Source organism: Streptomyces sp. SAI-127, assembly GCF_029894425.1.
Lineage (GTDB): Bacteria > Actinomycetota > Actinomycetes > Streptomycetales > Streptomycetaceae > Streptomyces.
In genome coordinates this window covers 3,543,500-3,772,024 of sequence record NZ_JARXYJ010000001.1, presented here as the reverse complement: position 1 = coordinate 3,772,024, position 228,525 = coordinate 3,543,500, and the positions used below count along the sequence as shown (strand labels likewise).

The following is a 228,525-nucleotide window of genomic DNA, read 5'->3' as shown; positions in this document are numbered from 1 at the left end:
GTTGGAGACCTGCGGCTCGATGCACTCGTACACACCGGCGATCGACGCGATGGTGGCGGTGGGCGCGATGGCGAGGAGCAGGGAGTTGCGCAGTCCGGTGACGGCGATACGGTCGCGCAGGGCCGCCCACCGCTCGGGCCAGGTGAGTTCGACGCCGTAGTGGTCGGGGTGCAGGACGCCCTGGGCGGTACGGGTCTTCTCCCAGGCCGGCAGCGGGCCGCCGCGCTCGGCGAGGTCGGCGGAGGCCTCGTAGGCGGCGAGCATGACGCGCTCGGCGATCCGGGTGGAGAGTTCCTTCGCCTCGGGGGAGTCGAAGGGGAGCCGCAGCTTGAAGAAGACGTCCTGGAGGCCCATCGCGCCTAGGCCGACCGGGCGCCACTTGGCGTTGGACCGTCCGGCCTGCTCGGTCGGGTAGAAGTTGATGTCGACGACCCGGTCGAGGAAGGTCACGGCGGTGCGGACGGTGGCGTCCAGCCGCTCCCAGTCGATGCCGTCGCCGGTGACGAACGCGCCCAGGTTCACGGACCCCAGGTTGCACACCGCCGTCTCCCCGTCGTCCGTGACCTCCAGGATCTCCGTGCAGAGGTTGGAGGAGTGGACGACATGGCCCGGGGTGGCCGTCTGGTTGGCCGTGCGGTTGGCGGCGTCCTTGAAGGTCATCCAGCCGTTGCCGGTCTGCGCGAGGGTGCGCATCATGCGGCCGTAGAGGTCACGGGCGGAGATGGTCTTGCGGGCGAGCCCGTCCGCCTCGGCCTTCCGGTACGCGGCGTCGAACTCCTCGCCCCACAGGTCGACCAGCTCGGGCACGTCGGCGGGGGAGAAGAGGGACCACTCGGCGTCCGCGTTCACCCGGCGCATGAACTCGTCCGGAACCCAGTGCGCGAGGTTCAGGTTGTGCGTACGGCGGGCGTCCTCACCGGTGTTGTCCCTGAGCTCCAGGAACTCCTCGATGTCGGAGTGCCAGGTCTCCAGGTAGACCGCGGCCGCGCCCTTGCGCCGGCCTCCCTGGTTCACGGCGGCGACCGAGGCGTCGAGCGTCTTCAGGAACGGGACGATGCCGTTGGAGTGTCCGTTGGTGCCGCGGATCAGCGAACCACGGCTGCGGATACGGGAGTACGACAGACCGATGCCGCCGGCGTGCTTCGAGAGGTTGGCGACCTGGTGGTAGCGGTCGTAGATGGAGTCGAGCTCGTCCTTCGGGGAGTCGAGGAGGTAGCAGGACGACATCTGGGGGTGCCGGGTGCCGGAGTTGAAGAGGGTGGGGGAGGAGGGCAGGTAGTCCAGGCGGCTCATGAGCGCGTAGAGCGCGGCGACTTCGTCCAGTGCCCTGACCGTGTCGTCCTCGGCGAGGCCGGACGCCACCCGGAGCAGGAAGTGCTGGGGCGTCTCGATCACCTTGCGGGTGAGCGGGTGCCTGAGGAGGTACCGGCTGTGGAGGGTCCGGAGGCCGAAGTAGCCGAAGCGGTCGTCGGCGTCGGTGTCGACCAGAGCGTCGAGCCGCTCGGCGTGGATCCGCACGAACTCGGCGGTGCGGTCGGCGATGAGGCCCTCGCGGTGTCCGACGGCGACCGATCCGGTGAACGACGTGACGCCCTGCGAGGCGGCCTCCGCGGCGATGCTGATCGTCAGCAGCCGGGCGGCCAGCCGCGAGTAGGCGGGGTCCTCGGAGATGAGGCCGGCCGCCGCCTCGGTGGCCAGCTCGCGCAGCTCCGTCACGTCCGCCCGGGCGGACCGGCCGCGGAGCGTGGCGGCGGCGACCCGTCCGGGGTCGGCGTCGGGGAGGTCGGCGGTCAGCTCGGTCAGGGTCCGCAACAGGGCGGTTCCGGGACCGTCTTCGTCCACAGGGGTGGTCGTGGCCGCTGAAGCCGGTTCGGCTGGCGCGATGGTCACGTGGGGCTCTCCCTCGCTGGGCACGGGGCCTTGCGGAGGGCAGGGGGCAGCACACGAGCGCACGCGGCGTCGCGCCCACCGGCCCACTCCACGAGGCCCGGACGGCAGGACACCCGGGCCGGTATGGCACGGGCGTGCTGTCGACAGGTCCTCGGACTGACTCTCATATGTGCTGATGCACGCATGAGTACACCGTTGCGGGACAGTTCCGGATTCGCACCGGATTCCCCTGCGGCGACAGCGAGCATGAGCATACATCTTGTGCTGGGTGAGGAAAGCAGGCCCATATGTTGTGTCGCGGTGACTTCAGAGCGTCAACTGGTAAGTGAGAAGCGTGAAGTCGTCGCCGGGTATCGGGTTCCAGTCGCGCTCGGGGGCGCGGGTGAAGCCGAGGCGTTCGTAGATGTGGTGAGCGGTGTGCATCGTGGGCTGGGTGCACAGGACGACGCCGGTGGCCGTGCCGCTCGCGCGGTCGACACAGGCCTGAACGAGGGCCTGTCCGATGCCTCTGCCCCGGGCCGCGTGCGCCACCGCGAGCATGCGGATCTCTGCTTCTCCGGGGCGGGCGAGGTCGGCCAGGGGGCCACCGGAGGGGACGAAGGTGACCCCGCCGAGGATGTCGTCGTTCTCCGTGGCCACCAGGACGTCCGCGGCGGACGCCCTCTTGGCCACGTCCTTGAGTTCTTCGAGGTACCAGTCGCTCTCACCGAACAGGAGAAGGCCGTCCTGGAGGTAGGCCTGGGCGGTGATCTCGCCGAGGGGTTCGTAGTCGGCGGGTACCGCGGGGCGGATCAGGATGTCCATGCGGGTGAGTGTGCCCGACGGATACGACAACGGGCCGCCGGACGAGAACTCCGACGGCCCGTGCGCACCGTGACTAGTGGGCCGTACCCGCAGTCGCCGGCGGAAGCTCCACCTCGACCCCGGGGTCGCCCGCGTCCGCCGTGTAGTCCTCCGGGCTGGTCTCGTCCACGCCGTCGGGAACGTTGGCCGCCTTCAGGACGAAGGTCAGGACCACCGTCACGACGACGTTGAGCACGAACGCCGTCAGGCCGATGTAGCCGATCTCGCCGATGCCCGGGATCTCCTTCGCCGAGCCGCCGAAGTGCTTCTGGGTCGGGGAGGCGACGCCGTACGCGGCGACCGTGCCGTAGATCATGCCGACCGCCCAGCCGGCGAGCAGGGCCCAGCGGTGGAACCAGCGGGTGAAGAGGCCGCCGACCAGGGCCGGGAAGGTCTGGAGGATCCAGATGCCGCCCAGCAGCTGGAAGTTGATGGCGACCGTCTTGTCCATCGTGAGGACGAAGACCAGCGCGCCCACCTTCACCAGCAGGGACACCAGCTTGGAGACCTTGGTCTCCTGCGCGGGCGTGGCGTCCGGCTTGATGAAGTCCTTGTAGATGTTGCGGGTGAACAGGTTCGCGGCCGCGATCGACATGATGGCCGCCGGGACCAGCGCGCCGATGCCTATCGCCGCGAAGGCCACGCCCGCGAACCAGGACGGGAACATGTCCTCGAAGAGCTGCGGGATCGCCAACTGCGGGTTGGTGACCTTGACTCCGGCCGCGATCGCCATGAAGCCGAGCAGCGCGAGCAGGCCCAGCATCAGCGAGTACAGCGGCAGGATCGTGGTGTTGCGGCGGATCACCTCACGGCTGCGGGAGGAGAGCGTCGCGGTGATCGAGTGCGGGTACATGAAGAGCGCGAGTGCGGAGCCCAGCGCCAGCGTGGCGTACGTCCACTGGCCCGCCTCCAGCGGGACGAGGCCACCGGCCTTGGCCGCCGTGTACTTCTCGCTCGCCGCGCCGAAGACGTCGTCGAACCCGCCCAGTTTGATCGGGATGTAGATGATCGCCACCGCGATGACGATGTAGATCAGCGTGTCCTTCACGAACGCGATCAGGGCGGGGGCCCGGAGTCCGGAGGAGTACGTGTAGGCCGCGAGGACACCGAAGGCGATCAGCAGCGGGAGGTCCTTGACGAACCAGTTCGTGTTCTCGCCGCCGCCGACCCCCATCACGTCGAGGACCGCCTGGATACCGACCAGTTGGAGCGCGATGTACGGCATGGTCGCGAGGATGCCGGTGACCGCCACCGCCAGCGACAGACCCTTGGAGCCGAAGCGGCCGCGCACGAAGTCCGAGGTCGTCACGTATCCGTGCTTGTGGGAGACCGACCACAGGCGGGGCAGGAACGTGAAGATCAGCGGGTACACCAGGATGGTGTACGGCACCGCGAAGAAGCCGGCCGCGCCCGCAGCGTAGATCGCCGCGGGGACCGCGACGAACGTGTACGCCGTGTAGAGGTCGCCGCCGAGCAGGAACCAGGTGACCCAGGTGCCGAACGACCGCCCGCCCAGGCCCCATTCGTCGAGGCTGTGCTCGTTCTCGGCCTTGCGCCAGCGCGCGGCCAGGAAGCCCATGACCGTGACGGCCACGAAGAAGATGATGAAGACGGCGAGTGCCACGCCGTTGACGCCGTCGTTCACTTGGTACCTCCGTGGCGGGCACGCTGGTCACGCTGCCACAGCTTGTACGCGGTCATCGTCAGCGCCGTGGAGATCAGCACCCACAGCATCTGGTACCAGTAGAAGAACGGGATGCCGATGAACGTGGGGTCGACCTTGGCGTACGAGCCGACCCACAGCATCGCCACGAACGGGGCGACGAGGCAAAGGGCTATGACCACCCTTGCCGGTGTCACCACCGGCGGTCTCACTTCAGGTGCGTCCGACATTCCGCGACTCCGTCCCCTGGCTGATCACCTGTAACGCGCAGGCAATCTAGGTCACGGTGTCAGGTGAGCGGAAGACCTCGTCCGCATATCGGTATGTCGATTCTGTGAAGCATCAACAGCAGCATCAACAGCAGCGGAAGCCTTGGCGGGGATCTCCTTCCTGACGTTGCGTCCGCATCCGTTCGAACGCCCGCCGCGTCGGCACCGGCGCCTGCGGGTCGTCCCGGCGTACATGCGCGACATAACGGTCGTAGGCCGACTCGTCGGTCAGCTCACGCACGTACCAGCGCACGGACCTAAACGCCCGTCGGAGTGACCGCATCCCGCGCCTCCTCCCTTTCCTTCCGGGTCGGGATCAGACCGGCCGGGGCCAGGATCTTCGACTCGACGTACGGCGCCTCGCTCAGCGTGGACAGCGCGGGACGGCGCAGGTGCCGGACGCAGACCCGCAGGGCGTCGGCGATCACCACCACGATCAGCAGGGCGAGGACGGCCGTGAGGACGCCGTCGACCGTGGAGTTGGTGACCACGGTGTGCATGTCGTCCATGCTCTTGGCGGGCGGCAGGACCTTGCCGTCGTCGATGGCGTCCTGGAACACGGACCGCTGCTTGAAGAAGCCGACCTTGGGATCGCTGGAGAACACCTTCTGGAAGCTGGCCGTGAGCGTCACGGTCGCGTCCCAGACGAGCGGAATCCCGGTGATCCAGGCCCACTTGAGGCGCCCCGACTTCACCAGCAGGGTGGTGCAGACGGCCAGCGCGACCGCGGCGAGCAGCTGGTTGGAGATGCCGAAGATCGGGAAGAGCTGGTTGATCCCGCCGAGCGGCTCGTGGACGCCCACCCACAGGAAGTAACCCCACAGCGCGCACACGATCGCGCTGGTCAGGACCAGTCCCGGCTTCCAGCTGATGTTCTTGAACGGCCGGTAGACGTTGCCCAGCATGTCCTGGAGCATGAACCGGCCCACGCGCGTCCCCGCGTCCAGCGCGGTCAGGATGAACAGTGCCTCGAACATGATCGCGAAGTGGTACCAGAAGGCCCTGAGGCTCCCGCCGGTGACCTTGGAGAAGATCTCCGAGACGCCGACGGCGAGGGTCGGGGCGCCGCCGGTGCGGGAGAGCAGGGTGGCCTCCTCGACGTTCTTCGCCGCCTGGGCGAGCTCGGCGGGGGAGATGGAGTAGCCCCAACCGGTCACCACCTGCGAGGCGTTCTCGACGGTCGTGCCGATCGCTCCGGCCGGCGCGTTCATCGCGAAGTACAGCCCCGGGTCGATGATGCTCGCCGCGACCAGGGCCATGATCGCGACCGACGACTCCATCAGCATGGAGCCGTAGCCGATCATCCGGACCTGCGTCTCCTTCTGGATCATCTTCGGCGTCGTACCGCTCGAGATCAGGGAGTGGAAGCCGCTCAGTGCCCCGCCAGGCGATGGTGATGAAGACGAAGGGGAACAGTGAGCCCGCGAACACCGGACCGTCGCCGCGCGAGGCGAAGTCCGTCACGGGGTCCATCCTCAGCGTCGGCAGCGCGATGACGACACCGAGGGCGAGGAGGGCGATCGTGCCGATCTTCATGAAGGTGGAGAGGTAGTCGCGGGGCGCCAGGAGCATCCACACGGGCAGGATCGAGGCGATGAACCCGTACGCCACCAGCCAGACGACCAGCGTCGAGGGCGCGAGGGTGAAGGCGCCGGCCCACGAGGACTCCGCCACCCAGCGGCCCGCGACCAGCGCGAGCAGCAGCAGTCCCACGCCGATGAGGGAGACCTCGGCGACCCGGCCGGGGCGAAGTACCCGCAGATAGAAGCCCATCAGCAGAGCGATCGGGACGGTCATCGCGATGGAGAAGGTGCCCCAGGGCGAGGCGGCAAGGGCGTTGACGATGACGAGGGCCAGTACGCCGAGCAGGATGATCATGATGGCGAAGGCGGCGATCAGGGCGGCCGCGCCACCGAAGGGGCCGATCTCCTCGCGGGCCATCTGCCCCAGTGAGCGTCCGTCCCTTCGCGTGGAGAAGAACAGCACCACCATGTCCTGCACCGCGCCCGCGAAGATGACCCCCGCGATGATCCAGACCGTGCCGGGGAGATAGCCCATCTGCGCGGCCAGCACCGGGCCGACGAGCGGTCCGGCGCCCGCGATGGCGGCGAAGTGATGGCCGAGCAGGACACGGCGGTCGGTGGGGTGGAAGTCGATGCCGTTGTCGAGGCGTTCGGCCGGGGTGGCCCTGGTCGCGTCGACCTTCAGGACCTTGTACGCGATGAACTTCGAGTAGAAGCGGTAGCCGATCGCGTACGACCCGAGGGCGGCCGCGACCATCCAGGCGGCGGAGACGTCCTCACCCCGGGCGAGCGCGAGCACGGACCAGCCGGCGGCGCCGACCAGGGCAACGAGGGTCCAGATGACGATGGTTCGGACGTTCGCGGTACGCACGAGGCGGTCCTCCCGTCCAGACGGAGTCGGAAGGACCGTAGAGCAGGATGTGCGGTTGCGCTACACCGCGTGCGGTACCGGAAGGGACTAGTCGACAGGCCTCTTGAGGCGGGCCACGCTGCATTGTCCCGGGGGGTAACCCCCGGACCCCCAGCCGACCCCGCTCACACCCGGGCCTTACTCCACCGGCCGCTTGAGCCTGGCCACGAACTTGTACCGGTCGCCCCGGTACACCGACCGCACCCACTCCACCGGCTCGTCCGTCTTGTCGAACGAGTGGCGGGACAGCATCAGCATCGGCAGGCCCACGTCGGTGCCGAGCAGGCCCGCCTCGCGCGGGGTGGCCAGGGAGGTCTCGATGGTCTCCTCGGCCTCGGCGAGATGGACGTCGTAGACCTCGGCGAGCGCCGTGTAGAGGGACGTGTACTTGACCAGTGACCTGCGCAGGGCCGGGAAGCGCTTGGCGGAGAGGTGGGTCGTCTCGATGGCCATCGGCTCGGCGTTGGCCATGCGCAGGCGCTCGATGCGCAGCACCCGGCCGCCCGCGGTGATGTCGAGGAGTTCGGCGAGCCGGTCGTCGGCGGTGATGTAGCCGATGTCGAGCAGTTGCGAGGTGGGTTCGAGACCCTGGGCGCGCATGTCCTCGGTGTAGGAGGTGAGTTGCAGCGCCTGCGAGACCTTCGGCTTGGCGACGAAGGTGCCCTTGCCCTGGATGCGCTCGAGCCGGCCCTCGACCACCAGCTCCTGGAGGGCCTGGCGCACGGTGGTGCGGGAGGTGTCGAACTCGGCGGCGAGCGTGCGCTCGGGCGGTACCGGAGTGCCGGGCGACTGGGTCTCCGTCATGTCGAGCAGGTGCTTCTTCAGGCGGTAGTACTTGGGCACGCGCGCGGTACGGACGCCTGCCCCGCCCTCGGTCTCCGCACTGCTGACGTCGCTGCTCATGGTCTGCCTTCCCGGCTCCGGATGCGGATCACATCGTGATCCCTTCTGTATACCGTCGCCGTCTCTTTTGGTCTAGTCCACCAAGGTAAGTGGTCTAGCGGACGAGAGTACTCCGGCGCCGCTGTTTTCGCTGGCTTCTTTACTAATGGTTCCTGCATATGTAGCTCGCATAACGGCTGGTCAGAGCCATTTCGTGAGCCCTTGACAGGCTTCGTGGTCTGGTCCAAGCTCCCCCTACTGGTCTACACCATTGGTCCAGGTCCCGGCCTGTGGGCGGGAGGTGTGGGCATCCCTGAGGAGGGTGGCGTGAAGCGCAAGCTGGCAGCCGCGATCGGTATCGCGGGCATGGTGGTCTCCGTCGCGGCATGTGGGAACAGCGACAGCGGAAGTTCGGACAACAGCGGCGCGGACGCCAAGGAGCTGACCGTCTGGCTCACCGTCGACGCTCAGAACAACTGGCCCGAGCTGGTGAAGGCCGCGGACGCAGCGGTCCAGAAGAAGCACCCCGGCATCAAGATCAACCACGAGTACTACGGCTGGCCGGACAAGAACACCAAGCTCGACGCGGTCCTCGCCACCGACAAGGCCCCCGACGTGGTCGAGATGGGCAACACCGAGATGCTGGGCTACATGGTCAAGGGCGCCTTCGCACCCCTGGACACATCGAAGTTCACCAACTCGTCCGCCTGGCTCGACGGTCTCAAGGCCTCGGTGTCCTACGACGGCAAGACCTACGGCGTCCCCTACTACGCGGGTGGCCGCGTCGGCAACTGGCGCAAGGACGTCTTCGCCTCGGTCGGCGTCAAGTCCACGCCGAAGACCTACGCGGAGCTCACCGCCGCCCTGGACAAGGTCCAGAAGAAGGAGGGCGACAAGTTCTCCGCCTGGTACCAGCCCACCCGTGACTGGTACGCGGCCATGTCCTTCGTCTACGACGCCGGCGGCTCCATCGCCAAGGAGGACGGCGGCCAGTGGAAGGCCAACCTCTCCTCGCCGGAGTCCGTCAAGGGCCTCACCGACTTCAAGAACGTCGTCGACAAGTACATGCACGGCGACAAGACCAAGGACGAGAACGACCGTTACATCGTCTACGGCCAGGGCAAGTCCGGCATGATCTTCGGCGCGGCCTGGGAGGGCGCGACCTCCGCCGACCCGAAGAACGACAAGACCGGCAAGCTCAAGGACAACCTCGAGAACTTCGTGATGCCGGGTCCCTCCGGCAAGAACCTGCCCGTCTTCCTGGGCGGTTCGGACCTCGCCGTCCCGGTGAAGTCCAAGGCGCAGGCCGTCGCCGCCGAGTGGATCAACGCCTTCGTAGGTCCCTCCGGCCAGAAGGGCCTGATGGCCAAGGGCAACCTGCCCAACAACAAGACCGACCTCGCCACCCTGAAGAACGACCCGGCGACCGCGGTCCCGGCCACCGCGGCCGAGTCCAACTGGTTCGTCCCGATGGCGCCCGGCTGGGGCCAGGTCGAGAAGGCACAGATCCTGCAGAACATGCTGCAGAACATCGGCACCGGCAAGAAGTCGGTCGAGGCCGCCGCGAAGGAGGCGGACGCCGCGATCGACAAGGTCATCAACACCAAGTGACCGCAGGCAGGGCCCCGTTGAGACCGGCGGGGCCCTGCTTCTCGTACGACGTGAAGGACCGCTGAGGAGCACGCGATGAGTGCCGCAGACACGACCACCCCCACCGAGGTGCCGCCGCCGATGTCGGTACCACCGCCGTCCAGGCCGGTTCTGCCGCGCAGAAAGCGGACCTTCAACGCCACGCCCTGGCTCCTGCTCGCCCCCTGTCTGCTGATCCTGGTGCTGGTCCTCGGCTATCCGCTGGTCCGCCTGGTCACGCTGTCCTTCCAGAAGTTCGGACAGTCCCAGCTGTGGGGCTTCCTGCCCGCGGACTGGGTCGGATTCGACAACTTCACGGGCGTCCTCGACGACGGCGAGTTCTGGTCCGTCGTCGTCCGGACCGTCGTCTTCGCGGCCGGCTGCGTGATCTTCACAATGGTCGCCGGCATGCTGATCGCGCTGCTGCTCCAGCGGGTCTCCGGCTGGGTGAAGACCCTCGTCAACATCGCGCTGGTGGCCGGCTGGGGCATGCCGATCATCGTCGCCACCACGGTCTTCAAGTGGCTGTTCGACGCGGACTACGGCATCCTCAACGCGCTGCTCAGCAAGCTGCCCGGGGTCGAGATGATCGGCCACAACTGGTTCGCGAGCGGTCCCCAGGGCCTGGCCGTGATCATGCTGCTCGTGGTCTGGGGCGCGGTGCCCTTCGTCGTCATCACCCTGAGCGCCGGGCTCACCCAGGTCCCGGCCGAGCTGGAGGAGGCGGCCCGGCTGGACGGCGCGGGCGCGTGGGGCATCTTCCGGTACGTCACCCTGCCGATCCTCAAGCCGCTCATCGTGATGCTGACGACCCTCTCGGTCATCTGGGACATGGGCGTCTTCCCTCAGGTGTTCGTCATGCGCAACGGTCACCCGGAGCCGGAGTTCCAGATCCTGACGACGTACTCGTATGACCGCGCCTTCGTGGTCAACGACTACGGGCAGGGCTCGGCGATCGCCCTCATCACGGTGCTCCTGCTGCTCGGGGTCGTCGCCGTCTACATGCGCCAGATGCTGAAGATCGGAGAGGTCGAATGACCATCATGGACGCGGTCGCCACGACAGGGAGCGGCTCGGGGCGCACTTCGCGGCCCCGGAAGTCCAAGGTCGGCTGGAACCTCCTCGGTCTCCTCGTCTTCGTCACCGCCGGCTTCCCCGTCTACTGGATGCTGAACACGGCGTTCAAACCGGCGAAGGACGCCATCGACCCGGACCCGAGCCTGCTGCCGACGGGGTTGACGCTGGGCAACTTCAGCCGCGCACTGGACATCGCCGACTTCTGGGGCCCGGTCGGCCGCAGCCTCGTCGTCTCCCTGTCGGTCGTGGCGATCGGCGTCGTGGTCGGCACCCTGGCCGCCCTCGCCATCTCCCGCTTCGCCTTCCGCGGCCGCAAGGTCGTGATCGTGGGCATCCTCGCGGTCCAGATGGTCCCCCTGGTCGCGATGATCATCCCGGTCTTCCTGCTCCTCAACGACCTCGACCAGTACGACAAGTTGTCGGGCCTGATCATCACGTACCTGACCTTCATCCTCCCCTTCACGGTGTGGACGCTGCGAGGCTTCATCGTCAACATCCCCAAGGAGCTGGAGGAGGCGGCGATGGTCGACGGCTGCTCGCCCACGGGCGCCTTCCTGCGGGTGGTCTTCCCGCTGCTGGCCCCCGGCATGGTCGCCACCTCGGTCTACGCCTTCATCCAGGCCTGGAACGAGTACCTCTACGCCCTCATGCTGCTCAGCCAGAAGAACCAGACCGCGACCGTCTGGCTCGGCAACTTCACCACCAAACACGGCACCGAGTACGCCCCGATGATGGCCGGTTCCACCATGATGGCCGTGCCGATCGTGGTCCTCTTCCTCCTCGTCCAGCGCAAAATGGCCGCGGGTCTCACCGCGGGCGCCGTGAAGGGATAACGCCCCCCGATGACGACATTCGCCAGCGGCACAGACACGCTGACCCGCGACGCGCTGACCGTCCTGCAGCCCGGCTTCACCGGCACCACCGCCCCCGACTGGCTGCTGCGCCGCCTCGGCGAGGGCCTCGCCTCGGTCGGCCTGTTCGGCCGCAACATCGCCTCGCCGGAACAACTGACCGCCCTGACTGCCCAGTTGCGCGCCGAACGCGACGACGTCCTGGTGGCCATCGACGAGGAGGGCGGTGACGTCACCCGCCTCGAGGTGCGCACCGGCTCGTCCTTCCCCGGCAACCACGCACTCGGTGCGGTGGACGACGTGGAACTGACACGGGAGGTGGCCGCGGAACTGGGCCGCCGTCTAGCGGCCTGCGGGGTCAACCTCAACTGGGCTCCGTCGGCCGACGTGAACTCGAACCCGTCCAACCCGGTGATCGGCGTCCGCTCCTTCGGTGCCTCCTCCGGCCTCGCCGCCCGGCACACGGCGGCGTACGTCACGGGGTTGCAGTCGGCGGGAGTCGCGGCCTGCACGAAGCACTTCCCGGGCCACGGCGACACCGCGATCGACTCCCACCACGCGCTGCCGCGCATCGACGTGGACGAATCGGTCCTTCTGGAGCGGGAACTGCGGCCCTTCCGCGCGGCCATCGCCGCCGGCACCCGCGCGGTGATGACCGCCCACATCCTGGTCCCCGCCCTGGACCCGGAGCGCCCGGCAACCCTGTCCCACACAGTGCTGACCGATCTGCTCCGCGGCGAACTCGGCTACACCGGCCTCATCGTCACCGACGGCATGGAGATGCAGGCCATCGCCGGCACCTACGGCATCGAGCGTGGCAGCGTCCTGGCCATCGCCGCCGGCGCCGACGCGATCTGCGTGGGCGGCGGCCTGGCCGACGACGAGACGGTACGACGCCTGCGCGACGCCCTGGTCTCGGCGGTGCGCTCGGGTGAACTCCCCGAGGAGCGGCTCGCGGAAGCGGCGGAGCACGTCCGCACGCTGGCCCACTGGACGGCGGCCGGCGCGGCCGACGCGCAGCTCCCGGCCGACGAGGAGGTGGGACTGCGCGCGGCCCGAAGGGCGTTGCGCATCACCGGCGCGGACGGCTTCACCCCCCTCACCACGGCGCCCTACGTCGCCGCCTTCACCCCGGTGGCCAATGTGGCCGTCGGCGACGAAACGCCCTGGGGCGTCGCCGCCGAACTCGCCCGTCTGATCCCGGGCACGGAAACGGGCAGCTTCGCCGGCGAGGACGCGGGCCTCGCCACCCTGGCCGCGGCCGGCCCACGCCGCATCGTGGCCGTGGTGCGCGACGAACACCGCCACCCCTGGATGGGAGCGGCCCTGGACACCGTCCTCAGAACCCGCCCCGACACGATCGTGATCGAAATGGGCCTCCCGCAGGCCCCCGCCCGAGGAGCCCTGCACATCGCGACCCACGGCGCCGCCCGGGTCTGCGCCAGAGCGGCGGCGGAGATCATCGCGGGGGAGTAGGGCGGTAGCAGGGCTGTACTGAACAAAGGTGCCGGTCCCTTGAAGGGACCGGCACCTTTGTGCCACCCGGCGACCGACAGCATCCGGCAGCCGAGAGCCGCCCTAAATCCCCTGCCAGTCGGGCTTGTTGACGAACGTGTGCCGGAAGTAGTCCGCCAGCTTCAGCTTGGAAGCGGCACCCTCGTCGACCACCACCGTCGCGTGCGGATGCAGCTGAAGCGCCGACGCAGGACACACCGCGGCAACCGGCCCCTCCACAGTCGCCGCAACCGCATCGGCCTTCCCCTCACCCGTGGCGAGCAGCACCAGATGCCGAGCCTCCAGGATGGTCCCGATGCCCTGGGTGATGACGTGATGCGGGACCTGCTCGATGTCCCCGTCGAAGAACCGCGCGTTGTCCACCCGGGTCTGCTCGGTCAAGGTCTTGATCCGAGTCCGCGAGGCCAGCGAGGAACACGGCTCGTTGAACCCGATGTGCCCGTCCGTCCCGATCCCGAGCAACTGCAGATCCACGCCCCCGGCATCGGCCAGCGCCGAGTCGTAGGCCTCACAGGCACCGGGGATGTCCTCCGCCGTCCCGTCCGGCCCCATGAAGGAGGACATCGGTACCCCCAGCGGCTCCAGCACCTCGCGCCGCAGCACCGAACGGTACGACTCCGGATGTTCGGCGGGCAGCCCCACATACTCGTCGAGCTGGGCTATCCGCGCCCGCGAGGCGTCCACGGCCCCGGACCGCACCTTGGCCGCCAGCGCCTCGTAGATGGGCAGCGGGGTCGAGCCGGTCGCCACGCCGAGCAGGGCGTCGGGCTTGCGCCGGAGCAACTGGGCCATGGCCCCGGCGATGAGCTCGCCACCCGCCTTGGCATCCGGAACGATGACAACTTCCACGCTGGGCCTGCCGATCTGAGGAAACGGTCTGATCTGGAGTGACGGGTCTGAACCGAGGGGGCTCGACCGAACCCGGTGCGGCCCATGTGGTTTAGACCAATCTAACAGAATCGGGTTTCACGGCCCAGGTCCACGAAGGCCATCATCGCGTCACATCTCGGACAGGCCCCATTGTGCGCGGTCGAGCGTAAGGGGGAGTGGAGCAGGCGCCATGAGCACCATCACGACACCCCGACCCCCAGAGCGAACTGGTTGCGTAGACGTCCTGTGCCCGGCCGGGCGGTTCACGGCATCGAACCCCCCGTCGCGTCCACCCAGCTCCCGGTCACCCAGCGCCCGTCGTCCGACGCCAGGAACGCCACCACGTCCGCGACGTCAGCCGGTGTCCCCACCTGTCCCAGCGCCGAATACGCCTCCGCCTGCGCCCAGCCGCCCTCGGTGCCGTGCAGGAACCCGGCGGTGTTGTCGGTGTCGATCAGGCCAGGTGCCACCGAGTTCACCCTGATGCCCCGGGCGCCCAGAACCTTGGACAGATCCCGGGAGAACACGTCCAGTGCACCCTTCGTCATGGAGTAGGCCATGTTGTGCGGCATGGCGGCGGTGCGGGCGAGTCCAGAGGAGATGTTGATGACCCGGCCGCCGTCCCGCAGTCGTATCGCACCCTGTTTGACCAGGAAGAATGGTGCCTTGACATTCACCGCGAAGAGCCGGTCGTACTCCCCTTCGTCGATCTCCTCGATGGGGCGTGAGGAGCCGATTCCCGCGTTGTTCACGAGGATGTCCAGCCCGTCCGCGTGCCGGTCGAACTCCTCCCAGAGGGCCTCGACGGCTCCCGGTGTCTCCAGCTCCGCCCCGATCGTGAAGGCGGAGCCGCCGGCCGCCTCGATCGCGGCCACCGTCGCCTTCGCCGCCGCCTCACTCCTGCCGTAGTGCACCGCCACCCGCGCGCCGTCCCGCCCGAGTCGCTCGGCGATGCCCCGCCCGATGCCCCTGCTCGCCCCTGTCACCAGAGCTGTCCTGCCCGTGAGCACGCCCATCACGACGCCCCTTTCCCATTTTTCTATCGGTCGCTACAGAAAAACCGTACAGGGCACCTCGGGTCTTTATCTAGTACCCGCTATACAATTCACTCCATGGTGAGCAGCGAGGAGACGGAAGCGCAGGTCAAGACCGCGGCCAGGGCATCGAGACTCCGCGGCCGACCTCGGTCCTTCGATCGGGCGACGGCTCTGGAGAAGGCGATCCTGGCCTTCTGGGAGCACGGCTACGAGGCCACGTCCGTCTCCGACCTCACCCGCGTCATGGGTATCGGCGCCCCCAGCCTCTACGCGGCCTTCGGCGACAAGCGGTCGCTGTTCGAGGAGGTCGTCCAAGAGTACGGAGCGCGGTACGGCTCCTTCGGTGACCGTGCTCTCGCCGAGGAGCCCACCGTCCGGGCCGCGATGGAGCGGATGCTGCGCGAGGCCGCGGTCGAGTACACGGCTCCCGGTCGCCCGCACGGCTGCCTCGTCATCCATGCCGCGACCAACTGCTCCAGCCCGGAGGTCGAGGAGTCGCTGCGGGTGCGGCGCAACGCCAACATCGCCGCCTTCGAGAGCCGTGTAAGGGCGGGGATCGCCGCGGGAGAGCTGTCCGCCGACACCGACGCCGCCGCGCTCGCCCGGCACGTCGGAGCGGTGATCCAGGGCATGTCCCAACAGGCGCGCGACGGCGCGAGCCGGGAGGAGTTGGAGGCGGTCGCGGAAATTGCCATGGCTATCTGGCCCCGCACATGAACCCACACGGGTTAGGCTGCGTGGTGGTTGTTAGGGCGTCCGAGTAGTTGACTCCCGTGAGGGAAAGCTCCAACAACAAACAGGCTCCAACGCATGGACACACCTAGTGGTCTAGTCCACAATTGAACGCGTGACTTCCGTCTTCCCCGCACAGGAAGGCGGACCGAGGAACCGGAGCTCTCTGCCCTGACTGCCCCGGGTCCTCATCCTCGGCCGACCGGGACCGCACACCCCACGGCCGATATTGCTCCGGGCTGCGGTGCCGGGAAGGTTGAGGGTCCTTCCCAGGCGCCGCGGCCCGCGGGTGTTCTCGGGGCCCGGTGTTTTTAGGTCGCTCACATACCCCCAGGTACGCTCGCACCTGTGCCCTCCATGAACGAACTGGTCCGCCAGCACACCGCCCTCGACGACTCCGACCTCGAGTGGCTGCATCTGCTGGTCTCGGAGTGGCAGTTGCTCTCCGACCTCTCCTTCGCCGACCTCGTTCTGTGGGTGCCCACCCGCGACGGCACCCGCTATGTCTCCGTCGCCCAGATGCGGCCAAACACGGGCCCCACCTCCTACCAGGACGACATGGTCGGCCACCTCGTCCCGCGCGGCCGCCGCCCCCTGCTGGACGCGGCGCTCGACGAGGGCCGGATCGTGCGCGAGGGCGACCCGGAGTGGCGCGAGGAGGTCCCGGTCCGTGTCGAGTCGATTCCGGTACGACGGGAGGGCCGCGTCCTCGGTGTCATCGCGCGCAACACCAACCTGCTCACCGTGCGCACCCCGAGCCGTCTCGAACTGACCTATCTGCAGAGCGCTTCGGACCTGGCGCAGATGATCGCGGCCGGCTCCTTCCCGTTCCCCAACCAGCAGATGGACATGGACGCCGCCCCGCGCGTCGGCGACGGTCTGATCAGGCTGGACGCGGACGGCATCGCCCAGTACGCCTCCCCGAACGCCCTGTCCGCGTACCACCGCATGGGCCTCGCCTCCGACCTCGTCGGCCAGCACCTCGGCAGGACCACCGCCGAACTCGCCCCGACCCGCGGACCGGTGGACGAGGCGCTCGCCAAGGTCGCCAGCGGCTGGGCGCCCCGTGAGTTCGAGATCGAGGCGCGCGACGGGGTCATCCAGTTCCGGGCGATTCCGCTCAAGCCCAAGGGCACCCGCATCGGTTCGCTGGTCCTGCTGCGGGACGTGACGGAACTGCGCCGACGCGAGCGCGAGCTGATCACCAAGGACGCGACCATCCGGGAGATCCACCACCGGGTGAAGAACAATCTCCAGACGGTGGCGGCCCTGCTCCGCCTCCAGGCCCGGCGCATCGAGTCCGACCGCGGCCGGGAGGCCCTGGAAGAGGCGGTACGGCGGGTCGGTTCCATCGCGATCGTGCATGAGACGCTGTCTCAGAACCTGGACGAACGCGTGGAGTTCGACGAGATCGCCGACCGGGTGCTCGCGATGGTCGCCGAGATCTCCCCGGGCAAGGTCACCGGCCGGCGCAGCGGACGCTTCGGCATCCTGGACGCCGAGGTCGCCACCCCGCTGTCGATGGTTCTGACGGAAATCCTCCAGAACGCCCTGGAGCACGGCTTCCGCGAGGGCGAGACCGGCACGGTCGAGGTCTCGGCCGTCCGCGGCGGTACCACCAAGGAGGCCCGTCTCCTCGTTACCGTCCAGGACGACGGCGTCGGCCTGCCCGAGGGCTTCGACCCGCACACCGGGGGCAACCTGGGCCTGCAGATCGTACGGACGCTGGTGGAGGGCGAGTTGGGCGGTACGTTCGACATGGTCCCGGCGCCGGGGGGCGGCACCCGGGTGATCCTGGACGTACCGGTGCTGGCGCACAAGTAGATCCGTGCACGGGCGGGGGCACCGGCACAGCAAAAAGCCCCGGACCGTTCAGGGGTCCGGGGCTCAAATGCTCGTTGCCAGCGTTTGCTGCGCATCGGGGTACTGCGCGCTGCGGCTCGGGGGCGGGAGAAGCGTACGCTGTGTACGCGCCGCCAAGCTCAGGCTGTGCGGGGTGGGTATGTCAGGCGGAGGCCTGACGGGCCCGGTTGCGGGCGGCACGGCGCTTCATGGCGCGACGCTCGTCCTCGCTGAGACCACCCCAGACGCCGGAGTCCTGACCGGACTCGAGCGCCCACTGCAGACACTGATCCATAACGGGGCAGCGACGGCAGACGGCCTTGGCTTCCTCGATCTGCAGCAGCGCAGGACCGGTGTTGCCGATGGGGAAGAAGAGCTCGGGGTCTTCCTCGCGGCAAACGGCGTTGTGACGCCAGTCCATGGCTGCTACCTCTCCTTGGTATTACATGCAAGTTGCTTGTGAATGTGAACGCTTTCACGAATCCCCCAACAAGTGAAGGGCCGTCCGCCGAGTCTTCCCCGGCGTGGTCCTTGGATTGAAGAGGGGTTCCGGTGGTCTGTGGACGCTGGTGTTGCGGGCTGTCCCGACCGCCACGTAGAGACTCGCAAACCTCAGCGGCGGATACAACCCCTTCCGGAAAGTTTTTTTTGATTCCTCGGTGTCGACTAGGTCACAGCCGTACTTCCATGGGGTGGACCCTGGTCTAAACGTTCGAGTGAAAGGACTTTAGCCCCTTCTGCTCACACAATCACACGCAGTGCACGGCGTACGCCTGTGAACGTCACGCTCGTACGCAGTCCAAGGTGGTCGCCGTCCATCTGGAGGGGCAGGGGCACCTTCGAATGCAAGGTGAACTGGTCCAGGTCGTGCAGGGACACGGCGTGCTTGCCATGGGGGCCGCGTTCGGGGGACGAAGTGAGCAACTGAGTGCCATATCGGGTGATCGCGGTCGTCGTCATACGGCTGAGACCGAGTACGTCGAGGCCTTTATCGAACGAGGCCTTAGGTGACGCGTACATCGGGTGATTGCCGAGGAAGGTCCACGGAGAGGTGTTCGAGACTATGGAAAGGACCAGATCGGTCACCGGCTCCGCATCCGGACGCTCCACAGTGATCGTCCCGTGGCGGCGGTGCGCCTCGCCGAAGAACTGGCGCAGTGCCTGACGGACGTAGAGAGCGTGTGTGGATTTCCTGCCGCGCTCACGCTGCTGCTCGACCCGCCCGACCACACCGGCGTCGAATCCGAGCCCCGCGTTGAAGGTGAACCAGCGTCCCGGGACGGCCTCGTCCTCGGTGCCCGGCGTACCGGAGGCCAGCCCCAGGCCGACCGTACGCTCGCTGCCCTCGCGCAGGGCGTCCAGGAGGGCGCCGGTCGCCTCGACTGCGTCGTTGGGCAGGCCGAGGGCCCGGGCGAAGACGTTGGTGGAGCCGCCGGGGACCACGGCGAGGCCGGGGAGGTGCTCGGGGGCGGGGCCGGCGTGCAGGAGGCCGTTGACCACCTCGTTGACCGTGCCGTCGCCGCCCAGGGCCACGACCAGGTCGATGTCCTTGCTCTCCGCCGCCTGCCGGCCCAGGTCGCGCGCGTGGCCGCGGTACTCGGTGGTGACCGCTTCCAGTTTCATCTCGCTCGCGAGCGCGTGGATCAGGACATCGCGCGTACGTGCGCTTGTGGTGGTTGCCGCCGGATTGACCACGAGAAGTGCACGCATGGGTTGCAGCGTACCTACTGGGTGGTACCGGGCACAGGCCGAGGTAGGGATCACGTAAGACTTCGGCGCGTGAACCTTGCCACGGGGGCGTGAGGCAACCCGAGTGCGGCGGTGTGCGTTGCCCGCTCCTCACCCGTGAGGCTTCGAGGCCGAGGGCTACTCTTCAGGGGTGAGCAGCGAGCAGACCCCCGCAACCCCCGAGACCGCCGGTCCGCGCCCGCGGCGCCTGACGTACGCCGCCGCCCTGGCCGCGCTGGAAGGGCTCGCGCTCGTCGCGGGAGGGGCCTGGATGCTCGTGGAGGGCCTCGCCGGTGACCCGGACGACCGGCAGTCGGCCGTCACCGGGGGCGTCACGCTGATCGTCCTCGCACTGCTGCCACTCCTCGCCGCGCGCGGACTGCTGGCTCGGCGCAGTTGGAGCCGGGGGCCGGCCGTCATCACCCAGATCATGGCCCTGCCCGTCGCCTACAACCTCCTCCAGGCCGACAGCGTGGCGATCCCGGCGGGCATCGCCCTCGCGGTCGTCGTGGTGGCCGCGCTGATCCTCCTGATCAACCCGGCGACGACCCAGGCCCTCGGCATCAGGGGCCCGGGACGCGCACAGGACGGCAAGCAGTAGCGGTAGGGGAGTGGGCGGGGTGCGCCGCCCGGCGGGAGAGCCCCGGCCGGCGGCTCAGATGGCCGGCAGTGCTGCGGGCCGAGGTGGCGGGAAGCGGCCGTAGGGCGCTCATGGCGGCTGGATGGTCGGGGCGAGTCGTTGCAGCCGCTCCCCAGTACGGGCGCGGCGGTGTGCGCCGCCTGGTGGGAGAGCCGCGGCCGGCGGCTCGGATGGCCGGCAGTGCTGCGGGCCGAGGTGGCGGGAAGCGACCGTAGGGCACACGGCGGCTGCCTGGTCGGGACGAGCGTTGCAGCCGCTCCCGAATACGGGCCTCGGACCGATCCGTGGCCGAGGTGGCGGGCGGTCGTCGTGGAACCCGAGTGCCGGCGGCATGCGCGGTGCCGGTGGGCGCCGAGCCGTCGGTCCCGTGCGCGGATGCCGACCGGGGGCGGCGGTGGCGCCAAGGGTGCGGGCGAGACCGGTGCCAGTGGGCGCCGCAGCTGTCCGGTGCACGGCTGCCGGCCGGGGCGGCGGTGGAACCTGGGGGGTGGCGAGATGTGAGCCGTCGAACCTGGCCCCAGAGCGCCGGTGGGGGTCGTAGGGGCGGATGCGGTTGACGGCCTCCGCTCTGCTCCCCGGCCCGAGGCCGGCGCCCGTCGGCGAGCGGTGGCGTCGGGCCCGAAGTGGATGTCGTCGGCCCTCGGGCCTACTCCTCCACCAGCAGCTTCTCCCGGAGCTGGGCCAGGGTGCGGGCCAGCAGCCGGGAGACGTGCATCTGGGAGATGCCGACCTCCTGGGCGATCTGCGACTGGGTCATGTTGCCGAAGAAGCGGAGGAGGAGGATTCGCTTCTCGCGCGGAGGGAGATCCTCCAGCAGCGGCTTGAGTGACTCCCGGTACTCGACGCCCTCCAGCGCCTCGTCCTCCGCGCCGAGGGTGTCCGCCACTGCCGGGGACTCGTCGTCCGTGTCGGGGACGTCGAGGGACAGGGTGGAGTACGCGTTGGCGGACTCCAGGCCCTCCAGTACCTCTTCCTCCGAGATGGCCAGCTTCTCGGCCAGCTCATGGACCGTGGGGGAGCGGCCGTGCTGTTGGGAGAGTTCCGCCGTGGCCGTCGTGAGAGCCAGGCGCAGTTCCTGCAGGCGCCGCGGTACCCGCACCGCCCAGCCCTTGTCGCGGAAGTGGCGCTTGATCTCACCCACGACCGTGGGAGTCGCGTAGGTCGAGAACTCCACCCCGCGGTCCGGGTCGAAACGGTCGACCGACTTGATCAGTCCGATGGTGGCGACCTGGGTGAGGTCGTCCAGCGGCTCGCCGCGGTTGCGGAAGCGGCGCGCGAGGTGCTCGACGAGCGGCAGGTGCATCCGGACCAGCTTGTTGCGCAGCTCCGCGTACTCCGGGCTGCCGTCCTTCAGCGCGCGCAGCTCGACGAACAGGGCGCGTGCCCCGCTGCGGTCCTGGGGGTCGTGCCGCGGCACCGGCGTGTTGTTCGCGCCCGCCACGCCGTCCTCTGCGTTTCGCTCGTGCTCGCTCATCGTCCCGCCCGTCGCCCTTCCACGAGCCCTCGCCTCCGTCCGCACCGGGAAGACCCCGGCCCGCCCTGCCGGAGGCGCACCCTGCACGGCACCTTTCCGATCACGCTGCCCGTCGTCCAGGAGGCCGGTCGCCGTGGTGTCTACGGCGTCCTCCTCCGGGTGCGGCCGGGCCTGCTCGGGGATGCCGTCGATGCCGTCCGCCATGCGTCGGGAACCGCCGGGGCCGTCGTCGCCCAGGCTGTCGGCGCCGCTCGGGCAAGGAGGGCGGTGTCCGCCCTCGGCCTGCAGCTCCCGTGTGCCGCGCTCTTCGTCCCGCACCGGCCCGTCCCCGTTCCTCACGCCGGCCCGGGGCCCGCGCCGCGCTGTTTGTAGAGACTGATCGAAACGGTCTTGTCCTCGTCCACGGCCGACGAGACCTTGCCCGCGAGGGCCGAGAGGACGGTCCAGGCGAAGGTGTCCCGCGAGGGTGCGTGACCGTCCGTGGTCGGGGCCGAGACGGTGACCTCCAGCGAGTCGTCGACGAGTCGGAAGACACAGCTGAGCACCGAGCCGGGCACGGCCTGCTGGAGCAGGATCGCGCAGGCCTCGTCCACCGCGATGCGCAGGTCCTCGATCTCGTCGAGGGTGAAGTCCAAACGGGCTGCGAGGCCGGCCGTGGCCGTCCGCAGCACCGACAGGTAGGCACCCGCGGCCGGCAGCCGGACTTCCACGAAGTCCTGGGTCGCGGGCTCGCCTGCGATCTGGGACACCCTCACCTCCAAGGTGGTACAAGCTTTACGGGGGCCGAGGGTCGCCCCCCGGAGTAACGCGAAGTGTGGTTCAGCGGTGACGCTACCGCGCTCTCGACTTTCCTGTCCCCGGGACCCCAACCCCTTGCCGTCACTCACAGTAAAACTGTGAACACGCTCCGTGTCTAGGGGTTTGCGGCTCCAATTGGGAAGAACGCGCGCCGGGTTGACGTACCCAGACGTCAGACGGTCGAACCGTCCTGGAACCCGACGGTCCAGGGTCACACAAGGACATGGTCCACGAAGCACCAACGCCAGTTCTCGCCCGGTTCGTGGGTCCGCATGATCGGGTGGTCGGAGTCCTTGTGGTGCTTCGTCGCGTGTTGTCCCGGCGAGGAGTCGCAGCAGCCGACGTGACCGCAGGACAGGCACAGGCGCAGTTGTACCGGGTGGGTACCGTCCCTCAGGCACTCCGGACACGTGTCGGCCAGCGGCTCGGGTTCCGGGTGCGGCAGCGCCTCGGCGTGCGTGCACTGTTTCATGATTGCCAGGTTACGACGGCCGCGCGGGCGGCCGCGCACAAAAACTACGAGGGGCGGGCGCACGACGATGAGCGAGGGCGGGCGAGGGCCATGGACGTGATGCCACTGCTGTTGCTGGTGGCGGGAAGTGCGGCGATCGCCGCGGCCGCCCGACGCACCCCGATTCCGGCGCCACTGCTGCTGGTCGCGGCCGGCCTGGTGATCTCGTACGTCCCCGGGGTCCCGGAGTACACGCTCGACCCTGACGTGGTCCTGCCCATCATCCTGCCGCCACTGCTGCACTCCGCGGCCACCGACAGCTCCTATCTCGACCTCAGGGCGCAAATGCGGCCCGTGGCGCTGCTGTCGGTGGGATACGTACTCTTCGCGACCTTGGTCGTCGGCTGGGCGGCATACCAGATCGTGCCGGGGCTCTCGCTGACCGGGGCTCTCGTACTGGGGGCCGTGGTGGCGCCGCCGGACGCGGTCGCGGCGACGGCGGTGGCACGCCGGGTGGGCCTGCCGTCCCGGATCACGACCATCCTCCAGGGCGAGTCCCTGGTGAACGACGCCACCGCGATCACCGCCTACCGGGTCGCGCTCGCGGCCGCGGTGGGCGAGGGCGCCACCTGGGCGGGCGGCATCGGCGAGTTCCTGCTCGCGGCGGTCGGCGGCGTCGTGGTCGGCCTGGTGCTGATGGTGCCGATCCACTGGTTGCGCACGCACCTCAAGGAGCCGCTGCTGCAGAACACGCTCTCCCTGCTGATCCCGTTCGTCGCCTACGCGGCGGCCGAGCAGTTCCACGCGTCCGGGGTGCTCGCGGTGGTCGTGGTGGCGCTCTTCCTCGGACACCGCGCGTGGGAGGTCGACTTCGCGACGCGCCTCCAGGAGGACGCCGTATGGAAAATGGTTGCCTTCGTCCTGGAATCCTCGGTGTTCGCCCTCATCGGTCTGCAGCTGCCCGTCGTTCTGAAGGGCCTCGGGCAGTACGAGGGTGGACGCGCCGCCGGGTACGCGGTCGCCGTCTTCCTCGTGGTCGTCGTGTCGAGGTTCGTCTGGGTCTATCCGGCGACCTTCCTGCCGCGCATGCTGTCCGCGCGGATCCGCGCGCGTGAGGACAACCCCACCTGGAAGGGGCCGTTCGTCATCGCCTGGGCCGGGATGCGGGGCGTGGTCTCGCTGGCGATCGCCTTCTCGATCCCGGAGCACCTGCACGACGGAGAACCGTTCGCGGGCCGCAACCTGATCCTCTTCCTCACCTTCACCACGGTCATCGGCACCCTCGTCGTCCAGGGCGTCACCCTGCCGCCGCTGATCCGCATGCTCAAGCTCCCCGGCCGCGACCAGCAGGCCGAGACCCTGGCCGAGGCCAACGCCCAGGCGCAGGCCTCCAGGGCCGCCGAACGCCGCCTGGACGAACTCCTCTCCGACGAGCGCAACGCCCTCCCACCGCCCCTCGCCGACCGCCTGCGCATGGTCCTGGACCGCCGCCGCAACGCCGTCTGGGAACGCCTCGGCCAGTCCAACCCCCTCACCGGCGAGACCGTCGACGACACCTACCGCCGGCTGTCCGGGGAGATGATCGGTGCCGAGCGCGCGGTGTTCGTGAGGCTGCGGGACCTGCGTTACATCGACGACGAGATGCTGCGGACACTGCTGCGCAGGCTGGACCTGGAGGAGGCGGCGGCGTACCGGGAGGCGGAGTGAGACGGCGGTCCACGGCCACCAGGCGAGGACGTCCTCCCTGGGCCTGGCCACTGTCGGCGGAGTCACCGGGCCGGCGAGGGCGGGGTTGGCCATGACCGGGCCGTAGGCGTCTCCCCCGGTCGCGAGGGCCGCGCCGCCGTCCGCCTGGACGTCCGAAAACGGCGGTCACCGGCCCGTCGGCCCTCCGTCAGGTCTCCTGGGGTGTTCCCGTGACGACCGCCACGACCGTCGAGCCGCGTGGGAAGGCGCCTTCGTCGGTCAGGACGACAAGTCCGTACAGCAACTTGGCGACATAGAGACGCTCCACGGGCAGGCCGTGGCGGTTCTCGAAGTCCTCGGCGAAGGCTTCGAGTTCGGGAGTCGTGCGGGCGTAACCGCCGAAGTGGAAGCGGTCGTCGAGCTGCCAGTCGCCGCGCGGACCGCCGAAGGCCTGATGCTGGAGGGCTCTTATGTCGGCTGTCAGGAAGCCACCTCTGAGGACCGGTACGCCCAGGGCGCGCTGATCCGGGGAGATGCCCGCGGCCAGGCCCGCGAGGGTGCCGCCCGTACCGCAGGCGATCGCGACGACGTCGGCCCGCCCCGACAGTTCCTCGCCGAGCGCGCGGCACCCCCGTACGGCGAGGGTGTTGCTGCCGCCCTCAGGGACGACGTACGCGTCCTCTGCGTCCGCCGCGCGCAGCACGCGCGCGAGGATGTCCGGTTCGGTCTTGCGGCGGTACGTCGGCCGGTCGACGAAGTGCAGTCGCATGCCGCCGGCCGCGCACCGGGCAAGGGAGGTGTTGAGGGGGCGGTTCGCGAGTTCCTCACCGCGGACCACGCCGATCGTGGGAATGCCGAGGAGGCGGCCCGCGGCCGCAGTGGCGCGCAGGTGGTTGGAGTACGCGCCGCCGAAGGTGAGGATCGGACGGCCGGCCGCGGCCGTGAGGTTCGGCGCGAGCTTGCGCCACTTGTTGCCGACGAGGTCCGGGTGGATCAGGTCGTCGCGCTTGAGGAAGAGCCGGACGCCCCGGCGGGTGAAGCGCTCGTCCTCGACCTCCTGCAGCGGCGACGGGAGCCGAGGACGCAGGGTGGTGAGGTCGGGGACGCCGGGGCTGGACACCGCTCCATTGTCACGTGAGGCGGTCCTGGATGCGCGCCCGCATCGAGGCCATCGTGAACCCCCGCGGGTCCACCTTCCCCGGCTGCCACTCCAGGTGGCCGATGACCGACCGTTCCGTCCAGCCGTGATGGCGGCACACCGCGGCCGAGACCCGCTCGATCGCCGTCAGCTGGGCCGCCGGCCAAGGATCCTCGCCATCGCCGAGGTTCTCGCACTCGAAGCCGTAGAAGTGGCGGTTGCCGTCGGTGTTGGCCTCGTTGTCGAGGGGGAGCGCCCTCTCCGCGATCACCGCGCGCAGGACGTCGTCGTCGCCCAGACCGGCGTGGTTGGCGCGGCCGTAGCCGACGAGATGGACGGTGCCGTCCTTGGTGATGACTCCGTGGCAGAGCGGGCCGGGCAGGCCCGTGTAGCCCTTGCGGCACAGCTCCACCGTCGCCGCGCTGCCCCTCGTCACCGTGTGATGGATCATCACGCCGTGCACCGGACCCCAGGCGCCGACGTGGTTGCGGTTGTGGTGCTCCCAGTCGCCGACCTCGACGACGGTGGCACCCTCGGCCCGCAGGACGGCCAGGAATCTGCCCGCGGACATGGGTGAGGCCATGGCCCCCTCCTTCGCACTGCGCACCGGCCGCCGACCGCGGCCGGCTCGTACCGGTGCTTGTACCGAAAACGGCGGACTCCGACTCCTGGTTCGTACAGCGTGCGAGCTGATTCGGACAGGCAAATTCCGTTAACGGAACCGGACTTGACCAGTCGTCAGTAGACATGAGCCGCGCATATGCCCAGTCTCGCGATGATCCATTCCCGCTCTTTCGTGTAATAGCACCGGCACGTTCCGTAAGGAAGGCTTGTCCATGCACACGATGCCCGGGAGCAGATCGCGTCCGGGCATGTACCGGGAGGGCAATTCCTTATGTCGGTAGGCGAAGAGGTCCGCACCGAGCAGGACCGGCCGCAGCAGAGCCTCGGCACGGCGGCCGCGCGGAACCTGGCCACCACCACCAAGTCCGCACCACAGATGCAGGAGATCAGCTCCCGCTGGCTGCTGCGCATGCTGCCCTGGGTGAACGTCCAGGGCGGCACGTACCGGGTGAACCGACGACTGAGCTACGCCGTGGGCGACGGCCGGGTGACGTTCGTGAAGACCGGAGACCGGGTCGAGGTGATCCCCGCCGAGCTGCGCGAGCTGCCGGCGCTGAGGTCGTACGAGGACGACGACGTGCTCTCCGAGCTCGCCCGACGCTGCCAGCAGCGGGAGTTCACCCCGGGCTCGGTGATCGCCTCGTTCGGTGCCCAGGCCGACGAGGTGTACCTGCTGGCGCACGGCAGGGTGGAGAAGGTCGGCACCGGCCCCTACGGCGACGACGCGGTCCTCGGAGTCCTCGCCGACGGCGCCTACTTCGGCGACCAGGCGCTCCTCGACCCGGACGCCATCTGGGAGTACACCGCCCGCGCGGCCACCGCATGTACGGTCCTCGTGCTGCCCCGCCAGGACGTCGAGCAGGTGGCGGAGCGTTCCGACGCCCTGCGCGAGCACCTCCAGGAACAGCGCGCGATCCCCTCGCAGCGCACCAACAAGTACGGCGAGAAAGAGATCGACCTCGCGGCGGGTCACGACGGCGAACCCGACATCCCGCACACCTTCGTCGACTACGACGCCAGCCCGCGTGAGTACGAGCTGAGCATCGCCCAGACCGTCCTGCGCATCCACACGCGCGTGGCCGACCTCTACAACCAGCCGATGAACCAGACGGAACAGCAGATCCGGCTGACCGTCGAGGCACTCAAGGAGCGCCAGGAGCACGAACTCGTCAACAACCGCGAGTTCGGGCTGCTGAACAACTGCGAGTACGACCAGCGGCTCCAGCCGCACGACGGCGTGCCCAGCCCCGACGACCTCGACGAGCTGCTCAGCCGCCGCCGGGGCACCAAGCTGCTGCTCGCCCACCCGCGCGCGATCTCCGCGATCGGCCGGGAGCTCAACAAGCGCGGACTGGTCCCCGAGACCGTCGACATGGGGGGCAATCGCATCCCCACCTGGCGCGGGGTGCCGATCTACCCGTGCAACAAGATCCCGGTCACCCCGGAGCGGACGACGTCGATCATCGCCATGCGTACCGGTGAGGCCGACCAGGGGGTCATCGGCCTCCAGCAGGCCGGTATCCCGGACGAGATCGAGCCGAGTCTGTCGGTGCGGTTCATGGGCATCAACGAGCAGTCGATCATCAAGTACCTCGTGACGGCGTACTACTCGGCGGCCGTGCTGGTGCCGGACGCGCTCGGAGTCCTGGAGAACGTCGAGATCGGCCGCTGGAGGTGACGTTTCTGCACCTGGGAGGCGTGTCCCCGCCCACCGGGGCGGGCACATCCCGGTCGGACACCGGGGTGGAGACGCCCCGTTGGAACGCGCCCACCCACAGCGGAAGTGCCACCGTCCGCGGACTGACCGAGGGGGGTTCCATGGCCGAGTTCACGACGGGGACGCAGGCGTGGGCGACAGAAAGGGCGGAGGTGCGGGTGCCGGCGGCCGGGGTGACGGAGGTGCCGGCCACCGGACGGACCGGGGAGCGGGCACAGGCCGGCGAGATAGCCCCGCTCGACGAGCTCGAGACACGTTTGCGCCAGGAGGCCGAGGTGCGTTCGCTTCACCGGTCTGAGGCGCGGGCTGAGATGCCTTCGCTTCGCGGGTCCGAGGCGCGTCCGATCCTCGGGTCTGAGGCGCGGGCCGAGGCGCGTTCGCTGCATGGGGCCGACGTGCGGGCCGAGGCGCGTTCGCTCCCCGGGTCTGAGGCGCGGGCCGAGACGCGTCCGCTGCATGGGGCCGACGTGCGGGCTGACATGCCTTCGCTTCAGGGACCCGAGGCGCGTCCGCTCCATGGGTCCGAGGTGCGGGCCGAGACGCCTTCGCTGCACGAGCCTGCCCCACGGGCCGAGACGCCCCCGCTTCACTGTCCTGCCCCGCGGGCCGAGACGCCTCCGCTCGACGGTCATGAGGCGGGGGTGATCCTGGAGCGGGTCCGGGCTTCGGTCGATCCCGAGCTGCGCTCCGCCCTGGAGTCGCTGCCCGGTTCGCTGAGGAGGGTCGCGCTCTACCACTTCGGATGGGAGCACGCCGACGGCACACCGGCGGCGGGCAACGCGGGCAAGGCGATACGGCCCGCACTCGTTCTCACCGCGGCCACCGCCCTTGGAGGTGACCGGGCGAGGGCGGCGGCCGTCCGGGCGGCCGTGGCGGTGGAGCTGGTCCACAACTTCACGTTGCTGCACGACGACGTGATGGACCGCGACACCACCCGCAGACACCGGCCCACCGCGTGGACGGTGTTCGGCGACGCGGACGCGATCCTCGCCGGCGACGCCCTCCAGGCGCTGGCGCTCCGGCTGCTGGCCGAGGACCCGCACCCCGCGGCGGGAGCGGCCGCGGCCCGGCTCGCGGACTGTGTCGTCGAGCTGTGCGAGGGCCAGCACGATGACACCGCCATGGAGGCACTCGACCCCGGCGAGGTCACACTCGACCAGGTGCTGGTCATGGCCGAGGCCAAGACGGGGGCACTGCTCGGGTGTGCCTGTGCCATCGGGGCGCTGTACGCGGGAGCGTCCGGCGAGGAGGTCGGGGCGATGGACGCGTTCGGCCGGGAGGCCGGGCTCGCCTTCCAGCTCATCGACGACGTGATCGGCATATGGGGCGACCCGAGCCGCACCGGCAAACCGGCCGGTGCGGACCTCGCCGCCCGGAAGAAGTCCCTCCCGGTGGTCGCCGCGCTCACCTCCGGCACGGCGGCGGCCGCAGAGCTGGCAGCGCTGTACACGGCGCCGTACGACGAAGGGGATCTGGCGCGTACGGCCCTCGCTGTCGAGGATGCCGGCGGACGCGACTGGGCGCAGGTGCAGGCCGCCGACCGGATGGCCCGGGCGATGGGGCAGCTGGCCCGTGCGGTGCCCGATCCGGAAGCGGCGGGTGGGCTGCTGTCCCTCGCGGAGTTCGTGACGCGGCGCAGCGCCTGAGAACCCCGGAGCGCCCGGTACCGCGCGGTTCCTGACCCCGTGCGGCCCTCCGTGGGCTCCGGCCGACGGGTCCCGCACATCCCCACGGTGTGCGGGGCCCGTTTCAGCGCTCACCGGATAGTCTCAACATCCTTGTGGCCAAAGGTGGTTGAGACAAAGGGGTGGGGCATGGGCGTGGCGATACGGACAGCCGGCGCAGACGATCGCGAGCTGGTCGCGCGACTGCTGGACTCGGCCTTCCAGGACGATCCGGTCAGTGGGTGGATCTTTCCGGGGGAGGAGGAGCGCCGGACGACCCACCCCCGGCTGATGGCCGCGTTCGTCGACATTGTGCTCACGGAGGGGCGGGTCGATGTCACGGAGGACGGGGCGGCGTGCGCGTTGTGGCTGCCGGTGCCGGCGGAGAGCGCTGACGGGCATGACGACGAGGACGGGTTTGCCCAGTTGAGGGAGGCTCTCGATCCGGACAACGAGCGGATCGAGTTGATCGGGCGGCTCACCGCGGAGGTGCATCCGTCGGGACGGGCACACGAGTATCTGTGGATGATCGGGGTGGCTCCGGAGCGGCAGGGGGAGGGGCTCGGGACCGCGCTCATCGGGGCGGTTCTGGAGCGGTGCGACCGGGAGACGGTGCCCACCTATCTGGAGGCGAGCAGCGCGCGGAGTCGGTTGCTGTACGAGCGACTCGGCTTTGAGCTGGTGGAGCGGCCACTCGACCTGCCGAACGGGCCCCAGATGTGGCCCATGTGGCGCGAGCCGCGCGCTGCGCGATAGTTCCGGGACGGGTAGTTCTGTGGTTGCGGGCGGGTGGGCTGGTCGGGCCCGCGCGGTGGTGGCCGCGGATTAAATGCGGCCGCGCCCACTGACTCGCGCGGTAGTGCCGGGGCGGGTCGTCCTGATGGTGCGGCTGGGTGGGGGCTGGTCGGACCCGCGCGGTGGTGGCCGCGGATTTGATGCGGTCCCGTGCCCTTGGACTTGCGCGATGGTGCCGGACGGTCGTCCTGCGGGTGCCGCCGTCTGGGGGCCGGTTGTGCCCATGTGGCGGTTGCCGCAGGTTCAACGTGGCCGGGGCCGGGAGTAGGTGCCGGTTGTGCCCATGTGGCGGTAGCCGCAGGTTCAAGGCAGCCCCGCGCCCCTCCGACTCGCGCGATAGTTCCGGGACAGGACGTCCTGTGGCTGCGGCTGCGGCTGCGGCCGTGTCGGGGCCGTCGCGCCAACGCCGTGGTAGCCGCAGGTTCAACGCGGCCCCGCGCCCCCCGACTCGTTCACCGGGACGATCGTCTCCACGATCCGTTCCACCAGGGCATCCGGCACGGCCGTCCCCGGCAGTGCGCCCTCCAGCACGCCCGGCAGTGTCAGGTGTTCCAACAGCAGTCCCAGCATGGCCAGATAGAGCACCATGACCGTCTCGTCTCCGCCCGGCAGGGCCGCCTCGCGGTGGAACCGCATGCCGTCCTCCAGGTCTGCCCGGACCGACTTGGTGTAGGAGGCTCGTAGTTCGGGGCGGCGGGTGGCTTCCAGGCGCATTTCCAGGAGGGCCAGATAGCCCGTCCGGTCGTGGGTCGCGCGGGCCGTCAGGTCGTGCATGAGGGCCTTGACCAGCGAGCGGTCCTTCGGTCGCGTCAGCAGGTCGGCCACGACGTCGGGATCCGGCGCGAGGCGCACGTGGAGACGGGCGTCGATCTGGCGGAGCAGGTCGTCGCGGCCGGTGAAGTAGTTCGAGGACGTGCCCACCGGCACCCCGGCCTCGGTGTCGACCGCGCGGAACGTCAGCCCGCGCGCCCCCTCGCGGGCGAGTACCTCGACCCCCGCGTCCACGAGCGCGGCCCGGCGCTCCGGATTGCTGGCCATGCGGAATCTCCCCTCCCAGTTGCGTCCGGTCCGAAAATACACTTGCAACCACTACAAGTGAAGCACTACAACTGACGTGGTTCACACGCCGGAGCGCAGCTTACGAAAAGAGACCCGCTTGCGAAAGCTCACGTACTTCGTCGCCTGTTCGATCGACGGCTTCATCGGAGACCCGGACGGTGACGCGTCGTTCATGTACGCGTTCCTCGACGAGGAGTTCCTCGCGTACCTCACGAGCCAGTACCCGGAGACCATCGCGACCCCCGGCCGCAGAGGCCTCGGCATCCACGACCTGGAGAACAAGAGGTTCGACACGGTCATCCAGGGCCGCGGCAGCTACGAGGTGGGGCTGAAGGAGGGCATCACCAGCCCGTACTCCCACCTGCGCGAATATGTCGCCTCGCGCACGCTCGCCGAGTCGCCCGACCCGCACGTCGAGATCATCGCCGACGACCTGGTCGGCAGGGTACGCGAACTGAAGGCGGAGGAAGGCGAGTTGGGCATCTATCTGTGCGGCGGTTCCCAACTCGCCGGCGAACTGCGCGACGAGATCGACGAACTCGTCATCAAGACCTACCCGGTCGCACTCGGCAGCGGCATGCCGATGTTCGCCGCCGACTTCTCCGTCACCGGGTTCGCGCTCGACGAGGTCCGCCCGTTCGACAACGGCGTCCTGGTGCGGACGTACAGCAGGAAGCACTGACCGCGAAGCCCCGGCAAGCCGGGCACCGACGGCGGGAAGCGCCCGCGGCCCCCTCGCTCTACCCTGAAGGCATGGACAGCGACGAACACGTCTGTCCCGTCTGCGGGCAGCCGGTCCAGACAGTCGTACGGCGTCACAAGACGCTGGGTGCGTGGGTCCCCGTGTGGGTGGGCGGCCCGTGCCACAACCCCGAGTGCGAGGCGAACCCCGACCGGGTCACCGAGCCCCACAAGGCCACCGAGCCCCACAAGGTCACCGAGCCCGACAAGGTCACCGAGTCGGGCGAGGACCACGGTGGTGCCCCCGCCGGAAAAAGTTCCTGAATCCGTGTCGAGAATCCGTCCCCGGCTCCGACGTCCCCCGTGAGAGCCGCCCGCACGGGGCGACCGAAGCCGAAGGAGCGGAATCATGAAGTACCTGGTCATGGTGCAGGGAACGCAGACCGACTACGAAGCGATGCGCGGCAAGGGCTCCGAGCACTCCCCGGCCTGGAGCGAGCAGGAGATCCAGACGATGTACGCGTTCATGAGCGCCATCAACGACGACCTGTCCGAGACCGGCGAGATGCTCGACGGCCAGGGACTCGCCGAGCCCGCGAAGGTCCGGCACGTCAGCCGGGACGCGGACGGCAAGGCCGTGATCACCGACGGGCCCTACAGCGAGACCAAGGAGCTGCTGTGCGGCTACTGGGTGCTGGAGTGCGAGAGCCTGGAGCGCGTCACGGAGATCGCCGAGCGCATCGCCCAGTGCCCCCAGCCCGCCGGCGCCCCCGAGTACCCGGTGGTGATCCGGCCCATCCTGGACGGCGCCGGGGACATCTGAGGGCCGTGCGAGGAGCCACCGGGACCGAGGACCTGCTGCGCCTGCACGCGCCGCAGGTCCTCGGCGCGCTGGTCAGGCGGTACGGCCATTTCGACGCCGCCGAGGACGCCGTACAGGAGGCACTGCTCGCCGCGGCCGGGCAGTGGCCGTCGGCGGGGGTGCCCGACAATCCACGGGGGTGGCTCATCAAGGTGGCCTCGCGGCGGCTGACCGACGCGCTGCGCGCGGAGGAGGCCCGGCGGGCGCGGGAGGAGCGGGCGGCGGCGCTGAGCGTGCGGGACACGGCCGTCGCCGACCGTGCGCCGCGCGAGGACGACACCCTGTCCCTGCTGTTCCTGTGCTGCCATCCGCAGCTCACCGCGTCCGCGCAGATCGCGCTCACCCTGCGCGCGGTCGGCGGTCTGACCACGGCGGAGATCGCCCGGGCGTATCTCGTCCCCGAGGCGACCATGGCCCAGCGCATCAGCCGGGCCAAACAGAAGGTGCGGGGCGTCGGCTTCGGCCGGCCCGAGAACTGGGAGGAGCGGCTGCCCGCCGTCCTGCAGACCCTCTACCTGATCTTCAACGAGGGCCATACGGCGACCTCTGGCCCGGCCCTCCAGCGGCGCGACCTCGCGGGCGAGGCGATCCGGCTGACCCGCACGGTCCACCGTCTCCTGCCCGACGACTGCGAGGTCGCGGGCCTGCTCGCCCTGATGCTCCTCACCGACGCCCGCCGCGACGCCCGCACCGGCCCGGACGGCGACCTCGTTCCCCTGGACGAACAGGACCGTGCCCGCTGGGACAAGGCGGCGATCGAGGAGGGCGTCGCGCTGGTCACCCGGGCGCTGGCCCGCCGCCATGCCGGGCCCTACCAGATCCGCGCGGCCATCGCCGCCGTACACGACGAGGCGCCCTCGCCGGAGGCGACCGACTGGCGGGAGATCCTCGGCCTGTACGACGTTCTGGTACGGCTCGTTCCCGGGCCCGTGGAGCGACTGAACCGGGCGGTCGCCGTCGCCATGGTCCGCGGACCGGAGGCGGGACTCGCGGAACTGGACACGCTCACCGGAGAGTTGGGGCACCGCCTGGACGCCGTACGCGGGCATCTGCTGGAGCGGGCCGGTTGCCGCGAGCAGGCCCGCGCCGCGTACGAGTCGGCGGCGGCCAAGACCCTGAGCCTGCCCGAGCAGCGCTATCTGCAGGGGCGGGCGGCCCGGCTGAGGCCCTAACGTGGGCCCCATGTCCACGACACCCATCCTGCACCTCACGGAACGCTCTCTGTGGGAGGAAGCGCGCGCCCGGGGCGCGTACGAGATGTCCACGCGCGGCCGCACCCTCCAGGAGGAGGGGTTCATCCACTGCTCGACGCGCGAGCAACTGCCCGCCGTAGCCGCCTTCCTGTACGGCTCCTACGACGGCCCCGACGAACTGGTGCTCCTCGTCATCGACCCCGCGCGGCTGGCCGTACCGCTGAAGTACGAGGCCCCCGAGCCCGGTGCCGAGGAGTTCCCGCACATCTACGGGCCGATCCCGGTGGAGGCGGTCGTCGACGTGGAACCGTGGGGGTGAGCGGTCGCCGTCGCTTGTGGGGCCGGGTCCTGTCGGTGTGGGCGGCTCTCGTGGTGGCAGCGGGTGGGCTGACGCTCTGGCTCCAGGACTCGGACGAGCCGTCGGGGCCGTACGTCTTGGAGCGGGCGACTCCTACGCCCTCGCTCCCGGAGGGGTGGCAGACGGCGTGCTCCCGTTCCTCCCCCGACGAGAAGGGCCGTACCCTCTGCTTCTTCAGGACCCGCTAGGCAGTCCGCCCGTCTCCGGGTCCCGGCCCGTCAGGCAGTAGGTGCCGCCCGCCGGGTCCCTCATCACCGTCCAGCGGCTGCCTTCGGCGACGAACTCGGCGCCCAGGCGCTCGTGTTCGGCCCGTGTCGCAGCGATGTCCGCGCAGGCGAGGTCCAGATGGGCGGAGGCGGGGCGTTCCTCGTCGAGGCGCTGGAGGAGGATGCGGACCGGGAGACCGGCCGGCGGCTTGAGCACATGGAATTCGGGCAGCGAGCCGGCCAGGGACTCCCAGTCGGGCAACAGGGCGGCCCAGAAGGCGACTTCGGCGTCGTGGAGGGAGGGCGGGATGTCGAGGCAGACCTGGTCGAGGCGGGTGCCGCGGAACACCGGCGGGCGGGTCGACTGCCCGCGCCAGGGATCGGTGCAGAACAGCTGGCCGGCGGGGGAGCGGAGCACGACCAACGTGCCCTGATCGGCGACCACATGCGCGCCGAGCGCCTCCGCCGCCTTCGCGAACTTCCGTACGTCGTCGACGCAGAAGTCGAGATGAGCACCGCCGGGCCCGGAGGCGACGGCCTGGACCTTGACGCAGGCGTCGGCCCCGCCGGGCGGCACCAGGGTCACGAACTCCCGCCGCTCGCCCCGGGGGTCGGACAACCGAGTGCCGGTGGCGCCGGTCCAGAAGTCGCAGGCCTGGGCGAATCGTGGCACGGGCCGGTCAACGAAGGCGTACGTCCAGCGGGTAGTCATGCCGTGATCGTAGGCGCGCTACTTCCGCGCTTCCATGAACCGCAGCATGTTCCCCGCCGGATCCCGAAAAGCACAGTCCCGCACTCCGTACGGCATGTCGGTGGGCTCCTGGATCACCTCCGCTCCCGATTCCCGCACCCGGGCGAACAACGCGTCGCAGTCGGACGTGGTGAAGTTGACCCCTCGCAGCAGCCCCTTGGCCAGCAACCGGGCCATGGCCTCCTTGTCCGCGGGGGAGGCGTCGGGGTCGGCGGCGGGCGGTTCCAGCACGATGTCCACGTCCGGCTGGAGCGGCGAGCCGACCGTCACCCAGCGCATGCCCTCGTACCCGACGTCACCGCGCACCTCCATGCCCAGGACGTCCCGGTAGAACGCGATCGCCTTGTCGTGGTCGTCCACGGCGATGAAGCAGTTCTTGAGTCTGATGTCCATGGGTTCACGGTAGGCCCTGCCCGGCGGATCACGCCTGCGTCGCGGGTCGGGCACGCACTCCCCTGCGAGCGAGGCCGAGTGTGGGGAGGCCGTGTGAAGTCGGCCTGATCCGCCGGACAGGCCCTAGGCCCGTCGGGGCCGGGTGTGCCTGCGGACCACGCACGGAGGGATTCCGGCGATCTCCTCGTGGGAGCGGGCGCGGTACGCGCTCGGGGTCTCGCCCACCAGTTCCGTGAAGCGCGAGCTGAAGGAGCCGAGGGACGTACACCCCACGGCCATGCAGACCTCGGTGACGGACAGGTCGCCGCGGCGCAGCAGCGCCTTCGCGCGCTCGATGCGCCGGGTCATGAGATAGCCGTACGGCGTCTCGCCGAACTCGGCGCGGAAACTGCGCTGGAAGTGGCCCGGTGACATCAGCGCGGTGCGGGCGAGCGCGGTCACGTCGAGTGGCTCGGTGTACTCGCGGTCCATCCGGTCCCGCGCCTGCCGCAGCCGCACCAGGTCCTCGATGCTCACCATCACGCCAGCATCGCACGACGCTCACGAGCTGGGCGCGTGGACCTGGAACGCGCTTTGCCTCGCGTTCGCCTGCCGTACGGAAGCGCTTGCTCCCATGGGAGGCATGGACCACATCACGTTCCTCGTGGCGGTCGTCATCGTCACGGCCCTGGCCTTCGACTTCACCAACGGATTCCACGACACGGCCAACGCGATGGCGACGTCCATCGCGACCGGTGCACTGAAACCCAGGACCGCGGTCCTGGTGAGCGGCGTCCTGAACGTCGTCGGCGCCTTCCTGTCGACCGAGGTCGCCAAGACGATCTCCGGCGGCATCGTGGACGACTCCCTCGTCTCACCGGGGATGATCTTCGCGGGGCTGGTCGGAGCGATTCTGTGGAACCTGCTGACCTGGCTGGTCGGCCTGCCGTCGAGCTCGTCGCACGCCCTGTTCGGCGGACTCATCGGCGCGGTGTGGGTCGGTGCCGGCTCGCACGGCGTGCACTTCGACAAGGTGGTCGAGAAGATCCTGATCCCCGCGGTGGCCTCGCCGGTGGTGGCCGGTGTGGCGGCGCTGATCGCCACCTACCTCGCCTACAAGCTCACCGCCCGTGCCCGCAAGGACTCGGTGACCACGGGTTTCCGGCTCGGCCAGATCGCCTCCGCGTCCCTCGTCTCCCTCGCGCACGGCACCAACGACGCCCAGAAGACCATGGGCGTCATCACGCTGACCCTCATCTCGGCGGGCGCGCTCGGCCACGACGCCGGTCCGCCGGTCTGGGTCATCGCCTCCGCCGGTCTCGCGATCGGCCTCGGCACCTACCTCGGCGGCTGGCGGATCATCCGCACCATGGGCAAGGGCCTCACCGAGATCCAGTCCCCGCAGGGCTTCGCCGCGGAGACCGCGTCCACGACGGTCATCCTGACCTCCGCCCACCTCGGTTTCGCCCTGTCGACCACGCAGGTCGCCTCGGGCAGCATCCTGGGCGCGGGCCTCGGCCGGAAGCTGGCGGAGGTCCGCTGGGGCATCGCCGGGCGCATGGTCGCGGCCTGGCTGATCACCCTGCCGGCGGCCGCACTGGTCGGCGGCGTCTCCGCGAGCGCCGTGAAGCACGGCGGCAACTTCGGCACGGTCGTCGTCGCACTGGTCGGTGCCGCCGTCGCCGCGGGCATCGTGCTGCTCGCGCGCCGCAACCCGGTCGGCGCGCACAACGTCAACGACGCCCACGAGGTCACCCTCCGCACCGAGCCGCCGGCCCGCGTCGGTACGGCCGCCTGACCCCTCAGGAGTTCCTGTCATGAGCATCGACTGGACCGCACTCGGCCAGGTCACCGCGGTGAGCGTCGGCGTCACCGTCGCCGTGGTCGTCGTCTTCGCCCTCGGTGTCCTGGGCCTCGCCCGCTTCGAAGGGGCGAGGGAGGATGGCGGTGGTGGCACCTCCACACTCGGCATCGCCCAGGCCGGCCTGTGCTTCCTCGCCTGCGCGGCGGTGGTGGCGTACGGCATCTATCTGATCGTGCCGCAGTTCCACTGATCCACCGAGACGAGAGGGGAGCAACGATGACGCCCCTGCTGACCGACCTGAAGGTCGACTACACCGACCCCGACGACCCCGTCCTCATCCGCCCGGACGGCAGCCCGATCGACACCTGGCGGGAGAACTACCCCTACGCGCACCGCATGGAGCGCAAGGAGTACGACTGGCACAAGCGGCTCCAGCAGATCGAACTGCTGAAGCTGCAGAGCTGGATCAAGGAGACCGGGCGCCGGCTCGTCATCGTCTTCGAGGGGCGGGACGCGGCCGGCAAGGGCGGCACCATCAAGCGCTTCACGGAGCACCTGAACCCCCGTGGCGCGCGGGTGGTGGCGCTGGAGAAGCCCACCGAGCGCGAGCGCGGGCAGTGGTACTTCCAGCGGTACGTCGAACATCTGCCGACCGCGGGCGAGATCGTGCTGTTCGACCGGTCCTGGTACAACCGGGCCGGGGTGGAGCGGGTCATGGACTTCTGCACGGACGACGAGTACCGGCGCTTCATGCGGCAGGCCCCGCTGTTCGAGCGGATGCTCGTCGACGACGGCGTGGACCTGCTGAAATTCTGGTTCTCGGTCTCCCAGGGTGAGCAGCGCACCCGCTTCACCATCCGTCAGATCGACCCCGTACGGCAGTGGAAGCTCAGCCCCATGGACCTCGCGTCCCTGGACCTCTGGGACGACTACACGGCCGCCAAGGTCGCCATGTTCCGTGAGACGGACACCCAGTTCGCGCCCTGGACGGTGGTCAAGAGCAACGACAAGAAGCGGGCCCGCGTCGAGGCCATGCGCAGTGTGCTGGCCCGCTTCGACTACTCCGACAAGGACGACGAGGTGGTCGGCATGCCGGATCCGCGGATCGTGGGCGCGGCGGCGGGACTGCTGGAGGCGGGCGAGGACTAGGAGGCGTTGCGGGCCGAGTGCCGGAGCACACAGAGGGCGATCGCGCCTGAGTACCCGTACTCAGGCCGGTAGCGGCGCTCGGCTCTGGCGGGGGCGGCGCGGGTTTTCCATGATGCAACCCACCCGCGTCGAAAGAGGTGCTCATGGTTCGTGACCTGCAGTTGCGCACAGCCACTTCGGAGGATCTCGACTGGATCCACGAACTGCGTCACCGGGTCTACGCACAGGAGTTGGGCCAGCACCCGCCGGATCCGGCCGGGCGGCTGAGCGACGGTCTCGACGGTGACAACGTCTACCTCGTCGCGGCGCGCGGAACGGCCCGCATCGGCTTCGTCAGCCTCACTCCGCCGTGGCTGGGGCGGTTCGGGCTGGACAAGTACCTGACCCGCGACGAACTGCCGGCGCTCGCCGGCCACGACGTGTTCGAGGTGCGCATCCTCACCGTCGAGCCGCGCTGGCGCACCACCTCGGCGGCACCCCTGCTGATGTACGCGGCGCTGCGCTGGATCGCCTCCCGGGGCGGCCGCCGGGTGGTGGCGATGGGGCGTACGGAAGTGCTCGACCTGTACCGGGCCGTCGGTCTGCGCCCGGTCGGCCGTACCGTCCGCAGCGGGGCGGTGACGTTCGAGGTGCTGACCGGCGAGGTGCCCGAGCTGACGAGGCGGGCGAGGGAGCGCTACGGCAGCGCGCTGGAGCGGTTGCGGTCCGTGGTGGACTGGCGGCTCGACATGCCGTTCGCGCCCCGGCCGGACGGCTGCGAGCACGGCGGTGCCTCGTTCACCGCCATCGGCACGGACTTCCGCACCCTGCACCGGCGGCACGACATCGTCATGGCCGATGTGCTGGACGCCTGGTTCCCGCCGGCCCCCGGAGTGCGGGCGGCCCTCGCGGACGACCCGGACTGGGCCGCCCGCACCTCGCCGCCGTCCGGCGCCGAGGGCATGTCGGCGGAGATCGCCGCGGCCCGGCGGCTGCCGCAGGACGCCCTGGCGGTGGGCGCCGGTTCGTCCGACCTGATCTTCCGGGCGTTCGGCCGCCGGCTGACCCCGCAGAGCCGGGTACTGCTGACCGACCCGTGCTACGGCGAGTACGCCCACGTCACGGAGCGGGTGATCGGATGCCGGGTGGACCGGTTCCCGCTGCGGCGCGAGGACGGCTGGCGGATCGATCCGGACCGGCTGTCCGCGGCTGTCCGCTCCGGCCGCTACGACCTCGTGGTGGTCGTCAACCCGAACAACCCGACAGGGCGGCACGCGCCGGCGTCCGGGCTGCGCGCAGTGATCGAGGCCGCGCCGGACCGTACGCACTGGTGGATCGACGAGGCGTACCTGGGCTACGTCGGCCTGGACGAGTCGCTCGCCGGCCTCGCCGCGACGGACCCGCGGGTGACCGTCTGCACCTCGCTGTCGAAGATGTACGCGCTGTCCGGCATGCGAGCCGCGTACGCGGTGGCCGAACCGGCCACGGCGGCGGAACTGCGCCGATGGACTCCGCCCTGGCCGGTCAGTCTGCCGGCACAGCTGGCCGCCGTGGCGGCGCTGCGCGATCCGGAGTACTACCGCGAGCGCTGGCACGCCACGCACGCCCTGCGTCGGCGGCTTGCGGCGGACCTGGCCGGGTCGGCGCAGAGCGTGACGGTCGAGGAGTCCGTGGCGAACTTCCTCTCCGTCACGCTGCCGCCGGACGGACCGAGTGCCGCCCAGCTGGTGGCCGAGTGCCGCCGCCACGGTGTGTACCTGCGCGACCTGTCGCCGTTGTCGCCGCGGTACGAGGGGCGCACCGTGCGCATCGCGGTCCGGGACACCGCGGAGAACGCGCGCATCGTGGCGGCGTGCCGGGCCGCCCTGGACGTCCTGCGGCCGACCCCCGCCACGGCAGCCGCTCGGTGATCACCGTGGCCTCGCTGGCGCCCTGGCTCGGTGGGGCGCTGGCCCTGGGCGGTGTCGCGGTGGCGGCCTCCCGGCGCCGCGAGCTGATCATCCGGTGGTGCGCCTGGGCGGTAGGGGTGCCGCTGGTCACCGGGGCGTTCTGGTGGGGCGAGCCGGGTACCGCGGCCGTCGCCGTCGTGGTCGGGGTGATCGCGGTGCTGGAGTTCGGCGGGCTGATGCTGCTGGGCCCGGTGGACCGCGCGGTGCTGGCCGCGGCGGTGGCGGGTGTGGTGCTGACCGCCTGGCTGGCGCCCGGCGAGGTGCTTCGGGCGCTGGCGGTCGGGGCGCTCGCGGTGGCCGCGGTGCCGTTGGTGACCGGCGACGCCGACCATGGTCTGCGGCGGCTCGGCGCCGGCTTGCTCGGGCTGGCCTGGCTGAGTGTGCTGGCCGCGCTGGTGCCGCTCGGGGCGAGCGCGCTGGCGTTGTTCGTGGCGGTCTCGGTCGCCGACATCGCGGCGTACTTCGCCGGACGACGGCTGGGTGGGCCGCGGTTGTCGCCGCTGTCACCGGCCAAGCGGTGGAGCGGGGCCCTGGCCGGGGCCGCGGCCGGGGTCTGCGTGCTGGCCGTGCTGTCCGCGCTGACCTTGCCGATGGCGATCGCGGTGGCGGTCGGCGGACCCGCCGGGGACCTGCTGGAATCCATGATCAAAAGAGGTGCGCAGGTCAAGGACGCCGGCCACTGGCTACCCGGATCCGGCGGCCTGCTGGACCGGATCGACTCGCTGCTCATCGCACTGGCCGTGCTGCTCGTCCTTAGCTGACGTCCTACGCGGAAGGGGCTCGGCTTACGCGGAAGGGGCTCGGCCGGTATCAGCCGGCCGAGCCCCTTCCACGCGTTCGGCGACCTGAGGGTCAGGCCTTCTTGGTCTCCCAGAAGATCTTGTCGATCTGGGCGATGTAGTCCAGAGCCTTCTGACCGGTGGCCGGGTCGGTCGAGCCCTTGGCGGCCGAGAGGGCCTTGAGGGCGTCGTTGACCAGCTGGTGCAGCTCCGGGTACTTCTCGAAGTGCGGGGGCTTGAAGTAGTCGCTCCAGAGCACGGAAACGTGGTGCTTCGCGAGCTCGGCGCGCTGCTCCTTGATGACCGTGGCACGGGCCTGGAAGTGCGGGTCGTCGTTGGCGGCCATCTTCTCCTGCACGGCCTTCACCGACTCCGCCTCGATGCGGGCCTGGGCCGGGTCGTACACACCGCAGGGCAGGTCGCAGTGTGCGCTGACCTTGACCTTGGGGGCAAACAGGCGGGAAAGCATGGAGCATTCCTTCCTCGTGATCGTCTTCTCTGGTGCGACATTACTCCCTGGGAGAGGCGAAATCGCGGGTGCCCCCATGGGCTTAGGACAAAAGTCCGGGGTCAGACTGAGACTGGTGGATGAACGTACCGGGGAGGTGCCGGGGATGCCGGAGCTGTCGCAGGAGACCGAGCGGGAGAGGTCGTTGCTGCCCTTCGTGGGGGTGGCCGAGGTGACCGGGCCGTCGATGGTGCCCACGCTCCAGCACGGTGACCAGCTCGTCGTGCACTGGGGGGCCAGGATCGGTCCCGGTGACATCGTGGTCCTGCGGCATCCGTTCCAGCAGGACCTTCTCGTCGTCAAGCGGGCCGTCGAGCGGCGCGAGGGCGGCTGGTGGGTGCTCGGGGACAACGCGTTCGCGGGCGGCGACAGCACGGACTACGGCGTCGTCCCGGAGGAACTCGTGCTGGGCAAGGCCCGGCTGCGTTACCGGCCGCTCAAGCCGGGTCAGCGCTCGCCGCTGGCCGCCGTGCGCTGGGCGCTGTCCGCCGTGCGGCCCGTCTTCCCCGACCGGTCGGCCTCCAGGCGTTTGCGGGCCCGGTAGGCGGCCACGTTGGCGCGGGTGGCGCAGCGGTCGGAGCAGTAGCGCCGGGAGCGGTTGGTCGAGGTGTCCAGGTAGGCGTTGCGGCAGGGGGCCGCCTCGCACAGGCCCAGCCGGTCCACGCCGTACTCGGTGAGGTGGAACGCCAGGCCCATCGCCGCGATCGCCGCGTACCCGGCGGTGGCGTTGGACGGGTGGTCCGCCAGGTGCATGTGCCACAGCGGGCGGCCGTCGTCGTCGCGGAAGTCGTGCCCGGAGATCTGCGGGCTCACCGGGAACTCCAGCAGGAGCGAGTTCAGCAGGTCCACCGCGAGCGTCTCGTCGCCCTTGTCCGCCGCCTCGAAGACCGATCGCAGCCGGGCCCGGACCGAACGGAACCGGGTGACGTCGGCGTCGGTGGCGCGGCGGGCGCCCGTGCCGTAACCGCCGAACAGGTCGCGGACGGCCTCCACCGAGGTCAGTGAGTCCTTGCCGCGGGCCGGGTCCTCGCTGTTGACCAGACGTACGGCGTAGTCCGAGTAATAGGCCAGTTCCACTTGTAGTCCTTACGGAGGCGTTCTATCGTCGTGGCACGGTCGGGTAACAGCTGATCGTGCTTCCAGGGTATTACGACAGTGAGCGGACAGGGGGTTCCCATGACGACTGGTGTCGGCACCGACTGGCAGGCCTGGCAGGAGAGCTGGGACCGGCAGCAGGAGTGGTACATGCCGGACCGCGAGGAACGGTTCCGGGTGATGCTCGACATGGTCGAGGCCCTCGTCGGGCCCCGGCCGCGCGTCCTCGACCTCGCATGCGGCACGGGAAGTATCACGGCCAGGCTGCTCGCCCGGTTCCCGGACGCGACCAGCACCGGCGTGGACCTCGACCCGGCGCTCCTCGCCATCGCCGAGGGCACGTTCGCCGACGACGAGCGGGTCACCCTCGTGACGGCCGACCTCAAGGACCCCGACTGGCCCGCGAAGCTGCCCTACGACTCGTACGACGCCGTCCTGACCGCCACGGCCCTGCACTGGCTGCACAGCGAACCCCTCGCGGCCCTCTACGGCCGGATCGCGGAACTCGTCCGCGACGGCGGTGTCTTCATGAACGCGGACCACATGATCGACGAGGCCACGCCCCGGATCAACGCGGCCGAACGCGCGCAGCGTCACGCGCACATGGACCGGGCCAAGCGGGACGGCGCCCTCGACTGGGCCGAATGGTGGCAGGTCGCCGCCGAGGACCCCGTCCTCGCCGGGCCGACGGCGCGCCGCTTCGAGATCTACGGCGAGCACGCCGACGGGGACATGCCGTCCGCCGCGTGGCACGCACGCGTGCTGCGTGAGAAGGGCTTCGGGGAGGCCCGGCCGGTGTGGTGCTCGCCGTCGGACACGCTGCTGCTCGCGCTCAGGTAGGCGCCCATGCGAAAGGGGCGGTACGGGAATCCCGTACCGCCCCTTCGGCGTCGTACCGCTAGAGCACCTTCGACAGGAACGCCTGCGTGCGCTCGTGCTGAGGGTTCGTCAGGACCTCGCGGGGGTCGCCGGACTCCACCACCACGCCGTCGTCCATGAAGACCAGGCTGTCGCCGACCTCGCGGGCGAAGCCCATCTCGTGGGTGACGACGACCATCGTCATGCCGGACTCGGCGAGGTCGCGCATGACGTCGAGGACGTCACCGACCAGCTCCGGGTCGAGCGCCGAGGTCGGCTCGTCGAAGAGCATCAGCTTCGGGTCCATCGCGAGCGCCCGGGCGATCGCCACGCGCTGCTGCTGGCCGCCGGAGAGCTGGGCGGGGTAGCTGCCCGCCTTGTCGGCCAGGCCCACCTTCTCCAGGAGTTCCCGCGCGCGTTCCCGGGCCTGGGTCCGGCCCACGCCCTTGACCTGGACCGGTGCCTCCATGACGTTCTCGGCGGCCGTCATGTGCGGGAACAGGTTGAACCGCTGGAACACCATGCCGATGTCCCGGCGCTGCCGCGCGACCTCGCTGTCCTTGAGCTCGTACAGCTTGTCGCCCTTCTCGCGGTAGCCGACCAGCTCGCCGTCGACGTACAGCCGGCCGGCGTTGACCTTCTCCAGGTGGTTGATGCACCTGAGGAAGGTCGACTTGCCGGAGCCCGAGGGGCCGATGAGGCAGAAGACCTCGCCCTGCTTCACTTCCAGGTCGATGCCCTTGAGGACCTCCACCAGGCCGAAGGACTTGTGGACGCTCTCGGCCCTCACCATGGCGGTCATGTCACACGCCCCTTTCGCGACTGAAGGCCATCAGGTTGACCCTGATCTTCTGCCACGGCGTCGGCGGCAGGCTCCGGGACGAACCGCGGGCGAAACGGCGCTCCAGGTAGTACTGGAAGACGCTGAACACGCTGGTCATGACCAGGTACCAGATGGAGGCCACGAACAGCATCTCCATGACGGCGTACGACGTCGAGCCGATCGTCGAGGTGGCGCGCAGCAGTTCGTTGTAGGTCACCGCGTACACCAGCGACGAGGTCTTCAGCATGTTGATGAACTCGTTGCCCGTCGGCGGCACGATCACCCGCATCGCCTGCGGGATCACGATCCTGCGCAGCGTCTTGCCGTGGCTCATGCCGAGCGCGTGCGCGGCCTCCGTCTGGCCCTCGTCGACCGCCATCAGACCGGCGCGGCAGATCTCCGCCATGTATGCGGCCTCGTTCAGGCCGAGGCCCAGCAGGGCGCACATGAACGGGGTCATCACGTCCGTCATCTCGTCCTTGTAGATCGGACCGAGATTCAGCATCGGGAAGATCAGCGCCAGGTTGAACCACAGCAGCAGCTGGACGTAGACCGGGGTCCCGCGGAAGAACCAGATGTAGAACCAGGCCACCCAGCTCGTCACCGGGTTCTTGGAGAGCCGCATCACGGCCAGCACGACGCCGAGGACCACGCCCACGATCATCGCGAGGACGCTGATCAGCAGGGTGCGGCCGGCACCCGCGAGGACCGTGGAGTCGAACAGCTTGTCGCCGACCGCGCTCCACTGGATCTTCTCGGCGGTGGCGAACGCGTTGACCAGCAGGGCCACCAGCGCCAGCACGATGACCGCGCTGACGTAGCGGCCGTAGTGGCGGACCGGAATGGCCTTGATGGTCTCCGGTGCGAGGGAGGCCGGCGGCGGTGTGTCCGCCGGCCCCTTGTCGAACTTGTCAGTCACCGTGACTGCCCTTCAGTGGTGCGGGGTCCGTCACTTGCCGCCGTTGATCGCGGCCTTGTCGATGGCGCCGGTCTCGGCGCCCCACTTGTCCAGGACCTTCTTGTACGTGCCGTCCTCGATGATGGCGTTCACGGCCGCCTCCAGGGCGCTCGTGAGCTCCTTGTTGTCCTTGTTCACCGCGATGCCGAACGGGCCGGCGTCGACCTGCTCGCCGACGACCTCGAAGGCGTTGCCGCCGTCGGCCTTGCGGGCGAGGTCGACGGCGACCGGGTAGTCGTTGACGCCCGCGACCGCGCCGCCCGACTTCACCCGGGTCTGGGCCTCGGTGTCGTTGTCGAACGACTCGATCGTCATCTTCTTCTTGCCGGCCTCGGTGCACGCCTTGGACTGCTTCTGCAGGGCCTGCTCGTAGGTCGTGCCGCGCTGCACGGCGACCTTCTGACCGCAGAGGTCCTCGATCGAGCCGATCTTCTGCGGGTTGCCCTTCTGGACGTAGATGGCGGTGCCGGCCGTGAAGTAGTCGACGAAGTCGACACCGGGGCCGAGCTTCTTGCCGTCCTCGTCCAGGCCTTCCTGGCGCGCCTTGGTGTCCGTGATGGAGGACATGGCGACGTCGTAGCGCCCGGAGTTCAGGGAGCTGATCAGGCCGTCGAAGGAGCCCGAGGTGAACTGGAACTCCACGCCCAGCTGCTTGCCGAGCGCGGCCGCGATGTCGGGGTCGACGCCGACGATCTTGCCGCCCTCCTGGTACTCCATGGGGGCGTACTCGGCGTTGGTGCCGACCTTGATGACGCCGGCTTTCTGGATCTTCGCGGGCAGCTTGTCGAACAGCGGGGCCTTGCTGGACGACGCGGATTCCTTGGTGCTGCCGCCGCTGTCCGTCTGGTCACCGCAACCGGTGAGAATCAGGGCGCCTGCGACCGCGATCGCACCTACCGCGGCAGTCCTGGTGCGCGCGACGGTCGTACGACGGGTGGAGCTTGCGGTCATGGTGGGTTCCTCCGGCGGATGGGTGGAGTTGCCGATGGGCGGGGCGGCTGCCGAGTGGTTCGGCAGCGCTGCCTTCATTCCTCAGGTCGACGAGAGCACACGCCTTCGAGTGTCGCGACCTCGTGTGATGACGGCATCTTGCCATTCGGACTGGACCATTCAGGGGGCCGGTCATGTCAAAATCGGATAACGGGTGACCCCCGAACCGCACCATGTCCGTACATCACGACCGGACCATCTGCGGGAATCTGGCATTCCGGCCGGAAGATCTTCGGTGCGAGTCGCGGAGCGGGCGACCGGGACGGAGCGGGCCGCGGTCGGTTGGGCGCCTGTCAGGTGATCGTCAAGGGCCTGCCGATGGTTTGTCCGGATGGCCCTCCATGATTCATGTCACCGGCCTCCGATGATCGATGATCGATTTACGTTCCGGCATGTGACCTTGGACGTATTGGACTCGTCCTCGACGCCGGTCGTCCGGTAAGAAGGTTCTTTACACCCCTCATCCGGGGCTCAGGGCGCGTGTGCGGCGCGCCCGTCGTGTACCGGCCCGTACGCATCAGTGAACAGGGCCGTACGCGGTGCCCGCCCACTTCTCAACCAGGAGTGGCCACCCTCAAACCATGAAGACCTAAGGGGTAAGACAAAGTGGCAGCGGAGATCGTCAATCCTCGCAGCGACAGCGATACGGGACAGGACGGAGGGGCGGAGCCCCTCGATTCCTTCGACCCCGCGTTCGCGCTGCACCGCGGCGGCAAGATGGCTGTGCAGGCCACCGTGCCGGTCCGTGACAAGGACGACCTGTCCCTCGCGTACACGCCCGGCGTGGCGAAGGTGTGCAGCGCCATCGCCGAGAAGCCGGAACTCGTCCACGACTACACGTGGAAGTCGTCGGTCGTCGCCGTCGTGACGGACGGTACGGCCGTGCTGGGGCTCGGCGACATCGGGCCCGAGGCCTCCCTCCCGGTCATGGAGGGCAAGGCGATCCTGTTCAAGCAGTTCGGCGGCGTGGACGCGGTTCCGCTCGCGCTGGCCTGCACGGACGTCGACGAGATCATCGAGACCGTGGTCCGTCTCGCGCCGTCGTTCGGCGGCGTGAACCTCGAGGACATCTCGGCTCCCCGGTGCTTCGAGATCGAGCGGCGGCTCCAGGAGCAGCTCGACATTCCCGTGTTCCACGACGACCAGCACGGGACCGCGGTCGTGACGCTGGCGGCACTGCGGAACGCAGCGCGGCTGAGCGGGCGGTCGATCGGGGATCTTCGTGCGGTGATCTCCGGTGCGGGCGCTGCGGGCGTGGCCATCGCCAAGATGCTCGTCGAGGCGGGCATCGGGGATGTCGCCGTCGCCGACCGCAAGGGTGTCGTGTCCGCCGACCGGGACGACCTCACGTCCGTGAAGCGGGAGCTGGCCGGGTTCACGAACAAGGCGGGGCTGTCGGGGTCGCTGGAGGACGCGCTCTCGGGTGCGGACGTCTTCATCGGCGTGTCCGGCGGTACGGTCGCGGAGTCCGCGGTCGCCTCCATGGCGAAGGGGGCCTTCGTGTTCGCGATGGCCAACCCGAACCCCGAGGTGCACCCGGATGTCGCGCACAAGTACGCGGCCGTGGTGGCCACCGGGCGGTCCGACTTCCCGAACCAGATCAACAACGTGCTGGCGTTTCCGGGGATCTTCGCGGGGGCGCTGCAGGTGCGGGCCTCGCGGATCACGGAGGGCATGAAGCTCGCGGCGGCCGAGGCGCTGGCCTCGGTGGTCGGGGACGATCTGGCGGCGGACTACGTGATCCCGTCCCCGTTCGACGAGCGGGTGGCTCCGGCGGTCACGGCGGCGGTTGCGGCGGCGGCTCGGGCTGAGGGTGTTGCTCGCCGCTGAGTTCTGTTGCGTGTGGGGGTGGCCCTGTCCGGGTGTGGTTTCCGGGCGGGGCCATTTCTTTGCCTTCGGGTGCGGCTGATCGGGTGAGGGTGCCTCCGGCGGTTGGGCGGGTTCGGGTTCGGGTTCGGGTGCGGGTTGGGTGGGGGCGGGCGTTGTTGCGCAGTTCCCCGCGCCCCTGGATGCCTGCGGCGGCCCGTTTCGGCTTCGGTGGGGGCTGGTGTAGCGCGTGCGTTCCGGTGGGTGGGTCGGGGCCGGGGTGGGGGGTATCCGTCCTCGGTCCGGCGGCTCGGCCTGTTGAGTGGTGCTCGGTAATGGACGCCGGCCGCTGCGGGCGGACACCCCCCACCCCGTCCCCTGCGCGCCGTACGCGGCGAACGGCCCGTCGGGGCGCGCGGTGGGGCTAACGGCCCGTCGGGGTGCGCGGTGCGGCGAACGGTCCGTCGGGGTGCGCGGTGCGGCGACCGGTCCGCTGCGGCGCGCGAGGTGACGAACGGTCCGTCTTGGCGCGGGTGACTGCAACTCCCCAGGGGCGCGGGGAACTGCGCGACCAGCCCCCACCGGCCCGCAGACGCGCAACAACCTGACCCGGCACCCCCATAGGCGCCCGGCCCAAGCCCAGCGCAGCTGCCCGCGGCCGCCCGACAACCCGACCCGGCACCCCCATACGCGCTCCATTCCGCAAGAGGGCGTGTGTCACAGCGCGACCCGGTTCCCCACGCAGCCCCCGTTGCCTATCGTCAAGGTCATGTTCGCTGTCTACGCCGCCCGGATCGACCGCGACAACCCGCTCTCGGGACTGGAGTTGGGGGAGCGCCCGGCCCCCCAGGCTCGCCCGGGTTGGAGCGTCGTCGACGTCAAGGCCGCTTCCCTCAATCACCATGACCTCTGGTCCTTGCGCGGCGTGGGCCTCGCAGAGGACAAGCTGCCGATGATCCTCGGCTGTGACGCCGCCGGTGTCGACGAGGACGGCAACGAGGTCGTCCTGCACTCCGTCATCGGGCAGAGCGGGCACGGTGTCGGCCCCAAGGAGCCCCGTTCCATCCTCACCGAGCGTTATCAGGGGACGTTCGCCGAGCAGGTTGCCGTGCCGACCTGGAACATCCTCCCCAAGCCGAAGGAGCTGTCCTTCGCGGAGGCCGCCTGTCTGCCCACGGCCTGGCTGACGGCGTATCGGATGCTCTTCACGAATGCCGGGGTCCGGCCCGGTGACTCCGTGCTGGTGCAGGGTGCCGGCGGCGGAGTCGCCACGGCCGCGATCGTGCTGGGGAAGGCCGCGGGGCTGCGGGTCTTCGCCACCAGCCGGGACGAGGCCAAGCGGAAGCGTGCGGTGGAGCTCGGGGCCGTGGAGGCGCTGGAGTCGGGCGCGCGGCTGCCGCAGCGGGTGGACGCCGTCATCGAGACGGTGGGCGCGGCCACGTGGTCGCACTCCGTGAAGTCGCTCAAGCCCGGCGGCACGGTGGTCATCTCCGGTGCCACGAGCGGCGACCGCCCCTCGCACGCCGAACTGACCCGGATCTTCTTCCTGGAACTCAAGGTCGTCGGCTCGACCATGGGGACCAAGGACGAGCTGGAGGACCTGCTCGCGTTCTGCGCGGCCACGGGTGTGCGGCCCGTGATCGACGAGGTGCTCCCGATGGACCGTGCGCGTGAGGGCTTTCAACGGGTGGAGTCCGGTGAGCAGTTCGGGAAGGTCGTGCTCACGAACGGCTGATCTCTGCTTTCACTTCGCGTCGGCGGCCGGTCCGGGTTCGGACCGGCCGCCGACGTTTGTCAATTGTGGTTGACAGGTGGTTGGTGTCAACGTAGGTTGACGTCATGACCGAAGCAACGGATCTCGCCGAGCGCGCCGGTGATCGCGATCCCCGGGTCGGACTGCGTGCCGTCGCCGCACTGCGCAGGCTGCTGGAGCAGCTGGAGTCGGTGCAGGTGCGCAGTGCGCGCAATCAGGGCTGGTCGTGGCAGGAGATCGCCGCGGAACTCGGAGTGAGCAGGCAGGCCGTGCACAAGAAGTACGGGAGGCATTGATGTTCGAGCGGTTCACGAAGGACGCCCGGGCGGTGGTCATGGGTGCGGTCGAACAGGCCGAGGGGGCGGGGGGGCGGGTTCCGTGGACGCCGAGCATCTGCTGCTGGCGCTGCTGGACCGGGAGGCCAGCCGGGCCTCCTTCGCCCTGGCCGCTCTCGGGCTGGCTGAGCGTGGGGACGCCGTACGGGAGGCGCTGGGCGAGGCGCGGCGGCGGGCCGGGCTGTCCCAGGCGGACGCCGAGGCGCTGGCCGGGCTCGGGATCGACGTCTCGGAGATCGTCGCCCGGATCGAGGAGGTGCACGGGGTCGGGGCGATGTCCGGTGACCGGAAGGAGAAGGGGTGGTGGTCCGGGCGGCGCTCCTTCGGGCGGGGCGCCAAGGAGATCCTGGAGAAGGCGCTCCGTATCGCTGTGGCCCGGCGGGACCGCCATGTCGGCGACGAGCACATCCTGCTGGCCCTGACCGTGAGGCCAGGGGTGCCAGGGGAGGTCCTCGCCGATCACGGCGTGACCTACGAGTCGGTCGTGCGTGTCCTCTACGGCGGGGGAGAGGCGAAGGCCGGCTGAGTCCCGCGGGGGCGCCGCCGTCCAGGACGGCGGCGCCCGGCCGGCTCAGGCCTTCGGTGCTCGCAGCAGTGCTCCTATGTGGGCCGCCGCCGTCGACAGATGGCGGCGGGCGTCGCGCAGCTGCTCGGCCGTGATGCCGTGGTCGCGGGCCGCGTCGCGGATGTCGTCGCGGAAGCGGTCGAGCAGGCGGTCCAGGTCGCGGGCCGGATCGCCGGTGGAGTCCTCGTGGGCCCAGGCGGGTTCGTACTCGGCGGGAAAGTCCTCCGGGGTGTGCGAGTACTGGGGGCCCGGGGACGTCCCTTCGGCCTTCTCGGACTTCGCGCCGCCCCGGCCGAAGCCGAAGTCCTTCCCGAACTCCTTGCCGTAGTCCTTCCCGAACTCGCCGAACTCCTTGGCCAGTTCGGTCAGCCCCTCGCGCACCCCCGTAGGCCAGTCGCCGCGCGCGAAATGGTCCTGCACCTGCTCCTGTACACGCTTGGCGATGCGCTGCACCTCCTCCTGCGCCTGCTCCCGGGCCCGGTCCTGGGCCTCCTTGGCCTGGCGGCGGGCCCGCTGGGCCTCCTCGCGGGCGCGGCGGCTCTCGTCCTTGGCGCGCCGGGCCTGCTCCTTCCACTCCTGCTTGACGCGGCGCATCTCCTCCTTGGCGGTGCGCCACGCCTCCTTGTCGGCGTACTCCGTGAAGTCCCCGAAGGGGCCCTCGTGTTCACCGGTGCCGTCCTTGGCGCCACCGCCCCGGCGGGCCTGGGTCGCGGCAGCCCGCATCTCGCGCCGCAGATCACCCGCCGCGCCGCGCACGTCGGCCCGGATCTCGGCGGCGAGCTCGGCGACCGAGTCGCGGATCTCCAGCTCGAGGTCGGCCAGTTCACCGCTGCGGTCGGCCAGCTCGGCGCGGCCCGCGTCCGTGATGGCGTACACCTTGCGGCCGCCCTCGGTGGTGTGGGTGACCAGGCCCTCCGCCTGCAGCTTGGCCAGCCGGGGGTAGACGGTGCCGGCCGAGGGGGCGTACAGGCCCTGGAAACGCTCCTCCAGGAGCCGGATCACCTCGTAACCGTGGCGCGGGGCCTCGTCCAGCAGCTTCAACAGGTAGAGACGGAGGCGGCCGTGGGCGAAGACGGGAGGCATGTCAGAGCACCTTCTTGTCGGTCGTGCCGTCGGCCGGGGCGCGGGTCGGGTCGTCCGTCGGATCGACCGTGGGGTCGTGGTCGTCCGTGAGGTCGGGGTCGTCGGCCGGGCCGGAAAGGGGATTGTCCCCCGAGGTGCCGCCCTCGCTGTGCACCGGGTCGGCGGCGTCAGCCGGTCCGGCACCGGTGTCGGCGTCCTTCACGAAGGGATCCGTCTCCCACGGCTCCTCCTCGTCCTCCCGGGGCGGGCGGCGCAGGAGGGCGATGGAGCCGGAGACGGTGGTCGCGCGGAGCTTGCCGGTGCCGGCGCCGAGGCGGCCGGTGACCTTGTGGGCGCCCCACTGGCCGTGCACGCGCAGGCCGTCGAAGGCGTTGGAGATCGTCCCGCTCGCGGTGTTGGCCTCCACCTCCGCGTCCGCGGGCTGGGGGAGCCGGATGGCGATCTCACCCGAGACACTGGTCAGCCGGACCTCGGTGGGCCCCTCCGGATCGAGGTCCACGATCATCGAGCCGCTGACCGAGTCGGCCCGCACCGAGGGGCCTGAACCCTCCACGACGGTGAGGTCCCCGGAGACGGAGTTGAACCGCAGGTCACCGGTGACGGCCTGCGCCTCGAGGTTCCCCGAGACGGTGTCGGCGCGGACGGGACCGGAGAGGCGGACGAGGGTCGTGTCGCCGTTGACCCCCTTCACCACTGACGGGCCGCGCACCCCCGACACGACGGCCGCGGCGCTGACCACACCCACCTCGACGCGGGTGTCGGCCGGCACGGCCAGCGAGACGACCGCGCTGCGCCGCCAGCCCTTGCGGTCGAGCCACTTGAGGAAGCCCTTCCAGGGCAGGTCCTCGTAGGCCACCGTGAGGGTCTCGCCCTCCTGGGTGACGACCAGAGGCGGTCCCTCGATCTCGGACACCTCCAGGCGTGCGGAACCTTCGTCCGTGCCCACCACGTTCACCGTTCCGTTGACGATGCGCACGTGGAGTTCGCGTACGGGCTCGTCGAAGGTGAGCTTCCTGGGCTCCGTCACGGACCACTCGGGCATGGTGCAGACCTCCCCGTAGCAACGCGCCATATCGCGTCTCCTGCAATTCACGATATATCGTGGACGTCGAAAGTCAAGACACTCGTTCCGGGGACATCCAGGCTTCAGATATGAACAATCGCCGCAAAACGCTGAAAATCGCCCTAGCGTGTGACCATGTCGACGGAAGCCACCTCCCGCACCGGTCGCACCGGCCCCGCTCCCGGCGCCCTGCTGCTCTGCCGGGCCGCGCCGGATTCCGTCGCCCCCGCCGCCCGGCTGCTGCGCGAGCGCATGCTCCTCACGCGCGCGGGGGAGGGCTGGAGCGTCCTCGTTCCGGGTGGCGGGCCGTGGCTGCGCGGTGAGGAGCCGGTCGACCGCGTCATGACGGGCTGGGCCACCGCCCTGGCCGTCGGCGCTCCCTGGCCCGTTCTCGCCCTGTGGTGGGACGCCGACCGCGGCGGCTACACCCTCGCGTCCGGCTTCCACCGCCCTGTGGGTTACGTCTGGCTCGCCAATGGCACCCCGGCGGGCGAGGACGAGGCCATGCGCACCTTCGCGGCCCGCCTGGCCCTCGACCCGGTCCTGGACGTCCAGTCCCTCGACCACCTGACGAGACCGGATCCCGCCTCGGACGCCCGCGCCCGCCTGCGCGGTCTGCTCGCGGTCCTCACGCGCGTGGGCCTCGACCTCCCCGCCGGCCTCGCTCCCGGTGAACCGACCGACCGCCTCCACGAGGCGGCCCGGGATCGGCCGGACGCCCGCCCGGTCGAGTGGGAGGGTTGGCAGACGGTCCGCGGCGAACTCGAAGTCGTCGCGGGTCGGCGCCTCACCCCCTGGCTCCCCTGGTCCGGCGACCCCAAGGCCCGCACCCTCGCCCTGGCCCAGATGGCGGCAGGCCTCCCGCTGGCCGCCTGGGGCCTGCGACACCGCAGCGGGGGCTGGCTCACGGCGGGAGCGCTGCTGCTGGCACACGGGGCGCTCGGGCTGTCGTACGACCTGACGCACCCCCGCGACTGACCCCCGCGTCCGATCACCGCGTCCGGTCACCGGCACGAAAAGCGGGGCACCTCAGGGGCGCCCCGCGGTCGAGAAGCCGTACGACCTACTCGTCGTCCTCGTCGTCCAGCCGGGCCAGCCACGTGGCCAGCCGCTCCACCGGCACCTCGAAGTCGGGATTGAGGTCGACGAACGTCCGCAGCTGCTCGGCGAGCCACTCGAAGGTGACTTCCTCCTCGCCGCGCCGCTTCTCCAGTTCCTCGATGCCACGGTCCGTGAAGTACATGGCTCAAGGATAAGTGCGCCGAAACGGCCGGGCCGCACCCCTTTCGAACAGGGGTGCGGCCCGGTCACGTACAGCCTTCGAGAGCGGTTACGCCTCGAACACCTCACGCACCAACTGCTCCTGCTCGGCCTGGTGCCGCTTCGCCGAGCCCACCGCCGGGGACGAGCCGTGCGGGCGGGAGATCCGGCGCAGGCGCTCGCCGTGCGGGATGTCCGCGCCGACCGCCAGGTCCAGGTGGTCGATCAGGTTGAGGGCGATGAAGGGCCATGCGCCCTGGTTCGCCGGCTCCTCCTGGGCCCAGAGGTACTTCTCGGCGTTCGGGTACTTGGCGATCTCGGCCTGGAGCTCGGCACCCGGAAGGGGGTAAAGGCGCTCGACGCGGATGATCGCCGTGTCCGTGACACCGCGCTTCTGACGCTCGGCTTCGAGGTCGTAGTAGACCTTGCCGGCGCAGAAGACGACCTTCTTGACCGCGGCAGCGTCCACGGACGTGTCGCCGATGACCGGGCGGAACTGACCCGACGTGAACTCCTCCGTCTTCGACGCGGCGGCCTTGAGGCGCAGCATCGACTTCGGGGTGAAGACCACCAGCGGCTTGTGGTGCGGGTTGTGCACCTGCCACCGCAGGAGGTGGAAGTAGTTCGACGGGAGGGTCGGCATCGCGACCGTCATGTTGTTCTGGGCGCAGAGCTGGAGGAAGCGCTCCACGCGCGCGGACGAGTGGTCCGGGCCCTGGCCCTCGTAGCCGTGGGGGAGGAGCAGCGTCACACCGCTCGTCTGGCCCCACTTCTGCTCCGCCGCCGAGATGTACTCGTCGACGATCGTCTGCGCGCCGTTGACGAAGTCACCGAACTGCGCCTCCCACAGCACGAGCGCGTCGGGGCGGGCCAGCGAGTAGCCGTACTCGAAGCCCATGACCGCGTACTCGGACAGGAGGGAGTTGTAGACGTTGTAGCGGGCCTGGTCCTCGTTGAGGTACTGGAGCGGGGTGTGCTCCTCGCCCGTCTCCCGGTCGATCAGGACCGCGTGGCGCTGGCCGAAGGTGCCGCGCTGGGAGTCCTGGCCGGACAGACGGACCGGGGTGCCCTCCAGGAGCAGGGAGCCGACGGCCAGCGTCTCGCCCATGCCCCAGTCGATCGTGCCGTCCTCGACCATCGACGCCCGGCGCTGCAGCTGCGGCAGCAGACGCGGGTGGACGTGGAAGGTGTCGGGGATGTTGACCTGGGACTCGGCGATCCGCTTCACGGTCTCCGAGGAGATCGCGGTGTTCACGGCGACCGGGAACTCGGCCTGCGGGTCGGAGACCGGTCCGGCGGCCGGCTGGGCCGTGACGGCCTCGCGGACCTCCGTGAAGACCTTCTCCAGCTGGCCCTGGTAGTCCTGCAGGGCCTGCTCGGCCTCTTCCAGGGTGATGTCGCCGCGACCGATCAGGGACTCGGTGTACAGCTTGCGCACCGAGCGCTTCTTGTCGATCAGGTCGTACATCAGCGGCTGGGTGAACGCCGGGTTGTCCGACTCGTTGTGACCGCGGCGGCGGTAGCAGATGAGGTCGATCACCACGTCCTTGTTGAACGCCTGGCGGAACTCGAAGGCGAGCCGCGCGACGCGGACCACGGCCTCCGGGTCGTCGCCGTTCACGTGGAAGATCGGGGCCTCGATCATCCTCGCCACGTCCGTCGCGTACATCGACGAGCGGGAGGACTCCGGGGCGGCCGTGAAGCCGACCTGGTTGTTGATGACGATGTGGACCGTGCCGCCGGTGCGGTAACCCCGCAGCTGCGACATGTTCAGGGTCTCGGCCACCACGCCCTGGCCCGCGAAGGCCGCGTCGCCGTGCAGGGCGACCGGCAGGACCGTGAAGTCCGTGCCGCCCTTGTTGATGATGTCCTGCTTGGCGCGGGTGATGCCCTCGATGACCGGGTCGACCGTCTCCAGGTGGGAGGGGTTCGCGGCCAGCGAGACCTTGATCTGCTCGCCGTCCAGGCCCGTGAAGGTGCCCTCGGCGCCCAGGTGGTACTTCACGTCGCCGGAGCCGTGCATCGACTTCGGGTCGAGGTTGCCCTCGAACTCGCGGAAGATCTGCGCGTACGACTTGCCGACGATGTTCGCCAGGACGTTCAGCCGGCCGCGGTGGGCCATGCCGATGACGACCTCGTCCAGGCGGGACTCGGCGGCCGAGTCCAGCACCGCGTCGAGCAGCGGGATGACGGACTCGCCGCCCTCCAGGGAGAAGCGCTTCTGGCCGACGTACTTGGTCTGCAGGAAGGTCTCGAAGGCCTCCGCAGCGTTCAGCCGGCGCAGGATACGCAGCTGCTCCTCGCGCTCCGGCTTGGTGTGCGAGCGCTCGATGCGGTCCTGGATCCACCTGCGCTGCTTCGGGTCCTGGATGTGCATGAACTCGACGCCGGTGGTGCGGCAGTACGAGTCGCGCAGCACACCGAGGATGTCGCGCAGCTTCATCAGGGACTTGCCGGCGAAGCCGCCGACCGCGAACTCCCGCTCCAGGTCCCACAGGGTGAGGCCGTGCTCGGTGATGTCCAGGTCGGGGTGCTTGCGCTGGCGGTACTCCAGCGGGTCGGTGTCGGCCATGACGTGGCCGCGGACCCGGTAGGAGTGGATCAGCTCGAAGACGCGGGCGGCCTTCGTGACGTCGTCGTCGTGCGAGGCGTCGATGTCCTTGAGCCAGCGGACCGGCTCGTAGGGGATGCGCAGCGCCTCGAAGATCTCGTCGAAGAAGTTGTTCTCGCCGAGGAGGAGGTTCGCGACGATCCGCAGGAACTCGCCGGAGGCGGCACCCTGGATGACCCGGTGGTCGTAGGTCGACGTGAGCGTCATGACCTTCGAGATGCCGAGCTTGTTCAGGGTGTCCTGGGAGGTGCCCTGGAACTCCGCCGGGTAGTCCATGGAGCCGACGCCCATGATGACCGACTGTCCGGGCATCAGACGCGGCACCGAGTGGACCGTACCGAGGCCGCCGGGGTTGGTCAGGGAGACCGTGACACCGGTGAAGTCGTCCATCGTCAGCTTGCCGTCACGGGCGCGGCGGACGATGTCCTCGTAGGCCTGCCAGAACTCGAAGAAGTTCAGCGTCTCGGCCTTCTTGATGCCCGCGACGACCAGCTGGCGGTCGCCGTTGGGCTTCACCAGGTCGATGGCGAGGCCGAAGTTGACGTGCGGCGGCTTGACGAGGGTGGGCTTCCCGTCCTTCTCCGCGTAGTGCCAGTTCATCGACGGCATGGCCTTGATGGCCTGCACCATCGCGTAGCCGATCAGGTGCGTGAAGGAGATCTTCCCGCCCCGGGCCCGCTTCAGATGGTTGTTGATGACGATGCGGTTGTCGAAGAGCAGCTTCACCGGGACCGCGCGCACGGACGTGGCCGTGGGCAGCTCCAGGGAGGCGTTCATGTTCTTCGCGACCGCGGCGGCGGGACCACGCAGGGTCACCATCTCCGGGCCCTCCGCGGCAGAACCCGCAGCGGCGGCGGGCTTCGCGGCGGCCGGCTTGGCAGCCGGAGCGGCCTGAGCCGGGGCAGCGGCCGGAGCGGCCTTGGCGGGGGCCGGAGCCGCGGCGGCCGGCTTGGCGACCGGTGCAGCGGCCGGGGCCGGCGCGGCAGCCTGGGCCGGAGCGGTGGGGGCAGGTGCGGCCGCGGCCGCAGTGGTGGTCTCCGCGGCCCCCGCGGCCGCGGTACCCGCCGCAGCCGGAGCGGCGGCCCCCGACTTGTAGTCGGCGAAGAAGTCCCACCAGGCACGGTCTACCGAATTCGGGTCCTGGAGGTACTGCTGATAGATCTCGTCGACGAGCCACTCGTTCGGGCCGAACGCGGCAGCGGGGTTCTTGCCCGCTTGGTCTGCGTCGGTCGAGATGCTCGAGTTACTGGGGGACTGTGGCGACACGGCGGCAACCGCCCTCTTCCGCTTCTCACAAGGTGATGGACAGCGGGAATAAAGGCTACGCCCCCAAGACGGTGAAGGTCAGGCCGGGCCGGTCCATCGTCGTGTAAGTCACATCAAAGAGCGGGTTTCGGGGGTGGAAATGGCGGGAAACAAGCGTGGTTCCGCTGCGTGAATCCACGGGAGGGAAGCGCCGAGCGGGGCCCTGCGCGACGGTGGCGCGGCCCTCTGCCTGATCACACGTGTCCGTCGGAGCGGAACAGAGATGGATCTTGTGGCTCCGCTTCGAACTTTACGTCAACTTGGCAGAGATGGAAGTCCTGGAAGGGTGACAAGGATCCTGCAGCCCCGATCGGATTCGGCCACTCCGATCCGGCCGCCGTGCAGATCCACCGCCCAGCGGGCGATCGCGAGCCCGAGTCCGGTGCCGCCGTCACTGCCCGGCCCGTGCGGCCGCCTGACCTGGCCGCGGTTGAACCGCTCGAAGACGCGGTGCCACTCCGAGCGCGGAATGCCGGGGCCCTCGTCGAGCACCTCCAGCTCGAGCGACTCCGGCAGGGACCCGCGCCGCGCCTTGACCGTCACCCGGCCGTGCGCCGGGCTGTGCTTGACCGCGTTGTCGATGAGGTTGGCGACGACCTGGTGGATGCGCTCCGGGTCGGCGTGCGCGGTGAGCTCCGGCGGGGACACGTCGAGGTGCAGATGGACGTCGTTGCGCGTGTGACTGCCGGACCCGGACGCGATGCCCGCGCGCGCCGTGGCGACCATGTTGGCCTCCTTCAGCACGCCCGACAGGTACGGCCACACCTCGAAACGGCGCTTTTTCAGCGGTACGACGCCGTTGTCGAGCCGGGACAGGTCCAGCAGCGTCTCCACCAGCCGGCCGAGCCGCTCGGTCTGCTTCAGGGCCGTGCGCATGGTCTCGGGGTCGGCCTGGGTGACCCCGTCGACGATGTTCTCCAGCACCGCGCGCAGGCCCGCGATGGGCGTGCGCAGCTCATGGGAGACATTTGCCACAAGTTCCTTGCGCTGGCGTTCCTGGGCCTCCAGGTCGTCCGCCATGCGGTTGATCGTCTGGGCCAGGTCGCCCAGCTCGTCCCGCCGGTTCTCGCGCACCCGGCGGGTGTAGTCGCCGTGCGAGATGGACCGGGCGACCGCGTTCATGTCGTCCAGCGGCGCGGTGAGCGAATGCGCCACGAACTGCGTAATGAGCAGTGTGGCGATCATCGAGAAGACCGTGATGAAGCGCAGCTCCGTCGCCGTGCGCATCGCGATCATCATCAGCCCGGTGGTGATGAGGACCGCGATGACGACCAGCGCACCCAGCTTCGTCTTGATCGAGAACGGGCTTACGCCGCCCCAGGGCTCCCTGGGGCTTCTCCGGCCGGCCGGACCCTCGCTCATGGCGTCGGCGTCTCCAGGGCGTAGCCCACGCCGTGCACCGTGCGGATCCGCTCGGCGCCGATCTTCCGGCGCAGCGCCTTGATGTGGCTGTCGACCGTGCGGGTGCCGGAGGCGTCCGCCCAGTCCCACACCTCGGCCAGCAGCTGCTCGCGGGAGAGCACCGCACGCGGGGTGTTCGCCAGGCACACCAGGAGGTCGAACTCGGTGGGCGTCAGATGCACGTCCTCCGAGCGCACCCGTACCCGGCGCTGCGCGTGGTCGATCTCCAGCTCGCCGAGCCGGAGAATGCCGGACCGGGGCGTCGCGGCGGCCAGTGCGGCCCGCTCGACCCGCCGCAGCAGGACGTGCACGCGCGCGGCCAGCTCACGCATCGAGAACGGCTTGGTCATGTAGTCGTCGGCGCCGACGCCGAGCCCGACCAGCATGTCGGTCTCGTCGTCCCGCGCGGTGAGCATCATCACCGGCACCGGACGGGCGGCCTGCACACGGCGGCAGACCTCGAGACCGTCGAAGCCGGGCAGCATGATGTCGAGGATCAGCAGGTCCGGCTGCCAGGCCTCGGCCGTGTCCACCGCCGACGGACCGTCGACCGCCGTTTGCACGAGGAATCCCTCGGCGCGCAGGCGGGTCGCGATGGCGTCGACGATCGTCGGATCGTCCTCGACGACCAGAACCCGGCGCTGTGCGCCCGGCGTAGCCGTCGTGCCGTTGTGGGAGGTGTGTGTCTGCTCCATCGCCCGCCCCTGGGGAGTGCTTTCCGGAACCATGTGGGGTGATTCCTTGTCTGCGCATGACTGCGATTGACGCTTGAATGATCGGCGTAGGGAAGCAGAGTACGGGGAGTCATCACCCCTTTGCTATCCAGGTCGGACGGCAAGGTGCACGACGTCCGGTACGCCCCGGGCAACGGGGATCTCCTCGGTACGTACCTGCTGGAACCCGGCATTTGATAGGGATCCCTCAAATTCCGCAGAGGGTTTCGCGGACCACACGGCCAGTACCCCGCCCGGCTTCAACACCCTTGCGCAGCTTGTGAGTCCGGCACGCGCGTAGAGTCCGCCGTTGCCCTCCGTGACCGTCCAGTCGGGCCCGTTGTCGATGTCGAGGCAGAGCGCGTCAAAAGTGGCGCATGTCTCATTGACGAATCCGACTAGATCCGTTTCCAGAATGTTCGTCCGAGGATCGGCGAGCGCCTTCGCCGAGAGCGCCGAGAGCGGGCCCGCGCGGTGCCAGTCGATGATCGCCGGTTCCCGCTCGACGACCGTGATCCGGCCCCAGCGAGGGTTCGCGGCCGCGTGTGCGAGCGAGAAGCCGACGCCGAGGCCGCCGATGAGGACGTGCGGGGCGGGGCGGTCGTCGAGGGCGTCGAGCGCCGCGTCGACGAGCATCCGCTCCGAGCGTCCGTCGGAGGTGTCCATCAGGAAGCAGCCGTTGGCGATGATCTGGAGCAACTCGCCGTGGCGCCGCAGGACCACCTCCCCGTAGGGGCCCTCGCGACGGTCCAGGACTTCGGGAATGTCGTATGAGGTGGGCATCGGCTCATCCTGGCAGGTGCGGCGTCCGGACCGGGACTTCTTGAGAAGTCTCTGTGAATGGGGGGCGAGGTGGCGCAGGTCACAGACAACGGGTGGGTCGGGCACGAAGGCTGGGGGTGAAACGGAAGGAGCAGCTCACCTTGGAACGGACCGTGCCTGCACCTCCTTCCGACGACGCGCCCGCCCCCGCGTCGGTGGCGGGCCTGCTCGACGGGATGCCCCGGCAGCGGGAACGGGGCGGGACGGGTGCCGCCGAGACACCCGTGACACCCCCGGCAACGGCCGCCCCGGACACCCGACTTCGCGCCCCTCGCCTGCTGCGGCTGTTCCCCACCCCCGCCGGGACCCCGTTCACCTTCGTCTACGGCGCCGTCCTGGCCGTCGTCTCGCTCGTGGCCGCGTATCTGGACCCCGCCCTCGTGCACACCCTGCACCAGGGCTCCAGCACCGATGTCGCCCACCTCGTGCGGACGCCCGTACTGGTGCTGGTCGCCAGCGCGTTGTGGATCGCGGGCGGGATCCTCTCGCCGTACGCCGTCGCCCTGCTGTTCGTCCTCACCGCGCTGGAGCGTCGGATCGGTGGTGTGCGCACGGCCGGTGTCTTCCTGCTCGGGCATGTCGGCGCGACCCTCGCCACGGAGGTCCCCACAGGGCTCGCGGTCCTGTTCGGGCATCTGCCCGCCAGCTCACTGCACCGTCTCGACTACGGAGTCAGCTTCGGCGTCGCCGCGAGCCTCGGCGCGCTGACGGGGCTGCTCGGGCCGTGGCTGCGCTGGCCGTTGCTCGCCCTGTTCGGCTGGATGCTGGTGACGGACCTGATCGCGTTCACCGACCCGATGACCGACTGGGGCCACCTGATCGCCCTGACGATCGGCGTCGCGACCTGGCCGGCGGCACGGCGGTGGCACCGCGCACGTCAGCCCCTCACCGACAGGCCCTAGGCGCGATCTCAGCGGCCCGGGGGCGTCCAGACGTACGGCGTCGTCGTGGTCACCGCGTGCATCCCCAGCCTGCGCAGGATGGGCGCGCTGTCGTCAGACGCGTCCACGTGCAGATAGGTGACTCCGCGGGAGACGGCGAGAGCGGCGCGTACGGCGACCAGGGCGCGGTAGATGCCCCTGCCCCGCCACTCGGCGAGCGTGGATCCGCCCCACAGGCTCGCGAACCCCGTGTCCGTGCGGAACACCAGCCAGGCGGCGCACACCACTTCGCCGTCCGCCTCGGCGACGTACACCGCGATGTCGTCCGGCGCGCCGGCGACCCTGCCGATCAGGTCGTCGGCGAGCCAGCTCCAGTCCTGGCCCCACACCGCCGACTCCATCGCGGCGATCCGGCGCATGTCGGCGTCCGCCGTGACGCGGCGCACGGTGATGCCTTCCTGCGGCGCGGGCTGCCGTACGGCCATCTCGGCGGCCCGGCCGACCAGCACCGTCTCCCGCTCCTCGGGCACGAAACCGGCGGCACGGAGTCGTTCGGTGAGGCCGGCCGGGGTGTCGTGGGAGCGGGTCTTCCATTCGACGGCCTCGCCGCGTGCCGCGAAGAAGTCACGTTGCCGCGCGATGAGTTCGTCGAGCGCGTCACCGTCGACGCCGAGGTCGCGCGGCCCGCTCACGAACCCGCGGAACTGGCCGACGATCCTGAGCAGCGGTCCGTCCTGCTCGTACGTCACCCCCGCGGGCGGGGTCGGGGGAGCGCCGCGCATCTGGTCGTCGTAGGCGGAGAGGAGGGGCTGTACGTCTGTGGTGGTCATGGTCGCTCGTTCCCCCGGTCGTCCCGGTCGTGTCGGTCGTTCTGGTCGTCGCCCCGCACGCGCGCGTGGAGGTGCTGGTCGTGCCGGCCGTCCGCGTGGAGGAGGGCGTGGCGCACGGTGCCCTCCAGCCGGAAGCCGGCCTTCTCCGCCGCCCGGCAGGAGGCCTCGTCGGCGACGGCGTGACAGAGGGTGAGGCGGTGCGGGCCGAGCTCGTGCAGCGCCCAGTCGGTGAGCCGACGGGGACCGCGATGCCGGTGCCGCGGCCCGCGGGCAGCACCCAGTAGGCGATCTCGGCGTGGCCCCGGCCGAGGTCGACGTTGATCCATGCGGCGAGGCCGATGCCGGTGCTCGTGAGGACGCCCGCCCCTTCGTCCTCCCACCCAACCCCCCACACCGCCGCAGTCTCCCTCTTCCACCGCTCCCGCATCCGCCCGGTACGCGCGTGCCTCGTCCTCGGTCAGCGCCGGCAGCAGGGGCGTGCGTCAGGGCCGGAGTTCCAGACCGCCGGGAAGAGCCAGGACCGGCTGGGTGTTGTCCGCCATGTGGCCGGCGGGAACCACCGGAGGTATCGGGGCGATCACCGGCGCAGCATGACAGAGGCCGTCCCCGGTCGCCTCCGGGTTTTCCGCGGGCGGCGACGGACGGTCACCCGGCGTCCGGCCCCATGAACTTCGCACTGGTGAGCGGAGCCTCCACATGCCAGCCCAGAGACTCGTACAGTCCCCGCCCCGCCGGCGTTCCCGCGAGGACGCCGGTCTGCGCACCCGTGCCGATCGCCACGGCCTGGAGCGTGCGCATGACGACGCTGCCCAGCCCCCGGCGCCGATGGGCGGCCACGGTCTCGATCTGGTCGAAGACGGCGGTCGCGCCGGTCGGAGCGACCTGACCGCGCGCCGCGAGGGAACCGTCGGGCGCGGCGACGAGCATGCGGGTGACGCCGCCGACGGACCAGGTGCGCAGCCGGTATCCGTCGGGGGCGGCGGTCCGTCGCGCGGGCGCGGTCAGCGGGACCGTCATCAGGTAACCCGGCTCGGGATCCACCCACCAGCCCTCGTCCAGCCAGGGCCCGACCACCTCCGGGCCCTGGAACACCTTGAGCCACACCCCGGCCCCCGTCACCCCGCCCGCCACCTTGCGCACGACCTCTTCGTCCACGTCGTCGCCCAGCGCGTCGAACACGTGCCGCGACACCTGCGCGACCTGGCCCACGTCGACGGTGAACCCCCACGGCTCACGCTCCGGCGCCGCCGCCCCGCGGGACACGACCCAGCCGGTCACCCACGCCCGTACAACTCCGTCCACGACATCCCCCTGTAATGACCGCTATCCGCATCCGTCTATTACTGGAGGACCATAGGCCCCGAACTGCTGATCCCGGCAGCCGTGATCGCCGACAGCGAACAGGCAAGTGGGTGGGGAACATTCGACGGCGGCTATGCATTGAGTCGGCATAGCTCAACTTGACTGCCTAAGGGGAGATCATGGCTTCGACGTCCACACCGCTCACCCTGCCCGTGCTGCCGCTCGACGACGAGGTCGTGCTGCCCGGAATGGTGGTTCCGCTGGACCTGAACGACACCGATGTCCGCGCCGCGGTGGAGGCCGCCGAGGCCGCCGCCCGCTCGGAACCCGGAAAACCGAAGGTCCTCCTGGTGCCACGCATCGACGGCACCTACGCGACCACCGGTGTGCTCGGCACCGTCGAGCAGGTCGGCCGGCTGGCCGACGGCGACCCGGGAGCGCTCATCCGCGGCCGGAGCAGGGTGAAGATCGGTGCCGGGACCACCGGCCCGGGCGCCGCCCTGTGGGTCGAGGGGACCACGGTCGACCAGACCGTCCCCGACCCGCTGCCCGGTCACGTCACCGAACTGGTCAAGGAGTACAAGGCCCTCGCCACCGCCTGGCTGCGCAAGCGCGGCGCCTGGCAGGTCGTCGACCGGGTGCAGGCCATCGACGACGTCTCCACCCTCGCCGACAACTCCGGTTACTCGCCCTTCCTGACCACCGAACAGAAGGTCGAACTGCTGGAGACCGCCGACCCGGTCACCCGCCTCAAGCTCGCCAGCCAGCAGCTCCGCGACCACCTCGCCGAGCAGGACGTCGCCGAGACCATCGCCAAGGACGTCCAGGAGGGCGTCGACAAGCAGCAGCGGGAGTTCCTGCTCCGCCGCCAGCTGGAAGCCGTACGCAAGGAACTGCGCGAGCTCAACGGCGAGCAGGAGGGCGAGGAGTCCGACGACTACCGCGCCCGCGTGGAGGCGGCCGACCTGCCCGAGAAGGTGCGGGAGGCCGCCCTCAAGGAGGTCGACAAGCTGGAGCGGTCCAGCGACCAGTCCCCGGAGGGTTCCTGGATCCGGACCTGGCTGGACACGGTCCTCGAACTGCCGTGGAACGAACGGACCGAGGACGCGTACGACATCCAGGGCGCCCAGGCGATCCTCGACGCCGAGCACGCGGGCCTCGAGGACGTGAAGGAGCGGATCACCGAGTACCTGGCGGTGCGCAAGCGCCGCAGCGACCGGGGGCTGGGTGTCGTCGGCGGCCGGCGCGGCGGTGCGGTCCTGGCCCTCGTCGGGCCGCCCGGTGTCGGCAAGACCAGCCTCGGGGAGTCCGTGGCCCACGCCATGGGCCGCAAGTTCGTCCGCGTCGCCCTGGGTGGCGTACGGGACGAGGCGGAGATCCGCGGCCACCGGCGGACGTACGTCGGCGCGCTGCCCGGCCGGATCGTGCGGGCGATCAAGGAGGCCGGGTCGATGAACCCGGTGGTCCTGCTCGACGAGATCGACAAGGTGGGCTCCGACTTCCGCGGCGACCCGGCGGCGGCCCTGCTCGAGGTCCTGGACCCGGCGCAGAACCACACCTTCCGCGACCACTACCTGGAGGTCGAGCTCGATCTGTCGGACGTCGTCTTCCTCGCCACGGCCAACGTGCTGGAGGCGATCCCGGAGGCGCTGCTCGACCGGATGGAGCTGGTCCGGCTCGACGGGTACACCGAGGACGAGAAGATCGTCATCGCCCGTGACCACCTGCTCCCGCGCCAGCTGGAGCGGGCGGGACTCGCCAAGGACGAGGTCGTCATCGACGAGAGCGCGCTGCGCAAGCTCGCCGGCGAGTACACCCGCGAGGCGGGCGTCCGTACCCTCGAGCGGTCCATCGCGAGGCTGCTGCGCAAGGTGGCCGCCCAGCACGAACTGGGCGAGCGGGAGCTTCCCTTCACCGTCACGGACGCGGAACTGCGCGGTCTGATCGGCCGGCCGCACCACGTGCCCGAGTCGGCCCAGGACCCGGCGGAGCGCCGTACGGCGGTCCCCGGGGTGGCGACCGGACTCGCGGTCACCGGAGCGGGCGGAGACGTGCTGTTCGTCGAGGCGTCGCTGGCCGACCCGGAGACGGGCGCGGCGGGTCTGACGCTGACCGGCCAGCTGGGTGACGTGATGAAGGAGAGCGCGCAGATCGCGTTGAGCTTCCTGCGGTCGCGCGGCGCGGAGCTCGAACTGCCGGTCGGCGACCTGAAGGACCGGGGCGTGCACATCCACTTCCCGGCGGGCGCGGTCCCGAAGGACGGCCCGAGCGCGGGCGTCACCATGACGACGGCGCTGGCCTCGCTGCTCTCCGGCCGCCTGGTCCGCACGGACGTGGCGATGACGGGTGAGGTCTCGCTGACCGGCCGGGTCCTCCCGATCGGCGGCGTGAAGCAGAAGCTGCTCGCCGCGCACCGCGCCGGGGTGACGACCGTCATCATCCCGAAGCGCAACGAGGCCGACCTGGACGACGTCCCGGCGGAGGTGCTGGACAAGCTCGACGTCCACGCCGTCACCGACGTCCGCCAGGTCCTGGAGCTGGCGCTGTCCCCGGCGACGAACGGGGCCACGCCGGAGGTTCCGGTGGCGGCGTGAGGCCGTAGCCCCTCAGCGGGCTCGGCCCGCGGCTGCCGGACGAGGTGAAGGCCCGGGTTCTCGTGAGGGAGGCCCGGGCCTTCGCCGTACGCCGGGACGGGTCAGCCGCCGGCGAGCGCCTGTACGCGGTCCAGGGCGCCGTTGAACCGGTCGTGGTCGCCGACCGTCGGGCCGGAGGAGGTGTACTGCCACATGGTGTACGAGCTCCAGCCGGCCGGGAGGGTGCCCGGCGTCGAGGCGTACCGGGCGATCCACAGCGGGTTGGCGGAGAAGCCGCCGTAGTTTCCGGTGCACTGGGTCCACCAGTTGGTGGCCGTGTAGATGACGGCGTTGCGGCCGGTGCGCGCCTTGTACTGGTTCAGGAAGTCGCGGATCCAGCTGACCATCGCGCTCTGCGACTTGCCGAAGCAGGTGGCGCCGTACGGGTTCCACTCGATGTCGAGGGTGCCGGGCAGGGTCCTGCCGTCCTGGTACCAGCCGCCGCCGCTGTCGACGAAGTAGTCGGCCTGCGTCGCGCCGCTGCTGGTGTCCGGGGTGGCGAAGTGATAGGCGCCGCGGATCATGCCGACGCCGTAGGAGCCGGTGTACTGCCGGCTGAAGTAGGGATTCCTGTAGTACGTCCCCTCGCTCGCCTTGGTGTACGCCCAGCGCACCCCGCTGTTCCACAGGGTCGACCAGGAGACGTTGCCCTGGTAGCTGGCGACGTCGACGCCCTCCGCCTGGGAGGCGCGGGTGCCGGCGGGCAGATCACCCTGGCCGTCATGCGCTACGACGCCCATTCCCATGTGGGCGGAGCCGCGGGCCGGGGTGGCGGTGGCGGTGGCGGTGGCGTCGGGGCCTTCGGCGGCCGAGGCGGCGGCCGGGTGGAGCAGGGAGAACGCGGTGAGCAGGAGTGCGACGAGGAAGCGGCGTCGGGGACGTATCGGTCCGGGTCTGTGCACGGGCATGGCGTGCCTCCGAGGGCTCGGTGATGCTCGGTCGGGGGGAACACGGGAAGGCCGCGCCGGGCTGGCGTGAGCATGCCAGCCGCGGCTCGGCGAAGACGTTGCGTACGACGACGAGGGTGGGAAGCGGGACCGGCGGCTGCCGTTGGTCCAGCCCTGCGAAATACTTACGGAGCCGCGGTGACGGCGCAATTTGGCGGAAACCTTAGCGACCGGGACATTCGAGGCAGGGGCTGACGTGCACGAAGACGGAAACGGCGGCGGGAGCCGGGGCGGGGCCGACGTGGCGCCGAGCGGTGTGAACCAGCCCGGATTCCTCGCACTGGAACGCGAGTTGACCGTCCTGCTGCGCCGGGCCCGGGCCAACCAGGGCGAGATGGCCCGCGAGGTCCACCCCGACCTGGAGTCGGCGGCTTACGGCCTGCTCGTCCGTCTGGATGAATGCGGCCGCCAGCGCGCCACGGAACTAGCCGGCTACATCGGCGTCGGCAAGGCCACGATGTCCCGCCAGCTGCGCGCCCTGGAGGACCTGGGCCTCGTCGCCCGCGCACCCGACCCGGCGGACGGCCGGGCCTGGCTCGTCGACCTCACGGAGGAGGGCCGCTCCCGGGTACAGAGGGTCCGCGACGCGCGCCGGGCCCGGTACGCGGGCCGGCTGGCGCACTGGGACCCGGAAGAGGTCACCGAACTGGCGAGGCTGCTGCACCAGCTGAACCGGGGCATGGAGAAGTAGGCAGCCGCCGGGCGCCGGTCGCGTCGTCGCGGGTGGGCCCCCCGATCGGGCCGCCCCCGGGCCCTGGATGGTCGGTGGCGTCGACCGGGAACGGGTCATCTGGACGAGCGCCCGGTGGGTAGGCCGCCGTCGGTTGTGTCGTCGCGGGTGGGCACCCGGATGGGGCCGCGCCCGGGCCTTCGGTGGTCGAGGGCATGGTCGGTGGCGGCAGTCGTGCGGGGTGGTCGGTGGCGTCGACCGGGAACGGGTCATCTGGACGAGCGCCCGGTGGGTAGGCCGCCGTCGGTTGTGTCGTCGCGGGTGGGCACCCGGATGGGGCCGCGCCCGGGCCTTCGGTGTCGAGGGCATGGTCGGTGGCGGCAGTCGTGCGGGGTGGTCGCCGGCGGTCGACCGGAAACGGGCCGGACGGACGATCACCCGGTTGGTGGTGAGGGTGGCGATCCGAGCGGCGCTGGGCGGGTGGTGGCGGGGGCTCGGTGCGGGTGGCCACGGCAGTGGCGGGGACGGTGGCGCCGGGGCTGTGCGGGAGTGGTCTCTGTGGTCTGGGCGAGGGGTGTGACCGGGGGCGTTGTCAGGGGCGGTGGGTCTCGTTGGCGGGGACCGTCGTCGGGGGTTGTGCGGAGTGGTCTCTGTGGTCTGGGCGAGGGGTGTGACCGGGGGCGTTGTCAGGGGTGGCGGGTCTCGTCGGCGGGGACCGTCCGACCTCCACTGCCGGCCCGGCGGCGCCCCGGTAGGCCGGCTCGGGGACGTGACGACGGTGGACCTCCTCGGCGGCCGACCCGGCCAGGGTTCCCACGCCGCTCGGCCGGCCCCCGCCCCTCACAGCTCCGCGTACACCACCGTCGCGTCGTCGTGGGTCTTGCTGCGGCGCAGATACGTCCGGGTCTGCGCGTCCGCCCGCTCCAGCTGCCGGACGCGGTCCACCAGCGCCCGCGCTCCCTCCTTGCGGACGAAGGTGAGGCAGTCCGCCCAGCCGCCCTCGCTGAACTTCTCCACCCACCGGGTCGCCCCGTCGGTCAGGGCCACCAGGGTGCGTACCGCCGATCGCGGCAGCACCCCCGACACCGCGCGCCCCGCCACCGACGGATCGGCCGCCGCCGTGAAGAAGCCGCCCTCCTTGTTGCGGAGGGTGGCGTCGATCAGGGCGTCCGTGGCCAGGGAGGTGCGGGGGAGAAGGGAGAGGCGGTCGTCCAGTACGGCCGTGACCGTGCCGTCGGGTGCCTCCACGAGCAGCGCCGAGTCCGACAGGACCAGGTACTCGACCGTCTCCGGGGACCACCGCGCGATCACCACCGTCGCCTGGGGCGTACGCGGGTGAGAAAGGTCACAACCTTCACCATGTGAATCAGCTGTGCGCGCGATGGCCCGGGACAGCACCTCGGCCAGTGGAACATCCATGAGCGAAACGGCCAGTTCGGTCAGCGCCCCGCCGAGACGGGCCGTGAACCAGGGGACCGAATGCAGACAGCCCGTCGGGCCGGTGGGCGGGGTGACCCCGTCGAGGGCGACCAGTACACCGCCCCGTCCGGAAGCGGGTAGAGCGACACTCGCGAAGTCCTCGTTGGGACGGCTGGCATCACCGGGTTCCGAGACAAGTTCCGTACGCATTCGGCCAGTCTGCACGAGCCCTTCACATGCTTCGCCAAAGGGTGGCAACGGTCGCGGAATTGCCGCAGTCGCGCAGGTCAGACGCCAGGTTTGGGGTGGAATGGTTCACTCCGAGCAGGCGTAGCGGCGAATACTGCCATCGGTCTTCGCCGGCGTCCAACCGGCCTGCCGTGCAAGGCCCGTGCGCGTGCCGCAGGAACTTGCCCGCCAACTCCCCTACGGGGTTCACTCCTTCGGGTGGCGGCTGAGGCGATGCGCGGCCACCGCCCACCGGCGCTGGGAGGGTCGGGAACCGTACCCCGGTGTGCACAGCAGTTGACGGAGCGTCACCCCGGGCCCATGGGTATCACGAGTTCAGGAATGCGAGCAGCGGTGCAGAAGACGCGGCCTCGTCGCACAGGCAAGCAGACGGCCTCCGGCACAGGCGCGGAGCGCACACCCGCCACGCCCGGCGCCCCCGAGACCCCCGTCGGCAAGGGCCGCCCCACCCACGTCCGCACCCGGCTGATCCTCGCCGTCGCCGTCGTGGCCGCCGCCGTCGCCGGAGCCGGCGCACCCTCCCTCGTCACCGCCTCCGGGGAACTCCACGACTCCCAGGATTTGGTGACCTTCGCCGAGCAGACCCAGGACGCCCTCGACCTCGCCCACTCGCTCGCCGACGAACGCGACGAGGTCACCTCCTACATCGCGGCCGGACGGCCCAGGTCGAAGGCGCCCGGCGAGCAGTCGAGCGCCCGCGTCGACCGCCAGGTCGAGGAACTGCGCGCCGACACCGGCCTGTCCACGACCCTGCGCGGCGACCTCGACGACATCGCCGCCGTCCGACGCTCCGCGCTCACCGGCAAGAGCACCGCCCTCGAAGCGCACAACGCGTACTCCGCCGCCATCACCGAACTGCACCGGCTCGCCGAGGAACTGGCCGAGAGGATGCCGTCCCGCGCGGGCTCCGGCGCCTACTCCCTCGCCGAGCTGGACTCCGCAGTACAGCAGGCCGCCGCCACCCGCGGACTGCTGCTCGCGGCGCTCAGCGTGCCGACGACGACCCAGAGCGTCTACGACCCGATCACCGGCCTGACGAACACCAAGAAGGTCTCCTCGAAGGCCGACGCCCAGCAGCGCGACGCGCTCAGCGCCGCCGCCCAGCAGGCCCGGCTGCGCTCCGACGCGGCCCTCGCCGACTTCCAGGACTCCGCGCCCGCCACCGCCAAGGCGAGTTACGACTCCACGGTCACCGGTCCCGAGGTCAACTCCGCCGACAAGTACCTCGCCTCCCTGACCGACCAGCCCACCCTCTCCGGCGGCGAACTCGGCACCGGCACCGGCAAGCTCGACGCGGCCCTCTCCGCCCGCGTCGACCTCATGCGCGGCGCCGAGTCCGCGCTCTTCGAGCGCCGGGTCAAGGAACTCGCCCAGCTGCGCGACGACGACGTCACCGCGCTGGAGCTGCGCGTCGCGATCCTCGGCGCCCTGATGCTGCTGGCCGTCGGCATCGCCACCGCGATGGCCCGCACCCTCACCCGCCCCCTCTCCGTGCTGCGCCGCGGTTCCGCCCGGCTCGCCGGGGCCGAGGACCCCACCACCGAGGAAGCGGTCTCCTTCACCGGCCGCAACGACGAGTTCGCCCAGGTCGTCCGCTCCGTCAACGCCCTGCACGCGCACGCCGTCGCGCTCGCCGAGCGGATCAACACCCTGGAGTCCGACCGCAAGCACCTGGTCGGCCAGCGCCAGAAGATGGCGGACGCGCGCGAGCAGCTCAAGGCCGAAGTCGCCGACTCCGCGGCCCAGTTGGAGCGGCTGCGCACCACCATCGGCGCCACCTTCGTCAGCCTCGCGCTGCGCACCCTCGGCCTCGTGGAGCGGCAGCTCGCCGTCATCGAGAGCCTGGAGGAGCGAGAGCAGGACCCGGACCGCCTGGCGACCCTCTTCAAGCTCGACCACTTCGCCACGGTCATGCGCCGCCACAGCGAGAACCTCCTCGTCCTGGCCGGTACGGAACACGTGCAGCAGAGCGCCGGGCCCGTCCCGCTCGTCGACGTCGTCCGCGCCGCGGTCAGCGAGATCGAGCGCTACGAGCGCGTCCGCATCGCCGCCCTCCCGCCGCACGCCCATGTGGCGGGCTTCGCCGCGGACGACCTCTCCCATCTCCTGGCCGAACTGATGGAGAACGCCACCTCGTTCTCCCCGCCCGACCTGCCCGTCGAGGTCTCCGGCTGGCTCCTGGAGAGCGGCGAGGTCATGCTCTCCGTGCAGGACGAGGGCATCGGCATGACCGCCGAGCGGATGACCACCCTCAACTCCCGCCTCGCCGAGTTCGATCCCGAGGCCGCGTACGAGTCGTACGACGAAGGCGACGAGGGACTCGGCCTGGGCCTGTACGTCGTGGCCCGACTCGCCCACCGGCACGGAGTCCGGGTGCAGCTGCGCGAGCAGAAGCAGGGCGGGGTGGCCGCGGTGGTGGTCCTCCCCAAGTCCCTGCTCACCGCCGCGCCCACGTCCGCCGTACCGGCCTCCGGCACCGGCCCGGTCACCGGCGCGCCGCACACCTTCTCCCTCCCCGGCGCCGACGCGGAGGTCAACTCCAACGTCCTGAGCGGCCGTTCGCAGGGTGGCGACCCCCTGGTGGACCTGGCCGAGAAGGCCGTACGCCACGCGGCGGCGGAGTCCCCCGCCGAGACGACGATGGAACTCCTGGCCCCCGTACCGGCACCGGAGGAGCCGGACCCCGTACCGGAGGAGCCGCCGGCACCCGCACCCACGGCCGCCGAGACCGAGGCCGCGACGGAACACACCCGCGCCGACGAGGAGCCCCTCACCGACAAGGGCCTCCCCAAGCGCACCCCCAAGATCACCGCACCCACCGTCCCGGCGCCCCGCCAACGGAACAGTTCCGTGGACGCCGACGCTCTCCGCCGCAGGCTGGGCGGCTTCCGCCGGGGGGCAGAGGCCGGCTACCGCGACGTGGAAGCGGAGATCCAGGAACAGACCGGCGAGACCAGACTGCCGGCATCGCACAGCACCGCATCCGAAGAAGCCACGGGGGGCACAGCCGAGGAGGCAAGCAGTTGACCGCGCCCAGTACCTTCGGACTGAGTCGTGAAGCACGCAATCTCCACTTCCTGCTGACCAACCTCGTCGAGGAGGTCCCCGGCGTCCAGTCCGTCGCCGTCGTCTCCTCCGACGGACTGCTCCTGCTCTCCTCCGACGCCGAGCGGAACGCGGAGGCCCGCGAGGCCCGCGTGGAGAAACCCTCCGGCCCGCGCGGCTCGTCCGCCGACCTCGCGACCGTCGTCTCCGGCATCGGCAGCCTCACCCTCGGCGCCGCGAAGCTCATGGACTTCGGCGCGACCAAGCACACCATGATCGCGATGGAGGACGGCAGCCTGTTCGTGATGTCGATCAGCGACGGTTCGCTGCTCGGTGTGCACGGCTCCGCCGACTGCGACATGAGCGTCGTGGCGTACCACATGGCGCTGTTCGTCGGCCGCGCGGGACACGTCCTGACCCCCGAACTCCGCAGCGAGCTGCGTCAGTCGCTGGAGAACGACGCGACAGGGAGCGCCCGATGACGAACAGGCCCGAGCTCCCGGTCCGCGGCGGCGACCGCAAGGCCGCCCGGGTGCGGCCGTACTCGCTCACCGGCGGCCGTACCCGCTTCGGCCACGTCCTCCTCGTGGAGACGTTCGTGGCAAGCACCGCGGCCCTCGAAGCCCCCGAGGAGCGCAAGGAGCTCACCAACGGCTCGCTGAGGTCGGTCATGCCGGAGCTGCGGGCCATCGTCGAACTGTGCCGCCGGATGCGCACGGTGGCCGAGATCGCCGCGCTGCTGAAGATGCCGCTCGGTGTGGTCCGCGTGCTCCTCAGCGACCTCGCGGACCAGGGAAAGATCCGTGTGTACGGCACCGGTACCGGTCATGGTACGGGCCGTCCCGACCGCGCTCTGCTGGAAAGGGTGCTCAGTGGACTCCGTCGTCTCTGACGCCGCCGCCTCTCCCGGGTACGGCGTCACCCCGTTCGTCGATGTCGAGACCGACGACAACCTCAAGTCCTGGCAGACGGACCGCACGCGGGCCCCCATCGCCACGAAGATAGTCGTGGCCGGCGGCTTCGGCGTCGGCAAGACCACCCTGGTCGGCACCGTCTCGGAGATCGAGCCCCTCCAGACGGAGGCGCTGATGACCGAGGCCAGCGAGCAGGTCGACGACCTCACCGGCACCCCGGAGAAGGTCTCCACCACCGTGGCCATGGACTACGGCCGCATCACCCTCGACGACGACCTGGTCCTGTACCTCTTCGGCACGCCGGGCCAGGAGCGCTTCTGGTTCATGTGGGACGACCTGGTGCGGGGCGCGATCGGCGCGGTGGTCCTCGCGGACACCAGGCGGTTGAAGGACTGCTTTCCGGCGCTGGACTACTTCGACGGCTGTGGGATGCCCTATGTCGTCGCGGTCAACCACTTCGACGGCAGTGATCGCTTCGAACCGGAGGATGTGCGGGAGGCGTTGACGATCCCCGCCCACATACCTGTCATGATCATGGACGCGCGGCGGAAGATCTCGGTGATCGAGACGCTTCTGTCCCTGGTCGGCCACGCACTGGACGTCACCCCCGAGTAGGAGAACAGCACCCGCATGCGGAAGATACTCGTCGTCGGAGCCGGCCAGTCCGGACTCCAGCTCGCCCTCGGCCTCCAGTCGCACGGGTACGAGGTCACCCTGATGTCCAACCGGACGGCGGACGAGATCCGCTCCGGCCGGGTCATGTCGACGCAGTGCATGTTCCACACGGCACTCCAGCACGAGCGCGATCTCCAGCTGAACTTCTGGGAGTCCCAGGCCCCGAAGATCGAAGGGCTCGGCGTCTCGGTGGCGGCTCCCGGCTCGTTCGACCCGGGGCCCTCGCAGCGCGCGATCGACTGGCTGGGCAGCCTCGACGGGTACGCGCAGTCGGTCGACCAGCGGGTCAAGATGGCCGGCTGGATGGAGACCTTCGCGCAGCGCGGCGGTCAGCTCGTCATCCACGGCGCGGCGGTCGGCGACCTCGACTACTTCTCCCGAACGTACGACCTCGTGCTGGTCTCGGCCGGCAAGGGCGAGCTGGTCTCCATGTTCGCGAGGGACCCGGAGCGCTCCCCGTACGCCGAGCCGCAGCGCGCCCTCGCCGTCTCCTACGTCCACGGCCTGGGCCCGCGCCCGGAGCACCCGGAGACCGAGGCCGTCCGCTGCAACCTCGTCCCCGGCGTCGGTGAACTCTTCGTCATGCCGACGCTCACGACCTCCGGGCGCGCCGACATCCTCTTCTGGGAGGGCATACCCGGCGGACCGCTCGACGTCTTCAACGGCGTGAAGGACCCGGCGGAACATCTCTCCCTGACCCTGGAACTCATGGAGAAGTTCCTGCCCTGGGAGTACGCGCGCGCCACGAAGGTCGAACTCACCGACGCCGGTGCCACGCTGGCCGGCCGCTACGCGCCCACCGTGCGCAATCCGATAGGCCGCCTGCCCGGTGGGGGACTGGTTCTGGGCGTGGCCGACGTCGTCGTCGCCAACGACCCGATCACCGGGCAGGGCTCCAACTCCGCGTCCAAGTGCGCGGCCTCCTACCTCGCGTCGATTCTCGACCAAGGGGAGAAGGAGTTCGACGAGGAGTGGATGCGGGCGACGTTCGAGCGGTACTGGGCCACCGCCCAGCACGTCACCAAGTGGACGAACGCGATGCTCGCTCCGCCGCCGGAGCACATCCTGAATCTGATCGGGGCGGCCGGGCAGCTGCAGCCGGTGGCGGATCGATTCGCCAACGGCTTCGACGACCCGGCCGACTTCGAGAACTTCTTCTACGAGCCGGAGAAGACGGGGGCCTACCTGGCCTCGGTCGCGGGCGGCTGATCGTCGCCGTTGCGGGTGCGCGGCGTCTGTGGCCGGTCGCGTCTGTCCGGACGTACGGCTCCGAGGAGCGGGTGGGACGCGATCGGGGAGATCTTGATCCGCTCGCCGGTTCTCGGGGCCTCGATGACCTTTCCCCTCCCCGCGTACATCGCCACGTGGGTCGCCCTGGGGAAGTAGATCACCAGGTCACCGGGGCGCAGCTTCTCCAGCGGGATCCGCGGGAGCCGGGCCCACTGCTCCTGGCTGGTCCTCGGGATCGGGGTGCCGGCGTGCGCCCAGGCCTCCGACGTCAGGCCCGAGCAGTCGTACGTCCTCGGGCCCTCCGCGCCCCATTCGTACGGCTTTCCCAGCTGGCGTCGGGCGTACCGCAGGGCCGTCTCGCCCTTCCGGGTGGGCTTGCGGTCCTCCTCGCCGAGGGCGCCGGAGGTCGTCAGCTCCTCCTGCGCCTTCTCGACCCCCCTCTCCTCGAACTCGGCCAGCCTGGTGAGCTGTTCGGCGGTGAGGGAGGCGAGGAGTTCCTGCACGTCGGCGAGCTTCTCCTGTACGTCGTCCCGTTGCCGCTTCTGCCGGGCGGCGAGCGTGAGCTGGTCGTCGAGCGCCTTGCGCGCCCTGCGGGCGAGTTCGTCGGCACGGTGCTCGGTGCCGGTCAGGCGGCCCACCGTCTCGGCCCGATCGCGCGCCATCCGGCCGATGACATGGCCCTGGTCGAGCGCGCGCTGGGGATCGCGGGCGAGCAGGAGGCGGACGTACGGCGAGATGGAGGTGGTGCTCTGGTACTGCTGCCGGGCCAGCCGTCCCGCGGCGCCCCGGCTGTCGTGCAGGGAGAGGCGGGTCTTGGAGAGGTTGGTATCGAGGCGGGTGACCTCCGCGCGTTTCTCCTTCAGCTTCTCCTCGGTGGCGTTGTAGTTCTCGGTGGCCTCCTCGGCCTCCCGGTACAGCCGCTGAAGGTCCGTCAGCAGATCGGCGACGGAGCGCTCGCGCGGCTCCGGCTCCGGGACGGCCGTCGCGGGCAGCGGCGCGAGGGCGGTGCCGACCGCCACCGCCGCCGTACACACCAGACGCAGAAGCCTTCCTGACACGTCATCACCTCCGGTGCGGAGCAGCCCCTCTGTTCCGCACGGTGAGCATCAGGCGGGGTCGGTGTTCTCGCGCGCCGGGTGGGCGGTTCGGCGCAACGTCGTCACCCTTCGGTGTCAGCCGGGCCGTCGTTCGGTCCGTCGTTCAGCCTGTCGTTCGGCCTGTCGTTCGGCCTGTCGGGCTTGGACCAGGGCCATTTCAGCCCGCCGATCTTTCCCTCGGGGTCGTACGCGTACTTCCACCCCTTCTGGATCCCCATCCTGGAGTGGCCCCTGGGCACCAGGCGGTAGACCAGCACGGTGGGCGGGCCGCCGGCCGCGTCGGGGACGGGGATGCGGTACGTCTTCGGCGGCCGGCCCGTGGGTCCCAGCAGCACGGGCAGCACCCGTCCGTCCATGGGCCCGCCCTCGAAGGGGGTGTCTTCGCTCTTCACCGCACCAGTGTCAGCCATCCGCCGCGAGGGCCGTGACCAGCGCGGCGGTCTGCGGATCGCGGTTCGCGGTCACGGAGAGCACGGCGACGAACTGCTCGACCAGCCAGTCGCGCAGCTCCTCGACAGGAGGCTGCTTGCCCTCGTCGAGCCAGATCAGCGAGGCCGCCTCCACCGCGGTGATCCACATCCGTACCGTCATGCGCAGTCGCAGGCCGGGTTCGGTCACGCCGAGGTGGCGGAGGATGTGCTCGGCCGCCGCCCGTCGTACGCCGTCGACGATGGCGGTGGTCCTGGACGTCTCGACCACGCTGCCGCCCTGGAGGAGCGCGCTGAAACCGGCGTCGTGCTCGTCGACGAAGGCAAGGTAGCGGTCGAGGGCGCGGGAGAGGCGGATGAGCGGGGGCCCCTCCCGGGGCTCGTCGAAGCACTGCTCCAGCTCATCGGCGGCGGAGCGGAGGGCGGCCTCGTAGAGCTGCTGCTTGCCGCCCGGGAAGTACCGGTAGACGAGGGGACGGGAGACTCCGGCCGCTTCCGCCACGTCGTCGAGGGAGACGTCCTCGGGGGCGCGGTGCGCGAAGAGGGTGAGGGCGGCTTCGAGAAGCTGGCTGCGTCGCTCCTCGACGCTGAGGCGGCGATAGGCGGGAGCGGATGGGGTCATGCCTCGAAGGGTAGTCGGCCGTCCGCGGGTGCGTTGTGGCTGGTCGCGCAGTTCCCCGCGCCCCCAAGAGGTGGGCACTGCTAGGCATGCATGACTGCACCCACCCAGGGGCGCGGGGAACTGCGCGACCAGCCCCCACCGGGCCCGCACCTGACCATCAAGCCAGCAGCCCCGACGACCTCCACAGCCGTCGCCCCACACCCCGCAGCACGCCGATGTCATCCAGAAAATCCGTCAGCCGCTTCGCCCCGGTCTGCATGACCTCACGCCGATGACCGCTCGCCTTCACCTGTGCCAACGCCTCCCGCTGGTCGAGGCCCACATTCCTGTACACCTCCGGATTCACGAACGCCACGGAGAACACCCGCGCGAACTCCCCGGACGTCACCCGAGTGAACTCCTGCGACCACCGCGGAGCGGAGATCATCTGCCGCCGCAGCTCCTCCCGGGCGTAGCGCACATGCCGCGCCTCCTCCACCACATGGATCCGCGTCACCCCGCGGATCAACGGCTGTACCCGCTCGTCCGGGAACGTCAGCCGCTGCATCCAGTCGAGGATCTCCTCACCCAGCAGCGTCGCCGTGAAGGATCCCGGCGTCGTGGAGATCGTCTTGAACAGCCGGCCCAGCTGCTGATGGCTCCGGCTCACCGGATACCAGGGCGTCCCGCCCCGCGAGATCAGCCGCGCGAACATCTTGGAGTGCCGGCACTCATCCTCGATCTCGGTGAGCGCGTACCGCACATGCGCACTCGTCGCCGCCTTGTCGTAGATGTGACGGCACAGCAGCTGCATGAGGATGATCTCGAACCAGATCCCCAGCGAGGCCAGTGCCGCGGCCTCGTGCTGCGAGAGCAGGATCCGCTGTTCCTCGCTCATCCGCCGCCACATCGGGGTGTCGTACAGCGAGACCAGCTCCGGCGGCCAGAACCACTTGCCCTCCTCGAAGGGCGCGTCCCAGTCCAGTTCCTCGTCCGGGTCGAAGGAGTGCTTCCTGGAGGAGTCGAGCAGCCGCTCGGCGACCTGCTCCCGGTCCTTGAGCACACCGAGCGCGTCACGCAGCCCTTCGAGCGCGTCGACTTCTGTCAGACTCGTCATGGCTCTTATGAGACTGCTTGTCAGCAAGCTCGTCAATCCCTTGCGCACGACTTGTTGACCCGGCGTCTAGGAACGGGCAGCCTGCGGAACATGCCGACTTTCGACCTGTACACCACGGACCCCGGGGACCCCCACTGGCAGGTACCGGCGACGGGCAAGGCCCGGTTCAGCTGGGAATACGACGACGGCCGCGACCGCCTGCTGGCCCTCTACCAGAAGGGCAAGGACAAGCAGTGGGACGGGCAGAAGCGCATCGACTGGAGCATCGAGGTCGACCCGTACGACCCGCTCGGCACCCCCGACGAGTCCATCTCCGTCTACGGCACCAAGTACTGGGACAAGTTCACCGACCAGGACAAGGGAGAGCTCCGCAAGCACCTCGCCTCCTGGCAGTTCAGCCAGTTCCTGCACGGCGAGCAGGGCGCGATGGTGTGCGCCGCGCGGATCGTGGAGTCCGTCCCCGACCTCGACGCCAAGCTCTACTCGGCGACCCAGGTGATGGACGAGGCGCGGCACGCGGAGATCTACGGCCGCTTCCTGCACGAGAAGATCGGGATGCTGTACCCGATCAACGACAACCTCCAGTCCCTGCTGGGCGACACGCTCAGGGACTCGCGCTGGGACATGCCCTACCTCGGCATGCAGGTCCTCATCGAGGGTCTCGCGCTGGCCGCCTTCGGCATGATCCGCGACACCACCGACAAGCCCCTCCCCAAGCAGATCCTCGCGTACGTCATGCAGGACGAGGCCCGTCACGTGGCCTTCGGCCGCATGGCGCTGCGCGACTACTACAAGCAGCTCTCCGAGGCCGAACTGCGCGAACGCGAGGAGTTCGTCATCGAGGGCTGCTACCTGATGCGTGACCGCCTGCGCGGCGTCGAGGTCCTGGAGAACTTCGGCATCCCGAAGGCGGAGGCCGAGGAATACGCCGAACGGTCCGAATTCCTCGCCCTCTTCCGTCAGTTGCTCTTCTCCCGGATCGTCCCCTGCGTCAAGGACATCGGCCTGTGGGGCAAACGCCTCCAGCAGGCCTATGTCGACATGGGTGTGTTCGAGATGGGCGACTCCAACCTCGACCTCCTCATGGCACAGGACGAGGAGATCGCGGAGAAGCTGGACGCCGAGCGGTTCGCGGCCGAGGAGCGGGAGCGCGTCGCCGAGGTGACGGAGGCCATCGAGGCGGGCGCCACACCCTAGGCCGGGCAGCCCAGATCGTCCGGGATCTCCAGAGCCGTGACCGGCTCCGCCCCCTGTGCCGGGAACGGCGTCCGCAGGGTGAACGCGTACGGTGTGGGCCCGTTCGTGCGCAGGTGCAGCAGGCGGGACTCCGCCTCGGCGACCGTGGGGCGATGGCCGGCCGGGACCCACCACAGGGCCACCATCGCCTCCTGGACCCGTTCGAAGAACTCCCTGCGGCGGGCGAGCATCTCGCGGTGCCGGCCCTGGTACATGTACGCCGTCAGCGCGTTGGTGTCCCGCCACACCGACATGTTGATGATCAGCCACTCGTCGCCGAAGACGGCGATGTCCGTCGCGTCGCCGGACTCGTCCTCCAGCCGCCAGACGAAACCGTCGGCGCTGTCGGCGTCGGCGTTCACGGGATCGAGGTTGTCGACGAAGGCCTTCAACTGCGGGGAGTCCAGCGGGGCTTTGAGACGGCCGATGTTCACCTGGGCGAGTTGGTACGCGTTGGCTTCAGTCATGTACCGAACGTTAGGTCGGTCGTCCGGCGGCACTCAACCCCCGTCTCAATACCTGGAGTTGAGCACCGCCTCCATGACCGCCCGCGCGATCGGCGCCGCCACCCCGCCCCCGGTGATGTCCCCCCGGACGGCCGACGCGTCCTCCACCACCACGGCCACCGCGACCTTCGGCTCCATGTCCCGCTCACCCTGCGCCCACGACACGAACCAGGCGTACGGAGTCCCGGCGTTGCCGATGCCGTGCTGGGCGGTGCCGGTCTTGCCGCCGACGACGGCGCCGGGGATGGCGGCGTTCGTGCCGGTGCCCTCCGTGACGACCTGGGCCATGAGCTCCTTCAGCCGCGCGGCCGTCGCCGGGTACATCGCCTGCCGTACCGGGCGCGAACCCGCCGTCGCCACCGTGTCGCCGTCGTCTGTCGTGGTCCGCTCCACCAGATAGGGCGTGCGGATCTGCCCGCCGTTGGCGACCGCCGCCGAGACCATCGCCATCTGGAGCGGCGTCGCGCGCGTGTTGTACTGGCCGATCGACGACAGGGCCAGCTGAGCCTTGTCGACGGTCGGGTCGAAGGTGCTGCGGGCCACCGAGAAGGGGATCCGCAGCGAGCGGTCGTTGAAGCCGAAGGCGCGCGCGGTGGCCGTCATGTCACGCACCCCCACCTTCACCCCGAGCTTCGCGAACACCGTGTTGCACGACCACCGGAAGGCCTCGCGCAGGGACAGGTCCTCGCAGCCCTCGGACTCGTTGGTCAGGGAGGTGGTGGTGCCGGGCAGGGTGTACGGCTCCGGCGAGTCGGTCGGCGCGTCCACGTCCTTGATGACACCCGCGTCCAGCGCGGCCGCCGCGGTGACCACCTTGAACGTGGAACCCGGCGGATAGGTCTGCCGTACCGCCCGGTTGAGCATGGGCTTGTCCACGTCCCCGTTGAGCCGGGCCCAGGCCCGGCCCACCCGCGGGTCGTTCCCGGACAGTGCCGCGGGGTCGTACGAAGGGGAGGACGCCAGCGCGAGCACGCGGCCCGTCGCCGGCTCCACCGCCGCCACCGCGCCCTTGCGGCCGCCGAGCCCGTGGAAGGCCGCCTTCTGTGCGGCCCGGTTGAGCGTGGTGACGACGTTCCCGCCCGGGTTGCGTCGTCGCGTGAGGTCGTTCCACAGCGGGAACGGCGTCAGCAGCGGGTCCGAGCCGGAGAGGACCGAGTCCTCGGTGTGCTCCAGCAAGGACGTGCCGTACTCCTGCGAGGCGAAACCGGTCACCGGCGCGTACAACGGCCCGTCCGTGTACGTCCGTTCGTAGCGCAGCTGCTCCCCGGTGTCCCGGGATCCGGTGACCGGCCGCCCGCCGACCAGGATGTCGCCGCGCTCCCGGCCGTAACGGGCGATGGTCTCGCGGCGGTTGGCCGGGTTCTCGCCGTGGGCGCGGGCCTGGACGACCTGGACGCGGGCGGCGTTGACGAGGAGCGCCAGGAGCAGCAGGGTGCAGAAACAGGCGGCGTGCCGGATGTAACGGGCCATACCGGGCCCTCGCGTCGTCACGGGATCTCCTTTCCGTCGTACTGGTCGCGGGCCGAGTCGCTCACCCGGATCAGCAGCGCGACGATCGCCCAGTTGGTGACGACCGACGAGCCGCCCTGCGCGAGGAACGGCATCGCCATGCCGGTCAGCGGGATCAGTCCGCCGACCCCGCCCGCGATCACGAACACCTGGAGCGCCACGATCGAGGCGAGTCCGATCGCGAGCAGCCGCCCGAACGGGTCGCGCAGGGCGAGGCCCGCCCGGTAGCCGCGCTCCACCAGCAGGGCGTACAGCAGGAAGATCGCGGCGAGGCCCGCCAGGCCCAGCTCCTCGCCGGCGGTCGCCAGGATGAAGTCCGACTTGGCGGCGAAGCCGATCAGGATGGAGTGGCCGAGCCCGAGCCCGGTGCCGAGGACCCCGCCCGCCGCGAAGGCGAAAAGGGACTGCGCGAGCTGGTTCGGCCCCTGGCCCGCCTCGATGGACGCGAAGGGGTGCAGCCAGTCCTCCACCCTGATGTGCACATGGGGCTCCAGCCAGCCCACGGCGAAGGCGCCGACGGTGGCCAGCAGCAGTCCCAGCGCGATCCAGCCGGTGAGTCCGGTGGCGACGTACAGCAGAACGACGAACAGTCCGAAGAACAGCAGCGAGGTGCCGAGGTCCCGCTCCAGGACCAGGACCCCGACGCTGATCAGCCAGATGGTGAGCAGCGGGCCCAGCACTCGCCCGGTGGGCAACTGCAGCCCCCACAGCCGCCGGCCCGAGAACGCCAGCGCGTTCCGGTTGGTCGCGAGATACGCGGCGAAGAACACCGCCAGCAACACCTTCGCGAACTCGCCCGGCTGGATGGAGAACCCGGCGACCCGGATCCAGATGCGGGCGCCGTTCACGGAGGGGAAGAGAATCGGGAGGGTCAGCAGGACCAGTGCGGCGGCGACACAGACGTAGGCGTACCGCTGGAGCACACGGTGGTCGCGCAGCATCAGCACGACCACGATGAACAAGGTCACCCCGACCGTGGACCACACGAGCTGGGTGGGGGCCGCGCGGTCCCCGGGCGTCTCCAGGTCGAGCCGGTAGATCAGGACGAGGCCCAGGCCGTTGAGCAGTACGCCGATCGGCAGCAGGAGCGGATCGGCGTACGACGCCCTCAGGCGCACCGCTCCGTGGGCGATGAGCGCGAGCACGCCGAGCCCGGCGCCGTAACCGGCGGCGCCGGGCGGCACGGAGCCGTTCTTGGCGAGGCCGACGGCGCAGTAGCCGTACACCGACAGCAGGACGGCGATGACGATGAGGGCCAGTTCGATGCCACGGCGCCGGGGCAGGCGTACCGAGGGAGCGGAGGTCTCCGCGGGGGCCACGGTGGTTCCGGCCTTGGTCATGTCCGGAACTTACCCAAATAGGACGTGATGTCTCCTAGCGTGCGCGGGATGTCAGCACCAGCGTGGCGCCGTTCCGATGGTCCGGATGTAACGGGCCGAACCCCAGGCCCAGGTGCCGTCCGTGAGGAGGTACCACTGGCGGTTGCCCTGGATGTTCTGGCCGTTGGTCTTGCAGAAGATCGAGACGACCTCGCCCCGGTCGGCCCACCGGATGATCTGGCCGCCCCGGTTCGGCGCACTGCGCAGCGCCAGCGAACTGGCCGTCACGACGCCTCTGGACAGGCGGGGGTTGTGGTTCTGGTTCTGGCCCTGGCTTTGATTCTGGCTTTGATTCTGGGTCTGGTTCTGGGTCTGGTTCTGCCCCCAGTCGCCGCGCGGGTCGTCCGGTTCGTCACCGGCGACGGCGGGCGTGGCGAGGGCGGTGACGGCGAGGGCGCCGGCGGCCACGGCTATGGAGAGACGGGAGCGCAGGGACATGGAGGACCTCCGTGATGGGGGTGCAAACCTGACTATTCGCCAGATTAGGAGCCCCGTACACGGGTCGCCTTTCACACTGAGCCATAGGAGAACCGGCCCAGGGCCGTCTACCGCAGGAACAGCGTCGCGACCGCCCCGCCGTTCACCGCGTTGGAGAACGACAGGCGCGCCCCCAGCACCTCCGCCTGCCCCACCGCGATGGTCAGCCCCAGGCCGTGCCCCTTCGACACGCCCTCGGTACGGAACCGCTGCGGCCCGTGCTCGATGAGATACGGCGGAAACCCGTCCCCGTGGTCCCGAACGGTCACCACCGGCCCGTCCACCGTCAGGGACACCGGTCCCCGGCCGTGCCGATGCGCGTTGGCCACCAGATTGCCCAGCACACGCTCCAGCCGCCGCCGATCCGTCTCCACGGCAAGGTCCCGCACGACGACGACCTCGGTATCGGTACCGGACGCACGGACCACCCGCTCGGCCAACGCCCCCAAGGGCTCGGTGTCCAGTTCCACCGTCTCGCGCCCGGTGTCCAGCCGGGAGATCTCCAGCAGATCCTCCGTCAGGGTCCGCAACGCCCCCACCCGATCGCGCACCAGCTCCGTCGGCCGCCCCGGCGGCAGCAACTCGGCGGCCGCGTGCAGCCCGGTCAGAGGCGTCCGCAGCTCATGCGCCACATCCGCCGTGAACCGCTGCTCACTCAGCAGCTTCCCCTGCAGGGACACCGCCATGGAGTCCAGCGCGGCGGCCACCGCGGCCACCTCGTCCTGCGGCCGCGACGGATCCTTCGTACGGGGATCGTCGACCCGCGCGTCGAGGTCGCCCGCGCTGATCCGCCGGGCCACCCGAGCGGTGGCGTGCAGCCGCTTCGTCACCCTGGTGACCGCGAACGCGCCCACCAGCAGCGTCGCCGTGATCGCCAGCGCCGACGACCACAGGATGGCCCGGTCGAGCGCCGCGATCGTCCGCGCGTTCTGCGAGTAGTCGACCTCCACGGCCAGCGCCCGGTCCCCGTCCACCGGACCCGCCGCCCACATCACGGGGCGCCCGCGGTGCACGCCGACCATCGTGCCGCGGTCCCCGGCCACCGCCAGCGCCCGCAGCGAGCCCGGCAGGTCCGGCGGATCCACACCGGCGTCCCACTTCAGCGTGTCCCCGGCCTCGTACGCCTCGGCCGTGTCCTTGAGCCTGCTCAGCGCCAGCTCACGGGCCTCGCCGACGGTCTGGTTCGTCACCGAGACATGCACGAGGACTCCGAGCAGCGCGGCGAGGGCGCAGCACATCACGGTGATGAAGACGGCGGCCTTCACGGCCAGCGTGCCGGACCAGCGGGGCAGCGCGAGTCTCATCGCGCGCTCGCGGACGGGCCGGGCGCCGGGCTCTGCGCTTCCCCGAGGGAACGGCTGCCGGTGCGCAGCATCTCGTCGTGCGTGAGGAGCATCGACTTCTGCTGCGGGTCCCAGGTCCACTGGAGCCGGTACTCGTACCCGGCCACCTCGGACGGCGAACGGATGATCACCGACCGCCCGGCCAGCTCGACCCCGCTGACCGCGTCCTCCCAGTGCATGACCCGCACGAGCCGGTGCTTCTCGACGGTGTAGACGCGTACGGCGGTGACATTGCCGGGCAGCTGCCGAAAGCCCAGCGTCAGGTCCTGGCGCCCGTCACCGGTCAGGTCGCGGTAGTACGGCTGAAGGACCGGACACCTCTTCCCGGCCGCCCCGTTCTTCCCGCAGTCCGCCATCCGGCGGGCCGTCTCGACGTAGCCCGCGTCGGCGTAGCTGCCGGCGTCCTCCTTGATCTCCGCGCGTACGAGCGCGACCGGGTCCACCTCGCGGATGTCGTCGCCGGGCACGGAGACGCCCGCCACGACCTGCGAGTCCACCTCGCCGATCTCGAACGCCGGGCTGGAGGCGGGCGTCAGCTGCGGCCACAGCCGGTCGGGGCTGATCGCGGTCGGTGTCGAGCCCGCGCCCACCAGGTCGCCCGCGTCGCCGCAGCCCGACGCGGCCGCGAGCAGCAGGGCGACGGCGGCGACGGCGCGGGTCGTACGGGGTGCGCGGCGGGCGGGTGGCACTGTGCTCCTGGGGTCGGGCCGGGGCGTGCGTCGGGGGTGCGTGGCGGGGTTGTGCGTCGGGGGGTGTGTGGCGGGGGTGTGTGGCGGGGGTGTGTGGCGGGCCCACCTTATTCGTGTGGAAGTCCTTTTTGCGTTCCGGCGCCTCCGGGCCGCACTACTCGGTCAGCTCCTCCAGCAGCCGGGCCGTCGGAAGGCCGGTCCGGAGGTACTCGACGAACAGCTCGTTGTGCAGCGCCCACGGCGAGCGCCGGCTCCGGATCAGCCGGATCGCCTCGTCGGCCGTATGCCCCCTGCGGACCAGGGCGTGCGCCACGACCAGGCCCGAGCGGTTGTAACCGTGGTAACAGCGGACGAGGACCCTGCGGCCGTCGTCCAGTGCGTCGCTCGCGGCCTGCGCCAGACGCATCACGCCCGCGAGCTGGGTCCCGTCCAGCGGGCCGTCCGGAATCGGCCACACGTGGTGCTCGACACCGGGATCGGGACCGTGGCCCGGCAGCCGCAGCAGCGTCTGCACGACCTCGAACTCGTCCCGTACGACGGCGAACTCCCGTTGCCCGGACATGCCCTGGAACTCATGCCCGCCCATCCACAGCCCGGGCACGATCTCGTCCCACGCTCTGTCCGGAGCCGGTACATCGGGTTGCTTCCTGCGGGTCCGCAACAGCGCCTCCCCAAGCCCCTGCGCCAAGCCCTGCAACTCACGGCAACTCACCCCAAAGGTATCCGGCTTCTTGCCTGCGCAGCACCCCGCCTGTTCCCATGGTCCATGGGGTGATGGTGCATGAGCGGACTGCGCGTCGTACCGACCTGGCGCCATGGTCAGGAACGGCTGTACGTCTGCCTCACGGACGGCAGGAACATCGCCTGGTACGACCGTGCGGCGGCCCGGATCAACCTGCTGAGCGAGGACCGCAGAGAGGATGTGCTCGATGTCCTCGGGCCCTTCCTGACCGGCCCGGTGGCCGTGGGCCCGCCCCCGGTGCCGACGCCCGCCGAACTGGCCCGGCTCACCCTCCACCCGGACGACGACCTCGCGCCCAACCGGCCCGGCGAGGCCCTCCACATCGCCCTGGACCGGGACCCCGGCTCCCCGCACCTGATCCGGCGCGACCCCCGTCGGCGCGCGCTGGAGGCGGAACAGACCGTGGGTGAGGCGCTGGACAGCCTCGACGGCGCGGGCTGGCACACCCTGCACTCCGTCCCGCTGCCCGGCGGCGACCGCGTCCACCACCTGGTGATCGGTCCCGCCGGACTGTTCGCCGTGCACGCGCTGTACGCCCGCAGGCAGCGGGTCACGGTCGCCGACCCGATGGTCGCCTTCGGCCGCCGCGACCCACAGCCGCTGCTGCGCCGCGTCCGCGCCGACGCCGACCGTGCCTCCTACGCCCTGACGGCCGAGGTCCACCCGGTCCTCGCCCTCGTCGGGCCCGCGGCCGTGACGGTCACCCTTCCGCCCCGTGGGGTCCGCGTCCTCGCGGACACGGACCTCGAAGGCCTCGCCCGCCTGGGCGGAGTGCTCAAGCCGGCGGACGTGGAGGCCCTCCACGCGATGGCCCGGGACCGGCACACGTGGACGAAGGTCTGACGGAACGGTGCGGGTTGGGTGGGGGCGGGCGTTTTTGCGCAGTTCCCCGCGCCCCTGGGTGCCTGCGGCGGCCCGTTTCGGCTTCGGTGGGGGCTGGTGTAGCGCGTCGGGTTCGGTGGGTGGGTCGGGGCCGGGGTGGGGGGTATCCGTCCTCGGTCCGGCGGTTGCTGCTGCTTTGAGATGTGCTCGGCAACGGACGCCGGCCGCTGCCGGCGGACACCCCCCACCCCGTCCCCTTCGCGCCGTACGCGGCCAACCGTCCATCGTGGCTCACGGCGACCGGTCCGTGGTGGTGCGGGGGGTGGGGATCGGTCCGTCGTGGCGCGGGGACCGCAACCCCCTGGGGGCGCGGGGAACTGCGCTACCAGCCCCCCACCGGCCCGCACCCGCCGTACGACAGCACCCGGCACCCCCATAGGCGCCCCGCTCACGGCAGCCGTGCCGCCCGCTCGCTGTCGAGGAGCGGGGCCAGCAGGTCGCCGTAGTCCTGGAGGCGTGGGCCCATGTCCGGTGCCTCGAAGGACAGCTGGGCCGGTGTGCCGCACTCCTCGACCTCCGTCCAGGTCACCGGTGCCGACACCAGGGGCCGGATCCGGGCCCGCAGGGTGTAGGGCGTGGCGGTGGTCTTGCGGGCGGCGTTCTGGCTCCAGTCGACGAAGACCTTGCCGGGGCGCAGATTGCGGGTCATCCGGTGCAGGGCCAGCCGGGGCATCGCCCGCTCCGCCTCCACGGCGAGCTGTTTGGCGTACTCCGACACCTGCTCCGACGACGCTCCCCGGACCGCCGCCAGCAGATGCAGCCCCTTCGACCCGGCGGTCTTCGGGTACGCCTCGATCCCGTCGGCCGCCAGCCGCTCCCTGAGCCAGAGGGCGACCTCGCAGCACTCGACGATCGTCGCGGGCGGTCCCGGATCGAGGTCGAGGACCAGGCGGTCGGCCTCGTCGGGGGTGCCGATCGGCCACTGGTGGGTGTGGAACTCGGTGACCAGGTTGGCGGCCCACATCAGGCTCGCGAGGTCCTGCACGAGCACGATCCGGGCCGGCCCCTCCGAGCGGGGCACCTCGGCGGTCGTGACCCAGTCGGGTGTACCCGGCGGAACGTTCTTGGCGAAGAACACCTGACCCTCCGGGCCGTCCGGATAGCGCAGGAAGGAGACGGGACGGTCACGCAGATGGGGGAGCAGCGCCTCGGCCGTCGTGGCGTAGTAGTGCAGCACCTCGCCCTTGGTGAAGCCGGTGGCCGGATACAGCACCTTCTCCAGATTGCTGAGCGCGAGCCGTCGCCCATCCACCTCTGTGATCGGCGTCATACGATGAGAATCTCACGCATATCGGATGAAACTGCGTAATACGCCAGAAAGGGTGCTGCCGGTGAGATCCATATGGAACGGCGCCATCTCGTTCGGCCTGGTCAGCATCCCGATCAAGCTGGTGAACGCCACCGAGAGCCACTCGATCTCCTTCCGCCAGATCCACACCGAGGACGGCGGCCGCGTCCGCTACCGCAAGGTCTGCGAACTGGAGGACCGGGAGATCAGCCAGGCGGAGATCGGCAAGGGGTACGAGGACGCCGACGGCACCATCATCCCGATCACCGACGAGGACCTGGCCCATCTGCCGCTCCCGACGACGAAGACGATCGAGATCGTGGCCTTCGTGCCGGGCGACCGGATCGACCCGCTCCAGATGGACGCCGCGTACTACCTCCAGGCGGGCGGCGCCCCCGCCGCCAAGCCGTACACCCTGCTGAGAGAGGCGCTCAAGCGCAGCAACAAGGTGGCCATCGCCAAGTTCGCGCTGCGGGGGCGGGAGCGGCTCGGGATGCTGCGGGTGGTGGAGGACGCCATCGCGCTGCACGGGCTGCTGTGGCCGGACGAGGTCCGCGCGCCCGAGGGACTCGCCCCCGACACCAAGGTCACCGTCAGCGACAAGGAACTCGACCTTGCCGACGCCCTGATGGACACCCTCGGCGAGATCGACCTCGACGACCTCCACGACGAGTACCGCGAGGCGCTGGAGGAGGTCGTCGCCGCGAAGGCCGCGGGCGAGGCACCTCCGGAGACACCCGAGCGGGCGAAGGGCGGCAAGGTCCTCGACCTCATGGCCGCGCTGGAGAAGAGCGTCCGGGACGCGAAGGAGTCCCGGGGCGAGGAGCCGGGGGAGGTCACGCGGCTGCAGCAGCGCAAGTCGGCTCGGGCGGCGCCGAAGCAGACGGGTGGCAAGAAGTCCACGTCCGCCACGAAGAAGACGGCAGCCAAGAAGTCGACGGCGAAGTCGTCACAGGGGACGAAGAAGGCGGCGTCGGCGAAGAAGGCGACGACCGCGAAGAAGACGGCGGCCAAGAAGACGACCGCCCGCAAACGGACCGCGTGACCTGCGCACTGCCATCGGCACCGCGCAGGTCGCGTCTGTCGGTCGGCGAGGTCAGTCGACGGCCTTCGCGGACTCGATGATCACCGGCTGTGTGGGCACGTCACCGTGACCGCGGCTGCTGCCGGTCCGCACGCCCTTGATCTGGTCGACGACGTCCTGGCCCTCGACGACCTTGCCGAACACGGTGTAACCCCAGCCGTTCGGGCTCTTGGCCGTGAAGTCGAGGAACTCGTTGTCCGAGACGTTGACGAAGAACTGCGCGGTCGCCGAGTGCGGGTCGCTGGTGCGCGCCATCGCCACGGTGTACGCGGTGTTCTTCAGACCGTTGTCGGCCTCGTTCGGGACCGGCGCGAGCGTGGGCTTCTGCACCATGTCCGGGGTGAAGCCACCGCCCTGGACCATGAAGCCGTCGATCACCCGGTGGAAGATCGTGCCGTCGTAGTGCCCGTTGCCGACGTACTTCAGGAAGTTCTCGACGGTCTTGGGGGCCTCGGCGTCGGCGAGCTCGAGGACGATACGGCCGAAATTAGTGGTCAGCTCGACCCTGGACATGGGAATCGTCCCTTTCTGGTGGGGCATGACCGAAGCATCTTGTCACACGGCCGCCCAGGTCCGACGGCCTCACCGCGTCACGGTCTCACGGCTGAGGCGACGTCCGGGGGGCGGCACCGGGCGCGTTCCCGGTCGTGCCGCCCGATGGCGTCGGAACGGCCGACGGTTCGGAGGGGACGGCCGACGGCGACGCCGGGCCCGTGGTGGTGGGTGGGCGACTGCTCGCGGGGGCCAGCGGCACCGAGGAGCGGCTGGGATCCGCGCCGGGCAGGGCGGCCACGGCCCCGGCCGTGAGGACGGCGGCCACCAGCACTCCCACGGCGCCCGAGACCGCCGTACGACGGCGTCGGATTCGTCGGCCGCCGGCGACGGCCGCGTCGGTGACGCTGGGCAGGGCCGGCTCCCGCGAGCCGTCGAGGATGACCTCGAAGGCGCCCCGCACGCGGCCGCCCTCCCCGTACTCGTCCGAGTCGTACATCTGCCGCCTCACCTCCCGCTCGTCTCGCCCGCGAGACCCTCGACGAGCCCGCGCAGCCGGACGAGCCCGCGGGCGCTCTGGCTCTTGACCGTGCCCGGGGTCACGCGCAGCGCCTCGGCGGTCTGCTCCACGCTCCAGTCCTCCCAGAACCGCAGTACCAGGACCGCCCGGTAGCGGGGCGGCAGTTCCATCAGCGCGGCCTGCATCACCAGCCGCAGCTCGGGCGTGACCGGCGGCTCGGCGGACAGCGGCTCGGGCACGTCCTCCGTCGGCTCCTCCCGCCAACTCCGCTTGCGGTACTGGTCGATGAAGACGCGGGTGAGGATCGTACGGGCGTAGGCCTCGACGTTGCCGTCGCGGCGGACCCGGCCCCAGGAGGCGTACAGCTTCATCAGCGTCGTCTGGGTGAGGTCCTGGGCCTGGTGCCAGTCCCCGCACAGCAGATACGCGCTGCGCCTGAGCTGCCCCTGTCGGGCCTCGGCGAACTCCCGGAACTCCCGCTCCCGGACTGCTTCCCGCACCCGCCGACCCTCCGCCGCACCGATCACGCCTGTCCTTCAGAGGTACGGCGAAGGGCTCTGCGGGGTTGCACGCCCACGGAAGAAAAGTCTCCGGCCGCCGCGTGCAACCCGCCCGGGCCGGTGCCCCGTACTCCTCTCACGCAATCGACCCGACGACAGAGGAGCAGCTTTGACGAACCGTCCTGGCATCCGACCCACCCGCCGCCTGCTGATCGGCGTCCTCGCCGGAAGCGCCGTGGCCGTGGCGGGCTGGGCCGCCGTCGCAGGCGCCGCGACCGGCTCCCCCACACCGAAGCCGGCGCCGGCCTCCGAGGCCTCTTCGGTGGCGCCTTCGACCGTCCCGTCCCCGGTGCCTTCCCCCGTCCCGTCGGAGCGGCCGTCCGAACCGAGCCCGGTGCCGTCCACGGTGCCTTCCGAGCCGAGTCCGGTGCCGTCCACGGTGCCTTCCGAACCGGGCACCGCGCCGAGCCCGGTGCCGACGGTGGTACCGGACCAGCACCCCTCGGCCGTCCCGAGCCCCGCCCCGGCGGAACCGACCACCGTACCGAGCCCGGTGCCGTCGGTCCCCACGAGGCCGTCGAAGTAGGGCGGGTACGGGCGACGGGACGGCGTTCGGAGCGGCCGTCCCGTCGTGGGGCCGGTCCCCCCAGGCGCCCCGCCGTTGGGCCGGGCGCTGCCGGAAGGCCCGCCCCGCCGTGCGGTCGCGGTGGAGGCGACTGGCTCCGCGTCGAGCGGTCGGGCCGCCGTCTTGTTGTGGGGCCAAGCCCCCTGGGCGTGCCCTGGTTGGACCGGATGCCTCCGGAAGGCACACCTCGCGGTCACGGCGGTGGCGGGGGAGACTGGGGCCGCGTCGAGTGGTCGTCTCGTCGTGGGGCCAAGCCCCCTGGGCGCGCCCCTACCGGATGCTGCCGGAAGGATCGCGGCGCGGTCGGCGGAGGTGGCGGGGAGGGGGACCGGGCCCGCGTCGAGCGGTCGTTCCGCTGTCTCGTCGTAGGGCCAAGTCCCCTCAGGCGCGCCCTGTTTGGGCCGGATGCTGCCGGAAGGCCCTGCCGCGCGGTCGCGGCGGAGGTGGCGGGGGTGATTGGGCACCGCGTCGAGTGGTCGTGCCGCTGTCTCGTCGTGGGGCCAAGCCCCCTGGGCGCGCCCTGACCGGATGCTGCCGGAAGCACCGCGGCGCGGTCACGGCGGAGGCGGGGCGACTGGGTCCGCGTCGAGTGGTCGTGCCGCTGTCTCGTCGTGGGACCCGGACCCCTAGGCGCGGCTTGGTTGGACCGGACGCTGCCGGAAGGTCCACCGCGCCGGTCACGGCGGAGGTGCCGGCGAGGCTGACCGAGCCCGCGTCGAGTGGTCGGGCCGCGGTCTCGTCGTACGGCCAAGGCCCCCTAGGTGCGCCCCGGTTGGGCCGCGTGCTGTCGGAAGGCCCACCGCATCTCCGGTTCCACCAGGCCACGCAAGGCGCGTCGGACCGGTGGGGTGCACAGGGCGGTCACGGCGGAGGCGGCGGCGAGGGCTACCGCGGCCGCGCCGAGTGGTTCGTGGACCCAGGCGGGCCCGTACCAGCCCCAGAACCGGGCGCCCTGGACGAGGAAGCCGTGCAGGAGATAGCCGTAGAGCGTGCCCGCGCCCAGCGCCGTGAACCAGGTCCGCCGCCCGGGCACCAGGGCGAGGAAGCACCAGACCAGGACCAGCGAGCACCCGAAGGCGACCAGCGTCATCACCGGCCCCGACCAGGCGGGCGCCCCCAGCTCCTGGGCGCTGTCCCGGTGGTAGAACCAGGCCCCGCTCATCCGCGGCACGGCCCAGTAGGCCAGCGCGAGCGCGACCGCGAACACCGGCAGGGCCGCCAGCCGTACGGCCCGCCGACGGACCAGACGGAAGTGCTCCGGCTTCAGGCACAGACCCAGCACGAAGTACGGCAGGAACTGCAGGACACGCTGCAGATCGAGATCGTCGCCGATGGAGGGCGTGAGGGTGGCGAGCATCGCCACGGCGAGGGCGAGCGGCACCGGATGACGCACCCGCTGCCACAGGGGAGTGGTCAGCCGCCACACGAGCAACGCCACCAGGAACCACGTCAGATACAGCGGGTCCAGCAGACTCACCGGCCGGTCCGGCACCTGGTCGGTCCACCGGGTGAAGAACGTGTACGCCGTCTCGAACACGACGTACGGCACGACCAGCCCGGTCACCAGCCTCCGCAGCCGCTGCGGGGCGGCGTCGAAGTTCCGCGAGAAGTACCCGGAGACGACGATGAACGCGGGCATGTGAAAGGCGTACACGAGCAGGTACAGCGCCGAGACACCCCGGCTCCCGTCCCGCAACGGCTCCCACGCGTGTCCCACCGCGACCAGCACGATCGCCAGATACTTGGTGTTGTCGAAGTAGGCGTCGCGCTCCGCGGGACGCTGCGCTGAGGGTCTTTCCGGAGGGGCGACCGTGACAAGTTGCTCGTGCATCCCGGGCGCCTCACCATTCCGGAGCGGCCCAAACTCCGTACCTGAGTGCTAGCTGTGCCCCAGAGGCGCGCGCGGGCACCGAGGGCGTTGACGTTGACCACGGCGCTGCCCAGGTCGAGTGGGGATAGGCGTGGCTCACGGCAGGGGCGTGCCGCCGGTCGCGTTGAGGATCTCGGCGGTGACGAAGCTCGCTTCCTGAGAGGCGAGGTAGACGTACGCCGGGGCCAGCTCGGCGGGCTGGGCCGGGCGGCCCAGCGGGCTCTGCTTGCCGAACTCCACGGTGTCGGGCAGCGTCGCGGGGATCAGCGGCGTCCACACAGGGCCCGGCGCGACCGCGTTGACGCGGATGCCGCGCTCCGCGAGCATCTGGGCCAGCCCCTGTGTGAAGGTCACGATCCCGCCCTTCGTCATCGCGTAGTCCAGCAGGTGCGGACTGGGCTTGTACGCCTGCACGGACGTGGAGTTGATGACGCTGCCGCCCTCCGGGATGTGCGGCAGGGCGAACTTGGTCAGCCAGAACATCCCGTAGAGGTTGGTGCGCATGACCCGGTCGAACTGCTCGGTCGTGATGGCTTCGATGCCGTCCGGCTGCGACATCTGGAACGCCGCGTTGTTCACCAGCACGTCGATGCGTCCGAACTCGGCAACCGCGCGCTCTGTCAGCGCCCGGCAGTTGTCCTCCTCACGGATGTCGCAGGAGACGGCGACCGCCTTGCGCCCGGCGTCCTCGACGAGGCGGGACGTCTCGCGCGCGTCGTCCGCCTCCTCCTCCAGATGGGTGAACAGCACGTCCGCGCCTTCCCGGGCGAAGGCCAACGCCACCGCCCGCCCGATGCCGGAGTCCCCGCCCGTGATGACGGTCTTGCGGCCCTCCAGCCGACCCGTGCCGCGGTAGGACTCCTCGCCGTGATCGGGCGGCGGGTCCATCGGCCCGGTCCAGCCCGGGTGCCGTTGGTCCTGCGCCGGGAACTTTGGGCGCGGGTGCTGCGTCGCCGGGTCCTGCTGGGTGTGCTGGTGCTCGGTCACGGCGGCCTCCTCAACGCCGACGGGTTCGGACGGATCAGCGAGTTCCCGCCCTGCATCGCCCGAAAAGCCTGGGTACTCCTCCTCGGCCACCGGAGTGAAGCGGCGGACCGGGGTGAGGTCGTCGGTACACGCGTGGCAGGTATCTGGAAACGACAAGGAGTGGAGAACCCATGGGACACGGCGGAAACGTCATCCAGGAACTGACTGCGGACCACCGCGAGGTGGACGATCTCTTCGCGCAGATCGAGGCGCTGCCAGGCCCCGACCAGCAGCGACGCGAACTGGCGGACCGGCTCACCATGGAGCTGATCCGGCACTCGGTGGCCGAGGAGGAGTACCTGTACCCGACGGTGCGCCGGTACGTGGACGGGGGAGACGACCTCGCCGACAAGGAGATCGCCGACCACGGTGAAGTAGAGCGCATGCTCAAGGAGCTCGAAGGCTGCCAGCCGGGGGACGGGCGTTTCGACACGCTGATCCTGCGGCTGAAGAACTCCGTCACGGCGCATGTCAGCGACGAGGAGAACCGGCTCTTCCCCTTGCTGGCCGAGGTCTGCTCCGCAGAAGCCCTGGAGGAACTCGGCGAGAAGGTCCGCTCGGCCAAGCAGCACGCTCCCACCCGCCCGCACCCGTCCGCACCGGACACCCCGCCCGCGAACAAACTCCTCGCACCCGGCACCGGCATGGTCGACCGCCTGCGCGACATGCTCTCCGGACGCGGAAAGCAGGACTGACAGAGCCGGCAGGGCCCGGACCTTGTCCGTCCCGTCGACGACGCCCGCGAGCCACTCGGCCTGCTGCGCTTGCGAGCGACCAGTCAGCCATCGCGCGCGGGCTGCTCACCGAGACCGGCGTCCGCCGCGTCAACAGTCGCGTCGACGAACCTCTCGGCCCGTTCGACGTGTGGGTCGGGTGCCCGCACACGGCCCTGACGACGGCTGCTCCTGCCACAAGCCCGCACCGCACATCCTCATTTCCGCCCCACAGAGCCGCCCGGAAGAGACGGCGAGCGCGGAACACGTGGCGTTGGACCTGTTGACCGGGCCGCAGCCCCGGGGCGCCCCGACCGCCGAAGCCGCCTACGACATCGAGCGGAGGGCCAAGCACTGGGACGGCGGCGGCGTTGCCGGGCGGTTCCGGCCAGTGCAGGCGTCAACTGGCGGCCCTGACTCGTGCCACGAAAGGCGTTCGGGTCAGACCTTGATGACGGTGGCACGTCCACCGCACAGTGTGCTGAGATCCTCCGGGTCCGATGTGAGCACGGTGACGGGAGCGTGGGCGGCGAGGGCTGTGGCGCTGAGCATGGCGTCGACGGCGTACTTGTGGCCGTGCAGGCCGGCGTCGGCGAGGAGAGCGGCCGCGTGGCGGGCGATGGCCTCGGTGACTGGTTCGACGACAAGTCGGGACAGCGTCCACTCCAGGGCCGGTCGGTTGATCCGAGGATGGACGACTTCGACAAGAGTTGCCGCAGAGGTGATTACCCGCAGGTCGTCGGCGCGGGCGAGGGCGAGCCAGCTGGTGACGATGCGGTCACGGAGGACGGCCTTGGCCAGCCCTTCACTGTCGAGGACCAGGGTGCCGCCCGGGACGGCGGGGGATCGTGTCACGCGGCGTTCGTCCCGCCTCGCGTCTGCTCCCGGCGGGCCTGGTTGAGCTGATCGCGTAGAGCCTGGATCTCCTCGTCCGTGACGGGACCGTGCTCGGCCTCGGCAACCTGGATGATTTCGTTGAGGTTGTCGCGTTCGATCTGACGGGCCACAGCGGCGGCCACATAGGCGGACAGCCCAGAGGGGCCGCTGCGGGCCTTGGCCGCTTCAGCAATGTCGCGCGGCATAGTGATCGAATACTTGCCGGTGGTCTCAGTCATGCTACTTATCCTACCTCTCATCCTCTAGCCCGTAGAGGGGTCGGTGAAAACTGCTTGAGCGGCGAAGACCCGAAGCGATCGAAGAGCTGCTGAGCGAAATCGAGTGATCGAGTGAGAGCCGCGCATGGGCTTCATATCTCCGGATCCGTCCGGGGGGGCTTCGCTATTCCCGGGATTGACCGGGGCAGATGCCTCAAGATCCTGTCCACGAATAGTCCACGGACCCCGACACAGGGCCGCTCAGAGTGGCATAGGGCTGCACACACGCGAAGACCCCGCATTCAGCATCTCTGCTGGTCACGGGGTCTTCAGGCACCTCAGAAAGGTGCACCGGCAGGATTCGAACCTGCGCGCACGGCTCCGGAGGCGTGGGCACTGCAGCAGGTCGTGGTCCCTGCCCACGACGGATCCGGCCGGACCAGTCCACGGATGGTCCACAGCTGCTGAGTGCCTTTTCTGGGAGTGAAGCCGGTCCCGCCAGGTCGGCTTGTCATGCCTCTCCCGTACCCAGTGCACGTGGACAGCGCGGCGCGCCACAGCGCGGATTGCCGCCTCTCTTCCGCCGTGCTCTCTCCTCCCAGGGCTCGTGAGTTGCCCTCGGCCATGGTCGGGCGCGTGGAAGGCGCTGTACAGCACACCCTCTGACTGCGCTTCCCGTGGTTCCCCGCGCGATCTGGCACGCGGTCTGTCCCCACAGCCTCAGTGCCGACGGTAAGGATGTTCCAGTCGAGGGAGAGTTCGCCGGACACCGGTTGGCGAGGACCTTCGTGCCGACGCTCAACGTGGCGATGTGGTGCGCCTGCGCTGCCGGTGCTCCGCGTCCTGTCCGGTCAGCTGTCCGGCGAAATCATCACGTCTCGTTCGGAGCGCCCGTTTGCCGCCCCGCGCGCCTGGCAGCCCAGTCCTTTAACCCATCTGACCTGCGCATCAGCCCAACTCTGCTGAGTCTGACGAACCATCCAAGCCCGCCTGGCGGCCATCGCCCTCGCTTGGGCGGACGGTAACTACCGCGCATCAATGACCATAATGTATGAAAATGGACGAAACGTACGCCAAAACCGCGGAGGCGTGGCGATGCGCGGCAACGCCGAGAACGACGAGGGCTCCGTCGAGGACTACGACGACGAACACGGTGACGAACTCGACGCCGAGGACAGTGACGAGTACGCCAATCCCGAGGCTTACGACGAGGAGTCGGCATCATTCGAAGAGGAGCCGGCGTCCTACGACGAGGAGGACGCAGCCGGTGCGAGCCCTGACGTCTTCCTCGACGTTCCGATCCTGAAGGTCGACGAGATCGACCTGGACGTCGAGGATCTGCGGGCTCATGTCTCGCTGCAGGCCGAGGTGCTGGATCTGCTCAAACTGAATGTGGGCGCCGACGTCTCGCTCGGCCGGGTGCACCTGGGCATCTCAGGTGTCGAGGCACAGGCCCAGCTCAAGGTGCGCCTCCACAACGTCGCGAAGATCATCGACCGAGTGCTCACCACTCTCGACCGCAACCCGGAGATCCTGCACGAGCTGGCGCGTGGCATCGGGTCCGCCGTACAGGATGTCGGCGGTGGAGCCCGTCAGGCCGTGGGGGAGCTGGGTACGGGTGCCGGAAGGGCCGTCCAGGAGGTCGGCTCGGGCGCCGGAGCCGCCGTACAGGATGTCGGTCAGGGGGCCGGGAGGGCCGTTCAGGACGTGGGGCAGGGCGCCAGGGCTGCTGTCCAGGACGTGGGCCGGGGCGTCGGCTCCGTGGCGCAGGATGTCGGTCAGGGGGCCGGGAGCGCCGTTCAGGACCTGGGCGGTGGTGCCGGGCGCGCGGTGGAGGACGTCGGCCATGAGACGAGCCGGACCGTCGGAAGCGCCGGCGAGGCGGTGGACAGCACCGCCGGGAGCGTGGCCGGACAGGCCGCGGGTGTGACGGAAGGGGCAGGCGACACGGTACAGGGCGGCGGCCACGCCGTTGCGGACGCTGCTGAGACGGCGAACGCCACCGCTGAACGGACCGAGCCGGCCGAGCCGCGTGCGGCGCGCAAAGGCGCGGAGGGAGAGCGGGGCCGGGCCGGCCGGAGTCAAGGCGGCACCCGCACGCGCCGGGTGCGCGGAGAGGACGGGAAGCTGCCGCCAAGATCCAGTCGCCAACGTACCGCCAGGGAGCCGGAGGAGCCGCCCTGAACGCGAGGGGCGGGAGCCGGGAGCCCGGTGGGGGACGTCTTGTTCCGTTCGACGGTCCACGCCGAACGGCTCCGCTTCACGCAGGAACCCCAGACTGTCGTTCGCTTCCCCGGCACCGGGAAGCGAGAGTCGACGAGCCACAGCGACCGGACCCACCTACCGGACCCGGTCACCCCCGGTCAGGAATACCAGGACGTCACCGTCGCCTACCACCTTGCGACCCGGCTCACCAGGGAACCGGAGGCCGGGCGGAGCGGTGCCGACGACACGGACGGGTGATTCGCAGTGCCAACGGTCGCGAAGTCGGCAACATGGTGCTTTCCGCTTCGGGCGGGACCGGCCGGTGTTGGGCCAGAGCCGGAGGAGGTCCGGGAGCGGGTCTTCGCGGCGTCGGTCATGACTGGCCAGGGCGCGGGTATCGAGCACCGACTTGCCTGCTCGGCGCAACCGCTGCCCGATCTCTGGCCCTGGCTCACCAGCCTGCGGGGTGAGAACAAGCGTCGAGTGGAGCGCCAAACCCACCCGGAGCCACCGGAGACCCCGGAGACTTGGCCGGAGGTCGGGTGATGGCACCTCGATTTCGCTGTGCCGACGGCCCGTCGTGATTCCCTGGACTGACCTGGGCTGATGACTCAAGATCGTGTCCACAAATAGTCCACGGACCCCGACATACGGCCACTCAGAGCGGCATACGCCTGCACATACGCGAAGACCCCGGCCTCAGCGTTTCCGCTGGTGACGGGGTCTTTGGGCACCTCATACAGGGTGCCCCCGGCAGGATTCGAACCTGCGCACACGGCTCCGGAGGCCCTTTGAGGCCCAGATAACGCAGCACGTCAGGGCCTCGGTCGTGGCAGATCTGGCGAGCTGAGTCCGCAGATAGTCCACAAGCAAACGAGGGGCCCACGGGAGCTATCAGTTGGGCTGCGCCGCTGCTCATTCAGCCATGACGTGACACGAGGGTCGACGGACAGAGTCGTTCCGACGACATGTGCGTCGATGTTGCGGGAATGCGCGTCTCAATGCAGCCCGCTCCTTTGTTTCGGGATTACGAGGCAGGCCGTCGTACTCTTGGCGAGGGCGATTGCGGCCGGCACCTGTTGGGCGTCGGCGTTGACCGGCAAGCCGAGGAGCTGGAGATCAAGCGGTCACTGGGCAGGGGAGCAGGAGAGCCCTAACATGCCGGGCCATGAGCATCGAGGCGGAACGCATCGCGCAGCTGGCTGACGAACTCAAGATTGGGTTCTGCGGTCTCAGCCTGGCCATACTTCCGCTAGCTGACCCCCGTCGGCCACTCATGGCCATCTACCGCGACCTGTACGAGCAAACCGCTGACTCACCGCTGGTCATCTACCGCAATGACGGTACGCCGCACTCTGCGGAGCGGCTGACAGACATCTTTGCCAAGGCCAGCTCAACTGCGGGTGCTGGACTCGGGGAGGACCTGCTGAACTTCGTGACGATGCATGGTGCAGCCCGCCTGGGTGATGCCATCCAGCGCGCGGGGCTGAGTGACAGGACAAGCCCGTTGCTTCAGTTCGTGCGGCACTTCCGCAACGCCTGTGCGCACGGCAATCGTTGGCACTTTCAGAACGCGGAACCGAGGCAGCCAGCAGAGTTGCGCGGCATTGTCCTGACATCGGCGCTGCACGGCTCCAAGGCGGCTGGGGGCACTGTTGGTGCGGGCGACTACCTGGACATGCTCGACGACGTGGCGGCCCACTTCCGGGCCTGAGGCTCTTCAGTCCGTCTCGATGACAGCCAGGACAAGCCGCCTCTGTCACTCGCCATCCGTTTGTGTCATCGGCCCGCCGGCGCCAGCTGGATGACGGGTCATCACGGTCCCTTCGATCAAGCCTTGTCGTACAGGCTGGTCATCGACTGATCGCGCGGTACCGTGATAGGTCGGTGACAGTGCGTGTGGAGGAGGGGCAGGTGCAGCAGCCTGATGCCCGCAAGAAGACGATCAACCCCAGCGCGTACAACGCACTGGCCGACGCACTCTGGTTGATCTACTGGAACAAAGATCCCTTTGAGCTGTACGTCCGCGGGATGCTGAAGGACCACAGCGAGCTCCTGCCGCAGCTCAACTTCTATGCCACCAAGCGCGAAGTCTCCGGCCAGTTGGTCAAGCTGCTGCGGGCCAATGAGACCCGGTACCTGGACGTGACCGTGGCGCTCATGCTCGACATCGCCGCCATGGACCGGTTTCCGAACCTCGAACGACAGGTCGATGGTGACGTCATGGTGGCCAAGGCCACGGCGGCCGTCGCGGAACTGCGGCGCTGGACTGGCAAGCAGCAGGACATCATCAAGGAACACGAGGAGCACGCGGTGGCCATAGCCGAGAGTGCGAAGAAGGACCAGGACGGTCGGGTCTTCGCCCAAGCTCATGACGATCTGAAGCAACGGTTCATCGTGATGCACGCGGCAACCGACAAGCACCAGCGGGGGACGGACTTCGAGGACTTCATCAACGAGCTGTTCGCCCTGTACGACTTGGAGCCGCGGGCGGCCTACATCATGGAGTACGAGCAGATCGATGGCGCGTTCTCCTTCGACACTGACTACTACGTTCTTGAGGCCAAGTGGTGGAAGGAGCGCATCGGCCGGCGGGAGCTGGACGTCTTTAAAACCAACATCGAGCGCAAGGGCAAGAACACCCTCGGCTTGTACGTCAGCATGAGCGGCTTCACCTCCGATGCCCTGGCGATCTACAGCCTTAGCACGCCGTTCATCACGATGGACGGCGGCGACTTCATGGCTGTGCTGGACCAACGCATCCGCCTGGATGACCTGATGACTCACAAGAGGAAGCACGCCAGCCAGACTGGTCACTGCTATCTGCCCGTCTCTGAAATCTTCTCTAGGATGGAATAACTCAGTAGGACAGGTGGAGATAGACGATTGCGCCAACATCGGCTTTCTGTAAAAGTGGAGCAATGAACGCTGACGATGAAGTCTTCAACTGGCCAGAAATTGAGCAGGGGTGGCTCAGTGGCGGACAAGTTGCTTTGCCTGCCGAGACGATCGTTGGAGCCTTCAATGGTGTGGGATCGCACTTTGGGCGCACGTGGATCGAGGCCTCACGAACCACTAATAGGGCCGTTGAGTCAGGAGCTTTGCCGACTCTGAGCATCGTCACTCTTGGGCGGCGGCTTGAATCATTGGCCAACGCGGTCAACCCAGATGGCCTGCTTCGTAAGCTTCGGGAACGGCAGCCGGACGCATCAGGCGAGCTTACGGCCATCCATCTCGTTCGTTCAGGTGCCTCGGATGTTGCGCTTGAGCTCGAACCGCCAGGACTTATCCCAGGTGGAAATCGGAATCCAGATTTCCGAATAAAGCAGGGTGAGTCAGACTGGACGTGCATTGAGGTTAAGCAGGCCAGCACGTCTCAAGCTCGCGCACAAGCGGAAAACGGCCTTCATCGCCTCTCTGTCGGGCTGATCGGGGATTGCGCGGGTAGCTTCACGCTTGAGGTATTCTTTAAGCGGGAGCCCACTCCTGACGAAGTCGAGGAAGTAGCCGCGCAGATCATCAGCCTGCACTCCGACCGAGGCGCAGAAGAAACGGCGCTAAGGGACGGACTCGGCACACTCTACTGGAATGACCGCACTCCAGGAAGCTTGGAAGTGGATGACCACGGTGAGCCCAGGACGCGCGTCAACATTATGGCAAGCAACATGGTGGCGGGCGTAGTTCAGAGTGACATTGTTGTCCGTTGGCCGTTTGCGGATGCCAGGGCGCAAGTGTTTCTCGATAGCGCGAGGAAGCAGCTCCCGACGGATGTGCCGGGGCTCGTCATGGTCGACGTTTCAGGCGCACTGGGCGCGATGAAGACCTGGCGCGCTGTGATCGAGCGTCGGTTCCAACCGTCCATGTACACCCGCGTCTCTGGTGTCTGTCTGTTTTCCTCGGGAGTTCGTCTGGCTGACGGTGGCTATGAGTGGCGGCCCGAGACCCAGCTCATCCGAAACCCACATGCGCGCATCGCGCTCCCCGAATGGATCGCGGAGCAGGTAGAGCGCTTCAGGTCCTGACCATCGCTACTGCCCATCATCGGGCTAGGTCATCGTGCCGTCGGCGCGGGCGACCATGGCTGCGTGAGGACGGCCGCGGATTCATCAGCATGACGGGCCATCAATCCGTCCGGGGTCGTTGTTGTCAGCGGAACAGCGCCGGCAGCGGGCAGGACTGCAAGTGCATGCACATGTCTAGCGTCTCAGGTTTGTCATCCCTGCCGGGACATGCCATGAGTTGGCGCGGCTGCCCTTCACCCACTTTCCGGTGCCGAGAAGGACTGCGGCCCGGCAGGTCAGAGGCTCATCGGGACGGGAGGCACGTATGGCCTCGATGATCTCCGACATGGGTAAGAGCCATGTCTTTACCTCGCCAGGCTCTAGGCGGCAAACACTGCCGTGCATCGTGAAGTCGACTGCCCTGACGCGAGAAGGGGCGCCGCCCCAATAGGAGCGACGTCTGTCAGATATGCACGGCACACGCACACTCACAGCTCCACGACCAGTGTTGCGTACGACGACACTGAATGCGTCATGCACGTATGTTTCGAACTCTGCGCCTTGGACGCGCTGAAGGTCCGTTGTAGTGCGATCGACAAGTTCCGAGACGATGGACGGGGCAGGGTCTCCATCGTCATGGATCGCGATCGACAGTTCGCAGCACACGCGGGCGCCGCTCAAGAAGTGGCTTGCGACTTGCCAACTGAGTGACACCGCAGACACAGCCAAGCTGAGAGCGGCGACAGCGAACGCCCCTGACGTGTCGGTCATTTAAGGATGATATGGGCGTCGGAGCCGAGACCGGAGACGTTTCCCGTTCGTGCCACCTCGCTGGTACGGCGGTAGCACCAGGTAACACAGGTGCGGAGCGTCTGAGTGCTGGGCCGCAGCAGTCTCTGGCGAGAGCTCTGAGCTTGGGAAGCTCGGGTTCTTTGGCAGCGGTTGCTGTGCTGACCTGCGGTGGAGTCGTGTTGGAGCCCTGGTCGCATCGGGGCGCTTCCCCGCTGTTCCCCGTGGTTCCCCGCAGGATCTGGCACGCGCATGGCACGGTCCTGCCTTCCGCCTCGAACGTGCCTCGGCAGAGCTGAGACCCGGAGTGCCAGAGCGTCAGCCGACGACAGTCAGCCACTATGGCGGGTGCGCCGGACGACCACGCACGCGTGTGTCTCGCTGCACCCCACCGGCCTCAGCCGCGGTGCCATGCCGTCGACCAGAGCAAGATGCGCCGACGGAAGCGTGGCGGTGAGATCTTGGGTGAGGACCTCTTCGTCCCGAAGCAACTTGGGTGGGGGTGCTGCCTTGGGCTGGTGTGGCTCTCACCTGCGCCCCTGGTCCGCGCACGTTCGCGTTCGTCCGCCGCTGTTCGTCGGCGTTGTCACGCAGTTAGACACTCGCAGGCTGGGCGCCCGATGCTCCACTCCTGCTCGGGAGCGGGCCGGTAGAACTCTCGTACCCACTCGAGTGTCAACGGTCCTTGCCAAGGGTGGGAAGGCCGCCACGGAAGGGGCGGTATGCGGAGCCGTTCGCGCGAGGTGTGATGCCGAGCTTCTGCTTCAGCGCGGCCAGGTGTTCCGCGTCCGCGGCCGCCTGCTTGGCCTCGTCCTCGGCTGCCCGTAGCCGGGCAGCCTCAGAGTCGGAGACGATCCGCTTGGCCTTCCCTGTGTTGATGTCCTCTGTCTCGTGCAGGAACCCGAGCCCCCACAGCCGGTACTGTTCGGCCGCCTCGCTGTTGCCACTCTCGAGTGCCTTGCGCTGCTGCGCTTCGAAGTGCCGGGCCGTGTTGATGCAGAAGGTGTGCCGGCTCTTACCGATCCATGCATTCCCAGACATGGTGTTGTCGCTGGCTCCCATGGCCACCCCCTCGACGCCTGTAACGGATCGTAGAGGCCTGACCACGAAAGCAAGAGACTTTCGCGAAGCTGGGTGAAACGAGCTTGGTTAGGCCGAGGGCTCGTTCGGGCGAGGACGGATGCCTGCCCACACCGGTTGACCAGAGCGAGCCGAACACATCGCGATCGGGCTGTCCGTTGTCACGGCCCGGCGTGGCTTGCTATCTGGCTCCTGCTCGTCGGCCAGGAGGACAGCCAACCGGGCCACATGTGCAAACTCACGGTGGAGCGGAACTGCCCGAATCGTCAGCGGGTCCGGTCCCTCGTGTCCTACAGTGCGAGCGCGGCCGAGACCAGCAAGCGGGAGCTGGAGGCCGAGAGACGTACGAACCTTGAGATCGTCAAGGTGGCGATCTTTCAGAAGCGTGGGGGAAGAGTTGATGGACGAGGGCAAGAAGAAGGACGCCGAGTCACCACCCTTGCTATCAAAAATCACGGACGTGGCGGCGTGGGCCAGGACAAATAGTGATCTTGTCTGGGACCGGCAAGCCGATGGAAGGTTCCGCGCTGGACTCGTCCTTAAGTTCTCCGCTTCCCAGTCGATCATGCTGAAGATCGAGAAGAGTCCTGGCAGCCGTCTCGACTGGCAGTTCGGTACCGGCGAGCCCCTCCCCAAGCTGCGCCGGAAGCCTCTGCGCTGATACGTAAACCCACGCTCTCTTCGCCCCGAGCTCTCGGCTGGGAGGTCGTTGAGGTCTGGTGGGCTGGTCAGTCAGCCATCGACGGTTGTCGGCGGTCGGCTGAGGGCACGGCGGTTGCTGTACCGCAACGGCCGGTGCGGGATGGATGGTGTGGTGGTCATCGAAGCCCACTGGGACCCGTCAGCGGATGACAGGCTAGAACCACGTGCCAAATATAGAGCCTTGAGTCACACTGTTGCCTGTTATACGTTCATAAAGGTTAATCGCCTGATCCTCTGTGAGTGCGCAAACGAAGTCGCACACTGATCTTGCACGCCGATTTTCGTCATTTCGAGAAAATCCGCTGATCTGTTCGTGCTTCACCATGCGGTCATAGATGTCATCTAGGAGTGCAGGGACCGGATGATTTGGCTCCACTCTTCCGTTTCGGTGACTCGAAAACATCTCCATCAAATCGTCGAATAGACACGCGATGATCTTTTTTTGGCCGTGCTGCACCATAGCCAACCCAGGACGCATGATGACGTAGAAGAAGGTCAGTTCCTTGATGACCTCGACTTGATATTCGGCCACGTCATCGATCTTCAGCTCCCAGTTGCCGTCCACCTCAACCGGGGTGATCGCAAAACGGAACAAGTTAAGTAGATCATGCTGGAATCGATCTAGTATTTTTCGATCGTCCCGCGTATCTCTCCATTTACGGTCCGGCATGATTCGCTTGAGCTCCGTATATTGTTGACTGAAGGCGTCCTCGTCAAACCGGTCGTACCCATCCTTCCCTCTGCGCGATCGAGCGAAGTCCATGAATTCGCTCGAACACTCGTTGTGCAGTAGATGCAGGGGCATGAGGCCGCCCCGGAAATAGTCATAAAGGTCATGTGCTACATAGGAAATATCGTCCGCCCAATCCATCAGGACTGCGGCGAGGCTGCGCCTTCCCGTTACCTCTTCTCCTTCGCGGGCGAAGTCAAAGTCGTGCTTCTCGCTCTCATAGACTCCCCATTTACTTCCCTTTTGCCGGTAAGGCCATTGCAGATCTGCAGAATCAGACTTCTCTTCTCCTTTGTATCTCGGGTACTTCAGCACACCGTTAAGGGATGCCCTAGTGAGATTCAATCCGTGGTCTACGTGCGCATGAACTGCGAGTTTGGTGATAGCTCGAAACGTCTGCGCGTTTCCCTCAAACCCGCCATACTTAGACATCTTGGTTTGGAGTACTGCCTCAGCCGTATGCCCAAATGGAGGATGACCGATGTCGTGGGCCAGGCCAGCAGACTCAACAATATCAGGGAATCCCATAGGACCCCCCGGAACATTTTCAGCAAAGTCGCTGTGCTTCATGCACAGATACTGGGCTATGCGTCGCCCAACCTGGGCAACCTTCAAGCTGTGCGTCAGCCTATTGTGCAATAGGTGGAGTTCCCTGACTGCGGCTACCTGCGTCACTCCGGCCAAGCGCCGAAACGCAGAGGAGTACAATATTCGATCACGATCGCGCTCGAATGGTGTGCGTGGATCGTGATCCAAGGGCATGCCATACCTTCGCTCTTCGTGAAACTTGGCGCTGCTGTTAACGGGCATGGCTACCTCCATCAGTCCGTTCAAGTCTCGCGCTCTCGTCGAAATGACGCCACAGGTAAACCAACTTCATTAGTCCGATCGGATGAAGAGGGCTCTGTGACAGTCTCCTGGGGTGCGTTATCGGTGCCGAAGCGGGATAATGCCATCATTCATGGAAAAGATCACAGGTCAGGGTTATGAAGCGGAACAGATCGTGATCCATTCGGAGGGCTGTGACCAGCCTTTCATCAGGTGGCTCGGTGGTACTTCGACGCCGCGCCCGACCGCGGCGAGTTGATCGTTATCAAGCAAGCCGAATTGGCCGCGGCCGAGCGACTCCATCCGTACAGCTGGGAAGACCTGGAAGACGAAGCATGGCTTCTTGACAGACCAAGCAGTATCTAAAGAGGACCCGCTGGAGACCATCTCGGCCGAAGAGTTCCAGCGGGTGTGGAGTTGGTGAGCGGACGACAACCACTCTAGGAGAGCGGTCGGGTGATCTGCGGGCTGAGCTGCAGCTTCACCAGGTGAGGAAGCGGGCGGGTAGTCGACCACGGAGCTCCGGTGATTACCGTGGCTGACCCCTGCATCTGGCACGGTTGTGGCACGAACCTCAGCCGACGACAGTCAGCCACGATGGCGGGTGCGTCGGCCGACCAGGCGCGCGTGTGCCTCGCTGTACCCCCGCCGACCTCCGCCACGCTGCTTGGGAAACTGCGGACATTGAGGGCCGGCGATAGGCGCTGACATGCTCAAGCGGCCTGACTCCGATGGGGCTGAGGTGGAAGTTAAATTCAGCCGAAGAGCTGTTCTCCGGATGCCCTCCCGAGAGGCACAGGCTTCAGTTTTCGCCATCTGATTATGGCGCCCTGGAAAGGGCAGGAAACATGCTTGCCGCAACAGTTAATCCTCAAGTCGTCACGGTTCTGGGTACTGTTACATTGCTCGAACGCCCAAAGCCAGGAAACCCTGGGGTTGTTCGCTTGGACGTCTTGGAACTGAGGTACGAAAAATGCGAGTTCGCCTCAAGGTCGATGACTATGACATGGCCGTAGACGCACACAAAAATAACCTAGGCATCAGGATCTCTGGCCGTCAGGAACTCGAGGGACACTACTACTGGCCATACGGCCCTCAGATCATCGAGTTGGTGCCTATCTCGCCGCAGTAATCGATCGACTTGATTGAGCGAGGACAGCAAGATCCTTTTTCGGAGGATGGCTAGTCCTGCAAGAGCTATCCAAGAATTCAGTGCGACTTCACTGCTCCGGTGGCCAAATTTTCTTTGCCTCAACGTTGCCGATGAAGTCGGTCTCAGCTTCCTCGTCTTCACTAAGCGCCAAGACGTCGAGTGGTGGATACGTGATGAGATTTCTTAGATGGTTGCAGAGTTCATGCGCGGAATTCAAGTCGTTGCGCTGATACACGACTAGAATATCTATATCGCTAGGATGACTTTTGCTCGAGTGGGCGGCCGAACCGAATACGTAGACGTCAATCCTGTACGGATAATCTGCGCAGCACTCTGTAACCTGCTGAAGAACTTCTGCGAGGCGAGGGGGACCCACGGGACTAGAGTCTCCTCAGCGCTCCCATTAGAGAGCTCATGTCGAGAAGGCGTACCCCGGCATGTTCCGCGTGCTTCAGCGCGGCGGATGTAGCTCGGCCGTTGGGGTTGGAATTTAGCACCACATCTACGCCGGGGTGGCGAGTCAATGCTTTCACAAGGGCTTCTTCGCTAAATTCATATCCGTAGTCGACCGAAAGTGTAATGTGAGGAAGCCCGCCCGAACGAATGAGTCTCATCGACGCCTCGCAGATCATTTCGACGCGTTCAACCTCTGAGTGCTGACCCAGGACTCTTCTTGCATAGGCTACATCCTTGGACAAGAACCCTTGTGGATCATCTTCAGCCATGGACCAAAAAACTTCACTCATCGTTTGAACGTCTGACCCAAACTGATTAGCTCGCTGTCTAGCCGGCCATAGGTAGTGCGATGCCTTTGGTATGAGGCAAATGATCGTAGCCTCTTCATCGCGAAGAATCTCCTGCACTAGATCCTCGGTCAGTGTCTGAGTTGACACCGGCGCGATGGTTAGCGGCGTACCATTAACGCGCAGCACTTGGATACGGGTTGCGGAAATCTGCCTGGCAGAGGCTACCTCGTCGTGATCTGCAATCTTGGGGGTGAACCAGTCGGTAAGATATTTAAGTTGCGTCACTTCTCCCCCTCGAAAAGTCGCTCTGCCTGTTGCGGAAATCGAGGAGCCGGACCGAGGAGGGGTTCTCCCTTGTGCTTCCTTTCAAGCGCATTACTGTGCTGCCGAAGAAGTTCGGCGGTCTCCATCTCCTCTTCGCTAGCCAAGTCCTCGTTAACTTCCACAAGGGCCACGAGCAATCGGTTGTTCGGGACTATTTCGGAAAGGACGCATTCAGACCAGGCTGCAGCGTGCTCTTGTGATGCGGTGAGTCCGCTTTCGGGGTCTGGGCCCTTCTGCTGAAAAGCTAGCTTGTTTCGCAGTAGTAGTCGCTTCACTGCTTTTCGCGCGTCCGTGCGAGTGGGAAATTCGGGAGTTCCGCCGATTTGTGATACGGCTAGCTGTCGCCTTTTCTTCGCTGCTATCAGGTCGCCTGTCGGGTAACCCTCGGGGTATTTGTCAACTTTCGTATGACAGTTTGGGCAGAGGAGGATAATATTCGACGGGTCGTCACGCAATGATTGGGGGATCTCCGTGTTTGCTCGCGGACCGTCAGCGCTATAGGCGATAATGTGAGCGCGTTCAGCTATCGGAATCGATTTCTTACGTTTGGGATCCGATGGGAAAAGTGTGGTGTTGCATAGCAAGCATGTGCCAGCTGACTCGGCAAAGAGAGCTCGATCTGCGTCGTGACCCAGAGTCGGCCGTCCCGAAGTGCACACCACTGGAGGCGCCCCTTCATGCAGTTTGTATGTGTTGATGGATTATGCCAGAGCTGCTTGTGTCTTGCCTGTAGAAGTCGTGCGCTGCCGGGACGAGTACGGTCGGTGGAGCTGCTTTGGCGCGAGTGATCATGGCCCCGTAAGCTTGCGGCGCGTCGGGCAGTCTGTGGACCTGCCCGGTAAATCACGGCGTTGGGGCCATGATCTTCGAGGCTCGCGCCAAAGTGGCTGCCTAAAGCCGTGGAGCCGACCGCCCCAGGCACGACGTACCCCTCCTCTGACATCAGGCGGCTGATTGCTGTGCGCGCGGCCCGGCCGCCGGCCGGGCTGAAGCGGGGCGGAGACAGGAGCGCAGGCCCGGCCGTCGGCCGGGCCGCGCGCGGGGAGCGGAGCGAGCCGCCTTGAACCAGTAGAGAAAGTTGTAACTCAGTGGGTCGCACGGGCCTTGAAGTCGTCCACGCAGGCTGGGAGTTCGAGGCTCTGGCGGTGGGCTAGGGGCAGGAAGAGCACTGGTCGGATCGTCCATGTGATGCGCTTGGTGGCGTGGGTGACGGAGACAGTGCAGGGCTCCGCGCGTGAGAGGGCTCGTCTCGTCTCGATGCGGCCGTCGTAGAGCCACTCCCAGGCCTCGTCTGACGCGTCGGGGTCGAGTGCTGGGGAGATGGTGCGCAGGGCGACGGCTACCCATCTGCTGGCTTGGGGTGCCGAGTACGCGTCGAACGAACCTCGCAGTGTCGGCCGGCCCCCTTCGGCGAGTTCTTCGGTCCAGCACTCGCACCAGTAGCCCGGCTGTGGCTTGTCCATCAGCACGGGTGGCCTCCCGGGCGAGGGGCTGTGAAGAGTTCCGCGGTGACCGTGTGTCCGCCGTCGCTGTCGTGGACTACGACCCGGTGGGCGATCGCGCTGACCATGCCCAGGCCCCGGCCGTGTTCCGCCTCTTGGCCCTGGTGCTCGACCTTGGGGGCTGTGCCGGCGCCGCCGTCATCCGTGACCGACAAGGCAATGACCTGCGTGGAGACCGCAAGGGCCAGGTGGAAGCTGCCGGTTGTGAGGCCGCTGGCGGTGTGGAGGATCGCGTTCGCGCTGAGCTCGCTCACGATCAGTTCGGCGTCCTCGGCGAGGGGTGAGCCGCGCAGGATGTCTCTCGTCCAGCGGCGGGCCCGGCTGACCTCTTCTGGGAAACCTGGGCAAGTGAGGCCCCAGACCCGCGCAGTGCTCGTATACTCGTGCATACAAGTTCCTTCGTGCTGGTAGGCCGCCATGTGTAGCGGGTTCGGGCTAGACGAGTTTCACGCCGTCGTGCGCGCGGATGGCCGGCGGGGATGCCGCGTCCAATGCGTCCAGGACGCGGATCGCGTACGCCTCGTCGGCGAGGTCGGTGACTTCTTCGCGGGTGGCCCAGCGCAGTGCGCGGGTCTCATCCCCGGTGGTGGGCGTGCCGTCAGCGGCTTCGCAGCGGAAGACCAGGGAGACGATCAAGCCGTTCATGTTCTTGTAGACGCCAGTGAGGGTCGCGGGAAGTGCGATCTTGATGCCGGTTTCTTCGAGCACTTCGCGCTGGAGGGCCTCGGGGACGGTTTCCTCGCGTTCGAGGACTCCGCCCGGGGGTTCCCAGTGGCCGTTGTCGCGGCGCTTGATCAAAAGGGCGCGGTCCTGGTCGTCGACGATGACTCCGGCAACGCTCACGGAGTGCGGACGGTCAGTGCTCACGTTCCTCGGCCCTCTCGGCTAGCTAGGCTCTCCACCGTAGCAACAACACTCGCCCACTCGTCTAGATACCTAAAGGAGTACACGTGACGTCTCTTCCGAGCCTTCTCGGTGATCTCGATCCCACGAGTGATCGTGCGGTCTTCCGGCAGATCGCCGACCAGTTGCGCGAGGCAATCGACCGTGGGCGGTTCAAGGAGGGCGAAAAGCTTCCCTCCGAGGCGGAGCTAGTCGAGCATTACGGGGTTTCCCGTATGACGGTTCGAAACTCCTTCTCCATCCTCCAGGGCGAGGGCCTGGTCCACGCCGAGCACGGCAAGGGCGTCTTCGTGCGACCACGGCCACCTGTCCGAAGGCTCGCATCCGACCGGTTCGCCCGGCGCCACCGCGAGCAGGGGAAGTCCGCCTTCATCGTCGAGGCCGATGCCGCCGGCAGTCACCCCCAGGTCGACAGTCTGGAGGTCAAGGAAGAGAAGGCCAGCCAGGACATCTCGACCCGGCTCGGCTCGGTGCGGCGTGTGCTCGCCCGTCGGCGCCGGTACCTGCTCGACGGCCGGCCGGTCGAGTTCGCCACCTCCTACCTCCCGCTCGACATCGCCCGCGGCACGCAGATCGCCGAACCTAACCCCGGCCCTGGCGGCATCTACGGCCGCCTCGAAGAACTCGGCCACCACCTCGACCACTTCGAGGAAGAGATCCGCGCCCGGATGCCCTCGCCGTCTGAAGTGAAGACGCTCCGGCTGGCCTCCGGCGTGCCCGTCATCCACCTGATCCGCACCGCGTACGACACCGAAGGGCGGGCCGTGGAGGTCTGTGACACGGTCATGGCAGCGGACGCGTACGTCCTGTCGTACCAGCTTCCGGCCACGTGATCGAGTGACCGGGAGCGGGCGGACATTAGACGGTCGGCTGGTCCGTGGTCTCAGGAGCAGACGGCTCGAACATGGAGCTGATGTTGTTCCACATGAAGTCTTCTCGCCAGTTCGATGTTCCGGCCCCCCAGCCGAGCAGTGCCCGGAGCACCTTCTCCTGAGAGATGGTCTGCGTCTGGTAGTGCTCCGCGGGAACGCCGTCCCGGTACTCCAGTTGGTACGTGTTGTTCTCGCGCAACAGGACCTGGACGTACCAGTCACCTGCAAGGTCCTCGTCCCGCCGTTCGACGACCATGTGCTCGTTGTCGCGCCCCAGGTTCCCGAGCGTGGTGCCTATTGCGGGCTTCGAAGGGCGCTTCACTGTGTGACCCCGGGCGTTCGTGGCAATCAGCATGACCGGATCGTGCCCGACAGGTCTGACAGTCGGGGTCGCCGGGAGGTCGTGCGTGGCTCCCTTCCCGAACTCGTACGCCCCAACAGGCATACTCGTATAGACGAGTGGGCAAGTTGTGTGGCAGGGTGGTCGTCGTTCCCGGAGGTCGGGTTCGAAGACTGCATCTTGTATAGACGAGTAGATGGGAAGAAATCTTGCGCAGCATCCGTGTGGAGACCTCGGCCGCAACGATCCTGCTGACCGAGGCGCCCGAGCCCAAGGTCCGCGACAGGCAGACCGGCGAGATCGCCAAGGACGCCGTCAGCGGAGAGGCCCTGATGACGATGGGCGTCGTCTACATCGAGGAGGGGGAGTCGTCCCTGATCAAGGTCACCGTTCCGGAGAGCGGGGTGTCCGACGGACTCGCACTCGGTGCCCCGGTCGCGCTGCCCGGGCTCATTGCCCGGCCCTGGGAGAGCGTATTCAACGGCCAGCAGCGCCACGGCATCGCGTTCCGCGCCGCCGCCGTCACACCGGCCGCGTTCCCGGCCGCTGTGGGGGCCACGGCCTGATGACCGACCTGGCAACGCTTCTGGAGGTGGGTGGTCCTGTCGCCGCGCTCGGCGGCGGGGCTGCCTACGCCCGGGCCAACCACCCCGGGGTCTACTGGTCGACGGTCGGCCTGCCGATATCCACCGCCCGGCTGCTCAGCTCGTACAGCTCGGTCATGGAAGCCTGCGGTCTGACGGTGTCGCCCTCCCGGCTGCGGGTTCTGGCGGTCAAGGCCACCACGCGACGGGAGGCCCGGCCCGTCCCGCCGCGTCGCGGAATCGTCCGCCCTACGTCGACCGGACTGCGGCTTTGTCTGCGACTTGCCCCGGGGCAGGAACCCGCCGACGTCGCCGCCTCGGCCGAACGGCTGCGGCACGCCTGGGGAGTTCACGCTGTCTACGTCACTACCGTCAAGCCGGGCGTGGTCGAACTGCGGCTTGTCGGCTTCGACGTGCTGCGCAAGGTCCGGATGCCGGGCAAAGCTGCGGAAGGGTTCCTGAAGGTCCCTGTGGCTTTGCGGGAGGACGCCACTCACTTCGTACGCGACTACCGGACCGTGCCGCACGGTCTCACCCTCGGCGCGACGCTGTCGGGCAAGTCCATGTACCTACGACATCTCGTGGCCGGACTCGCCCGACAGCCCGTCGCCCTGGTCGGCATCGACTGCAAGCGTGGCGTGGAGCTGGCGCCCTTCGCTCCGCGGCTGTCGGCGCTGGCCACCGACCCCGAGCAGGCTGCCGCACTACTGCCCGTACTCATCAAGGAAATGGAGGACCGCTACGACCTGATCAAGGTCCGGCAGGGCATCGCGCCGACCACTCCGGACGAGGAGATCACCTCCGACATCTGGGGCCTGCCCGAGGACGAACGCCCGGTCCCCGTCGTGCTGTTCGTCGACGAGGTGGCCGAACTCTTCCTCGTCGCCACACGCAAGGACGAGGAACGCCGGGACGAGATGGTCACCCAGCTCATCCGCCTCGCCCAGCTCGGCCGCGCGGCCGGCATCTACCTGGAGGTCTGCGGACAGCGCTTCGGCGCCGAACTCGGCAAGGGCGCCACCATGCTCCGGGCCCAGCTCACCGGCCGCGTCTGCCACCGCGTCAACGACGAAGCCTCCGCCAAAATGGCACTCGGCGACATCGCCCCCGAAGCGGTCTCCGCCGCCTGCGCCATCGCACCCGAACGTCCCGGCCTCGCCGTTGCCGGTGACACCTCCGGCGGTTGGTCCCGCATCCGCACGCCCTACCTCTCCCTCGCCGATGCCGCCCAGATTTGCCACGTGTCGGCCCACCTGACTCCCGACATGCCCGCGCTCAAGCCCTTCCGGCCTGACGTCCCCGTACGGCCGGTCGACTCCCCGGCGCCGGTCGTCCACCCGCGCCCCGTGACCGACTGAGCGGCCGTCCATTCCTCCGGTCGGCGCGACCGCCTCGCGCCACGTCCCTACCCCTCCCATGCCTGAATCCGGAAGGAGCCGCAGCATGCGCGCCCAACTGGCCCGTATCGATGCGGTGCTCGTCCAGGCCGTCATCGCCGCCGCCCTGTCCTTCGCCCACCTGCACGATGTCGCCTCGGCGGCCGGACAGGACGGGTGGAAAGCGTGGGCCTACCCAGTCTCGGTCGACCTGCTGCTCGTCGCCGCCTGGCGCCGACTGCGGACGGGCGATGCGAAAGCCTCCGGCTGGTGCTGGTTCGTCATCGCCCTCGCCGCTTCCCTCGGCGCGAACGTCGCCACCGCCGGACTCCTCGACCTGAACGCCGTGCCGGCCTGGCTCCGCATCCTCGTCGCCGGCTGGCCAGCGGTTGCCTTCCTCGGCGGAACCCTCCTCGCCCACTCGACACCGACCCCGCACCACCCGACCGAGGAGAGCCACGCCACCGAGGAACGGAACGAGGAGACCGAGCTCCCACGGGCGAGAGAGGACTTCGAGGACCAGGAGGACGCGCCCGATCCCGTACCGGAGCTCCCGCCGCCACCGGTCGCCGAGCCCACGCCCGCCCCGACCCCTCCGCCCACCGTCTCCGTCCCGTCCGCCCTGGTCGAGCACGCCCGCAAAGTCGCCATCGAGCACCACACCCGCACCGGAACGGCCATCGACACCCCGACCCTGCGCGCCCGACTCGGCGTCCCCGCGCCCATAGCCGACGCCATCGCCGCCAGGCTCTGAAAGGAGATCCACATGAGCCTCAACCGCCGTTTCCGCTCCGTCACCCGTATCGGCCCCGTCCAGGTCGGCACGTCCTACGACGGTCGCGGCCGCGAGAAGCACACCGCCGCCTGCACTGCCCCGCGCTGCGGCTTCTCCGCCGACTACGACAGCCGCGCCGCCGCCGAACTCGCCGCCCGCACCCACCGCTGCCCCGTCCGCTGAAAGGACCCGCACACCGTGACCGTCAGCCTGCCGCTCGTCTTCGTCCTCGGCCTCTTCGCCTGGGGAGCGGTCAAGTTCCTCGGCGTCCGCACCTGGATCGTCGTCCTGGTCGCCCTCTTCGGCTTCTGGCTCTCGCACACCTTCATGGCTCCGGCCATCGAGTCCGGCACGCGCTCCGGCGTGGACGTCATAAACGGCTCACATGACTAGACGAGTAGATAAGGAAGGGTTCGCTGTGTTCCTGCCTAAGTACCCCGACAGCCCGACCCCGCCGCCCGCGCACACCCACACCGTGGCCAACCCCGCCCCCATGCGCCGCCCGGCACCTCAGATCTCCATCAGCACCGGAGCGGTCGCGGCCGTGATCGTCGGCGGAGTCGTGCTGACCGCGCTCATGGCCGCCGTCGCCGTCACGGCCGTCTCCGTAGCCGTCGCCGCCGTGGTCCTGCGCTCGATGCTCCGCGACCAGCACCGCCCCTGACACACGAGGCCCCCGGGACGGCCCCGATACCGCCAAGCATCCGCCGCCCCGGGGCCCTGCCCCTCCTGACCGAAGCCAAGGAGACCACCATCTTCACCCGCGCCACCCCGCCCCCGATTCACGAACTCGGCGAACTGGCCGCCCTCGGCACCATGCCCGCGCTCCTGCGGCAGCTCTCCGGCCTCGGCGGCTGCACTCACCCGATCCGCCTCGACGGCCACCGCACCGAGTACGACCTGAACACCCGAACCGGCGAGATCGGCAACGCCCTCCACCACCTCGACTCCTCCAGCCTCCCGGCCGGTCACCTCCTGGTCCGCTGCAACAACCGCCGCACGACCCGCTGCTCGGCCTGCGCCGAGGTATACCGTCGCGACACCTTCCACCTGATCACCTCCGGACTGCGCGGCGGCAAGGGCACCCCGGAACGTGTCGCCGCCCACCCCCGCGTCTTCGCCACCTTCACCGCCCCCGGCTTCGGCCCGGTCCACAACCGCCCCACCGGCCCGGCCCGAACGGTCCGCCCCTGCCGCTGCGGCACCCTCCACGACCAGGACGACCCCGCCCTCGGCATCCCACTCGACCCGGACACCTACGACTACGAAGCAGCCGTGTTGTGGAACGCGCACGCCGGACCGCTGTGGCGGCGCTTCTCCACCTACCTGCGCCGTGAGGTCGCCAAGCGCGCAGGCCTCACGCAGAGGGCCTTTCGCGAGTACGCCCGGGTGTCCTTCGCCAAGGTCGCCGAGTACCAGAAGCGCGGTGCCGTCCACTTTCACGCCGTCATCCGCATCGACGGCCCTGAAGGCGGCGATACTCCGCCCCCTGCCTGGGCTACCGCCGAACTCCTCACCGACGCCATCCGCGCCGCCACAACCGCCGTCCGCGTGGACGGCCCGGTCATCGACGGCCGCGCGCACGCCTTCACCTTCGGCCGCCAGCTCGATGTACGCACCATCCGCTCCGCCGACTTCGACGGCGGCCAGGAACTCACCGAGCGGGCCGTCGCCGCCTACATCGCCAAGTACGCCACCAAGGGCGCAGAAACCGCCACAGGAGCTCTCGACCGCCCGCTCAAGTTTCTCGCCGAACTCGCCCAGTTCGACATCAGCGACCACGCCCGCCGCATGATCCGTACTGCCTGGACCCTGGGCGCACGCAAGGAACTGGAAGAACTCCGGCTCCGGGCCTGGGCCCACATGCTCGGCTTCCGCGGCCACTTCTCCACCAAGTCCCGCCGCTACTCCACCACCCTCGGCGCCCTCCGCACCGCCCGCGCCGAATGGCGCCGCGCCCAAGCCGCCGCCGACACCGCGACCGGCCCGGACACGACCCTCGTCCTCGCCCACTGGGTCTACGCCGGAACCGGCCTCACCGACGCCGAAACCTGGCTCGCCGAAACCCTCGAACCCGCCCCCGGAACGGAAGGAGAACCGACATGGACCACCGTCGCGACGAGCTGATGACCGTTCGCCAAGTCCTGGGTGAGCTGGGCGGTGTTTCTCGCCGGACGTTCTACCGCTGGCGTGAGCTGGGATACGGGCCGACCGCGTTCAAGCTGCCCAACGGGGAGCTCCGGGTGTGGCGGAGTGACTTCACCACGTGGCTGAGGCAGTTGGAGGGCGGCGGCGTGAAGTCTCTCGACGTGAAGGTGTGGGCCGTACGCAAGCGCGACACGAAAACGCCCTCGTACGGAGTCCGCTGGTCGGTGGCGGGCAACGTCTTCTCCGACTCCTTCCGTACCAAGGCACTCGCCGATCACTACCGAACGAAGCTGATGCGCGCGATGCGCGACGGCGAGGAGTTCGACACGGCGTCGGGCCTTCCGGCCTCGATGGAAGAGAAGAAGTCGGCTGTGTCGTGGTACGACTTCGCCCTCAGGTACCTCGCGATGAAGTGGCCGCATGCCGCCCCCAACACGCGGGATGGCATCAACGAATCGCTCACCAGCGTGACAGTGGAGCTCCTCGACGAGCGCGCCGGACGACCGTCGGATGAGGTGATCCGCAAGGCGCTTCGGAACTGGGCTTTCGTGCTCCCGGGGCCCAACGACCGCGAAGTGCCGGACGACGTGCGGAACGTTCTTCACTGGGTGTCCAAGGCATCCAGACCCCTCGCCGACCTTGCCGAGCCCGCTACGGCTCGTGCAGTACTCGACTCGCTGAAGATCAGGCTCGACGGCACCGCCGCCGCAGCTGAAACCGTGCGGCGTAAGCGGCGGACGCTCGTCAACGCTGCAAATTACGCAGTCGACCTGGGGGAGCTTCGTGAGAACCCCATCACGGCTGTCCGCTGGCAGAAACCGAAGGTGTCCAACCAGGTCGATCCCCGCGTCGTCGCCAACCCGGAGCAGGCCCGCAATCTCCTGGCGGCCGTTTCCTACGTGGGCGGATACCGGCGAGCTCGTGGCCGTCGCCTTGTGGGTCTGTTCGCCACCATGTACTTCGGCGGTCTCCGGCCGGCTGAAGCCGTCGGCCTTGTCGAAACTGACCTGTACCTCCCTGATCACGGCTGGGGATCGGCGCTCCTCCACCGGACTCGCCCGTCGGTCGGCAAGCAATGGACCGACTCGGGGGAGACCCACGACGACCGCGGGCTGAAGAACCGACCGACAGAGGACGTACGGCGGGTGCCTATCCCGCCCCAGCTTGTCGCCGTGCTCCGCGAGCACCTGGTCACCTTTGGTACGGCGGACGATGGGCGGCTCTTCTTCAGCGAGAAGGGTTCAGTCGTCCCGTCCTCGACCTACTACCGGGTGTGGCAGGAGGCCCGGCTCCTGGCGCTTCCGCCAGCAGTCGCGGCCTCGCCGCTCGCGAGTCGGCCGTATGACCTTCGGCATTCGGCGTTATCGACGTGGCTCAACGCCGGTGTCGACCCCACCGAGGTGGCCGAGCGTGCCGGCAACAGCGTTGAGGTTCTGCTGACCCGCTACGCGAAATGCCTCGACGGACGGCAGGACGTAGCCAACCGGCGTATCGAGGACCTGCTTCGTGAGTACGAGTGACACCACCCGAACGTGTCTGAGGCCCCTGGCATCTGTCCAGGGGCCTCGCCGTTTGCGTTGTCCGTCAATCAGGTCGGGCGGCCTGGGCTCGTTCTGCGGACAGTACTTGATCGAGGTTGTTCCGCGCGGTGTCGAGCGTGGCGAGCATCTGCATGCGGGTCTGCTGGAAGTGGGGGTCGACCTCGACGCCGAGGTCGTGTCTCAGCGTGACCCGCAGCAGATACACGCCATCGGACAGCGGGCCGTTGAACCATGTCTTCGCTCGCTGGTACGCCCCGTCGAGATCGGGGCTGCTCGGCAACTGTTTGACGACTGAGTACCCGATTCCGAGCGACCTGTTGAGCGTCGAGGCCACCTGCAGAACATCCGTCGGCAGTGCCATCTGTGCCTGGGAGTATTGGTCGGCCCAGGCCTCCTTGGCGGCGTCGAGGAGTGCCGGGTCGATGCTTTCACCGCGTTCGGCTGCGTGGACGGCGTCTTGGGCTGCGATCCGGTAAGCGCGAGCCGTGGTGTTCAGATGGGCGTAGAGATCGCGCTTGGCCTGCTGTGCTTGATCATTGCGCTCCTGCTCCCGTTCACGGTCGGCACGCTGGTTCTGCTCCACCGCTTCGGCCCGGCTGGCGCGCTGGCTCAGCACTGCTCCACCCAGAGTTCCGCCCAGCGTCCCTCCGACGCTGATGAGCGCAACGGCAAGCGTGGTCACATCCACGAGATTCCCCAACTCGTCTATCGGTCTGCCGGTGGGCGGCGATTGAAGCCGGCATGGCAGCCTCCCTCAGCCATGCTCATGCTTCCCACCCGACACATGCTCCAAGACGGGGACGACGGTAACGAGGAGCAGGTCTACTTGACCCCGAGGAGCCTCATCACGTGCGGGAATGCTCCAAGATCCCGTCCACGCCTCGTCCACAGACCCCGACATACGCCCGCTCCGAGCGGCATACGGCTGCACACACGCGAAGACCCCGCATTCAGCATCTCTGCTGGTCACGGGGTCTTCAGGCACCTCAGAAAGGGTGCCCCCGGCAGGATTCGAACCTGCGCACACGGCTCCGGAGGCCGTTGCTCTATCCCCTGAGCTACGGGGGCGTGTCGGGCGCTGAGTTGGTGGCTCGCGGCGACGGGTAGAACACTACCAGCTCCCTCGGGGTGATCAGGAACGGGTTTCGTGGCGGCGGCCAGGGTGTGGGTTCCCGGGCGGGTGGAAGTGGGGAAAACCCGGACGCGGTGGCCGGTCCGCACCTACTCTCGAGTTGTGCCAGGCGCGTCGGGTCGGGTGCTTGTTGTGGACGACAACAAGGTCATCCGGCAGTTGATCAGGGTCAATCTCGAGCTGGAGGGTCTCGAGGTCGTGACCGCGGCCGATGGTGTCGAGTGTCTGGATGTCGTTCATCAGGTGCAGCCCGATGTCGTGACCCTCGATGTGGTCATGCCCCGGCTGGACGGGCTGCGGACCGCCGCGCGGCTGCGTTCCGACCCCCGGACGGCTCACCTTCCCCTCGCCATCGTCAGTGCCTGTACGCAGCACGAGGTCGACAGCGGTCTCGACGCCGGCGTCGACGCCTTCCTCTCCAAGCCCTTCGAGCCCGCCGAACTCGTGCGGCTCGTACGGCAGTTGATCGAGCAGAGCACGCAAGGGCGGGTGCCCGGTGCCGGCGTCGGGGACGGTCGTCTGGTCGGGGGTGTTCTCGGGGGCGGAGAGACCGAGCGGGCCGGTCGCGCCGGCGGCTGATCATCGCGACGGCGCTCCCCAGAGACACCGACGTCTCCAGTGCTCCACGGCCCCGCCCCCGGCGACCGTCCACATCCCGGACCCCCGCCCAAACCCGCTCGCCCTCCCACCCCCCTCCTCCCATACGCTTGTCCCGTGACCCCCGTCGAGCTCTCCCGTACCGTGCTGCGCGCGGTGCGTCGTGCTGTCGACGACGGGGAGCTGGACGTGGCCGTGCCGGGGAGGACCAGCGTCACGCCCCCGGGGCCCGGAGGCTGTGGTGACTACGCCACCAACGTCGCCCTCCAGCTCGCCCGGCCCGCCGGCCAGCCGCCGCTACGGGTCGCCGAGATCCTCCGGGAGCGCCTTGTCCGCACGGACGGCATCAGCGACGTCGTCGTCACCGGGCCCGGGTTCCTCAACATCAGCCTGCGGGGGACCGAGACGGCCCTCGTACGGGAGATCCTGCTCTGCGGTCACCGGTACGGTCACGCCGACCGGCCCACCGGCCGGCTCGTGCAGCTGCACGCCCCCCACGAGGTCCGCGCCGTCGTCGTCATGGACGCCGTGGCCCGCGTCCTCCGCTCCCAGGGCGCCCTCGTCCGCACCAGCTGTGCCGGCAGGCCCGAGGCCGAGTGGGCCGACATCCTCGGCGTCGACATCGACGCGTACGGCACCCCCGACGCCCCCGCTCCCCTCGACGTCAACGTGCGCCCCGTGCCGGCGGCCCCCGCCGATCCCACCCCCCTCGGCCGGGACGCCGCCCGCTGGGCCCTGCTCCACCCCGCCCTCCACGACCGGCCCCGCATCACCGCCGACCACCTGGTCCAGCGCGAGAGCAACCCTCTCTTCCGCGTCCGTTACGCCCACGCCCGCACCCGGGCGCTCACCCGCAACGCCGCCGACCTGGGCTTCCACGCCGAGCCCGGGGACACGGACCTGCGCCCACAGGGCCCACAGGGCCTACCGGGCCTACCGGGCACAGACGCAGCCGTACAGCCGACCGCCGGACCGGAAACCGTCGTACCGGAGACCGCCGTACCGGAAACCGTCGTACAAGACACACACGACACGACCGCCCTGCGGCACGCCCTCGCCGATCACCCCCGCATCCTCCAGGCGGCCGCCGTGGACCACGCCCCCGACCGCCTGGCCCGGCACCTCGTCACCGTCGCCGATGCCGCGCTCCCCTTTCTCGCCGCCGTCCTTCCTCGTGGTGCGGAGAAACCCTCGGCCGCCCACCGTGCCCGGCTCGCGCTCGCCGAAGCCGCCGGGGCGGTGCTGGCCGGTGGCCTGTCCCTGCTCGGCATCGACGCACCCGAACACCTCTAGAGAGCCAGTCAAGAAGATGAGCCGTTCCGCACATCCCGCCGGGCCCCGGCACGCCGACGTCCTTCCCGAGGGCCACTACTCCGCCCCGCCCGCCGATCTCAACACCCTCGACCCCAAGGTCTGGGCCCAGACGGTCGGCCGTGACGAGGACGGCGTCGTCACCGTCGGCGGCATCGACGTCAAGACCCTCGCCGAGGAGCACGGCACCCCCGCCTACGTCGTCGACGAGGCCGACTTCCGGGCCCGGGCGCGCGCCTGGCGCGGTGCCTTCGGGGCCGATGCCGACGTCTTCTACGCCGGCAAGGCGTTCCTCTCCCGGGCCGTCGTGCGCTGGCTGCACGAAGAGGGGCTCAACCTCGACGTCTGCTCCGGCGGCGAGCTCACCACCGCCCTCTCCGCGGGCATGCCCGCCGACCGCATCGCCTTCCACGGCAACAACAAGTCCACCGAGGAGATCCGCCGCGCGATCACCGAAGGCGTCGGGCGCATCGTCCTCGATTCCTTCCAGGAGATCGTCCGCGTCGCCCACATCGCCCAGAGCCTCGGGAAGCGACAAAGGGTCCAGATCCGTATCACCGTCGGCGTCGAGGCCCACACCCACGAGTTCATCGCCACCGCCCACGAGGACCAGAAGTTCGGCATTCCGCTCGCCGGCGGACAGGCCGCCGAGGCCGTGCGGCGGGCGCTGAAGCTCGACGGTCTCGAGCTCATCGGGATCCACTCCCACATCGGGTCGCAGATCTTCGACATGTCCGGCTTCGAGGTCGCGGCACATCGTGTGGTCGGGCTGCTCAAGGACGTCCGTGACGAGCACGGCGTCGAGCTCCCGGAGATCGACCTCGGTGGTGGCCTCGGCATCGCCTACACCAGCGACGACGACCCCAGCGAGCCGCACGAGATCGCCAAGGCGCTGACCGAGATCGTCACGAGGGAGTGCGAGGCCGCCAAGCTGCGGACCCCGAGGATCTCCGTCGAGCCCGGGCGCGCCATCGTCGGCCCCACCGCCTTCACGCTCTACGAGGTCGGCACCATCAAGCCCCTCGACGGGCTGCGCACCTACGTCTCCGTCGACGGCGGCATGTCCGACAACATCCGCACCGCGCTGTACGACGCCGAGTACACCGTCGCTCTCGTGTCCAGGACCAGTGACGCCGAGCCCATGCTCGCCCGCGTCGTCGGCAAGCACTGCGAGAGCGGGGACATCGTGGTCAAGGACGCGTTCCTGCCGGCCGACCTGGCACCGGGTGACCTCATCGCCGTACCGGCGACGGGCGCCTACTGCCGTTCCATGGCGAGCAATTACAACCACGTGCTGCGTCCGCCGGTCGTCTCCGTCCACGAGGGCGAGTCCCGGGTCATCGTCCGCCGTGAGACGGAGGAGGACCTTCTGCGGCTCGACGTCGGATGACCGGAAAGCGGAGAAGGAAAGCGGAGAAGGAAAAGGGGGGAAGGAAGATCTACGGTCTTCGGCCCCCGTACAAATGAAATAGATGTCTCATAATCCGGACGAGGGGCAGAAACTCCCGTCCGGTGAGTGAGACTGGTCCCACCGTAGACGGTATGAGGAAACGAGGTCGGATGATGCGTACGCGTCCGCTGAAGGTGGCGCTGCTGGGCTGTGGAGTGGTCGGCTCAGAAGTGGCGCGCATCATGACGACGCACGCCGACGACCTCGCCGCCCGGATCGGGGCCCCCGTCGAGCTCGCGGGGGTCGCGGTACGGCGGCCCTCCAAGCTCCGTGAGGGCATTCCGCAGGAACTCGTCACCACCGACGCCACCGCCCTCGTCAAACGCGGGGACATCGACGTCGTGGTCGAGGTCATCGGCGGCATCGAGCCCGCCCGCACCCTCATCACCACCGCCTTCGAGCACGGCGCCTCCGTCGTCTCCGCCAACAAGGCGCTCCTCGCCCAGGACGGCGCCGCCCTCCACGCGGCGGCCGGACAGCACGGCAAGGACCTCTACTACGAGGCCGCCGTCGCCGGTGCCATCCCGCTGATCCGTCCGCTGCGCGAGTCCCTCGCCGGCGACAAGGTGAACCGGGTGCTCGGCATCGTCAACGGAACGACCAACTTCATCCTCGACAAGATGGACTCCACGGGGGCCGGCTATCAGGAGGCCCTCGACGAGGCCACGGCGCTCGGGTACGCGGAAGCCGACCCGACCGCCGACGTCGAGGGGTTCGACGCCGCCGCCAAGGCCGCCATCCTCGCCGGAATCGCCTTTCACACGCGCGTGCGTCTCGACGACGTCTACCGCGAGGGCATGACCGAGGTCACCGCGGCCGACTTCGCCTCCGCGAGGAACATGGGCTGCACCATCAAGCTGCTCGCCATCTGTGAGCGCGCCGAGGACGGGCAGTCCGTCACCGCGCGCGTCCACCCCGCGATGATCCCGCTGAGCCACCCGCTGGCCTCCGTGCGCGGCGCGTACAACGCCGTGTTCGTCGAGTCCGACGCCTCCGGCCAGCTGATGTTCTACGGCCCGGGCGCGGGCGGCGCCCCCACCGCCTCCGCCGTCCTCGGTGACCTCGTCGCCGTCTGCCGCAACCGGCTCAGCGGCACGACCGGACCGGGTGAGTCCGCGTACACGGCCCTCCCCGTCTCGGGCATGGGCGAGGTCGTCACGCGCTACCACATCAGCCTCGACGTGGCGGACAAACCGGGTGTTCTCGCCCAGGTCGCGACCGTGTTCGCCGAGCACGGGGTGTCCATCGATACCGTTCGGCAGCAGGGGAAGGACGGCGAGGCATCTCTCGTCGTCGTCACGCACCGTGCGTCCGACGCCGCCCTGGGCGGGACCGTCGAGGCGTTGCGCAAGCTCGACACCGTGCGGGGTGTCGCCAGCATCATGCGGGTTGAAGGAGAGTAACGAGCAATGACCCACCAGTGGCGCGGAATCATCGAGGAGTACCGGGACCGGCTGCCCGTCTCCGACACCACGCCGGTCGTGACGCTCCGCGAGGGCGGCACGCCCCTCGTGCCCGCGCAGGTGCTCTCCGAGCGCACCGGGTGCGAGGTCCACCTCAAGGTGGAGGGCGCCAACCCCACCGGGTCCTTCAAGGACCGCGGTATGACCATGGCGATCACGCGGGCCAAGGAGGAGGGCGCGAAGGCGGTCATCTGCGCCTCCACCGGCAACACGTCGGCGAGCGCCGCCGCCTACGCCGTACGCGCGGGCATGGTCTCCGCCGTACTCGTCCCGCGAGGGAAGATCGCGCTCGGCAAGATGGGCCAGGCGCTCATCCACGGCGCGAAGATCCTCCAGGTCGACGGAAACTTCGACGACTGCCTCACCCTGGCCCGCGCGCTGAGCGACAACTACCCGGTGGCGCTGGTCAATTCGGTCAACCCGGTGCGCATCGAGGGCCAGAAGACCGCCGCCTTCGAGATCGTCGACATGCTCGGCGACGCGCCCGACATCCACGTCCTCCCGGTCGGCAACGCCGGCAACATCACGGCGTACTGGAAGGGCTACAAGGAGTACGCCGCCGACGGGGTGGCCGCCAAAACGCCCCGGATGTGGGGCTTCCAGGCCTCCGGCAGTGCCCCGATCGTGCGCGGCGAGGTCGTCAAGGACCCCTCGACCATCGCCACCGCCATCCGTATCGGCAACCCCGCCTCCTGGCAGTACGCCCTCGCGGCGAAGGAGGAGTCCGGCGGATTCATCGACGAGGTGACGGACCGTGAGATCCTGCGCGCCTACCGGCTGTTGGCCGCTCAGGAGGGCGTCTTCGTGGAGCCCGCCTCCGCCGCGTCCGTGGCCGGTCTGCTGAAGGCCGCCGAGCAGGGCAAGGTCGACCCGGGCCAGCGGATCGTGTGCACGGTCACCGGCAACGGCCTCAAGGACCCCGACTGGGCCGTCGCGGGCGCCCCGCAGCCGGTCACCGTCCCGGTCGACGCGGCCACGGCGGCCGAGCGTCTCGGGCTCGCCTGAGACCTGACCCGCGTCGTCCGAGCAGGGAATCCCTAGGAGGGGGGCACAGGGGGCTTACGACACGCATCGTGCGCCTCCTGTGCGCCCTATGTCGCCACAGAACCTTCCTTCGATAGGCTGTACCGAACCCGCCCGCTGCATATGCCCTCGCGTACAGCGGGGTGCCGCGTCGTCTCCGCGGTCGGCAGGGTCTTCGTACGTCATCGAATGTCATTCGACAATCACGCAGCTCAAGGAGAGTCATCGAGAGATGGCCGGTCCCGCATTCCGCGCCGCCGCCGTCCGGGTGCGCGTCCCCGCCACCAGCGCCAACCTCGGCCCGGGCTTCGACGCCCTCGGCCTCTCGCTGGGGCTCTACGACGATGTCGTCGTCCGGGTGGCCGACTCAGGGCTGCACATCGACATCGCGGGGGAGGGGAGCGAGACGCTCCCGCGTGACGAAAACCACCTTCTCGTACGCTCCCTGCGCACCGCTTTCGACCTGCTGGGCGGCCAGCCGCGCGGCCTGGAGATCGTCTGCGCCAACCGCATCCCGCACGGCCGGGGCCTCGGCTCCTCCTCGGCCGCCATCTGCGCCGGAATCGTCGCCGCGCGCGCCGTGACCATAGGCGGCGAGGCCCGGCTCGACGACACCGCGCTCCTGGAGCTCGCCACCGAGATCGAGGGCCACCCCGACAACGTGGCCCCGTGTCTGCTGGGCGGCTTCACGGTCGCCTGGATGGAGGCCGGCGCCGCCCGGGCGATCAGGCTGGAGCCCGACGATTCCATCGTTCCGGTGGTTTTCGTGCCCGGAAAGCCCGTCCTGACCGAGACCGCGCGCGGACTGCTCCCGCGCACCGTGCCGCACGTCGACGCCGCCGCCAACGCCGGCCGTGCCGCGCTGCTCGTCGAGGCCCTCACCAGGCGCCCCGAGCTGCTGCTGCCGGCCACCGAGGATCGTCTCCACCAGGAGTACCGCGCTCCGGCCATGCCGGAGAGCGCCGCGCTGGTGGAGCGGCTGCGGGCCGACGGAGTCCCGGCAGTCATCTCAGGGGCAGGGCCCACCGTGCTCGCGCTGGTCGACGCCGACAGCGCCGACAAGGTGGCCCATCTGGCGGGAGGGGGCTGGGCCGCCAACCGGCTGGAGCTCGACGCCCAGGGGGCCTGTGTGCTCCCGCTCGCGGCCGCCAGTGACATGTGAGATCCGGCGTGTGCCGGATTTCGAGAGGGGGAATGTTTGTTGGATCCGGTAGTGTTAATCTCAAGTCTGCACCCGACCCCACCATGGCGAGGTGCTTCACGTCCCCGTCCGGGACAGACATTCTTCCGGGAGCCTCCCAAGCCGCACAGCGTTCCGTACGACGTACATGGGCAGTACCTCGTACGCGAGCACTGAGCGACTTGCCGGGCACGCTCCGGAACCGGTGTGACCAAGCCACGTGACACGGACACTCAGTGCCACGGCTCTCGGAAGCGCCGTCACCACATTCCTCCGCCACTCAGGCGGACCACCGCCCCGGCACGGTCCACAAGGATGGGACCGACGTCGGACAGCACAAACGGTCGCCGAGCCAGACAGGCCGACGTCCGCTCCAGGGAAGGACCCTTCGTGAGCGACACCACCGATCTGATGGGCGCACGTGTCGAGGAGACCGCTGCCGCGCCCTCCACGGACGCCTCCGCGCCTGCCACCGGTGCCGGCTCCCGGCGGCGCCGCGGTACCGGCCTCGACGGCATGGTGCTGGCCGAGCTGCAGCAGGTCGCATCCGGCCTCGGCATCAGGGGCACCGCGCGTATGCGCAAGAGCCAGCTGATCGAGGTCATCAAGGAGGCGCAGGCCGGGGGAGGTGCCGCGGCTCCCAAGGCGGAGACCGCCACCGAGACCAAGCCGAAGCGCCGCGCCACCTCCAAGGCCCGTACGGGCGATGCCGCCGAGAAGAAGGCGGAGGCGAAGGCCGAGGCCCCCGCCGAGAAGGCCGTGGCCCAGCAGCAGATCGAGATCCCCGGACAGCCGGCCAGCGACGACGCTCCCGTGGAGCGCCGTCGTCGCCGCGCCACCGCCGAGGCCGGCGCCCCCGGGGGCAGCCCCGAGACGGTCGTGGCCGAGGCGAAGAGCGAGCCCAAGGCCGAGACGCCGGCCCAGCAGCAGCCGCAGGGCGACGCCGGTGACGGCGACGGCCGGGGCCGCCGCGACCGCCGTGACCGCGACCGCGGCCGTGACCGCGGCGAGCGGGGTGACCGCGGAGACCGCGGGGACCGCCGCAAGAGCGACGACCAGCAGGGCCAGGGTGGTCAGCGCCAGCAGCAGAACCAGCAGCAGGGCGGCGGCCGTCCGGACCGCCAGGACCGTCAGCAGCGCGACAACGGTCCGCAGGACGACGACGACTTCGAGGGTGGCCGCCGCGGCCGCCGGGGCCGTTACCGGGACCGCCGTGGCCGTCGTGGCCGTGACGAGATCGGTGGCGCGGGCGAGCCGCAGATCAACGAGGACGACGTCCTGATCCCGGTCGCGGGCATCCTGGACATCCTCGACAACTACGCCTTCATCCGTACGTCGGGCTACCTGCCGGGCCCCAACGACGTGTACGTCTCCCTCGCCCAGGTCCGCAAGAACGGCCTGCGCAAGGGCGACCACGTCACCGGTGCGGTGCGTCAGCCCAAGGAAGGCGAGCGGCGCGAGAAGTTCAACGCGCTGGTGCGGCTCGACTCCGTCAACGGCATGGCGCCCGAACACGGCCGTGGCCGCCCGGAGTTCAACAAGCTGACGCCGCTGTACCCGCAGGACCGCCTCCGTCTGGAGACGGACCCCGGCATCCTCACCACCCGCATTATCGACCTCGTCGCGCCGATCGGTAAGGGCCAGCGCGGTCTGATCGTGGCCCCGCCGAAGACCGGCAAGACCATGATCATGCAGGCGATCGCCAACGCGATCACGCACAACAACCCCGAGTGCCACCTGATGGTCGTCCTGGTCGACGAGCGTCCGGAAGAGGTCACCGACATGCAGCGGTCGGTCAAGGGCGAGGTCATCTCCTCGACCTTCGACCGCCCGGCCGAGGACCACACCACGGTCGCCGAGCTCGCCATCGAGCGTGCCAAGCGTCTGGTGGAGCTGGGCCACGACGTGGTCGTGCTGCTCGACTCCATCACGCGTCTGGGCCGTGCCTACAACCTCGCCGCGCCCGCCTCCGGCCGCATCCTGTCCGGTGGTGTCGACTCGACCGCCCTGTACCCGCCGAAGCGCTTCTTCGGTGCGGCCCGCAACATCGAGGACGGCGGTTCGCTGACCATCCTCGCCACCGCGCTGGTGGACACCGGGTCCCGCATGGACGAGGTGATCTTCGAGGAGTTCAAGGGCACGGGCAACGCCGAGCTCAAGCTCGACCGGAAGCTTGCCGACAAGCGCATCTTCCCGGCGGTGGACGTCGACGCGTCCGGTACCCGTAAGGAAGAGATCCTGCTCGCTCCCGACGAGCTCGGGATCGTATGGAAGCTGCGCCGGGTGCTGCACGCCCTCGACCAGCAGCAGGCGGTCGAGCTGCTTCTCGACAAGATGAAGCAGACGAAGTCGAACGCCGAGTTCCTGATGCAGATCCAGAAGACGACGCCGACGCCGGGCAACGGCGACTGACGTCCAGCGTTCGGAAAGAGGGCCGCCCCCTGTTGAGGGGGCGGCCCTCTTTTGGTTTACGATCACGCTCTTCGGTCGAATTCTCGATCTCCGAACTTCTGAGCCCCAGGGGGGGACTTGCATGGGCATACCCATGTCCGGAGGCGCCGGGCGCCACAGACGGCGGCTCCGGATCGCTCTGCCCGTCGCCGTGGCCGCCGCGCTGCTGACCACGTCGGCGAACGCCGCCACCGTCGGACCCGAGCCGCAGGCGCCGGCCACGGCCGCCACGGTCGCGTCCACGCCGTCGCAGGCCGAGCTCGAGCAGCGGATCGCCGGTGCCATCGCGGCCGAGGACACCTCCGGCACGATGACCCGGTCGCCGATGAGCGGTGGCAGCGTCGACTCCACCGTCTCGCCGATGATCATCGGCGGTACGACGACCACCATCACGTCGGCCCCGTGGATGGCCCAGCTCTGGTACACCGACGACCAGGGCACCACCGACACCAGTGACGACACCGGCTTCTTCTGCGGCGGTGCCGTGGTCGCGCCGACGAAGATCCTCACCGCCGCGCACTGCGTCAAGGGCGCCGACTGGGCCAACGGCGGCGCGGTGGTGACCGGGGCCACGCAGCTGCCCTCCGAGGACGGCGACCTGCACGGCGGCACCGCGACGGCCGTGCTGCGGCAGTGGTACCACCCGTCGTACAACGCGGACACCATCGACAACGACATCGCGGTCCTGACCCTGGCGGCTCCCGTCAAGGCCACCCCGATCCGTATGACGACGTCCACCGACACCGCCTCGTACGACCCCGCCACGACCGGCGCCAAGAGCGCCAAGGTCTACGGCTGGGGCCGCACCAGCTCCACCAGCGACGACGTCTCCCCGACGCTGAAGACGGCCACGCTGCCCATCAAGTCGGACACGACCTGCGCCGCGGCCTACGGCTCCTGGTTCATCAAGGGGCACATGACCTGCGCCGGACCGCCCGCCAGTGGCAGCGACTCCGGGACGACCGCCATCTGCAGCGGTGACTCCGGCGGCCCCCTCGTCGTGAACGGGCGGATCGTCGGCGTCGTCTCCTGGAACGTCACGGACTGCGTCGCCAAGGGCGCCTACAGCGTCTTCACCAAGGTCAGCAAGTACGTCGGCGCCGCCTATCCGCGCGTCGACGACACCAACCTCAGCTTCGACCACAAGGCCGACCTGTGGGTGCGCAAGTCCTCCACCAAGGTCGGCTACGAGCTGGACTCCAAGGGCACCACCCTCGCCACCCGGCTGTCCTGGGGCGACTGGAACGGGGTGAACCTCGTCCGGCAGACCGACCTCAACCGGGACGGCTACCAGGACCTCATGTACCGCGTCTCCGCCACCGGTGACGTCTACTGGGTGCGGTTCCTCCCCTCCACCGGGGCCTGGGCCGACCCGAAGAAGGTCTTCACCGACTGGAGGACCCGCACCCGGATCGTCACCCCCGGCGACCTCACCGGCGACTACAAGCCCGACCTGCTCTCCGTCGACTCCGCGGGCGTCCTGTGGATCTACCCGGGCAAGGGTGACGGCAGCTTCGCGGCCCGGGTCCGGGTCGGCGGCGGCTGGAGCCAGTACAACCAGCTGCTCGGCCACGGCGACTTCACCGGCGACGGCAAGGCGGACGTGCTCGCCCGCAACAAGACGACCGGCGACCTCTACCTGTACAAGGGCACCGGCAAGTCCGGCACGGGCGTCTTCGCGGCCCGGGTCAAGGTGCGCACGAACTGGAGCGGCTACAACGCCTTCGACGCCGTCGGTGACATCACCGGCGACGGCAGGGCCGACCTCGTGGCCCGCACCGCGGGCGGCACGCTCTATCTGTACAAGGGCACCGGCAAGGCGACCAGCGAGATCTTTGCCACAAGGACCAGCCTGGGGACCGGTTTCCAGCAGTACGACATCTTTGGCTGAAACCGCTGGTGAACAGGGCTTGCCCTGATTCTCCTGTGACGTGCTGTGACCGCCGCTTCACGTGGTGGTCACAGCACGTTGTGCAACCCTTTCTCGAGTTTCGCCGTCTGACCAGGCGGAGCGAACATGGTGCGGTACGGGTCTTTTTGTGACCACGTCTGACCCTGAAAACAGGGGGTAACCGACCGGACGAGATTCGAGGAGCGCATGTCAGCCGAGGGCAATGGCAAGGGACGTCGTCGCAAACCCCGCAGCAAGGGGCGAAAGGGCCTGCTGATCACGGCCTGGGTCGCCGCGGGGATCGTGGTGCTGGGCGGTACCGGGGCGGGCTACCTGTACTTCAAGCTCAACGGCAACATCAAGAGCGTCGACATCGACCAGGTCCTCGGCAGTGAGCGGCCCGCGAAGGTCGACAACGGCTCCGAGAACATCCTCGTCCTGGGCTCGGACACCCGCTCCGGCTCCAACAAGAAGCTCGGCGGCGGCACCGACGACGGCAGCGCCCGCTCCGACACCGCGATGATCATCCACGTGTACGAGGGCCACAAGAAGGCCACCGTGGTCTCCATACCGCGCGACACCCTGATCGACCGCCCCGAGTGCACCGACACCGACGGCAAGGAGCACGACGCCGCGTCGGACGTCATGTTCAACTCCGCGTACACGACCGGCGGCGCGCCCTGTGCCGTCAAGACCGTCGAGTCCATGACCGACATCCGCATGGACCACTACATGGAGGTCGACTTCAGCGGCTTCGAGAAGCTGGTCGACGAACTCGGCGGGGTCACGGTCACCACGACCAAGAACATCAAGGACACCGACAGCCACCTGGACCTCAAGGCCGGCACGCACGAACTCACCGGCGCCCAGGCCCTCGGTCTCGTCCGCACCCGGCACGGCGTCGGCGACGGTTCCGACCTCGGCCGTATCCAGCTCCAGCAGGCCTTCATCAAGGCGCTGGTCAAGCAGGTCAAGAGCGTCGGCGTGCTGACCAGCCCCAAGAAGCTGTACGACCTCGCGAACACCGCCACCAAGGCCGTCACCACCGACTCCGACCTCGGCTCGGTCAACTCCCTGGTCTCCTTCGCGAGCGGCCTCCAGCACATCAGCCCGTCGGACATGACCATGGTCACGATGCCGGTCCGCTACGACCCGGCGAACCCGAACCGCGTGATCGTGCAGGAGACCAAGGCCAAGCAGATCTGGACGGCCCTGGAGAACGACCGGGCGATCCCGAAGTCAGCCACCGAAGGCACCGCGACGGGCGAGGCCAGGGGCGTCGTCACGTCGTAGGACACCCTCTGCCGAGGGCTGGGAATAGATCGCGGTGCCCCCTCGTTTTGGGGGATGCGGCCAGTCCTGGCAGACTGGTACGTCGGCCCCGGTTCACGCCCCCGCAGCCCGCGGCGGCGACCCGGCGCCCTCCCGAAACTAGGAGACACCTTGAAGCGCGACATCCACCCCGAGTACGTCGAGACGCAGGTCAGCTGCACCTGTGGCGCGTCGTTCACCACCCGTAGCACGATCCAGAGCGGCGCCATCCGCGCCGAGGTCTGCTCCGAGTGCCACCCGTTCTACACGGGCAAGCAGAAGATCCTCGACACCGGTGGCCGTGTGGCCCGCTTCGAGGCCCGCTTCGGCAAGGCTGCTGCCAAGAAGTAGCGAGCCACCAGCGCCGGTCCACGCCGCACTCCTCGGAGTGCGCCGGGACCGGCGTTTTTGGTCGCCCGCCTTCCCCCCTTCATCCGCAGTACAGGAGCCCTGAGATGTTCGAGGCCGTCGAGGAACTCGTCGGTGAGCACGCCGACCTGGAGACGAAGCTCGCCGACCCGTCGGTCCACTCCGACCAGGCCAACGCGCGCAAGCTGAACAAGCGCTACGCCGAGCTCACCCCGATCGTCGCCACGTACCGCTCCTGGAAGCAGACCGGCGACGACATCGAGACCGCGCGCGAACTGGGCGCCGACGACCCGGAGTTCGCCGCCGAGGTCAAGGAGCTGGAGAAGGCCCGCGACGAGCTGACGGAGAAGCTGCGGCTTCTCCTCGTCCCGCGCGACCCCAGCGACGACAAGGACGTCATCCTCGAGATCAAGGCGGGCGCGGGCGGCGACGAGTCCGCGCTGTTCGCCGGCGACCTGCTGCGCATGTATCTCCGGTACGCCGAGCGCGTCGGCTGGAAGACCGAGATCATCGACGCCACCGAGTCCGAGCTCGGCGGCTACAAGGACGTCCAGGTCGCCGTGAAGACCAAGGGCGGCCAGGGTGCCACCGAGCCCGGCCAGGGCGTGTGGGCCCGTATGAAGTACGAGGGCGGTGTGCACCGCGTGCAGCGCGTCCCGGCGACCGAGTCCCAGGGCCGTATCCACACCTCCGCGGCCGGTGTGCTGGTCACCCCCGAGGCGGAGGAGGTCGACGTGGAGATCAACCCCAACGACCTCCGCATCGACGTCTACCGCTCCTCCGGACCCGGCGGACAGTCCGTCAACACGACCGACTCCGCCGTGCGCATCACGCACATTCCCACCGGAGTCGTCGCCTCCTGCCAGAACGAGAAGAGCCAGCTGCAGAACAAGGAGCAGGCCTTGCGTATCCTGCGCTCCAGGCTGCTCGCGGCGGCGCAGGAGGAGGCGGAGCGCAATGCCGCCGACGCCCGGCGCAGCCAGGTCCGCACCGTCGACCGCTCCGAGAAGATCCGCACGTACAACTTCCCGGAGAACCGCATCTCGGACCACCGTGTCGGCTTCAAGTCGTACAACCTGGACCAGGTCCTGGACGGCGACCTCGACGCGGTGATCCAGGCCTGCGTCGACGCGGACTCGGCGGCGAAGCTGGCGGCCGCGTAAAGAGGTACCTAGGCACGACCGAGTACCGAGTACGACACGGAGGACTTGCGTGCAGCCATCATTTGGGGGACGACCCCCAAACCCCCGCGGCTTGCTGCTCGCAGAGGTGGCCCAGGCCACCCAGCGGCTGGCCGACGCCGGCGTGCCCTCGCCGCGCAACGACGCGGAGGAGCTCGCCGCGTTCGTGCACGGCGTGAAGCGGGGCGAGCTGCACTCCGTGAAGGACGCGGACTTCGACGCCCGCTACTGGGAGGTCATCGCCCGCCGTGAGCAGCGTGAGCCGCTCCAGCACATCACCGGGCTCGCCTACTTCCGGTACCTCGAACTCCAGGTGGGGCCCGGTGTGTTCGTGCCGCGGCCCGAGACCGAGTCCGTGGTCGGCTGGGCCATAGACGCCGTACGCGCGATGGACGTCGTCGAGCCGTGCATCGTCGACCTGTGCACTGGCTCCGGCGCCATCGCGCTCGCGCTCGCCCAGGAGGTCCCGCGCTCCCGCGTGCACGCCGTGGAGCTGTCCGAGGAAGCGCTGCGGTGGACCCGTAAGAACGTCGAGGGGTCGCGGGTCGACCTGCGGCAGGGCAACGCCCTGGACGCCTTCCGCGACCTCGACGGCCATGTCGACCTCGTCATCTCCAACCCGCCCTACATCCCGCTCACCGAGTGGGAGTACGTCGCTCCCGAGGCGCGGGACTACGATCCCGAACTCGCCCTGTTCTCGGGGGAGGACGGCCTCGACCTCATCCGCGGTCTGGAACGGACCGCACACCGGCTCCTGCGCCCGGGCGGCGTCGTCGTCATCGAGCACGCCGACACCCAGGGCGGCCAGGTGCCGTGGATCTTCACCGAGGAGCGGGGCTGGGCCGACGCGGCCGACCACCCGGACCTCAACAACCGCCCCAGGTTCGCGACGGCCCGCAGGGCGACGCCGTGAGCCGCACTCCCAAGACTTCAGAGCAGTACGTGTACGAGGAGGCCCGCTAGATATGGCACGGCGATACGACACCAACGACGCGACCGACCGCACGACCGGTCTGCGCGAAGCCGCGTCCGCCGTCCGCCGTGGCGAGCTCGTGGTCCTCCCGACCGACACGGTGTACGGCATCGGCGCCGACGCGTTCTCCTCCGAGGCCGTCTCCGACCTTCTGGAGGCCAAGGGCCGGGGCCGCAACATGCCCACCCCCGTGCTGATCGGCTCCCCGAACACCCTCCACGGACTCGTCACCGACTTCTCCGAGCTGGCCTGGGAGCTCGTCGACGCCTTCTGGCCGGGCGCGCTCACCCTCGTCGCCAAGCACCAGCCGTCCCTGCAGTGGGACCTGGGGGACACGAGGGGCACGGTGGCCGTCCGTATGCCGCTGCATCCGGTCGCCATCGAGCTGCTGACCGAGGTCGGCCCCATGGCGGTCTCCTCCGCCAACCTGACCGGTCACCCGGCACCGGAGAACTGCGACGCCGCGCAGGAGATGCTCGGCGACTCGGTGTCCGTCTACCTGGACGGCGGCCCGACCCCGGGCAACGTCCCCTCCTCGATCGTCGACGTCACCCGCGAGGTGCCCCTGCTGCTGCGCGCGGGCGCGATCTCCGCGGACGAGCTCAGGAAGGTCGTACCCGACCTCGAGGTGGCGAATTGACGGCCCCTGACGCGGGGCGTGGCATATGGGACGGGGAAGAGACGCGTACCTTCACAGGTCTCCCGCGTGACAGCTTCCGCATCCTCCACGTCAGCACCGGCAACGTGTGCCGCTCGCCGATCACCGAGCGGCTGACCCGGCATGCCCTGGCGGACCGGCTCGGCGACCCGCTGTGGGGCGGCCTGGTCGTGGAGAGCGCGGGGACCTGGGGGCACGAGGGCGCGCCCATGGAGGCCAACGCGGAGACCGTCCTTGCCGAGTTCGGCGCGGACGCCTCCGGTTTCATGGGCCGGGAACTGCTGGACGAACACGTGATCATGGCGGACCTGGTCCTGACCGCCACCCGCGACCACCGTCAGCAGGTGATCTCGATGGGCCACTCGGCGGGCCTGCGCACCTTCACGCTGAAGGAGTTCACCCGTCTGGTGAAGGCGATAGACCCGGCGACCCTGCCGCCCCTCGAGGAGGGCGGCCTGGTGATCCGCGCACGCGCCCTGGTCCGCGCGGCGGCGGCTCTACGCGGGTGGCTCCTGGCCCCGACCGCGGAGGCCGACGAGGTCTTCGACCCCTACGGAGCACCGCTGCCCTTCTTCCGCTCGATCGGGGACGAGATAAACGAGGCGCTGGATCCTGTGGTGACGGCGCTGACGGGGGTTCCTGCGCGCGCGTGACGCAGGGCGGGCGCTTTGGGGACGGGGCTGAACGAGGTCCTGTCGTCACCGCGCTCACGGGTGTACCCGCAAGGACGTAACGACCGGGCACCTCACGGGCCCCGGGCCTACATTGGACGTACGTCATCGTCGACGCCCCGGAGCCCACCATGTCGGTCACCCATGCGCCCCACACCGCCGACGTCCTCACGCGGCAGGACCCCGAGCTGGCCGAGATCCTGCTCGGGGAGCTCCACCGGCAGTCGTCGACGCTTCAGCTCATCGCCGCCGAGAACTTCTGCTCACCGGCCGTACTGGCCGCGCTGGGCTCTCCGCTGGCCAACAAGTACGCCGAGGGTTATCCGGGCGCCCGGCACCACGGCGGCTGCGAGATCGTCGACGTCGCCGAGCGGCTCGCCGTGGAGCGGGCGCAGTCCCTGTTCGGCGCCGAGCACGCCAACGTGCAGTCCCACTCCGGCTCTTCGGCGGTCCTGGCCGCCTACGCCGCGCTCCTGCGCCCCGGCGACACCGTCCTCGCCCTCGGCCTGCCCTACGGCGGCCACCTCACCCACGGCTCGCCCGCCAACTTCTCCGGCCGCTGGTTCGACTTCGTCCCCTACGGCGTCGACGCCGAGACCGGGCTCATCGACCACGACCAGGTCCGGGCACTGGCCCGCACCCACCGGCCCAAGGCGATCGTGTGCGGCTCCATCGCCTACCCCCGGCACATCGACTACGCCTTCTTCCGCGAGGTCGCCGACGAGGTGGGCGCGTATCTGATCGCCGACGCCGCCCACCCCATCGGGCTCGTCGCCGGGGGAGCGGCGCCCAGTCCGGTGCCGTACGCCGACGTCGTCTGCGCCACCACGCACAAGGTGCTGCGCGGCCCCCGCGGCGGAATGATCCTCTGCGGCGCCGAACTGGCCGAGCGGGTCGACCGGGCCGTCTTCCCGTTCACGCAGGGCGGCGCGCAGATGCACACCATCGCCGCCAAGGCGGTCGCGTTCGGGGAGGCGGCAACACCGGCGTTCACGGACTACGCCCATCAGGTGGTGGCCAATGCGAGGGTCCTCGCGGCCACGCTGGCCGACGAGGGGCTCGTCGTCACCACCGGCGGGACCGACACCCATCTCGTGACGGCCGATCCGGCGCCCCTCGGCGCCGACGGACGTACGGCGAGGGGACGGCTCGCGGCCGCGGGCATGGTGCTCGACTGCTGTGCGCTGCCTCACGCGGACAGCCGCGGGCTGCGCCTCGGCACCGCCGCCGTCACCACCCAGGGCATGGCCGAGAAGGAGATGATGAGGATCGCCGCCCTGCTCGCGGGGGTCGTGCGCGGCGAGGTCGAGAGCGTCGGGGCACGTGAAGAAGTGCGGGATCTGGTCGGCGGATTTCCGCCGTATCCGGCCTGAGCGGGGGTATCCGCACCTGCGGGCACAGCCGCACGTGCAACCATCGGCTCTACCCGGAAGTCCCCATCCATATGCGTGCGTCGCTAGTGTGTGGGGCTGAGATGGCCAGCGAGACCTGTGGGGAAGCCTGTGCGTGAATACCTGCTGACGCTCTGCATCACGGCCGCGGTGACGTATCTGCTGACAGGGCCGGTACGGAAGTTCGCGATCGTGGCCGGAGCGATGCCGGAGATCAGGGCCCGTGACGTGCACCGGGAACCGACTCCGAGGCTCGGCGGTATCGCCATGTTCTTCGGACTGTGCGCGGGCCTGCTGGTCGCCGACCACCTGACCAACCTCAGCGAGGTCTTCGAGAAGTCGAACGAACCGCGCGCCCTGCTCTCCGGAGCGGCCCTGATCTGGCTGATCGGTGTCCTGGACGACAAGTTCGAGATCGACGCCCTGATCAAGCTGGGCGGCCAGATGATCGCCGCGGGCGTGATGGTCATGCAGGGTCTGACGATCCTGTGGCTGCCCATCCCCAGCGTCGGCTCGGTCGCGCTGACCCAGTGGCAGGGCACCCTGCTGACGGTCGCGCTCGTCGTCATCACCATCAACGCGGTGAACTTCGTCGACGGCCTCGACGGTCTCGCGGCCGGCATGGTCTGCATCGCGGCGGCGGCGTTCTTCCTGTACGCCTACCGGATCTGGTACTCGTACGGCATCGAGGCGGCCGCCCCGGCGACGCTGTTCTCGGCGATCCTGATGGGCATGTGCCTGGGCTTCCTGCCGCACAACATGCACCCCGCGCGGATCTTCATGGGCGACTCGGGTTCGATGCTCATCGGCCTGGTGCTGGCCGCGGGTGCGATCTCCATCACCGGGCAGATCGACCCGGACGCGCTGAAGCTGTTCGCCGGGTCCGAGAAGGCGGCCGTGCACCAGACGGTCCCCGTCTACATCCCGCTGCTGCTGCCGCTGAGCATCATCGCGGTGCCGGCCGCCGACCTGATCTCGGCGATCGTGCGCCGTACTTGGCGCGGTCAGTCGCCGTTCGCCGCCGACCGCGGGCACCTGCACCACCGGCTCCTGGAGATCGGGCACTCGCACAGCCGCGCGGTGTGGATCATGTACTTCTGGTCGGCGCTGATCGCGTTCGGCTCGCTCGCCTACTCGGTGAACTCCGCGTCCATGTGGATCGTGCTCGGCGTCGTGTTCCTCAGCGCGATCGGTCTCGTGCTGCTCCTGCTGCCGCGCTTCACCCCGCGCGCCCCGATGTGGGCCCAGGCCGTCGTGCCGCCTCGCTACCGCCGCCGGCGTCCCGTGACCGCGGAGCCGGTGGAAGTGGAACAGCGCACCCCGGTCGCCGTCGGGGTGGCGGGTGTCAACGGCGCGACCGCGCTGCGGGCTCGTCCGCACGCCCCGGAGAGGAGGAAGGCCGAGACCTCGCGCTGACGCCCAAGGTAAGAATCTGACTAAAGCATTGCCAACGCGTGGGAGTTCGACAGGGCGACAAACCGCCCTTATACCAGACAAGTCGACCGCGTTTCTGCACAGACGCGCAGCTTCACTCTCATGTGTGACAGCGAGCACACCATCTAGGTAAAGACCGCATCAAATAGTTTGTGATACGGTTCACGAGAACCCAGGGCGGAGCCGAAGGACCGTGGTGCGACGGTCCATTGGCGTGAGGGTCACCCTCAGCCCGGGACTACGCTCGTCCATGACGACACCCTGCCCCCCTTTGAAAGCGGAGTTGCCGCCATGCCGTCCAACGACGTCCGGATCCTGGCTCAGGCCGCCGTGCCCACGGCTGCCGTCGGTGCTGTCGCCGCCGTCGTCAGTGGTGTGGTCGCCGGTGGCAAGGGGGCGATCGGGGCGGGGGTGGCGACGCTGATCGTGATCCTCTTCATGGGGCTGGGCCTCTACGTTCTCCAGCGCACTGCCAAATCGCTTCCGCACCTTTTCCAGGCCATGGGTCTGATGTTGTATGCGGCACAGATTCTGCTGCTGTTCATCTTCATGGCCGCGTTCAAGAACACGACGCTCTTCCACCCCAAGGCCTTCGCGTTCACGCTGGTCGCCGGCACCCTCGCCTGGATCGCCGCGCAGACGCGTGCCCACATGAAGTCCAAGATCCTCTACGTCGAGCCCGAAAAATCGGAGCACTCGTCGTGAGGGGTAGGGCCGGAATAAAGGCGCACGAGATCTCCTGCTATCGTCCGGTGCCAACTGCGGCATCGCGGGCGCGGGCATCCGAGCTGACGCCTGCTCAATCGCGAGGCGAGATGCCCAAGAGCCGCCCCCACATCCGAAACACCAGTCCCGTGCCGAACCGCGGCCATGAGTCGCGCCGACACAACGAGGTTGCCGTACCTATGCGCCACGCTGAAGGAGCCCGCGGTGAGTGCTGACCCGACGCAGGTGCTCGCCTTCGACACCAACTGCCACCTGTTCGACGGGTGTGGCTTCGCCGAAGTGTCCCCGGGCCTGCATTCGTTCCTGTTCCAGCCCTTGATGGGCGACGGGGACAGCAACCTGTACTTCAACAAGACGATGTTGCTGGCGCTTCTCGGCTCGATCATCATCGTCGGATTCTTCTGGGCGGCCTTCCGTAGGCCGCAGGTCGTGCCCGGCAAGCTCCAGATGGTCGCCGAGGCGGGCTACGACTTCATCCGGCGCGGTGTCGTCTACGAGACCATCGGCAAGAAGGAAGGCGAGAAGTACGTACCGCTCGTCGTCTCGCTGTTCTTCTTCGTCTGGATGCTGAACCTGTGGTCGATCATCCCGATCGCCCAGTTCCCGGTCACCTCGATCATCTCGTATCCGCTGGTCCTGGCCCTGATCGTCTACATCCTCTGGGTGTCCCTGACCTTCAAGCGGCACGGGTTCGTCGGCTTCTGGAAGAACGTCACGGGCTACGACAAGTCGCTCGGCGCGGTGCTGCCGCTGGCCATGCTGATCGAGGCGTTCTCGAACCTGCTGATCCGGCCGTTCACCCACGCTGTGCGACTCTTCGCGAACATGTTCGCCGGTCACACCCTGCTGCTGCTCTTCACGATCGCCAGCTGGTACATGCTGAACGGTGTGGGCATCGCCTACGCGGGCGTCTCGTTCGTGATGGTCATCGTGATGACTGCCTTCGAGCTGTTCATCCAGGCCCTTCAGGCGTACGTCTTCGTCCTGCTGACCTGCACCTACATTCAGGGCGCTCTCGCCGAGCACCACTGATCCGGCGCACTTTCGATCCCCAAGTCGTCCGGTGGCCAACCCCCACCGGTCCGTAAAGAAAAGGAAGAACTGGCATGTCCCAGACCCTTGCTGCTGTCGAAGGCTCCCTCGGCTCCATCGGTTACGGCCTCGCCGCGATCGGCCCGGGCGTCGGCGTCGGCATCATCTTCGGTAACGGCACCCAGGCTCTCGCCCGTCAGCCCGAGGCGGCCGGCCTGATCCGCGCCAACCAGATCCTCGGTTTCGCCTTCTGTGAGGCGCTGGCGCTGATCGGACTGGTCATGCCGTTCGTCTACGGCTACTGATCACCGACACAGTCCAGCCGACTAGACGAAAGGCATACAAATGAGCCAGCTGCTCATTGCGGCGAGTGAGGGGGAGAATCCCCTCATTCCGCCGATCCCCGAGCTCGTCATCGGCCTCATCGCCTTCGTCATCGTCTTCGGCTTCCTCGCCAAGAAGCTCCTCCCGAACATCAACAAGGTTCTGGACGAGCGTCGCGAGGCCATCGAGGGCGGTATCGAGAAGGCCGAGGCCGCGCAGACCGAGGCCCAGAGCGTCCTTGAGCAGTACAAGGCACAGCTCGCCGAGGCCCGCCACGAGGCAGCGCGTCTGCGCCAGGAGGCGCAGGAGCAGGGCGCCACGCTCATCGCCGAGATGCGCGCGGAAGGCCAGCGGCAGCGCGAGGAGATCGTCGCCGCCGGTCACGCGCAGATCGAGGCCGACCGCAAGGCCGCTTCCTCCGCGCTGCGCCAGGACGTCGGCAAGCTCGCCACCGACCTGGCCGGCAAGCTCGTCGGTGAGTCCCTCGAGGACCACGCCCGGCAGAGCCGCGTGATCGACCGCTTCCTCGACGACCTCGAGGAGAAGGCCGAGGCCGCGCGATGAACGGAGCGAGCCGCGATGCCCTGGCAGCCGCACGCGAGCGTCTCGACGCGCTGACGGACAACACGTCCGTGGACGCCGGCTCGCTCGCCGACGAGCTGGCCGCCGTCACCGCGCTGCTCGACCGCGAGGTGTCGCTGCGTCGGGTCCTGACCGACCCGGCGCAGCCCGGCGAGGCCAAGGCCGAACTGGCCCAGCGCCTGATCGGCACGCAGGTCGGAGGCCCCGCCACCGACCTGGTGTCCGGCATGGTGCGCTCCCGCTGGTCGCGCTCGCGTGACCTGGTGGACGCGCTGGAGGAGCTGGCCGACGCCGCCGACCTCACCGCCGCGCAGCAGCGGGGCAAGCTCGACAGCGTCGAGGACGAGCTGTTCCGGTTCGGCCGGATCGTCGCCTCGAGCACCGAGCTGCGCGCCGCGCTGACCGACCGCGCCGCAACGGCCACGGCCAAGCGTGAGCTGCTCGGCAGCCTGCTCGGCGGCCGCGCCGATGCGACGACCGAGCGTCTGGTGACGCGCCTTGTGGCCGCGCCCCGGGGACGTAGCCTGGAGGCGGGACTGGAGTCCCTGTCCAAGCTCGCCGCCGAGCGCCGGGACCGCATGGTGGCCGTCGTCACCTCGGCGGTTCCGCTGAGCGACCAGCAGAAGCAGCGTCTGGGCGGTGCCCTGGCGAAGCTCTACGGCCGCCAGATGCACCTCAACCTCGACGTGGACCCCGAGGTCCTCGGCGGGATCCGGGTGCAGGTCGGCGACGAGGTCATCAACGGCTCCATCGCGGACCGCATCGAGGACGCCGGCCGCCGCCTGGCGGGCTGACAGCAACTTCATAGCAGTACGTACTTACGACGGCCCTGGTTGGGCCGTACATGAAGAATCCTGGGGGTCGCCCCCAGACCCCCAAAGTGAAACTTCGGGCCCAACAAGGAGAGCAGGGAACCCAGATGGCGGAGCTCACGATCCGGCCGGAGGAGATCCGGGACGCGCTGGAGAACTTCGTCCAGTCGTACAAGCCGGACGCGGCCTCGCGCGAGGAGGTCGGTACGGTCACCCTTGCCGGCGACGGCATCGCGAAGGTCGAGGGTCTGCCCTCGGCCATGGCCAACGAACTGCTGAAGTTCGAGGACGGCACCCTCGGCCTCGCGCTCAACCTGGAAGAGCGCGAGATCGGCTGCGTCGTCCTCGGTGAGTTCAGCGGCATCGAGGAGGGTCAGCCGGTCTCCCGTACCGGTGAGGTCCTCTCCGTGGCCGTCGGCGAGGGCTACCTCGGCCGCGTCGTCGACCCGCTCGGCAACCCGATCGACGGCCTCGGTGAGATCGAGACCAGCGGTCGTCGCGCGCTTGAGCTGCAGGCTCCGGGCGTCATGGCCCGTAAGTCGGTGCACGAGCCGATGGAGACCGGCTACAAGGCCGTCGACGCGATGACCCCGATCGGCCGTGGCCAGCGTCAGCTGATCATCGGTGACCGTCAGACCGGCAAGACCGCCCTGGCCGTCGACACGATCATCAACCAGCGTGACAACTGGCGCTCCGGCGACCCGAAGAAGCAGGTCCGCTGCGTCTACGTCGCCATCGGCCAGAAGGGCTCGACCATCGCCTCCGTGCGTGGCGCCCTCGAAGAGGCCGGCGCGCTGGAGTACACGACCATCGTCGCCGCCCCGGCGTCCGACCCGGCCGGCTTCAAGTACCTGGCGCCGTACACCGGTTCGGCCATCGGCCAGCAGTGGATGTACGAGGGCAAGCACGTCCTCATCATCTTCGACGACCTCTCGAAGCAGGCCGACGCCTACCGCGCCGTGTCCCTCCTGCTGCGCCGCCCGCCGGGCCGTGAGGCCTACCCGGGTGACGTCTTCTACCTGCACTCCCGTCTGCTGGAGCGCTGTGCGAAGCTCTCCGACGAGCTGGGTGCCGGCTCGATGACCGGTCTGCCGATCGTCGAGACCAAGGCCAACGACGTCTCGGCGTTCATCCCGACCAACGTCATCTCCATCACCGACGGCCAGTGCTTCCTGGAGTCGGACCTGTTCAACGCCGGTCAGCGCCCCGCGCTGAACGTCGGTATCTCCGTCTCCCGAGTCGGTGGTTCCGCGCAGCACAAGGCGATGAAGCAGGTTTCCGGCCGTCTGCGCCTGGACCTCGCCCAGTACCGTGAGCTGGAGGCGTTCGCCGCCTTCGGTTCCGACCTGGACGCCGCGTCGAAGGCGCAGCTGGAGCGCGGTCAGCGACTGGTCGAGCTGCTCAAGCAGGCTCAGTACCAGCCGATGGCCACCGAGGACCAGGTCGTCTCCATCTGGGCGGCCACCACCGGCAAGCTGGACGAGGTCCCGGTCTCCGACATCCGCCGCTTCGAGAAGGAGCTGCTGGAGTACCTGCACCGCAAGGAGCAGGGCCTCATGACCTCCATCAAGGAGGGCGGCAAGATGTCGGACGACACGCTCACCGCCATCGCCGACGGCATCGCGGACTTCAAGAAGCAGTTCGAGACTTCGGACGGCAAGCTTCTCGGCGAAGACGCGCCGGCCGCCACGGCCAAGTGACGACGGAAGGGACCTGACTCATGGGAGCCCAGCTCCGGGTCTACAAGCGTCGCATCCGATCCGTCACCGCGACCAAGAAGATCACCAAGGCGATGGAGATGATCGCCGCCTCGCGCGTCGTCAAGGCGCAGCGCAAGGTGGCGGCCTCCACGCCGTACGCGCAGGAACTGACGCGTGCGGTCACGGCGGTTGGTACCGGCTCGAACACGAAGCACCCGCTGACCACGCAGGCCGAGACGGTCGTGCGGTCCGCGGTGCTGCTCCTGACGAGCGACCGTGGTCTCGCCGGTGCCTTCAACTCCAACGCCATCAAGACGGCGGAGCAGCTCACCGAGCGGCTGGAGCGCGAGGGCAAGGAGGTCGAGATCTACATCGTCGGCCGCCGTGGTGTCGCGCACTACAACTTCCGTGAGCGCAAGATCACGGAGTCGTGGGGCGGCTTCACCGACCAGCCAACGTACGCGGACGCCAAGAAGGTCGCGGCGCCGCTGATCGAGGCCATCGAGAAGGACACGGCCGAGGGCGGCGTGGACGAGCTCCACATCGTCTTCACCGAGTTCGTCTCGATGATGACGCAGACGGCGCTCGACGACCGTCTGCTCCCGCTCAGCCTCGAAGACGTGGCGAAGGAGGCCGCCCCCCAGGGCGAGATCCTCCCGTTGTACGACTTCGAGCCCTCGGCGGAGGACGTCCTCGACGCCCTTCTGCCGCGCTACGTCGAGAGCCGTATCTACAACGCGCTGCTCCAGTCGGCCGCCTCCAAGCACGCCGCCACGCGGCGCGCGATGAAGTCGGCCACCGACAACGCGGGAGACCTGATCACCAGCCTCTCCCGACTTGCCAACGCGGCCCGCCAGGCCGAAATCACCCAGGAAATCAGCGAGATCGTCGGTGGCTCCGCAGCCCTGGCCGACGCGTCCGCGGGGAGTGACAGGTAATGACGACGACAGTTGAGACGGCCGTTGCCACGGGCCGCGTCGCCCGGGTCATCGGCCCGGTCGTCGACGTGGAGTTCCCCGTCGACGCGATGCCGGAGATCTACAACGCGCTTCACGTCGAGGTGGCCGACCCGGCCAAGGACGGCGAGAAGAAGACGCTGACCCTGGAGGTCGCCCAGCACCTGGGTGACGGCCTGGTCCGCACCATCTCCATGCAGCCCACCGACGGTCTGGTCCGCCAGGCCACCGTCACCGACACCGGCACGGGCATCACCGTCCCGGTCGGCGACTTCACCAAGGGCAAGGTGTTCAACACCCTCGGTGAGGTGCTGAACGTCGACGAGACCTACGAGGGCGAGCGCTGGTCCATCCACCGCAAGGCCCCGAACTTCGACGAGCTCGAGTCGAAGACCGAGATGTTCGAGACCGGCGTCAAGGTCATCGACCTTCTCACCCCGTACGTCAAGGGTGGAAAGATCGGTCTGTTCGGTGGTGCCGGCGTCGGCAAGACGGTGCTCATCCAGGAGATGATCTACCGCGTCGCCAACAACCACGACGGTGTCTCCGTGTTCGCCGGTGTCGGTGAGCGCACCCGTGAGGGCAACGACCTCATCGAGGAGATGGCGGAGTCGGGCGTCATCGACAAGACCGCCCTGGTCTTCGGCCAGATGGACGAGCCCCCGGGCACCCGTCTGCGCGTGGCCCTGGCCGGTCTGACCATGGCGGAGTACTTCCGCGATGTGCAGAAGCAGGACGTGCTGTTCTTCATCGACAACATCTTCCGCTTCACGCAGGCCGGTTCCGAGGTCTCGACCCTGCTCGGCCGGATGCCCTCCGCGGTGGGCTACCAGCCGAACCTGGCCGACGAGATGGGTCTCCTCCAGGAGCGCATCACCTCGACCCGTGGTCACTCGATCACCTCGATGCAGGCGATCTACGTCCCCGCGGACGACCTGACCGACCCGGCCCCGGCCACCACCTTCGCCCACCTCGACGCGACGACGGTTCTCTCCCGTCCGATCTCCGAGAAGGGCATCTACCCGGCCGTGGACCCGCTGGACTCCACGTCCCGGATCCTGGACCCGCGCTACATCACGGCGGACCACTACAACACCGCCATGCGTGTCAAGGGGGTCCTGCAGAAGTACAAGGATCTCCAGGACATCATCGCCATCCTCGGCATCGACGAGCTCGGCGAGGAGGACAAGCTGGTCGTCCAGCGTGCCCGCCGCGTGGAGCGCTTCCTGTCCCAGAACACCCACGTCGCCAAGCAGTTCACCGGCGTGGACGGCTCGGACGTGCCGCTGGACGAGTCGATCACCGCGTTCAACGCGATCATCGACGGCGACTACGACCACTTCCCGGAGCAGGCGTTCTTCCTGTGCGGTGGCATCGAGGACCTCAAGGCCAACGCCAAGGAGCTCGGCGTCTCCTGAACTCACTGAGTTCTGAGTGAACCCTGTGGTTCACACTTGAGGGGGCGGGGCACGTCCCGCCCCCTCATTCACGCCCACTAGACTTGTAACCAACACCCGGCCGAACCGCCGGGTGGTGACCCGAGGAGCCACCTTGGCTGCTGAGCTGCACGTCGCGCTGGTCGCGGCCGACCGAGAGGTCTGGTCCGGCGAGGCCACCCTGGTCGTCGCGCGCACCACGTCCGGCGACATCGGCGTCATGCCCGGTCACCAGCCGCTGCTCGGTGTGCTGGAGTCGGGCCCGGTGACCATCCGTACGAGTGATGGCGGGACGGTCGTCGCCGCTGTGCACGGCGGTTTCATCTCGTTCGCGGACAACAAGCTGTCGCTGCTGGCCGAGATCGCCGAGCTGTCGGACGAGATCGACGTCCAGCGCGCGGAGCGGGAGCTGGAGCGCGCGAAGGCGGAGGGCGACGCCGCCGCCGAGCGTCGTGCGGACGTACGACTGCGTGCGGCGACGGCGCGCTGAACCAGCGCGGAGCCGTATGACGTTCCTCAGCCGCGGCCGGCACCGGAGTGATCCGGAGCCGGTCGCGGCTGAGGCAGATCTGGATGTTTTTTCCGTTCCGTTACCTATTGAAGGTACCTAGGAGACGAGGAGGTCGGTGTCGATGGTCCTCGCTCTGACTGTGTGCGGAATCGTCGTGGCCCTGGTGGTGCTCGGGCTGTTCGTCTTCGGTCTGCGGCGCAGACTCATCCAGCGCTCCGGCGGCACCTTCGACTGTTCCCTGCGCTGGGACGTGCCGGAGAAGACCGACACCAGCGGCAAAGGCTGGAGCTACGGCGTCGCCCGCTACAACGGCGACCGTGTCGAGTGGTACCGCGTCTTCTCCTACGCCTATCGCCCGCGCCGGGTGCTGGAGCGCGCCGCGATCGAGGTCGCCGGGCGTCGCCTGCCCGAGGGCGAGGAGGAGCTGGCGCTGCTCTCTGACCACATCGTGCTGACCTGTCTGCACCGGGGCACGCGTCTCGAGCTCGCGATGAGCGAAGACGCGCTGACCGGTTTCCTCGCGTGGCTGGAGGCAGCCCCGCCCGGTCAGCGCGTAAACGTCGCTTAGCGGCCCAATTACGACAGCCCGCTGTTGATGGCGCTCACCAGCTCTCCGTTACCGGTGTCGCCGCTGAACTCCCAGAAGAACGCGCCGCCGAGGCCCTGGTTCTTGGCCCAGGTCATCTTGCCGGCGATCGTCGCGGGGGTGTCGTAGGACCACCAGTTGTTGCCGCAGTAGGCGTACGCCGTGCCCGCGACGGTGCCGGTGGTGGGGCAGGACGTCTTGAGGATCTTGTAGTCCTCGATGCCCGCCTCGTAGGTGCCGGGTGCCGCTCCGGTCGCCGAGCCGCCGGGGGCGGCCTGGGTGACGCCGGTCCAGCCGCGGCCGTAGAAGCCGATGCCGAGCAGCAGCTTGTTCGAGGCCACGCCCTTCGACTTCAGCTTGGCGATCGCGTCGGCCGAGTTGAAGCCCGCCGTCGGGATGCCGGCGTACGAGGTGAGCGGGGAGTGCGGGGCGGTCGGCCCGTCCGCGTCGAAGGCGCCGAAGTAGTCGTACGTCATCACGTTGTACCAGTCGACGTACTGGGAGGCGCCACCGTAGTCGGCCGCGTCGATCTTGCCGCCGGAGGAGCCGTCGGCCGTGATGGCCGCGGTGACCAGGTAGCTGGGGCCGAACTCCGAACGCAGCGCACCCATCAGGTTCTTGAAGGCGGCGGCCCCGCTGGTGTCGCAGGTCAGACCGCAGGCGTTCGGGTACTCCCAGTCGATGTCGATGCCGTCGAAGACATCCGCCCAGCGCGGGTCCTCGATGACCGACTTGCAGGAGGCGGCGAAGGCGGCGGGGTTGGCCGCGGCCTGCGCGAAGCCGCCGGAGTAGGTCCAGCCGCCGAAGGAGTAGAGCACCTTGATGTGCGGGTACTTGGCCTTGAGCTCACGCAGCTGGTTGAAGTTGCCGCGCAGCGGCTGGTCCCAGGTGTCGGCGACGCCGCTGACGGCCTGGTCGGCGGTGTACGCCTTGTCGTAGGCCGCGTAGGTGTCGTCGACGACGCACTTGCCGTCCTTGACGTTGCCGAAGGCGTAGTTGATGTGCGTGATCTTCGAGGCGGAGCCCGAGGTCACCAGGTTCTTGACGTGGTAGTTGCGGCCGTACACGCCCCACTCGGTGAAGTAGCCGAGCTTGACCTTGGAGCCGGTGGGTGGCGGGTCGGTGGTGCCGCCGGTGGTGTGCACGGCGACCGCGCCGCTGGCCGGTCCGGTCTGGTCGGCGGTGTCACGGGCCTGCACGGTGTACGAGTAGTCGGTGCCGGCGGTCAGACCGGTGTCCGTGTACGAGGTCGTCGTCACGGTCGCCACCTTGGCACCGTCGCGCAGCACGTCGTAGTTCTTGATGCCCTTGTCGTCGGTGGCGGCGCTCCAGGCCAGCTTCACCGAGGTGTTGGTGATGCCGGAGGCGGTGGGGGTGCCGGGGGCGGACGGTGCCGCGTCTCCCGGAGTGGAGCCGCCGTCACAACTGCCGCCGTTGAGCTTGCAGCCCGCCGGGGAGCCGGAGCCGGTGCCGTTGAAGCCGAAGGAGACGGAGGCGCCGGGGGCGAGGGTGCCGTTCCAGGACTTGTTCTTGGCGGTCCAGTGGGTGCCGGAGGAGGTGACGTCGGCGTCCCAGGCGGAGGTGACGGAGGTGCCGGAGGGGAAGTCCCACTCGACGGTCCAGGAACTGAGGCTGGTGGTACCGGTGTTCTTCACCGTCCACTTGCCTTCGAAGCCGGTGCCCCAGTCCTGGGTCTTGGCGTAGGTGGCGGTGGCGGTGCTCGCGGCCTGGGCGGAGCTCGCGAGGCCGACCAGGCCGGCGAAGGGGAGCAACAGTGTCGCGAATCCTGCCGCGGCTCTGTGTCTGAAGCGCATCGTGCGCCTCCCTGTCTGAATTTGCCCCTGAAAGTGGGGAGTTGGGGGCGTGACTGAGCCTTCACACCCACGGTGCCGCGAGAATAGAAAGGTCTGGACCACGGGTCAATAGGTCTGGACCACTCTGGTGCAACGCGCAACTAGACCCGCAACTCCTGCGCCAGAACGGCCGCTTGCACCCGGCTGCGCAGCCCCAGCTTCCCCAGCAGACGGCTGACGTGCGTCTTCACCGTGGCCTCCGCCATGTCGAGGCGCTCGGCGATGTCGGCGTTGGACAGGCCCTCCCCGAGACAGGACAGCACCTCGCGTTCCCGGCGGGTGAGGGTGTCCAGGACGGCAGGGTCGGCGCTCGTCCCCCGGACCGGCCTGGCGGCGAACTCGGCGATCAGACGCCGGGTGACGGCAGGGGCGACGATTCCCTCTCCCCGCGCCACCGTGCGCACGGCGGCGATGAGGTCCTTGGCCTCCGTGTTCTTCAGCAGGAAACCGGCGGCCCCGGCCCGCAGGGCCCCGAACACGTACTCGTCGAGATCGAAGGTGGTCAGCACCAGGACGTCCGCGAGCCCTTCCCCGACGACCTGCCGGGTCGCCGACACCCCGTCCAGGCGGGGCATCTGGACGTCCATCAGCACGAGGTCCGGCCTCAACTCGCGAGCCAGCGCCACCGCCTGCTCACCGTCCGCCGCCTCGCCGACCACTTCGATGCCGGGGGCGCTGCGCAGAATGAGGACCAGCCCGGCGCGGACGGCGGACTGGTCCTCGGCGACGAGGACGCGGATCATTCGGGGACTCCTTCACGCAGGGGCAGGGTGGCGCGCACGGTCCAGTGCGGCCCGTCGGGACCGGCGTCGAACGTGCCGCCGAGCAACGCGGCCCGCTCGCGCATCCCGACCAGCCCGGCGCCGGAACCGGGGGCGCGGGGCCCGTCCCGGTCGCCGTACGGACTGCTCACCGCGACGGTCAGCTCACCGTCCCGCTGGGCGAGGCTCACCCCGACCCGGCCGGGGCACGCGTGTTTCAGGGCGTTGGTCAGCGACTCCTGGACGATCCGGTAGGCGGCGAGCTCGACCGGAACGGGCACATCGGCGGGTGTCGGCCCATCCGTGGACAGGGTGACGTCGAGGCCGTTGGCGCGGGCGCTGTCGACGAGGGCCGTGAGGCCGTCGAGTGTGGGAGCCGCGGCCGGCTCATGGTCCCCGCTTCCGTCGCGCAGGATGCCGATCAGCCGGCGCATCTCGGCGAGCCCGTCGACGCTGTTCTCCCGGATCACCGAGAGGGCCTCCCGGGAGGTCTCGGGGTCGTCGATGGACAGCGCGGCCGTGGAGTGGATGGCGATCGCCGACAGGTGGTTGGCGACCATGTCGTGCAACTCCCGCGCCATCCTGGCGCGCTCGGCGGTGACGGCCTGGGCGCGATCCATCTCGGCGAGCAGCGCGGTCTGTTCGGCGCGCAGCCGGGCGGCCTCGGCGGCGTCACGGTGGTTGCGCACGATCCACCCGGTGGCGGCCGGCCCGTACGCCACGACGCCGACGACCACGCCGATCAGCAGTGCCTCCGGCACCCGCCATACCGCGAACGGCACCAGCGTCCCGGCCACGGTCAGCAGGCCGGTGATCCACTGGATGCGGCGGGCCGAGGCGAGCGGGCCGTAGAGGACGGCCGCGTAGACGACATCGGTGAACATCAGGATCGTGGCGAGGTTGCCCTGGGTCACCAGGTCGGCGCAGATCGCGGCGGTGCCGGTGAGCAGGGCTGTGCGGGGCGCCGTCCGGCGCAGCAGTTCACAGCCGGCCAGCACGGTGAGCGGCACGAGCACCGGCCAGGGGCCGTCGAAGAGGGTCATCGGGTCGCTGGACGGCCTGGTGCCCAGACCGATGCCCACCAGCAGCAGGCCGCCGAGCAGCCCGCCGGCCGCGATGTACACGTCGAAACGGTGCGGGCGGGGGAGGGCCATGACTCCATCCAACACGGTGTCCGCGCGCGGCGCCTGATGCCCGGGGACGGTCCTGGACTGCATCTTTCGATGTACGGCGGTTTCGTCACCGGCGACGACGAAAGGGGCCGCGCGGGTCGGGAGCCTGGAGAGCGGACGAAGGGAGCGGTCGTGATCGTCGGACTGATCGTCGCGTGCGAGGTGGCCTTCTGGGTGCTGCTGGCAGCCGGGCTGACCTTCCGTTACGGGCTGCGCATGCCGCGCGTCGGGCTGGCCCTGCTGCTGTGCGAGCCGTTGCTGGAGCTCGTGCTGTTCACGGTCACCGCGATCGACCTCAGGAACGGTGCCGAGCCCGACTGGAAGCACGGCCTGGCCGCCGTCTACATCGGTTTCACCGTGGGGCTGGGGCACTCCACGATCAAGTGGGCGGACGCCCGGGTCGCCCACCGGTTCGCGGGCGGCCCGCCGCCGGTGCGGCCGCCGAGGTACGGCAGGGCCCGCGCCGTCCACGAGTGGAAGGTCGCGGGCCGCTGGATCCTCGCCGCGGTGGTCGCCATGGCTCTGCTCCAGGCCGCGGTCTGGTACGTCGGCGGCGGGCAGGCCGACTCTCTGCGCGCCTGGCAGCAACGCATGCTGTGGCTGATCGGCATCAACGTGGTCATCGCCGGCAGCTACACGCTGTTCCCGAAGCGCGGCCGCTGACGCTCCCCGCCCGGGACCCAGAGCACGTCCCCGACGTCCTTGCCGACCGTACGGGCCAGGATGCTGCATCTTCGACGGGAGTGGTCGTTAGCGTTCGCCGCCGGGTACCCACAGGGTGTCGCCGACGTCCTTGTTGGCCGTACGGGCCAGGATGCTGCATCTTCCGGGGGCGACCCCCGGACCCCCGGCCGGGCGGGAGTGGTCGTTAGCGTTCGCCGCCGGGTACCCACAGGGTGTCGCCGACGTCCTTGTTGGCCGTACGGGCCAGGATGAAGAGCAGGTCCGACAGGCGGTTCAGGTAGGTCGCAGTGAGGGGGTTCATCACCTCGCCGTGAACCTCCAGCGCTGCCCACGTCGAGCGCTCGGCGCGGCGTACGACCGTGCAGGCCTGGTGGAGCAGGGCCGCGCCCGGGGTGCCGCCCGGGAGGATGAAGGAGCGGAGCTTCTCCAGCCGCTCGTTGAAGCGGTCGCAGTCCGCCTCCAGCTTGTCGATGTAGAACTGCTCGACACGCAGGGGCGGGAACTCGGGGTTCTCGACGACGGGCGTCGAGAGATCGGCTCCGACATCGAACAGGTCGTTCTGTACACGGGTGAGGACCTTGACGACCTCCTCCTCGAGGCCGCCCAGGGCGATCGCCGTGCCGATCACCGCGTTCGCCTCGTTGGTGTCCGCGTACGCGGAGATCCGCAGATCGGTCTTGGCGACCCTGCTCATGTCGCCGAGGGCGGTGGTGCCCTGGTCGCCGGTCCTGGTGTAGATGCGCGTCAGATTGACCATGAGGTCAGCGTAAGTACGCTCCGGCCGTCGAGGCGAGCTCGGAGGAGGCCTGATCGCCGGTCAGATCGGCCGCCGGACGCAATCCGGACGAAGTATCACGAGAGGTGCTCGTGCTTCTCGACGAGAAGGAGGAGCTGTTGAGCGATAAGGTGCTCAACTACGCCGTACGAGACCACTAGTGACGCCTGCCGGTGTGATGTCCGTCAGATGAGACGTGACGCGCATTACTAACCGGTCACACAGCACCTCACGAGCGCTAGGGTCCGCCGAAGAGGCAACGTAAACAGGGTGTAAGGCGTTTCAAAGGGGAGTCGCAACAGTGGCACGGAAGCTTGCCGTCATCGGCGCCGGCTTGATGGGTTCCGGTATCGCCCAGGTCTCCGCCCAGGCGGGCTGGGACGTGGTCCTCAGGGACGTCACCGACGAGGCGCTGACCCGCGGCACCGACGGCATCAAGGCTTCGTACGACAAGTTCGTGAGCAAGGGCAGGCTGGAGGCGCACGACGCCGACGCCGCCCTCGCCCGGATCACCGCGACCACCGACCTGGACGCCGCCGCCGACGCCGACATCGTCGTCGAGGCCGTCTTCGAGAAGCTCGAAGTCAAGCACGAGATCTTCCGCACGCTCGACAAGATCGTCCGCCCGGACGCGGTGCTGGCCTCCAACACCTCCGCGATCCCGATCACCAAGATCGCGGCGGCCACCGAGCGCCCGGAGCGGGTCGTCGGCGTGCACTTCTTCTCGCCGGTGCCGATGATGCAGCTCGTCGAGCTGGTCCGCGGCTACAAGACGAGCGACGAAACCCTCGCCGCCGCGCGGGAGTTCGCCGAGTCGGTCGGCAAGACCTGCATCGTCGTCAACAGGGACGTGGCGGGGTTCGTGACCACCCGTCTCATCTCCGCCCTCGTCGTCGAGGCGACCAAGCTCTACGAGTCGGGCGTCGCGACCGCCGAGGACATCGACCTCGCCTGCAAGCTGGGCTTCGGCCACGCCATGGGACCGCTCGCCACGGCGGACCTGACCGGCGTCGACATCCTGCTGCACGCCACCAGCAACATCTACACCGAGTCCCAGGACGAGAAGTTCGCCCCGCCGGAGCTGATGCGCCGGATGGTGGACGCCGGTGACATCGGACGCAAGAGCGGGCAGGGCTTCTACAAGCACTGAAACCGCACAAGCCCCTCGGGTTTCACACCCGAGGGTGAATTCGGTATCGGTTCGCTTACAGACGGCAACCTCCGACCGCCCAACGCAGTCAGAGGTGTCATCACTGGACATCAGATTCGTGGAGTACTACACGCACTCACGGGGAGCGCATATGTACATCAGGGGCGACCACGCCGAGCTGGTCGTCGGGGGCCGCCTCGACGTCCGCAGCGCGGCGGACGCCCGTACGGTCCTGCACTCGGCCGTCGACGACGGAGTCGGCGACCTGGTGCTCGACCTGTCCGAGCTGGATTCCTGGGACGCCACCGGGCTCGGGGTGATCATGGGGGCACACCGCAGGGCCGGTCGCTGCGGTCGCCGGCTGGTGCTGCGCGACGTACCGCCGCAGATGCAGCGCCTCCTGGTCGCCACCCGACTGCACCGGATCCTGGCGATCGAAGGCGGTATCGGGGTGGAGTCACTACCCCGCGTGTGACCCCGCCCACCCAGGCGAAACGTATCCCGCGCGCAATCCTCACGAGACTGTGACGTCTCGGACGGCGCGGGACCCCGGGCTGTCGTAGATACTGTGCGAAGGTTTAGGGTTCGGTCGCCCGCTGTCTGCATCCCTTCCAGCGGGCCCGGACCAGAAGCGACAGCGCAGTGTGCTGCAGGCCGGGAGGGGGCCACTGACGGCACACGAGACGCTTTTGGGGGGCTTGAACCTATGGACCCGAACAACCGGGGACCCGAGGAGTACAGCCATGACGACGACGGCGGTTCGCCGCGTCAGCGGCCTCCCAGGGACTCCCTCACACCGGATTTCGGCCAGCACTCACCCGCGCTCGCCCGCACCGTGCAGCTCGTCGCCGGTGACTTCCTGCTCACCGTCAACCCCGTCGACGGCAGCGAGATAGAGGCCTGCCCGCCCGGCGAGCGGCCCGTACGGCCCGAGAGATACAGCGCCGCAGAACGCGCCGAGGTGAACCGGGCCGCCCGCCCGCCCGTCCCGCCCGGACCGACCCGCACCGCGCTGTCGCTCCTGGCCCGCCAGGACGAGCGCGAACGGCTCGTGCGGCTGCTCGCCCGCGGCCGCTCGGTACGCCTGACCGGCCCCGCCGGCTCCGGCCGCACCAGCCTCCTCGACCTCGTCGCCGAGGACTGCGCGGACCTCGCCCCCGACGGGGTGGTCCGCCTCACCGGCTTCAACCGCACGGCGAGCGAGCTGCTGTACGACCTCTTCTACGCCGTCTTCAACTCGCCCCTGCACCGTCCCGACCGGGACGAGCTGCTGTCCTGCGTCCGCGAGGTCGGCGCGGTCGTCGTCCTCGACGACATCGAGTTCGGCGGCGCGGCCCTCGACGAACTGCTGGACGCCACCCCCGAGTGCGCGTTCGTGATCGGCGCGACGCCCGACGTGCCCGCGCCCTCGGCCGACTCCGCCGTCGAGGAGATCTTCCTCAGTGGCCTGGAGCGCGCCGACGGCCTGGAACTCCTGGAGCGTTCCGTCGGCCGGGTGCTGACGGAGGAGGAGTCGAACTGGGCGGGCGACCTCTGGTTCGAGTCCGAGGGGCTGCCCCTGCGCTTCGTCCAGGCGGGTGCTCTGCTCAGGCAGCGCGACCGGATGCGGGCCGGGGCGAATGCCGTCGACGAGTTCGGCGTCTTCGCGGACGCGGCCCCGGTCGACGCCCCGTTCACTCCCGACGAGGGCGAGGAGATACCCCTGCCCGCGCTCGGCGAGGCCGCGGCACCGGCCCCGTTGCTCGCGTCCCGGCTGAGCGAGTCCGCGCGCGCCACCCTGCGGTTCGCCGTCGCGCTCGGCGGCGAGGTGCCCCACCAGGCGCACCTGCCCGCACTGGTCGGCGACACCCACGCGGACGCCGCACTCGGCGAGCTCGCGGACTGCGGTCTGGTCTCCCCGGTCGGCGCCCGCTACCGGCTCGCCGCCGGTGTCCTCACCCAGCTGGAAGCCGCCGGATACGGCGACGACATCGAGACCCGCGCCCGCACCGCCGCCCAGCACTACGGCTGGTGGGCCGGACACCCCTCGGTCACCCCCGAGCGGGTGTGTGCCGAGGCCGACGCCCTGCTCGCCGCCCTCGCCGTCCTGGTCCCGACCTCCACCCCGCCCGCCGAGGGCGAGGAGGCCGCCACCGTGCAGCTGGCCCGCACGGCGGCGCCCGCGTTCGCCGCCGGCGGCCACTGGGGGGCCTGGGAGCGTTCGCTGCGGGCCGGTTCCGAGGCCTCCCGGCTGGCCGGCGAGGTGTCCGAACAGGCCTACTTCCACCACGAACTCGGCATCCTCGCGCTCTGCGGCGGACAGCTCGACCGGGCCCGCGCCGAGCTGGAGGCCTCCATCGGCCTGCGCGGCGCCCTCGCCGACAAGCGCGGCACCGTCGCGGGCCGCCGCGCCCTCGCCCTGGTCTCCGACCGGGACGGCAGCGCGCCCGGCCTGGCCGGCCTCGGCGCGATGGCGGGCGAGGAGTTGCCCGACGCCCGGTACGACGAGTCCGCCTCACCGCCCGGGGGAGTACCCGCGGCCTTCCCGCCGCTCCAGCCGCCCGCCGACTCGCAGACCATCGTCGTCCACCGCTCGCCCTCCACGCCCGCGCCCTCGCGCAAGGCCCGGGGCGGACTCAAGGGCCTCGCCAAGCGCAACCTCGTCGCGGCCGGCGCGGGTGCGCTGCTGGTCGCGGTGCTCGGCACGGTCGTGACGCTGGGCGCCACCTCCGACAACGACCCGAACTCCCCGTCCAACGAGGTGGGCGTCAACCCGTCGGCCAGCGTCGGCATCGACGACGGCAACCTCGGCGCCGACGTCCCGAAGAACGACGACAATCCCGGTGACACCGGCACGGCGACGTCCCGTCCGACCGACCCGGGGCCCGATGGCACCTACGGGACTTCGGACGATCCGACGCCCACGGGGACGGCGGAGCCTTCGGACAAGCCGAGCGGGACGCAGGGCGGTGGTTCGTCGAGTTCGTCCAGGCCGTCGTCGCCGAGGCCGTCGAACACGACGAGGCCGACGACGCCGTCCGGCAATCCGACGGGTTCCGGATCCCCGTCCTCGACGCCGTCCGACACGTCGGAACCACCGTCGAGCACGCCCACGCCCACTCCCACCCCGACCGACACGACCCCGACCAACTCCAACTCGGCCAGCGGCCCCGCCTCCACCTCCCCGGTGGAGACCAGCAGCTCGGCCAGTGCCCCGCAGAGCAGCACCGTGAGCTCACCGAGTGGTCCGGTCATCTAGAGACACCGCGTGACACCAGAGGGCCGGGTCCAAGAAGCGGACCCGGCCCTCGTCGTCGTAGAAGCGCTGTCAGAACAGCCGCAGCTTGTCGTCCTCGATGCCCCGCAGCGCGTCGTAGTCCATGACGTGGCAGCCGATACCGCGGTCGGTCGCGAGGACACGGGCCTGGGGCTTGATCTCCTGGGCGGCGAAGATGCCGCGGACCGGGGCGAGATGGGGGTCCCGGTTCAACAGGTCGAGGTAGCGGGTGAGTTGCTCGACGCCGTCGATCTCGCCGCGCCGCTTGATCTCCACCGCGACCGTCTGGCCTTCGGCGTCCCGGCAGAGGATGTCGACCGGACCGATGGCCGTCATGTACTCGCGGCGGATCAGGGTGTAGCCGTCGCCGAGCGTTTCGATGCGGTCGGCGAGCAGTTCCTGAAGGTGTGCTTCCACGCCGTCCTTGATCAGGCCAGGATCCACGCCGAGTTCGTGCGAGGAGTCGTGGAGAACTTCCTCCATCGTGATGATGAGCTTCTCGCCCGCCTTGTTGATGACGGTCCAGACGCCTTCCTCGTCGCCGGTCCCCTCCTTCAACGTGCAGGGCGGCGACATCCAGTTCAGGGGCTTGTAGGCCCGGTCGTCGGCGTGGATGGAGACGCTGCCGTCCGCCTTCACCAGGATCAGACGGGGGGCCGAGGGCAGGTGGGCGGTGAGCCGGCCCGCGTAGTCGACGGAACACCGGGCAATGACGAGACGCATGGTCGGCAACGCTACTCGACGGGCGCATGTCCACGCGATTCGGCCCGTAAGGCTGTGGAGAAACCCTGTTCACTTGTGGCCGATTGTGGGCCTGTTGGGAGTGCTCTTTGTTCGCATTCTCCTGGTGCCGTCACCGCCCGTTGCCTACCGTAGTAAACGGGAGGTCGCGAGGCGTGTACTGAGCGTGTCCGGCAGCGCGAACTCCCTCATCTGTCCGGCAACCCCTGAGAAATCGGGGGTGCGAGAGGAGAACCCATGTCGCTCGACGTCTCACCGGCCCTACTCGAGAAGGCCGAGCGAGGCGAGGTCGACGAAGCGGAATTCGTCGACTGCGTCCGGACCTCCCTGCCCTACGCATGGGAGATGATCAGCTCCCTGGTGGCCCAGCTGAAGGTCGACGGCGGCAACTTCGCCGACAACCAGACGCCTCCGCCGGACGAGCAGGCACGCGGTCAGCTGCTGCGTGCGCTTGCGAGTGACGCGATACGCGGCGCGCTGCAGCGGCACTTCGGTGTGCGGCTGGCCTTCCAGAACTGCCACCGGGTGGCGGTGTTCCCGTTGGACTCCTCGGTCGACGAGACGCTGGTCCGCTTCACCTCGGTGCGCAGTCAGCTGCTGAACCAGTCTCCGGAGTTCCGGGACTGCTGACGCGGCGCCGCTTGCTTGCCGCTCCGTACGCGGGAGGTGCATCAGTACCGGGGCGGCAAGCTCCCGCCGGGCAAGGCAGTTCCGTTTCAGGTCAGATGCGGCAGCACTTCCGCACCCAGCCGCCGTACGTTCTCCTCGGTGGCCGCCAGATCTCCCGAACCCTCGACGAGCAGGGCGAAGCGGGAGACACCCGTCCGTTCGCTGGTCGCCGCGAGGCGGTCGGCGCACAGCCGCGGGGTCCCCACCGGGTGCAGCCCGCAGAGCAGTTCGGTGTACGCCACCGGATCGCGCATCTGCCGTGGGCGGCCGTCGACCGTGACATGGGCGCCGAGCCCCTGCCTGAGCCAGCCCGGCATCGCCTTCACCAGGGCCTCCACCGCGTCCGTGCGCCGGTCCGCGATCTGGCAGACGCCGGCCGAGACATGGGGCGCGTCCAGGACCTTCTCCGGCGCGTGTCCGGCGGCACGCGCCTGCCTGCGCCACAGGGCGACCATCTCCGCCTTCTCCTCGTCCCCGACATGCATCCCGAGCAGCATCGGCAGCCCGCGCTCGGCTGCCAGCCGGACACTCGCCGGGGAGGTGCAGGCGACGATCACCTCGGGACCCTCCGCTTCCGTCAGTGATTCCGACGGCCTCGGTACGACGGGCACTTCACGGAAGCGGAAACGCTCGCCGTCGGCTCCGACGGAGGGTTCGCGCAGCCAGCGGACCAGCAGATCGAGTGATTCCGGGAACCCCTCCTCGTACGCCTGAAGACCCGACCCGAACACCTCCAGGTCGACCCACGGACCGCCGCGCCCCACGCCCAGCGAGAAGCGCCCGCCGCTCGTCATGTGCAGCAGCGCGGCCTGTTCGCCGAGGGCGACGGGGTGGGCCGTGGGCAGCACGCTCACGGCGGTGCCGACGCGGATACGGCGGGTGCGGCCCAGCAGTAAGGCCGCCAGGGTGATCGCCGACGGGCAGGTGCCGTACGGCACGAAGTGGTGTTCTGCCAGCCAGACGGCGTCGAGTCCAGCCTCCTCCGCGACCTCGGCCGAGCGGACCGCGCGGTGCAGCGCCTCCCCCTGGCCCTGCCCCGGGAACTGGGCCGCCAACACGAAACTTCCAACGTGCATGTGCTTTTCCTGCTTCCTTGGCTCCGACACGGAGCTCCCCCACCCGGCATAACCGTCTGACACGTGCCGAGGACACGGCCTGGCGGAGAGATTTGCCGATTGTCTGCAGAATGGGTCGCCCCGGAGGGGCACTTGTGGGGGTTGGTGCCCTACGCGTACCCCGCCTCGTGCCGCGTAGGCTGGACACGGTCCCTGCTTCCTGTATAGCCCCGTGAGGTGTCCTGTGTCCCCGCGTCGCAACCGACCCAAGGGTTCCGGTTCGTCGGACTCGGCCGGCCGGAGTGCCGAGGACGACCGTTCCGGCCGCTACGGCGGCTTCCAGTCCTCGACGCACTGGCAGGGCGAGGACTGGAACATCAGGCATGTGGCAGGGGCGAGCGCGCAGGGCAAGACGTACCGCTGTCCGGGCTGCGACCAGATGATCCCGGACGGTGTCCCGCACGTCGTGGCCTGGCCGGACCACTCGGGTGTCGACGAGCGCAGACACTGGCACAAGGCGTGCTGGAACGCACGGGACCGCCGCACCACGCGGGTGCAGCGGTCCCGTAACGCGCCGAGGTTCTAGGGGATCAGACGTCCCGGTTCTCCAGCAGGGCGAAGGCGCAGGCGAACGCCGCGGCCGTCACACCGACGATGATCCACAGCGGGTCCCAGCCCGAGGGGCCGGAGTCGGTGAGGGAGTTGGAGTAGAACACGCTGAGCTGGTTCGGGATGGAGTACTCGAACAGCGCCTGGCGCAGGCCCTCGAGGGACTGCGAGAACATGAACAGCGCGATGACCAGCGGCGCCAGCACGAGACCGATCATGATGGTGATCGCGCCCGCCGAGTGCCGGATGATCGAGCCGATGATCAGCGAGAACAGGCCGAGCAGGGCGATGTACAGCGAGATGCCGAAGGTGCCCTTCAGCCACTCCTGGCCGGTCGGCGTTTGGGCTCCGTCCAGCAGGGCCACGTCCGCCAGGGCGACCAGCAGGACCGAGACGAGGGTGGTCACGAAGGCGACGGCGAAGAACACGACCGCCTTCGCCGTGAGCACGCGACCGCGGGAGGGGCAGGCGACCATCGTCGTACGGATCATTCCGGTGCCGTACTCCGAGGCCGTCGTCAGCACACCGAGCGTGATGACGCACATGCTGCCGAGCAGCACCCCGAAGAAGCCGAACGACAGCGGGTTCTGGTCCCGCATGCTCTCCGTCGAGGCGTTGGCCGCGACCAGCGCGGCGACACCCAGCCCGATCCCGATCACGAGCAGCACGAACACGCCCAGCGTCCAGATCGTCGACCGCACCGACCGGATCTTCGTCCACTCCGACGCGATGGCGTTCCCGAGATGGGTGCGCACGACGGGAATCGGCGAGGTGTAACCGGGGTACGACGGCCCACCCGTCGCCTGCCGGTTCGACACGGCGGCCTGGGCCTGCGGCATCGAGGGCTGCGGGGTGCTCATCGGACGTCCTCGGGCTTGGTCGGGGTGGCGGGAGCGGAGGCCTGCGGCGCTGGAGCGGAGGTCTGTGCGGAGGCCTGCGGTTGCGGCGCGGGTGCGGCCGGGAGGGCTCCTCCGGGCGGGGCCTGCGCGGGCGGGGCCGCGGGAGCCTGGAGCGGCGGCTGCGGCTGCCCCTGGGGAGCCGCGGGGCCCGCCTGGGCGTATGGATTGGGCGTGCCGGCGCCGGGAGCGCCGTACGGGCCCGTCTGTGCCTGGCCCTGGGGGCCTGCGAACGGCTGACCGCCCTGCTGGGGCGGCGGCGGGGCGTACCAGCCCGGCTGGCCCTGGCCCGGGACCGGCATGGGCGGCTGTGCGCCCGGCGGCAGGGGCTGCATCAGGCCCGCCTTCTGGTCGATGGTCGAGCGGTAGTCCACCGCGCCCTGCGTCATCCGCATGTAGGCCTCCTCCAGCGAGGCCTGGTGCGGCGACAGTTCCCACAGGCGTACGTCCGAGTCGTGCGCGATGTCGCTGATGCGGGGGAGGGCCAGTCCCGTGACCCGCAGCGCCCCGTCCTGCTCCGGCAGGACGTGCCCGCCCGCCTCCGTGATCGCGGCCGACAGCTTCTCGCGCAGCTGCGGCTCGGTGTCCGGCGTCCGCACCCGCGCGAAGCCCGCGGAGTTCGCGGCGATGAAGTCCTGGATGCTCATGTCGGCGAGCAGCTGCCCGCGTCCGATGACGATGAGATGGTCGGCGGTCAGCGCCATCTCGCTCATGAGGTGGGAGGAGACGAAGACCGTACGGCCCTCCGCCGCGAGCGCCTTCATCAGGTTGCGCACCCACAGGATGCCCTCGGGGTCGAGTCCGTTGACCGGCTCGTCGAACAGCAGCACCTGGGGGTCGCCGAGCAGCGCGGCCGCGATCCCGAGCCGCTGCCCCATACCGAGGGAGAAGCCCTTGGAACGCTTCCTGGCCACGTCCTGGAGGCCGACCACGCCCAGCACCTCGTCCACCCTGCGGGCCGGGATCCCGGACAGCTGGGCCAGGCACAGCAGGTGGTTACGGGCAGCCCGCCCGCCGTGCACGGCCTTGGCGTCGAGGAGCGCACCGACCTGCCGGGCCGCGTTGGGCAGCCTGCGATACGGGAAGCCGCCGATCGTCACCTGCCCCGAGGTGGGGTTGTCAAGGCCGAGGATCATCCGCATGGTCGTCGACTTGCCCGAGCCGTTGGGGCCCAGGAAGCCGGTGACGGCACCGGGACGCACCTGGAAGGAAAGGTTGTACACAGCGGTCTTGTCGCCGTAGCGCTTGGTCAGGCCGACTGCCTCGATCATGCTCCGCACCCATCGCAAGGTTCAGGACAGCGGGGCACACGCCCCCCGTAAGGGTTAGGAGCTTATCGGGGCGCTGACGGTTCCGCTCAAATGAAAGCAAAGGCCCTTCGCGTCACGCGTCCCGCTTCTTCAACAGGACATAACCGCCGATCAGTGCCACCGCCACCCACAGCGTCATGATCCCGAGCCCGCCCCACGGGCCGTAGGGACTGTCGTCGTCGATCGGGGTGACCACCTGCATGATCTTGCTGCCGGCCTGGTCCGGGAGGAACCGGCCGATCTTCTTGGTGGCCGAGACGTTGCCGAGGATGTTGGAGATGAGGAAGAAGAACGGCATCAGGATGCCCAGCGACAGCATCGGAGAGCGCAGCATCGCGGCGACGCCCATCGAGAACATCGCGATGAGGGTCATGTAGACGCCACCGCCGATCACGGCCCGGAGCACGCCCGGGTCACCGATCTCCGCCCGGTGCGAGCCGAGCATCGCCTGCCCGAGGAAGAACGTCAGGAAGCTGGTGACGAGGCCGACGGCCAGCGAGAGCCCGGTGGCGACCGCGATCTTGCTGACCAGGAAGCTGCCGCGCTGCGGCACGGCGGCCAGCGAGGTGCGGATCATGCCGGTGCTGTACTCGTTCGAGACGACGAGCACCCCGAACACGATCATCGCGAGCTGTCCGAGGCTCATCCCGGCGAAGCTGATGAAGGTCGGGTCGAAGGAGAGCTTGTCCTCGCGGCTCATGTTGTCGAACTCGTTCTTCGACAGGGCCGAGATCAGGATGCCGAGTCCGATGGTGACCACCACGGCGAGGGAGAGCGTCCACACCGTGGAGGCCACCGACCGGATCTTGGTCCACTCGGAGCGGATGACCTGGGTCGCCGCCATGGTCAGTTCCCCTTCCAGCCGTCGCCCCACTGCTGCTGGGGCGGCAGCGGTGTGTCAACGGGTGTGTCGCTGTGGGCGTGGTACTCGACCGACTCGGCGGTCAGCTGCATGAACGCCTCCTCCAGGGAGGCCTGTTGGGGGCTCAGCTCGTGCAGCACGATCTGGTGCTGTGCGGCCAGCTCACCGATGTACTCGGACTTGCTGCCGTCGATCTCCAGCGTGCCGTTCCCGGTCTCCACGACGGTGACCCCGGCCGCGTGCAGCACGTCGAGCAGCCGCTCGCGCTGCGGGGTGCGGATGCGGACGTAGGACCGCGAGTTCTGCGCGATGAAGTCGGCCATGGAGGTGTCGGCGAGCAGCCGTCCCTGGCCGATGACGACGAGGTGGTCGGCGGTCAGCGCCATCTCGCTCATGAGATGGGAGGAGACGAAGACCGTACGGCCCTGCGCGGCAAGGGACTTCATCAGATTGCGGATCCAGTGGATGCCCTCGGGGTCGAGCCCGTTGACCGGCTCGTCGAACATCAGGATCCGTGGGTCACCGAGCAACGCGCCCGCGATGCCGAGCCGCTGGCCCATGCCGAGCGAGAAGCCCTTGGCCTTCTTCCTCGCGACGGCGGTGAGACCGACCGTGTCGAGGACCTCGTGCACCCGCTTCTTCGGGATGCCGTTGCTCTGCGCGAGACACAGCAGGTGGTTGAAGGCGCTGCGCCCGCCGTGCATGGCCTTGGCGTCCAGCAGGGCGCCGATGTACGTGAGCGGGTCCTTGAGCTGGTCGTAGTGCTTGCCGTCGATGCGGACGTCCCCGGCGGTGGGCCGGTCCAGGCCCAGCATCATGCGCATGGTGGTCGACTTGCCGGCGCCGTTGGGACCGAGGAAGCCCGTGACGATGCCCGGTCTGACGGTGAAGGTCAGATTGTTGACTGCCACCTTCTCGCCGTACCGCTTCGTCAGCCCCGCCAGCTCGATCATGCGGACCACGCTAGGTGCGGGGTTCGGCAGATGCCAATCGAATGGGCAAACGGAGACCGACGGAAGAGGCAAAAAATGTGAAATTGGTCGACCAAAGTTGCCGCACGACTCGGACGGGGGTGCTCGCGTGCGGCACGCGCGCGTGGGCGGGCCTCTGGCAGGCGCCGACCATGGGCAGTTGGACGGGTGGGGGTCCGCGCGGGGCAGGGGCGTACTCGAGGTGCTGCGGGCCGGGCGCCGAACGGCAGCAGCCCGCGGGCACGCCGAAGGGCCCGCACCTGTCGGGGGAGAAGGTGCGGGCCCTTGAGTGTGCTGTCAGGCGGTGTTACCGGGACTGCTGGGCCGGAACCCCACGGGAGATCGGCTCGTCGTCGGCCGGGGAGCCGGCGGCGGCCACCGCGGCGCCCGTGAGCGTGGCGAGCATCTCGCGGACGTTCGTCAGCTGGGCGTTGATCGAGTCGCGACGGTTCGTCAGGGCAGCAAGCTCCCGCTCGGATTCCGAACGGATGCGGTCGGCCTTGGCGTTGGCGTCGGCCACGATGTCCTCGGCCTGGCGCTGCGCGGTCTCCACCGTCTGGCGGGCACGGCGCTCGGCGTCGGTGCGCAGCTTCTCGGCCTCCAGGCGCAGCTGCTCCGCGCGGTGCTCGATCTCCGCGAGACGCTTCTCCGCCTTCTGCTGACGCGAGGCCAGGTCGCGCTCGGACTGCTCGCGGCGCTTGGCGAGGTTGGTCTCGAAGTCGGCGGCGGCCTGCGCGGCCTTGGCGCGGGTCTCCTCGAAGAGGGCGTCCGCCTCCTCACGCTTCTGCTGCGCGTCCTTCTGCGCCTCCTGACGGAGCTGAGAGGAGTCGCTCTTCGCCTTCTCGACGATCCGGACGCCCTCGTCCTCGGCCTTGGCCTTGCGCTCCGCAGCGAACGATTCTGCGTCGTTGCGGACCTGCTGGGCCGCCGACTCGGCGAGTTCGCGGTGCTGCTCGGCCGCGCGACGGGCCTCCTCGCGCAGGTCCTTGGCCTCCTCCTCGGCGAGGCGGAGGATCTTCTCGACACGCGCGCCGAGGCCGGCGTACGACGGCTCGGCGTCGGAGACCTGGGCCTGGGCGTTCTGCGTCTCGAGGTGGAGCTCCTCGATGCGCTTCTCCAGGGCGGTGATGCGGGAGAGAGCGCTGTCACGATCGGAGACGAGCTTGGAGATCCGTTCGTCCACCTGAGCGCGGTCGTACCCACGCCGCACAAGCTCGAAGCCGTAGGGGGAAGTGTCGCTCATGGGGTTCCTGTCAAATGAGACCGGTGAGGTGATAGGGGGAATCCTAGGGGCCGAAGCGGTGTGTCATCGAGCGGATACGTGTTTGATCTGGAGAATGACACCCCTTTTGAGTGGCTAACCCCGGGACGGCTTGCCAAAAACTTGGTCAAAGGCCCCAGACGGCACCGGATTCCGACCAGTCGGTCAGCTGTCCGACGGCTTACCCGAACGAGGGGCGCCGACCGCTGCGCCCGCCTTGACGCCGCCGTCCTTGCCCGCCGACGGGGCCTCGAAGGACTCCAAAGCCTCCAGGACATCCTGGACACGGGAGATCTCGGTGTTGATGTCCTCGCGGCGGCGGACGAGGACCTCGAGCTCGCGCTTGCCCTCCTCGACCGTGCGCTTCGCCTCGCGGATCGCCTCGGCCTTGAGCTCCTCGGCCTCCCGGACCAGGGTGGCCTTCTTCTGCTCGGCCTCCTTGAGGAGCCCCTCGGCCTTCTTGACCGCGGCGATACGCACCTTGCCGGCCTCCGAATTGGCCTCCGAGACCAGTTCCTTGGCCTTCGCCTGGGCCTTGGCGAGCTGCTCCTCCGAGGCCTTGATGAGCGCGTCGCAGCGGTCGCCGGTCGACTTCATGGTCTCCGCGGCCTCACGGCGGGCCCGCTCGTGCAGCGCCTCGATCTCGCCCGTGATCCGGTCGCGCAGCTCCTCCGCGCGCTCCCTTATCGCGGTGGCGTCCCGGCGGGCACCGACGAGCAGTTCGTCAGCGTCCGTGCGGGCCTTCTCCACGCGCGCGTTGCCCTCGACCGTCGCCTCGGACACCAGCCGGTCGGCCTCCTTGCGGGCCGCGCCCACCATGGTGTCGGCCTGCGCCTCCGCGTCCGCGGTGGTCTTGAGGGCCTGCTGCTGCGCCTCGGTGAGCAGCTTGTCCGCCTCGGCGGCGGTCTCCGTGATGAGCGTGTCGACCTGCTCGGCCGCCTCGGAACGCCGCTTGTTCGCGTCCTTGCGAGCCTCGTCGAGAGTGCGATCGGCCTCCGCGCGCGCGGAGTTGACCAGTTCCTCGGCCGCGGCCGCCGCGTCCGCCCTGACCCGCTCGGCCTCGGTACGGATCCGCTCCGCGTGCTGCTGGGCCTGCCCGACCGTCGCGGCGGCCTCGGCGCGCAGCCGCTCCGCGTCCCCGGAGGCCTCCCCGATCAGCTGCTCGGCCTTGGCGACCGACTCGGCGCGCACCCGCTCGGCCTCGGCGACGGTCTCCGACCGCAGTCGTTCGGCCTCGGCGACCGTCTCCGTCCGCAGCCGGTCGGTGTCGTTGATGGTCTCCTCGGTGAGCCGCTCCGCCTCGCTGCGCGCCTCGGTGATGAGGGTGTCGGCCTGTGTCGCCGCGTCCGAACGGATGCGGTTGGCGTCCTCGCGGGCGTCCGCCCGGGTGCGGGAGGCGTCCTGCTCGGCCTGGGCGATCGCGTCCGAGGCCTCGGTGCGCGCCCGCTGGGCGTATTCGGACGACTCCGACCTGAGCCGCTCCGCCTCCGCGATCGCCTCCGAGACGGTGCGCTCGGCAAGGGACTTGGCGGCGTCCGTCTCCGCGGTGGCCTCGCGCCGGATCCGGGCCGCGTCCTCGCTGGCCCGCTCCCGCTCGGAGTAGGCGTCCGAGCGGACCCGGTCGGCCTCCTCCTGAGCCTCGCGCCGGGTACGGTCCGCCACGTGCTCGGCGGCGGAGCGCAGCCCGGTGATCTCCTCCTGCGCCTGTTCGTGCAGCCCGGCGACCGAGTCCCGCACCTGCTGGGCGTGCTGTTCGGCGGCCGACACCATCTCGTTGGCCCGCCGGTCCGCCTCCTCGACCAGCCGTACGGCCTCGGCCTGGGCCTCCTCCACGCGGTTGCGCGCCGAGGCCAGCAGCTCCTCGCTCTGCTCGCGGGCCCGCTCACGCTCCTGGTCGGCCTCCTGGCGCGCCGAGCCGAGATACTCCTCGGCCTCCCGGCGGCGCCGGTTGGCCTCCTCCTGGGCGGCGGCCAGCGTCTCGGACGCCTCGGTGGCGAGCCGCTCCGCCGCGGCCTGCGCCTCGGCCCGGAGCCGGTCCGCGGTGTCCTGAGCCTCGGTCTTGAGCCGCTCCGCCTCCGCGGCGGCCTCGGAACGCAGCCGTACGGCGACGGCCTCGCCCTCGGCACGGGAGGCGGACGCGTCGGACGCGGCCTCGGTGCGTACCCGGTCGGCCTCCGCCTCGGCCTGCTGCTGCAGGGTGCGGATCCGCTCGGCGGCCTCGCCGCGCAGCCGGTCGGTCTCCTCGGCGGCCTCGCGGCGGATCCGCGCGGCCTCCTCGCGGGCCTCGGTGAGGGCCTGTTCGGCGGCGGCGAGACGCTCCTCGGCCTCGGTGTGCAGCCTGGCCAGTTCCTCGGCGGCCTCGGCACGGCGGGTCTCTATGGCCCGCTCGGTCTCCTCGTGCAGCTCACGCGCGGCGCGCTCGGCGTCGGCCTTGATCTCCTCGGACTGCTGGGCGGCCTCCTCGCGGTGCCGCTCGGCCTCCTGACGGGTCCGCTGGAGGGTCTCCTCGGCCTGCCGGCGCAGCGTGGTGGCGCGCTCGATGGCCTCGGTGCGGACCTTCTCGCTGTCCGTGGTGGCGGTCTGGCGCAGCTCGTCGGCGTCCGCCTTGGCCTTGGAGAGCAGCTCCTCGGCGGTCTTGGCCGCCTCCTCGATCTGCTGGACGGCCTCCTTGCGGGCCTCCGCGCGGATCTTCTCGCCCTCGGCGACCGCGTCGGCGCGCAGCTGCTCGGCCTCGCCGCGCAGCCTGCGGGCCTCCTCCTGCAGCTCGACCGTCTTGGCGCGGTACTCCTTGGTGTCGTCCTTCGCCGTGCCCTTGAGCTGCTCGGCGATGTCGTGCGCCTCGGCGCGCAGCCGGTCCGCCTCGGTCTCCGCCTCGCGGCGGATCCGCTCGGCCTCCTCGGTGGCGGCCTTGGTGGTCCGCTGCGCGTCCTCCTGCGCCTTGTTGAGGACGTCCTCGGCGGTCTTGGCCGCCTTCGACAGCTGGGTCGCGCTCTCCTCGGCGGTGAGCGTGCGGGCCTTCTCGGCGGCTTCGGTGACGATCTTCTCGGCCTCGGCGCGGGCGTCCGCGACGATCTGCTCGGCGGCCTCCTTGGTCGCCTCGGCCTCCTGGCTGGCCTCGGTGACCAGCCGGGCGACCTGCTCCTTGGCCGTGCGGGTGCGCTGTTCGTTGGCCGACTCCGCGCTCGCGAGCGTCTTCTCGGCGGCCGACTTCGCCTCGGTGAGCACCTTCTCGGCCTCGGCCTGCGCCTTGCGCAGCGCCTCCTCGGCCTCCGTCATCCGCTGTTCGGCGGCCCGGCTGAGCTCGGTGGCCTGGCGGCGGGCGCTGTCCGACTCGGTCGCCGTGGACGTGCGCAGCTGCTCGGCGTGGTCGGTGGCCTCCTGGGCCTGCGTGGAGGCGGCGTCGAGGAGGCGCTCGGCATCCGCGCGGGCGCGGCGCAGCAGCTGTTCGGCCTCCGCGCGGGCGGCCTCGGCATCGCTCTGCAGACGCTGACGGGCCTCGGAGGTGACCCGCTCGGCCTCGGCGCGGGCGGCCGCCATGGCCTGCTCGGCCTCGGCACGGGACTCCTCCAGGAGCCGCCGGGCCTGCGACTCGCTGCGGGCGCGCAGCTGCTCGGCCCACGCCACGTTCTCGTTGACGTGCGACTCGACGGTCTGCCGGCGCTCGGCCAGCTCCTGGTCGAGCTGCTGACGTCGGGTGACGGCCTCCTGGTGCAGCTCCGCCTGCAGACGCGCGGCCTGCTCGGCGTGCTCCTGGAGGATGCGCTGGGTCTGGGCGCGGACCTGGCTCAGTTCGCGCTCGGCGTCCTGGCGCAACTGGTCGGCCTGGATCTGGGCGTTGCGCAGCAACTGTTCGGCCTGGTAGCCGATGTCCCCGCCGCCGAATTCGGGCCGGGACATGAGGGTGCGCCGCGCCTCGTGCAACTTGGCGCGCAGCACCTCGACCTGGTAGCCGAGGTCCTCGGCGTGCTGGATCGCCTTTTCCCGCTCGGTCTTCAGCCGCTCCATCTCGGCCTCGAACCGAGAGAGGTGGTCGACGTCAGCCGCCGGCTCTCGCTCCTGGCGTTCGTAGCCCCGCACTGCGCGGTCCCATCCGTCCCCTGGTCGCAAGTCTCTCCTGACGAGCCCTGTCCATCCGCCGAACGGGGCCCCCGGGGAATGGTGTCAGATCAACGGCGGAGCATGGGCTGCTGCCCGCCGCTCGCCCCCCGAAACCCGGACCCCGGCTCGGTTCTGCCGCCATGGGCAGGACCCGGTCGCCCTGGGAAGAGCGGCGACCGCCCCCAACCCTACCGGCCCATATGTACGAGGGTCAGTGCTCAGGTGACTCAACAGGCGCCGAAGTGACCAGTTCTGTCAGTACACCGTGGCAATCCTTCGGGTGCAGGAAGGTGATCCGTGACCCCATGGAGCCGCGTCGCGGCTCCTCGTACAGGACGCGTACGCCCTTGTCCTTGATGTCCGCGGCCTCCGCGTCCACGTCCGCCGTACCGAAAGCGATGTGGTGGACGCCCTCGCCGTTCTTGTCCAGCCACTTGGCGACGGTCGAGTCGGGGCGGGTCGGCTCCAGAAGCTGCAGGTAGGAGGCGCCGCCGTCGGAGGTTTCGTTGATCTTGAGCATGGCCTCGCGCACGCCCTGCTCCTCGTTGACCTCGGAGTGGAACACCTCGAAGCCGTAGGTGGCCCGGTAGAACTCGACGGTCTTGTCGAGGTCGAAGCAGGCGATCCCGATGTGGTCGATTCGCGTCAGCATGTTGTCAGTGCAGCGCTCCTACGATGGTTACGCAACGTGCGCGCGATCACACCGACGGGGCGATGACGGCACGGAGTGCCACTCAGTACATTCGAAGTAAACCCTCGTTCACTCCTCGGCAGTGCAGCCGGTAAGGGGATCGCAGCTCATGTCTGGATCGAACAGCACGACCTCGGTGATCGTCGCGGGCGCCCGTACGCCCATGGGACGGTTGCTGGGCTCGCTGAAGACCTTCTCCGGAGCCGACCTCGGCGGCTTCGCGATCAAGGCCGCCCTCGACCGTGCGGGGATCGGTGGCGACCAGGTGCAGTACGTCATCATGGGCCAGGTCCTCCAGGCCGGCGCCGGTCAGATCCCGGCCCGCCAGGCCGCGGTCAAGGCCGGCATCCCGATGAACGTCCCGGCGCTGACCATCAACAAGGTGTGCCTCTCGGGCCTCGACGCGATCGCGCTGGCCGACCAGCTGATCCGCGCCGGCGAGTTCGACGTGATCGTCGCGGGCGGCCAGGAGTCCATGACCAACGCCCCCCACCTGCTCCCGAAGTCCCGCGAGGGCTTCAAGTACGGCGCGATCGAGATGCTCGACGCGATGGCCCACGACGGCCTGACCGACCCCTGGGAGAACATCCCCATGGGCCAGTCGACCGAGACGCACAACACCCGCCTCGGCATCCGGCGCCCCGAGCAGGACGAGATCGCCGCCCTGTCCCACCAGCGGGCCGCCGCCGCACAGAAGAACGGCATCTTCGAAGCCGAGATCACCCCGGTCGAGATCCCGCAGCGCAAGGGCGAGCCGGTCGTCTTCAGCAAGGACGAGGGCATCCGCGCCGACACCACGGCCGAGTCCCTGGGCAAGCTGCGCCCCGCGTTCACCAAGGACGGCACCATCACCGCCGGCACCTCCTCGCAGATCTCCGACGGTGCGGCGGCCGTGGTCGTGATGAGCAAGGCCAAGGCGCAGGAGCTCGGCCTCGAGTGGATCGCCGAGATCGGCGCCCACGGCAATGTGGCGGGCCCGGACAACTCCCTGCAGTCCCAGCCGTCCAACGCGATCCTGCACGCCCTCAAGAAGGAGGGCCTGGAGGTCTCCGACCTCGATCTCATCGAGATCAACGAGGCCTTCGCCGCGGTGGCCGTCCAGTCAATGAAGGACCTCGGCGTTTCCACGGATCGGGTGAACGTCAACGGTGGCGCGATCGCCCTGGGCCACCCGATCGGCATGTCCGGCGCCCGGCTCGTCCTGCACCTCGCCCTGGAGCTCAAGCGGCGCGGCGGCGGTGTCGGCGCGGCGGCGCTGTGCGGTGGCGGCGGTCAGGGTGACGCGCTCGTCGTGCGGGTACCCAAGGCCTGAATCCCCGTACGTTTTGGGCGAAGCGCGTTTTCAGGCGAACGGAGCTGTGATGCAGGACGTCTCCACCCTGGTGGCCCAGGCCAGGGAGGGCCGCCCGCGGGCCGTGGCCCGGCTGATCTCCCTGGTGGAGGGGGCGTCCCCACAGCTCAGGGAGGTCATGGCGACGCTCGCCCCGCTCACGGGCAACGCGTACGTGGTGGGCCTGACGGGCTCGCCCGGGGTGGGCAAGTCGACGTCCACCTCGGCTCTCGTGACCGCCTACCGCAAGCAGGGCAGGCGGGTCGGCGTCCTGGCCGTCGACCCGTCCTCGCCGTTCTCCGGCGGTGCCCTGCTCGGCGACCGGGTGCGCATGTCGGAGCACGCCTCCGACCCCGGCGTCTACATCCGCTCCATGGCGACCCGCGGCCACCTCGGCGGTCTCGCCTGGGCCGCCCCGCAGGCCATCCGGGTCCTGGACGCGGCCGGCTGCGACGTGATCCTGGTCGAGACGGTCGGCGTCGGCCAGTCCGAGGTGGAGATCGCCGCCCAGGCGGACACGTCCGTGGTGCTGCTCGCACCCGGAATGGGTGACGGCATCCAGGCCGCCAAGGCCGGAATCCTGGAGATCGGCGACGTGTACGTCGTCAACAAGGCCGACCGTGACGGCGCCGACGCGACCGCCCGCGAGCTCAACCACATGCTGGGCCTGGGCGAGTCCCGCGGCCCCGGCGACTGGCGCCCGCCGATCGTCAAGACGGTCGCCTCCCGCGCGGAGGGCGTCGACGAGGTCATGGAAGCCCTGGAGAAGCACCGCGCCTGGATGGAGGAGCGCGGCGTCCTCGCCGAGCGCCGCCGCACCCGCGCCGCCCACGAGGTCGAGACCATCGCCGTCACCGCCCTGCGCGAACGCATCGGCGACCTCAGGGGCGACCGGCGCCTGGACGCGCTCGCGGAGAGGATCGTCGCCGGCGAGCTGGACCCCTACCGCGCGGCGGACGAGCTGGTGGAAGGCCTGACCCGGGGCTGAGCCCCTGATACGTTGACCGTCATGTTCCTCTCCTTGGCGTAGGGCCGCACCGGGCCACGGTTCGAGCACATCGCTCCCGTGGCTCCTCGGTGTCCCCTTCCACGCCTCCTTCGAGGAACTCACCCATGTCTGCCTCCTATGCGCAGGTGCTGCGCATTCCGCATGCCCGCCGCACCTTCACCACCGCCCTGCTCGGCAGGCTGTCGTACGGCGTCGTCCCGCTGTCCGTGATGCTCGCCGTGACCCGCGCCTCGGGCTCGTACGCGGTGGCGGGTGCCGTGATGGCGCTCTTCGGTGCCACCGTCGTCTTCCTGGCCCCGGCGCGGGCCGCCCTGATCGACCGCTACGGGCCGCCGCGAGCGCTCGTCCCCCTGCTCTCGGCCTACGTCCTGCTGCTCGCCCTGCTCACCGCGGCCCTCTGGCGCCCCGGCGCACCCCCTGTCCTCCTCGGCGCCCTCACCGCCCTCGCGGGAGCCTGCGTCCCGCCGCTCGGACCGACGATGCGGACCGTGTGGGCACGGCTCGCCCAGGACGACAAGGCGCTGCTCCAACGGGCGTACAGCCTCGACGGAGTGGCCGAGGAACTGCTCTTCGTCTCGGGCCCGCTGCTGGTGGGCGTCCTCGTCGGGGTCGCCGCGCCGGCCGTGGGGATCGTCGTCGGCGCCGCCCTGATGGTGGCGGGGACGACCGGCTTCGTACGGTCGCCCGCGGTACGGGCCGTGCGCCCCGCGGGTTCTTCCCCACGCCGGGACAGCGGCGGACGGCGCGTACTGCGCCGGGTCGGCCGTCCCGTCGTGGCCGCCGCGGCCGTGGGCCTCGCGCTCGGTGTGCTCGACCTGCTCGTCGTCGTCTTCGCCGAGCGGCATCATCACGGCGGCGCGAGCGTGGCCTGGGTGCTCGCCGCGCTGTCGGCCGGAAGCGCGGTCGGCGGGATGCTCAACGGCGCGGTGAACTGGCGGACGCCCGCCCGGACCCGGCTGGCCCTGCTGACGGCCTGCCTGGGCCTCGCGCTCGTCGGCGCCGGGCTCGCACCGGGCCTCGGCACCCTCGCCCTGGTCATGGCGGCCGCCGGGTTCTTCGTGTCGCCGGCCATCACCACCGCTTATCTCATCGCCGACGCGGCGGTCGCCCACGAGTCCCGCACGCAGGCCGGCGCGTGGGTCAACACGGCCGTCAACGCCGGGAGTACGGGCGGAACGGCCGTGGCGGGAGCCCTTGCCGGGCAGCTGCCGGTGGCCGTGTGTTTCGCGCTGACGGGCGGGGTGGTCGCCGTGACGGCGGTGCTGGTCATGACGAAGGGCGCCCGGGGGAGGGGGCGCCCTTCGCGGCGGTACGGATCGGGAGGCCACGCCTGTGGCGTGACGGCGGGGTCAGGCGTCGTCGCCGTCGTCGTCGCGGTCCTGGGTGACCTTGCCCGTGTCGAGGGCGACGTTCCACTCGCCGTGGCCGTTGCCCTTCACTGTCTCGGCCGACCAGGCCACGGTGCCGTTGTCGTCGTCGATGCTTACTTCGGTCACCGTGCCCTTGTGCGCGGCGGCCAGGGCGGCCTCGCGGGCGTCCGTCTTCGCGCCCTTCACCGCGGCGAGTTCGGCACGGTCGTCGTTGTCGTCGTCGGTGTCGCGCTGGGCGCCGAGGACCTTGCCGGAGTCGGGGGCGATCCGTACGTCGTACTCGGTGCCGTCGCCCTTGACGACGCTCACCTTCCACGCGGTGGCGCCGTCGTCGTCCAGATCGGCGGAGAGCGCGGTACCCGGTGTGTGCTTCAGGGCGGCCGTGATCGCCTCGGCGGCGGTGACGTCGGCGCCACGGACCGCCGTACGGTCGTCGGTGGCGTCGTCCCGGTCGTCCGCGGCGTCGTCGGCGTCGTCGCGGTCCGCGGCCGCCTGGGCGCTCGTGTTCGTCTGGCGCTGCGTCGCCGTCGCCTCGCCGTCGCCCGCGGCGAAGGCCGCGACGGTGCCGCCGGTGGCCAGCGCGGCAGCGGTGAGGGTGGCGATGACGATGTTGCGCTTCATGAGGATTCCTCCAGAGCCGTTCTGCTTCGTTCGCTTTCGACGACAACCAAGCTGCCGGAGGGGAGCTGAAGGGGACCTGAACCCTCCTGAAGGTGTCTTCAGGTTCGGTTTGCCACCCTGTACGGATGCGCCTGCTGATCGTCGAGGACGAACGCCGCCTAGCCCTGTCCCTCGCCAAGGGCCTCACCGCCGAGGGCTACGCCGTCGACGTCGTCCACGACGGCCGGGAGGGGCTGCACCGGGCCACCGAGGGGTCGTACGACCTGGTGATCCTCGACATCATGCTGCCCGGCCTCAACGGCTACCGGGTCTGCGCGGCGCTGCGGGCCGCGGGCCACGAGGTGCCGATCCTGATGCTCACCGCCAAGGACGGCGAGTACGACGAGGCCGAGGGCCTGGACACCGGCGCCGACGACTATCTGACCAAGCCCTTCTCCTACGTCGTCCTGGTCGCCCGGATCAAGGCGCTCCTGCGTCGCCGCGGGCAGGGCGCCGGGGCGTCGCCGGTGCTCGAACTCGGTGGGCTGAGGATCGACACCGCCGCCCGCCGGATCTTCCTCGACGGCGACGAGGTCACCCTCACCGCCAAGGAGTTCTCGGTCCTGGAACAACTCGCGGTGCGGGCCGGCGAGGTGGTCTCCAAGGCGCAGATCCTGGAGCACGTCTGGGACTTCGCGTACGACGGCGACCCCAACATCGTCGAGGTGTACGTCAGCACCCTGCGCCGGAAGCTGGACGCGGGCCTCATCCACACGGTCCGCGGTGCCGGGTACCGGCTGGAGGCCGGGAGATGAGGCGGCTCTTCGGCTCGGTCCGGGCCCGGGCCACGCTGGCCGCCACCCTCGTCGTCGCCGTGGCGCTGGTCGCGGCCGGGTCCGCCGTGCTGCTGTCCCTGCGCTCCAACCTCATCGACCAGGCGGGCACGCAGGCCGAGCGGGCCGCGCGGAACGTCGCCGCCGACCTCTCGGGCGGGACGCCGTACACAGGCCTGGAACTGGACGATGACGACGAGCCGGTCCAGGTCGTCGACGAGCACGACACCCTGGTCGCGGCCACCGAGCACCTGGAGCGGATCAGCGGCACCGGCACCGCCGAGGTGAAGCCGCAGCCGCCCGCGGGCGGCACGAGCGGCACCGGGGCGACGGGTGCCTCCGGCGACCCGGACGACCCCGACGACGACACGGCCGGGGACGAGGAGTCCGTCCTCGAACCCGGCGAGATCGCCGACGACGTCGGGCTGACGAAGGGCTCCGCCACGATCGACGGTGAGTCCGCCGACTACCGGTTCGCCGCCGTGGAGGTCGAGGTCCCCGGCAAGGGCACGCTCACCGTGTACGCCGGCGCCTCCCTGAACCCCGAACAGAGCGCGGTGGGCACCGCCCAGACCGTCATGCTGGTCGGGTTCCCGCTGCTGCTCGGCGTCGTCGCCGCGGTGACCTGGCTGGTCACCCGGCGTGCGCTGCGCCCGGTCGAGGGCATCCGGGCCGAGATGGAGGCGATCACCGCCTCCGAGGACCTCGCCCGCCGCGTCCCGGTGCCGGACACCCACGACGAGGTCGCCCGCCTCGCCCGCACCACCAACGAGACGCTGGCCGCGCTGGAGACCTCCGTCGAGCGCCAGCGCCGGTTCGTCGCCGACGCCTCGCACGAGCTGCGCAGCCCGATCGCCTCGCTGCGCACCCAGCTCGAAGTGGCCGCCGCGCACCCCGAGTTGCTGGACCTGGACGGGGCGGTCGAGGACACCGTACGGCTGCAGCACCTCGCGGCCGACCTGCTGTTGCTGGCCCGCCTGGACGCGGGGGAGCGGGGCGCCGGCGCGCGGGTCGAGCTGGCGGCGCTGGCCCGGGAGCGGGCCGCGGGGCGGGCCGGGGTGACGGTGCGGGCGGATGCCGTCGAAGTGACGGGGTCCCGGGGGCAGTTGGAGCGTGTGCTCGACAACCTGCTGGACAACGCGGGACGGCACGCGCGGTCGGAGGTCGTGGTGACGGTACGACGGGACGGTGACCGGAATGCCGTGGTCGAGGTCGGCGACGACGGGGACGGGGTGCCGACCGGGGACCGCGAGCGGATCTTCGAGCGGTTCGTGCGGCTGGACGAGGCGCGGGCACGGGACGACGGCGGCGCCGGGCTCGGTCTCGCCATCGCCCGAGACGTCGCCGTCCGGCACGGTGGGACGCTGACGGTGCGGGACGCGCCGACAGGCGGAGCTCTGTTCGAACTCCGCCTGCCGATTGCCTGATCGGGCCCCGGTGTCGCCGTGGTGTCAGGGACGCCCTCGCTGCCCCCGCAGATGCTCCGCGATCGGCTTGAGGGCCTTGTCCAGTTCTGTCAGGGACTCAGCCGGCACGAGGTCGATGAAGTGCCTCCGCACAGACGCCACGTGATGGGGCGCGACCTTCTGCATCGTCTCCATGCCGTGCTCGGTCAGGACCGCGTACAGGCCGCGGCGGTCGGACTCGCAGTTCTCGCGCCGGACCAGGTCCGCGTTCTCCATGCGGGTGATCTGGTGCGAGAGCCGGCTCTTGGACTGGAGGGTGGCGGAGGCGAGGTCGCTCATCCGCATCCGTACGCCCTCCGACTCGGAGAGATTGACCAGGATCTCGTAGTCGTTCATCGTCAGGCCGAACGGCTGAAGGTCCCTCTCGAGCTGATACGTCAACAGCCTGTTGACCTCCAGGTGGGTGCGCCAGGCGCACTGCTCCGCATCGGTCAGCCAGCGCGTGGCCGTCTCGGTCTCCATGAATGAAGTCTACCTAAAAGGTTGAAAGGCGAACTAATGAGGGTGGTGTGACTGTGCGCACGCGTTCGATGTCACACTCCGCAGACTACCGCTCACAGCCCGAAGCGACGCTGGAGGTCCCCCAGCTGTCCGGGAAGGCGCGGTGCCCCCGCCTGCTGTGGATGCCCTGTGGGTGCCCCATGACCGCCGGGCACTCCGGCCTGCTGCGGAGTCGCTCCGACGGCCTGCTCGGCCATCAGAACCTCCGTCGACTGGAGCAGTACGGTGCCGGCCCCCACGAACTCGAACTGGTGCTCCTCACCGGAGGCCCCGCCGAGGCCCGTCATCGCACGTAGACCGCCCATCAGACCGGTCATGTAGCCGTGGTCGTAGTGGTGGCACGGCGAGGGGCAGTCCGCCCAGCCCACAAGCGCTTGCGGGTCCACCCGGATCGGGGGCTCCATGAACACCACCGGGCCGTTGGAGGCGGCCACGAACTTTCCGGTTCCGATGAGAGTCAGGAAGCCCGGCACGATCGACTGCTTCAACGCGAGACTTGGCTGAAAAGCGAGCAGGTTGCCCGAGCGAATGGTCAGGTTGCCGTTCTCGAGGTCGTAGGAGTTCACGTCGAAGGCCCGGTCGGCGAGGAGCATCTTGCCCGAGCCCTGCGCCACGACCCAGTCGCTTGCGTGCAGAGGCGAATGGAAAGACGTACGGATGAGACCGTCGAGGCGGCCGTGTCCGATGCCGTTGAAATCCATCTGGCCGTAGTAGGCGATCATCTTCCCCTTCTGCAGGAACCACTGGCTCCCCTTGAGCTCCACGCAGAAGGTGTAGTTGTTGACGTTGTCGTCCGACGGCAGCGTCATGGGGTCGTACACGGTGGGGCCCGCGCCCGGGTAGTGGCTCACAGCTTCTCCTCCGAGGCCTGGACGAACACCACGCCGTTCCCGCTGAGCTCCAGTTGGAAGGCCTCGCCGGAGCCGCGGCCCACCATGTCGCGCCAGCCGAGCGCCGTCGACAGCTTGTTGCGGACGTCGCCGTGGTGGGCGACGTAGGCCTGCGGGTCGACGTGGACCGGGCGCTGCGGGGTGACGGGGACCTCGAAGACCCCGCCGTGGGCCATGACGGCCACCGAGCCGTGTCCCTTGAGCGTGGTCGTGAAGAGGCCCTGGCCGCTGATCTGGCCGCGCACCATGCCCATGACGCCGCCCTGCGAGCCCATGAACATGGTGCCCTGCTGGAGGGTGCCCTCGAAGGCGAGCAGGCGGTCCGCCTCGACGTACAGGGTGTCGCCGGTGAGGTTGATGATCTGGACGTGGTGACCGCCGTGCCCGAACAGGACGGTGCCGCTGCCCTCGACCGTCATCAGGGGCGTGTCCTCGTTGGCCACGCGGCGGCCGATCATCGACATGACGCCGCCCTGGCCGCCCTGGATGTTCGGGGTGAAGGACACCTCGCCCTTGTAGGCCAGCATCGCGCCGCGCTGGCTGAACAGCCGCTGGCCCGGCATGACGGTCGCCTCGACCATCTTGGAGTTGATCTCACGGAAGGGCATGTCACACATCCCCCGCGATCGTGTTCCGCTCGCTGGGCTGGACGTACACCAGGCCGTCGCCCTCGAAGCGGATCTGGAAGGCCTCGCCGCCGCCCTCGCCCATGAACGTGCGGAACGTCACACCGGACTGGAAGGACTGGCTGAGGTTGCCCTGGTGGGCGATGTAGGCGCCGGGGTCGACCGTCAGCGGGTACTGGCGGCTGACCCGCAGGACGACCGCCGGGCCGTCCGACATGATCGCGGCCTGGCCGTGTCCCTCGACCGTGGTCGTGAACAGGCCGTTGCCCTGGGAGGCGCCGCGCAGGCCGGTGAAGCTGGTGCCGGTCCTGAGTCCGGCGTCGGTCGCGAGCAGATTGCTCGACTCCACGTACAGCTTGTCCCCCTGGAGGCTGACGAGGTTGATCTCCGAGGCCCGGTCCGCGAACCAGCACGTCCCGTGCCCCGACACCTCCATCACGGTCATCTGCTCGCCGGTGATCCGCCGGGTCACCATTCCCCGGATCCCCTCACCACCGCCGCTCATCTTCTTGAACGCCATCTGCCCGTCGTACGCGACCATCGAGCCGTTCTTCGCCTTCACGGCGTCCCCGGTCATGTCGACGGCGAGCACCTTGCTGCCTTGAAGTCGGAACATCGCCACGGAGTGAAGGTAGCGGGCGCAGGGCCCTGCCGACAGGTCCTGCGGGTGGAGCCGCACCCTGAGTGGTCCCTTAGGGTGCGGCGGCCTCCGGCGGTTGAGCGTTTTCGGGTTCGGGTTCGGTTTCGGGTGCGGGTTCGGTGGGGGCGGGCGTTGTGCGCAGTTCCCCGCGCCCCTGGATGCCTGCGGCGGCCCGTTTCGGCTTCGGTGGGGGCGGGTGTAGCGCGTGCGGTCTGGTGGGTGGGTCAGGGCCGGGGTGGGGGGTATCCGTCCTCGGTCCGGCGGCTCGGTCCCTTGAGCAGGGCTCGGTAACGGACGCCGGCCGCTGCGGGCGGACACCCCCCACCCCGTCCCCTCGCCGCCGTACGCGTCTGCACGTGCGTGCACCTGTCCGGCCCAGGGGCGCGGGGAACTGCGCGATCAGCACAACGGACCCGCAGTCGGACCCCATGCCCCGGCTCCCCGGAACCGTTTGTCACAATGGACGCACGCTTGTGCGTGCGTTCACAAACCGTCGACGTACCTCCCACCGAAGGTGACCCGTGGACCTCAAGACAGCCTCCGCCATCCGACGCCTCCGCCTGGTCTCCGCTCCCGAGGCGATCTCGTTCCTGCTCCTGCTCGTCTGCTCGGTGCTGAAGCGGACCACCGACTTCAACGCCGTGCCGGTGATGGGCATGGTCCACGGCGTCCTGTTCATCCTGTACGTGATCTTCTGGCTCGACGCCTGGAACCGCACCAAGTGGTCCGCGAAGACGGGCATCTGGTACTTCGTGCTCTCCGTGCTGCCCACCGGCGGCTTCTTCGCCGAGCGCAAGCTCAAGCGTGAGGCCGAGAACGCGGTCATCGCCTCTCGTGCCCGCATGGCCAAGGAAGGGGTCGTGGGCGCATGATCGTCGCTTTCTCCGTGACCCCGCTGGGGGTCGGCGAGGACGTGGGTGAGTACGTCGCCGACGCCGTGCGGGTCGTCCGTGAGTCGGGCCTGCCCAACCGCACCGACGCCATGTTCACCTCGATCGAGGGCGAGTGGGACGAGGTCATGGAGGTCGTCAAGCGTGCCGTGGCCGCCGTGGAGGTCCGGGCGCCGCGCGTCTCGCTGGTGCTCAAGGCGGACATCCGCCCCGGAGTGACGGACGGTCTGACCTCCAAGGTGGAGACGGTGGAGCGGCACCTCGCCGACTGACAGAGCCTCACCGCGACTCTCGACACGCGAACCCCGGCCCGCGCGGGCCGGGGTTTTCTCACGTCTCCTGTTTGAGCGATCGCTCAAAAGCGTGTACGTTCCTGCCCAGGGTGTTTGAGCGGTCGCTCAAATAACGAGCTCACCTGGGGGAATCAATGGGGCTCTACATCGAGGCACGCATCCGCGCCGATCTCGACGATCTCTGGACCCGTACACAGGAGCCGTCCCAGCACCAACGCTGGGACCTCCGCTTCACCCGGATCACCTACCTCCCGCGCGCGGCGGGCGAACCACAGCGCTTCCGTTACGCCACGCGGGTGCTGCCCGGCCTCACCGTCGCCGGCACGGGAGTCTCCGCAGGCGAGCGGGAACGCCCCGACGGCACCCGCACCTCCGCCCTGCGCTTCTCCTCGCCGCACCCGCTCTCGCTCCTGGCGGAGGGCAGCGGCTACTGGCGCTACCTCCCCGACGGCGACGGGGTCATCTTCCTCACCGGATACGACTACCGTCCGCGCTGGGGCCGCGTCGGTGCCGTGGCCGACCGCCTGCTCTTCCGCCCCCTGATCGGCTGGGCGACGGCCTGGTCCTTCGACCGGCTGCGCCTGTGGCTGGAGCGCGGGATCACCCCGGAGCGCGCGCTGCGGAACTGGCTCGCCGAGGTCCTCGTCCGCGCCCTCGTCGTGATCGTCGGCGCCACCGGACTCGGCCTGGAGCGCTTCCTGCACCTCTTCGGCCCCCTGGCGGCGTCGATGGCCTACGTCTCGCCGCTCCTCCTCGCCGTCGTCATCTCGCTGGCCCTGTTCACGTCACCCCTGCCCGGCACCCCGGCCGCCCGCCGCTGCCTGCGCCGGCCCGCCACACGTGTGCGTGCGCCGCGTGTCCTGCGCACCCTGGAGACCCCGCGATGACCTCGATGTTCCGCACGGTGATGGGCGCCGACTTCGACCGACTGCACCCCCGGCTCCAGCGCCGCTTCTCGGTCGGCCTGACCACCGGAGAGGCATGCACCGGCCGGGGTGTGATGGACCGCATCTGGCACGGCGGGGCCTTCGTGAAGCCCTTCCTGGCCCTCGGCGCGACCCGCAACATCCTGGTGCCGAGACCGGGGCGGAGCGTGCCGTTCGTGATCGAGAACGTTCCCTACGTGGACACCTACGGTCGTGAGACGGTGACCTTCGTGCGCACCTTCCACCTGCCCGGCCGCCCCCGCCGCTTCGACGCCCAGATGGTGCTGAGTCCCAAGGGAGACCGCATCCTCGACTACCTCGGCACCCATCAGCACCTGGCCAGCGAGCTCCACTTCCACGCCGAGCCGGACGGCTCGCTGCTGATCCGTTCCGGGGAGCACCGGTTCCGGGAGGGTGTGGTGGACGTCCGGGTGCCGGAGCTGATCGGCGCGACGGCGGAGGTGCGGGAGTCGTACGACGACAAGGCAGGCCGTTTCCGCATCGGGGTCCGGGTCGTCAACCGGTACTTCGGCCCGCTCTTCGGCTACGAGGGCTCCTTCGAGGCGACGTACAGCGACATCGCGGCCCGCGGAGTCCGCCCCGGCCTCCGCCCCGTGCGCGAGGAGGTACGCGCATGAGCCCCGAGTCCGCCAAGTCCCTGGAGACCAAGACCAAACTCCTGGAAGGCGCCCTGCGCACCCTCACCGAACAGGGCATCGCCAAGACGTCCGCCCGCACGGTCGCGGCGGCCGCCGGGGTCAACCAGGCCCTGGTCTTCTACCACTTCGGCTCGGTCGACGAACTCCTCGCGGCGGCCTGCCGCTACGGCGCGGAGCGCGCGGTGGCCCGCTACCGGGACCGGATGGCCGCCGTGACCTCGCTGTCCGAACTCCTCGCGGTGGGACGGCAGGTCCACGAGGAGGAGCGCGCCGGAGGCCATGTGACCCTTCTCGGCCAGCTGCTGGCCGGCGCCCAGACCCACGCCACCCTCGGCCCGGCCACCGCGGCGGGCCTGGAGCTGTGGATCGCCGAGATCGAGAAGGTCCTCACCAGGGTCCTCGCGGCCACGCCCTTCGGAGAGTTCGCCGACCCCGCGGGCCTGGCCCGGGCGGTGGCCGCCTCCTTCGTGGGCATCGAGCTGTACGAAGGGGTCGACGCGCCCGGCGCCACCGCGGCCCTGGACGCCCTGGAGCAACTCGGCGCGCTCGTCGCCGCGCTGGAGGACCTGGGCCCGGTCGCCCAGCGCGCGGTGCGCCACCACCTCCGCAGGACCGGCCGCCGCTGACCCGTCCCACCCCCGACCCGAGAGGACACCATGCCCGGCTCCGACAGCCTCTACGAGATCCTGGACGACCGCTTCCGGCCCTGTACCAACGGTGACAGCAGGCTGGAGGTGCTCTACGGCGACTGCCGCTGGGCAGAGGGCCCTGTCCATCTGCCCGCCTGGCGGCAGCTGATCTGGAGCGACATCCCGAACGACCGCCTCCTGCGCTGGGACGAGACCACCGGCACGGTCGGCGTCTTCCGCACCCCGGCAGGCAACACCAACGGCAACACCGTCGACGGCCAGGGCCGCCTCGTCAGCTGCGAACAGGGAAACCGCCGCGTCACCCGCACCGAGCCCGACGGCACGGTGACCGTGCTGGCCGAGCGCTACCAGGGCAAGCGCCTGAACAGCCCGAACGACTCCGCCGTACGCTCCGACGGCACGATCTGGTTCTCCGACCCCGACTTCGGCATCCTCAGCGACTACGAGGGGCACCGGGCCGAGTCCGAGATCGGCGCGTGCCATGTGTACCGGATCGATCCGGCCACGGGTGAGGTGTGTCTTGCCGCGGACGGGCTGGACGGGCCCAACGGCGTGATCCTGTCCGCCGACGAGCAGCGGCTGTACGTCTCCGACTCGCGGGCGGCCCGGATCCACGAGTACGACATCCATGCCGACGGCACGCTCTCGGACGGCAAGGTCTTCGCCGAGGCCCGCGGGGGCGTCCACTTCGACAACATCCGCTTCGACGACGAGGGCCGACTGTGGGCTGCCGCCCTGGCCGACGGCATCCACTGCTACGACCCCGACGGCACGCTGATCGGCCGCATCCGCGTCCCGGAGCCGGTGGCCAACGTGACTTTCGGCGGGCCGAAGGGGAACCGGATGTTCATCGCGGCCACCACTTCTCTGTACTCCCTGGTGATGTCGGTGACTGGGGCACCGAGGGTGTAGCGGTTGTCGGGCGGGTGCGGGTGCGGGTGCGGGTGCGGGTGCGGGTGCGGGTGCGGTGTGGCTTCCGTCTGATAGGCGAGACGGTGCTGACCACGATGTGACCGGCCGGTAAGGTCGTTGCCGTGCCGAAGCCGCTCAGTCTTCCCTTCGACCCCATCGCCCGCGCCGACGAACTCTGGAAGCAGCGCTGGGGAAACGTGCCGTCCATGGCCGCGATCACCTCCATCATGCGTGCGCACCAGATCCTGCTCGCCGAGGTAGACGCCGTGGTCAAGCCGTACGGGCTGACGTTCGCGCGGTACGAGGCGCTGGTGCTGCTCAACTTCTCCAAGGCCGGCGAGCTGCCGATGTCGAAGATCGGTGAGCGACTGATGGTGCATCCCACGTCGGTCACCAACACCGTGGACCGCCTGGTCAGGTCCGGTCTGGTCGACAAACGCCCGAACCCCAACGACGGCCGCGGCACCCTCGCCTCCATCACCGACAAGGGCCGCGAGGTCGTCGAGGCAGCCACGCGGGACCTCATGGCGATGGACTTCGGGCTCGGCGTGTACGACGCCGAGGAGTGCGCGGAGATCTTCGCGATGCTGCGGCCGCTGAGGGTCTCCGCGCACGACTTCGACGAGGACTGACCCGCGGGAAGATCGCCCGGAACGCGTGGTTACGCTCGTAGGCATGAAAAAGAGCGTGCTGACCCGCTACCGCGTCCTGGCCTACGTCACCGGTGTGCTGCTGGTCCTGCTGTGCCTGAGCATGATCGCCAAGTACGGCCTGGACATCGACGGCGCCGCGGACGTCACCCGCGTCGTCGCCATCGCGCACGGCTGGCTGTACGTGGTCTACCTCGTCTTCGCCTTCGACCTGGGCTCCAAGGCGAGGTGGCCCATCCTCAAGCAGGTGTGGGTGCTGCTCGCCGGGACGATCCCGACGGCCGCCTTCTTCGTGGAGCGGAAGATCAGCCGCGAGCTGGAGGGCAAGTTCACCGAAGGGACTCCGGAGCCCGTCAAGGCGTAACCTCCACCGCCGTACGGCACGCGTACGGCGGTCGTCCTTCGCATTTACTTGGACGTCCTAGTAACTTCGAAGGTATGGACGCTGACGCCATCGAAGAGGGCCGCCGACGCTGGCAGGCCCGGTACGACGCCTCGCGCAAGCGTGAGGCCGACTTCAGCACGCTCTCGGGTGATCCCGTGGAGCCGGTGTACGGGCCACGGCCCGGGGACGCGTACGAAGGCTTCGAGCGGATCGGGTGGCCGGGGGAGTACCCCTTCACGCGCGGGCTGTATCCGACGGGCTACCGCGGGCGGACGTGGACCATCCGCCAGTTCGCCGGGTTCGGGAACGCCGAGCAGACCAACGAGCGGTACAAGAAGATCCTCGCCGACGGAGGCGGCGGCCTGTCGGTCGCCTTCGACATGCCGACGCTGATGGGGCGGGACTCCGACGACCCCCGGTCCCTCGGCGAGGTCGGGCACTGCGGGGTCGCCATCGACTCGGCGGCGGACATGGAGGTCCTGTTCCGGGACATTCCGCTGGGTGACGTCACGACGTCGATGACGATCAGCGGACCGGCCGTCCCCGTCTTCTGCATGTACCTGGTCGCGGCCGAGCGGCAGGGCGTGGATCCCGCCGTCCTCAACGGCACGCTCCAGACGGACATCTTCAAGGAGTACATCGCGCAGAAGGAGTGGCTCTTCCAACCCGAGCCGCACCTGCGCCTGATCGGCGACCTGATGGAGTACTGCGCGGCCGGCATCCCCGCCTACAAGCCGCTGTCCGTCTCCGGGTACCACATCCGTGAGGCCGGTTCCACGGCGGCGCAGGAGCTGGCGTACACGCTCGCGGACGGCTTCGGGTACGTGGAGCTGGGACTGTCGCGCGGGCTGGACGTCGACGTGTTCGCGCCCGGCCTCTCCTTCTTCTTCGACGCGCACGTCGACTTCTTCGAGGAGATCGCCAAGTTCCGGGCGGCGCGGCGCATTTGGGCGCGGTGGATGCGGGACGTGTACGGGGCGCGCTCTGAGAAGGCGCAGTGGCTGCGGTTCCACACCCAGACCGCGGGTGTCTCGCTGACCGCGCAGCAGCCGTACAACAACGTGGTGCGTACGGCGGTCGAGGCGCTGGCCGCGGTCCTGGGCGGGACCAACTCCCTGCACACCAACGCGCTGGACGAGACGCTCGCGCTCCCCTCAGAGCAGGCCGCGGAGATCGCGCTGCGCACCCAGCAGGTGCTCATGGAGGAGACCGGGGTCGCGAGCGTGGCCGACCCGCTGGGCGGTTCGTGGTTCGTCGAGCAGCTGACGGACCGGATCGAGGCGGACGCGGAGGAGATCTTCGAGCAGATCAAGGAGCGCGGGCTCAGGGCGCACCCCGACCGGCAGCACCCCATCGGGCCCGTCACCTCCGGCATCCTGCGCGGCATCGAGGACGGCTGGTTCACGGGCGAGATCGCCGAGTCGGCCTTCCGGTACCAACAGGCCCTGGAGAAGGGCGAGAAGAGGGTCGTGGGGGTGAACGTCCACCATGGCTCGGTCACCGGCGATCTGGAGATCCTGCGGGTGAGCCACGAGGTGGAGCGGGAGCAGGTGCGGGTGCTGAGCGGTCGTAGGGCCGCCCGTGACGAGGCCGCCGTACGAACTGCCCTGGACGGCATGCTCGTTGCCGCCCGCGACGGGTCCAACATGATCGAGCCGATGCTGGACGCGGTGCGGGCGGAGGCGACACTCGGTGAGATCTGCGGGGTGCTGCGGGACGAGTGGGGGACGTATACAGAGCCGCCTGGGTTCTAGGCGTCAGGTAACGATGTGATCAAGCGTTGACACTTTTTGTCCCTCCATGGCGCCGTCTGGGAAGTTGATGAAGATTATTTGACCTTTCCGTGAAGATCACTCCGTGAGAGCGTCGTCGGGTAAGCGGCGGTGCCGGCCCATGGGAGGGGCAAGCTCCGGCGCATGCCGTACGGGGGGCGTCGCTGCGGCGACAACCGATGTCTGTCATGCCCATGGTTGATGCTGCCGAACGTCGAAGAGATTGTTGGGCAGACGGACATGCCATCGTTCAAAGACGTCGGCAGACGCCGACGACGCCTGCGCGATGCGGTGACGAGGGGCGTCAGCGGGACAGCTCTCCTCACCGCGGCCGCCGTGTTGATGGGTGTGGTTCAGGCCGTACCCGCCACGGCGGACACAGAGCCCGAAGTGGATGACGGGCTCTTCCGGAACAGCAGCGGTGAACGACAACGGCTTGACCGGTGCCTGATAGGCGTGGCGCTGCACTATGGCGGCGCGAACATGAAGTCCAAGGCCATCGAGGGCCTGACGGGCACCGCCGCCGAGCTGCATGCCCTGGTCGGCGACAGTGGTCTGATCGGGCTGGAGCCCATTGGGCAGGCAGCGGATGCCGACAAGGAAGCCTCCAGCGCTTATCGGGACGCTTCCAACGCCCGTACCGCGGAGCTGGATGCCGCCAACACGCCCTACGTCAATTCGGCTTACGCCAGCGACGACATGATGTGGGATCCACCCCAGTTCGACGCTGACGTACGGCAGTTCACCCTCTTCACTCAGGAGGAGCTGGCGGGCCGGCTTGGCTGGGAGGGGCACAGCAACGCCAGTGCTGAGGCCATTGCCCGGGCCCGCGAGATCACAGCGGAGAACGAGGAGGAGTACGAGTGGGCGGAAGAGTGGGCCGCTGATGATCTCCTCAAGGATTCCTCTGTCAACCAGACGACGTTCTCTGGCGGTACGACGGCCAGTGACATCGCGCTCTACCTCAAGCACAACGGCTTCCTGAAGGAGGCACCCGCCGAGGGTTCGGCCCAGTACCGGATCATCGTCGAGGACCTCAAGCAGGCCTGGGCCGCGTGTGACTACCAGAATCCGGTCGACGTCCGCCGCGTGCTCAACGGCCCGGTGATGACGGGGATGGCCGAGTGGGAGCTCGAGTACGCTTCCCAGGCAGCCCCACGTGCCACGATCATCCAGGCGGAGGCGGACGCCGCCCTTGCCACCCGTGAAGCCACGGACGACATGATCGAGGCCATCGGGCAGGCCTGGCTCGCCGAGCAGATCCTGACCTGGCGCAAGTACTGGCAGGACAGGATCGCCGCCGACCCCGGTGCCCTCAGCCAGCCGGACCAGGCGTTCTACGACAAGGCGGACGCCGACCTCGCCGCTGCCCGGAACAAGATTCCCGCGCTGGTCGCCTCGGCCGAGCAGCACGCCGCTGCCGCCGCCACCGCGGCCCAGAAGGCGGCCACCGCGCAGCAGGAGGCGTGGGGCATCGCCGACGCCAACGACGTGCCGCGTGGGCGCGGTCTGATGTACGCCCAGCAGTCGGTCCAGGTCGCCCGCGCCTCCAGCGCTGCCGCCGAGGCCGCAGCCAAGGCGACCCGCACTGCCCTCGAGGCCGCCAACGCGACCGTCGCCGACGGCGACACCCTGCTGGCCAAGGCGCAGACCCAGTCGCACGCGGTGAACACGGAGTTCCGTCGGATCGCCGCCGAGGAAGCGGCCGCGCAGGCCAAGGCCGCCGCCGACACGGCGGATTCCGAGGCGAAGGCGGCCGCGGACAGCGCCGCCGAGGCAAAGACCGCGCAGGCCACCGCCGAGAAGGAGAGCGACGAGGCCCGCGAGTCAGCGGCCACGGCGCAGACGCAGCGCGCCACGGCCGAACTGGAGAAGGCCACCGCCGTCGCCTCCCGTGTCAGCGCCGCCGCCGAGCGTGCCAAGGCCCAGCAGGCCGAGGACGAGGCTGCCACGAAGCAGACCGCCGCCGAGGAGGCCAAGTCGGCCGCCACGACGACGGCCGCCACGGCCAAGGCAAAGCGCACCACCGCCGATGCCAAGGCCAAGGCCGCCGCCACCGCGCGTACCGCGGCCGTGGCCGCCTTGCAGAAGAAGCAGGCCACCGCCGCCCGCGCGGCCGCGCTCCAGGCAGCTGCCACGGCAGCCGCAGGCACGGCAGCCGCAGCCGAGACCCGAGAGGCCGCCGACAAGGCCCGTACTGCCGCCGCCGATGCCGCCACCGCCGCCACGGCCGCGCAGACAGCCGCCGACGAGGCCGGGGCCGCAGCGGTCACTGCCCGCTCCGCCGCCACCAAGGCGGAAGCGGCCGCCGGGCGGGCGCAAGCGAGCGCCGACGAGGCGTGGTCGTCATATCTGAAGGCGTCCGGTGCCGCCGCGAACGCGCACTCCGCCGCCGCCAAGGCCCTCGACGCCGCTCAGGACGCCGCCCTGCGCGCCGACAATGCCGCCACCGCCTCGGAGAACGCCACCGAGCTGGCGAAGAAAGCCGCGGAGGAGTCATCCGGCGCGGGTATCGAGGCGGCGTCCGCCGTGACCACGGCCGCCACCGCGACCGGTCGCGCCTACGCCGCCGGACAGGCCGCGCTGGCAGCCCGGGACAGTGCCGGCCAGGCCATCGCCGCCGCCAACGAGGCCGTGGCCATCGGCACCCCGTACCAGGAGAAGGACGCGTCCGCAGCGTTCGCGGTACTCGTCGGACAGAAGTCGAAGACCCTGGCCGAGCAGCAGGCCGCGGCAGCGGAGGCGAAGGCGGCCGAGGCCGCGGACGCAGCCGAGGCCGCGCAGCAGGCGGCCGAACAGGCACTCGGGGACGCCAAGTTGGCCGCCGAGGCGGCCGCGCAAGCGGCGGCGGACTCGGTCCGCGCCACGCAGGCCGTGGCCCGTGCCCAGGCGTCCGCGACCGAGGCACAGAACGCGCAGAAGGCCGCGCAGCAGGCGTCCGAGTCCGCCGCCGGCTATGCCGAGCAGTCCGGCGCCGACGCCGTCAGCGCCCGCAACACCGCGGGTGAGGCGGAGACCGAGGCCGCGCAGGCCGACCGGGAGGCCACCGAGGCCGAGCGCAGTGCCGCGCAGGCCGCGGAACTCGCCTCACGCGCGGCCGGTGCCGCGAGCGACGCCGCGAACGAGGCGACCGAGGCCGAGCAGAACGCGAAGGACGCCGAGACGAAGGCGGCCGACGCCGACGCCGACAGCAACGCGGCCGAGGACGCCGCCGCGCAGGCCGAACAGGAACAGCGCGAGCAGAACGAGGCCGAGCGACAGGACGCCCTGAAGGACGGCAACACGCCCATCGAGGGCGGTTCCGCCAACTGGGCCGTGCTGGGGGCGCAGGAGAAGCAGATACTGCTGGACGCCTGCGGCCAGACCTGCCTCGACGCCTACCAGGACGCGCTCGTCGCGGTCTCGGTCGACATCGTGGAGTGGACGGCCGCCAACGGCGGGCAGATCCTTCTCGACGAGTTCGGGACCGCCAAGGTCAAGCAGTGCCTGGCCCTGGACGGCACCGAGGACTGCCTGTGGTCCCTCGTCGACGTCCCGTCCTCCGCGGTGATCGTCGGCCGCGTCCCCGCACTCGCCGAGGCCATCGAGAAGGTCTCCACCGGAATCCGGCAGATCTTCCTGGACGCCTACGAGGGCCGGGGCAGGCTGGTCGAGCTGACCCGGCTCATCAGCGAGAAGCGCAGCACGCCCCGCAGGGACCAGTGCATCGCAGGTGTCGCTCTGCACGTCGGCGGCGCCAACATGAAGGCCAAGGCCATCGAAGGCCTGACCGGCACCGCCGCCGAACTGCACGCCATCGTCGGCGACAGCGGTCTCATCGGGCTCGAAGCTCTCGGCCGGGCCAGCAGCCAGGACCGTACCGCGGCCTTTGCCTACCGGGACGCCTCGGCGGCCCGCACCTCCGGTCTGGAGGACGCCAACCGCCCGTACGCGCTCAGCTCCTTCAGCGACGAGATCTCCCTGCACGCGCCCGAGTTCGACGCCAAGACCCTGCAGTTCACCCTGTTCACGCAGGCGGAGCTGGCCGGCCGGCTCGGTTGGGACGGTCACAGCAACGCGAGCGCCGAGTCCGTAACGCGAGCCCGGCAGATCACCGAGGACAACCGCGGCAAGGACATCTGGAACGACTGGGCCGCGGACGAGATGCTGCGGGAGACCTCGGTCAACCAGACCCGGTTCGCCGGCGGCACCACGGCCACGGACGTCGCCTCCTACCTCCGGCACGGCGGCTTCCTGAACAAGGCTCCCGCCGCGGACTCGGCCGAGTTCCGCTTCGAGGTGGAGAACCTCAAGCAGGCCTGGTCGTCCTGCGACCATCAGGACCCAGTGGACCCGAACAACGCCCTGGGCGCGGTCCTGTCCACGGCGACCGCCGAGTGGAACGCGGAGTACGCCGCCCAGGCCGCCCCGCGCGCCGCGATCCTGCAGGCGGAGGCGGACGCCGCGGTGGCCACCCGCGAGGCCACGGACGACATGATCGAGGCCATCGGTCAGGCGTGGCTCGCCGAGCAGATCCTGCTCTGGCAGAAGTACTGGCACGACACGCTGGAGAACGACCCGAACAGCATCCTCAAGCCCAAGAAGGCGCTGTTCGACCGGGCCAACACGGACCTCGCTCGCGCCCGCGGCAAGGTGCAGGCACTGGTCACCTCGGCCCGGCAGTTCGCCAAGGCCGCTTCGGATGCCTCCGCCCGTGCGGTGACGGCGCAGCAGCAGGCATACGGGATCGCCGACGCGGCAGAGGTGCCACGCGGCCGGGGTCTGATGTACGCCCAGCAGTCGGTGCAGGTGGCCCGAGCCTCCGGGGCCGCCGCGACCGCCGCCGCCAAGGCGACGGAGACGGCCCTGAACGCGGCCAACGCCACGGTCTCCACCTCGCAGGCGCTGCTGGCGCTGGCGCAGACCGAGGCGCACGCGGTGAACACCGAGTTCCGCCGCATCGCCGCCCAGGAGGCCGCCGCCCAGGCGAAGGCCGCCGCCGACAAGGCCGACGCCTACGCCACCTCCGCCGCCAACAACGCGGCCATCGCGAAGAAGGCCAAGGAGGACGCGGCCCGCGAGGAGGAGGAAGCCCGCCAGGCCGCCGCCGACGCGCAGCGGACCCGCGCCGTCGCCGAGCTGGAGCGCGCCAACGCGGCGGCCTACCGGGCCACCGCCGAGCACGAGCGGGACATCGCCTCAGGCCACGAGGCCGACGCCGTCGCCCAGGGCCGGATCGCGAGCGACGCCCGCGCCTCCGCCGAGGCGTCCGGCACGGTCGCCTCCGACAAGCGGAAGGTGGCCGAACAGGCCGAGAGGGACGCCGTCGCCGCCCGCGACGGCGCCCTGGAGGCGGAGCAGCGGCGCGACTCGCTGATCGCGAAGGCCGAGGCCCTGGAGGCCAACGCCGCCGCCGACGAGGGGACGGAGGCGGCCACGGCGTCCCGTGCCGCCGCGACCGACGCCCGCTCGGCCGCGAACACCGCCACCACGGCGGCCACCAACGCTCGCACGTCGGCGAACGCGGCCACCGCTGCCGCCGTCAACGCGCGCGAGGCCGCCACCAAGGCGCAGGGTGCCGCGTCCCGGGCCCGGGCCGCGGCCGACGCCACCTGGGCGTCGTATCTGGTCGCCGCCGGTTCCGCCGCCACCGCCCACGCGAAGGCGGCCGAGGCCATCGACGCCTCCGAGGCGGCCGCGGCCGACGCGAAGGGCGCCAAGGCGGAGTCCGACAAGGCGAACGCGGCGGCCAAGACCGCCAAGACCGAGGCTGCGGCCGCCCGTAGCGAGGCGCAGCAGACCGCGAACTGGGCGGCGGTGACCGCCGGCAAGGCCCAGGCGGCCGTGGCGTCCTCGCTCGCGGCCCGTGACTCCGCCGCCGCCGTGACCCGGCCGGCGCAGGAGGCGATCGCCCTCGGCACGCCTTACCAGGAGGAGGACAGTTCCGCCGCGTTCGCGGTCCTGACGGGGCAGTCGTCCCTGACGGTGGCCCAGCAGCAGGCGGCCGCCGCGGCTGCCACGGCCGGTCTCGCCGAGGAGTTCTCGACCGAGGCGAAAGCCCTCGCGGCACAGGCCGCGGCCGACATGAAGCTGGCCCTGGAGGCGTCGGCCGCTGCCGCCGCAGACGCGCTGCGCGCCGCCAGGGCGTACCAGCGGGCGCAGGCCTCGGCCAACCAGGCCGCGGCCGACGCCAAGGCCGCGCAGGGCTCGGCTGAGCGCGCCGACGGCTACGCGATGTCGGCCGGTGAGGACGCGTTGGCGGCGAACTGGGCGGCTAACGAAGCCGAGCAGGACGCCGTCGCCGCCGACAACGCGGCGACAGAGGCGGAGAAGGACGCCGCCCACGCCCGCGAGGTGGCCACCCAGGCGGAGGTCGACGCGGCCGCCGCCCGCACCGCCGCCGACAAGGCGGAGATCGACGCGACCGCCGCCGAGAAGGCCGCCGCGGGCGCCCGTGAGGCGGCCGAGGAGGCCCAGAGCGCGGCGGACCGGACGGAGACGACCGGTAACACCGAGCAGATCCAGCAGGGCGTCACCACCGGCATCGGCGGGGTGTGGGCAGTCCTCGACCACATCGAGTACATCGGCGACCCGAAGAACGTCGTCAAGGACAACTGCAACCCGATCATCCACATCGGTGACTGCACGATCACGGCGGACGTCACGTACAGATCGCACGTCGAGCTGTACATGTGCCTGGCGGAGTCCTTCACGGGCACCTGCTCGGCCGCCGACACGCTCTACCTCGGCCCCGAGGTGACCGAGGCGGAGACGAAGAGGCTCAGCCACACGCTGACGATGACCGAGTTCAACTCGGGCATCGACCCGATCGACGTCCTCCTCGGGGATTTCATCGGCTGCGCCAAGCTGCTCACCCCGGGTCTGTCCGGCGGCAGCTGGGGCGACTGCGCCTGGGCGGCCAGCTGGTTCGTCGCGGGAGTGATCTTCCGGACGGCGAAGGCCGCGGTGATGGCGATGGACGCCGCCATCAAGACGGGCGTCGGGTTCATGGCCGCCTTCCAGTCGCTCCGCACCATCGGTCTGACCGAGGCCGCCGTCCAGGGCATCGTCCGCCGGATCTTCCAGCGGGTCGGCGTGGCGTGCGAGGTGGCGGACACCGCGACCTTCAAGGTCGCGTCGTACTCCGTCATGGCGGCGTCGTCCGACGACGAGATCGTCAAGAAGTGCCAGGCGATCCTCAAGGATCTCGTGAAGGACGGTGATCACATCGTCCTCGGTGTCAACGCGGGCAAGAACAACCCCGGTTCGGACAATCTGGCCGGCGTTGTCGGTGGCCAGACCTTCAACGGCAAGCCGTACGACATCGAACTGCCCGCAAGCATGGGCCTGGGGGTGCGCCCCATCTGGACGGTGGGCGTGGAGCGGGCAGTGAGCAACCCCAACGTGAAGATCACGGTCTCCCTGGACGGTGTCCAAGGCGCCGAGAACGCCGACGACGCGCTGAAACTGCTTCTTGCACGAGGGGAGACGATCACGGGCAGCGACTGGGAGGTCATACGGTCCGGCGGTTACGGAACCGCGTGGGAGATGGTCAAACTCCGTACGGCAGTCCGGGTGGGCGACCGTAACTGGAGGTCCATCGAGTGGCGCATGTGGAACCCTGACACGAAGAAGTACGACGTCGTCAAGCCGGAGCGCTTCAGTTACCCCAACAACGGAGGGCTGGTGCCCGACGAGTGAGAGGGAAAGAGTGCTCATGACGGATTTCATCCGAGAGGGGCGACTCTTCAAAGTGAGCGGGTTCAACCCCTCGCACCGCCAGCTCTTCCTGACCAGTGAGGCCCTGCGCGAGGACCGAACCACGACCAGGGTCGAGGTCCGTATCGGGCATGTGGAACTGATGTTCCTGAAACCCTTCTACGGGAACGGCCTCCACATCCGGCGGGCGACCGCCGAGGAGTTCGCCGTGCTCAGCGAACGGCATGGCATTCCGGTGGAGGACGCCGACTACACCTGGATGCTGGAGCGGGACGGCGACAGCTTCGTCGTCGGCGGCCACCCGTCCTGGCGGGAGGCGGAGTACGAGCTGATGGTCGACCGGACGTCGTTGTACGACGCGAGCAAGCCCTGGCCGCCGGAGTACCCGGTGGAATCGGGGCACGTCACCTGAGTGAAAAGGGAAGGGGCCTCCCCGGTGCACAAAGCACCGGGGAGGCCCCTTTCAGGCCGACGAATTGGAACAGCCGATTACGCGTGTGCGGAAATTGAATCGGCGATGTCGGCTATTCCCTTGTGCTGACGTCTGTGGACAACTTCTCCGGGAACCGGAATTATGTTGTCAGTCCAGCTTCTCCAACTGCGCCTCGATCGCCGACTCCGGAATCGCGCTCTTTTCCGGCGTCAACATGTTCACCCCGTAGAATGCGGCGATCACCCCGCCCTTGCGGACGATGGTGTACGTCATCGGCACGGACTGCTTGGCGACGACGTTCGTGATGCGGTAGCCGACCGCCTCGTCGCCGAGGGACGGGTCCTTGAGCTGTTTCACGTTCCTGTAGGTCAGGCCCAGAGTCTTGAAGCCCCTGGCGCACTTCTTCAGAGACGTGCGCAGTTCGGACATGACGCGCTCGGCGTTCTTCTCCGAGTGGGAGGCCAGCCACATCGAGCCGATGGTGGCGTTCGTGGCCTGCGAGGGTTCCAGGGCGCGGTGTTCGGTGCTCACGGCCTTGATGTGGGTGTACCCGCCGGCGAGGCTCGCGAGGGGCTGGCACTCGGGCTTGTCGGCCTCCATGTCCTGTCCCGCCGCCGAGTCGGCCTCGGATATCTTCTTGAACTCGAAGCCCGCGCTCTTCCCGGAGATCGTCGCCTTTTCCAGCGACTGCGGGTCCATCGCCCCGATGCGCTTCGCCTCGGCCGCGGCCTTCTCGTCCGCGCTCGTCGGCGAGGTCTTCGCGCTCGGCGACGCCTTTTTGGCGGCCGAGTCGTCGGAATCACCGCTGCACGCAGATATCACCAGCAGTGCCGGCAGTGCGGCGGCGACCGCGAGGGCCTTTCGCAATCTCATGCTCATTCCTGACGTTTCCACGGGGTAAAGCGTTGGCGGAAGCATCTTACCGACGGAATGCAGCTTTCCTCATTACGTTTTGACCACTACGTTTCGGCTACACGGACCCGTCCGCGTCCGCGGCCCCCCGAAGTCCCAGCAGCAGCACGCGCGTCAGGCTGCGCACCCATGCCGCGTCGGCCGGCTCCGAGCTCACCAGGCAGCGGTGGACCACCGAGCCGGCGACGATGTCGAAGATGAGGTCCACGGTTCGGGCGGCCTCGAACGCGTCGGTCTCCGGGGGGAGTTCGCCGCGGGCTTGGGCGCGAGAGCGGCCCTCCAGGACCAGCCGCTTCTGCCGTTCGACGATCGACTCGCGGATGCGCCCGCGCAGCGCGTCGTCCCGTGTCGACTCCGAGATCACGGCCATGAGACCGCTCTGCGCCTCCGGTCGCGCCAGGATCGCCGCGAACTGGAGGACGACGCCCTCGATGTCCGCGGCGAGGGTCCCGCTGTCGGGGAGTTCCAGTTCGTCGAAGAGTTCGGCCACCGCGTCGACGACGAGTTCGTTCTTTCCGGCCCAGCGGCGGTAGAGGGTGGTTTTCGCGACCCCCGCACGGGTAGCCACATCTCCCAGCGTGAGCTTCGACCAGCCCAGCTCCACCAGCGCCGCCCTCGTCGCCGCGAGGATCGCGGTGTCCGCGGCGGCGCTGCGCGGGCGTCCTGTGGCGCGTGGGGCGGGGGTGCGGCTCTGCATCCACCGACCATAACCGGCGGTTCCCCGTCGCAGTGAGAGAGATCACCGGGGTGGGGTACCGGGCAGGCACTCGGTGCCATTACGCTACGACTCGTAGCGAAAGCTCGCGACGGACGTACGCGAGTGGTGGTACGCACGGCGTGGGGTGGGGACCCGGCGTCAGGACCGCGCTGCACGACCGGCTTTCACATCGCTTTTCACAGACGCGTGTCCACGGGGGAGGATAGACGCATGCAGCCACGGAACATGTCCATGAGCGGAGTCGTCGACCTCGCCGCGGTGAAGGCGGCCCAGGAGGCCAAGGCGAAGGCGGAGCAGGCGCGCGCCGAAGCCGCCCGGCAGGGCGGCGGCCCTGGTGCCGTCTCCCCGGCCGATCTCGTCATCGACGTAGACGAGGCGGGCTTCGAGCGCGATGTCCTGCAGCGGTCCACCGAGGTCCCGGTCGTCATCGACTTCTGGGCCGAGTGGTGCGAGCCCTGCAAGCAGCTGAGCCCCGTCCTGGAGCAGCTCGTCGTCGAGTACAACGGACGCCTGCTCCTCGCCAAGATCGACGTCGACGCCAACCAGATGCTGATGCAGCAGTTCGGGGTGCAGGGCATCCCGGCCGTGTTCGCCGTCGTCGCCGGCCAGGCCCTGCCGCTCTTCCAGGGCGCGGCGGGCAAGGAGCAGATCCAGCAGACCCTGGACCAGTTGGTGCAGGTCGCCGAGCAGCGCTTCGGGCTGACCGGTCTCGCGGTCGACCCGGACGCCGACCCCGGCGCCGCCCCGCAGCCCGCGGCCGTGCCGGCGGGGCCGTACGACGCACTCCTCGAAGCCGCCGTACGCGCCCTGGACGCAGGGGACTTCGGCGGTGCCGTCCAGGCGTACAAGAACGTACTGAGCGACGACCCCGGTAACAGCGAGGCCAAACTGGGGCTCGCCCAGGCCGAGTTGCTCCATCGGGTGCAGAGCCTCGACCCGCAGCAGACGCGCAAGGAGGCGGCCGAGAAGCCGGGCGACGCACAGGCGCAGATCGCCGCCGCCGACCTGGATCTGGTCGGCGGTCATGTCGAGGACGCCTTCGGGCGGCTCATCGACACGGTGCGGCGCACGGCGGGTGACGAGCGGGACACCGTACGGATTCGGCTACTTGAGCTCTTCGAGGTGGTCGGCGCCGACGACCCACGGGTGGCGGCGGCCCGCAGGGCGCTCTCCCGCGCCCTGTTCTGAGCCGGTGGGTCCGAGCGGGGTGCGAGTCCGGTTCTGACCAGTTGCTAAACACCCCGGCATGTGGTGCCCGAGTGAAAGATTTGCCGTCAGAGTGTCACTGCGGCCGCGCTTTACCAAAACTTGGTAAACGCGGCCGCTGTTACTTCCAGTAAGTCCGAGCCGTTGATCTGTCGGATTCTGTCCATCGATCAACGGCTTTGTCCTCCCCCTGGTTGCCACCCAGCGTCGTCGACCGAGACCAGCGGGTCGTTGTTCGGTTATCCGGCCGTTACTACCGAGTAACGAAGCCCCTTGTGCGGGCGGCGAGAATGCACCACGATCGGCGACGCTCGGTCCTTTCCCGTACCCCGGCAGCCGGTTGGGTGGCGGGATTCCTTGGGTCCCCACCGAGCAGGGGCGGCGGCAGGTGCGCCGGCCCTTGGACAGGGGGGTCTTCGCCCACCCGGTGGAGCCTGTCCAGCAAGGTTGTGCGTGATGCGTGTCAGGCGCGACCAGTGGTTGTCGCTCGGGGGTGATCGCCGGTGATCGGTGCGCAATTGGCGCCTCCGAGTGCGGGCGCTCTCCTTCCCGAGGACGTAGCACTTCTCCCATCCCTGCCCGGCTGAGCCGTCCTTTCGACAGGGGCAGTCAGGGTCAGGAGATGTACGTCCGAGAAGGAGGAAATATGGAGTCCCAGGTGCGTGGCGGGACAAGATGGAAGCGGTTCGCTGTGGTGATGGTGCCCAGCGTTGCCGCCACGGCTGTGATAGGTGTTGCCCTCGCGCAGGGCGCGCTTGCCGCGTCGTTCAGTGTGTCGGGGCAGGAGTTCAAGGTCCGGGCCGGCAAGCTCGTCGGCTACGACATGAACCAGTACGGCGCCATAGACTCGGGCAAGAGTCTTGAGGGCAAGGACGAGGCGCACCCGGTGTCGGTCTCGGCGTTCGACCACGCCACCATCACCGACATGTGTCAGTCCGTGGTCACCCCGATCCCGTTCCTGAACAAGTCGGTCACCCTGAAGCTGACCGCGGGTGACAAGGGCACGGATGTAGTAGCCGACCAGATCTACATCGATGTCGCCCAACTCGACTCGACAGAGGCCGTGTTCTCGGGCATCAACATCGGCGTTCCCGCCGGGACCACCAGCGGGAAGACACCGAAGCCCAAGGCCGGCGAGAAGGCCAACCCGTTCGGGTTCGCTCAGCAGGCCGACAAGGCCGTGCTGACCGATGTGAAGCAGACGGCGTGGGCCACCACGGCCGGCACCTTCAAGCTCTCCGGCCTCCACATGGGGCTGAGCTGGGGCAGCGGCGCGGGAATCGAGTGCTACTAGGCGCTCAGTGACGGGCGGGGGAGCCGTTACGGTCCCCCGCCTGCCATCTCTCGCCCGTCGCCTTCACATCCCCCCACATTCTTCATCGCGATACACCCTCATCAAGAGCAACGCCGCACCAGGGAGCTGTTTTCCATGAGCGCCGAGAGTCCTGCCGCGCCCGGCCAGTTCGCCCACCGGAGGCAGCAGTTCCGCGCCTGGCGGGGCACCCGCCCGTTCTGGGCGGGGCTGTTCGTCATGATCAGCGGCTTTCCGATCATGTACTTCCCGTATGCGCACATCAAGCTCGGTGGCCTGACCGTCGCCATGGCCACCACGGCGGGCGCAGGATCCCTGATCATCGGCGTACTGCTCGTCGTCCTGGGCATCACCCTCTGGTTCCAGAAGCACGTACGCACCTTCGCGGGTGTCGCGGCGATCATGCTCGGGCTGGTGTCCCTCCCCGTCTCCAACTTCGGCGGCTTCATCGTCGGCTTCCTCTTCGCGTTGTTCGGCGGGGCGATGGCCGTGGCGTGGGCGCCGGGCGTTGCGCCCGCGGAGGAGCCGGCCAAGCAGGACACGACCGGTGAGGGCGGCGCGCCCGAGGCCACGGACTACGACACCACGCTCCTGCGGCCGGTGAACCCGGTGGGCGAGCCGAACGATCTGTCAGGAACGAGCCCGGTCAACGGGGCGAACGGGAGGCACAGTGCCGGCTGACGAGGTGACCCACGGGGCTGACGTGGAGGCCTCCCGTGCGAGATCCGGGCCCCGCCACGCGGCACCCAAGAAGCCGCTGTTCACCAGGTTCCACGTGCCGGCCGGCAAGGCGATAGCCATGGCGGCGATGCCGACGGCCGTTCTCATGGGCATCGGGTTCACGCCGACGCTCGCGCTGGCCGATGACTCGCCGACCACGAAGAGCCTGACGGCGGACGAGTACAAGGACTGCGTCGCGGCACTGAGCGGCAGCGCCTCCCCGTCCGCCTCGGCGAGTTCGTCCCCGTCCACCGACGACACCACGGCGACACCGTCCCCGTCGGCGTCCTCCGGCTCGGGGTCGGACTCCGGCTCGAACGGCTCCTCCTCGTCGGACTCGGGTTCCGACGACAAGGCCACGCCCACGCCGTCCCCGTCCGCCTCCGCGAGCAAGGAGGAGAGCAGCTCCTCCTCCGGAAGCTCCGGCTCCGACACCGCCACGCCGTCCCCCTCGCCCTCCGCGAGCGACGACGGCAACCTGCTGACGGACATCGGCGACGCGATCACCGGGATCTTCACGGGTGGCTCCGGCTCCGGCGACGCGTCCAGTGCCAGCCCTACGCCGACCCCCTCGGCCTCGGCGTCCGAGAGCGCGGACGACAGCGCGGGGGACACCGCCAAGGAGACGACCGACAAGGTCACCGACACGGTGAAGGACACCGTGAAGGACACGACCGACACGGCGTCCAAGGCGGCGAAGGACACCACCAAGGCCGTGGAGGACACCACCAAGGCGGCCGAGGAGGCGGCGGCGGACGCCACGGCCTCCCCGAGCCCGTCGGCGAGTTCCAGCACGGACCCGGAGGACTGCCCGGCCGCCACGGACGACGTGGGCGACACCGAGCCCGGTGTGACGGTGGCGAACAAGGCATGGACCCTCAAGGCCAGTTCGCTGCTGCTCAAGGGAGCCGACTACCAGGGTGTCGTCAAGGTCAGGACCGCGAGCGGCCAGACCAAGAAGGTGCTGAAGTACGTCATCTCCGGCGGCACCGACATCGGTGACCTCCACCAGACCGTCACCGAGCAGGGCACGACGTACCACGTGCAGGCGGGCAAGGGCACGAAGTCCACGATCACCGGTGGCAAGACGATCATGTACACCGAGAGCATCTCCGGCAACCTGCTGGGGCTGATCCCGATCACGTTCAGCCCGGACAGCCCCCCGCCGCTGAACATCCCGGTCATCTACTTCACCAATGTGACCGTCCAGCAGGCCGCCCAGTACGGCGGCACGCTGACCGTGCCCGGCATGAGGCAGTACAGCGAGAGCTGAGTACCGCCCACGCCCCACAGTCCATTCCGGGAGCCGCACAACACGCTGAGGGTGCCCTCTTCACAGGGGGCGCCCTCAGCGCGTACACGACCCCATGGGGACCGCCGAGTCCCTCCCGTAAACCTCTTCACAATTTTCACAGAGTCCCCGTACTCTTCTTTTTGCCGTGGACATGACCATCCAGGGCGCGGGGGCCTTACCGGGAACACACGTTGTTCCGCGGCGTCATGACGTGCGAGTGAAGCTCCCGCCGACCACAGCGACGGGGACTTCTCACCTTGACACCGATATCTTTCGGCCGCCCGCTGCGCCGGGCGGCCGCTCTCGCTCTCGCGGGTGCCGTGACCGCCGTTGTGGCGCTCACGACGGCGCACGACGGGCCTCCCACCGACAGAACCGCCGCCGCCCACAGCGAGGCCGGCGCCGGCACCGCCCCCCTTCTCCAGCGGGCCGCAGCCGACGGCACCGGCCTCCTGCCGCTCCTCGCCCGCGGCAAGGACGGCCGACTCTGGGACTACGAGGCCAAGGGCACCGGCGGCTGGAAGGCCCGCGCGGACCTGGGCACCGGCTACTCGGTGGCCACAGCGCTGGTCCAGGCCAACATCTCCGACAGTGGCCGCGGCAACGACCTCTACTTCCGGATCGGCGGCACCCTCTACTACACCGCCGAACGCGGCAACGACACCAAGGTGCTGGGCACCGGCTGGGACCAGTACAACCTCATCGTGTCCGTCGGGAACATGGCCGGCAGTGCCCAGGCCGACCTGGTCGCCCGCGGCACCGACGGTCAACTGTGGCTCTACCAGGGCAAGGCCGACGGCACCCTCGCCGCCCGGGTCAGGATGAAGGACTCCACCGGCTGGAACGGCATGAGCGTCATCGCCGGGCGCGGTGACTACACCGGTGACGGCATCGCCGACCTCATCACCCGCAACAGCGCGGGCAGCCTGCTCGTCTACGCCGGCACAGGCAAGGCCACCGCCGACGCGGTCCTCGGTACCACCATCACCGCGGCCACCACCGGCTGGAAGGACTACACCGCCGTCGTGTCGACCGGCGACAACAGCGGTGACGGCAAGCCGGATCTGCTTGCCGTCGACTCCGCGGGAGCCCTCTGGCTCTACAAGGGCACCGGCTCCGCCACCGCCCCCTTCAGCGCCCGCGTGCAGCTCGGCGCCAGTGGCTGGACCCAGTACAACCTGCTGTTCTGAGCCCCCTTCCCGCCGTTTTCACAGACAGGTTTCCCATGCGTACGAACGCACGCAGACGGGGGCTCTTCGCGAGATCCCGTTTCCTTCCCCTGACCGCGATGGCGCTCGCCGGCGCGATCGCGGTGACGGGCGGTCAACTCCCCGACCTGACCGCGCAGTCGGAGCGGACCGCGACCGCCGCCGACCCCGTCCCCACCGCCTTCGACGCGAAGGCCGCCGAGCGCGTCCGCCAGGAGCAGTGCCTCCTCAGCGGGGTGCTGCGCAAGGGCGGCCCGGCGATGAAGGAGGTCGCCCGGGCCGGTCTGATCGGCACCGAGGACCAACTGCACACGGCTGCCGACCCGTCGTACTGGAAGGACACCGCGCTCAGCGCGGCGTACGACAAGGACATAGCCGCCGCCGAGGCCAAGCTGGACGAGCTGTCCGGCCGTCCGGAGGCGTGGCAGGCGTCCCTCGCCGTCCAGAGCCCGCCGCCGCCGTACACCTACACCGGGTTCCAGTGGGTGGAGGACAAGGACGACCCGTTCGACAAGATCGGTCTCGGCGGCTGGGTCGCCGCCCAGTTCTGGAAGGACGAGGGCGACTTCTACGCCGACCCGCACCCCCTGGCGAACAAGGCGTCCGTCGACGCCGCCACCGCGGTCTACAAGGCCCGCTACTCTCCCGACGCCTACGAGGACCACAAGGACCGCCAGGCGTGGGAGTCGCTGCAGTTCATGCACGACATGTACGCCGACGACGCCCGCCTGTTCCTCCAGTACGGCGGTTTCCCGACCGCCGCGCCCGATCCGGACTCGATGGAGTTCCGGATCGACGTGGAAAACCTCAAGGCCCGCTTCGCTTCCTGCGCGTACACCGACCCCCAGGACCCGCACGAGGTGCTCGGCGCCGAGATCGCCACGGCCCACACCGAGTGGCAGGCGGAGATCGACGGGCAGAAGACGCAGCGGGACGCCATCATCCGGGCCGAGAAGCAGGCGAACGCCGACTTGTCGACGGCGTCACAGGCACTCGGTGAGGCGCTCGGGCAGTCGCTGATCGCGAGCCGGCTCACGGACTGGCAGGCCTACTGGACGGGCCAGAAGGCCGCCGACCACCCGAACGACTACCCGACCGCGGCCGAGTTCACCAAGGTCAAGAAGTGGATCGCGGACGCCCAGGGCCGGGCCGGCGGACGGCTCTACGTCGCCTCCCGCGCCGCGCTGTCCGCGAAGACCCAGGCCGACGCGGTCACCCAGGCGCAGACCCAGGCGTACGGCATCGCCGACGCGGCCGGTCTGCCGCGCGGCCGGGGTCTGCTGCACGGTCAGCAGGCCGCGCAGGTGACCAAGGCGTCCGCGGCGGCGGCCCAGGCCGCGGCGAAGGCCGTGGAGACCGCGTTCAACGCGACTCGCGCCTCGGCCGCCGACAGCAAGACGCTCGACTCCCTCGCCAACACCCAGGCGCACGCCGCGAAGGCCGAGTTCCGGCGTATCGCCGCGCAGGAGGCCGAGGCCCAGGCCAAGGCCGCCGCCGAGGGTGCCGCCGCGCAGGCCACGGAGGCGGCCAAGCACGCCGCCGAGGCCAAGGCCGCCGAGAACAAGGCGAAGGCGGCCGAGCAGACCGCCAAGACCGCGGCCGCCGACGCCAAGGCCAAGCGGCAGAAGGCCGAGGCCGAGCGGGACTACGCCAAGACGCAGGCGGACCTCGCCGCGGCCGAGCGGCAGAAGGCGCACGAGGCCGAGGGCCGCGCTCAGTCCCAGCGACAGGTCGCCGCCGACAAGTTGTCCGCCGCGCAGGCCGCGGGCGGCACGGCGGCCGACAAGAAGGACGCCGCACTCGCCGCCGAGAGCCGGGCGAGGAACGCCCGTAACGGCGCCCTCGCCGCCGAGGACCGGCGCGACAGCCTGGTAGCCAAGGCCGAGGCCGCGGAGGCGCTGCTGGCCGCCGTGGACGGTACCGCCGACGCCATCGAGGCGCGGCAGGCAGCCACCAAGGCCCGCGCGGCGGCCGACGACGCCACCGCCGCGGCCACGGCGGCCCGGCAGGCGGCGAACGAGGCCACGGCGGCCGCCACCAACGCCCGTGAGGCGGCCACCAGGGCCCAGGGGGCGGCCAAGCGCGCCCAGGCCGCCGCGGACGGCGCCCAGCGCGATGTCGCCATCACCGGAGCCGCGGTGACGAAGGCCCATGCGGCCGCCGCCGACGCGATCGCCGCGTCCAGGGCCGCCAAGTGGAACGCGATCGCCGCCAAGGCCGAGGCCGAGACCGCACAGAAGGCCGCCGCCAAGGCCCGCGGCGATGCTGTGGTCGCCCGCTCCGAGGCCGTCCTCGCGAACGCCGACGCGGTCCGTACCGCCGGATACGCCTACTCCACCGCCCAGGCCGCCGCGGCGGCTCGGGACTCGGCGGCGCAGGTCGTCAAACCCGCCAACGACGCCATCGAGTTGGGCTCCCCGTACGCGGAGACCGACTCCTCGGCCGGCCTCGCGGTGCTGACCGGCCAGGCCGCGAAGACCGCCGCCCAGCAGCAGGTCGCCGTCGCCAACGCCAAGGCGGCGCAGGCCAAGAAGGCGGCTGCCGAGGCCAAGGCCCTCGCGGCCAGGGCGAACGCCGACGCGAAGGCGGCCGCCGAGGCGGCGGCGAACGCGGCCGAGTGGGCCGCGCAGGCGAGCACCTCGGCAGCGGCGGCGCAGGCTTCGTCGGATGCGGCGGCAGCCTCCGCCAAGGCGGCTCAGCGGTCCGAGGCCAACACCGTCGAGTACGACAGACAGGCGGTGGCCGACGCGGCCGCCGCGCAGACCGCGGCCACCGCGGCGGACGGCTACGCCACCGACGCGGACGCCTCCGCCGACGCCGCCGAGCGGGACGCGGCCGGCGCCCGCAGCGCGGCCGACGCGGCCGAGGCCGACGCCTCCACCGCGCGGTCCGTGGCCGACAAGGCGGAGCAGGACGCCACCGTCGCCGAAGCGGCTGCGGCCAACGCCCGCAACCTCGCGGTGGAGGCCGCCGAGGCCGCCATCCGCACCCAGCAGGTCGACTTCGAGGACCGCAAGGAGCAGGAGCGCACCGCCGAGGGCGGCGGCACCGGCGTCGAGGGCGTCGTGATGAAGCCCAGCGGCGACTCCAAGGTCGACATCAACCCGCTGAGCGACTGCGTGGGCAGCCACTCCGGTGGCGACATCGGCTGCGAGATCGACCTGGAATTCCACATCTACGGCGAGATGGACTTCTACATCGAGTCCTGCCCGCTGCCCGGTGTGGACCGCGCCCACTGCGGCTCGGCCATCCAGCGCGACTACCTCACCAGCTCCCCCCTGGACGTCAAGTTCAAGGAGGAGGACGTCCACGTCGACGGGCTCAAGCTCACCGAGTCCGTCCTCAAGGCGATCGCCACCGGTGCCGTCGCCGACATCGTCGGCTGCGCCAAGGGCAGGATCAGCAGCTGCGCGTGGCTGTTCGGCAGCATCATCATCCCGGGCCTGCTGGTGAAGGCGGCGGAGGCGGCGTTCGCGGTCCGTACGGCGATGCGGGGTGGGGCCGGGCTGGGCCGTGCCATCTGGGGTCTGCGCGGCTCGGGCCTGTCGGCGTCCGCGGCGGCCCGACTGGAGAACCTCGGCCGGCAGGCCCTGAACTCCATGTGCTTCCCGGCCGGTACGAAGATCACCACCGAGCACGGCACCAAGCCGATCGAGGACATCAGGACCGGCGACCGGGTCTGGGCACAGGACCCGGAGACGGGCGAGCGCCGACTGCGCACGGTCGCCGGGGTGATGGAGCGCACCGCCGACGCCCTGGTCTCCGTCGACATCGGCACGGAGACCCTGCGGGCCACCACCGAGCATCCCTTCTGGGTGCGGGGCAAGGGCTGGACGGGTGCCGAGGCGCTGCGCCCCGGCGACCGGCTGACCACCCTGGACGGTAGGGGCGAGCGGGTCGAGTCGGTGACGATGAAGCGTGGCCCGGTCCAGGTGTTCAACTTCGAGGTCGAGGGCGACCACACGTACTTCGTCGGCGCGTCGAAGGTGCTGGTGCACAATGCCTGTCGGATATGGCCGAACAACATGGCGGCCACCCTCGAACGGGAACTCGCCCTCGCCGAGCGGATGGGCGTCCGTCCGGCCAAGCCGGGTTCCGCGGACTGGGACCGGTATGTGGACATGGACGGCGAACCGATCAAGTGGGCCGTGCTGGAGGACGGACAACTGGTGATCATGCCGAAGATGGTGCAGGGGCAGGAGCTCTCCCACCCGGTGCTGAGCGGCGGTGGTGCGGTGCGGGCCGCTGGTGAGGCACAGATCGCCGGGGGCGGCGGTCAGTACTTCGGGCTGGAGATCAACGCCCACAGCGGTCACTTCTTCAAGTCGGGCGACCCGTTCTGGGCGGCCGGCGGCGGAGCGGAACAGCTCGGCAGGGAGATGTTCGAGGCGGCCGGGGTGATGTTCGGGTGACCGGGTGCTTCGACGGGCTCGACCGGCTCGACCTGGACGGCCATGTGCGTCGCTGGTCCGCGCCGACGGCGGCCGTGGCCGACGGCGAGGTGAGCCAGTGGATCGCGGCGGCCCAGCAGTTCGCCGCCCGGGTCCAGGACGAACCGACCGGGCCGACCGGGCTGACCGACGAGCGGTGGCGCACGGTCGGTGAGGCCTGGACGGGGCTGCTGGCGGGTGCCGAGCGGGCGACCGGACCGCAGCGCGGCGAGTGGCTGCTGCGGGATCTGCACCTGCGGTCCTGGCTGCTGGCGCGGGTGGGTCCGCATGCGGGTGTCGCCTGGCTCGATCCGGGTGAGGTGCTGGGACGCGCGCTGGCCGCCATGCCCATGTCGCCGGGAGAGGCCGCAGGGTTGGCCCCTCGCCGGCGGGAACTGGACCGCGAGCAGATCATGGCGCTCCGGATGATCCGGCGACTGCTCGCTCCGGTACGGCCGCTGGCGCCGCTCCTTGCTGACCATCCCCGCTGGGGTGAGTTCCAGGAGTGGGAGCGACTGGTCGGCGACCTGCCGTAGCTCCACCGAGAACACCGAGGGCGCCCCCTGCCACAGGGAGCGCCCTCGGTGTCGTACAGCCTCTTACTGCGCCGCGCCGCCCAGGTGGTGCACCCGCAGCATGTTCGTCGTGCCGGCGACGCCGGGGGGTGAGCCCGCGGTGATGATGACGATCTCGCCGGGGTTGAAGCGCTTGGTCTTGGTGATCTCCTGGTCGACCAGGTCCACCATCTCGTCGGTGCTGTTCACGAACGGCACCACGTGCGACTCCACGCCCCAGCTGAGCGCCAGCTGGTTGCGGGTGTTCTCGTCGGTGGTGAAGGCGATGATCGGCTGCTGCGCGCGGTAGCGCGACAGGCGCCGGGCGGTGTCGCCGGACTGGGTGAAGGCCACCAGGCCGCGGCCGCCGAGGAAGTCGGCGATCTCGCAGGCCGCGCGGGCCACCGAACCGCCCTGGGTGCGGGGCTTCTTGCCCGGGACCAGCGGCTGGAGGCCCTTCGACATCAGCTCCTGCTCGGCCGCGACGACGATCTTCGACATCGTCTTCACGGTCTCGATCGGGTACGCGCCCACGCTCGACTCCGCCGACAGCATGACCGCGTCCGCGCCGTCCAGGATCGCGTTGGCCACGTCGGAGGCCTCGGCGCGGGTCGGGCGGGAGTTGGTGATCATCGACTCCATCATCTGGGTCGCGACGATCACCGGCTTGGCGTTGCGGCGGCACAGCTCGATCAGGCGCTTCTGCACCATGGGGACCTTCTCGAGCGGGTACTCGACGGCCAGGTCGCCACGGGCCACCATGACGGCGTCGAACGCCATCACGACGTCCTCCATGTTGTCCACCGCCTGCGGCTTCTCCACCTTGGCGATGACGGGGACCCGGCGGCCCTCCTCGTCCATCACGCGGTGGACGTCGTCGACGTCCTTGGCGTCCCGGACGAAGGACAGCGCGACCATGTCGCAGCCCATCCGCAGCGCGAAGCGGAGATCCTCGACGTCCTTCTCGCTCAGCGCCGGGACGTTCACCGCAGCGCCGGGCAGGTTGATGCCCTTGTGGTCGGAGACGACACCGCCCTCGATGACCATCGTCTTGACCCGCGGGCCGTCGACGTCCAGGACCTTCAGCTCGACGTTGCCGTCATTGATGAGGATCTGGTCGCCGCGGGAGACGTCACCGGGCAGGCCCTTGTAGGTCGTCCCGCAGATGGTCTTGTCACCCGGGACGTCCTCGGCGGTGATGACGAACTCGTCACCGCGCTCCAGCTCCACCGGCCCCTCGGCGAAGGTCTCCAGCCGGATCTTCGGGCCCTGCAGGTCGGCGAGGACACCGATGGCCCGGCCGGTCTCCTTGGCGGCGGCACGGACGCGGTCGTACCGCCCCTGGTGCTCGGCGTGCGTGCCGTGGCTGAAGTTGAAACGGGCCACGTTCATGCCGGCTTCGATCAGCGAGACCAGCATCTCGTGGGAGTCGACCGCGGGGCCGAGAGTACAGACGATTTTCGAACGGCGCATGGGGCGATCCTATCGGTTTGTTTCGCTGCGGAATATTCCGTCTGGCGGAAGATACAAATGGGCGGAACGTCGCTCAGCTGGGTTACCGCTCAGTCGCCACGCGGGGGAGCCGCAAATCAATGCCGCGCGACCAGTGCGTAGGTCTGCGTCGCGATTTCCAGTTCCTCGTCGGTCGGCACCACGGCGACCTTCACCCGTGCGTCGGCGGGCGAGATCAGCCGCGGTTCGTCGCTCCGTACGGCGTTGAGCTCGCGGTCCACCGCCGGGCCCAGGGTCTCCAGGCCCGCCACGGCGGCCTCCCGCACCGGCGCCGCGTTCTCGCCGACCCCGGCGGTGAACGCGATCGCGTCCACCGTACCGAGAACGGCGTAATAGGCGCCGATGTACTTCTTCAGACGGTGAATGTAGATGTCGAAGGCGAGCTCGGCCTGCTCGTCGCCCTCGTCGATCCGGCGCCGAATCTCCCGCATGTCGTTGTCACCGCAGAGGCCGACCAGTCCGCTCTTCTTGTTGAGAAGAGTGTCGATTTCGTCGATGGACATTCTGCCAACGCGCGCCAAATGGAAGATGACGGCCGGATCGGTGTCTCCGGAGCGCGTACCCATCACGAGTCCCTCCAAAGGCGTCAGCCCCATGGAGGTGTCCACGCACCTGCCGCCCCGGACCGCGGAGGCGCTCGCGCCGTTGCCCAGGTGCAGCACGATCACGTTGACGTCCTCGGGCGCCTTGCCCAGCAGCTTCGCGGTCGCCCGGGACACGTACGCGTGCGAGGTGCCGTGGAAGCCGTAGCGCCGGATGCGGTGCGCGTCGGCGGTCTCCACGTCGATCGCGTAGCGCGCGGCCGACTCAGGCATCGTGGTGTGGAACGCGGTGTCGAAGACGGCGACCTGGGGCAGGTCCGGGCGCAGCGCCCGCGCGGTGCGGATGCCGGTGAGGTTGGCCGGGTTGTGCAGCGGGGCGACCGGGATCAGCCGCTCGATCTCGGCGAGCACGGCCTCGTCGATCACCGTCGGTTCGGTGAACGTCTTGCCGCCGTGCACCACGCGGTGGCCTATCGCGGCCAGCTCGGGGGAGTCGAGGCCGAGCCCGTCCTTCGACAGTTCCTCGGCCACGGCCTTCAGCGCGGCGTCGTGATCGGCGATCGGGCCGGTCCACTCACGGGACTCGCCCCCCTGGGGCGTGTGCTTGAGACGGGAGCCCTCCTCACCGATGCGCTCGACGAGCCCCACCGCGAGCCGGCTGCTGTCCCGCATGTCGAGCAGCTGGTACTTCACCGAGGAGGAGCCGGAGTTGAGGACGAGGACGCGGGTGGCGCTCACTGGGCAGTGGCCTTTTCTGTCGCGAGGGTCGGGATCTGGGCCTGGATCGCCGTGATGGCGACGGTGTTGACGATGTCCGAGACGAGGGCGCCCCGGGACAGGTCGTTGACGGGCTTGCGCAGCCCCTGGAGCACCGGCCCGACGGCGATCGCGCCGGCCGAACGCTGCACGGCCTTGTAGGTGTTGTTGCCGGTGTTGAGGTCGGGGAAGATCAACACGCTGGCCTGGCCCGCGACTTCGGAGCCCGGCAGCTTGGTCTGAGCCACGGTCGGCTCGACGGCCGCGTCGTACTGGATCGGCCCCTCGATCTTGAGGTCGGGCCGCCGCTGCCGTACCAGCTCGGTGGCCTCGCGCACCTTGTCGACGTCGGCGCCCGAGCCCGAGGTACCGGTGGAGTACGACAGCATCGCGATCCGCGGCTCCACGCCGAACTGCTCGGCGGTCGCGGCCGACTGGATGGCGATGTCGGCGAGCTGCACGGCGTCGGGGTCGGGGTTCACGGCACAGTCGCCGTACACCAGCACCTTGTCGGTGAGGCACATGAAGAAGACCGACGAGACGATGTCGGCGTCCGGCTTCGTCTTGATGATCTCGAAGGCGGGACGGATGGTCGCCGCCGTGGAGTGCACCGAACCGGACACCATGCCGTCGGCGAGGCCCTCCTGGACCATCAGGGTGCCGAAGTAGTTCACGTCGGAGACGACGTCGTAGGCCAGCTCCACCGTGACGCCCCTGTGGGCCCTGAGCGCCGCGTACTTCTCGGCGAAGGCGTCGCGCAGTTCGGAGGTCGCCGGGTCGATCAACTGGCAGTCGCCGAGGTCGATGCCGAGGTCGGCGGCCTTCTTGCGGATCTGGTCGACCGGACCGAGCAGGGTGAGGTCGCACACGCCCCGGCGCAACAGGACCTCGGCGGCGTGCAGGACGCGCGGCTCGGTGCCCTCGGGCAGGACGACACGGCGCTTGTCGGAGCGGGCCGTCTCCAGGAGCTTGTGCTCGAACATCATCGGGGTGAGGCGGTCGCTGCTCGGCGCGGAGACCCGGCGGGCGAGGTCGGCGGTGTCGGCGTACCGCTCGAAGAGACCGAGCGCGGTCTCCGCCTTGCGGGGCGTGGCCGCGTTCAGTTTCCCTTCCAGCGCGAAGAGTTCGGCGGCGGTGGGGAAGCTGGTGCCGGCCACCGAGAGCACCGGGGTGCCGGGGGCCAGACGGGCGGCGAGGGTGAGGACGTCGTCGCCCGGGACCTCGTTCAGGGTGAGCAGCACACCGGCTATCGGCGGGGTGCCGGCGCTGTGCGCGGCGAGCGAGCCGACGACCAGGTCCGCGCGGTCGCCCGGGGTGACCACCAGGCAGCCCGGGGTCAGGGCCTTCAGGAAGTTCGGCAGCATCGCGCCGCCGAAGACGAAGTCCAGGGCGTCCCGGGCGAGCCCGGAGTCGTCGCCGAGGACCACCCGGGCACCGAGGGCCTGTCCGATCTGGGCGACGGTCGGCGCGGCCAGGGCGGGCTCGTCCGGCACGACGTAACAGGGCACGGGCATCCGGCCCGAGAGCCGCGCGGCGATCTCGTCCCGGTCCTCCCGGGCCACCCGGTTGGTGACCATGGCGAGGACGTCGCAGCCCAGGCCTTCGTAGGCCCGGTAGGCGTTGCGGGTCTCGGCGAGCACCGACTCGGCGGCCTGCCCCCGACCGCCCACGACCGGGATCACGGAGGCGCCGAACTCGTTGGCCAGCCGGGCGTTGAGGGAGAGCTCGTCCGGGAGCTGGGTGTCGGCGAAGTCGGTGCCGAGGACCAGGACGACGTCGTAGTCGCGGGCCACCAGGTGGAAGCGGTCGACCAGGGTGGAGACCAGCTCGTCGGTGCCCCGCTCGGCCTGCAGCGCGGAGGCCTCGTGGTAGTCGAGGCCGTAGACGGTGGCCGGGTCCTGGGTGAGCCGGTAGCGGGCGCGCAGCAGCTCGAAGAGCCGGTCGGGACTGTGGTGCACCAGCGGCCTGAACACCCCCACCCGGTCGACCTGGCGGGTCAGCAGCTCCATGACCCCCAGTTCGACGACCTGGCGGCCGTCGCCGCGGTCGATCCCGGTCACGTACACGCTGCGGGTCACGCGTGATCTCCGTTCCGTCGCCTTCGGAAAAGTCGCTGTCATGAAAATCGCCCACCGAGGTGAGCGGAAACCCTCTTGACAATACCCCGGACGATGGATAAAGCGCCCGGCAGCACGGGGTGCGACGACCCCGTGCGGGACGTGAAACAATCGGATTTGGCTCACCGGTATCAACAGCGAGCAGGAGACACAGCACGATGCGTATCGGAGTTCTCACCGCAGGCGGCGACTGCCCTGGTCTGAACGCAGTGATCCGGTCGGTCGTGCACCGCGCGGTCGACAATTACGGCGACGAGGTCATCGGCTTCGAGGACGGCTACTCCGGCCTCCTGGACGGCCGCTACCGCGCCCTCGACCTGGACAGCGTCAGCGGCATCCTGGCCCGCGGCGGCACCATCCTCGGCTCCTCTCGCCTGGAGCGCGACCGGCTGCGCGAGGCGTGCGAGAGCGCCTCCGACATGATCCACGAGTTCGGCATCGACGCGCTGATCCCGATCGGCGGCGAGGGCACCCTCACGGCCGCCCGCATGCTCTTCGACGCCGGTCTCCCGGTCGTCGGCGTCCCGAAGACGATCGACAACGACATCTCCTCCACCGACCGCACCTTCGGCTTCGACACCGCGGTCGGAGTCGCCACCGAGGCCATGGACCGCCTCAAGACCACCGCCGAGTCCCACCAGCGCGTGATGGTCGTCGAGGTCATGGGCCGGCACGCGGGCTGGATCGCCCTGGAGTCCGGCATGGCCGCCGGCGCCCACGGCATCTGCCTGCCCGAGCGCCCCTTCGACCCGGCCGACCTGGTCAAGATGGTCGAGGAGCGCTTCGCCCGCGGCAAGAAGTTCGCGGTCGTCTGCGTCGCCGAGGGCGCCCACCCCGCCGAGGGCAGCATGGACTACGGCCACGGCGAGATCGACCAGTTCGGCCACGAGCGCTTCCAGGGCATCGGCACGGCCCTGGCGTACGAGCTCGAGCGCCGGCTCGGCAAGGAGGCCAAGCCGGTCATCCTCGGGCATGTGCAGCGCGGCGGCGTGCCCACCGCGTACGACAGGGTCCTCGCCACCCGCTTCGGCTGGCACGCGGTGGAGGCCGCGCACCGGGGCCAGTTCGGCAGAATGACCGCGCTCAAGGGCACCGAGATCGTGATGGTGCCGCTCGCCGAGGCGGTCACCGAGCTGAAGACGGTCCCGAAGGACCGGATGGACGAGGCGGAGTCGGTCTTCTAGGCATTCGTCCGGGCGGTCGCTGTTCTACGGCCGTCTCTCGACCGCCTCCCAGAACCGCTCCACGATCTCGTCCAGGAACTCCTGGCCGGCCTCGCCGGCGCGCTCGCCGCCCCCGCCCCAGCTCAGGGTGGACACCATCTGCCCCTGGTACTGCCGGTGCAGATCCATGAGGGTCTCCTCCACCAGCCGCCGGTCCAGGGGCACGATCTTCGCCACCTGACGGACGTAGGCCTGCCAGCGGGTGCCGACCGCGCCGCGCAGACACTCGGCGAGCCGCTTCTCGCGTCCCGTGACGGCGACGAAGTCCGGCAGGTTCAGCTCCAGCAGCTCGGCGAGAGCGGCGGACTGGCGGTCGGTGCCGCGCCACTCGTCGTGCTCCTCCATGCCGAGGTAGGTGAGCAGTTCGAGCCCCACGGCACGGGCGACGTCCTCGGGGGCGATGCCGCGCGCGACGCGGTGCTCGCGCAGGGTGCGGGGACGGCCGATGAGTTCACCGGGCGAGCACCACAACACGCCCGCGAGAGCGGTGAGTTCCGGACTGGTGGGGCAGACGATCCCGCGCTCCCAGGCGACGACGAGATCCGGGGTGACGTAGGGGAGCCCGTACGAGACACGCAGCCCGTAGGCCACGTGCTCGGGCCCCATGCCGAGAGCGACACGGAGTCTGCGGGCGGTGAGGTTGTCGAAGGGCGGTCCGGGCTGGTTCGGCAGGGCTGGGGGTCGGCGCACGGCCCACAAGTTAGGGAAGCGGTCGTCCCGTGACTACGGTCTGTTCGGCCAGGAACACGGATTGTAGGAATCTACGGTTTCGGCTGCGCGTTCGGGCTGGCCGAAGATCGTCTGTCGGCGGTGCGGGCGCGGTGGCAAGGATGGCGCCGGGTGCCCGGACGGGTGGCCGGAAAGAGGTGTGATCTTCGTGTACGAAGTGAATGGCAAGGTAGAGGGGCATATTCGCGAGCGGTTGCTGGCGCCGAACTTCTGGCATCTGGCGACCGTCGGCCCGGACGGAGCGCCGCAGGTCTCGCCCATGTGGGCGGATCTCGAAGGTGAGTACGTCATGGTCAACACGGCGATCGGACGTGTGAAGGAGGAAAACCTGCGGCGCAATCCGAACGTTTCCCTCTCCCACCACGACCCCGAGAACCCCTACGACCGGGTCGAGATCCGGGGCCGGGTGGTGCGGTTCGTGGAGGGCGAGGAGGCGGAGCGCTCGATGGACCGGCTCACGCAGAAGTACATCGGCGAGGCGCGGTATCCGTGGCTGCTCGCGGGGGAGCGGCGGGTGATGCTGCTGATCGAGCCGGTGCGGGTGCGCAGGGTCGTGGGAGTGGAGCCGTTCCGGCCCGGGGTGCTCCCTTCGTGAGCCGGCTCACCCCTTGACCGCCCCGCCCAGTGCGAACCCCCCGCCCAGCCGCCGCGCGATCAGCACGTACAGCAGGATCACCGGCGTCGAGTAGACGATCGAGAACGCGGCGAGCTGCCCGTAGGCCACCATCCCGCGGTTGCCGAAGAACTCGTTGATGCTCACGGACGCCGGCATCTGGTCCGGGGTGAGCAGCAGCATGAACGGCACGAAGAAGTTGCCCCACATCATGACGAAGGAGAAGACGGTCACGACCGAGACCCCGGGGCCCATGAGGGGCAGCACGATCCGGGTGAGCGACTGGAGGGAGCCCGCACCGTCCGTCCAGGCCGCCTCCTCCAGTTCCTTCGGGACGCCGTCCATGAAGTTCTTCATCAGCCAGATGGCGAAGGGGAGTTGGGAGGCCGCGAAGAAGAGGATCGTGCCCTGGAGGGTGTCGATCAGGTCGACCTGCACGAACAGCGCGTACACCGGCACCATGATCGCCGTGATGGGCAGGCTGGTGGCGAAGAGGACCGACAGCAGGAACGGCCGGTTGAGACGGGAGCTGAAGCGGGACAGGGGATAGGCCGCGAGGGCCGCGCAGACCACCGTCAGCAGGGTCGCCCCGCCGCACAGGATCAGGCTGTTGAGCAGCGGGGTGAAGGTGATGTCGGAGGTCAGGATCGCGTCGAAGTTCTCGAGAGTGACGCCGTCGGGGGCCTTCACCCTCAGGTCGGCGTGCGGATCCAGGGCCGAGAGGACGACCCAGGCGAGCGGCAGCACGAACGCGGCGGCGACCGCCAACAGGCCCGCGTCGGCGGCCAGTCGGCGGTTGCGGCGGCGGTCGGCGAGGTGCGGGACGGCCATGGTCAGACCTCCGTCCGCAGCAGGCGCATGTAGACCACGGAGAAGACGGACCCCACCAGGAGCAGCAGCAGGGCCACCGCGGTGCCGTAGCCGATCATGCTGTTCTGGAAGGCCTGTTCGTACATGAAGAGGGGCAGGGTCTGGCTCTTGTCACCCGGCCCGCCCCTCGTCATCACCCAGATCAGCCCGAAGACCGACAGCGTCTGGAGGGTGTTGAGCATCAGGTTCGTGCCGATGGAGCGCCGGATCATCGGCAGGGTGATGTGCCACGTCCGGCGCCAGCCGCCGGCGCCGTCGACCTCGGCGGCCTCCGTGATCTCCTTGGGGATCTCGCCCAGGGCCGCCGTGTAGACCAGCATCGAGAAGGCGGTGCCGCGCCAGACGTTCGCGAAGGACACCGCCAGGATGGGCAGGGTGAACAGCCAGTTCTGGGACGGGAGATGGAGCTGGTCGAGCAGGGCGTTCAGCGTGCCCTCCTTGCGGAAGAAGGCGTAGAGGAGGAAGCCCGCGACGACCTCCGGGAGCACCCACGCCGTGATGACGATGCCTCCGGTGAGCGTGCGCACGGGCTTCGAGGCGCGCTGCATGAGCGCCGCTAGGGCCAGGCCCAGCGTGTTCTGTCCGATCAGCGACGACACGACCGTGAACACCAGCGTCAGCCATACGGCGTTGAGGAACTCCTCGTCCTGGAAGGCCGTGCGGAAGTTCTCGAAGCCGACGAAGGACGACTCGGCCTGACCGGTCAACTGCAGGTCGGTGAAGGCGATGTAGGCGCAGTAGGCGATGGGTCCGGCGAGGAAGAGGAGCAGCAGGACGAGCGCGGGCGTGACGGGGAGGGCGCGGGCCAGGGAGCGCCGGTTCACTTTTCGATCACTTGGTCGTCCGTGGCCTCCTTGAGCGAGTCGTCGTAGTTCCCGGCCGCCTCCTCGACGGAGGCGTCACCGGTCGTCACACCCTCCATCGCCTCCTGGATCGCGGTGGAGACCTTCGGATACGCCGGATAGGCGGGCCGGTAGTGGGTGCTGGCGACCAGGTCGGTGAAGAACTTGATGCCGGGCTGGGCCCTGGCGTAGGCGGGGTCCGCGGCCACGTCCTCGCGTACGGAGATGCCCGAGTTGGCGACGTACCACTTCTGGGCGTTGGCCTTGGTCTGCATCGTCCGGATGAAGTCGAAGGCGAGATCGGGGTTGGCGGCCTTGGCGGGGACGGCCCAGGTCCAGCCGCCGGACATGCTCACCTTGCCGGGGGCCTGACCGTGCTGGGTCGGCATGTACGCGAGCCCCAGCCTGCTCGACCACTCGGGCCATTCGTGTCCGCTGCCGGGCAGCCAGTCCTGCGGGAGCCAGGAGCCGTCGAGGTTGATGCCGAGCTTGCCCTTGGGCAGCAGGTCGCCCCGGACGATGGTCTGGATGTTGGGGTCGAGGGCGGTGGAGACGTCCGGGCCGAGCTTCTCCCGGTAGACCGTCTCGACGAAGGAGAGGGCGTCCTCGAAGCCCTGGCTGCCGGCGATCCACTTCTTCGCGGCATCGTCGTACAGACGGTCCTCGGTCCCGTACAGCAGCATCTCGAAGCCCTGCATGGCGGCGGCCTCACCGGCGGGTTTGCCGGTGTAGACGTTGAGGGGCGTGACGTCCGGGACCCTGCGCTTGATGGTGCGGGCGGCGTCGAGGACCTCGTCCCAGGTCTTCGGCTGCCAGTCGGCGGGCAGGCCGGCCTTGGCGAAGATCCCCTTGTCGTACCAGAGCCCCCGGGTGTCCGTGCCGTCCGGGACGCCGTACGTCTTGCCGTCCTCGGCCTTGGCGGCCGCCTTCGCGGTGTCGATGAACCGGTTCCAGTCGGGCCATTTGGCGAGGTAGGCGTCGAGCGGCTTCAAGTACCCGCTGGTGATGTCGGAGTTGATGAGGAAGGTGTCCTCGTAGACCAGGTCGGGCGCGGTCTTCGCGGAGCGGAGCATCTGCTGCAGCTTGGTGTAGTACTCCGAGTCCGGGGCCTTGATCGGGACGAGCTCGACCTTCTTGCCGGGGTTCGCCTTCTCGAACTGCTTCTTGATGTCCGCGAGGTAGTCGTCCATGACGTGGATCGAGTTGTCCGTGGACTGTTTGAACGAGACCTTCACGGTGTCCGGATCGCTGCCGGAACCGCCGCCGCAGGCGGTGAGGGCGGATGCGGCGAGGGCGGTGGCGAGCAGGGAGGGAAGTACGGCGGTGGGGCGCACGGGCATGACCTCCTACGGGCTCACGTCGTTGTGGCCGGGACGGCTGCCGTGTGAACGTAAGAGGAGTGGTCTAGGCCCGTCAATGACCGTGCACGGGCTCGGACTTGCCGACCTCGGACCTACTGGTGCCCCTGCCCCCTGACCCACCGGTACTGCAACTCCGGCCGCCCCACCGTCCCGTACTGCGGACTGCGTTCCGCCCGGCCCGCGTCGACCAGATGTTCCAGGTAGCGGCGGGCCGTTATCCGGGAGATCCCGACCACCTCGGCCAGGCCGGTCGCGGTGAGCCCCTCCGAGCAGTCCCGCAGGGCCACCGTCACCCGCTCCAGGGTCGGCGCGCTGAGCCCTTTGGGCAGGGCGGCCGGGCCCGGTGCCCGGAGCGTGGCCAGCGCGCGGTCCACCTCGTCCTGACCGCTCGCCTCACCGGCCGACGCGTGGAACTCCGCGTACCGGATCAACCGGTCGCGCAGGGTGGCGAAGGTGAACGGCTTCAGCACGTACTGCACGACCCCCAGCGAGACGCCCTCACGGACGACCGTCAGGTCCCGGGCCGACGTCACCGCTATCACGTCCGCCTGATGTCCGGCCGCGCGCAGCTGACGGGCCAGCTGGAGGCCGTGCCCGTCCGGCAGATGCAGGTCGAGCAGGAGCAGGTCGACGGCCGTGCGGTCCAGGAGACGGCGGGCCTCCGCGCCCGTGTGGGCCTTGCCCACGGCCGTGAAGCCGGTGACGCGGTTGACATACAGGACGTGCGCGTCGGCGGCGACCGGGTCGTCCTCGACGACCAGGACACGGATGGGCTGCTGGGTGGTCATACGTCGCCTCCGGGGGCCGTGGCACCGTGGGGGACCGTAGCGCTGTCTGCGGCCTTGGGGTTCTTGGGGGCGGTGAAGTTCGCCGGGCCGGTGGCGTGCTCGGGAGCCGCCGTGTCCTCGGGGATGGTGGTGCCCTCCAGGGTGGTGGCGTCCTTGGGGGTGGTCGTGTCGCCGGGGGCGGTGGTGCTCTCGGGAGCCGTCGTGTCCTGGGGGATCGTGGCGTGCTCGGGGGTCGTCGTGTCGCCGCGGATGGTGTCGCTCTCCGTGGCGGTGGCGTGCTCGGGAGTTGTCGTGTCCTCGGGGGCCGTGGCGTGCTTGGAGGTGGCCGTGTCGCCGGGGACGGTGGTGCTCCCCGGGGCCGTGGCGTCCTCGGGGACGGTGGTGTTCCCCGGGGCCGTGGCGTCCTCGGGGACGGTGGTGTTCCCCGGGGCCGTGGCGTCCTCGGGGACGGTGGTGTTCCCCGGGGCCGTGGCGTCCTCGGGGACGGTGGTGTTCCCCGGGGCCGTGGCGTCCTCGGGGACGGTGGCGCTCTCCAGAGCCGTCGTGTCCGCGAGGGCCGTGGCATCCTCAGGGCCCCCGGATTCGCACCCCAGGGGCAGCCGCACCTCGAACTCGGCGCCGCCTCCTTCGGCCTCCGACACGGTGAGGGTGCCCTTGCAGCGGTTGACCGCCTGCCGGACCAGCGCCAGGCCGAGCCCGCGCCCGCCGGGACCCGCCGGCTTCGTCGAGAACCCGCGCCGGAAGACCGCCTCGGCGTTGGCCGGGTCGACGCCCGCGCCGGTGTCCGAGACCCGCAGGACCAGCCCGCGCCCGGCCGCGCCCTCCGCGTACGCCGTCACCGTCACCCGTGCCCGCACGCTGCCCTGCGCCGCGTCCACCGCGTTGTCGATGAGGTTGCCGAGGATCGTGACCAGGTCCCGGGCCGGAAGGCTCTCCGGCAGCAACCCGTCGTCCAGGCGGCTGTCCTCCGACACGACCAGCTCCACGCCGCGTTCGTTCGCCTGCGCGGTCTTGCCCAGCAGCAGGGCGGCCAGGACGGGCTCACCGACCGCCGCCACGACCTGGTCGGTCAGCGCCTGCGCCAGCTCCAGTTCGGCGGTCGCGAAGTCCACCGCCTGCTCCGCGCGGCCCAGTTCGATAAGGGAGACGACCGTGTGCAGCCGGTTCGCCGCCTCGTGGGCCTGGGAGCGCAACGCCTGGGTGAAGCCCCGCTCGGAGTCCAACTCGCCCATCAGGGACTGGAGTTCGGTGACATCGCGCAGGGTGACCACGGTGCCGCGCTGCTCTCCGCCGGAGACCGGGGAGGTGTTGACGACCAGCACCCGCGAGGACGTCAGATGCACCTCGTCGACCCGTGGCTCCGAGGAGAGCAGCGCACCCGTCAGCGGCGCCGGCAGCCCGAGCTCGGCCACCGACCGCCCGATCACGCTGTCCTGCGGGGACACACCCAGCAACTCCCGTCCGCCGTCGTTGATCAGCGCGACACGGTACTGCCCGTCCAGCATCAGCAGCCCCTCGCGTACCGCGTGCAGAGCCGCCTGGTGATAGTCGTGCATCCTGCTGAGCTCGGCCGCGTTCATGCCGTGGGTGTGGCGGCGCAGGCGGGCGTTGACGACGTAGGTGCCGATGGCGCCGAGCGCGAGCGCACCCCCCGCGACGGCGAGCAGGGCGGTCAGCTGGCCCTGCACCCGCTCGCTGATCTTCTCGACCTGGATACCGGCACTGACCAGGCCGATGACCTTCCCGCTGTCGTCCTTGACCGGCGTGACCGCCCGGACCGAGGCGCCCAGGGTGCCGGTGTAGGTCTCCGTGAAGGTCTCGCCCTTGAGCGCGCGGTCGGTGTTGCCGAGGAAGTGCTTGCCGATCTGGTCCTTGTCGGGGTGGGTCCAGCGGATGCCCTGCGGGCTCATGATCGTGACGAAGTCGACCTCGGTGTCGGCCATGACCCGGAGCGCGTAGGGCTGAAGTGCGGTCGTGGGGTTCGGCGTGCCGATCGCCTCCCGCACGGACGGCGAGTCGGCGACCGCCCGCGCCACGGCCCTGGCCTGAACGCGCGCCGCGTCCTCGGCCTGCCCGCGGTCACTGACGTACGTGAACAGCGCGTACCCCGCCACGACCACGGCGATCAGCACGGCCTGCATGGCGAAGAGCTGGGCCGCGAGGCTCCGGGGTCTCGGTACGGGGATGCGCATGTCGTCAGTCTGCCTCCATGGCTGATTGTGAACTAAATGAACGGAAGGGTGACCGCCCTCACAGGGCGGGAGATAGTCACGGCATTCCTTCAAAAGCCCGGACGTGAGCCGCACGCCGGTCATGCCGACGAAGACGTCAAGGAGGGCAGCCGTGGCCGCCAGCACCCCCGATACGGCACCCGCAGTCAAAAAGGACCGCACCCACTACCTCTACATCGCGGTGATCGTCGCGGTCGCCCTCGGTATCACGGTCGGCCTGGTCGCGCCCGACTTCGCCGTGGAGCTCAAGCCCATCGGTACCGGCTTTGTGAACCTGATCAAGATGATGATCTCGCCAATCATCTTCTGCACGATCGTGCTCGGTATCGGATCGGTACGGAAGGCCGCCAAGGTCGGCGCCGTCGGCGGTATCGCGCTTCTCTACTTCACGATCATGTCGCTGGTCGCGCTGGGCATCGGCCTGGTCGTCGGCAACATCCTGGACCCGGGCACCGGCCTCGCCGTGACCGACGCGGTCAAGGACGTCGGCCATGCGCAGGTCGACGCGGAGGCCAAGGACACCACCGAGTTCCTGCTCGGCATCATCCCGACGACCTTCGTCTCCGCCTTCACCGAGGGCGAGGTGCTCCAGACCCTGCTGATCGCCCTGCTCGTCGGCTTCGCCCTGCAGGCCATGGGCTCGGTCGGACAGCCGGTCCTGCGCGGTGTCGAGCACATCCAGCGGCTCGTCTTCCGGGTCCTCGCCATGGTGATGTGGGCCGCCCCGATCGGCGCCTTCGGCGCGATGGCCGCGGTCGTCGGATCGGCGGGCGTGGACGCGCTCAAGGACCTCGCGCTCCTGATGGTCGGCTTCTACATCACCTGCTTCCTGTTCGTCATCGTCGTGCTCGGCACCCTCCTGCGGATCATCGCGGGCCTGAACATCCTCACGCTCTTCAAGTACCTGGGCCGTGAGTTCCTGCTGATCCTGTCGACCTCGTCCTCCGAGTCCGCGCTGCCGAGGCTCATCGCGAAGATGGAGCACCTGGGTGTCAGCAAGCCGGTGGTCGGCATCACGGTCCCGACCGGCTACTCGTTCAACCTCGACGGCACCATGATCTACATGACCATGGCCTCGCTGTTCATCGCCGACGCCATGGGCACGCCGATGTCGATCGGTGAGCAGATCCCGCTGCTGCTCTTCCTGTTCGTCGCCTCGAAGGGCGCCGCCGGTGTCACCGGCGCCGGTCTCGCGACCCTGGCCGGCGGTCTCCAGTCGCACAAGCCCGCGCTGGTGGACGGCATCGGCCTGATCGTCGGCATCGACCGCTTCATGAGCGAGGCGCGCGCCCTGACCAACTTCGCGGGCAACGCCGTCGCCACCGTCCTGATCGGCACCTGGACCAAGGAGATCGACCGCGAGCGCGTCGACCAGGTGCTCGCCGGTCACCTGCCCTTCGACGAGAAGACGCTCCTCGACCACGACGACGACGAGGTCTCGGCGGACATCCCCGAGCAGGGCGGCGAGAAGGAGCTGGCCAAGGCCTGAGCGGCCGGACGCCGGTGGCCGTACGGCCACACAGAGCCGAGCCGGGCCCGACCTGAACCCGGGCCCGGCTCCCGCCCCGGGCGGCCGAGTACTCCCCCGTAGCTCGGCCGCCCGGACCCACTCCCCGAAGAACAGCTCAGTCGCTCAGTTTCGCCACCAGCGCGGTGGCCAGAGAGGCGGGTACGCCCGCCGCGGTCAGAACGGTGACCGCGGCGGAGCGGCCCGCCTCTTGCGCGTCCAGCAGCCCGTGGTTCACCGCCTCCATCACCGCGAACATCATCTGCTCGTGGACGTACGCCAGCGCGGGCGCGGGCAGCGGTGAGACGAAGACGCCCTCGTCCAGGCCGCGCTGGAGGAGTTCGGTGGACGCTTGGCGCACGGGGGTGAGCCGCTCGATGATGCCCTCCATGGTGACGCTGCGCTGGGCGAGTGCGACCAGGATGCGATAGCGGTCGGCGACCTTCCAGACCTCGAGCACGGAGCCCGCCACGGCCTGCGCCAGATCGTCGATCCCCTCGCGGCCCGCCGCGTCGGCGGCCGCCACCGCCTCCACGGCCCCGTCGACGAGCGTGCCGATCAGCGCCTCACGGCTGGGGAAATGGCCGTACACGGTCCGTCGTACGACACCCGCGGCGCGCGCGATCTGGTCCATGGACGCGTCGGGGTCGCGCAGCAGCTCGGCGAGTGCGACATCGAGGATGTGGCGGCGGTTGGCTTCGGCGCGAGGTGAGTGGCCCGTGGTCATGGGCGTCATTGTGCCCCTCCCGGCTGAACTTGCACATGGTTGTGCAGCAGGCGTACATTGCACAGCATTGAGTAAATGCACACCACTGTGCAAGTCTGCTGAGGAAGGCCACCCCTGCCATGCGACTCGTCATGACCGAACCGGTCGAGAAGATGGAGCGCCCCTACGCCCGCCGCTGGTGGGCACTCCTCGTCCTCTGCCTCAGTCTGCTGATCATCGTGATGGCGAACACCGCCCTCACGGTCGCGGCCCCCGACATGACCGAGGACCTCGGTCTGTCCAGCGCCGACCTCCAGTGGGTCATCGACGGCTACACCGTCCCGTACGCCGCGCTGATGCTGCTGTTCGGCGCCATCGGCGACAAGTACAGCCGCCGCGGGGCGCTGCTGCTCGGGCTCGGAGTGTTCGGCGGCGGCGCGGTCCTCGGCTACCTCGCCGACAGCGCCACGACGGTCATCGCGGCCCGCGCGGTGATGGGCACCGGCGCCGCGATGATCATGCCGGCCACGCTGTCCCTGCTCGCCGCGACCTTCCCGCGCGGTGAGCGCGCCAAGGCCATCACCGTCTGGACCGCCACCTCCGGGGTGGCGATCGCGGCCGGTCCGCTGGTCGCGGGCGCGCTCCTGGAGCACCACGCCTGGACGTCCACGTTCCTGATCAACGTCCCGATCGCGGCCGTCGCCGTCGTCGCCGCGCTCGTCCTCGTCCCGCCGTCCAAGGCCGCGAAGCACGGTCGTATCGACTACGTCGGCGGTCTGCTGTCGGTCGTGTGGATCGGCGCCCTGGTCTACATGATCATCGAGGGCCCGCACTTCGGCTGGCACGCCAAGGCTCTCGCCGCCGCCGGGATCGCGGCCGTCGGTCTGGTGCTCTTCGTCGTCCGGGAGCTGCGCCACCCGCGCCCCGTCGTCGACGTCCGCCGCTTCACCGACCGCGGCTTCGCGGGCTCCAACCTCGCCGTCGCCCTGTTCTTCCTGGCCGTCTTCGGCGCCTTCTACTACCTCACCCAGCACCTGCAGTTCGTGCTCGGCTACAGCGCCCTGGAGACCGGCCTGCGCATGCTGCCGCTGGCCGGCGCGGTCTTCGTCGGCTCGGCCCTGACCGGGTTCCTCACCCCGCGGGTCGGTATGAAGTGGACGGTCACCGCGGGCATGGTCGGCGGCACGGCGGCCCTCGCCCTGCTCACCCGGATCGACGCGAGTTCGTCGTACGGCGATTTCGTCGCGCCCTTGATGGTGCTGGGCCTGGCGATCGGCCTCGCCCTCTCGCCCGCCACGGACGCGATCATGGGAGCCTTCCCCGAGTCCGAACTGGGCGTCGGCGGCGCGGTGAACGACACCTCGATCGAGCTCGGCGGCTCGCTCGGCATCGCGATCCTCGGCTCGCTGCTGGCCACCTCGTACGCGGACCACCTCTCCGACGCCACCGCCGGCAGCAGGCTCCCCGCCTCGACGCTGGACGCGGCGCAGGACTCGGTCGGCGCCGGATACACGGTCGCGCAGGGCATCGGCGAGAAGGCCCAGCAGGTCGCCGCGCAGGCCGCCCAGGCCGCCGACCCCCAGCAGGCGGCCCAGCTGAAGGCGCAGGCCGGGCAACTCGCCTCCGGTGCCCGGCAGATGGCGGACGCGGTCGGCTCGTCCTTCTCCGACGCGGTGGCGCACACCAGCCTGATCGGGGCGATCGTGCTGGGCGTCGGCACGGTGGTGGTCGCGGTGCTGCTGCCCGGTCGGAAGTCCGCGGAGCCCGCTGCGCAGGACGAGGAGGAGAAGGAGCTGGTCGGCACCCGCTGACTCACCCAACTCTTACCCGGCCCCACTAGCGTGCCGTCCCCGGACGGCACGCTTTTCCATCGGAGGCACACGGGGGATGAAGATCGACTGGGACCGGCGCACCTGTGCGCGCCGCGGACATGTGACGTACGCGCCGGACGAACCCCGCCTCCGGGACCGGCTGTACGCCGAGACCGCCCTGGGCGGGGCGTGGCGCTGTCTGCGCTGCGGCGACTTCGCCCTCGGCGAGCCGCACGGCTCGGGACCCGCGGACCACGCGCCCCTCGTGCCGCGCGGCACCGTGCTCAGGGACCTGTTCGTCCTTCGCTTCCTCGCGATCGAGCGGGCGGTACGCGGGGTGTTCATCGTGCTGGCCGCGGTGGCGGTGTGGAAGTTCAGCAACAGCCAGGACGCGGTGCGCCGGCTCTTCGACGAGTATCTGGACGTCTTCCGGCCGGTGTTCAGGCACTTCCATTACGACCTCGACCACTCGCCGGTCGTCGGCACCTTCCAGAAGACGTTCGGGTACCGGCACAACACCCTTGTCCTCGTGGCCGGGCTGCTGCTGGCGTACGCCCTCATCGAGCTCGTCGAGGCGGTCGGCCTCTGGTACGCCAAACGCTGGGCGGAGTACCTGACGGTGGTCGCGACCGCCGCCTTCCTGCCGCTGGAGATCTACGAACTCACCGAGCGCATCAGCTGGTTGAAGATCGCCACACTGTTCCTCAACATCCTCGCCGTCCTCTACATCCTCCTGTCCAAGCGCCTGTTCGGCCTCCGCGGCGGCCACCGGGCCTTCGAGGCGGAACGGCAGAGCGCGTCGCTGCTGGAGGTGGAGGAGGCCGGCGGACTGAGCGAGCTCAGCGCATCCGGTCGCGGGTCCCGGCACCCCTGAGTCGTCAGGCCCACGGGTCGGTGATCTCCCGGAGCAGCGTCAGTGCCTCGCGCAGCTGCTTCATACGGCGCTTGCCGAGGTGCTCCTCCCACTCCTTCTCCACCTCGGCGACCACCCCGTCGGCGACCTCCTTCGCCGCCCACGTCTTGGCCGCGCCGCACACCAGCCGGCCCGTTTGTCGGTCGGGTCCGGGACGCGGGTGACGTAGCCCGTCTTCTCCAGCTGGTCGACCAGGAGGCCCGCGGTCTGCTTGGTGATCTGGGCCTGCTCGGCGAGTTCCGTCAGCCGGGTGCCGTCGGGGCCGATCCGCTGCATGACCCGGGCCCGGGCGGGCGTGAAGTCGTCGAAGCCGGCTTCCGCGAGCGCGGCGAAGATTCGATTCTCCAGGGCCAAGTTCCCCGCGCCCCTGGGGAGTTGCAGCCACCCGCGCCACGACGGACCGTTCGCCACCTCGCGCGCCACGACGGGCCGTCAGTCGCACTGCGCGAGTGTCTCGGCCACCGCCCGTGGTAGCCACTGCCGGGCGTCGGCGAAGGTGAAGCCGAGTCGGGTGGCGCGGTAGTTGTCCATGCCGTAGGAGCGGGTGAAGGAGAACGGTGAGACCTCGCCGAGCTCGACCGGCTGGAGGACGGTCTTCCCCTCGGGGACGTGCGCGGCGACAGCCCTGCACAACTCCTCCGTGCGCAGCAGCCCGTGGGAGGCCGCGTTCACGGGGCCGGTGAAGTCCTGGCCCACCGTCCAGGCGAGGAAGTCGGCGATCTCCTCGACGTGGATGTAGGTGGCGGGCTGGTTGTCCACCGGGACGGCGATGGGCTCGCCGGTACGGATACGGTCCACGTAATGGGCGAGCCGTCCGGTGAAGTCGTCGTCCCCGCCCAGGACGTGGGCCACGCGGACGGTCGTCAAGGGAAATACGGGGTCGGCGGCGAACACGGATTCCGCCTGTCGCTTTCCTTCTCCGTAGTGGGAGTCGAGGAATTCGGGGTCGTCCCAGGGAAGTCCGAGATCGACGGGAACGGTCGCCGGGTCGACGGCGTCCTCCCGCACGAGGGCGATCGAGTCCTCGTACTCGTACACCTCCACTGTCGAGGTCATCACATAGCGGCGGGTGCGTCCGGCGAAGACCCGGCGGGCGACCGCCGCCTGGCGCGGGGTGTAGCAGACCTGGTCGACGACGACGTCGAACGTGCGGGAGCCCAGGGTGCTGCGCAACGAGCTTTCGTCGTCGCGGTCCGCGACC

209 protein-coding genes, 1 tRNA gene, 7 pseudogenes and 1 riboswitch (2 of these 218 only partly in view) are annotated in these 228,525 nt (G+C 69.6%); of the genes and pseudogenes, 117 read left to right on the top strand and 100 right to left on the bottom strand.

Annotated features, from left to right (window positions below; all coding sequences use genetic code 11):
• The 7 genes and pseudogenes from M2157_RS17060 to M2157_RS17030 all read right to left on the bottom strand — a co-directional run.
• Window positions 1-1,890: the 5' portion of a ribonucleoside-diphosphate reductase subunit alpha gene (locus M2157_RS17060; RefSeq protein ID WP_280865655.1), read on the bottom strand. It extends 471 nt beyond the left edge of the window; only the first 1,890 of its 2,361 coding nucleotides appear in the window; the start codon lies at window positions 1,888-1,890; its stop codon lies beyond the left edge, outside the window.
• Window positions 1,891-2,036: 146 nt separating this feature from the next.
• Window positions 2,037-2,119: riboswitch (cobalamin riboswitch) on the bottom strand.
• Between the two features lie 77 nt (window positions 2,120-2,196).
• Window positions 2,197-2,694 (bottom strand): GNAT family N-acetyltransferase, encoded by a 498-nt coding sequence (locus M2157_RS17055; protein WP_280865654.1) that lies wholly within the window; start codon window positions 2,692-2,694, stop codon window positions 2,197-2,199.
• A 73-nt stretch (window positions 2,695-2,767) separates the two neighbouring features.
• Window positions 2,768-4,378, bottom strand: coding sequence for a sodium:solute symporter family protein (locus tag M2157_RS17050; RefSeq protein WP_280865653.1), 1,611 nt, complete (start codon window positions 4,376-4,378; stop codon window positions 2,768-2,770).
• A complete protein-coding gene (locus M2157_RS17045) occupies window positions 4,375-4,626 on the bottom strand; it encodes a DUF3311 domain-containing protein (RefSeq protein ID WP_079141343.1) in 252 nt (83 codons plus the stop codon). The genes M2157_RS17050 and M2157_RS17045 overlap by 4 nt, the downstream gene beginning before the upstream one ends.
• A 124-nt stretch (window positions 4,627-4,750) precedes the next feature.
• Window positions 4,751-4,948: a YbdD/YjiX family protein gene (locus M2157_RS17040; RefSeq protein ID WP_280862634.1), complete on the bottom strand. Its 198-nt coding sequence runs from the start codon at window positions 4,946-4,948 to the stop codon at window positions 4,751-4,753.
• Window positions 4,923-7,059, bottom strand: a pseudogene (locus tag M2157_RS17035) (carbon starvation CstA family protein). The gene M2157_RS17040 and the pseudogene M2157_RS17035 overlap by 26 nt, the downstream one beginning before the upstream one ends.
• A 177-nt stretch (window positions 7,060-7,236) precedes the next feature.
• The gene (locus M2157_RS17030) at window positions 7,237-8,001 is read right to left on the bottom strand and encodes a GntR family transcriptional regulator (RefSeq protein ID WP_280862632.1); all 765 of its coding nucleotides are present in this window, start codon (window positions 7,999-8,001) and stop codon (window positions 7,237-7,239) included.
• Window positions 8,002-8,307: 306 nt separating this feature from the next.
• Here M2157_RS17030 and M2157_RS17025 point away from each other — a divergent pair, with 306 nt between their 5' ends.
• The 4 genes from M2157_RS17025 to M2157_RS17010 all read left to right on the top strand — a co-directional run bounded on the left by M2157_RS17025 (window position 8,308) and on the right by M2157_RS17010 (window position 13,013).
• Window positions 8,308-9,591 (top strand): extracellular solute-binding protein, encoded by a 1,284-nt coding sequence (locus M2157_RS17025; RefSeq protein ID WP_280862631.1) that lies wholly within the window; start codon window positions 8,308-8,310, stop codon window positions 9,589-9,591.
• A 75-nt stretch (window positions 9,592-9,666) separates the two neighbouring features.
• Complete coding sequence (locus M2157_RS17020; RefSeq protein ID WP_280862630.1) at window positions 9,667-10,647, top strand: sugar ABC transporter permease; 981 nt, start codon at window positions 9,667-9,669, stop codon at window positions 10,645-10,647.
• 5 nt (window positions 10,648-10,652) lie between these two features.
• The gene (locus tag M2157_RS17015; protein ID WP_280863791.1) at window positions 10,653-11,519 is read left to right on the top strand and encodes a carbohydrate ABC transporter permease; all 867 of its coding nucleotides are present in this window, start codon (window positions 10,653-10,655) and stop codon (window positions 11,517-11,519) included.
• A gap of 9 nt (window positions 11,520-11,528) precedes the next feature.
• A complete protein-coding gene (locus M2157_RS17010; protein ID WP_280865652.1) occupies window positions 11,529-13,013 on the top strand; it encodes a glycoside hydrolase family 3 protein in 1,485 nt (494 codons plus the stop codon).
• A gap of 102 nt (window positions 13,014-13,115) precedes the next feature.
• On the opposite strand, the gene nagB is transcribed toward M2157_RS17010, so the two are convergent.
• Together nagB and M2157_RS17000 are read right to left on the bottom strand one after the other, a co-directional pair.
• Window positions 13,116-13,901 (bottom strand): glucosamine-6-phosphate deaminase, encoded by a 786-nt coding sequence (gene nagB / locus M2157_RS17005; protein ID WP_280862628.1) that lies wholly within the window; start codon window positions 13,899-13,901, stop codon window positions 13,116-13,118.
• Between the two features lie 284 nt (window positions 13,902-14,185).
• The gene (locus tag M2157_RS17000) at window positions 14,186-14,938 is read right to left on the bottom strand and encodes an SDR family oxidoreductase (protein ID WP_280865651.1); all 753 of its coding nucleotides are present in this window, start codon (window positions 14,936-14,938) and stop codon (window positions 14,186-14,188) included.
• A 96-nt stretch (window positions 14,939-15,034) separates the two neighbouring features.
• Between M2157_RS17000 and M2157_RS16995 the strand changes: the two genes are divergently transcribed.
• Window positions 15,035-15,676, top strand: a complete 642-nt coding sequence (locus M2157_RS16995) for a TetR/AcrR family transcriptional regulator (protein WP_266522210.1) — start codon at window positions 15,035-15,037, stop codon at window positions 15,674-15,676.
• A gap of 372 nt (window positions 15,677-16,048) precedes the next feature.
• Entirely contained in the window at window positions 16,049-17,515 is a 1,467-nt protein-coding gene (locus M2157_RS16990; protein ID WP_280863790.1) for a PAS domain-containing sensor histidine kinase, read from the top strand.
• A gap of 181 nt (window positions 17,516-17,696) precedes the next feature.
• On the opposite strand, the gene M2157_RS16985 is transcribed toward M2157_RS16990, so the two are convergent.
• Window positions 17,697-17,954 carry a WhiB family transcriptional regulator gene (locus M2157_RS16985; protein WP_006142322.1) on the bottom strand — a complete coding sequence of 86 codons (258 nt, stop codon included), beginning with the start codon at window positions 17,952-17,954 and terminating at the stop codon, window positions 17,697-17,699.
• A gap of 320 nt (window positions 17,955-18,274) precedes the next feature.
• Window positions 18,275-19,243, bottom strand: a complete 969-nt coding sequence (locus tag M2157_RS16980; protein ID WP_057612191.1) for a diacylglycerol kinase family protein — start codon at window positions 19,241-19,243, stop codon at window positions 18,275-18,277.
• A 169-nt stretch (window positions 19,244-19,412) separates the two neighbouring features.
• On the opposite strand from M2157_RS16980, the gene M2157_RS16975 reads away from it, so the two are divergent.
• Window positions 19,413-19,862 (top strand): hypothetical protein, encoded by a 450-nt coding sequence (locus tag M2157_RS16975; protein ID WP_280865650.1) that lies wholly within the window; start codon window positions 19,413-19,415, stop codon window positions 19,860-19,862.
• 685 nt (window positions 19,863-20,547) lie between these two features.
• On the opposite strand, the gene M2157_RS16970 is transcribed toward M2157_RS16975, so the two are convergent.
• The 3 genes from M2157_RS16970 to M2157_RS16960 form a co-directional block, all read right to left on the bottom strand.
• Entirely contained in the window at window positions 20,548-21,693 is a 1,146-nt protein-coding gene (locus M2157_RS16970; RefSeq protein ID WP_280865649.1) for an RNA polymerase sigma factor SigF, read from the bottom strand.
• 17 nt (window positions 21,694-21,710) lie between these two features.
• On the bottom strand, window positions 21,711-22,124 hold the full coding sequence (locus M2157_RS16965) for an anti-sigma regulatory factor (protein WP_004925829.1): 414 nt from the start codon (window positions 22,122-22,124) through the stop codon (window positions 21,711-21,713).
• A gap of 260 nt (window positions 22,125-22,384) precedes the next feature.
• Window positions 22,385-22,645, bottom strand: coding sequence for a UBP-type zinc finger domain-containing protein (locus M2157_RS16960; protein ID WP_069765922.1), 261 nt, complete (start codon window positions 22,643-22,645; stop codon window positions 22,385-22,387).
• Between the two features lie 90 nt (window positions 22,646-22,735).
• On the opposite strand from M2157_RS16960, the gene M2157_RS16955 reads away from it, so the two are divergent.
• On the top strand, window positions 22,736-24,331 hold the full coding sequence (locus M2157_RS16955; protein ID WP_280862624.1) for a Na+/H+ antiporter: 1,596 nt from the start codon (window positions 22,736-22,738) through the stop codon (window positions 24,329-24,331).
• 187 nt (window positions 24,332-24,518) lie between these two features.
• On the opposite strand, the gene M2157_RS16950 is transcribed toward M2157_RS16955, so the two are convergent.
• Window positions 24,519-25,430, bottom strand: coding sequence for a pyridoxal-phosphate dependent enzyme (locus M2157_RS16950; protein WP_280865648.1), 912 nt, complete (start codon window positions 25,428-25,430; stop codon window positions 24,519-24,521).
• Between the two features lie 10 nt (window positions 25,431-25,440).
• Entirely contained in the window at window positions 25,441-26,031 is a 591-nt protein-coding gene (locus tag M2157_RS16945; protein ID WP_280865647.1) for an N-acetylmuramoyl-L-alanine amidase, read from the bottom strand.
• Window positions 26,032-26,343: 312 nt separating this feature from the next.
• Between M2157_RS16945 and M2157_RS16940 the strand changes: the two genes are divergently transcribed.
• From M2157_RS16940 to M2157_RS16930, 3 genes are all read left to right on the top strand, one after another.
• Window positions 26,344-27,750: a family 2B encapsulin nanocompartment shell protein gene (locus M2157_RS16940; protein WP_280862621.1), complete on the top strand. Its 1,407-nt coding sequence runs from the start codon at window positions 26,344-26,346 to the stop codon at window positions 27,748-27,750.
• Between the two features lie 518 nt (window positions 27,751-28,268).
• The gene (locus M2157_RS16935; protein WP_280862620.1) at window positions 28,269-29,435 is read left to right on the top strand and encodes a family 2 encapsulin nanocompartment cargo protein polyprenyl transferase; all 1,167 of its coding nucleotides are present in this window, start codon (window positions 28,269-28,271) and stop codon (window positions 29,433-29,435) included.
• A gap of 168 nt (window positions 29,436-29,603) precedes the next feature.
• Entirely contained in the window at window positions 29,604-30,209 is a 606-nt protein-coding gene (locus M2157_RS16930) for a GNAT family N-acetyltransferase (RefSeq protein WP_280862619.1), read from the top strand.
• A 462-nt stretch (window positions 30,210-30,671) separates the two neighbouring features.
• On the opposite strand, the gene M2157_RS16925 is transcribed toward M2157_RS16930, so the two are convergent.
• Window positions 30,672-31,286 (bottom strand): TetR family transcriptional regulator, encoded by a 615-nt coding sequence (locus M2157_RS16925; protein ID WP_280865646.1) that lies wholly within the window; start codon window positions 31,284-31,286, stop codon window positions 30,672-30,674.
• A gap of 118 nt (window positions 31,287-31,404) precedes the next feature.
• Here M2157_RS16925 and M2157_RS16920 point away from each other — a divergent pair, with 118 nt between their 5' ends.
• From M2157_RS16920 to M2157_RS16900, 5 genes are all read left to right on the top strand, one after another.
• The gene (locus M2157_RS16920) at window positions 31,405-31,989 is read left to right on the top strand and encodes a dihydrofolate reductase family protein (RefSeq protein ID WP_280862617.1); all 585 of its coding nucleotides are present in this window, start codon (window positions 31,405-31,407) and stop codon (window positions 31,987-31,989) included.
• Between the two features lie 71 nt (window positions 31,990-32,060).
• Complete coding sequence (locus M2157_RS16915) at window positions 32,061-32,312, top strand: hypothetical protein (RefSeq protein ID WP_280862616.1); 252 nt, start codon at window positions 32,061-32,063, stop codon at window positions 32,310-32,312.
• Between the two features lie 85 nt (window positions 32,313-32,397).
• Window positions 32,398-32,811 carry a YciI family protein gene (locus M2157_RS16910; protein ID WP_280862615.1) on the top strand — a complete coding sequence of 138 codons (414 nt, stop codon included), beginning with the start codon at window positions 32,398-32,400 and terminating at the stop codon, window positions 32,809-32,811.
• The gene (locus tag M2157_RS16905) at window positions 32,808-34,022 is read left to right on the top strand and encodes a sigma-70 family RNA polymerase sigma factor (protein WP_280863789.1); all 1,215 of its coding nucleotides are present in this window, start codon (window positions 32,808-32,810) and stop codon (window positions 34,020-34,022) included. Before M2157_RS16910 ends, M2157_RS16905 begins: the two co-directional genes overlap by 4 nt.
• A 10-nt stretch (window positions 34,023-34,032) precedes the next feature.
• Complete coding sequence (locus M2157_RS16900; RefSeq protein WP_280862614.1) at window positions 34,033-34,362, top strand: DUF952 domain-containing protein; 330 nt, start codon at window positions 34,033-34,035, stop codon at window positions 34,360-34,362.
• A gap of 213 nt (window positions 34,363-34,575) precedes the next feature.
• Here the strand turns inward: M2157_RS16900 and M2157_RS16895 are convergent, their stop codons facing one another.
• The 3 genes from M2157_RS16895 to M2157_RS16885 form a co-directional block, all read right to left on the bottom strand.
• Entirely contained in the window at window positions 34,576-35,319 is a 744-nt protein-coding gene (locus M2157_RS16895) for a VOC family protein (RefSeq protein WP_280862613.1), read from the bottom strand.
• An 18-nt stretch (window positions 35,320-35,337) separates the two neighbouring features.
• Entirely contained in the window at window positions 35,338-35,751 is a 414-nt protein-coding gene (locus M2157_RS16890) for a VOC family protein (protein WP_280862612.1), read from the bottom strand.
• A gap of 123 nt (window positions 35,752-35,874) precedes the next feature.
• Window positions 35,875-36,270 (bottom strand): helix-turn-helix transcriptional regulator, encoded by a 396-nt coding sequence (locus M2157_RS16885; RefSeq protein WP_266522248.1) that lies wholly within the window; start codon window positions 36,268-36,270, stop codon window positions 35,875-35,877.
• Between the two features lie 103 nt (window positions 36,271-36,373).
• Between M2157_RS16885 and M2157_RS16880 the strand changes: the two genes are divergently transcribed.
• The 5 genes from M2157_RS16880 (at window position 36,374) to M2157_RS16860 (ending at window position 41,372) form a co-directional block, all read left to right on the top strand.
• A complete protein-coding gene (locus tag M2157_RS16880; RefSeq protein WP_280865645.1) occupies window positions 36,374-37,528 on the top strand; it encodes an inorganic phosphate transporter in 1,155 nt (384 codons plus the stop codon).
• Between the two features lie 19 nt (window positions 37,529-37,547).
• Window positions 37,548-37,784, top strand: a complete 237-nt coding sequence (locus M2157_RS16875; RefSeq protein ID WP_057612179.1) for a hypothetical protein — start codon at window positions 37,548-37,550, stop codon at window positions 37,782-37,784.
• A 26-nt stretch (window positions 37,785-37,810) separates the two neighbouring features.
• Window positions 37,811-38,683, top strand: a complete 873-nt coding sequence (gene ppk2 / locus M2157_RS16870; protein WP_266559653.1) for a polyphosphate kinase 2 — start codon at window positions 37,811-37,813, stop codon at window positions 38,681-38,683.
• 143 nt (window positions 38,684-38,826) lie between these two features.
• Window positions 38,827-40,572, top strand: a complete 1,746-nt coding sequence (locus M2157_RS16865) for a histidinol-phosphate transaminase (protein WP_280865644.1) — start codon at window positions 38,827-38,829, stop codon at window positions 40,570-40,572.
• Window positions 40,569-41,372 (top strand): phosphatidate cytidylyltransferase, encoded by an 804-nt coding sequence (locus M2157_RS16860; RefSeq protein WP_280868216.1) that lies wholly within the window; start codon window positions 40,569-40,571, stop codon window positions 41,370-41,372. Before M2157_RS16865 ends, M2157_RS16860 begins: the two co-directional genes overlap by 4 nt.
• A gap of 91 nt (window positions 41,373-41,463) precedes the next feature.
• Here the strand turns inward: M2157_RS16860 and sodN are convergent, their stop codons facing one another.
• Window positions 41,464-41,859 (bottom strand): superoxide dismutase, Ni, encoded by a 396-nt coding sequence (gene sodN, locus M2157_RS16855; protein ID WP_007491258.1) that lies wholly within the window; start codon window positions 41,857-41,859, stop codon window positions 41,464-41,466.
• A 145-nt stretch (window positions 41,860-42,004) separates the two neighbouring features.
• On the opposite strand from sodN, the gene sodX reads away from it, so the two are divergent.
• Entirely contained in the window at window positions 42,005-42,442 is a 438-nt protein-coding gene (sodX, locus tag M2157_RS16850; protein ID WP_280863788.1) for a nickel-type superoxide dismutase maturation protease, read from the top strand.
• Here the strand turns inward: sodX and M2157_RS16845 are convergent.
• Window positions 42,346-42,975, bottom strand: coding sequence for a CGNR zinc finger domain-containing protein (locus M2157_RS16845; RefSeq protein ID WP_280862610.1), 630 nt, complete (start codon window positions 42,973-42,975; stop codon window positions 42,346-42,348). The genes sodX and M2157_RS16845 overlap by 97 nt on opposite strands.
• 99 nt (window positions 42,976-43,074) lie before the next feature.
• On the opposite strand from M2157_RS16845, the gene M2157_RS16840 reads away from it, so the two are divergent.
• Complete coding sequence (locus M2157_RS16840; RefSeq protein ID WP_280865643.1) at window positions 43,075-43,833, top strand: class I SAM-dependent methyltransferase; 759 nt, start codon at window positions 43,075-43,077, stop codon at window positions 43,831-43,833.
• A 58-nt stretch (window positions 43,834-43,891) separates the two neighbouring features.
• On the opposite strand, the gene M2157_RS16835 is transcribed toward M2157_RS16840, so the two are convergent.
• Genes M2157_RS16835 through M2157_RS16825 form a run of 3 tightly spaced genes read right to left on the bottom strand, consistent with a single transcriptional unit; the run spans window position 43,892 to window position 46,583 of the window.
• A complete protein-coding gene (locus M2157_RS16835; protein WP_280862608.1) occupies window positions 43,892-44,653 on the bottom strand; it encodes an amino acid ABC transporter ATP-binding protein in 762 nt (253 codons plus the stop codon).
• Window position 44,654: 1 nt separating this feature from the next.
• A complete protein-coding gene (locus M2157_RS16830) occupies window positions 44,655-45,593 on the bottom strand; it encodes an amino acid ABC transporter permease (protein ID WP_280865642.1) in 939 nt (312 codons plus the stop codon).
• A gap of 30 nt (window positions 45,594-45,623) precedes the next feature.
• Window positions 45,624-46,583 carry an ABC transporter substrate-binding protein gene (locus M2157_RS16825; protein ID WP_280865641.1) on the bottom strand — a complete coding sequence of 320 codons (960 nt, stop codon included), beginning with the start codon at window positions 46,581-46,583 and terminating at the stop codon, window positions 45,624-45,626.
• Window positions 46,584-47,228: 645 nt separating this feature from the next.
• Between M2157_RS16825 and M2157_RS16820 the strand changes: the two genes are divergently transcribed.
• From M2157_RS16820 to M2157_RS16805, 4 genes and pseudogenes are all read left to right on the top strand, one after another.
• On the top strand, window positions 47,229-48,452 hold the full coding sequence (locus M2157_RS16820) for an NADP-dependent malic enzyme (protein WP_280865640.1): 1,224 nt from the start codon (window positions 47,229-47,231) through the stop codon (window positions 48,450-48,452).
• A gap of 745 nt (window positions 48,453-49,197) precedes the next feature.
• Entirely contained in the window at window positions 49,198-50,163 is a 966-nt protein-coding gene (locus M2157_RS16815) for a zinc-binding dehydrogenase (protein WP_280862604.1), read from the top strand.
• Window positions 50,164-50,267: 104 nt separating this feature from the next.
• Window positions 50,268-50,477, top strand: coding sequence for an HTH domain-containing protein (locus tag M2157_RS16810; protein ID WP_007384656.1), 210 nt, complete (start codon window positions 50,268-50,270; stop codon window positions 50,475-50,477).
• Window positions 50,477-51,042 (top strand): annotated as a pseudogene (locus M2157_RS16805) (Clp protease N-terminal domain-containing protein). Before M2157_RS16810 ends, M2157_RS16805 begins: the two are co-directional and overlap by 1 nt.
• A 45-nt stretch (window positions 51,043-51,087) precedes the next feature.
• Here M2157_RS16805 and M2157_RS16800 read toward each other — a convergent pair.
• Window positions 51,088-52,164, bottom strand: a complete 1,077-nt coding sequence (locus M2157_RS16800) for a PadR family transcriptional regulator (RefSeq protein WP_280862602.1) — start codon at window positions 52,162-52,164, stop codon at window positions 51,088-51,090.
• A 1-nt stretch (window position 52,165) separates the two neighbouring features.
• On the bottom strand, window positions 52,166-53,206 hold the full coding sequence (locus M2157_RS16795; protein ID WP_280862601.1) for a DUF4097 family beta strand repeat-containing protein: 1,041 nt from the start codon (window positions 53,204-53,206) through the stop codon (window positions 52,166-52,168).
• Between the two features lie 156 nt (window positions 53,207-53,362).
• Between M2157_RS16795 and M2157_RS16790 the strand changes: the two genes are divergently transcribed.
• Window positions 53,363-54,205, top strand: coding sequence for a hypothetical protein (locus M2157_RS16790; protein WP_280865639.1), 843 nt, complete (start codon window positions 53,363-53,365; stop codon window positions 54,203-54,205).
• An 85-nt stretch (window positions 54,206-54,290) separates the two neighbouring features.
• On the opposite strand, the gene M2157_RS16785 is transcribed toward M2157_RS16790, so the two are convergent.
• The 5 genes from M2157_RS16785 to M2157_RS16765 form a co-directional block, all read right to left on the bottom strand.
• Window positions 54,291-54,470: a DUF6104 family protein gene (locus M2157_RS16785; RefSeq protein WP_003992906.1), complete on the bottom strand. Its 180-nt coding sequence runs from the start codon at window positions 54,468-54,470 to the stop codon at window positions 54,291-54,293.
• An 87-nt stretch (window positions 54,471-54,557) separates the two neighbouring features.
• Complete coding sequence (locus M2157_RS16780) at window positions 54,558-58,364, bottom strand: multifunctional oxoglutarate decarboxylase/oxoglutarate dehydrogenase thiamine pyrophosphate-binding subunit/dihydrolipoyllysine-residue succinyltransferase subunit (RefSeq protein ID WP_280865638.1); 3,807 nt, start codon at window positions 58,362-58,364, stop codon at window positions 54,558-54,560.
• A 294-nt stretch (window positions 58,365-58,658) separates the two neighbouring features.
• Window positions 58,659-59,765, bottom strand: a complete 1,107-nt coding sequence (locus M2157_RS16775) for an ATP-binding protein (protein ID WP_280862599.1) — start codon at window positions 59,763-59,765, stop codon at window positions 58,659-58,661.
• Window positions 59,762-60,499 (bottom strand): response regulator transcription factor, encoded by a 738-nt coding sequence (locus M2157_RS16770; protein ID WP_057612257.1) that lies wholly within the window; start codon window positions 60,497-60,499, stop codon window positions 59,762-59,764. Before M2157_RS16770 ends, M2157_RS16775 begins: the two co-directional genes overlap by 4 nt.
• Before the next feature lie 123 nt (window positions 60,500-60,622).
• The gene (locus M2157_RS16765; protein WP_280865637.1) at window positions 60,623-61,300 is read right to left on the bottom strand and encodes a spermidine synthase; all 678 of its coding nucleotides are present in this window, start codon (window positions 61,298-61,300) and stop codon (window positions 60,623-60,625) included.
• Between the two features lie 215 nt (window positions 61,301-61,515).
• Between M2157_RS16765 and M2157_RS16760 the strand changes: the two genes are divergently transcribed.
• On the top strand, window positions 61,516-62,241 hold the full coding sequence (locus tag M2157_RS16760) for a rhomboid-like protein (RefSeq protein ID WP_280863787.1): 726 nt from the start codon (window positions 61,516-61,518) through the stop codon (window positions 62,239-62,241).
• Between the two features lie 8 nt (window positions 62,242-62,249).
• Here M2157_RS16760 and M2157_RS16755 read toward each other — a convergent pair whose 3' ends face one another.
• Window positions 62,250-63,050 (bottom strand): GNAT family N-acetyltransferase, encoded by an 801-nt coding sequence (locus M2157_RS16755; RefSeq protein WP_280865636.1) that lies wholly within the window; start codon window positions 63,048-63,050, stop codon window positions 62,250-62,252.
• A gap of 29 nt (window positions 63,051-63,079) precedes the next feature.
• Here M2157_RS16755 and M2157_RS49120 point away from each other — a divergent pair, with 29 nt between their 5' ends.
• Complete coding sequence (locus M2157_RS49120) at window positions 63,080-63,334, top strand: hypothetical protein (RefSeq protein WP_348541793.1); 255 nt, start codon at window positions 63,080-63,082, stop codon at window positions 63,332-63,334.
• Between the two features lie 361 nt (window positions 63,335-63,695).
• On the opposite strand, the gene M2157_RS16745 is transcribed toward M2157_RS49120, so the two are convergent.
• On the bottom strand, window positions 63,696-64,352 hold the full coding sequence (locus M2157_RS16745) for a GNAT family N-acetyltransferase (protein ID WP_280865635.1): 657 nt from the start codon (window positions 64,350-64,352) through the stop codon (window positions 63,696-63,698).
• A 179-nt stretch (window positions 64,353-64,531) separates the two neighbouring features.
• Between M2157_RS16745 and lon the strand changes: the two genes are divergently transcribed.
• On the top strand, window positions 64,532-66,946 hold the full coding sequence (gene lon, locus M2157_RS16740; RefSeq protein WP_280865634.1) for an endopeptidase La: 2,415 nt from the start codon (window positions 64,532-64,534) through the stop codon (window positions 66,944-66,946).
• Window positions 66,947-67,047: 101 nt separating this feature from the next.
• Here lon and M2157_RS16735 read toward each other — a convergent pair whose 3' ends face one another.
• Window positions 67,048-67,893 carry a lysozyme gene (locus M2157_RS16735; protein WP_280862594.1) on the bottom strand — a complete coding sequence of 282 codons (846 nt, stop codon included), beginning with the start codon at window positions 67,891-67,893 and terminating at the stop codon, window positions 67,048-67,050.
• Window positions 67,894-68,128: 235 nt separating this feature from the next.
• On the opposite strand from M2157_RS16735, the gene M2157_RS16730 reads away from it, so the two are divergent.
• Window positions 68,129-68,623, top strand: coding sequence for a MarR family transcriptional regulator (locus M2157_RS16730; protein ID WP_280865633.1), 495 nt, complete (start codon window positions 68,129-68,131; stop codon window positions 68,621-68,623).
• An 819-nt stretch (window positions 68,624-69,442) separates the two neighbouring features.
• On the opposite strand, the gene M2157_RS16725 is transcribed toward M2157_RS16730, so the two are convergent.
• On the bottom strand, window positions 69,443-70,231 hold the full coding sequence (locus M2157_RS16725; protein WP_280865632.1) for a protein phosphatase 2C domain-containing protein: 789 nt from the start codon (window positions 70,229-70,231) through the stop codon (window positions 69,443-69,445).
• A 372-nt stretch (window positions 70,232-70,603) separates the two neighbouring features.
• Between M2157_RS16725 and M2157_RS16720 the strand changes: the two genes are divergently transcribed.
• From M2157_RS16720 to M2157_RS16700, 5 genes are read left to right on the top strand one after another with little or no spacing between them, the layout of a single operon-like run.
• Window positions 70,604-73,297: a nitrate- and nitrite sensing domain-containing protein gene (locus M2157_RS16720; RefSeq protein WP_280865631.1), complete on the top strand. Its 2,694-nt coding sequence runs from the start codon at window positions 70,604-70,606 to the stop codon at window positions 73,295-73,297.
• Window positions 73,294-73,797 (top strand): roadblock/LC7 domain-containing protein, encoded by a 504-nt coding sequence (locus tag M2157_RS16715; RefSeq protein ID WP_280862590.1) that lies wholly within the window; start codon window positions 73,294-73,296, stop codon window positions 73,795-73,797. The genes M2157_RS16720 and M2157_RS16715 overlap by 4 nt, the downstream gene beginning before the upstream one ends.
• The gene (locus M2157_RS16710) at window positions 73,794-74,207 is read left to right on the top strand and encodes a DUF742 domain-containing protein (RefSeq protein WP_280865630.1); all 414 of its coding nucleotides are present in this window, start codon (window positions 73,794-73,796) and stop codon (window positions 74,205-74,207) included. The genes M2157_RS16715 and M2157_RS16710 overlap by 4 nt, the downstream gene beginning before the upstream one ends.
• Complete coding sequence (locus tag M2157_RS16705; RefSeq protein ID WP_280862588.1) at window positions 74,188-74,844, top strand: ATP/GTP-binding protein; 657 nt, start codon at window positions 74,188-74,190, stop codon at window positions 74,842-74,844. The genes M2157_RS16710 and M2157_RS16705 overlap by 20 nt, the downstream gene beginning before the upstream one ends.
• A gap of 15 nt (window positions 74,845-74,859) precedes the next feature.
• Window positions 74,860-76,113: a styrene monooxygenase/indole monooxygenase family protein gene (locus M2157_RS16700; RefSeq protein ID WP_280865629.1), complete on the top strand. Its 1,254-nt coding sequence runs from the start codon at window positions 74,860-74,862 to the stop codon at window positions 76,111-76,113.
• On the opposite strand, the gene M2157_RS16695 is transcribed toward M2157_RS16700, so the two are convergent.
• The 4 genes from M2157_RS16695 to M2157_RS16680 form a co-directional block, all read right to left on the bottom strand.
• A complete protein-coding gene (locus M2157_RS16695; RefSeq protein ID WP_280865628.1) occupies window positions 76,086-77,192 on the bottom strand; it encodes an NlpC/P60 family protein in 1,107 nt (368 codons plus the stop codon). The two genes, M2157_RS16700 and M2157_RS16695, sit on opposite strands and share 28 nt — an antisense overlap.
• Window positions 77,193-77,293: 101 nt before the next feature.
• The gene (locus tag M2157_RS16690) at window positions 77,294-77,641 is read right to left on the bottom strand and encodes a hypothetical protein (RefSeq protein WP_280865627.1); all 348 of its coding nucleotides are present in this window, start codon (window positions 77,639-77,641) and stop codon (window positions 77,294-77,296) included.
• Complete coding sequence (locus tag M2157_RS16685; RefSeq protein WP_280865626.1) at window positions 77,634-78,281, bottom strand: TetR/AcrR family transcriptional regulator; 648 nt, start codon at window positions 78,279-78,281, stop codon at window positions 77,634-77,636. The genes M2157_RS16690 and M2157_RS16685 overlap by 8 nt, the downstream gene beginning before the upstream one ends.
• Before the next feature lie 157 nt (window positions 78,282-78,438).
• Entirely contained in the window at window positions 78,439-79,377 is a 939-nt protein-coding gene (locus tag M2157_RS16680) for a diiron oxygenase (RefSeq protein WP_280865625.1), read from the bottom strand.
• A 90-nt stretch (window positions 79,378-79,467) separates the two neighbouring features.
• On the opposite strand from M2157_RS16680, the gene M2157_RS16675 reads away from it, so the two are divergent.
• Entirely contained in the window at window positions 79,468-80,574 is a 1,107-nt protein-coding gene (locus M2157_RS16675; RefSeq protein ID WP_280865624.1) for a ferritin-like domain-containing protein, read from the top strand.
• Here the strand turns inward: M2157_RS16675 and M2157_RS16670 are convergent.
• The 7 genes from M2157_RS16670 to M2157_RS16640 form a co-directional block, all read right to left on the bottom strand.
• Entirely contained in the window at window positions 80,571-81,080 is a 510-nt protein-coding gene (locus M2157_RS16670; protein WP_280862581.1) for a DUF3291 domain-containing protein, read from the bottom strand. The two genes, M2157_RS16675 and M2157_RS16670, sit on opposite strands and share 4 nt — an antisense overlap.
• Before the next feature lie 45 nt (window positions 81,081-81,125).
• On the bottom strand, window positions 81,126-82,589 hold the full coding sequence (locus M2157_RS16665) for a penicillin-binding transpeptidase domain-containing protein (protein WP_280863786.1): 1,464 nt from the start codon (window positions 82,587-82,589) through the stop codon (window positions 81,126-81,128).
• Window positions 82,590-82,606: 17 nt separating this feature from the next.
• Window positions 82,607-83,968 carry an FtsW/RodA/SpoVE family cell cycle protein gene (locus M2157_RS16660; RefSeq protein WP_280862580.1) on the bottom strand — a complete coding sequence of 454 codons (1,362 nt, stop codon included), beginning with the start codon at window positions 83,966-83,968 and terminating at the stop codon, window positions 82,607-82,609.
• 51 nt (window positions 83,969-84,019) lie between these two features.
• Complete coding sequence (locus M2157_RS16655; RefSeq protein ID WP_280865623.1) at window positions 84,020-84,445, bottom strand: SH3 domain-containing protein; 426 nt, start codon at window positions 84,443-84,445, stop codon at window positions 84,020-84,022.
• A 107-nt stretch (window positions 84,446-84,552) separates the two neighbouring features.
• Window positions 84,553-85,788 carry a HAMP domain-containing sensor histidine kinase gene (locus M2157_RS16650; RefSeq protein ID WP_280862578.1) on the bottom strand — a complete coding sequence of 412 codons (1,236 nt, stop codon included), beginning with the start codon at window positions 85,786-85,788 and terminating at the stop codon, window positions 84,553-84,555.
• Window positions 85,785-86,516, bottom strand: a complete 732-nt coding sequence (locus M2157_RS16645; RefSeq protein ID WP_280865622.1) for a hypothetical protein — start codon at window positions 86,514-86,516, stop codon at window positions 85,785-85,787. Before M2157_RS16645 ends, M2157_RS16650 begins: the two co-directional genes overlap by 4 nt.
• 154 nt (window positions 86,517-86,670) lie before the next feature.
• Entirely contained in the window at window positions 86,671-87,177 is a 507-nt protein-coding gene (locus M2157_RS16640) for a dual specificity protein phosphatase family protein (protein ID WP_280862576.1), read from the bottom strand.
• A 120-nt stretch (window positions 87,178-87,297) separates the two neighbouring features.
• On the opposite strand from M2157_RS16640, the gene M2157_RS16635 reads away from it, so the two are divergent.
• Window positions 87,298-88,101, top strand: a complete 804-nt coding sequence (locus M2157_RS16635) for a nuclease-related domain-containing protein (RefSeq protein ID WP_280862575.1) — start codon at window positions 87,298-87,300, stop codon at window positions 88,099-88,101.
• Window positions 88,102-88,528: 427 nt separating this feature from the next.
• Here the strand turns inward: M2157_RS16635 and ligD are convergent, their stop codons facing one another.
• Window positions 88,529-89,410, bottom strand: coding sequence for a non-homologous end-joining DNA ligase (ligD, locus tag M2157_RS16630; RefSeq protein WP_280865621.1), 882 nt, complete (start codon window positions 89,408-89,410; stop codon window positions 88,529-88,531).
• A gap of 25 nt (window positions 89,411-89,435) precedes the next feature.
• Between ligD and M2157_RS16625 the strand changes: the two genes are divergently transcribed.
• The gene (locus tag M2157_RS16625; RefSeq protein ID WP_280865620.1) at window positions 89,436-90,473 is read left to right on the top strand and encodes a Ku protein; all 1,038 of its coding nucleotides are present in this window, start codon (window positions 89,436-89,438) and stop codon (window positions 90,471-90,473) included.
• Window positions 90,474-90,524: 51 nt separating this feature from the next.
• On the opposite strand, the gene M2157_RS16620 is transcribed toward M2157_RS16625, so the two are convergent.
• The 5 genes from M2157_RS16620 to M2157_RS16600 form a co-directional block, all read right to left on the bottom strand.
• Complete coding sequence (locus tag M2157_RS16620) at window positions 90,525-91,031, bottom strand: peptidylprolyl isomerase (protein WP_348541830.1); 507 nt, start codon at window positions 91,029-91,031, stop codon at window positions 90,525-90,527.
• A 79-nt stretch (window positions 91,032-91,110) separates the two neighbouring features.
• Entirely contained in the window at window positions 91,111-91,503 is a 393-nt protein-coding gene (locus M2157_RS16615) for a hypothetical protein (protein WP_280862571.1), read from the bottom strand.
• An 8-nt stretch (window positions 91,504-91,511) separates the two neighbouring features.
• Window positions 91,512-92,024 (bottom strand): SigE family RNA polymerase sigma factor, encoded by a 513-nt coding sequence (locus M2157_RS16610; RefSeq protein ID WP_280862570.1) that lies wholly within the window; start codon window positions 92,022-92,024, stop codon window positions 91,512-91,514.
• Between the two features lie 1,382 nt (window positions 92,025-93,406).
• Window positions 93,407-94,480, bottom strand: coding sequence for an acyltransferase family protein (locus M2157_RS16605; protein ID WP_280865618.1), 1,074 nt, complete (start codon window positions 94,478-94,480; stop codon window positions 93,407-93,409).
• A 135-nt stretch (window positions 94,481-94,615) separates the two neighbouring features.
• Window positions 94,616-95,506, bottom strand: a complete 891-nt coding sequence (locus M2157_RS16600; protein WP_280865616.1) for an SDR family oxidoreductase — start codon at window positions 95,504-95,506, stop codon at window positions 94,616-94,618.
• Window positions 95,507-95,676: 170 nt separating this feature from the next.
• On the opposite strand from M2157_RS16600, the gene M2157_RS16595 reads away from it, so the two are divergent.
• Window positions 95,677-96,240 carry a hemerythrin domain-containing protein gene (locus M2157_RS16595; protein WP_280865615.1) on the top strand — a complete coding sequence of 188 codons (564 nt, stop codon included), beginning with the start codon at window positions 95,677-95,679 and terminating at the stop codon, window positions 96,238-96,240.
• A gap of 459 nt (window positions 96,241-96,699) precedes the next feature.
• On the opposite strand, the gene M2157_RS16590 is transcribed toward M2157_RS16595, so the two are convergent.
• Together M2157_RS16590 and M2157_RS16585 are read right to left on the bottom strand one after the other, a co-directional pair.
• On the bottom strand, window positions 96,700-97,113 hold the full coding sequence (locus tag M2157_RS16590; RefSeq protein WP_280865613.1) for a PIN domain-containing protein: 414 nt from the start codon (window positions 97,111-97,113) through the stop codon (window positions 96,700-96,702).
• Window positions 97,110-97,373 (bottom strand): CopG family transcriptional regulator, encoded by a 264-nt coding sequence (locus M2157_RS16585; protein ID WP_280862564.1) that lies wholly within the window; start codon window positions 97,371-97,373, stop codon window positions 97,110-97,112. The genes M2157_RS16590 and M2157_RS16585 overlap by 4 nt, the downstream gene beginning before the upstream one ends.
• Before the next feature lie 1,074 nt (window positions 97,374-98,447).
• On the opposite strand from M2157_RS16585, the gene M2157_RS16580 reads away from it, so the two are divergent.
• From M2157_RS16580 to M2157_RS16560, 5 genes are all read left to right on the top strand, one after another.
• A complete protein-coding gene (locus M2157_RS16580; protein ID WP_280865611.1) occupies window positions 98,448-99,536 on the top strand; it encodes a hypothetical protein in 1,089 nt (362 codons plus the stop codon).
• A 27-nt stretch (window positions 99,537-99,563) separates the two neighbouring features.
• Complete coding sequence (locus tag M2157_RS16575) at window positions 99,564-99,815, top strand: hypothetical protein (protein WP_280862562.1); 252 nt, start codon at window positions 99,564-99,566, stop codon at window positions 99,813-99,815.
• Between the two features lie 910 nt (window positions 99,816-100,725).
• Window positions 100,726-101,271, top strand: a complete 546-nt coding sequence (locus tag M2157_RS16570) for a hypothetical protein (RefSeq protein WP_280865609.1) — start codon at window positions 100,726-100,728, stop codon at window positions 101,269-101,271.
• Window positions 101,272-101,471: 200 nt separating this feature from the next.
• Window positions 101,472-102,416, top strand: coding sequence for a restriction endonuclease (locus M2157_RS16565; protein WP_280865608.1), 945 nt, complete (start codon window positions 101,472-101,474; stop codon window positions 102,414-102,416).
• 62 nt (window positions 102,417-102,478) lie between these two features.
• Window positions 102,479-103,579: a hypothetical protein gene (locus tag M2157_RS16560; protein WP_280865606.1), complete on the top strand. Its 1,101-nt coding sequence runs from the start codon at window positions 102,479-102,481 to the stop codon at window positions 103,577-103,579.
• A gap of 1,443 nt (window positions 103,580-105,022) precedes the next feature.
• Here M2157_RS16560 and M2157_RS16555 read toward each other — a convergent pair.
• A complete protein-coding gene (locus M2157_RS16555; RefSeq protein ID WP_280865605.1) occupies window positions 105,023-105,388 on the bottom strand; it encodes a hypothetical protein in 366 nt (121 codons plus the stop codon).
• Window positions 105,389-105,827: 439 nt separating this feature from the next.
• On the opposite strand from M2157_RS16555, the gene M2157_RS16550 reads away from it, so the two are divergent.
• A complete protein-coding gene (locus M2157_RS16550) occupies window positions 105,828-106,088 on the top strand; it encodes a hypothetical protein (RefSeq protein WP_280865604.1) in 261 nt (86 codons plus the stop codon).
• A gap of 195 nt (window positions 106,089-106,283) precedes the next feature.
• Here the strand turns inward: M2157_RS16550 and dgt are convergent, their stop codons facing one another.
• The 7 genes from dgt to M2157_RS16515 all read right to left on the bottom strand — a co-directional run bounded on the left by dgt (window position 106,284) and on the right by M2157_RS16515 (window position 112,255).
• Window positions 106,284-107,621, bottom strand: coding sequence for a dGTP triphosphohydrolase (gene dgt / locus M2157_RS16545; protein ID WP_280868215.1), 1,338 nt, complete (start codon window positions 107,619-107,621; stop codon window positions 106,284-106,286).
• Between the two features lie 1,286 nt (window positions 107,622-108,907).
• Entirely contained in the window at window positions 108,908-109,216 is a 309-nt protein-coding gene (locus M2157_RS16540; RefSeq protein WP_280865603.1) for a nucleotidyltransferase domain-containing protein, read from the bottom strand.
• Window positions 109,217-109,220: 4 nt separating this feature from the next.
• Window positions 109,221-109,871, bottom strand: coding sequence for a hypothetical protein (locus M2157_RS16535; RefSeq protein ID WP_280865601.1), 651 nt, complete (start codon window positions 109,869-109,871; stop codon window positions 109,221-109,223).
• Complete coding sequence (locus M2157_RS16530; RefSeq protein ID WP_280865600.1) at window positions 109,868-110,569, bottom strand: HNH endonuclease; 702 nt, start codon at window positions 110,567-110,569, stop codon at window positions 109,868-109,870. Before M2157_RS16530 ends, M2157_RS16535 begins: the two co-directional genes overlap by 4 nt.
• A gap of 426 nt (window positions 110,570-110,995) precedes the next feature.
• Entirely contained in the window at window positions 110,996-111,373 is a 378-nt protein-coding gene (locus M2157_RS16525) for a hypothetical protein (RefSeq protein ID WP_280865599.1), read from the bottom strand.
• Entirely contained in the window at window positions 111,373-111,801 is a 429-nt protein-coding gene (locus M2157_RS16520) for an ATP-binding protein (RefSeq protein ID WP_280865598.1), read from the bottom strand. The genes M2157_RS16525 and M2157_RS16520 overlap by 1 nt, the downstream gene beginning before the upstream one ends.
• A 46-nt stretch (window positions 111,802-111,847) precedes the next feature.
• Window positions 111,848-112,255 carry an NUDIX hydrolase gene (locus M2157_RS16515; RefSeq protein ID WP_280868214.1) on the bottom strand — a complete coding sequence of 136 codons (408 nt, stop codon included), beginning with the start codon at window positions 112,253-112,255 and terminating at the stop codon, window positions 111,848-111,850.
• Window positions 112,256-112,362: 107 nt separating this feature from the next.
• Here M2157_RS16515 and M2157_RS16510 point away from each other — a divergent pair, with 107 nt between their 5' ends.
• Window positions 112,363-113,148, top strand: a complete 786-nt coding sequence (locus M2157_RS16510) for a GntR family transcriptional regulator (protein WP_280865597.1) — start codon at window positions 112,363-112,365, stop codon at window positions 113,146-113,148.
• Window positions 113,149-113,173: 25 nt separating this feature from the next.
• On the opposite strand, the gene M2157_RS16505 is transcribed toward M2157_RS16510, so the two are convergent.
• Window positions 113,174-113,542 (bottom strand): hypothetical protein, encoded by a 369-nt coding sequence (locus tag M2157_RS16505; protein ID WP_280865596.1) that lies wholly within the window; start codon window positions 113,540-113,542, stop codon window positions 113,174-113,176.
• A gap of 194 nt (window positions 113,543-113,736) precedes the next feature.
• Between M2157_RS16505 and M2157_RS16500 the strand changes: the two genes are divergently transcribed.
• From M2157_RS16500 to M2157_RS16465, 8 genes are all read left to right on the top strand, one after another.
• Window positions 113,737-114,093, top strand: a complete 357-nt coding sequence (locus tag M2157_RS16500) for a hypothetical protein (protein WP_280865595.1) — start codon at window positions 113,737-113,739, stop codon at window positions 114,091-114,093.
• The gene (locus M2157_RS16495) at window positions 114,093-115,469 is read left to right on the top strand and encodes an FtsK/SpoIIIE domain-containing protein (RefSeq protein WP_280865594.1); all 1,377 of its coding nucleotides are present in this window, start codon (window positions 114,093-114,095) and stop codon (window positions 115,467-115,469) included. Before M2157_RS16500 ends, M2157_RS16495 begins: the two co-directional genes overlap by 1 nt.
• 85 nt (window positions 115,470-115,554) lie before the next feature.
• Window positions 115,555-116,241: a DUF2637 domain-containing protein gene (locus M2157_RS16490; protein ID WP_280865593.1), complete on the top strand. Its 687-nt coding sequence runs from the start codon at window positions 115,555-115,557 to the stop codon at window positions 116,239-116,241.
• A gap of 12 nt (window positions 116,242-116,253) precedes the next feature.
• Complete coding sequence (locus tag M2157_RS16485; RefSeq protein ID WP_280865592.1) at window positions 116,254-116,445, top strand: mobile element transfer protein; 192 nt, start codon at window positions 116,254-116,256, stop codon at window positions 116,443-116,445.
• Window positions 116,446-116,460: 15 nt separating this feature from the next.
• Window positions 116,461-116,655 carry a hypothetical protein gene (locus M2157_RS16480; protein WP_280865591.1) on the top strand — a complete coding sequence of 65 codons (195 nt, stop codon included), beginning with the start codon at window positions 116,461-116,463 and terminating at the stop codon, window positions 116,653-116,655.
• 25 nt (window positions 116,656-116,680) lie between these two features.
• Window positions 116,681-116,926 carry a SpdD protein gene (locus M2157_RS16475; RefSeq protein ID WP_280865590.1) on the top strand — a complete coding sequence of 82 codons (246 nt, stop codon included), beginning with the start codon at window positions 116,681-116,683 and terminating at the stop codon, window positions 116,924-116,926.
• Between the two features lie 152 nt (window positions 116,927-117,078).
• Window positions 117,079-118,389 carry a replication initiator gene (locus M2157_RS16470; RefSeq protein ID WP_280865589.1) on the top strand — a complete coding sequence of 437 codons (1,311 nt, stop codon included), beginning with the start codon at window positions 117,079-117,081 and terminating at the stop codon, window positions 118,387-118,389.
• 167 nt (window positions 118,390-118,556) lie between these two features.
• Window positions 118,557-119,930 carry a tyrosine-type recombinase/integrase gene (locus M2157_RS16465; protein WP_280868213.1) on the top strand — a complete coding sequence of 458 codons (1,374 nt, stop codon included), beginning with the start codon at window positions 118,557-118,559 and terminating at the stop codon, window positions 119,928-119,930.
• A gap of 64 nt (window positions 119,931-119,994) precedes the next feature.
• On the opposite strand, the gene M2157_RS16460 is transcribed toward M2157_RS16465, so the two are convergent.
• Window positions 119,995-120,633: a hypothetical protein gene (locus M2157_RS16460; RefSeq protein ID WP_280865588.1), complete on the bottom strand. Its 639-nt coding sequence runs from the start codon at window positions 120,631-120,633 to the stop codon at window positions 119,995-119,997.
• Window positions 120,634-120,947: 314 nt separating this feature from the next.
• A tRNA-Arg gene (locus M2157_RS16455) sits at window positions 120,948-121,019 on the bottom strand.
• A gap of 118 nt (window positions 121,020-121,137) precedes the next feature.
• Between M2157_RS16455 and M2157_RS16450 the strand changes: the two genes are divergently transcribed.
• The 26 genes from M2157_RS16450 to M2157_RS16325 all read left to right on the top strand — a co-directional run bounded on the left by M2157_RS16450 (window position 121,138) and on the right by M2157_RS16325 (window position 149,084).
• Window positions 121,138-121,662 carry a response regulator gene (locus M2157_RS16450; protein ID WP_280863785.1) on the top strand — a complete coding sequence of 175 codons (525 nt, stop codon included), beginning with the start codon at window positions 121,138-121,140 and terminating at the stop codon, window positions 121,660-121,662.
• Between the two features lie 135 nt (window positions 121,663-121,797).
• The gene (nrtL, locus tag M2157_RS16445) at window positions 121,798-122,973 is read left to right on the top strand and encodes an ArgS-related anticodon-binding protein NrtL (protein WP_280865587.1); all 1,176 of its coding nucleotides are present in this window, start codon (window positions 121,798-121,800) and stop codon (window positions 122,971-122,973) included.
• A gap of 16 nt (window positions 122,974-122,989) precedes the next feature.
• Window positions 122,990-124,381 carry a diaminopimelate decarboxylase gene (gene lysA, locus M2157_RS16440; RefSeq protein WP_280862559.1) on the top strand — a complete coding sequence of 464 codons (1,392 nt, stop codon included), beginning with the start codon at window positions 122,990-122,992 and terminating at the stop codon, window positions 124,379-124,381.
• Between the two features lie 170 nt (window positions 124,382-124,551).
• Window positions 124,552-125,844: a homoserine dehydrogenase gene (locus M2157_RS16435; protein ID WP_266559544.1), complete on the top strand. Its 1,293-nt coding sequence runs from the start codon at window positions 124,552-124,554 to the stop codon at window positions 125,842-125,844.
• A 6-nt stretch (window positions 125,845-125,850) separates the two neighbouring features.
• Window positions 125,851-126,909 carry a threonine synthase gene (gene thrC, locus M2157_RS16430; protein ID WP_280862558.1) on the top strand — a complete coding sequence of 353 codons (1,059 nt, stop codon included), beginning with the start codon at window positions 125,851-125,853 and terminating at the stop codon, window positions 126,907-126,909.
• Between the two features lie 250 nt (window positions 126,910-127,159).
• On the top strand, window positions 127,160-128,089 hold the full coding sequence (gene thrB, locus M2157_RS16425) for a homoserine kinase (protein WP_069765543.1): 930 nt from the start codon (window positions 127,160-127,162) through the stop codon (window positions 128,087-128,089).
• A 408-nt stretch (window positions 128,090-128,497) separates the two neighbouring features.
• Window positions 128,498-130,519 (top strand): transcription termination factor Rho, encoded by a 2,022-nt coding sequence (gene rho, locus M2157_RS16420; RefSeq protein WP_280862557.1) that lies wholly within the window; start codon window positions 128,498-128,500, stop codon window positions 130,517-130,519.
• A 133-nt stretch (window positions 130,520-130,652) separates the two neighbouring features.
• Complete coding sequence (locus tag M2157_RS16415; RefSeq protein ID WP_280868212.1) at window positions 130,653-132,449, top strand: trypsin-like serine protease; 1,797 nt, start codon at window positions 130,653-130,655, stop codon at window positions 132,447-132,449.
• 207 nt (window positions 132,450-132,656) lie between these two features.
• Window positions 132,657-133,742, top strand: a complete 1,086-nt coding sequence (locus M2157_RS16410) for an LCP family protein (RefSeq protein WP_280865586.1) — start codon at window positions 132,657-132,659, stop codon at window positions 133,740-133,742.
• Between the two features lie 150 nt (window positions 133,743-133,892).
• Window positions 133,893-134,111, top strand: a complete 219-nt coding sequence (gene rpmE / locus M2157_RS16405; RefSeq protein WP_059211395.1) for a 50S ribosomal protein L31 — start codon at window positions 133,893-133,895, stop codon at window positions 134,109-134,111.
• Window positions 134,112-134,215: 104 nt separating this feature from the next.
• Entirely contained in the window at window positions 134,216-135,292 is a 1,077-nt protein-coding gene (gene prfA / locus M2157_RS16400; protein WP_266526956.1) for a peptide chain release factor 1, read from the top strand.
• A 91-nt stretch (window positions 135,293-135,383) separates the two neighbouring features.
• Window positions 135,384-136,223, top strand: coding sequence for a peptide chain release factor N(5)-glutamine methyltransferase (gene prmC / locus M2157_RS16395; RefSeq protein WP_280862554.1), 840 nt, complete (start codon window positions 135,384-135,386; stop codon window positions 136,221-136,223).
• A 52-nt stretch (window positions 136,224-136,275) separates the two neighbouring features.
• Window positions 136,276-136,923: an L-threonylcarbamoyladenylate synthase gene (locus M2157_RS16390; protein ID WP_057612085.1), complete on the top strand. Its 648-nt coding sequence runs from the start codon at window positions 136,276-136,278 to the stop codon at window positions 136,921-136,923.
• The gene (locus M2157_RS16385) at window positions 136,920-137,594 is read left to right on the top strand and encodes a protein-tyrosine-phosphatase (RefSeq protein WP_280862553.1); all 675 of its coding nucleotides are present in this window, start codon (window positions 136,920-136,922) and stop codon (window positions 137,592-137,594) included. The genes M2157_RS16390 and M2157_RS16385 overlap by 4 nt, the downstream gene beginning before the upstream one ends.
• A gap of 149 nt (window positions 137,595-137,743) precedes the next feature.
• Complete coding sequence (glyA, locus tag M2157_RS16380) at window positions 137,744-138,985, top strand: serine hydroxymethyltransferase (protein ID WP_280865585.1); 1,242 nt, start codon at window positions 137,744-137,746, stop codon at window positions 138,983-138,985.
• 129 nt (window positions 138,986-139,114) lie between these two features.
• Complete coding sequence (locus M2157_RS16375; RefSeq protein WP_280862551.1) at window positions 139,115-140,419, top strand: MraY family glycosyltransferase; 1,305 nt, start codon at window positions 139,115-139,117, stop codon at window positions 140,417-140,419.
• 309 nt (window positions 140,420-140,728) lie between these two features.
• A complete protein-coding gene (locus tag M2157_RS16370) occupies window positions 140,729-141,142 on the top strand; it encodes a hypothetical protein (protein ID WP_280865584.1) in 414 nt (137 codons plus the stop codon).
• A gap of 225 nt (window positions 141,143-141,367) precedes the next feature.
• Window positions 141,368-142,195, top strand: coding sequence for a F0F1 ATP synthase subunit A (atpB, locus tag M2157_RS16365; RefSeq protein ID WP_280865583.1), 828 nt, complete (start codon window positions 141,368-141,370; stop codon window positions 142,193-142,195).
• Window positions 142,196-142,269: 74 nt separating this feature from the next.
• Window positions 142,270-142,500: an ATP synthase F0 subunit C gene (atpE, locus tag M2157_RS16360; RefSeq protein WP_009321656.1), complete on the top strand. Its 231-nt coding sequence runs from the start codon at window positions 142,270-142,272 to the stop codon at window positions 142,498-142,500.
• Between the two features lie 40 nt (window positions 142,501-142,540).
• Window positions 142,541-143,083, top strand: a complete 543-nt coding sequence (locus M2157_RS16355) for a F0F1 ATP synthase subunit B (protein ID WP_280865582.1) — start codon at window positions 142,541-142,543, stop codon at window positions 143,081-143,083.
• A complete protein-coding gene (locus M2157_RS16350; RefSeq protein WP_280862548.1) occupies window positions 143,080-143,895 on the top strand; it encodes a F0F1 ATP synthase subunit delta in 816 nt (271 codons plus the stop codon). Before M2157_RS16355 ends, M2157_RS16350 begins: the two co-directional genes overlap by 4 nt.
• A gap of 125 nt (window positions 143,896-144,020) precedes the next feature.
• Window positions 144,021-145,613 (top strand): F0F1 ATP synthase subunit alpha, encoded by a 1,593-nt coding sequence (gene atpA, locus M2157_RS16345; protein WP_266526974.1) that lies wholly within the window; start codon window positions 144,021-144,023, stop codon window positions 145,611-145,613.
• Window positions 145,614-145,633: 20 nt separating this feature from the next.
• Entirely contained in the window at window positions 145,634-146,551 is a 918-nt protein-coding gene (locus M2157_RS16340; RefSeq protein WP_280862547.1) for a F0F1 ATP synthase subunit gamma, read from the top strand.
• A complete protein-coding gene (atpD, locus tag M2157_RS16335; RefSeq protein ID WP_280862546.1) occupies window positions 146,551-147,987 on the top strand; it encodes a F0F1 ATP synthase subunit beta in 1,437 nt (478 codons plus the stop codon). The genes M2157_RS16340 and atpD overlap by 1 nt, the downstream gene beginning before the upstream one ends.
• 133 nt (window positions 147,988-148,120) lie before the next feature.
• A complete protein-coding gene (locus M2157_RS16330; RefSeq protein ID WP_007384727.1) occupies window positions 148,121-148,495 on the top strand; it encodes a F0F1 ATP synthase subunit epsilon in 375 nt (124 codons plus the stop codon).
• Between the two features lie 142 nt (window positions 148,496-148,637).
• Entirely contained in the window at window positions 148,638-149,084 is a 447-nt protein-coding gene (locus tag M2157_RS16325; RefSeq protein ID WP_057612075.1) for a DUF2550 domain-containing protein, read from the top strand.
• Window positions 149,085-149,092: 8 nt separating this feature from the next.
• On the opposite strand, the gene M2157_RS16320 is transcribed toward M2157_RS16325, so the two are convergent.
• From M2157_RS16320 to M2157_RS16310, 3 genes are all read right to left on the bottom strand, one after another.
• Window positions 149,093-150,916 carry a glycoside hydrolase family 18 chitinase gene (locus M2157_RS16320; RefSeq protein ID WP_280865581.1) on the bottom strand — a complete coding sequence of 608 codons (1,824 nt, stop codon included), beginning with the start codon at window positions 150,914-150,916 and terminating at the stop codon, window positions 149,093-149,095.
• Between the two features lie 140 nt (window positions 150,917-151,056).
• The gene (locus M2157_RS16315; protein WP_280865580.1) at window positions 151,057-151,698 is read right to left on the bottom strand and encodes a response regulator transcription factor; all 642 of its coding nucleotides are present in this window, start codon (window positions 151,696-151,698) and stop codon (window positions 151,057-151,059) included.
• Window positions 151,695-152,870 carry a histidine kinase gene (locus M2157_RS16310; RefSeq protein WP_280865579.1) on the bottom strand — a complete coding sequence of 392 codons (1,176 nt, stop codon included), beginning with the start codon at window positions 152,868-152,870 and terminating at the stop codon, window positions 151,695-151,697. Before M2157_RS16310 ends, M2157_RS16315 begins: the two co-directional genes overlap by 4 nt.
• Window positions 152,871-153,020: 150 nt before the next feature.
• On the opposite strand from M2157_RS16310, the gene M2157_RS16305 reads away from it, so the two are divergent.
• Window positions 153,021-153,551 (top strand): hypothetical protein, encoded by a 531-nt coding sequence (locus tag M2157_RS16305; protein WP_280865578.1) that lies wholly within the window; start codon window positions 153,021-153,023, stop codon window positions 153,549-153,551.
• 87 nt (window positions 153,552-153,638) lie between these two features.
• On the opposite strand, the pseudogene M2157_RS16300 reads toward M2157_RS16305, so the two are convergent.
• Both M2157_RS16300 and M2157_RS16295 read right to left on the bottom strand, forming a co-directional pair.
• Window positions 153,639-153,704, bottom strand: a pseudogene (locus M2157_RS16300) (cob(I)yrinic acid a c-diamide adenosyltransferase); the annotation flags it as partial.
• Between the two features lie 52 nt (window positions 153,705-153,756).
• Window positions 153,757-154,329 carry a cob(I)yrinic acid a,c-diamide adenosyltransferase gene (locus tag M2157_RS16295; protein WP_280862541.1) on the bottom strand — a complete coding sequence of 191 codons (573 nt, stop codon included), beginning with the start codon at window positions 154,327-154,329 and terminating at the stop codon, window positions 153,757-153,759.
• Window positions 154,330-154,400: 71 nt separating this feature from the next.
• On the opposite strand from M2157_RS16295, the pseudogene M2157_RS16290 reads away from it, so the two are divergent.
• The 4 genes and pseudogenes from M2157_RS16290 to M2157_RS16275 form a co-directional block, all read left to right on the top strand.
• Window positions 154,401-154,508, top strand: a pseudogene (locus M2157_RS16290) (TetR/AcrR family transcriptional regulator); the annotation flags it as partial.
• A gap of 140 nt (window positions 154,509-154,648) precedes the next feature.
• The gene (locus tag M2157_RS16285) at window positions 154,649-155,497 is read left to right on the top strand and encodes a 3-hydroxyacyl-CoA dehydrogenase family protein (protein WP_280862540.1); all 849 of its coding nucleotides are present in this window, start codon (window positions 154,649-154,651) and stop codon (window positions 155,495-155,497) included.
• A gap of 151 nt (window positions 155,498-155,648) precedes the next feature.
• Window positions 155,649-155,972 (top strand): STAS domain-containing protein, encoded by a 324-nt coding sequence (locus M2157_RS16280; RefSeq protein ID WP_031040714.1) that lies wholly within the window; start codon window positions 155,649-155,651, stop codon window positions 155,970-155,972.
• A gap of 231 nt (window positions 155,973-156,203) precedes the next feature.
• Window positions 156,204-158,735 (top strand): ATP-binding protein, encoded by a 2,532-nt coding sequence (locus tag M2157_RS16275; RefSeq protein ID WP_280862539.1) that lies wholly within the window; start codon window positions 156,204-156,206, stop codon window positions 158,733-158,735.
• A gap of 69 nt (window positions 158,736-158,804) precedes the next feature.
• Here the strand turns inward: M2157_RS16275 and nucS are convergent, their stop codons facing one another.
• Window positions 158,805-159,476, bottom strand: coding sequence for an endonuclease NucS (gene nucS, locus M2157_RS16270; RefSeq protein ID WP_020122757.1), 672 nt, complete (start codon window positions 159,474-159,476; stop codon window positions 158,805-158,807).
• Between the two features lie 255 nt (window positions 159,477-159,731).
• Here nucS and M2157_RS16265 point away from each other — a divergent pair, with 255 nt between their 5' ends.
• Complete coding sequence (locus tag M2157_RS16265; RefSeq protein WP_007384741.1) at window positions 159,732-160,124, top strand: SCO5389 family protein; 393 nt, start codon at window positions 159,732-159,734, stop codon at window positions 160,122-160,124.
• 86 nt (window positions 160,125-160,210) lie between these two features.
• Here the strand turns inward: M2157_RS16265 and M2157_RS16260 are convergent, their stop codons facing one another.
• Window positions 160,211-161,239 (bottom strand): LLM class flavin-dependent oxidoreductase, encoded by a 1,029-nt coding sequence (locus M2157_RS16260; protein ID WP_280862538.1) that lies wholly within the window; start codon window positions 161,237-161,239, stop codon window positions 160,211-160,213.
• A 223-nt stretch (window positions 161,240-161,462) separates the two neighbouring features.
• Here M2157_RS16260 and M2157_RS16255 point away from each other — a divergent pair, with 223 nt between their 5' ends.
• Window positions 161,463-161,804, top strand: a complete 342-nt coding sequence (locus tag M2157_RS16255; protein ID WP_007384743.1) for a hypothetical protein — start codon at window positions 161,463-161,465, stop codon at window positions 161,802-161,804.
• A gap of 4 nt (window positions 161,805-161,808) precedes the next feature.
• On the opposite strand, the gene M2157_RS16250 is transcribed toward M2157_RS16255, so the two are convergent.
• The 7 genes from M2157_RS16250 to mce form a co-directional block, all read right to left on the bottom strand.
• On the bottom strand, window positions 161,809-162,687 hold the full coding sequence (locus M2157_RS16250) for an ABC transporter permease subunit (protein WP_280865577.1): 879 nt from the start codon (window positions 162,685-162,687) through the stop codon (window positions 161,809-161,811).
• On the bottom strand, window positions 162,684-163,994 hold the full coding sequence (locus tag M2157_RS16245) for an ABC transporter ATP-binding protein (RefSeq protein ID WP_280862536.1): 1,311 nt from the start codon (window positions 163,992-163,994) through the stop codon (window positions 162,684-162,686). Before M2157_RS16245 ends, M2157_RS16250 begins: the two co-directional genes overlap by 4 nt.
• A gap of 112 nt (window positions 163,995-164,106) precedes the next feature.
• Window positions 164,107-164,877, bottom strand: coding sequence for an ABC transporter permease (locus tag M2157_RS16240; protein ID WP_280865576.1), 771 nt, complete (start codon window positions 164,875-164,877; stop codon window positions 164,107-164,109).
• A 2-nt stretch (window positions 164,878-164,879) separates the two neighbouring features.
• Window positions 164,880-165,848, bottom strand: coding sequence for an ABC transporter ATP-binding protein (locus M2157_RS16235; protein ID WP_280862534.1), 969 nt, complete (start codon window positions 165,846-165,848; stop codon window positions 164,880-164,882).
• A 325-nt stretch (window positions 165,849-166,173) separates the two neighbouring features.
• Window positions 166,174-167,109, bottom strand: coding sequence for a hypothetical protein (locus M2157_RS16230; RefSeq protein WP_057612062.1), 936 nt, complete (start codon window positions 167,107-167,109; stop codon window positions 166,174-166,176).
• Window positions 167,110-167,292: 183 nt separating this feature from the next.
• Window positions 167,293-171,204, bottom strand: a complete 3,912-nt coding sequence (scy, locus tag M2157_RS16225) for a polarized growth protein Scy (protein WP_280865575.1) — start codon at window positions 171,202-171,204, stop codon at window positions 167,293-167,295.
• Between the two features lie 232 nt (window positions 171,205-171,436).
• Window positions 171,437-171,877, bottom strand: coding sequence for a methylmalonyl-CoA epimerase (gene mce, locus M2157_RS16220; protein ID WP_020136539.1), 441 nt, complete (start codon window positions 171,875-171,877; stop codon window positions 171,437-171,439).
• 148 nt (window positions 171,878-172,025) lie between these two features.
• On the opposite strand from mce, the gene M2157_RS16215 reads away from it, so the two are divergent.
• The 3 genes and pseudogenes from M2157_RS16215 to M2157_RS16205 all read left to right on the top strand — a co-directional run.
• Window positions 172,026-173,228 (top strand): acetyl-CoA C-acetyltransferase, encoded by a 1,203-nt coding sequence (locus tag M2157_RS16215; protein ID WP_280862532.1) that lies wholly within the window; start codon window positions 172,026-172,028, stop codon window positions 173,226-173,228.
• A 49-nt stretch (window positions 173,229-173,277) separates the two neighbouring features.
• Window positions 173,278-174,234: a methylmalonyl Co-A mutase-associated GTPase MeaB gene (meaB, locus tag M2157_RS16210; RefSeq protein WP_280862531.1), complete on the top strand. Its 957-nt coding sequence runs from the start codon at window positions 173,278-173,280 to the stop codon at window positions 174,232-174,234.
• A 125-nt stretch (window positions 174,235-174,359) separates the two neighbouring features.
• A pseudogene (locus tag M2157_RS16205) lies at window positions 174,360-175,517 on the top strand (MFS transporter); the annotation flags it as partial.
• Between the two features lie 87 nt (window positions 175,518-175,604).
• Here M2157_RS16205 and M2157_RS16200 read toward each other — a convergent pair.
• Window positions 175,605-176,246, bottom strand: a complete 642-nt coding sequence (locus tag M2157_RS16200; protein ID WP_280868211.1) for a PepSY domain-containing protein — start codon at window positions 176,244-176,246, stop codon at window positions 175,605-175,607.
• A gap of 125 nt (window positions 176,247-176,371) precedes the next feature.
• Here M2157_RS16200 and M2157_RS16195 point away from each other — a divergent pair, with 125 nt between their 5' ends.
• Window positions 176,372-177,040, top strand: a complete 669-nt coding sequence (locus tag M2157_RS16195; RefSeq protein WP_280862528.1) for a response regulator transcription factor — start codon at window positions 176,372-176,374, stop codon at window positions 177,038-177,040.
• Window positions 177,037-178,485 (top strand): HAMP domain-containing sensor histidine kinase, encoded by a 1,449-nt coding sequence (locus tag M2157_RS16190; RefSeq protein ID WP_280862527.1) that lies wholly within the window; start codon window positions 177,037-177,039, stop codon window positions 178,483-178,485. Before M2157_RS16195 ends, M2157_RS16190 begins: the two co-directional genes overlap by 4 nt.
• A gap of 24 nt (window positions 178,486-178,509) precedes the next feature.
• Here M2157_RS16190 and M2157_RS16185 read toward each other — a convergent pair whose 3' ends face one another.
• The 4 genes from M2157_RS16185 to M2157_RS16170 form a co-directional block, all read right to left on the bottom strand.
• Window positions 178,510-178,986, bottom strand: coding sequence for a MarR family transcriptional regulator (locus M2157_RS16185; protein WP_280862526.1), 477 nt, complete (start codon window positions 178,984-178,986; stop codon window positions 178,510-178,512).
• Between the two features lie 92 nt (window positions 178,987-179,078).
• Window positions 179,079-179,876 (bottom strand): AIM24 family protein, encoded by a 798-nt coding sequence (locus M2157_RS16180; protein WP_280865574.1) that lies wholly within the window; start codon window positions 179,874-179,876, stop codon window positions 179,079-179,081.
• The gene (locus tag M2157_RS16175) at window positions 179,873-180,523 is read right to left on the bottom strand and encodes an AIM24 family protein (protein WP_280865573.1); all 651 of its coding nucleotides are present in this window, start codon (window positions 180,521-180,523) and stop codon (window positions 179,873-179,875) included. The genes M2157_RS16180 and M2157_RS16175 overlap by 4 nt, the downstream gene beginning before the upstream one ends.
• A 1-nt stretch (window position 180,524) precedes the next feature.
• A complete protein-coding gene (locus tag M2157_RS16170; RefSeq protein WP_031051516.1) occupies window positions 180,525-181,157 on the bottom strand; it encodes an AIM24 family protein in 633 nt (210 codons plus the stop codon).
• 545 nt (window positions 181,158-181,702) lie between these two features.
• Between M2157_RS16170 and M2157_RS16165 the strand changes: the two genes are divergently transcribed.
• The 11 genes from M2157_RS16165 to M2157_RS16115 all read left to right on the top strand — a co-directional run bounded on the left by M2157_RS16165 (window position 181,703) and on the right by M2157_RS16115 (window position 196,428).
• Window positions 181,703-182,053 (top strand): DUF3817 domain-containing protein, encoded by a 351-nt coding sequence (locus M2157_RS16165; RefSeq protein ID WP_266527049.1) that lies wholly within the window; start codon window positions 181,703-181,705, stop codon window positions 182,051-182,053.
• On the top strand, window positions 182,050-182,343 hold the full coding sequence (locus tag M2157_RS16160) for an MTH1187 family thiamine-binding protein (protein WP_280865572.1): 294 nt from the start codon (window positions 182,050-182,052) through the stop codon (window positions 182,341-182,343). The genes M2157_RS16165 and M2157_RS16160 overlap by 4 nt, the downstream gene beginning before the upstream one ends.
• A gap of 155 nt (window positions 182,344-182,498) precedes the next feature.
• Window positions 182,499-183,251 carry a hypothetical protein gene (locus M2157_RS16155; protein ID WP_280865571.1) on the top strand — a complete coding sequence of 251 codons (753 nt, stop codon included), beginning with the start codon at window positions 182,499-182,501 and terminating at the stop codon, window positions 183,249-183,251.
• Window positions 183,248-183,928, top strand: a complete 681-nt coding sequence (locus tag M2157_RS16150) for a DUF4166 domain-containing protein (RefSeq protein WP_280865570.1) — start codon at window positions 183,248-183,250, stop codon at window positions 183,926-183,928. The genes M2157_RS16155 and M2157_RS16150 overlap by 4 nt, the downstream gene beginning before the upstream one ends.
• The gene (locus M2157_RS16145) at window positions 183,925-184,575 is read left to right on the top strand and encodes a TetR/AcrR family transcriptional regulator (RefSeq protein WP_280862521.1); all 651 of its coding nucleotides are present in this window, start codon (window positions 183,925-183,927) and stop codon (window positions 184,573-184,575) included. The genes M2157_RS16150 and M2157_RS16145 overlap by 4 nt, the downstream gene beginning before the upstream one ends.
• A 30-nt stretch (window positions 184,576-184,605) precedes the next feature.
• Window positions 184,606-185,511: an SMP-30/gluconolactonase/LRE family protein gene (locus tag M2157_RS16140; RefSeq protein WP_280865569.1), complete on the top strand. Its 906-nt coding sequence runs from the start codon at window positions 184,606-184,608 to the stop codon at window positions 185,509-185,511.
• 122 nt (window positions 185,512-185,633) lie between these two features.
• On the top strand, window positions 185,634-186,143 hold the full coding sequence (locus M2157_RS16135) for a MarR family transcriptional regulator (protein WP_280865568.1): 510 nt from the start codon (window positions 185,634-185,636) through the stop codon (window positions 186,141-186,143).
• 43 nt (window positions 186,144-186,186) lie between these two features.
• On the top strand, window positions 186,187-186,525 hold the full coding sequence (locus tag M2157_RS16130) for a DUF3817 domain-containing protein (protein ID WP_280862519.1): 339 nt from the start codon (window positions 186,187-186,189) through the stop codon (window positions 186,523-186,525).
• Window positions 186,526-186,599: 74 nt separating this feature from the next.
• The gene (locus tag M2157_RS16125; protein ID WP_280865567.1) at window positions 186,600-188,300 is read left to right on the top strand and encodes a methylmalonyl-CoA mutase family protein; all 1,701 of its coding nucleotides are present in this window, start codon (window positions 186,600-186,602) and stop codon (window positions 188,298-188,300) included.
• Window positions 188,301-188,774: 474 nt separating this feature from the next.
• The gene (locus M2157_RS16120) at window positions 188,775-195,998 is read left to right on the top strand and encodes a polymorphic toxin type 27 domain-containing protein (protein ID WP_280865566.1); all 7,224 of its coding nucleotides are present in this window, start codon (window positions 188,775-188,777) and stop codon (window positions 195,996-195,998) included.
• Between the two features lie 16 nt (window positions 195,999-196,014).
• Window positions 196,015-196,428 carry a hypothetical protein gene (locus M2157_RS16115; RefSeq protein ID WP_280865565.1) on the top strand — a complete coding sequence of 138 codons (414 nt, stop codon included), beginning with the start codon at window positions 196,015-196,017 and terminating at the stop codon, window positions 196,426-196,428.
• A 168-nt stretch (window positions 196,429-196,596) separates the two neighbouring features.
• Here M2157_RS16115 and M2157_RS16110 read toward each other — a convergent pair whose 3' ends face one another.
• Window positions 196,597-197,322 carry a hypothetical protein gene (locus tag M2157_RS16110; RefSeq protein ID WP_280865564.1) on the bottom strand — a complete coding sequence of 242 codons (726 nt, stop codon included), beginning with the start codon at window positions 197,320-197,322 and terminating at the stop codon, window positions 196,597-196,599.
• A 97-nt stretch (window positions 197,323-197,419) separates the two neighbouring features.
• Window positions 197,420-198,058: a TetR/AcrR family transcriptional regulator gene (locus M2157_RS16105; protein ID WP_280865563.1), complete on the bottom strand. Its 639-nt coding sequence runs from the start codon at window positions 198,056-198,058 to the stop codon at window positions 197,420-197,422.
• 231 nt (window positions 198,059-198,289) lie between these two features.
• Between M2157_RS16105 and M2157_RS16100 the strand changes: the two genes are divergently transcribed.
• The 7 genes from M2157_RS16100 to M2157_RS16070 all read left to right on the top strand — a co-directional run bounded on the left by M2157_RS16100 (window position 198,290) and on the right by M2157_RS16070 (window position 208,785).
• Window positions 198,290-199,267: a tetratricopeptide repeat protein gene (locus M2157_RS16100; RefSeq protein WP_280862516.1), complete on the top strand. Its 978-nt coding sequence runs from the start codon at window positions 198,290-198,292 to the stop codon at window positions 199,265-199,267.
• A 664-nt stretch (window positions 199,268-199,931) separates the two neighbouring features.
• The gene (locus tag M2157_RS16095) at window positions 199,932-200,579 is read left to right on the top strand and encodes a DUF6230 family protein (protein ID WP_280862515.1); all 648 of its coding nucleotides are present in this window, start codon (window positions 199,932-199,934) and stop codon (window positions 200,577-200,579) included.
• Between the two features lie 135 nt (window positions 200,580-200,714).
• Window positions 200,715-201,278, top strand: a complete 564-nt coding sequence (locus M2157_RS16090) for a DUF6114 domain-containing protein (RefSeq protein WP_280862514.1) — start codon at window positions 200,715-200,717, stop codon at window positions 201,276-201,278.
• Window positions 201,268-202,590 (top strand): hypothetical protein, encoded by a 1,323-nt coding sequence (locus tag M2157_RS16085; protein ID WP_280865562.1) that lies wholly within the window; start codon window positions 201,268-201,270, stop codon window positions 202,588-202,590. The genes M2157_RS16090 and M2157_RS16085 overlap by 11 nt, the downstream gene beginning before the upstream one ends.
• A 278-nt stretch (window positions 202,591-202,868) precedes the next feature.
• A complete protein-coding gene (locus M2157_RS16080) occupies window positions 202,869-203,801 on the top strand; it encodes a VCBS repeat-containing protein (RefSeq protein WP_280865561.1) in 933 nt (310 codons plus the stop codon).
• A gap of 35 nt (window positions 203,802-203,836) precedes the next feature.
• On the top strand, window positions 203,837-208,231 hold the full coding sequence (locus M2157_RS16075) for a polymorphic toxin-type HINT domain-containing protein (protein WP_280865560.1): 4,395 nt from the start codon (window positions 203,837-203,839) through the stop codon (window positions 208,229-208,231).
• Window positions 208,228-208,785 carry a hypothetical protein gene (locus tag M2157_RS16070; protein WP_280862509.1) on the top strand — a complete coding sequence of 186 codons (558 nt, stop codon included), beginning with the start codon at window positions 208,228-208,230 and terminating at the stop codon, window positions 208,783-208,785. Before M2157_RS16075 ends, M2157_RS16070 begins: the two co-directional genes overlap by 4 nt.
• A gap of 63 nt (window positions 208,786-208,848) precedes the next feature.
• Here M2157_RS16070 and pyk read toward each other — a convergent pair whose 3' ends face one another.
• The 3 genes from pyk to pta form a co-directional block, all read right to left on the bottom strand.
• On the bottom strand, window positions 208,849-210,276 hold the full coding sequence (gene pyk, locus M2157_RS16065) for a pyruvate kinase (protein ID WP_280862508.1): 1,428 nt from the start codon (window positions 210,274-210,276) through the stop codon (window positions 208,849-208,851).
• Window positions 210,277-210,392: 116 nt separating this feature from the next.
• Window positions 210,393-211,595: an acetate kinase gene (locus M2157_RS16060; RefSeq protein ID WP_280862507.1), complete on the bottom strand. Its 1,203-nt coding sequence runs from the start codon at window positions 211,593-211,595 to the stop codon at window positions 210,393-210,395.
• A complete protein-coding gene (pta, locus tag M2157_RS16055) occupies window positions 211,592-213,691 on the bottom strand; it encodes a phosphate acetyltransferase (protein ID WP_280862506.1) in 2,100 nt (699 codons plus the stop codon). Before pta ends, M2157_RS16060 begins: the two co-directional genes overlap by 4 nt.
• 197 nt (window positions 213,692-213,888) lie before the next feature.
• On the opposite strand from pta, the gene M2157_RS16050 reads away from it, so the two are divergent.
• Entirely contained in the window at window positions 213,889-214,914 is a 1,026-nt protein-coding gene (locus M2157_RS16050) for an ATP-dependent 6-phosphofructokinase (protein ID WP_266527108.1), read from the top strand.
• A 24-nt stretch (window positions 214,915-214,938) separates the two neighbouring features.
• Here the strand turns inward: M2157_RS16050 and M2157_RS16045 are convergent, their stop codons facing one another.
• Window positions 214,939-215,643: a helix-turn-helix transcriptional regulator gene (locus tag M2157_RS16045; protein WP_280865559.1), complete on the bottom strand. Its 705-nt coding sequence runs from the start codon at window positions 215,641-215,643 to the stop codon at window positions 214,939-214,941.
• A 178-nt stretch (window positions 215,644-215,821) separates the two neighbouring features.
• Here M2157_RS16045 and M2157_RS16040 point away from each other — a divergent pair, with 178 nt between their 5' ends.
• Window positions 215,822-216,277, top strand: a complete 456-nt coding sequence (locus M2157_RS16040) for a PPOX class F420-dependent oxidoreductase (RefSeq protein WP_280865558.1) — start codon at window positions 215,822-215,824, stop codon at window positions 216,275-216,277.
• A gap of 6 nt (window positions 216,278-216,283) precedes the next feature.
• Here M2157_RS16040 and M2157_RS16035 read toward each other — a convergent pair whose 3' ends face one another.
• From M2157_RS16035 to M2157_RS16015, 5 genes and pseudogenes are all read right to left on the bottom strand, one after another.
• Complete coding sequence (locus tag M2157_RS16035) at window positions 216,284-217,126, bottom strand: carbohydrate ABC transporter permease (RefSeq protein ID WP_280862502.1); 843 nt, start codon at window positions 217,124-217,126, stop codon at window positions 216,284-216,286.
• A gap of 2 nt (window positions 217,127-217,128) precedes the next feature.
• Entirely contained in the window at window positions 217,129-217,989 is an 861-nt protein-coding gene (locus M2157_RS16030; RefSeq protein ID WP_280862501.1) for a sugar ABC transporter permease, read from the bottom strand.
• The gene (locus tag M2157_RS16025; RefSeq protein WP_280862500.1) at window positions 217,986-219,347 is read right to left on the bottom strand and encodes an extracellular solute-binding protein; all 1,362 of its coding nucleotides are present in this window, start codon (window positions 219,345-219,347) and stop codon (window positions 217,986-217,988) included. Before M2157_RS16025 ends, M2157_RS16030 begins: the two co-directional genes overlap by 4 nt.
• Before the next feature lie 113 nt (window positions 219,348-219,460).
• Window positions 219,461-220,156, bottom strand: a complete 696-nt coding sequence (locus tag M2157_RS16020; RefSeq protein ID WP_280865557.1) for a response regulator — start codon at window positions 220,154-220,156, stop codon at window positions 219,461-219,463.
• A 590-nt stretch (window positions 220,157-220,746) separates the two neighbouring features.
• Window positions 220,747-222,348 (bottom strand): annotated as a pseudogene (locus M2157_RS16015) (sensor histidine kinase); the annotation flags it as partial.
• 121 nt (window positions 222,349-222,469) lie between these two features.
• Between M2157_RS16015 and M2157_RS16010 the strand changes: the two are divergent.
• Window positions 222,470-223,876 (top strand): cation:dicarboxylase symporter family transporter, encoded by a 1,407-nt coding sequence (locus tag M2157_RS16010; RefSeq protein ID WP_280863781.1) that lies wholly within the window; start codon window positions 222,470-222,472, stop codon window positions 223,874-223,876.
• A gap of 136 nt (window positions 223,877-224,012) precedes the next feature.
• On the opposite strand, the gene M2157_RS16005 is transcribed toward M2157_RS16010, so the two are convergent.
• Entirely contained in the window at window positions 224,013-224,630 is a 618-nt protein-coding gene (locus tag M2157_RS16005) for a TetR/AcrR family transcriptional regulator (RefSeq protein ID WP_280862498.1), read from the bottom strand.
• Between the two features lie 110 nt (window positions 224,631-224,740).
• Between M2157_RS16005 and M2157_RS16000 the strand changes: the two genes are divergently transcribed.
• The gene (locus tag M2157_RS16000; protein WP_280865556.1) at window positions 224,741-226,411 is read left to right on the top strand and encodes an MFS transporter; all 1,671 of its coding nucleotides are present in this window, start codon (window positions 224,741-224,743) and stop codon (window positions 226,409-226,411) included.
• A gap of 76 nt (window positions 226,412-226,487) precedes the next feature.
• Window positions 226,488-227,285, top strand: coding sequence for a DUF2127 domain-containing protein (locus M2157_RS15995; RefSeq protein WP_280862496.1), 798 nt, complete (start codon window positions 226,488-226,490; stop codon window positions 227,283-227,285).
• 4 nt (window positions 227,286-227,289) lie between these two features.
• On the opposite strand, the gene M2157_RS15990 is transcribed toward M2157_RS15995, so the two are convergent.
• The 3 genes and pseudogenes from M2157_RS15990 to M2157_RS15980 all read right to left on the bottom strand — a co-directional run.
• Complete coding sequence (locus M2157_RS15990) at window positions 227,290-227,448, bottom strand: hypothetical protein (RefSeq protein WP_280863876.1); 159 nt, start codon at window positions 227,446-227,448, stop codon at window positions 227,290-227,292.
• Window positions 227,449-227,513: 65 nt separating this feature from the next.
• Window positions 227,514-227,600, bottom strand: a pseudogene (locus M2157_RS15985) (MarR family transcriptional regulator); the annotation flags it as partial.
• A 156-nt stretch (window positions 227,601-227,756) separates the two neighbouring features.
• Window positions 227,757-228,525, bottom strand: partial view of an NAD-dependent epimerase/dehydratase family protein gene (locus M2157_RS15980; protein WP_280865555.1) — the 3' portion only. 143 nt of this gene lie beyond the right edge of the window; only the last 769 of its 912 coding nucleotides appear in the window; its start codon lies beyond the right edge, outside the window — the gene reads right to left on this strand; its stop codon occupies window positions 227,757-227,759.

Excerpts from the sequence above, each read along its gene's own strand:
- M2157_RS17055 (WP_280865654.1), bottom strand. The coding sequence starts at position 2,694 with ATGGACATCCTGATCCGCCCCGCGGTACCCGCCGACTACGAACCCCTC.
- M2157_RS17045 (WP_079141343.1), bottom strand. The coding sequence starts at position 4,626 with ATGTCGGACGCACCTGAAGTGAGACCGCCGGTGGTGACACCGGCAAGG.
- M2157_RS17040 (WP_280862634.1), bottom strand. The coding sequence starts at position 4,948 with ATGCGGTCACTCCGACGGGCGTTTAGGTCCGTGCGCTGGTACGTGCGT.
- M2157_RS17030 (WP_280862632.1), bottom strand. The coding sequence starts at position 8,001 with ATGAGCAGCGACGTCAGCAGTGCGGAGACCGAGGGCGGGGCAGGCGTC.
- M2157_RS17020 (WP_280862630.1), top strand. The coding sequence starts at position 9,667 with ATGAGTGCCGCAGACACGACCACCCCCACCGAGGTGCCGCCGCCGATG.
- M2157_RS17015 (WP_280863791.1), top strand. The coding sequence starts at position 10,653 with ATGGACGCGGTCGCCACGACAGGGAGCGGCTCGGGGCGCACTTCGCGG.
- M2157_RS17010 (WP_280865652.1), top strand. The coding sequence starts at position 11,529 with ATGACGACATTCGCCAGCGGCACAGACACGCTGACCCGCGACGCGCTG.
- M2157_RS17000 (WP_280865651.1), bottom strand. The coding sequence starts at position 14,938 with ATGGGCGTGCTCACGGGCAGGACAGCTCTGGTGACAGGGGCGAGCAGG.
- M2157_RS16995 (WP_266522210.1), top strand. The coding sequence starts at position 15,035 with ATGGTGAGCAGCGAGGAGACGGAAGCGCAGGTCAAGACCGCGGCCAGG.
- M2157_RS16990 (WP_280863790.1), top strand. The coding sequence starts at position 16,049 with ATGAACGAACTGGTCCGCCAGCACACCGCCCTCGACGACTCCGACCTC.
- M2157_RS16985 (WP_006142322.1), bottom strand. The coding sequence starts at position 17,954 with ATGGACTGGCGTCACAACGCCGTTTGCCGCGAGGAAGACCCCGAGCTC.
- M2157_RS16980 (WP_057612191.1), bottom strand. The coding sequence starts at position 19,243 with ATGCGTGCACTTCTCGTGGTCAATCCGGCGGCAACCACCACAAGCGCA.
- M2157_RS16960 (WP_069765922.1), bottom strand. The coding sequence starts at position 22,645 with ATGAAACAGTGCACGCACGCCGAGGCGCTGCCGCACCCGGAACCCGAG.
- M2157_RS16955 (WP_280862624.1), top strand. The coding sequence starts at position 22,736 with ATGGACGTGATGCCACTGCTGTTGCTGGTGGCGGGAAGTGCGGCGATC.
- M2157_RS16945 (WP_280865647.1), bottom strand. The coding sequence starts at position 26,031 with ATGGCCTCACCCATGTCCGCGGGCAGATTCCTGGCCGTCCTGCGGGCC.
- M2157_RS16940 (WP_280862621.1), top strand. The coding sequence starts at position 26,344 with ATGTCGGTAGGCGAAGAGGTCCGCACCGAGCAGGACCGGCCGCAGCAG.
- M2157_RS16935 (WP_280862620.1), top strand. The coding sequence starts at position 28,269 with ATGCCTTCGCTTCAGGGACCCGAGGCGCGTCCGCTCCATGGGTCCGAG.
- M2157_RS16930 (WP_280862619.1), top strand. The coding sequence starts at position 29,604 with ATGGGCGTGGCGATACGGACAGCCGGCGCAGACGATCGCGAGCTGGTC.
- M2157_RS16925 (WP_280865646.1), bottom strand. The coding sequence starts at position 31,286 with ATGGCCAGCAATCCGGAGCGCCGGGCCGCGCTCGTGGACGCGGGGGTC.
- M2157_RS16915 (WP_280862616.1), top strand. The coding sequence starts at position 32,061 with ATGGACAGCGACGAACACGTCTGTCCCGTCTGCGGGCAGCCGGTCCAG.
- M2157_RS16910 (WP_280862615.1), top strand. The coding sequence starts at position 32,398 with ATGAAGTACCTGGTCATGGTGCAGGGAACGCAGACCGACTACGAAGCG.
- M2157_RS16900 (WP_280862614.1), top strand. The coding sequence starts at position 34,033 with ATGTCCACGACACCCATCCTGCACCTCACGGAACGCTCTCTGTGGGAG.
- M2157_RS16895 (WP_280862613.1), bottom strand. The coding sequence starts at position 35,319 with ATGACTACCCGCTGGACGTACGCCTTCGTTGACCGGCCCGTGCCACGA.
- M2157_RS16890 (WP_280862612.1), bottom strand. The coding sequence starts at position 35,751 with ATGGACATCAGACTCAAGAACTGCTTCATCGCCGTGGACGACCACGAC.
- M2157_RS16885 (WP_266522248.1), bottom strand. The coding sequence starts at position 36,270 with ATGGTGAGCATCGAGGACCTGGTGCGGCTGCGGCAGGCGCGGGACCGG.
- M2157_RS16880 (WP_280865645.1), top strand. The coding sequence starts at position 36,374 with ATGGACCACATCACGTTCCTCGTGGCGGTCGTCATCGTCACGGCCCTG.
- M2157_RS16875 (WP_057612179.1), top strand. The coding sequence starts at position 37,548 with ATGAGCATCGACTGGACCGCACTCGGCCAGGTCACCGCGGTGAGCGTC.
- ppk2 (WP_266559653.1), top strand. The coding sequence starts at position 37,811 with ATGACGCCCCTGCTGACCGACCTGAAGGTCGACTACACCGACCCCGAC.
- M2157_RS16865 (WP_280865644.1), top strand. The coding sequence starts at position 38,827 with ATGGTTCGTGACCTGCAGTTGCGCACAGCCACTTCGGAGGATCTCGAC.
- sodN (WP_007491258.1), bottom strand. The coding sequence starts at position 41,859 with ATGCTTTCCCGCCTGTTTGCCCCCAAGGTCAAGGTCAGCGCACACTGC.
- sodX (WP_280863788.1), top strand. The coding sequence starts at position 42,005 with ATGCCGGAGCTGTCGCAGGAGACCGAGCGGGAGAGGTCGTTGCTGCCC.
- M2157_RS16840 (WP_280865643.1), top strand. The coding sequence starts at position 43,075 with ATGACGACTGGTGTCGGCACCGACTGGCAGGCCTGGCAGGAGAGCTGG.
- M2157_RS16835 (WP_280862608.1), bottom strand. The coding sequence starts at position 44,653 with ATGACCGCCATGGTGAGGGCCGAGAGCGTCCACAAGTCCTTCGGCCTG.
- M2157_RS16825 (WP_280865641.1), bottom strand. The coding sequence starts at position 46,583 with ATGACCGCAAGCTCCACCCGTCGTACGACCGTCGCGCGCACCAGGACT.
- M2157_RS16815 (WP_280862604.1), top strand. The coding sequence starts at position 49,198 with ATGTTCGCTGTCTACGCCGCCCGGATCGACCGCGACAACCCGCTCTCG.
- M2157_RS16810 (WP_007384656.1), top strand. The coding sequence starts at position 50,268 with ATGACCGAAGCAACGGATCTCGCCGAGCGCGCCGGTGATCGCGATCCC.
- M2157_RS16800 (WP_280862602.1), bottom strand. The coding sequence starts at position 52,164 with ATGCCTCCCGTCTTCGCCCACGGCCGCCTCCGTCTCTACCTGTTGAAG.
- M2157_RS16795 (WP_280862601.1), bottom strand. The coding sequence starts at position 53,206 with ATGCCCGAGTGGTCCGTGACGGAGCCCAGGAAGCTCACCTTCGACGAG.
- M2157_RS16790 (WP_280865639.1), top strand. The coding sequence starts at position 53,363 with ATGTCGACGGAAGCCACCTCCCGCACCGGTCGCACCGGCCCCGCTCCC.
- M2157_RS16785 (WP_003992906.1), bottom strand. The coding sequence starts at position 54,470 with ATGTACTTCACGGACCGTGGCATCGAGGAACTGGAGAAGCGGCGCGGC.
- M2157_RS16775 (WP_280862599.1), bottom strand. The coding sequence starts at position 59,765 with ATGAGCGAGGGTCCGGCCGGCCGGAGAAGCCCCAGGGAGCCCTGGGGC.
- M2157_RS16770 (WP_057612257.1), bottom strand. The coding sequence starts at position 60,499 with ATGGAGCAGACACACACCTCCCACAACGGCACGACGGCTACGCCGGGC.
- M2157_RS16765 (WP_280865637.1), bottom strand. The coding sequence starts at position 61,300 with ATGCCCACCTCATACGACATTCCCGAAGTCCTGGACCGTCGCGAGGGC.
- M2157_RS16760 (WP_280863787.1), top strand. The coding sequence starts at position 61,516 with ATGCCCCGGCAGCGGGAACGGGGCGGGACGGGTGCCGCCGAGACACCC.
- M2157_RS16755 (WP_280865636.1), bottom strand. The coding sequence starts at position 63,050 with ATGACCACCACAGACGTACAGCCCCTCCTCTCCGCCTACGACGACCAG.
- lon (WP_280865634.1), top strand. The coding sequence starts at position 64,532 with ATGGCTTCGACGTCCACACCGCTCACCCTGCCCGTGCTGCCGCTCGAC.
- M2157_RS16735 (WP_280862594.1), bottom strand. The coding sequence starts at position 67,893 with ATGCCCGTGCACAGACCCGGACCGATACGTCCCCGACGCCGCTTCCTC.
- M2157_RS16725 (WP_280865632.1), bottom strand. The coding sequence starts at position 70,231 with ATGCGTACGGAACTTGTCTCGGAACCCGGTGATGCCAGCCGTCCCAAC.
- M2157_RS16710 (WP_280865630.1), top strand. The coding sequence starts at position 73,794 with ATGACGAACAGGCCCGAGCTCCCGGTCCGCGGCGGCGACCGCAAGGCC.
- M2157_RS16700 (WP_280865629.1), top strand. The coding sequence starts at position 74,860 with ATGCGGAAGATACTCGTCGTCGGAGCCGGCCAGTCCGGACTCCAGCTC.
- M2157_RS16690 (WP_280865627.1), bottom strand. The coding sequence starts at position 77,641 with ATGGCTGACACTGGTGCGGTGAAGAGCGAAGACACCCCCTTCGAGGGC.
- M2157_RS16685 (WP_280865626.1), bottom strand. The coding sequence starts at position 78,281 with ATGACCCCATCCGCTCCCGCCTATCGCCGCCTCAGCGTCGAGGAGCGA.
- M2157_RS16680 (WP_280865625.1), bottom strand. The coding sequence starts at position 79,377 with ATGACGAGTCTGACAGAAGTCGACGCGCTCGAAGGGCTGCGTGACGCG.
- M2157_RS16675 (WP_280865624.1), top strand. The coding sequence starts at position 79,468 with ATGCCGACTTTCGACCTGTACACCACGGACCCCGGGGACCCCCACTGG.
- M2157_RS16670 (WP_280862581.1), bottom strand. The coding sequence starts at position 81,080 with ATGACTGAAGCCAACGCGTACCAACTCGCCCAGGTGAACATCGGCCGT.
- M2157_RS16665 (WP_280863786.1), bottom strand. The coding sequence starts at position 82,589 with ATGGCCCGTTACATCCGGCACGCCGCCTGTTTCTGCACCCTGCTGCTC.
- M2157_RS16660 (WP_280862580.1), bottom strand. The coding sequence starts at position 83,968 with ATGACCAAGGCCGGAACCACCGTGGCCCCCGCGGAGACCTCCGCTCCC.
- M2157_RS16655 (WP_280865623.1), bottom strand. The coding sequence starts at position 84,445 with ATGTCCCTGCGCTCCCGTCTCTCCATAGCCGTGGCCGCCGGCGCCCTC.
- M2157_RS16650 (WP_280862578.1), bottom strand. The coding sequence starts at position 85,788 with ATGAGACTCGCGCTGCCCCGCTGGTCCGGCACGCTGGCCGTGAAGGCC.
- M2157_RS16635 (WP_280862575.1), top strand. The coding sequence starts at position 87,298 with ATGAGCGGACTGCGCGTCGTACCGACCTGGCGCCATGGTCAGGAACGG.
- ligD (WP_280865621.1), bottom strand. The coding sequence starts at position 89,410 with ATGACGCCGATCACAGAGGTGGATGGGCGACGGCTCGCGCTCAGCAAT.
- M2157_RS16625 (WP_280865620.1), top strand. The coding sequence starts at position 89,436 with ATGAAACTGCGTAATACGCCAGAAAGGGTGCTGCCGGTGAGATCCATA.
- M2157_RS16615 (WP_280862571.1), bottom strand. The coding sequence starts at position 91,503 with ATGTACGACTCGGACGAGTACGGGGAGGGCGGCCGCGTGCGGGGCGCC.
- M2157_RS16605 (WP_280865618.1), bottom strand. The coding sequence starts at position 94,480 with ATGCACGAGCAACTTGTCACGGTCGCCCCTCCGGAAAGACCCTCAGCG.
- M2157_RS16595 (WP_280865615.1), top strand. The coding sequence starts at position 95,677 with ATGGGACACGGCGGAAACGTCATCCAGGAACTGACTGCGGACCACCGC.
- M2157_RS16585 (WP_280862564.1), bottom strand. The coding sequence starts at position 97,373 with ATGACTGAGACCACCGGCAAGTATTCGATCACTATGCCGCGCGACATT.
- M2157_RS16580 (WP_280865611.1), top strand. The coding sequence starts at position 98,448 with ATGCGCGGCAACGCCGAGAACGACGAGGGCTCCGTCGAGGACTACGAC.
- M2157_RS16570 (WP_280865609.1), top strand. The coding sequence starts at position 100,726 with ATGAGCATCGAGGCGGAACGCATCGCGCAGCTGGCTGACGAACTCAAG.
- M2157_RS16560 (WP_280865606.1), top strand. The coding sequence starts at position 102,479 with ATGAACGCTGACGATGAAGTCTTCAACTGGCCAGAAATTGAGCAGGGG.
- M2157_RS16555 (WP_280865605.1), bottom strand. The coding sequence starts at position 105,388 with ATGTCTGGGAATGCATGGATCGGTAAGAGCCGGCACACCTTCTGCATC.
- M2157_RS16550 (WP_280865604.1), top strand. The coding sequence starts at position 105,828 with ATGGACGAGGGCAAGAAGAAGGACGCCGAGTCACCACCCTTGCTATCA.
- dgt (WP_280868215.1), bottom strand. The coding sequence starts at position 107,621 with ATGCCCTTGGATCACGATCCACGCACACCATTCGAGCGCGATCGTGAT.
- M2157_RS16525 (WP_280865599.1), bottom strand. The coding sequence starts at position 111,373 with ATGGACAAGCCACAGCCGGGCTACTGGTGCGAGTGCTGGACCGAAGAA.
- M2157_RS16520 (WP_280865598.1), bottom strand. The coding sequence starts at position 111,801 with ATGCACGAGTATACGAGCACTGCGCGGGTCTGGGGCCTCACTTGCCCA.
- M2157_RS16505 (WP_280865596.1), bottom strand. The coding sequence starts at position 113,542 with ATGCTGATTGCCACGAACGCCCGGGGTCACACAGTGAAGCGCCCTTCG.
- M2157_RS16495 (WP_280865594.1), top strand. The coding sequence starts at position 114,093 with ATGACCGACCTGGCAACGCTTCTGGAGGTGGGTGGTCCTGTCGCCGCG.
- M2157_RS16490 (WP_280865593.1), top strand. The coding sequence starts at position 115,555 with ATGCGCGCCCAACTGGCCCGTATCGATGCGGTGCTCGTCCAGGCCGTC.
- M2157_RS16485 (WP_280865592.1), top strand. The coding sequence starts at position 116,254 with ATGAGCCTCAACCGCCGTTTCCGCTCCGTCACCCGTATCGGCCCCGTC.
- M2157_RS16470 (WP_280865589.1), top strand. The coding sequence starts at position 117,079 with ATGCCCGCGCTCCTGCGGCAGCTCTCCGGCCTCGGCGGCTGCACTCAC.
- lysA (WP_280862559.1), top strand. The coding sequence starts at position 122,990 with ATGAGCCGTTCCGCACATCCCGCCGGGCCCCGGCACGCCGACGTCCTT.
- M2157_RS16435 (WP_266559544.1), top strand. The coding sequence starts at position 124,552 with ATGATGCGTACGCGTCCGCTGAAGGTGGCGCTGCTGGGCTGTGGAGTG.
- thrC (WP_280862558.1), top strand. The coding sequence starts at position 125,851 with ATGACCCACCAGTGGCGCGGAATCATCGAGGAGTACCGGGACCGGCTG.
- thrB (WP_069765543.1), top strand. The coding sequence starts at position 127,160 with ATGGCCGGTCCCGCATTCCGCGCCGCCGCCGTCCGGGTGCGCGTCCCC.
- M2157_RS16415 (WP_280868212.1), top strand. The coding sequence starts at position 130,653 with ATGTCCGGAGGCGCCGGGCGCCACAGACGGCGGCTCCGGATCGCTCTG.
- M2157_RS16410 (WP_280865586.1), top strand. The coding sequence starts at position 132,657 with ATGTCAGCCGAGGGCAATGGCAAGGGACGTCGTCGCAAACCCCGCAGC.
- prfA (WP_266526956.1), top strand. The coding sequence starts at position 134,216 with ATGTTCGAGGCCGTCGAGGAACTCGTCGGTGAGCACGCCGACCTGGAG.
- M2157_RS16390 (WP_057612085.1), top strand. The coding sequence starts at position 136,276 with ATGGCACGGCGATACGACACCAACGACGCGACCGACCGCACGACCGGT.
- glyA (WP_280865585.1), top strand. The coding sequence starts at position 137,744 with ATGTCGGTCACCCATGCGCCCCACACCGCCGACGTCCTCACGCGGCAG.
- M2157_RS16370 (WP_280865584.1), top strand. The coding sequence starts at position 140,729 with ATGCCGTCCAACGACGTCCGGATCCTGGCTCAGGCCGCCGTGCCCACG.
- atpE (WP_009321656.1), top strand. The coding sequence starts at position 142,270 with ATGTCCCAGACCCTTGCTGCTGTCGAAGGCTCCCTCGGCTCCATCGGT.
- M2157_RS16355 (WP_280865582.1), top strand. The coding sequence starts at position 142,541 with ATGAGCCAGCTGCTCATTGCGGCGAGTGAGGGGGAGAATCCCCTCATT.
- M2157_RS16350 (WP_280862548.1), top strand. The coding sequence starts at position 143,080 with ATGAACGGAGCGAGCCGCGATGCCCTGGCAGCCGCACGCGAGCGTCTC.
- atpA (WP_266526974.1), top strand. The coding sequence starts at position 144,021 with ATGGCGGAGCTCACGATCCGGCCGGAGGAGATCCGGGACGCGCTGGAG.
- M2157_RS16340 (WP_280862547.1), top strand. The coding sequence starts at position 145,634 with ATGGGAGCCCAGCTCCGGGTCTACAAGCGTCGCATCCGATCCGTCACC.
- atpD (WP_280862546.1), top strand. The coding sequence starts at position 146,551 with ATGACGACGACAGTTGAGACGGCCGTTGCCACGGGCCGCGTCGCCCGG.
- M2157_RS16325 (WP_057612075.1), top strand. The coding sequence starts at position 148,638 with ATGGTCCTCGCTCTGACTGTGTGCGGAATCGTCGTGGCCCTGGTGGTG.
- M2157_RS16320 (WP_280865581.1), bottom strand. The coding sequence starts at position 150,916 with ATGCGCTTCAGACACAGAGCCGCGGCAGGATTCGCGACACTGTTGCTC.
- M2157_RS16315 (WP_280865580.1), bottom strand. The coding sequence starts at position 151,698 with ATGATCCGCGTCCTCGTCGCCGAGGACCAGTCCGCCGTCCGCGCCGGG.
- M2157_RS16310 (WP_280865579.1), bottom strand. The coding sequence starts at position 152,870 with ATGGCCCTCCCCCGCCCGCACCGTTTCGACGTGTACATCGCGGCCGGC.
- M2157_RS16295 (WP_280862541.1), bottom strand. The coding sequence starts at position 154,329 with ATGGTCAATCTGACGCGCATCTACACCAGGACCGGCGACCAGGGCACC.
- M2157_RS16280 (WP_031040714.1), top strand. The coding sequence starts at position 155,649 with ATGTACATCAGGGGCGACCACGCCGAGCTGGTCGTCGGGGGCCGCCTC.
- M2157_RS16275 (WP_280862539.1), top strand. The coding sequence starts at position 156,204 with ATGGACCCGAACAACCGGGGACCCGAGGAGTACAGCCATGACGACGAC.
- nucS (WP_020122757.1), bottom strand. The coding sequence starts at position 159,476 with ATGCGTCTCGTCATTGCCCGGTGTTCCGTCGACTACGCGGGCCGGCTC.
- M2157_RS16265 (WP_007384741.1), top strand. The coding sequence starts at position 159,732 with ATGTCGCTCGACGTCTCACCGGCCCTACTCGAGAAGGCCGAGCGAGGC.
- M2157_RS16260 (WP_280862538.1), bottom strand. The coding sequence starts at position 161,239 with ATGCACGTTGGAAGTTTCGTGTTGGCGGCCCAGTTCCCGGGGCAGGGC.
- M2157_RS16250 (WP_280865577.1), bottom strand. The coding sequence starts at position 162,687 with ATGAGCACCCCGCAGCCCTCGATGCCGCAGGCCCAGGCCGCCGTGTCG.
- M2157_RS16245 (WP_280862536.1), bottom strand. The coding sequence starts at position 163,994 with ATGATCGAGGCAGTCGGCCTGACCAAGCGCTACGGCGACAAGACCGCT.
- M2157_RS16240 (WP_280865576.1), bottom strand. The coding sequence starts at position 164,877 with ATGGCGGCGACCCAGGTCATCCGCTCCGAGTGGACCAAGATCCGGTCG.
- M2157_RS16235 (WP_280862534.1), bottom strand. The coding sequence starts at position 165,848 with ATGATCGAGCTGGCGGGGCTGACGAAGCGGTACGGCGAGAAGGTGGCA.
- M2157_RS16230 (WP_057612062.1), bottom strand. The coding sequence starts at position 167,109 with ATGAGCGACACTTCCCCCTACGGCTTCGAGCTTGTGCGGCGTGGGTAC.
- mce (WP_020136539.1), bottom strand. The coding sequence starts at position 171,877 with ATGCTGACGCGAATCGACCACATCGGGATCGCCTGCTTCGACCTCGAC.
- M2157_RS16215 (WP_280862532.1), top strand. The coding sequence starts at position 172,026 with ATGTCTGGATCGAACAGCACGACCTCGGTGATCGTCGCGGGCGCCCGT.
- meaB (WP_280862531.1), top strand. The coding sequence starts at position 173,278 with ATGCAGGACGTCTCCACCCTGGTGGCCCAGGCCAGGGAGGGCCGCCCG.
- M2157_RS16200 (WP_280868211.1), bottom strand. The coding sequence starts at position 176,246 with ATGAAGCGCAACATCGTCATCGCCACCCTCACCGCTGCCGCGCTGGCC.
- M2157_RS16195 (WP_280862528.1), top strand. The coding sequence starts at position 176,372 with ATGCGCCTGCTGATCGTCGAGGACGAACGCCGCCTAGCCCTGTCCCTC.
- M2157_RS16190 (WP_280862527.1), top strand. The coding sequence starts at position 177,037 with ATGAGGCGGCTCTTCGGCTCGGTCCGGGCCCGGGCCACGCTGGCCGCC.
- M2157_RS16185 (WP_280862526.1), bottom strand. The coding sequence starts at position 178,986 with ATGGAGACCGAGACGGCCACGCGCTGGCTGACCGATGCGGAGCAGTGC.
- M2157_RS16175 (WP_280865573.1), bottom strand. The coding sequence starts at position 180,523 with ATGCCCTTCCGTGAGATCAACTCCAAGATGGTCGAGGCGACCGTCATG.
- M2157_RS16170 (WP_031051516.1), bottom strand. The coding sequence starts at position 181,157 with ATGTTCCGACTTCAAGGCAGCAAGGTGCTCGCCGTCGACATGACCGGG.
- M2157_RS16160 (WP_280865572.1), top strand. The coding sequence starts at position 182,050 with ATGATCGTCGCTTTCTCCGTGACCCCGCTGGGGGTCGGCGAGGACGTG.
- M2157_RS16155 (WP_280865571.1), top strand. The coding sequence starts at position 182,499 with ATGGGGCTCTACATCGAGGCACGCATCCGCGCCGATCTCGACGATCTC.
- M2157_RS16150 (WP_280865570.1), top strand. The coding sequence starts at position 183,248 with ATGACCTCGATGTTCCGCACGGTGATGGGCGCCGACTTCGACCGACTG.
- M2157_RS16145 (WP_280862521.1), top strand. The coding sequence starts at position 183,925 with ATGAGCCCCGAGTCCGCCAAGTCCCTGGAGACCAAGACCAAACTCCTG.
- M2157_RS16140 (WP_280865569.1), top strand. The coding sequence starts at position 184,606 with ATGCCCGGCTCCGACAGCCTCTACGAGATCCTGGACGACCGCTTCCGG.
- M2157_RS16130 (WP_280862519.1), top strand. The coding sequence starts at position 186,187 with ATGAAAAAGAGCGTGCTGACCCGCTACCGCGTCCTGGCCTACGTCACC.
- M2157_RS16125 (WP_280865567.1), top strand. The coding sequence starts at position 186,600 with ATGGACGCTGACGCCATCGAAGAGGGCCGCCGACGCTGGCAGGCCCGG.
- M2157_RS16115 (WP_280865565.1), top strand. The coding sequence starts at position 196,015 with ATGACGGATTTCATCCGAGAGGGGCGACTCTTCAAAGTGAGCGGGTTC.
- M2157_RS16110 (WP_280865564.1), bottom strand. The coding sequence starts at position 197,322 with ATGAGATTGCGAAAGGCCCTCGCGGTCGCCGCCGCACTGCCGGCACTG.
- M2157_RS16105 (WP_280865563.1), bottom strand. The coding sequence starts at position 198,058 with ATGCAGAGCCGCACCCCCGCCCCACGCGCCACAGGACGCCCGCGCAGC.
- M2157_RS16100 (WP_280862516.1), top strand. The coding sequence starts at position 198,290 with ATGCAGCCACGGAACATGTCCATGAGCGGAGTCGTCGACCTCGCCGCG.
- M2157_RS16095 (WP_280862515.1), top strand. The coding sequence starts at position 199,932 with ATGGAGTCCCAGGTGCGTGGCGGGACAAGATGGAAGCGGTTCGCTGTG.
- M2157_RS16090 (WP_280862514.1), top strand. The coding sequence starts at position 200,715 with ATGAGCGCCGAGAGTCCTGCCGCGCCCGGCCAGTTCGCCCACCGGAGG.
- M2157_RS16075 (WP_280865560.1), top strand. The coding sequence starts at position 203,837 with ATGCGTACGAACGCACGCAGACGGGGGCTCTTCGCGAGATCCCGTTTC.
- pyk (WP_280862508.1), bottom strand. The coding sequence starts at position 210,276 with ATGCGCCGTTCGAAAATCGTCTGTACTCTCGGCCCCGCGGTCGACTCC.
- M2157_RS16050 (WP_266527108.1), top strand. The coding sequence starts at position 213,889 with ATGCGTATCGGAGTTCTCACCGCAGGCGGCGACTGCCCTGGTCTGAAC.
- M2157_RS16035 (WP_280862502.1), bottom strand. The coding sequence starts at position 217,126 with ATGGCCGTCCCGCACCTCGCCGACCGCCGCCGCAACCGCCGACTGGCC.
- M2157_RS16025 (WP_280862500.1), bottom strand. The coding sequence starts at position 219,347 with ATGCCCGTGCGCCCCACCGCCGTACTTCCCTCCCTGCTCGCCACCGCC.
- M2157_RS16020 (WP_280865557.1), bottom strand. The coding sequence starts at position 220,156 with ATGACCACCCAGCAGCCCATCCGTGTCCTGGTCGTCGAGGACGACCCG.
- M2157_RS16010 (WP_280863781.1), top strand. The coding sequence starts at position 222,470 with ATGCCGACGAAGACGTCAAGGAGGGCAGCCGTGGCCGCCAGCACCCCC.
- M2157_RS16005 (WP_280862498.1), bottom strand. The coding sequence starts at position 224,630 with ATGACGCCCATGACCACGGGCCACTCACCTCGCGCCGAAGCCAACCGC.
- M2157_RS16000 (WP_280865556.1), top strand. The coding sequence starts at position 224,741 with ATGCGACTCGTCATGACCGAACCGGTCGAGAAGATGGAGCGCCCCTAC.
- M2157_RS15995 (WP_280862496.1), top strand. The coding sequence starts at position 226,488 with ATGAAGATCGACTGGGACCGGCGCACCTGTGCGCGCCGCGGACATGTG.